The 222,633-nt window shown below is 68.3% G+C and carries 195 protein-coding genes, 2 tRNA genes, 1 pseudogene and 1 CRISPR repeat array; of the genes and pseudogenes, 72 read left to right on the forward strand and 126 right to left on the reverse strand.

What is annotated here, in order from left to right; genetic code table 11:
* Positions 1-314 precede the first annotated feature (314 nt).
* Positions 315-503 (forward strand): hypothetical protein, encoded by a 189-nt coding sequence (locus NNJEOMEG_RS05645; protein WP_173082203.1) that lies wholly within the window; start codon positions 315-317, stop codon positions 501-503.
* Between the two features lie 210 nt (positions 504-713).
* On the opposite strand, the gene NNJEOMEG_RS05650 is transcribed toward NNJEOMEG_RS05645, so the two are convergent.
* The 9 genes from NNJEOMEG_RS05650 to cas3 all read right to left on the reverse strand — a co-directional run bounded on the left by NNJEOMEG_RS05650 (position 714) and on the right by cas3 (position 13,180).
* Complete coding sequence (locus NNJEOMEG_RS05650) at positions 714-896, reverse strand: hypothetical protein (RefSeq protein WP_173082204.1); 183 nt, start codon at positions 894-896, stop codon at positions 714-716.
* A gap of 207 nt (positions 897-1,103) precedes the next feature.
* Positions 1,104-3,817: direct repeats of the CRISPR family, unit length 29 nt; unit sequence CGGATCATCCCCGCGCACGCGGGGAACAC.
* Positions 3,818-3,913: 96 nt separating this feature from the next.
* On the reverse strand, positions 3,914-4,207 hold the full coding sequence (gene cas2e / locus NNJEOMEG_RS05655; RefSeq protein WP_173082205.1) for a type I-E CRISPR-associated endoribonuclease Cas2e: 294 nt from the start codon (positions 4,205-4,207) through the stop codon (positions 3,914-3,916).
* Entirely contained in the window at positions 4,188-5,099 is a 912-nt protein-coding gene (cas1e, locus tag NNJEOMEG_RS05660; RefSeq protein WP_173082206.1) for a type I-E CRISPR-associated endonuclease Cas1e, read from the reverse strand. Before cas1e ends, cas2e begins: the two co-directional genes overlap by 20 nt.
* Complete coding sequence (gene cas6e / locus NNJEOMEG_RS05665) at positions 5,099-5,734, reverse strand: type I-E CRISPR-associated protein Cas6/Cse3/CasE (RefSeq protein ID WP_173082207.1); 636 nt, start codon at positions 5,732-5,734, stop codon at positions 5,099-5,101. The genes cas1e and cas6e overlap by 1 nt, the downstream gene beginning before the upstream one ends.
* Entirely contained in the window at positions 5,724-6,464 is a 741-nt protein-coding gene (cas5e, locus tag NNJEOMEG_RS05670; RefSeq protein ID WP_173082208.1) for a type I-E CRISPR-associated protein Cas5/CasD, read from the reverse strand. Before cas5e ends, cas6e begins: the two co-directional genes overlap by 11 nt.
* 3 nt (positions 6,465-6,467) lie before the next feature.
* Positions 6,468-7,601, reverse strand: a complete 1,134-nt coding sequence (gene cas7e / locus NNJEOMEG_RS05675) for a type I-E CRISPR-associated protein Cas7/Cse4/CasC (RefSeq protein WP_173082209.1) — start codon at positions 7,599-7,601, stop codon at positions 6,468-6,470.
* 13 nt (positions 7,602-7,614) lie between these two features.
* On the reverse strand, positions 7,615-8,208 hold the full coding sequence (gene casB / locus NNJEOMEG_RS05680) for a type I-E CRISPR-associated protein Cse2/CasB (RefSeq protein ID WP_173082211.1): 594 nt from the start codon (positions 8,206-8,208) through the stop codon (positions 7,615-7,617).
* On the reverse strand, positions 8,205-9,833 hold the full coding sequence (gene casA / locus NNJEOMEG_RS05685) for a type I-E CRISPR-associated protein Cse1/CasA (protein ID WP_173082213.1): 1,629 nt from the start codon (positions 9,831-9,833) through the stop codon (positions 8,205-8,207). Before casA ends, casB begins: the two co-directional genes overlap by 4 nt.
* Positions 9,834-10,474: 641 nt before the next feature.
* A complete protein-coding gene (gene cas3 / locus NNJEOMEG_RS05690) occupies positions 10,475-13,180 on the reverse strand; it encodes a CRISPR-associated helicase Cas3' (RefSeq protein ID WP_308464629.1) in 2,706 nt (901 codons plus the stop codon).
* Positions 13,181-13,647: 467 nt separating this feature from the next.
* Here cas3 and NNJEOMEG_RS05695 point away from each other — a divergent pair, with 467 nt between their 5' ends.
* The 3 genes from NNJEOMEG_RS05695 (at position 13,648) to NNJEOMEG_RS20910 (ending at position 16,234) form a co-directional block, all read left to right on the forward strand.
* Positions 13,648-13,953: a hypothetical protein gene (locus NNJEOMEG_RS05695; RefSeq protein WP_173082217.1), complete on the forward strand. Its 306-nt coding sequence runs from the start codon at positions 13,648-13,650 to the stop codon at positions 13,951-13,953.
* 134 nt (positions 13,954-14,087) lie between these two features.
* Positions 14,088-15,509 carry a bifunctional DNA primase/polymerase gene (locus NNJEOMEG_RS05700; RefSeq protein WP_173082219.1) on the forward strand — a complete coding sequence of 474 codons (1,422 nt, stop codon included), beginning with the start codon at positions 14,088-14,090 and terminating at the stop codon, positions 15,507-15,509.
* An 8-nt stretch (positions 15,510-15,517) separates the two neighbouring features.
* On the forward strand, positions 15,518-16,234 hold the full coding sequence (locus tag NNJEOMEG_RS20910) for an AAA family ATPase (RefSeq protein ID WP_268885677.1): 717 nt from the start codon (positions 15,518-15,520) through the stop codon (positions 16,232-16,234).
* Positions 16,235-17,055: 821 nt separating this feature from the next.
* Here NNJEOMEG_RS20910 and NNJEOMEG_RS05710 read toward each other — a convergent pair.
* Positions 17,056-17,131 (reverse strand) — tRNA-Asn (locus NNJEOMEG_RS05710).
* 284 nt (positions 17,132-17,415) lie between these two features.
* On the opposite strand from NNJEOMEG_RS05710, the gene lysS reads away from it, so the two are divergent.
* The 6 genes from lysS (at position 17,416) to fabZ (ending at position 24,726) form a co-directional block, all read left to right on the forward strand.
* Positions 17,416-19,011, forward strand: a complete 1,596-nt coding sequence (lysS, locus tag NNJEOMEG_RS05715; protein WP_173082223.1) for a lysine--tRNA ligase — start codon at positions 17,416-17,418, stop codon at positions 19,009-19,011.
* Positions 19,008-20,237, forward strand: a complete 1,230-nt coding sequence (locus tag NNJEOMEG_RS05720; RefSeq protein ID WP_173082225.1) for a lipoprotein-releasing ABC transporter permease subunit — start codon at positions 19,008-19,010, stop codon at positions 20,235-20,237. Before lysS ends, NNJEOMEG_RS05720 begins: the two co-directional genes overlap by 4 nt.
* Positions 20,230-20,937, forward strand: a complete 708-nt coding sequence (locus NNJEOMEG_RS05725; RefSeq protein ID WP_173082227.1) for an ABC transporter ATP-binding protein — start codon at positions 20,230-20,232, stop codon at positions 20,935-20,937. The genes NNJEOMEG_RS05720 and NNJEOMEG_RS05725 overlap by 8 nt, the downstream gene beginning before the upstream one ends.
* A complete protein-coding gene (gene bamA / locus NNJEOMEG_RS05730; protein WP_235956848.1) occupies positions 20,909-23,581 on the forward strand; it encodes an outer membrane protein assembly factor BamA in 2,673 nt (890 codons plus the stop codon). The genes NNJEOMEG_RS05725 and bamA overlap by 29 nt, the downstream gene beginning before the upstream one ends.
* A 105-nt stretch (positions 23,582-23,686) precedes the next feature.
* Positions 23,687-24,208, forward strand: a complete 522-nt coding sequence (locus NNJEOMEG_RS05735; RefSeq protein WP_173082229.1) for an OmpH/Skp family outer membrane protein — start codon at positions 23,687-23,689, stop codon at positions 24,206-24,208.
* 68 nt (positions 24,209-24,276) lie between these two features.
* Complete coding sequence (gene fabZ, locus NNJEOMEG_RS05740) at positions 24,277-24,726, forward strand: 3-hydroxyacyl-ACP dehydratase FabZ (protein WP_173082231.1); 450 nt, start codon at positions 24,277-24,279, stop codon at positions 24,724-24,726.
* A gap of 680 nt (positions 24,727-25,406) precedes the next feature.
* Here fabZ and NNJEOMEG_RS05745 read toward each other — a convergent pair.
* From NNJEOMEG_RS05745 to NNJEOMEG_RS05770, 6 genes are all read right to left on the reverse strand, one after another.
* Positions 25,407-26,669, reverse strand: coding sequence for an EAL and HDOD domain-containing protein (locus NNJEOMEG_RS05745; protein WP_173082233.1), 1,263 nt, complete (start codon positions 26,667-26,669; stop codon positions 25,407-25,409).
* A 138-nt stretch (positions 26,670-26,807) separates the two neighbouring features.
* Positions 26,808-27,851 (reverse strand): threonine aldolase family protein, encoded by a 1,044-nt coding sequence (locus NNJEOMEG_RS05750; RefSeq protein WP_173082235.1) that lies wholly within the window; start codon positions 27,849-27,851, stop codon positions 26,808-26,810.
* Between the two features lie 46 nt (positions 27,852-27,897).
* The gene (locus NNJEOMEG_RS05755; protein WP_173082237.1) at positions 27,898-29,637 is read right to left on the reverse strand and encodes an HD-GYP domain-containing protein; all 1,740 of its coding nucleotides are present in this window, start codon (positions 29,635-29,637) and stop codon (positions 27,898-27,900) included.
* 24 nt (positions 29,638-29,661) lie between these two features.
* Positions 29,662-30,051, reverse strand: a complete 390-nt coding sequence (locus NNJEOMEG_RS05760; RefSeq protein ID WP_173082239.1) for a response regulator transcription factor — start codon at positions 30,049-30,051, stop codon at positions 29,662-29,664.
* 133 nt (positions 30,052-30,184) lie between these two features.
* Positions 30,185-30,502 carry an IscA/HesB family protein gene (locus tag NNJEOMEG_RS20515; protein ID WP_235956849.1) on the reverse strand — a complete coding sequence of 106 codons (318 nt, stop codon included), beginning with the start codon at positions 30,500-30,502 and terminating at the stop codon, positions 30,185-30,187.
* A gap of 264 nt (positions 30,503-30,766) precedes the next feature.
* A complete protein-coding gene (locus NNJEOMEG_RS05770; RefSeq protein WP_173082243.1) occupies positions 30,767-31,087 on the reverse strand; it encodes an IscA/HesB family protein in 321 nt (106 codons plus the stop codon).
* Between the two features lie 144 nt (positions 31,088-31,231).
* Here NNJEOMEG_RS05770 and pyrR point away from each other — a divergent pair, with 144 nt between their 5' ends.
* Positions 31,232-31,780, forward strand: coding sequence for a bifunctional pyr operon transcriptional regulator/uracil phosphoribosyltransferase PyrR (gene pyrR / locus NNJEOMEG_RS05775; RefSeq protein ID WP_173082245.1), 549 nt, complete (start codon positions 31,232-31,234; stop codon positions 31,778-31,780).
* A complete protein-coding gene (locus NNJEOMEG_RS05780; RefSeq protein ID WP_173082247.1) occupies positions 31,777-32,142 on the forward strand; it encodes a hypothetical protein in 366 nt (121 codons plus the stop codon). The genes pyrR and NNJEOMEG_RS05780 overlap by 4 nt, the downstream gene beginning before the upstream one ends.
* A gap of 144 nt (positions 32,143-32,286) precedes the next feature.
* Here NNJEOMEG_RS05780 and NNJEOMEG_RS05785 read toward each other — a convergent pair whose 3' ends face one another.
* The 14 genes from NNJEOMEG_RS05785 to NNJEOMEG_RS05850 form a co-directional block, all read right to left on the reverse strand.
* Positions 32,287-33,879 (reverse strand): tetratricopeptide repeat protein, encoded by a 1,593-nt coding sequence (locus NNJEOMEG_RS05785; protein WP_173082249.1) that lies wholly within the window; start codon positions 33,877-33,879, stop codon positions 32,287-32,289.
* A gap of 11 nt (positions 33,880-33,890) precedes the next feature.
* A complete protein-coding gene (gene argB / locus NNJEOMEG_RS05790) occupies positions 33,891-34,778 on the reverse strand; it encodes an acetylglutamate kinase (RefSeq protein ID WP_173082251.1) in 888 nt (295 codons plus the stop codon).
* Between the two features lie 11 nt (positions 34,779-34,789).
* Positions 34,790-35,434, reverse strand: coding sequence for a DUF4276 family protein (locus NNJEOMEG_RS05795; protein ID WP_173082253.1), 645 nt, complete (start codon positions 35,432-35,434; stop codon positions 34,790-34,792).
* Complete coding sequence (locus NNJEOMEG_RS05800) at positions 35,431-36,597, reverse strand: AAA family ATPase (RefSeq protein ID WP_173082255.1); 1,167 nt, start codon at positions 36,595-36,597, stop codon at positions 35,431-35,433. The genes NNJEOMEG_RS05795 and NNJEOMEG_RS05800 overlap by 4 nt, the downstream gene beginning before the upstream one ends.
* A 2-nt stretch (positions 36,598-36,599) precedes the next feature.
* On the reverse strand, positions 36,600-37,991 hold the full coding sequence (gene hslU / locus NNJEOMEG_RS05805; protein ID WP_173082257.1) for an ATP-dependent protease ATPase subunit HslU: 1,392 nt from the start codon (positions 37,989-37,991) through the stop codon (positions 36,600-36,602).
* Positions 37,988-38,530, reverse strand: a complete 543-nt coding sequence (gene hslV / locus NNJEOMEG_RS05810; RefSeq protein ID WP_173082259.1) for an ATP-dependent protease subunit HslV — start codon at positions 38,528-38,530, stop codon at positions 37,988-37,990. Before hslV ends, hslU begins: the two co-directional genes overlap by 4 nt.
* A 1-nt stretch (position 38,531) precedes the next feature.
* Positions 38,532-39,080, reverse strand: coding sequence for a macro domain-containing protein (locus NNJEOMEG_RS05815; RefSeq protein ID WP_173082261.1), 549 nt, complete (start codon positions 39,078-39,080; stop codon positions 38,532-38,534).
* A complete protein-coding gene (locus tag NNJEOMEG_RS05820) occupies positions 39,077-40,345 on the reverse strand; it encodes a M16 family metallopeptidase (RefSeq protein WP_173082263.1) in 1,269 nt (422 codons plus the stop codon). Before NNJEOMEG_RS05820 ends, NNJEOMEG_RS05815 begins: the two co-directional genes overlap by 4 nt.
* The gene (locus NNJEOMEG_RS05825) at positions 40,342-41,262 is read right to left on the reverse strand and encodes an ABC transporter permease (protein ID WP_173082265.1); all 921 of its coding nucleotides are present in this window, start codon (positions 41,260-41,262) and stop codon (positions 40,342-40,344) included. Before NNJEOMEG_RS05825 ends, NNJEOMEG_RS05820 begins: the two co-directional genes overlap by 4 nt.
* Entirely contained in the window at positions 41,259-42,278 is a 1,020-nt protein-coding gene (locus NNJEOMEG_RS05830) for an ABC transporter permease (protein WP_173082267.1), read from the reverse strand. The genes NNJEOMEG_RS05825 and NNJEOMEG_RS05830 overlap by 4 nt, the downstream gene beginning before the upstream one ends.
* Positions 42,275-43,819 carry an ABC transporter ATP-binding protein gene (locus NNJEOMEG_RS05835; protein WP_173082269.1) on the reverse strand — a complete coding sequence of 515 codons (1,545 nt, stop codon included), beginning with the start codon at positions 43,817-43,819 and terminating at the stop codon, positions 42,275-42,277. The genes NNJEOMEG_RS05830 and NNJEOMEG_RS05835 overlap by 4 nt, the downstream gene beginning before the upstream one ends.
* Before the next feature lie 75 nt (positions 43,820-43,894).
* Positions 43,895-44,542, reverse strand: a complete 648-nt coding sequence (locus tag NNJEOMEG_RS05840; protein ID WP_173082271.1) for a type I phosphoribosyltransferase — start codon at positions 44,540-44,542, stop codon at positions 43,895-43,897.
* A 180-nt stretch (positions 44,543-44,722) separates the two neighbouring features.
* Complete coding sequence (locus NNJEOMEG_RS05845) at positions 44,723-45,814, reverse strand: BMP family ABC transporter substrate-binding protein (protein WP_173082273.1); 1,092 nt, start codon at positions 45,812-45,814, stop codon at positions 44,723-44,725.
* 109 nt (positions 45,815-45,923) lie between these two features.
* Positions 45,924-47,033, reverse strand: a complete 1,110-nt coding sequence (locus tag NNJEOMEG_RS05850; protein WP_173082275.1) for a BMP family ABC transporter substrate-binding protein — start codon at positions 47,031-47,033, stop codon at positions 45,924-45,926.
* A gap of 226 nt (positions 47,034-47,259) precedes the next feature.
* Between NNJEOMEG_RS05850 and NNJEOMEG_RS05855 the strand changes: the two genes are divergently transcribed.
* On the forward strand, positions 47,260-48,477 hold the full coding sequence (locus NNJEOMEG_RS05855) for a PAS domain-containing sensor histidine kinase (RefSeq protein WP_173082277.1): 1,218 nt from the start codon (positions 47,260-47,262) through the stop codon (positions 48,475-48,477).
* A 52-nt stretch (positions 48,478-48,529) separates the two neighbouring features.
* On the opposite strand, the gene NNJEOMEG_RS05860 is transcribed toward NNJEOMEG_RS05855, so the two are convergent.
* Genes NNJEOMEG_RS05860 through NNJEOMEG_RS05890 form a run of 7 tightly spaced genes read right to left on the reverse strand, consistent with a single transcriptional unit; the run spans position 48,530 to position 54,227 of the window.
* Positions 48,530-49,204, reverse strand: a complete 675-nt coding sequence (locus NNJEOMEG_RS05860; RefSeq protein WP_173082279.1) for a C40 family peptidase — start codon at positions 49,202-49,204, stop codon at positions 48,530-48,532.
* 36 nt (positions 49,205-49,240) lie between these two features.
* The gene (locus tag NNJEOMEG_RS05865; protein WP_173082281.1) at positions 49,241-49,486 is read right to left on the reverse strand and encodes a hypothetical protein; all 246 of its coding nucleotides are present in this window, start codon (positions 49,484-49,486) and stop codon (positions 49,241-49,243) included.
* A gap of 4 nt (positions 49,487-49,490) precedes the next feature.
* Entirely contained in the window at positions 49,491-50,678 is a 1,188-nt protein-coding gene (locus NNJEOMEG_RS05870) for an ATP-binding protein (RefSeq protein ID WP_173082283.1), read from the reverse strand.
* A gap of 19 nt (positions 50,679-50,697) precedes the next feature.
* Positions 50,698-51,879 (reverse strand): BaiN/RdsA family NAD(P)/FAD-dependent oxidoreductase, encoded by a 1,182-nt coding sequence (locus tag NNJEOMEG_RS05875; protein ID WP_173082285.1) that lies wholly within the window; start codon positions 51,877-51,879, stop codon positions 50,698-50,700.
* 54 nt (positions 51,880-51,933) lie between these two features.
* The gene (locus NNJEOMEG_RS05880; protein WP_173082287.1) at positions 51,934-52,731 is read right to left on the reverse strand and encodes a C40 family peptidase; all 798 of its coding nucleotides are present in this window, start codon (positions 52,729-52,731) and stop codon (positions 51,934-51,936) included.
* A 48-nt stretch (positions 52,732-52,779) separates the two neighbouring features.
* Positions 52,780-53,544, reverse strand: coding sequence for an exodeoxyribonuclease III (locus NNJEOMEG_RS05885; protein WP_173082289.1), 765 nt, complete (start codon positions 53,542-53,544; stop codon positions 52,780-52,782).
* The gene (locus NNJEOMEG_RS05890; protein ID WP_173082291.1) at positions 53,541-54,227 is read right to left on the reverse strand and encodes a metallophosphoesterase family protein; all 687 of its coding nucleotides are present in this window, start codon (positions 54,225-54,227) and stop codon (positions 53,541-53,543) included. Before NNJEOMEG_RS05890 ends, NNJEOMEG_RS05885 begins: the two co-directional genes overlap by 4 nt.
* Positions 54,228-54,271: 44 nt before the next feature.
* Here NNJEOMEG_RS05890 and NNJEOMEG_RS05895 point away from each other — a divergent pair, with 44 nt between their 5' ends.
* Positions 54,272-54,895 carry a 5-formyltetrahydrofolate cyclo-ligase gene (locus NNJEOMEG_RS05895; protein WP_235956850.1) on the forward strand — a complete coding sequence of 208 codons (624 nt, stop codon included), beginning with the start codon at positions 54,272-54,274 and terminating at the stop codon, positions 54,893-54,895.
* A 145-nt stretch (positions 54,896-55,040) separates the two neighbouring features.
* Positions 55,041-55,769: a purine nucleoside phosphorylase YfiH/LACC1 family protein gene (locus NNJEOMEG_RS05900; RefSeq protein ID WP_173082293.1), complete on the forward strand. Its 729-nt coding sequence runs from the start codon at positions 55,041-55,043 to the stop codon at positions 55,767-55,769.
* Between the two features lie 21 nt (positions 55,770-55,790).
* On the opposite strand, the gene NNJEOMEG_RS05905 is transcribed toward NNJEOMEG_RS05900, so the two are convergent.
* Together NNJEOMEG_RS05905 and NNJEOMEG_RS05910 are read right to left on the reverse strand one after the other, a co-directional pair.
* On the reverse strand, positions 55,791-56,918 hold the full coding sequence (locus NNJEOMEG_RS05905) for a glycosyltransferase family 92 protein (RefSeq protein ID WP_173082295.1): 1,128 nt from the start codon (positions 56,916-56,918) through the stop codon (positions 55,791-55,793).
* 20 nt (positions 56,919-56,938) lie between these two features.
* Complete coding sequence (locus NNJEOMEG_RS05910; protein ID WP_173082297.1) at positions 56,939-57,709, reverse strand: hypothetical protein; 771 nt, start codon at positions 57,707-57,709, stop codon at positions 56,939-56,941.
* Between the two features lie 150 nt (positions 57,710-57,859).
* Between NNJEOMEG_RS05910 and NNJEOMEG_RS05915 the strand changes: the two genes are divergently transcribed.
* On the forward strand, positions 57,860-58,333 hold the full coding sequence (locus NNJEOMEG_RS05915) for a phospholipase A2 family protein (protein WP_173082299.1): 474 nt from the start codon (positions 57,860-57,862) through the stop codon (positions 58,331-58,333).
* A 72-nt stretch (positions 58,334-58,405) separates the two neighbouring features.
* Positions 58,406-60,244 carry a translational GTPase TypA gene (typA, locus tag NNJEOMEG_RS05920; protein ID WP_173082301.1) on the forward strand — a complete coding sequence of 613 codons (1,839 nt, stop codon included), beginning with the start codon at positions 58,406-58,408 and terminating at the stop codon, positions 60,242-60,244.
* Between the two features lie 118 nt (positions 60,245-60,362).
* Here typA and NNJEOMEG_RS05925 read toward each other — a convergent pair whose 3' ends face one another.
* From NNJEOMEG_RS05925 to NNJEOMEG_RS05935, 3 genes are all read right to left on the reverse strand, one after another.
* Entirely contained in the window at positions 60,363-61,154 is a 792-nt protein-coding gene (locus tag NNJEOMEG_RS05925; protein WP_173082303.1) for a methyltransferase domain-containing protein, read from the reverse strand.
* An 88-nt stretch (positions 61,155-61,242) separates the two neighbouring features.
* The gene (locus NNJEOMEG_RS05930) at positions 61,243-63,504 is read right to left on the reverse strand and encodes a PAS domain-containing sensor histidine kinase (protein ID WP_173082305.1); all 2,262 of its coding nucleotides are present in this window, start codon (positions 63,502-63,504) and stop codon (positions 61,243-61,245) included.
* Entirely contained in the window at positions 63,501-64,487 is a 987-nt protein-coding gene (locus NNJEOMEG_RS05935) for an ABC transporter substrate-binding protein (protein WP_173082307.1), read from the reverse strand. Before NNJEOMEG_RS05935 ends, NNJEOMEG_RS05930 begins: the two co-directional genes overlap by 4 nt.
* 208 nt (positions 64,488-64,695) lie before the next feature.
* On the opposite strand from NNJEOMEG_RS05935, the gene NNJEOMEG_RS05940 reads away from it, so the two are divergent.
* Positions 64,696-66,147 carry a beta-barrel assembly-enhancing protease gene (locus tag NNJEOMEG_RS05940; protein WP_173082309.1) on the forward strand — a complete coding sequence of 484 codons (1,452 nt, stop codon included), beginning with the start codon at positions 64,696-64,698 and terminating at the stop codon, positions 66,145-66,147.
* A 9-nt stretch (positions 66,148-66,156) separates the two neighbouring features.
* On the opposite strand, the gene NNJEOMEG_RS05945 is transcribed toward NNJEOMEG_RS05940, so the two are convergent.
* On the reverse strand, positions 66,157-67,554 hold the full coding sequence (locus NNJEOMEG_RS05945) for a sensor histidine kinase (protein WP_173082311.1): 1,398 nt from the start codon (positions 67,552-67,554) through the stop codon (positions 66,157-66,159).
* Positions 67,520-68,209: a response regulator transcription factor gene (locus NNJEOMEG_RS05950; RefSeq protein WP_173082313.1), complete on the reverse strand. Its 690-nt coding sequence runs from the start codon at positions 68,207-68,209 to the stop codon at positions 67,520-67,522. Before NNJEOMEG_RS05950 ends, NNJEOMEG_RS05945 begins: the two co-directional genes overlap by 35 nt.
* Before the next feature lie 213 nt (positions 68,210-68,422).
* Here NNJEOMEG_RS05950 and NNJEOMEG_RS05955 point away from each other — a divergent pair, with 213 nt between their 5' ends.
* A complete protein-coding gene (locus NNJEOMEG_RS05955; RefSeq protein WP_173082315.1) occupies positions 68,423-68,584 on the forward strand; it encodes a hypothetical protein in 162 nt (53 codons plus the stop codon).
* A 124-nt stretch (positions 68,585-68,708) separates the two neighbouring features.
* Here the strand turns inward: NNJEOMEG_RS05955 and NNJEOMEG_RS20520 are convergent, their stop codons facing one another.
* The 7 genes from NNJEOMEG_RS20520 to NNJEOMEG_RS05990 form a co-directional block, all read right to left on the reverse strand.
* Positions 68,709-69,902, reverse strand: coding sequence for a cobalamin-independent methionine synthase II family protein (locus NNJEOMEG_RS20520; protein WP_268885678.1), 1,194 nt, complete (start codon positions 69,900-69,902; stop codon positions 68,709-68,711).
* Complete coding sequence (locus NNJEOMEG_RS20915) at positions 69,899-70,657, reverse strand: sulfurtransferase TusA family protein (RefSeq protein ID WP_173082317.1); 759 nt, start codon at positions 70,655-70,657, stop codon at positions 69,899-69,901. The genes NNJEOMEG_RS20520 and NNJEOMEG_RS20915 overlap by 4 nt, the downstream gene beginning before the upstream one ends.
* Before the next feature lie 55 nt (positions 70,658-70,712).
* On the reverse strand, positions 70,713-71,078 hold the full coding sequence (locus NNJEOMEG_RS05970; protein ID WP_173082319.1) for a DsrE family protein: 366 nt from the start codon (positions 71,076-71,078) through the stop codon (positions 70,713-70,715).
* A complete protein-coding gene (locus tag NNJEOMEG_RS05975) occupies positions 71,071-71,337 on the reverse strand; it encodes a sulfurtransferase TusA family protein (protein ID WP_173082321.1) in 267 nt (88 codons plus the stop codon). The genes NNJEOMEG_RS05970 and NNJEOMEG_RS05975 overlap by 8 nt, the downstream gene beginning before the upstream one ends.
* Positions 71,338-71,678: 341 nt before the next feature.
* Positions 71,679-72,224, reverse strand: a complete 546-nt coding sequence (locus NNJEOMEG_RS05980; protein ID WP_173082323.1) for a hypothetical protein — start codon at positions 72,222-72,224, stop codon at positions 71,679-71,681.
* Between the two features lie 187 nt (positions 72,225-72,411).
* A complete protein-coding gene (locus NNJEOMEG_RS05985) occupies positions 72,412-73,182 on the reverse strand; it encodes a hypothetical protein (RefSeq protein ID WP_173082325.1) in 771 nt (256 codons plus the stop codon).
* A gap of 77 nt (positions 73,183-73,259) precedes the next feature.
* A complete protein-coding gene (locus NNJEOMEG_RS05990; protein ID WP_173082327.1) occupies positions 73,260-74,852 on the reverse strand; it encodes a phosphoenolpyruvate carboxykinase in 1,593 nt (530 codons plus the stop codon).
* 142 nt (positions 74,853-74,994) lie between these two features.
* Here NNJEOMEG_RS05990 and rfaD point away from each other — a divergent pair, with 142 nt between their 5' ends.
* The gene (rfaD, locus tag NNJEOMEG_RS05995; protein ID WP_173082329.1) at positions 74,995-75,966 is read left to right on the forward strand and encodes an ADP-glyceromanno-heptose 6-epimerase; all 972 of its coding nucleotides are present in this window, start codon (positions 74,995-74,997) and stop codon (positions 75,964-75,966) included.
* 133 nt (positions 75,967-76,099) lie between these two features.
* Here the strand turns inward: rfaD and mutL are convergent, their stop codons facing one another.
* Positions 76,100-78,283, reverse strand: a complete 2,184-nt coding sequence (mutL, locus tag NNJEOMEG_RS06000) for a DNA mismatch repair endonuclease MutL (protein ID WP_173082331.1) — start codon at positions 78,281-78,283, stop codon at positions 76,100-76,102.
* A gap of 45 nt (positions 78,284-78,328) precedes the next feature.
* Here mutL and alr point away from each other — a divergent pair, with 45 nt between their 5' ends.
* The gene (gene alr, locus NNJEOMEG_RS06005) at positions 78,329-79,441 is read left to right on the forward strand and encodes an alanine racemase (protein ID WP_173082333.1); all 1,113 of its coding nucleotides are present in this window, start codon (positions 78,329-78,331) and stop codon (positions 79,439-79,441) included.
* On the opposite strand, the gene NNJEOMEG_RS06010 is transcribed toward alr, so the two are convergent.
* Complete coding sequence (locus tag NNJEOMEG_RS06010) at positions 79,438-80,559, reverse strand: NADH:flavin oxidoreductase (RefSeq protein WP_173082335.1); 1,122 nt, start codon at positions 80,557-80,559, stop codon at positions 79,438-79,440. The genes alr and NNJEOMEG_RS06010 overlap by 4 nt on opposite strands.
* A 119-nt stretch (positions 80,560-80,678) precedes the next feature.
* On the opposite strand from NNJEOMEG_RS06010, the gene NNJEOMEG_RS06015 reads away from it, so the two are divergent.
* A complete protein-coding gene (locus NNJEOMEG_RS06015; RefSeq protein WP_173082337.1) occupies positions 80,679-81,635 on the forward strand; it encodes an ROK family protein in 957 nt (318 codons plus the stop codon).
* A gap of 1 nt (position 81,636) precedes the next feature.
* Here NNJEOMEG_RS06015 and NNJEOMEG_RS06020 read toward each other — a convergent pair whose 3' ends face one another.
* From NNJEOMEG_RS06020 to NNJEOMEG_RS06035, 4 genes are all read right to left on the reverse strand, one after another.
* Positions 81,637-82,029: a hypothetical protein gene (locus NNJEOMEG_RS06020; protein ID WP_173082339.1), complete on the reverse strand. Its 393-nt coding sequence runs from the start codon at positions 82,027-82,029 to the stop codon at positions 81,637-81,639.
* A 144-nt stretch (positions 82,030-82,173) separates the two neighbouring features.
* The gene (locus NNJEOMEG_RS06025; protein ID WP_173082341.1) at positions 82,174-84,030 is read right to left on the reverse strand and encodes a carbamoyltransferase family protein; all 1,857 of its coding nucleotides are present in this window, start codon (positions 84,028-84,030) and stop codon (positions 82,174-82,176) included.
* A 67-nt stretch (positions 84,031-84,097) separates the two neighbouring features.
* Positions 84,098-84,247, reverse strand: a complete 150-nt coding sequence (locus tag NNJEOMEG_RS06030; RefSeq protein WP_173082343.1) for a DUF5989 family protein — start codon at positions 84,245-84,247, stop codon at positions 84,098-84,100.
* Positions 84,248-84,263: 16 nt separating this feature from the next.
* Positions 84,264-84,671, reverse strand: a complete 408-nt coding sequence (locus NNJEOMEG_RS06035; protein ID WP_173082345.1) for an SxtJ family membrane protein — start codon at positions 84,669-84,671, stop codon at positions 84,264-84,266.
* A 183-nt stretch (positions 84,672-84,854) separates the two neighbouring features.
* Between NNJEOMEG_RS06035 and NNJEOMEG_RS06040 the strand changes: the two genes are divergently transcribed.
* From NNJEOMEG_RS06040 to NNJEOMEG_RS06050, 3 genes are all read left to right on the forward strand, one after another.
* Positions 84,855-85,355 carry a MauE/DoxX family redox-associated membrane protein gene (locus NNJEOMEG_RS06040; protein WP_173082347.1) on the forward strand — a complete coding sequence of 167 codons (501 nt, stop codon included), beginning with the start codon at positions 84,855-84,857 and terminating at the stop codon, positions 85,353-85,355.
* A gap of 92 nt (positions 85,356-85,447) precedes the next feature.
* Positions 85,448-85,975 carry a rhodanese-like domain-containing protein gene (locus NNJEOMEG_RS06045; RefSeq protein ID WP_173082349.1) on the forward strand — a complete coding sequence of 176 codons (528 nt, stop codon included), beginning with the start codon at positions 85,448-85,450 and terminating at the stop codon, positions 85,973-85,975.
* A gap of 170 nt (positions 85,976-86,145) precedes the next feature.
* Entirely contained in the window at positions 86,146-86,367 is a 222-nt protein-coding gene (locus NNJEOMEG_RS06050; protein WP_235956851.1) for a hypothetical protein, read from the forward strand.
* 127 nt (positions 86,368-86,494) lie between these two features.
* Here NNJEOMEG_RS06050 and NNJEOMEG_RS06055 read toward each other — a convergent pair whose 3' ends face one another.
* The gene (locus NNJEOMEG_RS06055) at positions 86,495-87,487 is read right to left on the reverse strand and encodes a D-2-hydroxyacid dehydrogenase (protein ID WP_173082351.1); all 993 of its coding nucleotides are present in this window, start codon (positions 87,485-87,487) and stop codon (positions 86,495-86,497) included.
* 5 nt (positions 87,488-87,492) lie between these two features.
* Positions 87,493-87,939 (reverse strand): DUF3859 domain-containing protein, encoded by a 447-nt coding sequence (locus NNJEOMEG_RS06060; RefSeq protein ID WP_173082353.1) that lies wholly within the window; start codon positions 87,937-87,939, stop codon positions 87,493-87,495.
* Positions 87,940-88,197: 258 nt separating this feature from the next.
* Here NNJEOMEG_RS06060 and NNJEOMEG_RS06065 point away from each other — a divergent pair, with 258 nt between their 5' ends.
* Both NNJEOMEG_RS06065 and NNJEOMEG_RS06070 read left to right on the forward strand, forming a co-directional pair.
* The gene (locus NNJEOMEG_RS06065) at positions 88,198-88,809 is read left to right on the forward strand and encodes a chemotaxis protein CheC (protein WP_173082355.1); all 612 of its coding nucleotides are present in this window, start codon (positions 88,198-88,200) and stop codon (positions 88,807-88,809) included.
* Positions 88,806-89,771 (forward strand): sensor domain-containing diguanylate cyclase, encoded by a 966-nt coding sequence (locus tag NNJEOMEG_RS06070; protein ID WP_173082357.1) that lies wholly within the window; start codon positions 88,806-88,808, stop codon positions 89,769-89,771. The genes NNJEOMEG_RS06065 and NNJEOMEG_RS06070 overlap by 4 nt, the downstream gene beginning before the upstream one ends.
* Before the next feature lie 103 nt (positions 89,772-89,874).
* Here NNJEOMEG_RS06070 and NNJEOMEG_RS06075 read toward each other — a convergent pair whose 3' ends face one another.
* Together NNJEOMEG_RS06075 and NNJEOMEG_RS06080 are read right to left on the reverse strand one after the other, a co-directional pair.
* A complete protein-coding gene (locus NNJEOMEG_RS06075) occupies positions 89,875-91,473 on the reverse strand; it encodes a chemotaxis protein CheA (protein ID WP_173082359.1) in 1,599 nt (532 codons plus the stop codon).
* A gap of 32 nt (positions 91,474-91,505) precedes the next feature.
* Positions 91,506-91,865 carry a response regulator gene (locus NNJEOMEG_RS06080; protein WP_173082361.1) on the reverse strand — a complete coding sequence of 120 codons (360 nt, stop codon included), beginning with the start codon at positions 91,863-91,865 and terminating at the stop codon, positions 91,506-91,508.
* A gap of 268 nt (positions 91,866-92,133) precedes the next feature.
* On the opposite strand from NNJEOMEG_RS06080, the gene NNJEOMEG_RS06085 reads away from it, so the two are divergent.
* Positions 92,134-94,218, forward strand: coding sequence for an elongation factor G (locus NNJEOMEG_RS06085; protein ID WP_173082363.1), 2,085 nt, complete (start codon positions 92,134-92,136; stop codon positions 94,216-94,218).
* A 484-nt stretch (positions 94,219-94,702) separates the two neighbouring features.
* Here the strand turns inward: NNJEOMEG_RS06085 and NNJEOMEG_RS06090 are convergent, their stop codons facing one another.
* On the reverse strand, positions 94,703-94,885 hold the full coding sequence (locus NNJEOMEG_RS06090; RefSeq protein WP_308464630.1) for a helix-turn-helix domain-containing protein: 183 nt from the start codon (positions 94,883-94,885) through the stop codon (positions 94,703-94,705).
* Between the two features lie 52 nt (positions 94,886-94,937).
* On the opposite strand from NNJEOMEG_RS06090, the gene NNJEOMEG_RS06095 reads away from it, so the two are divergent.
* The 3 genes from NNJEOMEG_RS06095 (at position 94,938) to NNJEOMEG_RS06105 (ending at position 96,037) form a co-directional block, all read left to right on the forward strand.
* Positions 94,938-95,234 carry a type II toxin-antitoxin system RelB/DinJ family antitoxin gene (locus NNJEOMEG_RS06095; RefSeq protein WP_173082367.1) on the forward strand — a complete coding sequence of 99 codons (297 nt, stop codon included), beginning with the start codon at positions 94,938-94,940 and terminating at the stop codon, positions 95,232-95,234.
* Positions 95,235-95,250: 16 nt separating this feature from the next.
* Complete coding sequence (locus NNJEOMEG_RS06100) at positions 95,251-95,472, forward strand: type II toxin-antitoxin system YafQ family toxin (RefSeq protein WP_235956852.1); 222 nt, start codon at positions 95,251-95,253, stop codon at positions 95,470-95,472.
* Between the two features lie 157 nt (positions 95,473-95,629).
* Positions 95,630-96,037 (forward strand): bacteriohemerythrin, encoded by a 408-nt coding sequence (locus NNJEOMEG_RS06105; RefSeq protein ID WP_173082371.1) that lies wholly within the window; start codon positions 95,630-95,632, stop codon positions 96,035-96,037.
* A gap of 97 nt (positions 96,038-96,134) precedes the next feature.
* Here the strand turns inward: NNJEOMEG_RS06105 and NNJEOMEG_RS06110 are convergent, their stop codons facing one another.
* The 4 genes from NNJEOMEG_RS06110 to NNJEOMEG_RS06125 all read right to left on the reverse strand — a co-directional run bounded on the left by NNJEOMEG_RS06110 (position 96,135) and on the right by NNJEOMEG_RS06125 (position 99,122).
* Positions 96,135-96,503, reverse strand: coding sequence for a nuclear transport factor 2 family protein (locus NNJEOMEG_RS06110; protein ID WP_173082373.1), 369 nt, complete (start codon positions 96,501-96,503; stop codon positions 96,135-96,137).
* Positions 96,500-97,492, reverse strand: coding sequence for a quinone oxidoreductase family protein (locus NNJEOMEG_RS06115; protein WP_173082375.1), 993 nt, complete (start codon positions 97,490-97,492; stop codon positions 96,500-96,502). Before NNJEOMEG_RS06115 ends, NNJEOMEG_RS06110 begins: the two co-directional genes overlap by 4 nt.
* A gap of 74 nt (positions 97,493-97,566) precedes the next feature.
* A complete protein-coding gene (locus tag NNJEOMEG_RS06120; RefSeq protein WP_173082377.1) occupies positions 97,567-98,262 on the reverse strand; it encodes a helix-turn-helix transcriptional regulator in 696 nt (231 codons plus the stop codon).
* Positions 98,238-99,122: a LysR family transcriptional regulator gene (locus NNJEOMEG_RS06125; RefSeq protein WP_173082379.1), complete on the reverse strand. Its 885-nt coding sequence runs from the start codon at positions 99,120-99,122 to the stop codon at positions 98,238-98,240. The genes NNJEOMEG_RS06120 and NNJEOMEG_RS06125 overlap by 25 nt, the downstream gene beginning before the upstream one ends.
* A gap of 118 nt (positions 99,123-99,240) precedes the next feature.
* On the opposite strand from NNJEOMEG_RS06125, the gene NNJEOMEG_RS06130 reads away from it, so the two are divergent.
* Positions 99,241-100,140 (forward strand): DMT family transporter, encoded by a 900-nt coding sequence (locus tag NNJEOMEG_RS06130; protein WP_173082381.1) that lies wholly within the window; start codon positions 99,241-99,243, stop codon positions 100,138-100,140.
* Complete coding sequence (locus tag NNJEOMEG_RS06135; RefSeq protein ID WP_173082383.1) at positions 100,128-100,331, forward strand: tautomerase family protein; 204 nt, start codon at positions 100,128-100,130, stop codon at positions 100,329-100,331. The genes NNJEOMEG_RS06130 and NNJEOMEG_RS06135 overlap by 13 nt, the downstream gene beginning before the upstream one ends.
* Positions 100,332-100,380: 49 nt before the next feature.
* On the opposite strand, the gene NNJEOMEG_RS06140 is transcribed toward NNJEOMEG_RS06135, so the two are convergent.
* Positions 100,381-100,977: a flavodoxin family protein gene (locus NNJEOMEG_RS06140; RefSeq protein WP_173082385.1), complete on the reverse strand. Its 597-nt coding sequence runs from the start codon at positions 100,975-100,977 to the stop codon at positions 100,381-100,383.
* A 14-nt stretch (positions 100,978-100,991) separates the two neighbouring features.
* Positions 100,992-102,722 carry an ABC transporter ATP-binding protein/permease gene (locus tag NNJEOMEG_RS06145; RefSeq protein ID WP_173082388.1) on the reverse strand — a complete coding sequence of 577 codons (1,731 nt, stop codon included), beginning with the start codon at positions 102,720-102,722 and terminating at the stop codon, positions 100,992-100,994.
* Positions 102,723-102,875: 153 nt separating this feature from the next.
* Between NNJEOMEG_RS06145 and obgE the strand changes: the two genes are divergently transcribed.
* The gene (gene obgE, locus NNJEOMEG_RS06150) at positions 102,876-103,895 is read left to right on the forward strand and encodes a GTPase ObgE (protein ID WP_173082390.1); all 1,020 of its coding nucleotides are present in this window, start codon (positions 102,876-102,878) and stop codon (positions 103,893-103,895) included.
* Complete coding sequence (locus NNJEOMEG_RS06155; RefSeq protein ID WP_173082392.1) at positions 103,892-104,476, forward strand: YajG family lipoprotein; 585 nt, start codon at positions 103,892-103,894, stop codon at positions 104,474-104,476. The genes obgE and NNJEOMEG_RS06155 overlap by 4 nt, the downstream gene beginning before the upstream one ends.
* A 74-nt stretch (positions 104,477-104,550) precedes the next feature.
* Here the strand turns inward: NNJEOMEG_RS06155 and NNJEOMEG_RS20920 are convergent, their stop codons facing one another.
* The 4 genes from NNJEOMEG_RS20920 to NNJEOMEG_RS06175 form a co-directional block, all read right to left on the reverse strand.
* Positions 104,551-106,182, reverse strand: a complete 1,632-nt coding sequence (locus tag NNJEOMEG_RS20920) for a cache domain-containing protein (RefSeq protein ID WP_173082394.1) — start codon at positions 106,180-106,182, stop codon at positions 104,551-104,553.
* A gap of 191 nt (positions 106,183-106,373) precedes the next feature.
* The gene (locus tag NNJEOMEG_RS06165) at positions 106,374-107,804 is read right to left on the reverse strand and encodes an anion permease (RefSeq protein ID WP_173082396.1); all 1,431 of its coding nucleotides are present in this window, start codon (positions 107,802-107,804) and stop codon (positions 106,374-106,376) included.
* Between the two features lie 349 nt (positions 107,805-108,153).
* On the reverse strand, positions 108,154-109,569 hold the full coding sequence (locus tag NNJEOMEG_RS06170) for a sigma-54-dependent transcriptional regulator (protein ID WP_173082398.1): 1,416 nt from the start codon (positions 109,567-109,569) through the stop codon (positions 108,154-108,156).
* Positions 109,566-111,296, reverse strand: coding sequence for a transporter substrate-binding domain-containing protein (locus NNJEOMEG_RS06175; RefSeq protein ID WP_173082400.1), 1,731 nt, complete (start codon positions 111,294-111,296; stop codon positions 109,566-109,568). Before NNJEOMEG_RS06175 ends, NNJEOMEG_RS06170 begins: the two co-directional genes overlap by 4 nt.
* 135 nt (positions 111,297-111,431) lie before the next feature.
* On the opposite strand from NNJEOMEG_RS06175, the gene ychF reads away from it, so the two are divergent.
* Positions 111,432-112,532: a redox-regulated ATPase YchF gene (ychF, locus tag NNJEOMEG_RS06180; RefSeq protein ID WP_173082402.1), complete on the forward strand. Its 1,101-nt coding sequence runs from the start codon at positions 111,432-111,434 to the stop codon at positions 112,530-112,532.
* A gap of 99 nt (positions 112,533-112,631) precedes the next feature.
* On the opposite strand, the gene NNJEOMEG_RS06185 is transcribed toward ychF, so the two are convergent.
* The gene (locus NNJEOMEG_RS06185; RefSeq protein WP_173082403.1) at positions 112,632-113,282 is read right to left on the reverse strand and encodes a precorrin-8X methylmutase; all 651 of its coding nucleotides are present in this window, start codon (positions 113,280-113,282) and stop codon (positions 112,632-112,634) included.
* A gap of 149 nt (positions 113,283-113,431) precedes the next feature.
* Between NNJEOMEG_RS06185 and NNJEOMEG_RS06190 the strand changes: the two genes are divergently transcribed.
* The 5 genes from NNJEOMEG_RS06190 to ahcY all read left to right on the forward strand — a co-directional run bounded on the left by NNJEOMEG_RS06190 (position 113,432) and on the right by ahcY (position 120,006).
* Entirely contained in the window at positions 113,432-114,670 is a 1,239-nt protein-coding gene (locus NNJEOMEG_RS06190; RefSeq protein ID WP_173082404.1) for an HDOD domain-containing protein, read from the forward strand.
* Complete coding sequence (locus tag NNJEOMEG_RS06195) at positions 114,657-116,246, forward strand: sensor histidine kinase (protein WP_173082405.1); 1,590 nt, start codon at positions 114,657-114,659, stop codon at positions 116,244-116,246. The genes NNJEOMEG_RS06190 and NNJEOMEG_RS06195 overlap by 14 nt, the downstream gene beginning before the upstream one ends.
* Positions 116,247-116,459: 213 nt before the next feature.
* Positions 116,460-117,668 carry a benzoate/H(+) symporter BenE family transporter gene (locus NNJEOMEG_RS06200; protein WP_173082406.1) on the forward strand — a complete coding sequence of 403 codons (1,209 nt, stop codon included), beginning with the start codon at positions 116,460-116,462 and terminating at the stop codon, positions 117,666-117,668.
* The gene (locus NNJEOMEG_RS06205) at positions 117,665-118,585 is read left to right on the forward strand and encodes an ArsR/SmtB family transcription factor (protein ID WP_173082407.1); all 921 of its coding nucleotides are present in this window, start codon (positions 117,665-117,667) and stop codon (positions 118,583-118,585) included. Before NNJEOMEG_RS06200 ends, NNJEOMEG_RS06205 begins: the two co-directional genes overlap by 4 nt.
* Entirely contained in the window at positions 118,582-120,006 is a 1,425-nt protein-coding gene (gene ahcY, locus NNJEOMEG_RS06210) for an adenosylhomocysteinase (RefSeq protein ID WP_173082408.1), read from the forward strand. The genes NNJEOMEG_RS06205 and ahcY overlap by 4 nt, the downstream gene beginning before the upstream one ends.
* A gap of 87 nt (positions 120,007-120,093) precedes the next feature.
* On the opposite strand, the gene NNJEOMEG_RS06215 is transcribed toward ahcY, so the two are convergent.
* The 5 genes from NNJEOMEG_RS06215 to NNJEOMEG_RS06235 all read right to left on the reverse strand — a co-directional run bounded on the left by NNJEOMEG_RS06215 (position 120,094) and on the right by NNJEOMEG_RS06235 (position 124,707).
* Complete coding sequence (locus NNJEOMEG_RS06215; RefSeq protein WP_173082409.1) at positions 120,094-120,975, reverse strand: hypothetical protein; 882 nt, start codon at positions 120,973-120,975, stop codon at positions 120,094-120,096.
* A 12-nt stretch (positions 120,976-120,987) separates the two neighbouring features.
* On the reverse strand, positions 120,988-121,386 hold the full coding sequence (locus NNJEOMEG_RS06220) for a type II toxin-antitoxin system HicB family antitoxin (RefSeq protein ID WP_235956853.1): 399 nt from the start codon (positions 121,384-121,386) through the stop codon (positions 120,988-120,990).
* Entirely contained in the window at positions 121,383-121,595 is a 213-nt protein-coding gene (locus NNJEOMEG_RS06225; protein WP_173082410.1) for a type II toxin-antitoxin system HicA family toxin, read from the reverse strand. The genes NNJEOMEG_RS06220 and NNJEOMEG_RS06225 overlap by 4 nt, the downstream gene beginning before the upstream one ends.
* Before the next feature lie 227 nt (positions 121,596-121,822).
* Positions 121,823-122,491 (reverse strand): M15 family metallopeptidase, encoded by a 669-nt coding sequence (locus NNJEOMEG_RS06230; RefSeq protein WP_173082412.1) that lies wholly within the window; start codon positions 122,489-122,491, stop codon positions 121,823-121,825.
* A gap of 236 nt (positions 122,492-122,727) precedes the next feature.
* Positions 122,728-124,707: a sigma 54-interacting transcriptional regulator gene (locus NNJEOMEG_RS06235; protein WP_173082414.1), complete on the reverse strand. Its 1,980-nt coding sequence runs from the start codon at positions 124,705-124,707 to the stop codon at positions 122,728-122,730.
* Positions 124,708-124,901: 194 nt separating this feature from the next.
* Between NNJEOMEG_RS06235 and NNJEOMEG_RS06240 the strand changes: the two genes are divergently transcribed.
* The 7 genes from NNJEOMEG_RS06240 (at position 124,902) to NNJEOMEG_RS06270 (ending at position 131,815) form a co-directional block, all read left to right on the forward strand.
* Complete coding sequence (locus NNJEOMEG_RS06240) at positions 124,902-126,338, forward strand: anion permease (RefSeq protein ID WP_173082416.1); 1,437 nt, start codon at positions 124,902-124,904, stop codon at positions 126,336-126,338.
* 30 nt (positions 126,339-126,368) lie between these two features.
* Complete coding sequence (mdh, locus tag NNJEOMEG_RS06245) at positions 126,369-127,301, forward strand: malate dehydrogenase (RefSeq protein WP_173082418.1); 933 nt, start codon at positions 126,369-126,371, stop codon at positions 127,299-127,301.
* A gap of 53 nt (positions 127,302-127,354) precedes the next feature.
* Complete coding sequence (gene ttdA / locus NNJEOMEG_RS06250) at positions 127,355-128,254, forward strand: L(+)-tartrate dehydratase subunit alpha (RefSeq protein WP_173082420.1); 900 nt, start codon at positions 127,355-127,357, stop codon at positions 128,252-128,254.
* Positions 128,251-128,856, forward strand: a complete 606-nt coding sequence (gene ttdB, locus NNJEOMEG_RS06255) for a L(+)-tartrate dehydratase subunit beta (protein ID WP_173082422.1) — start codon at positions 128,251-128,253, stop codon at positions 128,854-128,856. The genes ttdA and ttdB overlap by 4 nt, the downstream gene beginning before the upstream one ends.
* Positions 128,857-128,866: 10 nt before the next feature.
* A complete protein-coding gene (locus tag NNJEOMEG_RS06260; protein WP_173082424.1) occupies positions 128,867-129,949 on the forward strand; it encodes a tartrate dehydrogenase in 1,083 nt (360 codons plus the stop codon).
* A gap of 196 nt (positions 129,950-130,145) precedes the next feature.
* Positions 130,146-131,354 (forward strand): ImmA/IrrE family metallo-endopeptidase, encoded by a 1,209-nt coding sequence (locus NNJEOMEG_RS06265; protein WP_173082434.1) that lies wholly within the window; start codon positions 130,146-130,148, stop codon positions 131,352-131,354.
* A complete protein-coding gene (locus tag NNJEOMEG_RS06270; protein WP_173082436.1) occupies positions 131,354-131,815 on the forward strand; it encodes a DUF4411 family protein in 462 nt (153 codons plus the stop codon). The genes NNJEOMEG_RS06265 and NNJEOMEG_RS06270 overlap by 1 nt, the downstream gene beginning before the upstream one ends.
* A gap of 48 nt (positions 131,816-131,863) precedes the next feature.
* On the opposite strand, the gene NNJEOMEG_RS06275 is transcribed toward NNJEOMEG_RS06270, so the two are convergent.
* The 6 genes from NNJEOMEG_RS06275 to NNJEOMEG_RS06300 form a co-directional block, all read right to left on the reverse strand.
* Positions 131,864-132,085: an alkylphosphonate utilization protein gene (locus NNJEOMEG_RS06275; protein WP_173082438.1), complete on the reverse strand. Its 222-nt coding sequence runs from the start codon at positions 132,083-132,085 to the stop codon at positions 131,864-131,866.
* A gap of 127 nt (positions 132,086-132,212) precedes the next feature.
* On the reverse strand, positions 132,213-134,264 hold the full coding sequence (locus NNJEOMEG_RS06280) for a chemotaxis protein CheA (RefSeq protein WP_235956854.1): 2,052 nt from the start codon (positions 134,262-134,264) through the stop codon (positions 132,213-132,215).
* Entirely contained in the window at positions 134,261-134,563 is a 303-nt protein-coding gene (locus NNJEOMEG_RS06285) for an STAS domain-containing protein (RefSeq protein WP_173082440.1), read from the reverse strand. Before NNJEOMEG_RS06285 ends, NNJEOMEG_RS06280 begins: the two co-directional genes overlap by 4 nt.
* A gap of 19 nt (positions 134,564-134,582) precedes the next feature.
* Positions 134,583-136,667 (reverse strand): HAMP domain-containing methyl-accepting chemotaxis protein, encoded by a 2,085-nt coding sequence (locus tag NNJEOMEG_RS06290; protein ID WP_173082442.1) that lies wholly within the window; start codon positions 136,665-136,667, stop codon positions 134,583-134,585.
* Between the two features lie 311 nt (positions 136,668-136,978).
* Complete coding sequence (locus NNJEOMEG_RS06295; RefSeq protein WP_173082443.1) at positions 136,979-137,227, reverse strand: Ada metal-binding domain-containing protein; 249 nt, start codon at positions 137,225-137,227, stop codon at positions 136,979-136,981.
* A gap of 98 nt (positions 137,228-137,325) precedes the next feature.
* Positions 137,326-138,162: an MBL fold metallo-hydrolase gene (locus tag NNJEOMEG_RS06300; RefSeq protein WP_173082444.1), complete on the reverse strand. Its 837-nt coding sequence runs from the start codon at positions 138,160-138,162 to the stop codon at positions 137,326-137,328.
* Positions 138,163-138,484: 322 nt separating this feature from the next.
* On the opposite strand from NNJEOMEG_RS06300, the gene NNJEOMEG_RS06305 reads away from it, so the two are divergent.
* Positions 138,485-138,874 (forward strand): bacteriohemerythrin, encoded by a 390-nt coding sequence (locus NNJEOMEG_RS06305; RefSeq protein WP_173082445.1) that lies wholly within the window; start codon positions 138,485-138,487, stop codon positions 138,872-138,874.
* A 46-nt stretch (positions 138,875-138,920) separates the two neighbouring features.
* Here the strand turns inward: NNJEOMEG_RS06305 and NNJEOMEG_RS06310 are convergent, their stop codons facing one another.
* The 14 genes from NNJEOMEG_RS06310 to NNJEOMEG_RS06375 form a co-directional block, all read right to left on the reverse strand.
* Entirely contained in the window at positions 138,921-140,675 is a 1,755-nt protein-coding gene (locus tag NNJEOMEG_RS06310; protein WP_173082446.1) for an aldehyde ferredoxin oxidoreductase family protein, read from the reverse strand.
* 117 nt (positions 140,676-140,792) lie between these two features.
* Positions 140,793-141,950, reverse strand: coding sequence for an iron-containing alcohol dehydrogenase (locus tag NNJEOMEG_RS06315; protein ID WP_173082448.1), 1,158 nt, complete (start codon positions 141,948-141,950; stop codon positions 140,793-140,795).
* A gap of 142 nt (positions 141,951-142,092) precedes the next feature.
* A complete protein-coding gene (locus tag NNJEOMEG_RS06320; protein WP_173082450.1) occupies positions 142,093-142,797 on the reverse strand; it encodes an ABC transporter ATP-binding protein in 705 nt (234 codons plus the stop codon).
* Positions 142,794-143,558 carry an ABC transporter ATP-binding protein gene (locus NNJEOMEG_RS06325; RefSeq protein ID WP_173082451.1) on the reverse strand — a complete coding sequence of 255 codons (765 nt, stop codon included), beginning with the start codon at positions 143,556-143,558 and terminating at the stop codon, positions 142,794-142,796. The genes NNJEOMEG_RS06320 and NNJEOMEG_RS06325 overlap by 4 nt, the downstream gene beginning before the upstream one ends.
* 1 nt (position 143,559) lies before the next feature.
* Positions 143,560-144,534, reverse strand: a complete 975-nt coding sequence (locus NNJEOMEG_RS06330; protein ID WP_173082452.1) for a branched-chain amino acid ABC transporter permease — start codon at positions 144,532-144,534, stop codon at positions 143,560-143,562.
* Between the two features lies 1 nt (position 144,535).
* Positions 144,536-145,423, reverse strand: a complete 888-nt coding sequence (locus NNJEOMEG_RS06335; protein ID WP_173082453.1) for a branched-chain amino acid ABC transporter permease — start codon at positions 145,421-145,423, stop codon at positions 144,536-144,538.
* Between the two features lie 66 nt (positions 145,424-145,489).
* On the reverse strand, positions 145,490-146,683 hold the full coding sequence (locus NNJEOMEG_RS06340) for an ABC transporter substrate-binding protein (RefSeq protein WP_217270485.1): 1,194 nt from the start codon (positions 146,681-146,683) through the stop codon (positions 145,490-145,492).
* Between the two features lie 713 nt (positions 146,684-147,396).
* Positions 147,397-149,160, reverse strand: a complete 1,764-nt coding sequence (locus NNJEOMEG_RS06345; RefSeq protein WP_217270486.1) for a sigma 54-interacting transcriptional regulator — start codon at positions 149,158-149,160, stop codon at positions 147,397-147,399.
* 141 nt (positions 149,161-149,301) lie between these two features.
* A complete protein-coding gene (locus NNJEOMEG_RS06350; RefSeq protein WP_173082455.1) occupies positions 149,302-150,153 on the reverse strand; it encodes a hypothetical protein in 852 nt (283 codons plus the stop codon).
* On the reverse strand, positions 150,150-150,980 hold the full coding sequence (locus NNJEOMEG_RS06355; RefSeq protein ID WP_173082456.1) for a carbohydrate ABC transporter permease: 831 nt from the start codon (positions 150,978-150,980) through the stop codon (positions 150,150-150,152). Before NNJEOMEG_RS06355 ends, NNJEOMEG_RS06350 begins: the two co-directional genes overlap by 4 nt.
* Positions 150,977-151,789 (reverse strand): carbohydrate ABC transporter permease, encoded by an 813-nt coding sequence (locus NNJEOMEG_RS06360; RefSeq protein WP_173082605.1) that lies wholly within the window; start codon positions 151,787-151,789, stop codon positions 150,977-150,979. The genes NNJEOMEG_RS06355 and NNJEOMEG_RS06360 overlap by 4 nt, the downstream gene beginning before the upstream one ends.
* Before the next feature lie 176 nt (positions 151,790-151,965).
* A complete protein-coding gene (locus NNJEOMEG_RS06365; RefSeq protein ID WP_173082458.1) occupies positions 151,966-153,261 on the reverse strand; it encodes an ABC transporter substrate-binding protein in 1,296 nt (431 codons plus the stop codon).
* A gap of 79 nt (positions 153,262-153,340) precedes the next feature.
* Positions 153,341-154,411, reverse strand: coding sequence for an ABC transporter ATP-binding protein (locus tag NNJEOMEG_RS06370; protein ID WP_173082460.1), 1,071 nt, complete (start codon positions 154,409-154,411; stop codon positions 153,341-153,343).
* Positions 154,412-155,143: 732 nt separating this feature from the next.
* A tRNA-Leu gene (locus NNJEOMEG_RS06375) sits at positions 155,144-155,232 on the reverse strand.
* A gap of 88 nt (positions 155,233-155,320) precedes the next feature.
* Between NNJEOMEG_RS06375 and NNJEOMEG_RS06380 the strand changes: the two genes are divergently transcribed.
* The 6 genes from NNJEOMEG_RS06380 (at position 155,321) to NNJEOMEG_RS06405 (ending at position 162,519) form a co-directional block, all read left to right on the forward strand.
* Positions 155,321-156,619, forward strand: coding sequence for an alkaline phosphatase family protein (locus tag NNJEOMEG_RS06380; RefSeq protein WP_173082468.1), 1,299 nt, complete (start codon positions 155,321-155,323; stop codon positions 156,617-156,619).
* Between the two features lie 3 nt (positions 156,620-156,622).
* A complete protein-coding gene (locus tag NNJEOMEG_RS06385) occupies positions 156,623-158,854 on the forward strand; it encodes an ATP-dependent helicase (RefSeq protein ID WP_173082470.1) in 2,232 nt (743 codons plus the stop codon).
* A complete protein-coding gene (locus tag NNJEOMEG_RS06390; protein WP_173082472.1) occupies positions 158,851-160,824 on the forward strand; it encodes a SpoIIE family protein phosphatase in 1,974 nt (657 codons plus the stop codon). Before NNJEOMEG_RS06385 ends, NNJEOMEG_RS06390 begins: the two co-directional genes overlap by 4 nt.
* Positions 160,821-161,063, forward strand: a complete 243-nt coding sequence (locus NNJEOMEG_RS06395; protein WP_173082474.1) for a hypothetical protein — start codon at positions 160,821-160,823, stop codon at positions 161,061-161,063. Before NNJEOMEG_RS06390 ends, NNJEOMEG_RS06395 begins: the two co-directional genes overlap by 4 nt.
* Before the next feature lie 72 nt (positions 161,064-161,135).
* The gene (locus NNJEOMEG_RS06400) at positions 161,136-161,903 is read left to right on the forward strand and encodes a M15 family metallopeptidase (RefSeq protein WP_217270487.1); all 768 of its coding nucleotides are present in this window, start codon (positions 161,136-161,138) and stop codon (positions 161,901-161,903) included.
* Between the two features lie 82 nt (positions 161,904-161,985).
* Positions 161,986-162,519, forward strand: a complete 534-nt coding sequence (locus NNJEOMEG_RS06405; protein ID WP_173082476.1) for a pyridoxamine 5'-phosphate oxidase family protein — start codon at positions 161,986-161,988, stop codon at positions 162,517-162,519.
* On the opposite strand, the gene rlmD is transcribed toward NNJEOMEG_RS06405, so the two are convergent.
* Positions 162,520-163,851: a 23S rRNA (uracil(1939)-C(5))-methyltransferase RlmD gene (gene rlmD, locus NNJEOMEG_RS06410; protein WP_173082478.1), complete on the reverse strand. Its 1,332-nt coding sequence runs from the start codon at positions 163,849-163,851 to the stop codon at positions 162,520-162,522.
* Between the two features lie 139 nt (positions 163,852-163,990).
* Between rlmD and NNJEOMEG_RS20925 the strand changes: the two genes are divergently transcribed.
* From NNJEOMEG_RS20925 to NNJEOMEG_RS06445, 7 genes are all read left to right on the forward strand, one after another.
* On the forward strand, positions 163,991-165,022 hold the full coding sequence (locus tag NNJEOMEG_RS20925) for an SPOR domain-containing protein (RefSeq protein WP_173082480.1): 1,032 nt from the start codon (positions 163,991-163,993) through the stop codon (positions 165,020-165,022).
* A gap of 127 nt (positions 165,023-165,149) precedes the next feature.
* The gene (gene tssI, locus NNJEOMEG_RS06420; protein ID WP_173082482.1) at positions 165,150-168,215 is read left to right on the forward strand and encodes a type VI secretion system tip protein TssI/VgrG; all 3,066 of its coding nucleotides are present in this window, start codon (positions 165,150-165,152) and stop codon (positions 168,213-168,215) included.
* A 45-nt stretch (positions 168,216-168,260) separates the two neighbouring features.
* Positions 168,261-170,843: a DUF2169 family type VI secretion system accessory protein gene (locus NNJEOMEG_RS06425; RefSeq protein ID WP_173082484.1), complete on the forward strand. Its 2,583-nt coding sequence runs from the start codon at positions 168,261-168,263 to the stop codon at positions 170,841-170,843.
* Positions 170,844-170,895: 52 nt separating this feature from the next.
* Positions 170,896-171,951, forward strand: coding sequence for a pentapeptide repeat-containing protein (locus NNJEOMEG_RS06430; RefSeq protein ID WP_173082486.1), 1,056 nt, complete (start codon positions 170,896-170,898; stop codon positions 171,949-171,951).
* A gap of 31 nt (positions 171,952-171,982) precedes the next feature.
* Positions 171,983-172,633, forward strand: a complete 651-nt coding sequence (locus NNJEOMEG_RS06435; protein WP_173082488.1) for a DUF3540 domain-containing protein — start codon at positions 171,983-171,985, stop codon at positions 172,631-172,633.
* 10 nt (positions 172,634-172,643) lie between these two features.
* On the forward strand, positions 172,644-173,054 hold the full coding sequence (locus tag NNJEOMEG_RS06440; protein ID WP_173082490.1) for a DUF4150 domain-containing protein: 411 nt from the start codon (positions 172,644-172,646) through the stop codon (positions 173,052-173,054).
* A 124-nt stretch (positions 173,055-173,178) separates the two neighbouring features.
* A complete protein-coding gene (locus NNJEOMEG_RS06445; RefSeq protein WP_173082492.1) occupies positions 173,179-175,416 on the forward strand; it encodes a type VI secretion system Vgr family protein in 2,238 nt (745 codons plus the stop codon).
* A gap of 483 nt (positions 175,417-175,899) precedes the next feature.
* Here NNJEOMEG_RS06445 and secA read toward each other — a convergent pair whose 3' ends face one another.
* The 6 genes and pseudogenes from secA to NNJEOMEG_RS06470 form a co-directional block, all read right to left on the reverse strand.
* The gene (secA, locus tag NNJEOMEG_RS06450; RefSeq protein ID WP_173082499.1) at positions 175,900-178,413 is read right to left on the reverse strand and encodes a preprotein translocase subunit SecA; all 2,514 of its coding nucleotides are present in this window, start codon (positions 178,411-178,413) and stop codon (positions 175,900-175,902) included.
* A gap of 19 nt (positions 178,414-178,432) precedes the next feature.
* Complete coding sequence (locus tag NNJEOMEG_RS06455; RefSeq protein WP_235956861.1) at positions 178,433-179,350, reverse strand: heterodisulfide reductase-related iron-sulfur binding cluster; 918 nt, start codon at positions 179,348-179,350, stop codon at positions 178,433-178,435.
* A 36-nt stretch (positions 179,351-179,386) separates the two neighbouring features.
* A pseudogene (locus NNJEOMEG_RS20545) lies at positions 179,387-179,560 on the reverse strand (4Fe-4S dicluster domain-containing protein); the annotation flags it as partial.
* A gap of 584 nt (positions 179,561-180,144) precedes the next feature.
* The gene (locus tag NNJEOMEG_RS06460; protein ID WP_173082501.1) at positions 180,145-181,527 is read right to left on the reverse strand and encodes an FAD-binding oxidoreductase; all 1,383 of its coding nucleotides are present in this window, start codon (positions 181,525-181,527) and stop codon (positions 180,145-180,147) included.
* A gap of 39 nt (positions 181,528-181,566) precedes the next feature.
* The gene (locus NNJEOMEG_RS06465) at positions 181,567-183,867 is read right to left on the reverse strand and encodes a glycosyltransferase family 39 protein (protein ID WP_173082503.1); all 2,301 of its coding nucleotides are present in this window, start codon (positions 183,865-183,867) and stop codon (positions 181,567-181,569) included.
* Positions 183,868-183,906: 39 nt separating this feature from the next.
* On the reverse strand, positions 183,907-185,244 hold the full coding sequence (locus NNJEOMEG_RS06470; protein WP_173082505.1) for a dihydrolipoyl dehydrogenase family protein: 1,338 nt from the start codon (positions 185,242-185,244) through the stop codon (positions 183,907-183,909).
* A 209-nt stretch (positions 185,245-185,453) separates the two neighbouring features.
* On the opposite strand from NNJEOMEG_RS06470, the gene NNJEOMEG_RS06475 reads away from it, so the two are divergent.
* Positions 185,454-186,194: a tetratricopeptide repeat protein gene (locus tag NNJEOMEG_RS06475; RefSeq protein ID WP_173082507.1), complete on the forward strand. Its 741-nt coding sequence runs from the start codon at positions 185,454-185,456 to the stop codon at positions 186,192-186,194.
* 60 nt (positions 186,195-186,254) lie between these two features.
* Here NNJEOMEG_RS06475 and NNJEOMEG_RS06480 read toward each other — a convergent pair whose 3' ends face one another.
* The 3 genes from NNJEOMEG_RS06480 to NNJEOMEG_RS06490 are packed head-to-tail and all read right to left on the reverse strand — an operon-like array spanning position 186,255 to position 188,564.
* The gene (locus NNJEOMEG_RS06480; protein WP_173082509.1) at positions 186,255-187,040 is read right to left on the reverse strand and encodes an ABC transporter permease; all 786 of its coding nucleotides are present in this window, start codon (positions 187,038-187,040) and stop codon (positions 186,255-186,257) included.
* Positions 187,037-187,945 (reverse strand): ABC transporter ATP-binding protein, encoded by a 909-nt coding sequence (locus NNJEOMEG_RS06485; RefSeq protein WP_173082511.1) that lies wholly within the window; start codon positions 187,943-187,945, stop codon positions 187,037-187,039. Before NNJEOMEG_RS06485 ends, NNJEOMEG_RS06480 begins: the two co-directional genes overlap by 4 nt.
* Positions 187,946-187,997: 52 nt before the next feature.
* Positions 187,998-188,564, reverse strand: coding sequence for a hypothetical protein (locus tag NNJEOMEG_RS06490; protein WP_173082513.1), 567 nt, complete (start codon positions 188,562-188,564; stop codon positions 187,998-188,000).
* 173 nt (positions 188,565-188,737) lie between these two features.
* Between NNJEOMEG_RS06490 and NNJEOMEG_RS06495 the strand changes: the two genes are divergently transcribed.
* Positions 188,738-189,307 carry a chemotaxis protein CheD gene (locus NNJEOMEG_RS06495; protein ID WP_173082515.1) on the forward strand — a complete coding sequence of 190 codons (570 nt, stop codon included), beginning with the start codon at positions 188,738-188,740 and terminating at the stop codon, positions 189,305-189,307.
* On the opposite strand, the gene NNJEOMEG_RS06500 is transcribed toward NNJEOMEG_RS06495, so the two are convergent.
* Positions 189,293-189,697, reverse strand: coding sequence for a hypothetical protein (locus NNJEOMEG_RS06500; protein ID WP_173082517.1), 405 nt, complete (start codon positions 189,695-189,697; stop codon positions 189,293-189,295). The genes NNJEOMEG_RS06495 and NNJEOMEG_RS06500 overlap by 15 nt on opposite strands.
* 252 nt (positions 189,698-189,949) lie before the next feature.
* On the opposite strand from NNJEOMEG_RS06500, the gene NNJEOMEG_RS06505 reads away from it, so the two are divergent.
* The 4 genes from NNJEOMEG_RS06505 (at position 189,950) to NNJEOMEG_RS06520 (ending at position 193,439) form a co-directional block, all read left to right on the forward strand.
* Positions 189,950-190,129 (forward strand): hypothetical protein, encoded by a 180-nt coding sequence (locus NNJEOMEG_RS06505; protein ID WP_173082519.1) that lies wholly within the window; start codon positions 189,950-189,952, stop codon positions 190,127-190,129.
* Positions 190,130-190,138: 9 nt separating this feature from the next.
* Positions 190,139-191,356 (forward strand): efflux RND transporter periplasmic adaptor subunit, encoded by a 1,218-nt coding sequence (locus NNJEOMEG_RS06510; protein ID WP_173082521.1) that lies wholly within the window; start codon positions 190,139-190,141, stop codon positions 191,354-191,356.
* Positions 191,357-191,428: 72 nt separating this feature from the next.
* Positions 191,429-192,307: a formate dehydrogenase accessory protein FdhE gene (locus NNJEOMEG_RS06515; RefSeq protein WP_173082523.1), complete on the forward strand. Its 879-nt coding sequence runs from the start codon at positions 191,429-191,431 to the stop codon at positions 192,305-192,307.
* Between the two features lie 253 nt (positions 192,308-192,560).
* Entirely contained in the window at positions 192,561-193,439 is an 879-nt protein-coding gene (locus tag NNJEOMEG_RS06520) for a transposase (protein WP_173082525.1), read from the forward strand.
* Positions 193,440-193,611: 172 nt separating this feature from the next.
* Here the strand turns inward: NNJEOMEG_RS06520 and rbp are convergent, their stop codons facing one another.
* The 10 genes from rbp to NNJEOMEG_RS20325 all read right to left on the reverse strand — a co-directional run bounded on the left by rbp (position 193,612) and on the right by NNJEOMEG_RS20325 (position 206,480).
* A complete protein-coding gene (gene rbp, locus NNJEOMEG_RS06525; RefSeq protein ID WP_173082527.1) occupies positions 193,612-193,878 on the reverse strand; it encodes an RNA-binding regulator in 267 nt (88 codons plus the stop codon).
* A 234-nt stretch (positions 193,879-194,112) separates the two neighbouring features.
* Positions 194,113-194,829 (reverse strand): response regulator, encoded by a 717-nt coding sequence (locus NNJEOMEG_RS06530; protein ID WP_173082529.1) that lies wholly within the window; start codon positions 194,827-194,829, stop codon positions 194,113-194,115.
* Positions 194,830-194,837: 8 nt separating this feature from the next.
* The gene (locus NNJEOMEG_RS06535; RefSeq protein ID WP_173082532.1) at positions 194,838-196,799 is read right to left on the reverse strand and encodes an ATP-binding protein; all 1,962 of its coding nucleotides are present in this window, start codon (positions 196,797-196,799) and stop codon (positions 194,838-194,840) included.
* Positions 196,800-196,829: 30 nt separating this feature from the next.
* The gene (locus NNJEOMEG_RS06540; protein ID WP_173082534.1) at positions 196,830-198,068 is read right to left on the reverse strand and encodes an ABC transporter substrate-binding protein; all 1,239 of its coding nucleotides are present in this window, start codon (positions 198,066-198,068) and stop codon (positions 196,830-196,832) included.
* Positions 198,065-198,652, reverse strand: coding sequence for a redoxin domain-containing protein (locus NNJEOMEG_RS06545; RefSeq protein ID WP_173082536.1), 588 nt, complete (start codon positions 198,650-198,652; stop codon positions 198,065-198,067). Before NNJEOMEG_RS06545 ends, NNJEOMEG_RS06540 begins: the two co-directional genes overlap by 4 nt.
* 2 nt (positions 198,653-198,654) lie before the next feature.
* Positions 198,655-199,155, reverse strand: coding sequence for a peroxiredoxin family protein (locus NNJEOMEG_RS06550; protein WP_235956857.1), 501 nt, complete (start codon positions 199,153-199,155; stop codon positions 198,655-198,657).
* A gap of 358 nt (positions 199,156-199,513) precedes the next feature.
* Entirely contained in the window at positions 199,514-201,997 is a 2,484-nt protein-coding gene (locus tag NNJEOMEG_RS06555) for a PAS domain-containing sensor histidine kinase (protein ID WP_173082544.1), read from the reverse strand.
* A 450-nt stretch (positions 201,998-202,447) separates the two neighbouring features.
* Complete coding sequence (locus NNJEOMEG_RS06560) at positions 202,448-203,173, reverse strand: 4Fe-4S dicluster domain-containing protein (protein ID WP_173082546.1); 726 nt, start codon at positions 203,171-203,173, stop codon at positions 202,448-202,450.
* Positions 203,174-203,187: 14 nt separating this feature from the next.
* Positions 203,188-206,214, reverse strand: a complete 3,027-nt coding sequence (gene fdnG, locus NNJEOMEG_RS06565; protein WP_173082548.1) for a formate dehydrogenase-N subunit alpha — start codon at positions 206,212-206,214, stop codon at positions 203,188-203,190.
* 23 nt (positions 206,215-206,237) lie between these two features.
* Complete coding sequence (locus tag NNJEOMEG_RS20325) at positions 206,238-206,480, reverse strand: hypothetical protein (protein WP_217270488.1); 243 nt, start codon at positions 206,478-206,480, stop codon at positions 206,238-206,240.
* Positions 206,481-206,616: 136 nt separating this feature from the next.
* Between NNJEOMEG_RS20325 and NNJEOMEG_RS06570 the strand changes: the two genes are divergently transcribed.
* Complete coding sequence (locus NNJEOMEG_RS06570) at positions 206,617-210,495, forward strand: class I adenylate cyclase domain-containing protein (RefSeq protein WP_173082550.1); 3,879 nt, start codon at positions 206,617-206,619, stop codon at positions 210,493-210,495.
* A gap of 49 nt (positions 210,496-210,544) precedes the next feature.
* On the forward strand, positions 210,545-211,498 hold the full coding sequence (locus NNJEOMEG_RS06575; protein WP_173082552.1) for a tetratricopeptide repeat protein: 954 nt from the start codon (positions 210,545-210,547) through the stop codon (positions 211,496-211,498).
* A gap of 55 nt (positions 211,499-211,553) precedes the next feature.
* Here the strand turns inward: NNJEOMEG_RS06575 and NNJEOMEG_RS06580 are convergent, their stop codons facing one another.
* The 7 genes from NNJEOMEG_RS06580 to dapF form a co-directional block, all read right to left on the reverse strand.
* Positions 211,554-212,249 carry a flagellar brake protein gene (locus tag NNJEOMEG_RS06580; protein WP_173082554.1) on the reverse strand — a complete coding sequence of 232 codons (696 nt, stop codon included), beginning with the start codon at positions 212,247-212,249 and terminating at the stop codon, positions 211,554-211,556.
* Between the two features lie 140 nt (positions 212,250-212,389).
* Positions 212,390-213,748, reverse strand: a complete 1,359-nt coding sequence (locus NNJEOMEG_RS06585; protein WP_173082556.1) for an HlyD family type I secretion periplasmic adaptor subunit — start codon at positions 213,746-213,748, stop codon at positions 212,390-212,392.
* Between the two features lies 1 nt (position 213,749).
* Positions 213,750-216,296, reverse strand: coding sequence for an ABC transporter transmembrane domain-containing protein (locus tag NNJEOMEG_RS06590; protein WP_217270489.1), 2,547 nt, complete (start codon positions 216,294-216,296; stop codon positions 213,750-213,752).
* A 163-nt stretch (positions 216,297-216,459) separates the two neighbouring features.
* Positions 216,460-218,538 carry a S8 family serine peptidase gene (locus NNJEOMEG_RS06595; protein WP_173082558.1) on the reverse strand — a complete coding sequence of 693 codons (2,079 nt, stop codon included), beginning with the start codon at positions 218,536-218,538 and terminating at the stop codon, positions 216,460-216,462.
* A 104-nt stretch (positions 218,539-218,642) separates the two neighbouring features.
* A complete protein-coding gene (locus NNJEOMEG_RS06600) occupies positions 218,643-218,903 on the reverse strand; it encodes a hypothetical protein (RefSeq protein ID WP_173082560.1) in 261 nt (86 codons plus the stop codon).
* Between the two features lie 224 nt (positions 218,904-219,127).
* Positions 219,128-219,706: a VOC family protein gene (locus NNJEOMEG_RS06605; RefSeq protein WP_173082562.1), complete on the reverse strand. Its 579-nt coding sequence runs from the start codon at positions 219,704-219,706 to the stop codon at positions 219,128-219,130.
* 17 nt (positions 219,707-219,723) lie between these two features.
* Positions 219,724-220,581 carry a diaminopimelate epimerase gene (dapF, locus tag NNJEOMEG_RS06610; RefSeq protein WP_173082564.1) on the reverse strand — a complete coding sequence of 286 codons (858 nt, stop codon included), beginning with the start codon at positions 220,579-220,581 and terminating at the stop codon, positions 219,724-219,726.
* Between the two features lie 170 nt (positions 220,582-220,751).
* Between dapF and NNJEOMEG_RS06615 the strand changes: the two genes are divergently transcribed.
* Both NNJEOMEG_RS06615 and NNJEOMEG_RS06620 read left to right on the forward strand, forming a co-directional pair.
* Positions 220,752-221,288: a hypothetical protein gene (locus NNJEOMEG_RS06615; RefSeq protein WP_173082566.1), complete on the forward strand. Its 537-nt coding sequence runs from the start codon at positions 220,752-220,754 to the stop codon at positions 221,286-221,288.
* A 16-nt stretch (positions 221,289-221,304) separates the two neighbouring features.
* Positions 221,305-221,940 carry a hypothetical protein gene (locus tag NNJEOMEG_RS06620; protein ID WP_173082568.1) on the forward strand — a complete coding sequence of 212 codons (636 nt, stop codon included), beginning with the start codon at positions 221,305-221,307 and terminating at the stop codon, positions 221,938-221,940.
* Positions 221,941-222,633: the final 693 nt, after the last annotated feature.

The raw sequence follows: 222,633 nt of genomic DNA on the forward strand, positions 1-222,633 counted from the left end.
TCTTGGTTGCAGAGGAGCAATGCCGCGCAATCATGCCCATCGCAGTCGTCTGTGAGGGGTAATAGCCGAAAACGACCTTTTGCAACGGGCTGTTAAGGGTCCTCGGCTGGATCAACTTCGCCTTCATGCACATACGCTCCCCCACCCCGGGCACCCCCCTCTGTGACGAGAGGGAGGTGGGTCTAAAGGGTCCCATCGGGGGGATTGGGCGTAGGAGCCTTGCTGAGCTTCGGGTGGGGGCCCTCGTGATGGTGTAAACTGCGAAAAGCTCGTCAGCAGCAAAAGGTTGTAGAGCTTTTGAGGGGAGTGAGGTCATGCCAAAGCTCGTCAAGCTGGAGAGTCTCAGAATCAAGGCCGAGAAGCGGGCCACCAGCCGGGTGGATTGGGCAAAGGTGGACGGGGACCAGGCCGCAGAGTTGCTCCTGGCCGGGCCACGGAAGCTGGACCCGCTGCCGATCCTGGCCACGCTCCCGCAAAAGCCGTCGGGCGCAAAGCCCGAGTAGCCGTACCAGGGCGCGAGAAACCCGCCGTTACTTACGAGGCGGCCAGTGGTGTCGCCAGACGCCAATCTCGCCAAAGCCAACTGGTCATCTGACCCGATTACGGACTGCCAAAGCCAGCTAGGATTCCCAAACGCTGGAGTCAGGGCGAATTTGAGTTCACCTTGAAAGCCAGGGGCCGTTGCTTGGCGGCGTCGTAGGTCTTCTGCGGCATCAATGTCCTTGGCTGCCTTGTTGGTTCGCGTCTGCTTGTTCCAGGGCTTCAAACAGGCGTGCAATGTATTTGAAGAGCCAGAGCTGGCGGCCCGGCACCATTTTGAGCAGGTTCCACTTGCGCCATCGTGCATGCCCTGTGATGGCCAGTCGGCTACTGCTGCCGTAGTCGCGCACGTCCATGGTCAGGTGCTTGCCCTCCCATCGGTAGAGCAGGGGCAGTGTGGTAGGGTCTGGTAGGCACATGTTGACCTCCTTGAGTTGGCTGTTGGGGCAGTGCCCACGTTGTTGGGAGGAGCGCCGTTCGAGCGTGACCGTGCGATAGTGGGTAGGTATCACCTCAGCACACGGGGTACATGTTTGGCTGCCTGGCGTCATTGAGCCCCCGCACGAATCTTCCCCGCGCACGCGTGGAACACTTCGACGTGGCTTCTATCACCTCCGCGCAATCCGGGATCTTCCCCGCGCACGCGTGGAACACTTCTCCTGTCGCTCGATGCGGGCCGCCACGTCCGGATCATCCCCGCGCACGCGGGGAACACGTTGGCGAGGGAGCAGCCATCGAGTTCATGGGCGGATCATCCCCGCGCACGCGGGGAACACTTGGCCATGTCCTTGAGCTCGAAGCTGCCCGCCGGATCATCCCCGCGCACGCGTGGAACACTTCTCCTGTCGCTCGATGCGGGCCGCCACGTCCGGATCATCCCCGCGCACGCGGGGAACACTTTGCCGTCCTGGTCCATGATCGCGGACACGCCGGATCATCCCCGCGCACGCGGGGAACACCTCCAGGCTCGGACGCCCGATGAGGTCTACGGCGGATCATCCCCGCGCACGCGGGGAACACGAGGTGGTGGGATGACCGGCCTCATCGTCGACCGGATCATCCCCGCGCACGCGGGGAACACGCGTAAGTATGTCGCAGGGTGTGGAACGTGACCGGATCATCCCCGCGCACGCGGGGAACACTCGCCAAGGATGGCGTAGTCGTGCGACAGGAGCGGATCATCCCCGCGCACGCGGGGAACACTCCCCTTTGGCCTCGATCCTGGTCAAAACGTCCGGATCATCCCCGCGCACGCGGGGAACACTGGTAGCCCGTGGCAGACGCCGCGCCCAGGTCCGGATCATCCCCGCGCACGCGGGGAACACCCGCGCCTTGATCTCTTCAAGCCTTGTCATGACGGATCATCCCCGCGCACGCGGGGAACACTTCCGCTCGCGTTGATCCATATCTAAGCGCTCCGGATCATCCCCGCGCACGCGGGGAACACCTCTGGCTTGGAAATGATGAAGGCTTGTATAACGGATCATCCCCGCGCACGCGGGGAACACCTCGTGAAAGTCCACGTCTGCCAACAGCACTTCGGATCATCCCCGCGCACGCGGGGAACACCACACTTCGATGGACAGCCCGCCGAGCAGCCACGGATCATCCCCGCGCACGCGGGGAACACAGGACTCTCGGTGGGTTTCTCCTGCAATCATACGGATCATCCCCGCGCACGCGGGGAACACATCGCCCTGGACCTCGTGGAGCCCCAGGCGCGCGGATCATCCCCGCGCACGCGGGGAACACAGCCGGGGCCTATTTTTTTGATGGACATTGCGCGGATCATCCCCGCGCACGCGGGGAACACAGCTCAACCAGCGGATCAACCGCCGGGGCCTGCGGATCATCCCCGCGCACGCGGGGAACACCTCCCGTTTGGTGCAAGCTGGGTGTTCTGAGACGGATCATCCCCGCGCACGCGGGGAACACGAGGTTTAGGCGGCCGGGGCAGCGGCGGAAGGGGGATCATCCCCGCGCACGCGGGGAACACGTGGAGTTCGCGCCCGACGGCTCCGTGGTCGCCGGATCATCCCCGCGCACGCGGGGAACACACCCGGACCCGAGCGCGATCCACCGCAGCGAGCGGATCATCCCCGCGCACGCGGGGAACACGCCACGGTGGCGTTCGCCGCCATGACGGTCGGCGGATCATCCCCGCGCACGCGGGGAACACTGGTGTCTCCACTCATGCCTGCACAGCAGTTGCGGATCATCCCCGCGCACGCGGGGAACACCTCTGGGGATGCTGCTCCCAGAACTGCCCAGACGGATCATCCCCGCGCACGCGGGGAACACAACGGGCGGCCGGTTCAGCGATCACGCAGCGCCGGATCATCCCCGCGCACGCGGGGAACACCGCCTCCTCGCCAAGGGCGAGAAAATACCATCCGGATCATCCCCGCGCACGCGGGGAACACTGAAGCGGGGCCTGGAGGATGGTGTCCACCAGCGGATCATCCCCGCGCACGCGGGGAACACACCACGTCGGCCTCGGGCAACACCCTGGCGGGCGGATCATCCCCGCGCACGCGGGGAACACGTCTGCCTCCCGACCACCAACATCGGTTCGTTCGGATCATCCCCGCGCACGCGGGGAACACAGGGCGTCCACCACCACGAAGGGGGCGTCGGCCGGATCATCCCCGCGCACGCGGGGAACACTCCTGAACGTGATTCTGGGCCATGATGCGCTCCGGATCATCCCCGCGCACGCGGGGAACACACGGAGCAGACCCTGACGGGCACGGGCGGGTTCGGATCATCCCCGCGCACGCGGGGAACACTCGATGCGGGAGGACCAGAGTTTGTTTTCCAGCGGATCATCCCCGCGCACGCGGGGAACACCTGGACGGCGCGGTGGGGCGTCTGGCGGTGGCCGGATCATCCCCGCGCACGCGGGGAACACTTGGAGGACGACGCCCGCGACCTCCATGTTGTCGGATCATCCCCGCGCACGCGGGGAACACACCATGACCGGCCGGCGCGACCCCGCCGAGCCCGGATCATCCCCGCGCACGCGGGGAACACGACTATCCGCAGTCTGTATATATCCACGACAACGGATCATCCCCGCGCACGCGGGGAACACATTCCTAGTGCCCACAGGTCTACAAAATTATACGGATCATCCCCGCGCACGCGGGGAACACCAGTACCCCCAGCAGGTGGGCAGGGGTTTGCCCGGATCATCCCCGCGCACGCGGGGAACACCTAAAACCCCGTGGTGCATCTGTCACGAATGACGGATCATCCCCGCGCACGCGGGGAACACTCTTCCGGCAAAACGCCACAGTTACTGGATTTTTTCAAGCGGTTTTCGGGTGCCAACAAGCTCGCTCTCGATTGTCAAAGAACGCAGGACGTTTGGTCAGCTTTTCGCATCCTCGACGGGGAAGAACGAAACCAGTTCCAGGCCGTCGAAATCAACGGGCATTCGCCTGTTCGCGCCCAGCGTCCGGAACTGGAAGCCGGACTCGTTCCGGGCGCTCCAGGCCATCACCGCGTTGCCGTCCTCCAGGCCGCATTCCACGTGCCGCCAGATCATCTCCCGCGCCTTGGCGGAAAAATCACCCACGTACACCCCAGCCCGGATCTCCAGAAGCCACACCGCCAACCGGCCGCGAAGCCGGGGCGGCGCGTTCTCAACCACGATGACCATCATCGCCCAGCCCCTCCTCGTCCGCGAAGGCCGGTCCCACCGCATCCGCAGGCGCGTCGGGAACAGGCAAGCCCCCGGCGGAAAGCACCTCCTCGATCTCCGGAATGATCCGCTTGAGCAGCTTGGTTTCCCGGAACCTGTCCCGGCAGGCGAGGCGCACCGCGCGCTCGGGCTCCGCGCCCTGCTGCGCGGCAACCCGGAAAGCGACAGGGACCACCGTGTCGAACTTGTAGAGGTCCGCGATGTCGTAGACGAAACTGCGCGGCTTGCCCGTGTGCAGAAACCCGATGGACGGCGCGTATCCGGCCGCCAGCACCGCCGCCTCGCACAGGCCATGCAGGCACGCCGTGGCCGCGCTCAGGCACCGGTTGGGCAAGTCCCCGCTGCCCCATTCCCTGGGATCGTACTTCCGGCCGGACCACGGCACGCGGTGCTGCCGCGCAAGCAGCTTGTACATCTCCCGCACCCGCACGCCCTCCAGGCCGCGCAGCTGGTCCACGCTGCGCCGCATGGGCGGCTCCTCCCCGAAGCGCACGGTGAACATCTTCATGACCACCTTGCGCCGCGCCTCCTCGTCCAGGGCCAGGGAGGCCTGGTACAGCAGCTTGTCGCTGCGCGCGCCCCCGGGCTGGCCGGAGGCGTACAAACGCACTCCGGCCTCGCCCACCCAGGTGATCAGGGTGCCCGCGCGCGCCGCAAGCGTCACGGCCGCGTGGGTCACCCTGATGCCCGGCTCCAGCATGATGCACGCCACCGCTCCCACGGGAACGTGCGTGCGCGTCCCGCTGGCGTCCACCAGCACGAAGGCCCCGTCCAGCACGTCCAGCCGTCCCCGCTCCAGGAACACCAGGGACGCCCGCTCCTTGAGCGGCAGGGGCGACAGCCGGGGCAGCATCAGGCCCTCCTGGCCAGCATCAACCCGCAGCCGAACCCCTTGGCCGGGCCCACGCCCAGCGTCAACGCCCTCAAGACCGCCTCCGGGGCGGTCACGCGGGCGAAACCGGCCATGTCCAGCGCGGAGACCTTGGCCTTGGACCCGTAGCGCCACAAGCGGTGCTGCACGTAGCTCGTCACGTTCACGCCCTTGGGGTCGAAGACCAGCCCCCAGGACTCCTGGTGTTTCTCAAGCCATTTGAGCCCCTCGCTCTGGGCCAGCTCCGCGCGGGGCGGCACGGGCTCCTTCGCGGCCAAGAGGCGCATCCGCGCGTCCTGCACCACGTCGAAGCGGTCCTGCCTGCCGTCCGCCCCCTTGCGCTTCACCACGGCGTTCACCCGTAGCGACACGTAGAGCCTGTCGCCCTTGGAAAGGCGAGGCGCATACGGCTTGCTGCGCACCCGCCATGCCCCCGTGGCGTCCTCGGGCGGGCGCGCGGAGACCGTGAGGAAGGTCACGGGGTCCATCTCCCGATACAGGAAGTCCCGCTTGCGCTCGGGGGAGTCGGAGAAGAGCCCCCACAAGGCCTGGTGCGCGTCGTAGAAGCCGTCGATCACCGCCTTGCGGGGATCGAGGATCAGTTGGCTAAAGTACATCGTCACCCCCTCTCGGCTTTGCGGCCGGGATGTCGCGGGATGCCTCGCGGCGCTCCACGAAGAGCCTGCGCCCGTGGTGCGCGGTCAGATCCCGCACCAGGGCCCCGCTGTCTTCGGCGGTGTCCAGGTGCGCGGTCGTGGCGTCGGGACGCCTGAGCCGGTCGTGCAGCTCCCGGTGCAGCCCGTAGACCGCCAGGGCCTCCTCGAACCCGGCGTGCTCCCCCACCTGGGGGTGGAAGGGCAGGCCGGGCGGACAACTCTTGCGGCCCAGATACGGGGTGAACGCAGGCCGCCGCAGGGCCTCGGCCAGGGCCTCCAGGGTGTGAGGCGGGGCGTCGCCCCTGACCCGCAGGCAGGCGGTGAAGCAGGCGTCGCACAGGTAGCCCCGGCGCGAGAGGATGGTGTAGGGCTCCTCGTCCTCGCCCAGGAGCCCGCCCAGCTCGTCGGAGCGGGTGCGGTAGACCCGGTTGCGGCGCTCTGGGGGCGTCTGCACGGTGTGGAAGTCCAGAAGCGGCGTGCCGGGCAGGTCCGTGCGCACGGCCAGGTCGTAGGAGTCCGCCAACACGGTCAGGCGTTCCTCCTCCTCGCGCCGCACGCCCAGCGCCGCGCCCAGGAGCCCGAACACCGCCGAGCGCGTGGGATGGGAGGCGCTCAGGCGCACCTCCCCCACGGCCACCAGCCCGTAGGCCTGCAACGGCCCGTACAGCTGGAAGGTCAGGTACAGGGCCATGGCCTACTCCGCGGCGAAGCGGACGAGAGCATCCAGCGTCCCCTTCCCTTCCAGGGCGTTGAAGCATTCGGACTGGGCAGTCTGGCCGTAGACGCGCTCCATGGATTCCCTGGTCGATTCCAGCTTCTTGATGGCTTCAAGCCCCATATCCTCTTCCTCCACGGGATTGAGGAAGGCCAGCGACAGCCCCCGGGGCTGGGCGTCCCCCTTCTCGGCCAGGGCGTAGAAGGCGTAGGCGCGGGAGGCGAAGCTGCTCTGCTTGCCCGAGGGGGCCACGGTGCACGCCGCGCGCACCAGGGCCTCCAGGGCCTTGGCCGCAAGGGCCGCGTCGTTGCACAGGTTCTCCGCCAGCAGGGAGCGGTCCACGCACACGTAGAGGTAGAAGACGCCCGCCCCGAACTCCAGCACGCCCATGTGGCCCGCGCCCTGGTCGTCCTTGTTCAGGTCGTCCACGGCGGTGAAGAAGTCGTCCTCGGCAACGGCCTTGTGCACGGTCAGGGCGTGGGCCACCTGCACGGCGGCCTCCACGTTGAAGCGGGCGCTGGCTGCCAGCATGCGCCCGAACATGGCGATGTCCGCCGCCTTCACGCGGTGGCGCAAGAGGTCCAGGGCATCCTTCTCCGGGACGGCCCCGGAGGCGCGGCAGGCCTCCGTCAGCCTGGCCGCCTCTTCCAGTTCCTCGGGGCTCAGGTGGGCCAGCTGCTCGATCTCCAGCGATTCCAGGAGTGCTACACGCTTCTTGGCAGGGTCGGGGTCCTTGTCGGCTTTGCTTTCGCTCTTGAGTTTACCAAACACCCCGGCCACGGCCCGGGCGATCTCGACGGCCTTGGTCTCCTTAAGGGCGTTCAGGGTCCCGGCGGCGGACTCGTCTTTCCAAGCGGCGGCCAGCGGCACGCCGTTGACCAGGGCGGCGAAGACCTTGCGGCCAAGCTCCTTGGTGCGCGTGCCCAGGTGTGCCCCGCCCAGGGCGGCCTGGAACACGTCGGAGGTGCGCCAGGCGCGCTTGAGGCTCTGGGAGGAGACCCGCAGCCGGGCGGCGTTGCCGAGCATCATGGACTTGGGCGCGCCCAGGTCGTCGCGGTTGAGGTTGGAGGCGGCGTAGCTGGTCAGGATATGAAGCTGCACGAAACGCGACATGGCGGATTCTCCCTTATTTTCCGGGTTTTTCACGGTGAACGTAGTAGTCCATGGCCCACCCTCGGCGGGTCTTCTCGTCCCAGAAGCACGCGCCCCGCAGCAGGCTGCGCCAGGCAGCGCCCACGGGGGCCTTGCCCTCCAGGTATTTGGCCAGCCTGCGCAGCATGAGGAACAGGGCTTCGGACTCCTGATCCTCCAGGGTGAGCAGCTTGCGCATGCGCGGATCGCGCGTGGATTCCTGGCCCTTTTCCGGTTTGAGCAGGCCCGCGAAGTGGGGCGGGGCTCCCTCCGTCCGATCCTTCACCGGGGGGGCCACATGGGCCAGCACCCCCAGGCCCAGGGCCAGGCGTTCCTGATCCTGGTGGTCGAGGTCGATGCCGTTCCGGGTCAGCAGGGCCACCGGCCCGCGCTGGAATTCGGGGGTGATGAAGACGGCCAGGGGCGTCTTGGCGCGCCGGAGCACGGCTCGCGTTCCCCGGTCGTCTTCGAGGCCCCGCCACCACGCCTCCAGGACGGACCAGAACCGACCGGCAAGCTCGTCCATGGCCATCCGGTCCGTCTGGTCTTTCAGCATCCAGGGGTTCATCAACTCTCGCAGTCTCGTCATTGCCGTCCTCCCTTGCCGTCCATGGGCAGCCCGAGGGCCTTGGAGCAGCCCGTGTAATTGAAGGCCTTCATCCTGTTGAGCGCGCCGTAAATGGTTTCGAGCCTGCGTGCCGGGAAGCTGCCGCGCTCCGCCGTGTCCTGGAACAACCTTCCGGTTCTGGCCAGGAGCACGCCCCGCCAGGTTTCGTAGACTTCCAGCGGGTACTCCGCGTTTTTCAGGCAGGCGATGATCTCCTGGACGCGCTGCTCGAACGCCTGTTTCGTGTCGGCCCAGAAGCGCATGGAGAGCCCTGCGAGGAGCGTGGCCTCGGCCTTGGCGTTGCGAGCGCCGTCGCTGAACAGGGCCTCCTTCGCTGCCGCGAGCAGGTTGCGCCGGGCCTGGTCCGCCGCGCGGACCATACGGCCTGCCCGATCCGCCAGGATCGCCGGGGCATCGGGGATGTCCGGTGGGAGGTCGTAGACCGGGTATTCCTCCTCACACCAGTTGAGGGCCTTCATGTTGTCCATGTCCCAGCCGAAGGCCCGCAGTCGGGCTGCTTTCCCTCCCATGGCGCCCCGCAGGGACTCCCGGAAGTTGCCGACTGCCAGGGCCGGCCGCACCGGGAACTTCTCGTCCTGGGCATCGCCGTAGACCAGTCCGAGCCAGTGGTTGTAGCCGCGTCCCTCGCTGACGCCCTTGAGGGTCAGGGGCTCCTTGCCGGGGCCCTGCTCCCGATGCGGCGTGAGGGGGTGTCGCCAGCCGACGCCGTAGTTGTTGCCGTAGTTCCTGGCCAGGAAACGGCGCACGAAGACACGGCCTGTTTCGCCGCACACCGGGCAGGCAGAGGGGTGGGCGTCTTCCTCCGGCTCCAGGACCACGCGGCGGGGCGTGGCCCAGTAGTGCGTGAGAAAGTGGCGGCCCGCGGCGTGGATTTCCGTGCCCTTCTTGTCGCTCACGGCGGTGGGCGCGGCCCAGGGGAACACGGCGGCGGCGTGGTGCGGGGCGGCAGACAGGGGCGTGACGCCCTTGGCCTCAAGAGGCAGCACGTTGGACCAGACCGTGCGCCAGAGCGAGTCGCCAATGATGAGCGTGGACAAAGGCCCGCCGCCGCGCAGGGAGACCCGGTAGCCCACCCCGCCCGAAGGAGCATAGGCCTGGAGGGCGTAAAGGGCCGCTGCTGCGCAGGAGGGGCAGAGACGGTCGGGTGAATGGTCGCGCTTGATGAAGAAGTCACCGTTGTGGCGCGCGGCGTTTTCGCCGGGCGTGTCCATGAGCAGGGCGGCCACGGGGGAGGGGCCGCCCGCCTCGGCCACGGAGAGGGTGAGGTCCTGGAGGAAACGGGGACGTTCACCGAAGAGGTTGAAGTGGGGTTCGAGGGGCTTGAAGGCGGCGGACAGAGCTTCGGGCTGTGGGGCGTCGCCGGGGTCCAACTGTCTGCGCCAGAGCTTGCTGGTGGCCGGAGGCAGGGCCGTCTGCACCAGCCCCACCAGGAACTCCAACAGCGCGCCCTTGAAGTCCGGCCGGGGGGTCTCGATATCCAGGGGGACATCGGCCTCCGTGAGTTGCCAGGGCGCGATGCGCTCGCGCTTCCCGCTGGCTCGTCGCACGGGAATCCAGGGCTCCGACAAGAGATTGAACTTGTCCATGGAGAATGTGCTCCTTACGATATGGATACATGGAATACTATGCTACAGGGCGTACACGGGCAACCCCGGAAGCGATTGGAACGCTTCGGGGTTGCCCGTGCTCAGGCGGGTGATGAGATGAAAATGAGGATGAGCCCGAGTTCGTCCAGGATCAGCAGGACGATAAAGAGATTCCGCCTCCGTCTGTAACAGGTCATGGTGACCTCCTGGGGTTGGCGCAGCGGAATTGACTCGGCCAGAGGAAGTACCTAGATGAGGAGGTACCAGCTGCTCATTGGATACGTCCAATGGCCGAATCGCCCAGGTCTCGTGCGCTTTCGAGCCTGGGCGATTTTTTGATCGGCATGGAGTGGGGCCATGTCAATTAATATCATCATGTAAATTTTTACAGCTATAACCTTCATTCAAAAAAAACCCCACGCGAGTGGGGAACAAAACCCTCCAACATGTCAAATTAGCAGCCATAACTGGGTCATCCCCCCTTGCGAGGGGAACTCTGGCTGATGTCCAAGGCAGGACCGTGATTCGGAGCTTTCCGTGTAGGCGGGAGGTTTCGCTGGCACACGGGGCCGTGCAAACTCTCGCACATCAATTGATATTACCTAACACACAGGCCGTTCTTGGTCAAGGCACTGTTATGCTTAGTTTTTTCTTTGAAACCCGAGCCCCCGGCCCGGGCTATAGCGCAGACCTTCCCAGCCCGGCAGGGCGCAGCGCCATTCGTCTGAGCCTGCGCGCTCGAAGGGAATCAGCCGCGCCCAGCGGCCCTTGTCGGGCAGTTGCGCCTCCAGGGCGTCCAGGCGCTCCTTCCAGACTCCCTCGGGGTCAGGCAGCCCCATGAGGCGCGAAGCCAGCACGGACACCTCGGACAAGGCGCAGGCCTTGGCGTCCAGGGCGTGCGAGCCCCACAGCCGCAACGGCCCGTCCTCGAAGATGGCAAGTCGAAGCGTCACGGAAGGCTGGCCAAGCCGGGTGGGCGTGAGCCTGTCGTTGTGCCAGACCCCGTTGGCCGACGCAGTGCCGTAGCCCTGCCTGAAGTCCAGCAGGTTCAAGTCCGCCAAGCTGCGCTCGCCCTTGGTTTTTATCCACTGCAAGGCGTCTTCGCTCTTGAGCAGTTCAGGCGTGTCGGGATCATCCAAAGCGTAGGCCCCCTCCACCAGCCGCCTGGCGTCCTCGGGCATCGAAAGCCTGCCTGTGGTCTCTAGCAGCCGCGCCGTGCGCCAGAGAACGCCCGGCATGGGGTAGACAAACAGTCCCGTGCCCAGCTCCGTTTTGCCCCAGTCCGGCCCTGCGTCCGGTAGCGCCTGCGGCCCCACCACCAACACGGAAGGCGCTTCGAAGCCGGCCGGACGCCAGTCCCGCTTGTGGCGCTGACAGCGCCCGGCGCGCTGGATGACCAACTCCATGGGCGCTAGCTCGGTGACGAGGTGGTCGAAATCCAGGTCAAGCGACTGCTCAACCACCTGGGTGGCTACAAGGATTTTGCCCTTGCGGACCTCCCGCGTGGAGTCCTTGTCGAACATGGAAAGCACGTCCGCCTCGATGGCCTGGCGGTCGCCCAGGGCGAAGCGCGCGTGGAAGAGGATGAGATCCTCGGGCGGAACGGACCGGGCGAGGGCGTCGAAAGTCTCGGTGGCCCGGTCCACCGTGTTGAGAATGAACGCGGCGCAGCCCCCCGCCTCGCGCACGGCCAGCAAACGAGCGATGGCCTCTTCGCGGCTGGCGGTCATTTTCACCGCAACCTTCAGAGACCGCTCGGAAGGCAGCCCGTGTTCCTCGACGTCCTGGGCGTCCACGCGCGTGGCCAGGGGTAGCGGCCGGTTGGTGAGGACGGGCGGGGTGATCCCCGCGCCCTCACAGAAAGCCGTAACCAACTGCTGCTTCACGTCCAGGGGAAGCGTGGCCGAAAGCAGGATCACGCTGCCGCCAAGACCCGCTTGGAAAGCAATCAGATTCTCCAGCAGCCGCGTGGTGTAGGGCGCGTAGGCGTGCACCTCGTCGACGATCAGCACGTTTCGACCCAGACCCAGCAGCCTCAGGCTTTGATGACGGGAAGGCAGCACGGCCAGGAGGGCCTGGTCCAGTGTGCCCACGCCGCAGGGGGCGAGCAGCGCCTTTTTGCGGTTGTCGGCCAGCCAGGCCGTGCAGAAGGCCCCGGAGTCGGGGGATTCGTCGTCGTTTTGGTCGCCGTCGCTGGGGCGTCCGCGCTCGAGTCCGATGCTGAACAGGAAATCGTCGTGGAGGCTGCGCGCGCCGTGGGCAAGCATGAGCGACGCAGGCCCGATGGGCGACTCCTCGAACAATGCCCGGTAGCTCTCGTTCAAGCGGGCGTACATGCCGTTGGCCGTGGCCATGGTGGGCAGACCCACGTAGAGCCCCCGGGCGTCGCCACGGGACATGATGCCGTGGGCGGCCAACAGCGCGGCCTCCGTTTTGCCCGAGCCGGTGACGTCCTCGAAGATGAGCAGGCACTGGCCGTGCGGTCGTGCGGCCTCCCGCAGGGCGAACTCCTGCAGGGGGGTAGGGCATGCCCCCTTGGGCAAGTGTGGCAGCAGTTCGCCGAATCCAGCTGCAGCGTGCGGCTCCGGACACAACACGCCGCTTCTCGTCACGGCCTCCCGGGCTGCCGGAAGGGCGTGGCGCTCCAGATAGTCCTCCAGGGGCATCGAATCCCGGATGAACGGGAAGCCCTCGCCGGAAGCCATCCAGTCGCAGAGAACGAGGAGGCCGGAAAAGAGCCATGAGACGGGTCTGAACAGGTAGGCTTCCTCATCGGCAAGCTGCGCGAGATCGACGGGGAATAGGCGCAGCCCCTCATCGAAGAACGCCTGCGCGTCTTCGCGGACCAGAGGCGGCATGTCGCAGGCGTTTGGACTGCAGCAGGGCCTTCCGTGGTGCCCGAAGGCGGCGGAAGCCAGAGGGTCGAGCACGTCGAAGAGGTCGTCCAGGCTGCCGACTGCGTGCGTCCCACGCAGGGCGCGGCGGATGGCTTCCTCGAACAGCTCCAGGCCCAGTTCCGTATGGTGGGCCTCCCTTGAGCGCCGGGCAGGATCGCCGCCCGCGTCCTTTACGATGTCCCGGCGCATGTTCTGGAAGGCTGGAGCAACTTTGCCCAGGTCATGCAGAAAGGCGAAGAAGAGGAGCAGCTTTTCAAAACGTTGGCGATCGAATGTTGGTGTGAGACCATGCAGGCGGTCGAGGAGTCTGGCGTCGCGCTCAAACAGCACCTGGAGGACTGCCGCCACGTCGGCGCAATGGTATAGTAAAGGGTGCCATTCTGCATCTCCCCGGGTGGCTTTGCCCCAATATCGAAAAAGATTGCTATTGTTGTTTGTCATGTCATTCATGGCGATGCCATGGATTGTTATGCTGTAGGTTTAATTGATTGTTTGTTGACTGTGATGTGTGATGTATGGCGATGTTTGCGAAAACTATCTGTCGTGTTGCGTTAATATGTCTATGATGTGTATTTCGATTGTATTTATCGTGATGGACAAGAATTTTGCCAGATTCCAAGAAAAAATACGATGGGAAATCAACGCTTGTAAGGGGATTGTTCCCGTGGCCCTCGGATTGTCCAGGGCCGGGAAGCCTTGCAACTCAGTGCCCCTCCGGTTTCGAGCCTCAGTCTTTGGCGATCTGAAATAATCACTCATGACATGACACGTTTGGCTAAAAATGGCGTTCCTCATGTGGTTGAATGCGCTCGCACGTGGGCAATGCCATCACCTCCGTGCTGAGGCCTACCCAGGTGGTTGCGGGTACTCACCTCATGGCAGCGTGTTTCACCATAACCTTGCAGCTTGGAGATTCCATGGAACACTCGGCAATGTCTACGATCTCTTCTCAACATGCCACCCCTGTCGATTGGGACAAGCTCCTGCCACCCTCGGTCGGAATCTTCTGGCGGCATCGCTGGAAGGAGTACGTCCAAAACTACGGCTTCCCCTTCTCGCGAGGATACATCCAGAACCTGGACAGCCAAGGCGAGGGGCCGCCCCATGTGCTCCAGTTCGGCCGGGTCGCCTATACCCGGGAGGAACTTGTGGGGTGGCTCAATACGCGTCAGGCCATGCATCCGAAAGGAAACCTCTGCCGGACTCCCGGTAAAAGCGTTTGATCAAGGACCTGCTCGTGAGGTCTCTTCGGCCCGATCATTCCACATTGCAGAATCCTTCCGGCGAGTAACGCCGAGAAGTTTGAACCCCTCCGGGATCGCAATCAATGCGAGCCCAAATCCTCAAAGGACATCGCATGTTAGCTACCATTCCCTCCTCCACAGTGCTCGACTCCCTGACAGCGTTGAAACAATCGGCCTCCAAGGCCGAGGCTGCCCAGTGGTATGCCGAAAACGGCATCCCAGTCTTTCCCTGCGGCACGGACAAGCGTCCCCGTATCAAAGGCGAGTTCCACGCGGCAACGGCGGATGTAGAGCGCGTGAAGGCCTGGTGGAAAAAATGGCCGGACGCGTCCATCGGATGCCCCACAGGCGAAGGCCTCGATGCCTTCGTCCTGGACGTGGATCAGCCGGACGGGCCAGCGGCGCTGGCAGAGCTTGAATCCCGGTACGGTAAGTTGCCTGCCACTCTGGAGCAGAGGACTGGCGGTGGTGGACGTCAACTGTTCTTCCGGATGCCCGCCGAAGGCGACGTGAGGAACTCGGCCGGTAAGCTCGGGGAAGGCCTCGATATCCGTGGGAACGGGGGCTACGTCATCCTGCCTCCCTCGAGTCATCCCTCTGGCGGGGGTTACCAGTGGCTCGAGGGGCAGAGGCCCGTTGAGCAGGCCCCGGAATGGCTGCTGAACCTGCTTGACCCTAACAGGAATGGCGGCAAAGGCGTCTTCCTGCCGCAACCGCTGAGCCTTGGGGGCGTGTCGGTCTACGGCAACCGTGCGTTGGCTGACGAGTGCGCCAAGGTGGCTGCCACGCCAGAGGGAAGCCGCAATGACACGTTGAACCAAAGCGCCTATGCCCTGGGACAACTGGTGGGCGGAGGCGAGGTGGATCGTCAGAAGGCTGCGGACGCCCTCCTTGACGCCGCTCTTCAGGCAGGGCTCCCCCCCGACGAGGCGCTCCGTACGCTGCAGAGTGGTCTAGCGGCAGGTGAACGGTCCCCCCGTCAGGCACGGCAGTCGCACCGCGCCGAAGAGCTTGTGAAGGCTGCGGCTGGGGCTGGGGCACCATCGTCCCTGGAGAAGGAAGGATCATTCATCGCGACCTTGGATCTGAGCAGGTTCGAAGCGGGTTCTCTCCTTGCGACCACACCTGCCCCGCTCACGTGGGTTCTGAACCAGTCACTCCTGTCAGGTACGGTCGGTTTTGTGTGTGGCGCCCCCGGTGTTGGCAAGTCTACGTTTCTGCTTCAGCTTGCCGCCGCGGTTGCTACCGGGCATCCCTTCTTCGGCGACAACCTCTTGCCGAGCGGCAAGGGGAAAGTCTTGGCGCTCTTCGCCGAGGAGGACGAACGCATTCTGGTGCGGCGCGTCAAGTCGCTTTCCTGCGCGGCCTTGGAGGAGCATAGCTGGGATCGGATGCCAGAATCTGCAAAAGAGGATTTGGAGCACAACCTCATTCTTGTCCCCGCTGCGGGAGAGGACCTGAGGTTCATTGACGCTTCCGGTGGGAGCCCTCGGGCCACGAAGACGTACTGGATCTTCTCGCCAAGCTCAAGGTGATTCAGGACTTGTCTCTGATCGTACTGGACCCTCTCTCACGCTTTTTCGGTGGCAACGAAAACGACAACACTCTGGCTACAGCGTTCTGTCAGCTTCTGGAGAAACTCGCCAAGGAAACTGGTGCGGCCGTGGTCTGCTGTCACCATGTGGCCAAGGGGGTCGGGCAAACTCCCCGGGGATTCAATCTGGAAGCGGCTTTGAGCCAGGAGGCCATGCGGGGTGCGTCAGGGTTGACGGGGGCGGCCAGGTGGCAATCTAACATAGTCGCCATGCCCGCCAAGGCGGCGAAGGAAGAGATTGATGATCCCGACGCGAAGAACGGTGTCTACCTCGCCGCCCAGGTGAGCAAAAAGAACTATGGCCCACCAGAAAGCAAGTTCTTCCTGCGCCGTGGGGCAGGGGGGATACTCCTGCCGGTCAAGAACCGGCGCTTGCAGGATCTGGACCTCGAACGCGTGCTGAAGGAAAAGGCCTATGCCCTGGTGAAGAGCCGGGAGGAGGAGGGGGAGAAGCCGTTGACGCTCAAAGGCATCGGGGACATAGAACCTGCCCGCTGGAAACGTGAGGGGCTGAAGGGGGCCACCAAGGTGAATGTGCGACAGGCCATTGCTGTGGCCATTAGGGAAGAGCGGCTGTTCGAGGTGGTGCGCTACAATCCCGGGAATCACAGGAATGTGACGTATCTGGCCACCGCCCCGGATGCGCCGCGTGCCCCCGCCGGATAGATCGTCGGACCAGACACAGCGGACAGACAGGGAAAATGAGGGGGTCCGGTGAGTAACATCTTGTCATTCAAGGATATTGCTCGCCGGACAACCTTTTTGGAGGACAGAAGATCGTCCGCCCCTGGAAGCCGCGCCAAGCCTTCATCGGACAGCGGACAGGATTGCTCTCTATAAGAGAGGGAAGAACACCGTCCGGTGTGTTCTTCCCCTCGCTAGAGTTCCCCAACAGCCTGCAGGGGCTCAATGGTATCGGCGCACACCCGGTATGCTGGTCACGGAATGCTTCGAGTCTCCAGATACCCTGCGATTTTCGATGGCACCCATAAGTCGTGTCGATGTGTCCCGATGGAGTTACGATGAGATCAACGCCGCGACGCCGAAGTCGATCACCCTCAGCCTGTGTTCCGGCACTTCCCGCCGCCCGTTGTCGTCCAGTTCCCGGCATCAGGTAGGCCGCTACGTCGGCCGGGTGACGCAGGCAAGAGTTGCGGAGCCTGCCGTGCGCTGGTGCCACGCCGCTGTGACCTTGTGCGCGAGCGTCTTGCACCGGGCCTCCATGACCTGGACAGCGGGGAGGTCCACCGCCTTGACGGTCTTGGTGGTGTGGGGCGTGAGCATGTTGGCCTCTAGGGGGATTGAGGTCCGGCGACAGAGTCGGCGGCACAAGAAGGTGTGGGTCCTGGAAGAGGGAGGGCGGCAATAGCATTGGAAGCGACAGGGTTCGTCCAGGTCCCTCCTCGTTTGGGGGACAGGTGGGGGACAAAACCGCCCCCCCAAAGCAAAAGGGTTCCGGCCTTTTGGACCGGAACCCTTGTGTTGCGTGGCTCCTCGGGGGTGACTCGAACACCCAACCTAGTGGTTAACAGCCACCCGCTCTGCCGATTGAGCTACCGAGGAACGCTGCCGCCTCGCGGCGGAAGGTCCATTTATGAAATGAGGCCCCCCGCGTCAACCATTTTTTTCGAGGCCCCCGTGCGGCCCCCTGCCTTGCGCTTGATTCCTCCGGGCAGGGTTCGCCTCGCGTCGGCTTCGCGGCGCCCGGGAAGGCCTCCCACAAGCCCGCGCGGCTCCCGGGAAGCGCCGGCGGGCTCTCCGCGCCGCGTTTCTTGACGCTCCCCGGCAATTGGCATAGGTCAGGCCGATTCCATTCTACCGATCAGACCAGATCACGGAGTGAGCATTTGGCATCCCAAGACAAGCCCCGCCGCCGCGACTTCAAACTTCCCGTGAAGTCCGCCCACGTGGAGCGATTCCATCCCCTGCTGGAAGCACTGGCCAGCCGCGACGAACTCAACGAGGTGCTCAAGAACCGCGTGGCCAAGGCCTGCCAGCTCCTCGACGGAAACGTCCCGCTGTATCCCAACGATTTCGTCAAGACCCACGGCATCGGCGACACCGCCCAGGCCAACGAAACCCTCGACGAGGAGGCCCTGGCCGCCCTGGAAGGCCCCGTGCGCCTGGCCGGGCGCATCGTGGCCCTGCGCTCCTTCGGCAAGGTGGCCTTCTTCCACATCCAGGACTCCACCGGCCGCATCCAATGCTACGCCGCCCGCGAGGACATGGGCGAAGAGGTCTACGCCGTCTTCAAGAAATTCGACATCGGCGACATCGTGGGCGTGGAGGGCAGGCTCTTCCGCACCAAGACCGGTGAGCTCACGGTGGGCTGCGTCCAGGCCAGATTGCTCACCAAATCCATGCGCCCGCTGCCCGAGAAGTACCACGGCCTCAAGGACGTGGAGATCCGCTACCGCCAGCGCTACGTGGACCTGATCGTCACCCCGCGCACCGCCGAGATCTTCCGCACCCGCACGCGCATCGTCTCCGAGCTGCGCCGGTTTCTGGACGAGCGCGGCTTCGTGGAAGTGGAAACGCCCATGATGCAGGCCATCCCGGGCGGCGCCACGGCCAAGCCGTTTCTCACCCACCACAACGCCCTGGACCTCCAGCTCTACATGCGCATCGCGCCCGAGCTCTACCTCAAGCGGCTCCTGGTGGGCGGCTTCGAGAAGGTCTACGAGGTGGGCCGCAACTTCCGCAACGAGGGCATCTCCACCCAGCACAACCCCGAGTTCACCATGTGCGAGTTCTACTGGGCCTACGCCCGGTTCGACGACCTCATGGACCTGACGGAGCGTCTCTTCGCCCGCCTGGCCGAGGCCGTGTGCGGCACGGCCAAGGTCACCTACCAGGGCCAGGAGATCGACCTCTCCGTGGGCGCGTGGAAGCGCGTGGACTTCTACGACTCGCTGGAATCCATCGGCGGCGTGGCCCCCGAGATCTACCGCGACTACGAGGCCTGCAAGGCCCACGTGCTCAAGCACGGCGAGAAGGTGCTCAAGGGCGAGAAGCTGGGCAAGCTCCAGGCCAAGCTCTTCGACCTCTTCGTGGAGCCCAAGCTGATCCAGCCGCACTTCATCTACGGCTACCCCACGGACATCTCGCCCCTGTCGCGGCGCAACGAGGCCAATCCCGAGGTCACCGACCGCTTCGAGCTCTTCATCGCCGGGCGCGAGATGGCCAACGCCTTCTCGGAGCTCAACGACCCCGTGGACCAGCGCCTGCGCTTCGAGGAGCAGGTGGCAGAAAAGGCCGCCGGCGACGACGAGGCCCACTTCATGGACGAGGACTACGTGCGCGCCCTGGAATACGGCATGCCCCCGGCCGCCGGCCAGGGCATCGGCATCGACCGGCTGGTGATGCTGCTCACGGACTCGGCCTCCATCCGCGAAGTGATCCTTTTCCCGCTCCTGCGACCCGAGGGGGTGCCCGGCGAATGAGGTTCGAGCTCACCATAGCAAGGCGCTACCTGCTCACCAAGCGGGAGAACTCCTTCATCTCGGTGATCTCCCTCTTCTCGGTGCTGGGCGTGGGTCTGGGGGTGGCGGCGCTCATCGTGACCATGGCGGTCATGAGCGGCTTTTCCACGGAATTCCGCGACAAGCTCCTGGGGCTCTCCTCCCACGTGATCGTGGGCGTGGCGGGCTCGGCCGTGCGCAATTATCCCGCGCAGATGGAGAAGGTGGCGGCCGTGGAGGGCGTCACGGCCGTCACGCCCATCATCTATTCAGAAGTGATGCTCGCCAAGCAGGGCACGCCCAAGGGCGTGATCCTGCGCGGCATCGACCTCTCCACCGCCAGCGGCGTGCTCACCGTGCACAAGGACATGGTGGATGGGCGCCTGGAAGACCTGGAGCGCGCCGACGGCGCGCCGGGCATCGTGCTGGGCTCGGAGCTGGCCTCGCGCCTGGGCGTGAGCCTCGGCTCCACGGTGAACGTGCTCACGCCCAGCCTGCGCGGCTCGGCCGTGGGCTTCACCCCCAAGGTGAAGGTGCTCCAGGTGGTGGGCGTGTTCAAGACCCACATGTACGAGTACGATTCGTCCTCCGCCTTCGTCTCCCTGTCCGCGGCCCAGGAGATGCTGGGCTTCAAGCCCGACGCGGCCATGTACCTGGACGTGCGCCTCAAGGACCCCGACGCAGCCCCCCGCGTGGCCGAGCGCATCGTGGAGCGCCTGGGCGGGATGCCCGTCTACGCGCGCACCTGGATCGACATGAACGGCAACATCTTCGCCGCCCTGAAGCTGGAACAGCTGGGGCTCTTCGTGGTGCTGCTCATGATCGTGCTGGTGGGATCGTTCTCCATCATCACGTCGCTGGTGCTTCTGGTGATGGAGAAGACGCGCGACATAGCCATCCTCATGTCCATGGGGGCCACGGCGGATTCCATCCGGCGCATCTTCCTCCTGCAGGGCTCCATCATCGGGGCCGTGGGCACGGCGCTGGGCCTGGTCCTGGGCATCTGCACGGCCCTGGCGCTCAAGCGCTTCCAGTTCATCAAGCTGCCGCCCGACGTGTATCCCATGGACACGCTGCCGGTTCTGCTCAACTGGCACGACATCGTGCTCATCGCCGCCACGGCCTTCGGCTTGTGCTTCCTCTCCACGCTCTATCCGGCCAGCCGCGCCGCGAAGCTCAAGCCCGTGGAGGCCCTGCGCCATGAATGAGCCCCGTAACCGTCCGGCCCCGGAGCCCCTCTATGCGCTCAGGGGCGTCGGCAAGGACTACGAAGGCCCCGGCGGCGCGGTGACCGTGCTGGACGCGCTGGACCTGGACATCGCCCAAGGCGAGTCGCTGGCCATCCTGGGCTCCTCGGGGTCGGGCAAGTCCACGCTCCTGCACCTGCTGGGCGCGTTGGACACGCCCTCCCGGGGCAACGTGCGCTTCGACGGGCAGGACCTTTCCACCCTGCGCCCCTGGGCGGCGGCCAAACTGCGCAACTTCGACATCGGTTTCGTGTTCCAGTTCCACCATCTGTTGCCCGAATTCACGACACTGGAAAACGCGGCCATGCCCGGACTCATCGCCGGGCTCCCGGCCGAGGAGTCGCAAGAGAAGGCAAGGCGGGCGCTGGGGCTTTTAGGGCTTGAACAAAGGCTGCATCACAGGGTAACAACCCTGTCCGGCGGCGAGCGCCAGCGCGCGGCCATCGCCAGGGCCATTCTCATGGGGCCCAAGGCCCTCCTGGCCGACGAGCCCACGGGCAACCTCGACGAAGCCACCGGGCAGCGTGTTGGCGAACTCCTCGCGAACCTCAACGCGGAACTGGGCATGACCCTCGTGGTGGTCACCCACAACCATAACCTGGCCCGCCTCATGGGCCGACGGATGGAATTGCATGGCGGAGAACTCACTGCGCGGCCGTAAGCACTGCGGACTCATCGTATCCATCCTGGCTCTGCTCTTACTGGGCCTTACCGGAAACGTCTTCGCACAGACCGCCAAGGTGGTGGTGCTGCCCTTTACAGTCAACGCCCCTGGCGACAAGGAGGCGCTGCGCAAAAGCGCCTCCAAGCTCCTGGTGGAGCGCCTCAAGCAGCAGGGCGTGGCCGTGGTGGACCAGACCGCGGCCGCTTCCGCTTTGAAGGCCAAGGCCCAGCCCTCCGAGGCCGAGGCCGCCCGCGCCGCCCGCTCCGCCGGGGCAGTCAGCGCCATCTACGGAACCATCAACCTCGTGGGCGACGCCCTCTCCATCGACGCCCGCTCCGTGAGCGCCGACGGCAAGGCCGAAAACGCCTACGTCACCCGCCCGGGCGCCATCGAGCTGCCCTCCGCCGTGGATGAGCTGGCCCAGAAGCTGGCCCCCGTCTCCGGACCCACCGGCCTCAAAGTGGTGGAGCTCGACGTGGAAGGCAACAACGCCCTGGAGAAGGACGTCATCCTCCTCAAGGTCAAGACCCAGGTGGGCGAGCCCTTCGACAACAAGACCGTCAACGAAGACCTCAAGCGCCTCTTCGAGCTGGGCTACTTCGACGACGTGCAGATCAAGCTCGACGACGTGCGCGGCGGCAAGCGCGTGGTCTTCGTGGTGAAGGAGAAGCCCCGCATCCAGGCCGTGAGCGTCTCCGGAAACTCCGAGATCAAGCGCGACGAAATTCTGGAAGCCATGGGCACCAAGACCGGCTCCGTGCTCAACATGCAGGTGCTCGCCGACGACCTCGAGAAAATCCGCGACCTCTACCGCAAGAAAGGCTTCTACCAGACCAACGTCGAGTACAAGCTCGAACAGACCGACCCCCGCATGGCCCGGCTGAACATCGTGGTCCAGGAATCCAAGAAGCTCTACATCAAGAAGATCAACATCGTCGGCGCCAAGAAGGTCGATCCTTCCGACCTCAAGGACCAGATGGCCCTCAAGGAGAAGAACTTCCTCTCCTGGATTCTCCAGACCGGCGTGCTCAAGGAAGAACTCCTCGACCGCGACTCCGCCGCCATCGAGAACTACTACACCAACCACGGCTACATCGACGCCCGCGTGGGCCAGCCCCAAGTGGACATCAAGGACGACGGCATCGAACTCACCATCCAGGTGGAAGAGGGCGAGCGCTACAAGCTGGGCAACGTGGGCTTCAAGGGCGACCTCCTCTTCGACGACAAGAAGCTCCGCGAAATCACCAAGCTGCCCGAGCTGGCCAAGAAGAAGGACTACTTCGACCGCTCCGTGGTGCGCGACGACATCACCCGGCTCAACGAGGCCTATTCCGACATGGGCTACGCCTTCGCCGAGGCCGACATCGACATGCAGAAGAACGCCGAGCAGAAGATCGTCGACGTCACCTACATCCTCGGCAAGGGCCAGAAGGTCTACATCCGCCGCGTGACCATCGAGGGCAACGACCGTACCCGCGAGAACGTCATCCGCCGCGAACTGCGCCTCTCCGACGGCGACCTCTTCTCCGGCACCAAGCTCAAGCGCTCCAACGAACGCCTGAACAAGCTCGATTACTTCGAGAAGGTCGACATCGAGACCGTGCCCACCGAGAACCCCGCCGAGGTGGACATCAAGGTCAAGGTCAAGGACAAGAACACCGGCTCCGTCTCCGCGGGCATCGGCTACTCCACCTACGACTCCGTCTTCGTGGGCGGCTCCGTCGAAGAACGCAACCTCTTCGGCAAGGGCTACAACCTGCAGTTCCAGGGCATGTTCTCGGGCGTCACCAACCGCTTCTCGGCGTCGTTCACCAACCCCTCGGTCTACGACACCCCCCTCTCCTTCGGCACCGACGCCTTCAGCACCTTCCGTCGCTACTCCGACTACTACAAGCAGTCCCAGGGCGTCGTGGCCCGCTTCGCCTACCCCGTGGGCGAATTCACCACCCTGCGCTGGGATTACCGCCTCACCCGCGACGACGTCTACCACACCAACTACTACGCCTCCTCCGTCATCCAGGAGTCCAAGGGCATCCACTGGACCAGCGGCGTGGTCACAGGCGCGGTGCGCGATACCACCGACAGCCGCACCAAGCCCACCAAGGGCACCATCAACGACATCTCCTTCGAGTACGCCGGCCTCGGCGGCGACCGCGGCTTCGTCAAGGCCTACTACTCCTTCAACTACTACCGCCCCCTCTTCTGGGAAACCGTCTTCCACTTCAGAACCCAGGTGGGCGGACTCTTCCAGAACGGCTTCGGCGACGTGCCCGTCTTCGAGCGCTTCTACCTGGGCGGCATCGGCAACATCCGCGGCTACGAGACCGACAAGATCTCCCCCAAGGACCACCGCACCAACGAACGCATCGGCGGCGACACCGTCTACTTCGCCAACCTGGAGTACATCTTCCCCATCAGCAAACAGTACGGCGTCTACGGCCTGGGCTTCTTCGACGCAGGCAACTCCATCTGGCGGGAGCGCGACGGCTTCTACATCTCCCTCGTCAAATCCGTGGGCGCCGGCATGCGCTGGTATTCCCCCATGGGCCTGATCCGGGTCGAGGCTGGCTACGGTCTGGACAACATCCAGCACAACCAGCAGAATTTCCAGATCGGCTTCACCATGGGGAATACCTTCTAAGAAACGCTTGACTTTCGAGCCAAAACGGTTTGTGAGCATCGCCGCGGGGCCAGGGCGGACCCGCGGCACACCAGAGCGCTTCCAGACCAAAGGAGAACCGGAACAATGCTTCACCCCATCAAGAGCCTGCTTCTTGCCGTTGCTCTCATCGCCATGCCCCTCCTGGCCCATGCCGCCGACAAGATCGGCGTCGTGGACTCCCAGGAAGTGCTCGCCAATTCCGAGACCGGCAAACGCGCCATGAACGAACTCAAGGCCAAGTTCGACGCCAAGCAGAAGGAACTGAGCCGCCAGGGCGAGGAAATCAAGAAAGCCCAGGACGAATTCAACAAGAAGGCCGGCGTCATGTCCGCCGACGCCAAGCAGAAGGAGCAGGCCGCTCTTGAAGCCCGCATGCGCAAGTTCATCGAAGACCAGAACTCCGCTTCCCAGATGATGGACCAGGAACGCAACCGCATCCTGGAGCCCCTCATGAAGGTCTTCGATCAGGTCATCGCCGACTACTCCAAGAAGCAGGGCTACTCCATGGTCATTGAGCGCCGTGCCCTCCTCTACACCGCCAGCGGCGCGGACATCACCGCCGACATCACCAAGGAATTCGAAGCCGCAGCCAAGCGCGCGAAATAATCCCGCACACTCACAAAGGCGGCTTCCCCAACGGGAAGCCGCCTTTTTTACTTCCAAAAGGAGACGCCATGGAACTGCCCATCCCCGTCACCGAAATCCTCAAACGCATCCCCCACCGCTACCCCTTCCTTCTCGTGGATCGCGTCCTCTCTTTCGAAAAGGACACCTCCCTCACCGCGCTCAAGAACGTCACCTTCAACGAACCATTCTTCCAGGGACACTTTCCCGACAAGCCCGTCATGCCTGGCGTCCTCCAACTGGAAGCCATGGCCCAGGCAGGCGCGCTCCTCATGGGCTGCTCCCGCGACAACATCGAGGACAAGCTCTTCCTCTTCGCAGGCATCAACAACGCCAAATTCCGCCGCCCCGTCGTGCCCGGTGACCAACTCATCCTCACCTGCAATGACGTGAAACAGAAAATGGGCATCTGGCGCATGCACGGAACCGCCACGGTGAACGGTGAACTCGCCTGCGAAGCCGACCTCACCGCCGCGCTCGTCGACCGCTCCAAGCTGTAAACGCGAAAACAGCTCACCCGCCCGCGACGCGCGTCGGACCGCTCCGTCCCGCACCCCGGCAGGGCGGTCGGAGAATATGCCTCCGGCGGGCAAAGAGGGCTCTGCTCTCTATGCACTCTCCCGCCGGGGGGAGAGCCTCCCCCCGGACCCCTGCAATTGCTTCGCGGGCTTCACCGTGTAGGACGGTGTTGCCTGTCCCGGTGCTGTTCGCGGGGAGATCAGGTGGATCGTCTTCAAATCGGTCCGCCTGGTCTCCCCGCGAACAGCACCGGGACAGGCAGGCAGGACCCTTGCGGCTGCGCCGCCTTTCGCGCGGGAATTCGCGCAAAGCCGCGAATCCCCTCGCGGGGGGCAGTGGCGCTTCGCGCCAGATTTTCGAGCAAGATCTAATTCTTGGATTTTAAAGGATAATTTTTTGTTCATCGTCGCTTGCGACGATGGCGGTCCGCCGGGATAAGCGCTGCTTTGAGCGCGTTCCCGGCGGGTGTCTGCTGCTGTCCTGGCACCAGGAGACTAGCCGCCCTCATAAACAGCGACCTACCCGGTGAAACCCGCGAAGCAACTTGGGATTCCAAAGGGCGTAGCCCTTTGGCCGCCGGAGGCTCTTCCTCTGCCCGACCCCCCACCCCGTCCACTCCACCGCAACCGCACCGGCCGCCGCCGCGAAGCGGTCGTGGGGTCTAGCCGTCGAGTGCTGCCTGTTCGTAGAGGGCGCTGGCCCAGATCAGGGCATCATAGTAGGCCTTGGCCACGGTCACGGAGTCCAGGCCCAGGGAGTCTATCAGGGCATCCATCTTTGCCCAGTCCCCGGTTTCGAAGCAGCGCGCCAGTTCGAGCCATTGGTGGGGGAGGTTGGGCTTGCCGCACAGCGCCGACTTGACCACTTCTTCCAGGGGGAGGTCCTGGACCAGCCCGGCCATGGGCGTGTCGAGCATGGGCTCCAGCAGCGAAAACAGTCCCAGAAGAAAGAGCGTGTCGGGCGGCACGGCCTTGTATCCATGCTCGGCGGCCGCCCTTTCGAGGAATCGGGCTCGGATGGCCGAGAGGCGGGGCAGTTCCTGGGTTTTGCCTTTCGGCAGGATGTCGCAAAGCACCACGAGCCAGAGCCAGTTCTTGATGTGGTCCCACCCCAGCAGCATGATGGAGTGCTTGATGGAGTGCACCTTGTACTGGAGTCCGTAGGCGAGGGAGTTGATGAGCGTGAGCAGACGGTAGCAGATGGACACGTCGGATTCGATGATGGCGGCCAGTTCGTCGGCATTGAGCCTGCTGTTGCCCAGGGAGCGGTAGATGCCGAGGCGCGTGGCCTTGTTGGAAGAGAGCCTGTGCGCGGGGGAGAGGACCGGACGCTTGAAAAAGGAGCCCTGAAAGTAGTGGAAGCCGAGCTTTTTGGCGCGTTCAAACATGGCGTGGTCTTCCACGTGCTTGGCGGCCAGAATCGCCCTGGAAGCGGCGAAGGGTTCCACCATCGCCTTGATTTCGTCCTCTTCCTTGCCGAGCACGTTGAGGAAAACGATGTCGGCCAGCTCCGTCAGCCCGTGGACGCAGGCGCGGTCCGAGGCGGCGTTGAGGGCCAGGGCATAGCCTTGCTTTTTCAAGGTGGAGAGCGCAGCCAGCAGGCCCTGGTCCTGCGCCGGGGGAGCGTCCAGTTCGACGACGGTCGTCTTGGGGGAAAGGGCGGCGGGGATGCCGGCCATGATGGACCCGGGCGGGATGCGGATGAAGATCTTCTCCCGATCCTCTTCCTGCTTGTTGGGGGAGGTGAGCGTCGCGGAGAGCACGGAGAGGTTGGCGACATCGTCCGCGCCAAGCGGAGCGTTCTTTTCCCGTGGATCGTGCCTGTAGAGCAGTTCGTAACCGCAGACCTTCTTGCTGGCGTCGAAAACGGGCTGGCGGGCGAAGAACGTGTGGATGCAGGCCTGTATGCCGGCGGAATGGGTCATGCGGGCGGTTTCCTCTGCGGTTGAAGTGCTCGCGATGGAGGCAATTCAGTCACGATCAGAAACACCATGCCATATCCGGTAATCCACACAAGGGCGCGCCGTCAAAGGCTTCGTTTTCCCGACGGCCGCGATGGGCCGTCAGGCCGTCATGGCCTTGCGGAGTGCGGCGACGAATTGTTCCACCGCCTGCGCGGTGGTGTCGAACGAGCACATCCAGCGGACTTCGGGCATGTCTTCGGGTTCGGCATTCCAGGTGTAGAAGAAGAATTCCCGGCGCAGGGCTTCCACGGCGCGGGCGGGGATGCGGGCGAAGACGGCGTTGGTCTCCACGGGCTTCGAGATTTCGACACCGGGCACGCTGGCTGCCTCCCTGGCCAGGAGCGCGGCCATGGCGTTGGCGTTGCTGGCGTTGGCGCGCCAGAGCCCGTCCTGGAGGAGGGCGGAGAACTGGGCGGCCACGAAGCGCATCTTGGAGGCCAGCTGCATGCCCTGCTTGCGGATGAAGGGGAATTCGCGCCCGAGGTCCTTCTTGAAGAAGACGACGGCTTCCCCGTACATCATGCCGTTCTTCGTGCCGCCGAAGCTCAGGGCGTCCACGCCGAGCGCGCGCGTGGCCTGCGCCAGGGTGAGGTCCAGGGCTGCGGCCGCGTTGGCGATCCGAGCGCCGTCCATGTGCAGGAGCATGTCGTTCTCGTGCGCGATGCGGGCCAGTTCGCGGACCTGCTCCGGGCGGTAGAGCGTGCCCAGTTCCGTGGCCTGGGTGATGGAGACGGCGCGGGGCTGGTTGTGGTGCGGGTTGCCGAAATCCCGGAATGCGCGTCGCAGGTCCTGGGGATCGAGCAGGCCGTCGGCGGTGGGTTGGGCGAGCAGCTTGCAGCCGAGGTGGCGTTCGGGCGCGCCGCATTCGTCCACGTTGATGTGCGCGGTGCGGGCGCAGACGACAGCGTTGTGGGGCCTGGTCATCGCCTGGAGGGCCAACACGTTGGCGGCGGTGCCCAGAAAGACGAAGTGGACGCTCGCCCCGGGGCCGAATTCGCGGTCGAAGGCTTCGAGGGCGGCCTCGGTCCAAGGGTCGTCGCCGTAAGCCACGGCGTGACCATCGTTGGCCCGGGCCATGGCTTCGAGGATCAGGGGATGGACGCCGGAGTTGTTGTCGCTGGCAAAGCCTGGGCGTGAGGGCATGGGGGCTCCTGAGGGGCCGCGTCTGGGGCGGATGAAGGGGAAGGCGCTAGGTGTTGGTCCCTAGTAGGGACTCGTAGCCTCTGTCGATGGCCATGCGCAGGGAGTCGTCTTCGATGGAGTCGATGCGTTCGATCATGATGGAGACGAGCCTGGGGTCGAGCTTGCCCTGGGCGGCCTCCTCCTCGAGAACGAGGAGGGCCTTCTCCCTGGGCAGCGCGGGCTTGTAGTGGCGCTCCATGGTGATGGCGTCGTAGATGTCCACGATCATGAGCAGCCGCGCGGTCAGTGAGATGTCGTCGCCCTTGAGGCCGCCCGGGTAGCCGGAGCCGTCGAGGCGTTCGTGGTGCTGGCCGATGGCGGACAGCAGGTTGGTCATGTTCCTGGGGAAGGGGATGTGCTGAAGGATGCGGTAGCTCTCGGCCGGATGGCGTTCGATCTCGCGGCGTTCTTCTGGGAGCAGGTTGCCGCGCGTCACGAGCAGGGCCAGGGTCTCCTCCTCGGCGAGCAGCGGGATGGACTGGCCGTAGGCGCTGAGTTCCTGCTTGGAGAGTTCCACCACGAGGCTGGCGTCCTCGCGGGAGATGGCGTCGGAGCGGTTGATGCGCCGCAGGCGCTCGAAGTCGTCGCGCCAGGGCGTGCCGGTGATTTCGGCGTGCAGGGCCATGCGCATGCCGATGAGGCGCAGGTTGTCTTCCGGCAGGCGGGAGGCCTTGGTGAGCACCTGTTCGCGCACGCCGATCTTGCCCACGTCGTGGAGCAGCCCGGCGTAGTAGAGCTCGATGAGGGTGTCCGGGGGAAAGATGACGCCGGGGAGCAGGTCAGCGTCGTCGTTGACGGCCTTGGCCAGGGCCACGGCAAGGCGCGCCACGCGGTGGGAGTGGCCGGCCGTGAAGGGGTCGCGGGCGTCGATGGCGGTGGCCAGGGCCTGGAGCAAGGCCTTGAGCAGGCTCTGCACGTCCTCGAAGTGCACGGCGTTGCCCATGGCGGTGCCGGCCACGGAGGCCAGGGTGGAGACGTACTGGAGGTGGTTGGCTTCGATGGGGGCGTCCTGGGCCGTGGCGAGCACGAGGCCGCCCACCAGGTTGCCCGCGGCCACGAGGGGCGTGGCGATGAGCGCCTTGATGCCCGGAGCTTCGCCGTGCCAGCGCGAGTCGGCGTCGAGGTCGTTGACGATCTCGCCTTTGCCGCCGCGCATGATGTCGAGGAAGAGGATGCTGGTGGCCACGCGGTCCAGCTGGTGTTCTCGGACCGGGCCGAAGGAGGCGAAGGGCTCGGGAGCGCCGGTGGCCTGGTCGCGCAGGAAGAGCATGCCCATTTCCAGGGGGAGCGCTCCGGTGCGGCATTCGCCGATGAGGGCGCGGGCCACCTCGCGCAGGCGCAGGGAGGTGTTCAGGCCCATGGTGGCGCGGTGGAGCAGGGAGAGTTCGCGGTATTTCTGGAGCGTGTCGGCGGCCAGGCAGCGGCGCGCCTCGTCCTGTTGCAGGAGCATCTCCAGGCTGTGGGCCAGGAGGTCGGCCACCTGTTGCACGCCCTGGCAGCCGTTGGAGGCGGGGTGGTCCGCCCTGAGCGCCACCACCACGTGTCCGCAGGGGTGGAGGTTGCCGCACAGGGGCACGCTGAAGCGCAGCGCGCCGGGCTGCTCCAGGTCGTCTTCTGAAATGCCGTGGGCGGCCAGCAGCCTCCCGGCCTGGACCACGCCCACGCCCCAGCCCGGTTCGAGCAGGGCCTTGGCTTTGGCGAAGAGCTGCGTGACGTCGTGGGTGCGCAGGAAGCGTCGCAACTGCATGACGGCTACATCCGGGCTCGCGCGCTAGCGGTTGATGCCCAGGAGTTCCCGCGCCGTGTCGAGCACCTCGTCGGGGTCGAAGGGCTTGGTCATGTATTTTTTCGCGCCCAGTTCAAGCCCCTGGCGGCGGTCCACCTCCTGCCCCTTGGCGGTGAGCAGGACGATGTTGTGCCCGCCCTGGAGGGCCGGGTCGTCCATGACCTTGCGGCAGACTTCGTAGCCGCTGAACTTGGGCATCATGATGTCCAGGAAAACCACGTCGGGGCGTTCACGGCGGATGAGGTCCAGCCCTTCCTCGCCGTTGGAAGCGGTGAGGATGGTCACGCCGTGTTCCTCCTCCAGGTCTTCGAGGGTCTGTTCGAGTAGCATCCGGATGTGGATCTCGTCGTCGACGATGAGTATTTTTCCGGGCATTGCGCGCTCCGCGCGTGGGTTGTTGGAAAAGGTAGGATTTCCCTACGTCAAAACAAGCGGAAGGTGAAGGGGCGGAGCGTCAGGAAAAGAAAAGGGCGGCGGCCGGTGGCCGCCGCCCTGGCGAGGCGCGATCTTACTGTCCGCAGGAGCCGGAGGAGCAGGAGCTTCCGCAACCGCCTCCGCCCAGTTCCAGGCTGGAGTGCACCTGGAAGCCCATGTAGGAGAGGTCCACCGTGACGGGCTGGGCCTTGCCCATGAGTTCTTTGTCGATGATGAAGGAGTAGCCGTCGGTCTCGAACACGTCGTCGGAATCTTTTGGCTCGTCCAGAGCCAATGCCAGCCGGGGGCCAGCTCAGCCGCCGGAGGAGAGGTAGATCCGGATGGGAGACTTCTCCTTGTCGGCGAAATAAGAGTCAAGCTGCTTTTTTGCAGGCTCCGTGAGCGTGAACATGAATGCCTCCTGGAAGTGTGGGTCGAGGAATAGGTAAGCTCCGGGTTGCGCTTTGTCAAACAGGAGGCCTGTCTATGGGTCTGGAGGATGGACCCCATCGGCCAGGGCGATAGCAGGAGGGGGAGGGCCGCCGTCCCGTCCGGGACGGCGGCCGCCAAGGCTCTCTGAACGATTCGGAAAGGCAGGGGCGGGATGTTCAGGCTCGCGTCAGGTCTTGTCCGCAGGCCGTGAAAACCCGCGGGAACGGAGGGTGAGGGCGCGACTCTAGGAGCAACTGCCGCCGGAGCAGGAGCAGCCGCCGCCGCAGCCGCCGGATTCCAGCACGAGGCTGGAGGCGATGCTGAAGCCCTGGCCCTGGAAATCCAGGCTGATGGGCTGGGCCTGCTCGAGGAGCTCCTTGTCCACCAGGAAGCTGTAGCCTTCCACGTCGTGGACCGCGTCGGAGGGTTTGGGCTCGTCCAGGGCCAGAGCGAGCCTGGGGCCGGCGCAGGAGCCGCTGGAGAGGAAAATGCGGATGGGGGACTTGGGATTTTCCGCGAAGTACTGGTCGAGCTGTTCCTTCGCGGGGTGCGTCATCGTAACCATGGGAAGCCTCCACTGGGAGAATTGATGATGCAGTGAGTTAAGTCCGCCAGGGGTGCGGGTCAAATACGAAAGCATGATGCCCCAGTTTGCCTTGGCCTGTGTTTTCGGATAGGAGCAATCGAAACGTCCGATCCGGGAAGGGCCATGAAACGGCAGAAAATCGTGATGAACGGCAAGGAGATGGCGCGCACGCTGGAGCGGCTCGCCTTCGAGATCATGGAGCGCCACGGGGAATGCACGGAGCTGGCCCTTCTTGGGGTGCAGCGCCGGGGCGTGGAGCTGGCCCAACGCCTGCGCAAGATCCTGGAGGCACGCCTGGGGTGCGAGGTGCCTCTGGGCAAGCTCGACATCAACCTCTACCGCGACGACTGGACCAACCTGGCCCATCAGCCCCAGATCAACCAGACCACCATCCCCTTCGCCCTGGACGGCCGCAAGATCGTCCTGGTGGACGACGTGCTCTATTCCGGGCGCACGGTGCGCGCGGCCCTGGAGGCCATCCTGGACTTCGGGCGGCCCCGCAAGGTGGAGCTTCTGGTGCTGGTGGACCGGGGGCACCGCGAGCTGCCCATCCAGGCCGACTACATGGGCAAGCTGCTGCCCACCTCCCGCGACGAGCGCGTGGACGTGTACGTGAAGGAGCTCGACGGCGAGGACAAGGTGCGCCTGGCGGGCGGGGAAGCCGAGGAATGAGGCGCTGGCTCCTGGCGGGCGCGGCGGCCCTGCTGCTGGGAGGCGGGCTTATCATGTGGCGTGGGGCCGAGCCGGACGGCTACACCGCGAAGGTGCTCGACAACATCCGCGAGAACTGCCTGGGCACGGCCCGGGAAAAGCTGCGCGCCCAGCCGGAACTTGCCGCGGGGCAGGACCCCGAAGCCATGGCCCGGGACTACTGCGCCTGCGTCGCGCGAAGCGTTCAGGAGCGTCTGCCGTACGAGGATTTCCGCGCCATCGACAAGGCCATCCGCGACGGCGTGGCCCCCGATCCGGCCAGGTTCCTGCGGCTCACCGAGGCCATCGGCCCCTGCAACAGGAATCAGGGCCAACCGAAATGATTTCCCCCCTCCGGCGCGCGCCGGCCGGGTAGGCTGAGGGGTGATCCGGGCCGCGTCCTCCAGGGCGCGGCCCTTTTGCGTGCGGACGCCGTCGCGTCCGCTCGCCTGCCCTGCGGCCGTCGCGGGCCTTGCGCGCGGTGGCGGTCACTTGGCGGGGTCGGGGATGTGGGGCGTGGCGTGGCGCTCCATGATGCGCGCCAGTTCCTGCCGGTCCAGGGCGTCGAAGGCCCTGCCCAGGGATTCGTAGGCCCTTCGCGGCACGGGGTCGCGCCTGCGCTCCTGTTCCGCCGTGGCCGAAAGGGTTTCCCATGCCAGGGCGCGGGCCTCGGCGGAGCGGCCCGAGCGTGCCAGGCAGAAGGCCATCAGGGCGTTTTGCAACAGCTGTTCCGTCTGGTTGGCCGCCTCGGCGGCCGAGAGCTCCTGGGCCGCACGGCCGGGTTCGCCCCCCGCGCAGAGGGCGTCGGCCAGTTCGTAGCGGACCCTCCAGCGCAGGTCCCGGGCCATGCCGGGCGTCACCGCCGCCAGTTCCACGGCCTGCTCCAGGGCCTGGACGCGCTGGGGCGTCTTCTTCTCCCGCTGGGCAGCCTGGGATTCCCAGAGCCGCACCAGGGCCATCTGTTCCAGGTAGCGGGTGCGCAGGGCCGGGGATTTCTCGCGCGCCAGCCGTTTGTCCAGGGCGCGGCGGGCGTCCTCGAAGCGTTCCATGCGGGAAAGCGCCAGGGTGAGTTCCAGCAGGGGCCTGTCCCAGGCGGGGTCCAGCACGGTGGCCTTGTTCAGGTGCCAGGCGGCCACGCGGTTGCGGTCGGAGCCCTTGGCCATGCCTGCCAGGTGATGGTGCACGCGGGCCAGGCCGGGGCCGACGCCTTCATCGCGGGTCCGGGTCTTGCGCAGCACCCAGGGTAGGGCCTGTTCCTGGCCGGAGCGGTCAAGGGTCAGGCGGGCCATGCCGTCCAGGGCGTCCACCAGGGAGGGGTCGCGGTCCAGGGCCTTGCGGAAGAGGGTCAGGGCCGGGGCGTCGTCCCCGGAGGCGTGGAGCAGCCAGCCGTGCATGTTGAGCGCCGTGGCCGAGTTGGGGGCCAGTTCGAGCGCCCTGGCCGAGAAGGAGAGCCGGAAAGGGGGTCTGATCCTGGCCCGGGTGGACACCAGGTAGGAGGCGTAGGCGTGGCCCAGCAGGGAAAAGGCCTTCATGGGGAGGATTTCCGGCCGTCTCAGGGCTTTGGCCTGGGCCGGGTTGAAGGGCCTGCCGGCGGCCTGCTCCAGCAGGGGGATCAGGCCGGAACGAAGGCCCGTGAGCCCGGCGAGGGGGTCGACGGGCAGGAGGATCTCGGAGCGCTCTCCGGTCTCCAGGTCCTTGAGCCAAAGCCGCGCCTGCCGCGTCGTGCCGGAGCCCGGCTCCACCGTGCCCCCCAGCGCCAGGCGCACGCCGCGCCGCGCCAGGCCCGGCAGGGGCGACTCGGCGGCGCGCTGGCCCCCGATGTAGGCCTGCAGGTCTCCCGCCGAGTCGAACGCTTCGGTATAATTAAGGAAGAAGGTCTCCTCGAAACCTCCGTGGAGCACCAGGGCGTTTTCCACGATGTTCTGCACGGCCGCGCCAAAGCCTTCGACGGGCGCGCCCGGTGCGGGCTGGAGGGGCAGAACCACGGCGCGCAGGGCCGCCCTGGCCCCCGGGGGGGCCGCCAGCAGGACGAGGCAGGCCAGCAGGACCGCCAGCGGCGCGGCCCGGCGCGGAAACGACATGGACTTCCTCCTCAGCGCTTCAGGCAGACCTCCGTGCCGATGCCCTGCCTCGTGAACAACTCCAGGATGAGCGAATTCTCCACCCGTCCGTCGATGACGTGGGCCTTCTCAACGCCCGACTGCACGGCCTCCATGCAGCACTTGAGCTTGGGGATCATGCCGCCCTTGGCCACGCCTTCCTCGATGGCTTGGCTGGCCTCCTTGAGGTCCATGGTCTCGATGAGCTTGCCTTCGGGATCGAGCACGCCGGCCACGTCGGTGAGCAGCAGGAGGCGTTTCGCGCCCAGGGCCTGGGCCACGGCGCCGGCGGCGGTGTCGGCGTTGATGTTGTAGGTGCGGCCCTCGTCGTCCACGCCCACGGGGGCGATGACGGGGATGACGCCGCTCTGCACGAGGGTTTCGATGAGCCCGGCGTTGACGCTCACGGGTTCGCCCACGTTGCCCAGGTCGATGATCTCTGGCGGGGCGTCCTCGCGCGTGAGCACCATTTCGAGCTTGCGCACCTTGATGAGCCAGCCGTCCTTGCCGGAGAGGCCCACGCAGGAGCCGCCGTGCAGGTTGATGAGGTTGACGATCTCCTTGTTCACGCGCCCCACCAGGACCATCTCCACCACGTTCATGGTGGCGTCGTCGGTGACGCGCAGGCCCTCGCGGAAGTGGGACTCGATGCCCAGCTGCGTGAGCATCTGGCCGATCTGTGGGCCGCCGCCGTGCACGATGACCGGGTTGACCCCGATGTATTTGAGCAGCACCACGTTGAGGGCGAAGCTCTTCTTGAGGTGCTCGTCCTTCATGGCGTGGCCGCCGTACTTGATCACCACGGTCTTGCCGTGGAACTTGCGGATGTAGGGCAGCGACTCCAGGAGCATGCGGGCCTGGCCGGCGGCGGATTCTTGCATGGGGGCGTCCTTTAGAGTGTTTCGAGGAAATCCACGAAAGGTTTGAAGCACTGGGGACAGGCTTCGGCCAGCGTTCTAGGGTTCTGGCCGTGCAGGATCATGGGCGCGTCGGCCACGCCCTGATAGCGCCTGCCGCATTTCTCGAAGAGTTCTTCCACGATCCGCTTGGGCGGGTGCCCGTGATTCTGGTCTTCTACCGGAAGGGTCCACGCCGTGTCGAGACGTTCGAGGCCCAGGTGCGCGCGCAGGGCGTCGGGGCAGGCCAGCAAGAGGGCTTCAAAGTCGTGCTTGAAGCAGAAGACCCGGAAGCGGTCCCGGTATTCGTTCCATTGCTTGGGGCGCATCCTGTCGCAGTGGCGCTTGAAGAGGGCGACCATGCCTTCCTGGAGTTCCCCTGCCGTGCGATGCGGGAAGCCCTGGTTGGGCGGATAGAGGTCCGGCACGGCGGCCACCACGGCGTGGGGATTGTTCAGGACGAATTCGGCCGCCTTTCTTGGGACGTGGAGCACGACGTTTTTCTTGCCGTGGCCCTCGCGGGAGGCGTGGAAGGTGATGGAAGCGCCCTCGGCGTACTTGGTGGCGATCAACGGCTTGAACAGTGCCTCCATGGCCGCCTTGTCGGAGGGGCCTTCCAGGTAGACGAGCGCCCTTTTCATAGGACTTCGAGTTCGTCGGAGCGGTGGAGGTTGTCCAGTTCCTCGGGGCCGAATTCTTCGAGCAGGCCCAGGAGAGTCTTGGACTCTCCTGGCTTTCTGAAGGCGGCCTGGCCGTCCTGCTTGGTCAGCACGGTCACACTGTCCAGGTCGAACTGGGAGAGGAAGTACGAGTTGTGGGTGGCCACGAAGATCTGCATGCGCGCGCTGGCCTGTTTGATGAGCGCGGCCAGCAGGGGCAGTGCGCGAGGGTGCAGGCCCACGTCGGGTTCGTCCAGGCAGACCAACGCCGGGGGCGCGGGGTGGAGCAGCACGGCCGCCCAGCAGAGGAACCGGAGCGTGCCCTCCGAGAGGTCCCCAAGGCTCAGGCGTCCGGGCACGCCCTGTTCGTCCCAAAAGGCCATGACGTTTCCCGGGCTCCCGTAGGCCCAGACCGTCAGGCCGGAAAAGCCGGGCACGACCTGGCCGAGCCGGAACAGCAGTTCATCGAAGACGCGGGGGTGCTCGGTCATGAAGTGGTGGAGCACCGCGCTCAGGTTGCCGCAGTCCTCTTCGCAGGAGGCGTTTTGCTCCACCAGCGCAGGATTCTTGATCCTGGCCATGTCGATCCTGGAGGATGCGTAGAATCTCCAGGATGCGATGTTCTCCCGGATGTCGATGAGCGGACGGGAGCCCTTGTCATAGACGTGGGAGAGCGTGAGGCGTCTGGCGTTCGGCGGCGCTTTGCCGTTGTGGACGCCGTAGAGGGGGAAGGAGTCCGCGAAGACCACCTTGTCCGGCGTTCGTTCAATGAGTGTGAGGACGGCGGGGGACTGCCGACCGTCTGGATGTTTCAGCACGCGCTCGGAGAGGATCGCCCCACGGCCAGGCACGGCGAAAACCGAGGCCTCGTAGGAGTGGACCGCCGTGGAGTCTGACTGGAAAAACAGCTGCCAGCCAAACCGGGAATCGTCGCTACGGGGGTGATAAAGGAACTGGCCCCTGAAGCCCGGGAGGATCTCCGGGGGGATGTCGCGTTCCAGGGAGTCGCGCACGAAGCGCAGGAGTTCGAAGACCGAGGATTTCCCGCTGCCGTTGGCTCCCACCAGGACTTCCAAAGGCGACACATCCAGGACGGCGTCCCGGAAGGCTTTGAAGTCGATGATGCGCAGCGCGGCAAGTCTCATGGCTAGAGTATATACCTCGTCAAATCCCTATCTTCCGCCACGTCCTTCAGCTTCTCTCGCACATACTCCCGGTCGATGACAACCGTCTCGCCGCCCCGGTCGGGGGCGTCGAAGGAGAGGTCCTGCACGATTTTTTCCATGATGGTGTAGAGGCGGCGCGCGCCGATGTTCTCGGTGTCGGCGTTCACCTTTTCCGCGAAGTCCGCCACCTCCTCCAGGCCCTCCAGGGGGAACTCCAGGCGCACGCCCTCGGTGGCCAGCAGCGCCGTGTACTGCACCGTCAGCGAGTTCTGCGGCTCGGTGAGGATGCGAAGGAACTCGTCGCGCCCAAGGGCCGAGAGCTCCACGCGCAGGGGGAAGCGTCCCTGCAGCTCCGGGGCCAGGTCAGAGGGCTTGGAGAGGTGGAACGCCCCGGCCGCGATGAACAGGATGTGGTCCGTGCGCACCATGCCGTACTTGGTGTTCACCACGCAGCCCTCCACCACGGGCAGCAGGTCGCGCTGCACGCCCTCGCGCGACACGTCCGGCCCCGAGCCGCCCTGGCCGCCCCGGCCGCAGATCTTGTCGATCTCGTCGATGAAGAGGATGCCCGTCTGCTCCACACGCTCCTTGGCGGCGTCGGCCACCTTGTCCATGTCCACCAGCTTCTCCGACTCCTCCTGGATCAGGATGTCGTAGGCCTCGCGCACCCGGAGCTTGCGCGTGCGCCGCTTCTGGGGGAACACCTTGGAGAACATGTCCTTGAACTGGCCGCCCAGCTCCTCCATGCCCGGCATGGCCATGATCTCCACCGTGGGCGAGGGCTGGAGCACGTCCATCTCCACCTGCTTGTCGTCCAGCGCGCCCTTGCGCCAGAGGGCGCGCAGCTTCTCGCGCGTGGACGTGGCCTCCTCCGAGGGCGGCTGGGCGTCGCCGTAGCCCATGCCCCCGGCCGAGGCCAGGGGGCTCGCGAAGCCCATGGACGACCCCTGGCCCGGAGTGGGCGGCAGCAGCAGGTCCAGCAGGCGCTCCTCGGCGGCCTTTTCGGCCTTCACGCGCACCTTCTGGGACTCCTCCTCGCGCACCAGGCGCACGCCGATCTCCATGAGGTCGCGCACCATGGATTCCACGTCGCGGCCCACGTAGCCCACCTCGGTGAACTTGGTGGCCTCCACCTTGTGGAAGGGGCAGCCCGCCAGCTTGGCCAGGCGGCGGGCGATCTCGGTCTTGCCCACGCCGGTGGGCCCGATCATCAGGATGTTCTTGGGGGCGATCTCGTCGCGCAGGGATGGGTCCACCTGGCGGCGTCGCCAGCGGTTGCGCATGGCGATGGCCACCATGCGCTTGGCGGGGTTCTGCCCCACGATGTAGCGGTCCAGTTCGGAGACGATTTCCCGGGGAGTGAGCGTGTTCATGATTTTGCGGCGGTTTCCAGCACGATGTTGGAGTTGGTGAAGACGCACATCTCCGCCGCGATCTCCATGGCCTTGCGGGCCACGTCCGGGGCGGAGAGGTCGGTGTTGCGGGACAGGGCGCGCGCGGCGGCCAGGGCGTAGGAGCCGCCGGAGCCGATGGCGGCCAGGCCGTCGTCGGGCTCGATCACGTCGCCAGCGCCCGTGAGCACGAGCACGGTGGAGGCGTCGGCCACCAGGAGCATGGCCTCCAGGCGGCGCAGGTACTTGTCCTTGCGCCAGTCTTTGGCCAGCTCTACGGCGGCGCGCACGAGGTTGCCGGAGAACTCCTCCAGCTTGGCCTCGAAGCGCTCGCAGAGGGTGAAGGCGTCGGCCGTGGACCCGGCGAAGCCCGCCAGGACCCGGTCCTTATAGAGGCGGCGCACCTTGCGCGCCGAGTGCTTCATGGCCACGGCCTGGCCGAAGGTGACCTGGCCGTCCCCGGCCATGGCGACGCCTGCGGCGTCGCGCACGGCCAGGATGGTGGTGGCGTGGATGTCCATGTCAGTCCTTGAGGATGCGCCGGGCGTGGCCCAGCCAGGTTTCGTAGGCTTGCGCGGAGTAGAGCGTCATCCAGGCTTCTTCGGCCAGACCCTCGCGCAGGCCCCGGGCCAGTTCGGCCAGGGCCAGGGGCGCGGCCAGGTCCACGGGGTAGCCGTAGACTCCGCAGCTGATGGCCGGGAAGGCGAGGGTGCGCACGCCGTGGGCGCGGGCCAGCTCCAGGCAGGAGCGGTAGGCCCGGGCCAGGGCCTGGGGCTCGCCGTGGCCGCCGCCGCGCCAGATGGGGCCTACGGCGTGGAAGATGTAGCGGGCCTGGAGGGCGAAGCCGGGGGTGGGTTCGGCCTCCCCGGCCTCCAGGGGGCCGCGCCGGGCGACGATGGCCCGGCAGGCCGGGGGCAGCTGCGGCCCGGCGGCCTGATGGATGGCCCCGTCCACGCCGCCGCCCCCCGCGAGATGGGCGTTGGCGGCGTTGACCACGGCTTCCGCGGGGAAGGTGGTGATGTCCGCATGGGCCAGGCCCAGCAAGCCTTCTCCGGCCCGGAAGCGGATCACGGGCGGATGGCCTCGCGCCAGGCGGGGTCCACGGTGGGGCCGAGGATGCCCAGCCCCGCGCGGGAGAAGTCCAGCAGTTCGCGGGCCAGGCGGGACACGTCGTCCAGGGTGACGGCCTCGAAGCGCGCGGCGGTCTCCTCGGGGGGCACGGCGCGGCCCAGCACCAGGTGGTTGCGCGCCAGGCGCGACATGCGGTCCTCGCTGGACTCCAGGGAGAGGAAGAGCCCGGAGAGCAGGTGGTCGCGGGCGTGGTCCAGCTCCTCGGCGGTGACGCCATGGCGCGCCAGGCGGTCGAGCTCCTCGCGCAGGCAGGCCAGCAGTTCGGGGGTGCGCTCGGGGTCCACCCCGGCGCAGACGTGGAGAACGCCCCGGTCCGAGAGGGAGTTGGCGTAGGAGTAGACGCTGTAGGCCAGGCCCCTGCGCTCGCGCACCTCCTGGAAGAGCCGCGAGGACATGTTGCCGCCCATGACGGCGTTGAGGGCGGCCAGGGCGAAGCGGCGGTCGTCGGCCGCGCCCAGGGCGGGGAAGGAGAGGGTCACGTGGGTCTGCTCGGCGTCGCGCTCGCGCAGGAGCACGGCGGGGCGGTAGTCGCCGCGCGGGGGCTCGGGCAGGGGCGCGCCCGGGGCCAGCGCCCCGAAGCGGCGTTCCACCATGGCGAAGAGTTCGTCGTGGTTGAGGCCCCCGGCGGCTGCCACGAGCATGCGTTCCGGGCGGTAGTGCCCGGCGCGCCAGGCCTCCAGGCCGGGGAGGTCGAAGGCGCGCACGGTCTCGGGCGAGCCCAGGATGGGGTGGGCCAGCGCGCCTCCGGGCCAGAGTTCGGACCAGAAGGACTCCATGAGGCTTTCCTCCGGGTCGTCCTCCACCATGGCGATCTCCTGGAGCACCACGTCCTTTTCGCGGTCCAGGTCCTCCAGGGAGGGCGCTGGGTGCAGGGCGATGTCGGAGAGGATGTCCAGGGCCTCTTCCAGGTGGCGCGTGGTGACGCGGGCGTGGAAGCAGGTGTGCTCCCGGCTGGTGAAGGCGTTGGAGTGGCCGCCGAAGAGGTCCAGGGCCTTGGCGATGTCCAGGGCGGAGCGGCTGCCCGCGCCCTTGAAGCCCAGGTGCTCCCAGAGATGGGCCGCGCCCTCCTGGTCCGGGGTTTCGTGGCGGGAGCCTACCTCGATCCAGATGCCGAAGCTCACGCTTCGGGCCTCGGGCAGGCGTTCGGCGGCCAGTCGCAGGCCGTTGTCCAGGACGTGGAAGCGGATGTCGTCCGGGCTGGTCATGACTCCTCGGGGAAGTAGGGTTTGCCGAGTCCGGCGGGGGCGCGGCCGCCCCTGCCAAGGGCCGTTGCGAGGCTCAGGGTGAGGATGGTGAGCACGTAGGGCAGGATGCGCAGCACGTAGAGGGGCACCAGGTGCACGCTGGTGGCCTGGAAGAAGAACTGGAGCGCCGAGAGGAACCCGAAGAAGAGCGCCCCGGCCAGGGCGGGCCAGGGACGCCAGCCCGCGAAGATCACGATGGCCACGGCGATCCAGCCCTGGCCGCCGGAGATGCCCTCCTTCCAGCCCGGGGTGAACACCAGCGACAGGTAGGCCCCGGCCGCGCCCGTGAGGAAGCCCCCGGCCGCGAGGCACGTAAGGCGCGTGCGGGCCACGTGGACGCCCATGGCGTCGGCGGCGGCGGGGTTCTCGCCGCAGGCGCGCACGGCCAGGCCGAAGCGCGTGCGGGTGAGCATCCACCAGGAGGCCAGGGTGACCAGCACGCCCAGGTAGACCACGGGGTTCTGCTTGAAAAGCGCGGGGCCGATCCAGGGGATGTCCGCCAGCACGGGGATGGGCATCTCGCCCACGCGCAGGCCCACCTTGCCGATGAGCCCCCGGCCCAGGTAGTTGGAGAGCCCCAGGCCCAGGATGGTCAGGGCGATGCCGGAGAGCAGCTGGTTGGCCCCCAGGCGCACGGCGAAGAAGCCGTGCAGCAGGGCCAGGCAGGCCCCCACGGCCCCGGCGGCGGCGAAGGCCAGCACGGGGTCGCGCGTGACGAAGCCCGTCCAGAAGCCCGTGAGCGCGCCCATGACGAGCATGCCCTCCTGGCCCAGGTTGATCACCCCGGCGCGCTCCGAGAGCACCTCGCCCTGGGCGGCCAGGAGCACGGCCAGCGAGGTTTTGAGCGTGAGGGCCACGAGGAAGACGAAGTCGTTCATCGCCTGGCCTGCCTTGTCTGGAGCCACAGAAGCGAAAGGAGCAACGCGGCCTCGATGACGAGGCTCGCGGCCGAGGGCAGGCGCAGGCGGGTCTGGAGGTATTCGCCGCCCACCAGCACGGCGGCCAGGACCACAGCGGCCGGGGGGGCCAGGGCCGGGTTGAGCCGGGCCAGACAGGCCACGATCACGCCGTCGTAGCCGTAGCCCACGGCCAGCCCCTGCTGGAGCCGGGAGTGGATGCCCGAGACCTCGGCCATGCCCGCCAGCCCCGCCACCGCGCCCGAGAGGAGCAACACCGTGAGGGCGCGCCTGCCCGAGTCCATGCCCGCGTAGTCGGCCGCGCGCGGCCCCAGGCCCATCACCGTGAGCTCGTAGCCCCAGCGGGTTTTCGCCAGCACCCAGGCCAGCACGGCGCACCCGGCGAGGCCCATCAGGAAGCCGGGGTGGATGCGCGTGCCCGGGAAACGCGGCAGGGTGGCCGCGTCGGCGAAGATGGCCGTGCCGGGGAAGCCCATGCCCAGGGGGTCGCGCCAGGGGCCGAAATAGAGGTGCTCCATGAGGGCGATGGCCACGTAGTTGAGGAGCAGCGTGGTGATGATCTCGCTCACCCCCAGGCGCGAGCGCAGCCACGCCGGACCGGCCGACCAGCACGCGCCGCCCGCAGCCCCGGCCAGGACCATGCACGGCAGCAGGAGCCAGCCCGGCCAGGAGGGGCCCAGCGCCAGGGCCAGCCCCGAGGCGAACACTCCGCCCATCACCAGCTGGCCTTCGCAGCCGATGTTCCACAGGTTCATGCGCGCGGCCAGGATCACCGCCAGGCCCGTGAGCATGAGGGCCGAGGCCTTCACGAGCACTTCGGAGAAGCGCGCCCAGGTGCCGAAGGCCCCCAGGAACATCACGTGGTAGGCCTCCAGGGGGTTGGCCCCCAGGAAGGCGAAGATGGCCGCCCCGGCGGCCAGGGGGATGGCTGCGGCCAGCCCCCAGAGCAGGAAGCGCGAACGCGCCTTGGCGGTCATCGGCAGAACTCCACGCCCGCCATGAGCGGGCAGATGCGGGCCACCTGGTCGGGGTCGGCCACGTCGAGCACGGCCAGCACGCGGCCCTCGAACATAACGGCCACGCGGTCGGCCAGGGTCAGGGCCTCGGTGAGCTCGCCCGTCACCAGCAGCACGCCCGCGTGCTCGCGCGCGGCCAGCAGGCTCTTCCACACGTCCTCGGAGGCCCCCACGTCCAGGCCCTGGGTGGGCTGGTTCACCACCAGCACGGAGGGGCGGCGCGAGAGCTCGCGGGCCAGCAGGAGTTTCTGGAGGTTGCCCCCCGAGAGCTCGCCCGAGGCCTGTTCCGGGGCCTGGGCGCGGATGTCGAAGCGCTCCATGGCCTCCAGGGTGGCCTTGCGGCTGACGGTCCAGTCCAGGACCATGCGCCGGGTGAAGTCGCCCAGACGGGTGAGCAGGAAATTGTGGGTGAGCGACAACGGCGGGATGCTTCCCTCGTGGTGGCGGTCCTCGGGCACGTAGGCCAGCCCGGGCTTGGGGGCCCTGGCCCAGTGGCGGGCCTCGACCGGCGCGCCTCCCAGGGCCGCCGTGCCCGCGCGCGCGGGGCACAGCCCGGCCAGGGCCTCGGTGAGTTCGGTCTGCCCGTTGCCCGCCACGCCCACCACGGCCAGCACCTCGCCCCGGCGCAGGGAGAGGTCCACCTCGCGGAAGGCGGGGCGCGCGGGGTCCGGCCCGCCGGTGAAGCCCTGGAGCTTGAGCACCTCGTCGCCCGGGGCCACGGGGGGCTTGTCGATGGCGAAGATCACCTCGCGGCCCACCATGAGCCGGGCCAGGTTGGCCTTGCCCCCGGCCTCGGCCGGAGTGGTGCGGGACACCAGGCGTCCCCGGCGCAGGATGGAGATGCGGTCGGAGAGGTCCAGGGCCTCTTCGAGCTTGTGGGTGATGAAGACGATGGTGCGCATCTCGCGGCGCAGGGTCTTGAGCACTTCGTGGAGCCCGGCCACTTCGGTGGGGGCCAGCACGGAGGTGGGCTCGTCGAAGATGAGCACCCTGGCCCCCAGGCGCAGGAGCTTGAGGATTTCCACGCGCTGGCGTTCGCCCATGGAGAGGTCGCGCACGAGGGCCTCGGGGCGGGCCTTGAGCCCGAAGCGCCCCGAGAGTTCGCGGATGCGCCGGGCCTCGCCGGGCAGGTCCAGCAAGGCGGGGCCACCGGCGGCCAGGGCGATGTTCTCGGCCACGGTGAAGGCCTCCACCAGCATGAAGCGCTGGTGCACCATGCCCACGCCCCTGGCCAGGGCGTCGGCCGGGGAGGCGAAGCGGGCGGGCTTGCCGTCGATGACGATCTCGCCCGCGTCCGGGTGGTAGCGCCCGGAGAGGATGGACATGAGCGTGGACTTGCCCGCGCCGTTCTCGCCCAGGAGGGCGTGGATCTCCCCGGCATGGGCGGTGAGGCTCACGGCGTCGTTGGCCACGTTGGGGCCGAAACGCTTGGTGATGCCCTTGAGCTCCAGGGCGGGATGGGGTTGGGCCGGGGGGGCGTCCGGCGATTCGGCGGGGCGCATGGCCGGGGGTTCTACGTCAAGAGCGCCGGGGAGTCGAGCCCCCCGGCGCGGTCGGAAATGAGGGGGGATGTCCGCTCACGCCTTGCGCCGGGGTTCGGGGAGCCGGGCCAGGTAGGTGAGCGGCGCGAGCGCCGGTTCGCCCTCGATGGCCACGCAGGCGTGGGTGATCACGGGGGGCGGGGTGTCCAGGCGGGCGTGGCGCGCGGCGGCCTCCACCAGAGACTGGAGGGCCAGCATGGTGGAGCCCGAGGAGATCACGTCGTCCAAAAGGATCACGCCGTCCACGGCCTCGGCCACGATGGAGATGGAGCGTTCGTAGAGGGCCAGGAACTTGTCGCCGCTGGTCACGGAGTCCGCGCCCACCTGGATGACGGGGCGGCGGCCGGGCTCCATGTGCGGCTTCACGCGGTTGTGGGCCACGGCGATCTCGTCCAGGCCCAGCTCGCAGGCGGCCACCTGGGCCACCTGGAGGCCCTTCTCCACGGCCGTGACCATGCCCACGCGGCGCTTCCCGGCGATCATGGGGCGCAGCCTGTCCGCCAGAAGGCGTCCCAGGTCGCGGTTGAGGCGTATCTGTCCCACCAGGTCCAGGGAGGCGATGCGCACCTCGCCGCCCTGGCCGTCGGGCAGCCAGACCCAGGGCAGCTGGACCTTGTAGCCCAGGCCTTCCACGTGGAGGGCGTGCTTGTCGCCGGATTCGCGCACCGGGCGTTCGTAGATCATGGGATGCTCCTTGCGGCGGGGCCTCGAACCTCGACGCCGTGAAGCATCACCGTACCACGCCCGGGGGCTCCAGCACAACGGGGCGGGGGCGCGCGCCGACGCGGAATGCGAGTTGCTTCTGCCAACGAAAGGGGCCGCCCTTTCGGGCGGCCCTTGATCGCGTCGCGTCGTCCGGCTGCACTACTCGGGCAGCTTGCCGTTCACGCCCTTGAGCAGCCAGCGCATGGTGTAGAGTTCCTTCACCGTGGCGCGCTGCCCGGCGGGGATCATCACCTTTCCGGCCTGGTCCGCCATGGGTCCCAGGAAGGAGTTGTCGGTGCCCTTCTTGATCAGGTCGATCTCGGCCAGCACCTTCTTCTGCACCTCGGCAGGGACCTTCTCGTTGAACTTGGAGAGCTTGATGGCGTCTTCCTCGAAGCCCCAGTAAAGCTCTTCGGCCTTCCAGGTTCCGGCCAGCTTGGCGTTGACCAGCTTCACGTAGAACTTGCCCCAGTTCCAGATGGTGGAGGCCAGCACGCACTTGGCCCCGAACTCGGCGGCGTCCGCGCCGTAGCCGATGGCGGGCACGCCCTTGGCGCAGGCGGCCAGGGAGGAGTCGGGGGTGTCGGCCATCTGGCGGATCAGGGTGCAGCCGCGCTGCACCAGGGCCTCGGCCATGGTGGTTTCGCCGATGGGGTCGCGCCAGCTCTTGAGCCAGACCACGGTGTTCAGGGTGTCGATGTCGAACTTGGTTCCGGATTCCGCCAGGCCCTTGAGCAGGCCGTGGGTGAAACCGTTGATGCCCCGGATGGGCTCGGGGATGGGGTTGGTGGCCACGGTGCCCACCTTGGTGAAGCCCATGAGGCCCGCCATGTAGCCCACGATGTATTCGCCCTGCTCGATGCGGGCCATGTAGTTGCCCATGTTGGGGGCGGTCTTGTAGCCGGAGCAGTGCTCGAAGGTGGTGTTGGGGAAGTCCTTGGCCACCTGGAGCATGGGGTCCATGTGCTCGAAGGTGGTGCCGAAGATCATGTCGTAGCCGTCCTGGGCGAACTGGCGGAAGACGCGCTCGCCGTCGGCCGCGCCCACGTTCTCGGCGATGGCCACCTCGATCTTGTCGCCAAGCTGGCGCTTGAGCTCCTCGATGCCCGTGTAGTGGGCGTAGTTCCAGCCCTGGTCGTTGACGGTGCCGATGAGGGCGAACGCCACCTTGAGTTTCGCGGCCTCAGCCCGGCAGGGCAGGACGGCCAGCACGGCCAGACAGAGGGCCGCGAGGATCGAACGAGCGCGCATGGAGCCTCCTGGTTTGGGGAATGTCGAAGCGCCGGAAAGATGCCGCAAACCGTCGCGTTTGTAAATCGGGAGGGCGTCCGCTCCTGTTGTGAACTGTTAAAATCATTTTTTAATCCGGCAGTTTGCCTTTCACTCCCTTGAGCAGCCAGCGCATGGTGAAGAGCTCCTTGTCCGTGGCCCTGGCCCCGGCCGGGACCATCACCTTCCCCGCCTGGTCCTCCAGCGGTCCCAGGAAGGAGTCGTCCGCGCCGGACCTGATGCGCTCGAGCTCCGCCAGCACCTTGGCCCGCACGTCTCCGGGGACGCTCTCATGGAAGGGCGAGAGCGACACCGCGCCTTCCGCGAAGCCCCAGTAGACGTCCTGGGCCTTCCAGGTGCCGTCCAGGCGGGCCTGCACCTTTTTCACGTAGATGCCGCCCCACTCCCAAAGGGTGGAGACCAGCACGCAGGAACCGCCGAAGCGGGCCGGGTCCGCGCCGTAGCCGATGGCGGGCACGCCCTTGGCGCAGGCGGCCAGGGAGGAGTCCGGGGTGTCGGCCATCTGGCGGACCAGGGCGGCTCCGCGCTGGACGAGGGTCTCGGCCACGGTGGTTTCGCCCCGGGGGTCGCGCCAGGAGTTGAGCCAGGCCACGGTGTTCGCGCCCGCCCCGTCGAAGGTCGCGCCGGATTCGGCCAGGCCCTTGAGTAGCCCCCGGGTGAAGCCGTTGACCCCGCGCACCACCTCGGGAATGGGGTTGGTGGCCACCGTGCCCACCCGGGAGAAGCCCATGAGCCCGGCCATGTAGCCCGCCAGGTATTCGGCCTGCTCCATGCGGCCCATGTACACGCCCACGTTGGGGGCGGTCTTGTAGCCGGAGCAGTGCTCGAAGGCCACGGCCGGGAACTCTCCGGCCACCTTGAGCAGGGGGTCCATGTGCTCGAAGGTGGTGCCGAACACCAGGGAGCACCCGTCCTGGGCGAACTGGCGGAAGACGCGCTCGGCGTCGGCCGCGCCAACGTTTTCGGCCACGGAGACTTCGATCCTGTCGCCTAGTTTCTGTTTGAGTTCATCGATGCCCAGGGCGTGGGAGTGGTTCCAGCCCTGGTCGTTGGCCGAGCCCAAGAGGGCGAAGCCCACCTTGAGCCGCTGGGCCTGGGCCGGGTTCTGGGCCGACGCCGGGGAGGCGAAGGCCGCCAGGGCCGCCAGCAGGAGGGCGGCCGCGAGGTTCAGGATGCGCATGGAGCCTCCTTGCGCGCGAAGGGATTACCAGGAGATGCCCCAGGCGCGGGGCTTTGTAAATCCGTGCGGCCCTCGCGGGCCCCGATGCGGAGCGCCGACGTGAAACGGCGCATCGCGGTGGGGCTGCGGTCCGGGCCGGACGGATGGGAGCGGCGGGCCGCGCGGCCGGGCGTGGCCGCCTGGCCGGGCTTGAAACCGGGTCCGGAACGCGTATAGTCCGGGCATCATGAGTCCCGGGAAACGCGACGGCGGCGACATCACCTCCAGACTGCGCGGCGAGCTGGACGCCCTGGCGCGCCGCGAACGCCATTGCCAGATGCTCAGGCGTCTGCTGGAGGAGCTGCGCGAGGAGTACCGCTCCCTGGCGCTCTCCGCGCCCGACGCCATCGTGGCCTGCGACGCCAAGGGCCAGGTGGTGTTCTACAACCACGCGGCCCAGGCGCTCTTCGGGCGCGAGCCCGAGGAGGTGATGGGCACGAGCCTGGAGTCCCTGCTGCCCGAGCGCATGCGCGAGCGCCACGGCCAGGGGTTCGGCCGGGCGGCCCGCGCCGGCAGGACGCTCAAACCCCGCGTTGCCGTGGAGTGCGTGGGCCTGCACGCCGACGGCTCGGAGTTCCCGGTGGAGATCACCCATTCCAGCTGGAAGCGGGGCCAGGCCACATATTTCGCGGCCTTCATCCGCGACATCTCCGAGCGCAAGCACTACGAGCGCCTGCGCGAGGACGTGGAACGCATCGTGCGCCACGACCTCAAGTCGCCGCTGCTGGGCATCGTGGGCTTCGCGCGCCTGCTCATGGAGGACGATTCCCTCACGGCGAAGCATCGGGAGTGGGCCAGGCTCATCCACGACTCGGGCCAGCAGATGGATCGGCTCCTGGCCAATTCCCAGGCAATGCTGCGCATGCGCCAGGGCGACTACTCCGTCACCCCGCGCCCCGTGGACCTGACCCGCCTCCTGGAGGAGCTGGGCAAACGTTTCGAGCCCGTGCTGCGCGAGCGCGGCGTGGGCCTGGCCTGCGAGACATCCCAGGGCGCGGAGGGCGAGGGCGCGTGCAGCATCCAGGGCGAGGAGGCCTTCCTGGACGACATGCTCTCCAACCTGATCAAGAACGCCGTGGAGGCCTCCCCCGAAGGCGCGAGCGTGAGCGTGACCCTGCGCCGCGAGGGCGGGCACGCGGTGGTGGACATCCACAACCTGGGGGTGATCCCTCCCGGCGTGCGCGAGCGCTTCTTCGAGCCCTACGTCACCGGGGGCAAGCCCGGGGGCACGGGCCTGGGGGCGCACAGCGCGCTGCTCATCGCGCGCGCCCACGACGGCGAGATCGACTTCACCAGTGACGAGGAGGAAGGCACCCACGTGCTGGTGCGCCTGCCCGTGGGGGGCTCCGGGGAAGCGTCCGGGGAAGGGCCCGAAGAGTCCGGCGGGGAGCTTTCCGGGCACTAGACCCCGCCCGCGTCCGGCGTCGCGACGGCGCGTCCCGTCCCGGCGCTCCTTCTTATTCCACCACCCTGCGCGCGTGGGAGAAACACTCCGAATACCACCCGGTGAAGCGGCGCACCCGCACGCCCTCTCCGTGGGAGTCGATGATCCTGCCCTCGCCCAGCCAGAGCACCACGTGGGAGACGCGCGCGCCGCTCTTGGTGGTGATGAAGAGCAGGTCCCCCACTTTGAAGGGCTCGCCGGGCGCGAGCCTGCGCCCCGGGGCTTGGGGGCCGTCGGCCTGGGCCGAGATGAGCGAGGTGAACCCCACGCCCAGCCCGTAGTTGTAGACCCAGGACGTGAAGTTGGAGCAGTCGAGCCCCTGGCCCTCGCCCGGGTTCCAGGCGGGGATGTGGTGGTGGCGGTAAGCCAGGCCCTCGTGGCGGCGGGCCACGGCGGCGACGCGCAGGCGCTTCCAGGCCGAGGGGTCCGCGCCTTTGGGAGCTTCCACGCCCGGGTAGGTGCGCGCGCGCGGCCCCCAGGAGCCGTAGCGGCCGGAGTACCAGGCGCTCTCGGGGGCGTCGGTCTGGGGCAGACGGTCGCGCTCGGGGAAGTCGGCGGTGAGGCTGGCGGGGTCGATGGCCTGGGCCAGGGCCGTCCCCGGGGGCTGGGCGGCCCAGAACAGGCCGAGGGCGGCCAGCAGGAAGGCCGCGACGCGTGCCGAGGCGATGCGGGGGGAGGGTGCGGGCATGGCGTCTCCTTGCGTTCCCGGCGTGGCCGGGGGCCGTCAGTGCTCCAGGATCTCCTCGAACACGGCCTGGAGGTCGAATTCGTTGTAGTAGCGGCATTCCACGTCGGAGAGGGTGTCCAGGGCGCGGCGCAGCGCCTGGGCGTCTTGCGGGGCCTGCTCCATGGCCGCCTTGAAGGCGGCGCGCAGGTCGTCGAAGATCTTTCCGGCCGAGGCCTTCACGGCCTCCTTGGCCACGTACTGGGCGTACTGGCGCGAGTAGAGCTCGCAGCTTTGGGCGTCCATCCGTTTATTCCTTGGCTGGGACCACGAGCCCCAGGTCGTCGATCCTGCCTTTGAGGGGCAGTTTCACGGTGCAGGTCGCGCCTCCTGGCGTCCGCGCCAGGGAGACGTGGCCGAAAAGCTTGCGGGCGGCGGCCCGGGCGATGGGCAGGCCGAACCCCGTGCCCATGGGCTTGGTGGAGTGGAAGGGCAGAAAGAGCGAGGACGGGTCCTCCTCCGGGGGCAGGCCGCCGCTGCCCTGCACGGTGAGGTCCAGGTGGCTGGGCACGGAGGGGTCCGGGGCGCTGGCGATGGTCAGCTCGGGCCTGGCCGGGTCCATGGCCTCCAGGGCGTTGGCGAGCACCTCGCGCAGGAGCGTGGCGAGCAGGGCCGGGTCGGAGTGCACCTCGGGGCGCAGCGGGTCCAGCGCCCAGCGGGGCTCAAGCCCCTGGGGCCAGCCGGGCCGGGCCTGGAGTTCGTCGGTCAGGGAGCGCAGCAGGGGCTCCAGGGCCACGGCGGAAAAGCCGGGCTCGGAGAGTTCCACGGCGTTGAGGGTGGAGATGTCGCGGGTCATGCGTTCCAGACGCAGGGCCTCGTCGAGGATCACCTGGGCCTTTTCGCGCATGCCGGTGTCGTCGGCGGCGCGCAGGATGCGCGAGGCGGCCGCGCCGATCACCGTGAGGGGGTTGCGCGTCTGGTGGAAGAGCCCCTGAAGCACGGGCTGGGCCACGGAGTCGTGGTGGGCGGTGTGGCCGCGCACGCGCACGAGCATGCACAGGTCCAGGAGGTCCACCACTGCGGAGGCCACGGCCGGGACCTGTTCCTGGGGCACGTGGCGGCGCACGCCCCGCACGAAGTACTGGCGGCTCTTGATCTCGCCCAGCATGGTGAACTGCACGCCGATGCCGCAGCGCGCGGCGTCCGCGCCCTGCTGCCACAGCTCCCGGAGGAAGGCGTCGTCCCAGGGCCTGTGCCAGAGGGTGGAATACCAGCCCACCCAGAAGCGCTTGGACGCGCCGCCCCAGTATTCCAGGGCGAAATCCAGGTAGGCGCGGGGGGAGGCCTTGCGGAAGAGGGCGTCCAGGTACTTGCCGGCCTTGCGCCCCCGTTCGGCCAGCATGGAGGCCCAGGGCCGCAGGATCTCCAGGCGCGCCTCGTCCAGCCCGATCTCGCGGCGGAAGTACTCGAAGCGGGGCAGCGAGGGGCCTGGGGTCACGGGTGCGCTCCCGCCGGGGTCAGGGCCTGTCGGCCGGGCGCATGGACTGGGCGGCGGCGTAGCCCGAGGCCCAGGCCCAGTGGAGGTTGTAGCCGCCCAGCTGGCCGGTCACGTCCATCACCTCGCCGGTGAAGTAGAGGCCGGGCACGCCCAGGCTCTCCATGGTCTTGGAGGAGATGGCCTTGGTGTTCACGCCTCCGGCGGTGACCTCGGCCTTCTTGTAGCCCGCCACCTCCTTGGGGGTGAACTCCCAGGCGGTGAGGCGCTTCACGATCCAGGCGGCCTCCTCCTTGCGCAGCTGGGCCACGGGCTTGGCCCCGATCTCCGGGGGCACCACCATGCCCGCCAGGCGCGCCGGCAGGAGTTTGGAGAGCACCGTCTTCACCTGGGATTTGGTGTTGCGGGCTTTCTGAAGCGTCTCCTCCGGCGAGGCCGTGGGCGTCAGGTTCAGGGTGACGGGCTTGCCCGTGCGCCAGTAGGAGGAGATCTGCAGGGCCGCAGGGCCGGAGAGGCCCTTGTGGGTGAAGAGCAGGTCGTCCTCGAAGGCCGTGGCGCCCACGGAGATGCGAACGGGCAGGGAAATTCCCGAGAGGGCGGCCATGCCCCATCCGGGGCCCATCACCAGGGGGGCGAGCGCCGGGCGCGGCTCCACCAGCTCCAGCCCGAAGGTTTCGGCCACGCCGTAGCCGAAGCAGGAGGACCCGGTCTGGGGCCAGGCCAGACCGCCGGCGGCCACCACGAGGTTGGCCCCGAACACGGCCCCGCCGGACCAGAACACGCGGAAATTCTCGGTGCGTTCGATGTTCTTGATGCGCGCGCCCATGTAGAAGTGCACGCCGTGTTGCTGGCAGAGGCGTTCCAGGAGGTCGGCCACGGCCTGCGCGCCCTGGCGGCAGAAGAGCTGGCCGTGGCGCTCCTCCACGCTCGAAAGGCCGTTCTCTTCGAGGAAGGCCTTGAAGTCCAGGGCCTTGAAGCGGCTCAGGGCGGAGAGGACGAAGTGGGGGTTGTCCGAGAGGAAGTTCTCCGGCCCCACGCGGGTGTTGCCGAAGTTGCACCGGCCGCCGCCGGTGATCTTGAGCTTTTTCCCGGTCTGGTTGTTGTGGTCGAAGACGGCCACGGAGAGGCCCCTGCGGGCCGCCGTCAAAGCGCAGAACAGGCCGGATGCCCCGGCTCCGATGATCACGGCGTCGTATCCGAACATGAGGGGTGCGATACGCCATCCCGTGCCCGGGAGCAAGGCGCAAGGAGAGGCGGATCAGATGAGGCGTCTGGCCCCGGCGAAGGAGGCGTTCCAGAAGGGATCGTCCAGGGAGCCTTCCTTCACCGCGCCGGGGGTGGAGGCCGCGTGCACGAAGCGTCCGTCGTCCACGTAGATGCCCACGTGGTGTACGCCCTTTTTGCCGAAGAAGACGAGGTCGCCGGGCTTGAGGTCCTCGCGGGTCACGGGGCGTCCTTCCCGGAACTGTTCGCGGGAGCTTCGGGGCAGGTCCAGGCCGCTCTTGCCGTAGACGTAGCTGGTGAGCCCGGAGCAGTCGAAACCGCGCCGGGGGCTTTCGCCGCCGGGCACGTAGGGCTTGCCCAGCAGGGAGCGGGCCGTGCGGATGAGGGTTGCCGGGTCCGGGGGCGCGGCGGATCCGGTTTCGGGGGCGGCTCCGGGGGCCTGCGCCTGGGCTGGGCCGGTCTTGTCGGCCCTGGACGGCGCGGGCGTCGGGGATTTGGCGGCGGCTTTGTGGGCGGGGCGTCGGAGCGCCGCCAGACCGTCGGCCCAGGCGGCCAGGGCGGCCTCGTCCTTGGCGCTGAACTGGACAGGGACCGTCGGGGGGGGAAGGGGATTCGCGGGAGGAGGGGCTATGGACCCGCGCACCTCGCCGGAGGCCACGCCGCGCACCGCACTGGCCAGGGCGGGCTCGGCCGAGGCCGGGCCGGCGGTTTCCGGGCGGGGGGCGGCCCTGGACAGCACGTCCGCGAAACCGCGCGAAAGGGGGAGGAGGTCGGCGGGTTGCGCCTCCCGGAGCGGTATGGTGTTTCGCGGCGTGACGGGTCCTATGGCCATGGGGGGCCTCCAGAACCGTCAATGCATGCGCCGTGCCGAGGTGGCGGATCAGCCCAGGTCCAGCTCCAGGCCCACGGGGCAATGGTCCGAGCCCGTCACCTGGGATTCGATCCAGGCGCGCTTCACGCGTGGCCTCAACTCATCGGAAACGTAGAAGTAATCGATGCGCCAGCCCACGTTGCGGCTCCTGGCCTGGAAGCGGTAGTCCCACCAGGTGTAGTGGCCGCCGCCCTGCTCGAAGAGCCGGAAACAGTCCACGTAGCCGTGGGCGGTGAAGCGGTCCAGCCAGGCGCGCTCCTCGGGCAGGAAGCCGGAGGTCTTCTCGTTGGACTTGGGGTTTTTCAGGTCCAGCTCGGTGTGGGCGGTGTTGAAATCGCCGCAGACCACGATGGGCTTGGTGCGGCGCAGTTCCTGGGCGTGGGCCAGGAAGGCCTCGTAGTAGCCCATCTTGTAGTCCAGGCGGTCCTGTCCGCGCTGGCCGTTGGGGAAGTAGACCGTGAGGAAGTGGAACTCGGGGTATTCCAGGTGCAGAAGCCGCCCTTCGCCCCGGAAGCGCGGGTCGGGCAGCTCGGCGTTCACGGCCAGGGGCTCGCGCCGGTAGTAGGCTCCCACGCCCGAGTAGCCCTTCTTCACCGTGCAGGAGACGAAGCTGGGCCGGTAGCCTTGAACCTCCCCGAAGTCGGCCTCGTGGCCGGGCTGGATCTTGGTCTCTTGGAGCCCGGCCACGTCGGAATCCGAGGCCGACAGCCACTCGAAGAAGCCCTTGCCCGCCACGGCGCGCAACCCGTTGACGTTCCAGGAATGGAGGATCACAGGGCCGCCTCCCCGGCCGTCAGCACCCGGGCCGAGAGGGCGGACCCGTCCCAGTCCAGGCGCACGTAGCCGCCCGAGGCCAGATCGCCCGGGTTGACCACCAGCGTGCGTCCGATGCGGTCCTCCCCGCGCGCCTCGTGGATGTGGCCCGTGAGGCACACCTGGGGCTGCACCTCCTCGATGAAGGCCCGCACCGCCGGGGAGCCCACGTGCGCGCCGCCGGACAGCCGGTCCGCCGCGGTGCCTTGGGGCGGGTTGTGGCACACCAGGAGCAGGGCCTCGCGGTCCTTCACCCGGGCGTGGACCTCGCGCAGCCACTGGCCGAGCTGTTCGTCGGGGACCTCGCTGGGCGTGCCGAAGGGCGTGGGCGCGGACCAGCCCACCCCCATGGCGCACAGCCCCGGGGCCAGGCGGACCACCCGGCCGTGCAGGTTCATGCCCGAGGCCTCCAGCATCTCCTGGGCCGCCAGGCGGTCCATGTTGCCGATCTGGGCCAGCACGCGGGGATTGAGGCGCGTCACGGCCTCGATCACCCGGGAGGCCTCCTCCCGGCCGCCCCGGTTGGTCATGTCGCCGGTGACGATCACCGCGTCCGCGCCGGGCAGCTCGGGGATGCGGGCGAGGTTGGCGGTCTGGCCGTGGATGTCGCCGATGCCGATCCAGTAGGGGTGTTGGTTGGTCATGCGCGGTCCGTGGTTGGATTGGTTCTTTGCCGACGGGAGCGCCCATGATAGCAGAATGCCCCATGGCCCACAACGAAGCTACCGCCCCCCCGCCGGACAAGGCCGCCCTGCGCCGCGCCCTGCTGGCCCGGCGCGACGCCCTCCCCTCCGGGGCCGGAAGCCACGCCGGAGCGCGGGCCGCCGCGCTGCTGGAGGCCCTGCCCCGCTGGCGCGAGGCCCGCGAGGTGCTGGTGTACCTGGCCTTCCGGGGCGAGGTGGACTGTTCCGGGATCATGGAGGCCCTCTGGCGGCGCGGCGCGCGCGTGCTGGCCCCGCGCTGCCGCCCGGGAGAGCGCGGCGTGCTGGACGTGGCCTGCGTCAGCTGCCTCGAGGAGCTGGCCCCCGGGGCCTACGGCATCCTGGAGCCGGACCCCAACCGCTGCCCCGCCCTGCACGCCTTCGCCCCCGACGCGGCCCTGATCCCCGCCGTGGCCTACGACCGCCAGGGCGCGCGCCTGGGCTTCGGACAGGGCTACTACGACAGGCTCCTGGCCCGCCCAGCCCTGCGCGACACCTTTCTCGTGGGACTTGCTCACCCCTTCCAGGTGCTGGACACGCTCCCCACCGACCCCTGGGACCGCCCCGTCCACGCCGTGGTGACGCCCGAGGAGGTGCTGTTCACGGGGTGAATGCCTCCGGCGGCCAGAGAGGGCGCTGCCCTCTCTGGATTTATATGGACCCGCCCCGGAGGGAGAGCCTCCCCCCGGACCGCTTCCGAAGGGAACGGCAACCGGCACGACAACTTCAGACGCACGCGAAACCAGAGGTCGATCCATGTCCGTCACGTTCATTCCCTTCGCCTTTCCCGGCATCCCCGGCGTACGCGCCGTCTTTACCACCGCCGCCACCGGCCCGGACCGGGGCAACATCTCCCGCAACGTCCCCCACGACCCGGACGCCGTGCGCGCCAATCGGACGGGGCTGATGGAAAGGCTGGGCTTCGCCCACTGGTGCTCGCTCAAGCAGGTGCACGGCACGGACATGGCCTTCGACCCGGACCCCGTGGGGCCGGGGGACGGCTCGGTCATCGTGGCCGACGGCAGCGCCACCGACAGCCCCGGCAAGGCCCTGGTGATCAAGACAGCCGACTGCCAGCCCATCCTGCTGGCCCACAAGGACGGCCGCCACGTGGCCGCGCTCCACGTGGGCTGGCGCGGCAACGTGCTGGAGTTCCCGCAAAAGGGCGTGCGGGCCTTCTGCGAGCGCTACGGCCTGGACCCCGCCGAGCTCTCGGCTGTGCGCGGCCCGAGCCTGGGGCCTGCCATGAGCGAGTTCAAGAACTTCGAGATGGAATTCGGCGAGCGCTTCCGCGACTTCTTCGACCCCGCCACGAACACGGTGAACCTCTGGCGGCTCACCGTGGCCCAACTGCTGGAGGCGGGCCTGAAGCGCGAACGCATCTACGGCCTGGACCTGTGCACCCACAGCCTGGCGGAGTTCCATTCGTACCGGCGGGACAAGGCGGCGTCGGGCAGGCAGGCGAGCCTGGTGTGGATCGGGTGAGAGGGCGGGCACACGACAGTCTCACCTCCCCAGCTCCCTCTCGATGCTGGCTGCCTGTTCCGTCTTGCCCAGGGCCTTGAAGCAGGCCGCGAGGCCCCGGTAGAGGTCTGCGCGGGCGGCGGGGTCGCCGCCGAACTCCAGGAACGCCGCGCGCAGCGTGGCCAGGGCCTGGCGTTCGTCGCCCAGCAGGGCGTGCAGGCGCGCCTCGGCCTGGCTGAGCGCCGGGTCGCTGCGGTAGCGCCTGGCCTTGCGGCACGCCTTCAGGGCCTCGCCGGCCCGTGAGGCCGCCACCAGCCGCGTCACGCGCTCCAGCCACGTGTCGAGGGTCGTGGATGCGTCCGCCAGCGTCAGGTGCGCCAGCACCTCCAGGGGCTTGCCCCGCAGACGCTCCAGGGCGCGCGCCGGGCGCTGGATCGCGTCGTCGGGCGTGCCCTCCTGCCGGGCCTGCCGGAAGAATTCCTCCAGCGAATAGCCCTCGCGCCCCTCCACGGGCGTGGCGAAGCCCCGCTCCATCTTGGCGCAGAAGTCCTGCTGCGATTGGAAGTAGTAGTGGTTCACCTGGAGAATCTCCGCAGTGTGGTAGGAGAAGGGGCCGTCCACGGGGATGCCGTGCTCGTTCACGCAGCAGCGACCCGGCGCGTAGCCGAAATGGTGCGGCGAGCGCGGATGCGTGACCTGGGACGTGTCCACGATGGACTTCACCGTCTCGCTGCGATGCAGGGCCCGCCGGTAGGCGCTGGGGACGCTCTCGCGTGGCCGCGACAGGTGGCCGTCGGAGCCGAACATCACCCAGTGGGCGGCCAGACCAGCGCGGTCTTCGTAGTCCTGGAGGAGGTCGCGCACGTCGTCGACGCGCTTGGGCACGAGGTATTCGTCCACGTCCAGGAAGGCCGTCCAGCGGGCCTGGCCCGCGAACTGCTTGAGGTAGCTGAAATAGGCGCTCAGCTGCTGGTTCTTCGCCGCCGGGAAGGGGATCACCCGGACCAGGCCGTGTTCCACATGGCCGCGCAACAGGCGCTCCACGGGCACGGCGCTGTTGTTGTCGAACACGGTGACGCGCTCGAAGCCCACGCAGAGGTGGTAGTCCACCCAGTCGGCCAGGGTGTGCTCCTCGTCCTTGGCGATGGCGCAGATCTCGGCGTAGCGCATGGCGTGCTCCGTTCGTTGGTCTAGGCCAGGTGTGCCAGGAAGCGTTCCAGGCCGCCGATCTCCACCGCGCGGCTCGCCTGCTGCCAGGCGGGGGCCAGCACGGCCTCGCGCCGGGCCGCGTCCAGGATGCCCCGGGTCAGGCCCGCGTAGTCCGCGTTTGCGCCCAGGTAGGCGCTGCCCTGGCCCGTGGCGGCGGGCAGGGTGAGGCCCAGGAAGGCCCCCTGCAGCAGGAGCGTGTCCTTTTCGCCCATGCCCGCCGTTGCGGCGTCCCAGGCGCGCTTCACCGAGGCCGGGGCGTCCGGCGGAGGGAAGCGCCAGGTTTTGGCCTTGCCGACGGACTGGAAGCCGTCGCGGTCGATGTCGCGGGTCTGGTCCGGGGCGTAGAGCAGGTTGAGCGCCCCTTCCTTGTCCAGGCCTGTGGGGTCGATGGGGTCGGCCAGGCAGTGGATGTGTTGTACAGCGGCCAGTTCCGCCTTGGTGAGCCCTTGCAGGAAGGCCTGGGGATCGTCGTAGCCGCCCTGCGCCGCGGCCTTCCCCAGCACGCGTCGGTAGGTGTCGGCGCTGGCTTCCACGTCGCGACGGTGGTCCTCGCTGATGCCCCGGGTCAGGTAGGAGCGCTGCCAGCGCTCGAACTCGGCGATGCGTTCCGATGCCCCGGAGGCGGCAGGGTTTTCCCCGGCCCCGGCCAGTGCCTGGGCGAAGGACGCGCCGTCCGAAACGGAACGCTGCTGGCAATATCCTGAAATAATGGATGAAGATTCCTGCGTGGCGGCGGCGCTTACGGACGGCATGGAGACCTCTCGGCTACGGGTGCGAAATGATCATACGGGTGCACCTTCCATGCCCGGAAAATACGTCCGTTTCCGGTGGATCGGGCCGGTGCTGGCGCTTCCGTCACAAGACCCCTTGTCCGCCGGGTCGATCTGGAGCATAGAGAGCCGATGAACACCCTGCGCGCCCTGCTCACCGCGTCCCTGCTCTTCTGCGCCCTCCCTGCCTCGGCCCAGGTGACCACCCTGGCCCAGCAGGAGGCCGTCTGGAACCAGCTGATCCAGGCTACCGGGAGCGATCCCGCCCAAATCGCCTCCAAGGCCCTGGACTTCGTGCCCCAGTACGGCAACTGGTGCGGCACCCAGACCACGGCGGCCTCGGCCGTGCCCATCGACTGCGTGGACCAGGCCTGCAAGGAGCACGATCTTTCCGTGGCCTATTCCTCCGCCAAGGCCACCCAGGCCCAGATCGTCCAGGCCGACCGGGCCTTCATCGGCGCGCTGACCTTCTCCCAGGCCTCCACACCCTACGGCGAGCTCTACCGGACCCTGGCCGTGGACCTCTTCGAGTGGAAAACCACCTTCGAACAGGCCAACAACGTGAGCCTCGTGGTCAACTGCACGGACTGCAAAACGCTCCCGTAACCAGAGTTTCGCTTGCCAGGGGGGCATCGGGGCCTTATGGAGGGGGGCCACAAAATCCGGGGGACCCCTTCAATGAATCAGAGCGCCAACGAAAAAATCCGCAATATCGCCATCATCGCCCACGTCGACCACGGCAAGACCACCCTGGTGGACGCCATGTTCCGCCAGAGCGGCACCTTCCGCGAAAACCAGGAAATGGACGACCGCGTCATGGACTCCATGGACCTGGAACGCGAACGCGGCATCACCATCGCCGCCAAGAACTGCGCCGTGTCCTGGAAGGGCGTGAAGATCAACATCATCGACACCCCCGGCCACGCCGACTTCGGCGGCGAGGTGGAGCGCTCCCTGGTGATGGCCGACGGCGCCATCCTCCTGGTGGACTCCTCCGAGGGACCGCTGCCCCAGACCCGCTTCGTGCTGAAAAAAGCCCTGGAGCGCGGCCTGACCATCATGGTGGTGGTGAACAAGATCGACCGCAAGGACGCCCGCCCGGGCGAAGTGCTGGACGAAATCTACGACCTCTTCATCGACCTCGACGCCAACGAGGAACAGCTGGACTTCCCCGTGCTCTACGCCATCGGCCGCGAGGGCATGGCCAAGCTGAACCTTGAGGACGAAGGCAGCGACCTGACCCCCCTGTTCGACGCCATCCTGGAGCACGTTCCCGCCCCGCGTTACGACACCGCCGCTCCCTTCCAGATGCTGGTGGCGGACCTGGGCTACTCGGACTTCCTGGGCCGCCTGGCCATCGGCCGCGTGATGAACGGCGTGGCCCACCAGAACGAAACCCTGGTGTGCATGGGCGAGGGCGGCGGCGTGAACCAGCTGCGCGTCACCCGCCTGCAGACCTACCAGGGTCCCGGGCTGGTGGAGGCCGGAGAGGCCACCCCGGGCGACACCATCGTGCTTTCGGGCATCGAGGACGTGAAGATCGGCGACACCATCTGCACCGCCGCCGCTCCCAAGGCCCTGCCCCGCATCACCGTGGACGAGCCCACCGTGTCCATGAAGTTCGCCATCAACACCTCGCCCCTGGTTGGCCGCGAGGGCAAGATCGTGCAGTCGCGCAAAATTCTGGAGCGCCTGGAGCGCGAGGCCCTCTCCAACGTGGCCATCAAGGTGGAGCAGAGCGAGGAGAAGGACAGCTTCATCGTCAAGGGACGCGGCGAGTTCCAGATGGCCATCCTCATCGAGACCATGCGCCGCGAGGGCTTCGAGCTCACCGTGGGCCGCCCCGAGGTCATCTTCAAGGAAAAGGACGGCAAGCGCATCGAGCCCATCGAACGCGTGTTCGTGGACTGCGACGAGACCTTCCTCGGCGTGGTCACGGAAAAGCTCTCCATCCGCAAGGGCCGCATGGTGAACCTGGTGAACCACGGCAAGGGCCGGGTGCGCATGGAGTTCTCCGTGCCCTCGCGCGGGCTCATCGGCTACCGCGACGAGTTCCTCACCGACACCAAGGGCACCGGCATCATGAACTCCTACCTGGAGGGCTACGAACTCCACCGGGGCGACTTCCCCACCCGGTTCACCGGGTCGCTGGTGGCCGACCGCCAGGGCGTGGGCGTTACCTATGGCTTGTTCCACCTGGAGCCGCGCGGCGAGATGTTCATCACCGCGGGCGACCCGGTGTACGAGGGCATGATCATCGGCGAGCACAACCGCGACAACGACCTGGACGTGAACCCCACCAAGGAAAAGAAGCTCACCAACATGCGCGCCTCCGGCAAGGACGAGAACTGCGTGCTCACCCCCATCCGCCCCATGACCCTGGAGCGGGCCATCCACTTCGTGCGCGAGGACGAACTGGTGGAGGTGACGCCCCAGTCCATCCGCCTGCGCAAGGCCGAGCTTTCGGCCACCAAGCGCCACATGCTGCACGGGCAGAAGAAGCGCGAGAAGGCCTAGTTTCCCGGCCGCGAGGCGGCATACGGAAGAAAGCGGACGGCCCGCGCCCCTTTGGGGGCGAGGGCCGTTTCTGCGTAAGGGAGTGCAGGTATGCGGCCTGGATGGGGAATCTCTCCGCCTAGCGTCGCAGCAGCAGGTAGACCGCGCTGGTCGTCAGGTCCTCCAGGCTGTGGACGCACAGAAGCTGAGGGGGCGGGACCAGCTCGGCGGGGGCTTTCGAGGCCAGCACACGCACCGGTGTCAGTCCCGAGTCCCGGACGTGGTGGAGGAGCTGGCGCACGGTGACCCGGTTGAGGTTCAGGAACTGCTCCACCAGGTGTTTCTTGTAGGCCGCGAATTCGTTCAGGGAGTAGAGCAGGTCGCCGGTGTCGGGGGCGGCCGCGTGCTCGGGGGTGGCCTCGGCCAGGGCTGTGAAGGCGGCGGTGCTCATGAGCAGGTGTCCCCAGGGGATATCCGTGAGACGTTGCAGGTGGGACCCGTAGGGGGAGTGATAGAGCGGTTCGATCTGGATGAGGCAGAGTCCGCCGGGGCGCAGGGCCGCGCGCAGGGCCTCCAGTGCGGCCGGAATGTCGGCCAGGTGCTCGAAGACGGACCAGCTGTAGGCGGCGTCGAAGGCGCCCGGGGCAAAGGGCAGCCGACAGGAGCGATCGATCTGGACGAAGGCCAGGTTGGACGGCTGCGCGGCATGGCCCAGGTTGGCGGCCAGATGCAAGGGCAGATGGTTGAAGGACGCGGTGGTGTCCGCGCCGACCACGAATCCCAGTCCGAGCGCCGCCGCGCCGGCGGCGGTGGTGCCGTCGCCGCAGCCGAAGTCGAGAAGCCTTGCGCCGGCCAAGGGCATGAGCGTGGAGAGCATGCCGTGGATGGTCCGTGCGGCGTGGCTGTAGTGGCTCTCGAACCAGGGATCCATGGGGCGCGCTTTCCTCAGGGAAGACGGCGGGACGTCTTCAGAAGGGCCTGTGTGGAAACGTTTCGCACGCCGGATGGCCTTGGCGGCCTCAGGGGCGGCGCTCCACCGGCAGCTTCACGGTGAAGATCGTGCCGATGCCGGGCTCGGAGTCCACGTGGATCTCGCCGCCGTGCTGGCGGGTGACGATGAAGAAGGAGACCGAAAGGCCAAGGCCCGTGCCCACGCCCGGGTCCTTGGTGGTGTAGAAGGGCTCGAACACGCGGCGGCGCACGTCCTCGGGCATGCCGGGGCCGTTGTCGGCGATGTCCACGCGCACCATGCCGTCCTCGGCCCGGGCGCTCACCTCGATGCGCGGGGGGCGCTCCTTGCGCGTCTGCTGCAGGGCCTGGGCCGCGTTGCGCAGGATGTTCATGAACACCTGCTGCACCTGGGTGGCGTGGCAGGGCACGGGGGGCAGGTCCGGCGCGTAGCTTCTCACGACCTCGATACGCCGGAAATCGTAGTTCTTTTTCAGGTCGTAGTCCGTGCCGCAGAGTTCCACGGCCTTGTCCAGCAGCTGGGACAGGTCTTCCGGAGTCCTGCCCGAGTCTCCCTTGCGGCTGAACTCCAGCATGCTCGTCACGATGCCCGCCGCGCGCATGGCCGATGCCCGCACCTCTGCCAGGAAGTGGGGCACTTCGCGCTTTTCCAGGTAGGCCTCCAGGGCTTCGAAGTTCACGCCCGCCTCGCGGGCGGCGTCAAGGTTGGCCTGGGAGCAAACACAGAGCCTGCGCTGCACCACCTGGGCCGCCTGGAGGATGCCCCCCAGGGGGTTGTTGATCTCGTGGGCCATGCCGGCGGCCAGGCCGCCCAGGCTCATCATCTTTTCGGTCTGGATCATCACCTCCTGCATGCGGCGGCGTTCCGCCACGTCGCGGGCGAAGCCCAGCACATAGGGTTTGCCTTCGGTTTCGAAGCAGCTCACGTGCACGTCCACGGGGAAGGTGGAGCCGTCCTTGCGGCGGTGGATCGTCTCGAATTCAGCGTGGCGCAGGGTGAGCAGTTCCCGGGCGAAGCTGGCGAAGGATTCCGCCGAGGCCTTGGCGTCCACGTCGGCCACGCGCATGGCGAGCAGTTCCTCGCGGGAGTAGCCGGTCTGGGCGGAGGCCTCGGGGTTCACGTCCACGAGGCGTCCTTCGGTGTCCGCCAGATAGATGGCGTCGCGGGCGTGTTCCACCAGGAGGCGGTAGCGGTTCTCGCTTTCGCGCAGGGCCTCTTCGGCGCGGGCGCGCTCGAGCACCTGGCGTTCCAGGTCGGCCTTGGTGTCCAGGAGGCGTCCGGTCATCACGTTGAAGGCCTCGGCCACCGCGCGTGTTTCGCGGAAGCGGCCGCCGGCGGCGCGTGCGGTGAGGTCGCCGGCATGGATGGAGGCCGCGGTGCGCGTCAGGTCGTTCACGGGGCTCAGGAGGTGGCGGCGGGCCAGCCAGGCCAGGAGCGCGGCGGCGGCCAGGGCGGCGACGAACACCTGGGCGGTGACGACGAGGTTGCGATAGAAGGGCTTGAGGGCGTGGGCGGCGTCCTCTTCGGCCACGGCGGCGAGCACCTGGTCTCCGATGCGCACGGGGCTCGATGCGGCCACGCAAGGCATGGCCGCGGAGCCCTTCTGCACCCCGGGGCCGACCTGGGGCAGGAACACCTCGCCCGCCAGCACCTGGGAGAAGTCCGGGCTGGCCAGGATGCGTCCCCCGGTGGTGGTGATCAGGGCGGTCTGGTGGGGCAGGTCCGAGAGGGCGAGCACCAGGTCGCGCAGGACCTTGAGGCGCAACGTGGTCATGATCACGGCCCGCACCCCCCCGGAGCGCGGCTCGGGCACGGGCACGGCCATGGGCAGGAGGGGCTCGCCCACGTCGGGGTCGATGATCACCTCGCCGAAGGCGGGCATGCCGGTCTCCATGGCGGTGCGGAAGGTGGCCGAGGTTTCGGGCCTGGCGCTGGCGTGGTCCAGGGCCTTGAAGGCCGAGACGGCGGCCAGTGCGGCGCCGTCCGGGCCCATCACGCGCAGTTCGCGCAGCATGGGCATGCCGGTGGCGATCTCCAGGAGCATGGCCCGGCGGATGCGCGATTCCTGGGCGTAGAAGTCCTTGGCGCGCAGGGCGGCGAGGATTTCCCGGGCCGAGCCTCCCAGGAGCTCGCCGGTGCGCAGGGCCAGGTTGTCTGCGCGCTGGTGGTTGTAGCGGTACACGTCCTCCAGGCGGGTTTCGTAGCCCGCGAAGGTGATCAACCCCGCCAGCAACAGGATGGGCGCGGCGGCCAGGGCCAGGAAACTCCAGGACAGGGCGCGGCTCAGACGCGGCGGGGCCATGGCGCTCATTGAGGCTCCCGGAAGACGTACTGGGCGCGGTCCAGGAAGCCGTCGGGAACGTGGAGCCCGATGCGCCGTGCGGCCGCGAGATTGATGAAGAGATAGTCCTGAGCGGTCTCCACGGGCATTCCCGAGACGGGGGTTCCGTTGAGGATCTGGTTCGCCATGGCGGCGGCCTGGCGGCCCAGTTCCTCTCCCACGAAGCCGTAGCCCGTGAGCACGCCCTCGCGCACCTGCTCCATGCGCGGGGTGGAGAGCGGGATGCGCCGGGCCTCGGCCAGGGCGATGAACTCCCGGAAGCGCGACATCACCAGCCCCTCGCGGGGCATGAACACGGCCTGCGCCCTGGCGGGGACAAGGCCGCCGTTCGCGAAGAGGTCGGTGGTGTCGGAGATGGAGAGGGCCATGATCTCCACGCCGAGAACCCTGGCGCTGTCCACGAGCTGTTCCATGGAGGCGCGGGCGCTGGGGTCGTCGGGGTTGTAGGGCACGAAGACGCGGCGCGCGCCGGGGGCCAGCTCAAGGAGCTCCTGGAGCCTGCGGCCCTCGCTGGGGGCCAGGCGCACGCCCGTGAGGTTGCTCTCGGGGCGGTGGAGGGTCTCCACCACCTTGGACGAGACGGGATCGTTGACCGGCGCGAAGACCACGGGCGGGCCGCTTTCCCGGGTGGCTTCCCTGGCTGTCAGGGCGGCCAGGGTGGGCGAGGCGAAGACAAGGTCGGGCTTTTGGGCCAGGATTTCGGCCATGCGCTCCTTGAGGTCGGCGGCCGTGGCCGCGGGGGGCGGCTCCACGAAGGTCAGGTTCATGCCTTCCTTGCGGTCCAGCTTCGCGAGCTCGGCCTTGAAGCCCGCGACGGTGCTGGCGTTGTTGGCCGTGTGCTGGAGGATGCCCACCGTGTGCTGTCGTGGCCCATGGCGATCGGGAGCCTGGAGTGACACCACTGCGGCGGCCAGAACGAAGGCCAGAAAGACGGCGGTGAACATCCGTTTCATTGGGGCTCCTGAAGCAATGCGCGGACTGGCCACGAGGGAAACCACCCGATCCTTTTCAGTGGCATAGTTCAGGCCGGGACTCAACGGGAAATCAGGGCGGGTCCGGTGGCATGGGCCCGGGCGTAACCGGCCGCGCGGCATGGACGACCCCACCGCAGGAGCATCCCGTACGGGTTGCCAACTCCGGGAAAGGGTTTATAACGCATCCATGCCGCACCCAACGCACAGCCTGCCCGCTCGGGCGCTGGCCCTGCTGCTGGCCCTGGCCCTGGCTCTCCCGGCCCCCTGGAGCGCCGCCCCGGCCCGGGCCGGCATGTTCTCCTTCGACCTCAAGGACGAGAAGGAGCTGGGCGAGAAGTTCAACGTGCTCATCCGCTCCAAGCTGCCCATGGTGGAAGATTCCGAGGTGGTGGACTACGCCCGGGAGGTGGTGGAGCGCATCACGCGCCAGATGCCGCCGCAGCCGTTCCCCTTCACGGTGGCCGTGGTGCGCGACAACGCCGTGAACGCCTTCGCGGCCCCGGCGGGCTACGTGTTCGTGTTCACGGGGCTGATCCTCAGCATGGACCACGAATCCGAGGTGGCGGGCGTTCTGGCCCACGAACTGGCCCACGTGACGCAGCGCCACATCGCCAAGCGCGTGGAGCAGTCCAGCATGATCGGCATCGCCTCCATGCTGGGCGTGCTGGCGGGGTTCGCCCTGGGCGCGGCCACGGGGCAGAAGGACGCGGCCGGGGCCATGATGGTGGGCTCCCAGGCCGCCGCGCGCCAGGCCCTGCTCAACTACTCGCGCGACGACGAGCGCGAGGCCGACGAGGTGGGCATGAACTACCTCGTGAACGCAAATTACCCCCCGCGCGGGCTGCCCCAGGCCTTCGAGGTGATGCAGCGCACCAAGATATTCAAGGGCTACGGCTCCGTGCCCGCCTACCTCTCCACCCACCCCGAGATCAACGAGCGCGTGGGCTACCTTTCCGAGCGCGTGGCGCGCCTGCCCAAGAACGTGGTCTCCCGGCCCGACCGCGACGAGCGCTTCCTGCGCGTGCAGACCGTGATCCGCGCTCGCTACCAGGACCCGGGCACGGCCATCGCCTGGTTCTCGCGCAAGGGCGCGTCCATGACCAAGCTCGACCGCCTGGGCCTGGCCATGGCCCTGGGGCGCACCACCGAGAACGCCAAGGCCCGCGAGGCCTTCGAGGCGGCCCTCAAGGAGGGCGGGGACGACTCCCTCTGGCTGCGTGAGGCCGGGCGCTTCTACCTGCGCCTGCGCGACTTCCAGCGCGCCGGGAGCCTGCTCAAGCGGGCCGTGGAGCAAAACCCGCGCGACATGGTGGCCGTGGAGGGCTACGCCCTGTTCCAGGCCCAGGAGGGCAAGCGCGTGGAGGCCATGCAGCTCATGCGCCGCGTGGTGGCCTACGCCCCGGATTCCCCCGAGGTGCGCCAGCAGATGGCGCGCATCTACGGCGAAGTGGGCGACCTCTTCCAGGCCCACCTGAACCTGGCCTACTCCGCCGTCTACGCCAACGATCCCCGCCAGACCCGCATGCAGATGGAAAAGGCCAAGGAGCGCATCCGCACCGAGGACGATCGCAAGGAATACGCCAAGCTGGAGAAGGTCTACCGCGACCGCAGCGAGTACTGGCCCAAGCAGGCCATGTAGGGGTGGGGCTCAGGCCCCAGGAAGGCTGAAGGTGAAGGCGCTGCCCTTGCCGGGCTCGCTCTCCACGGCGATGGCCCCGCCGTGGGCCGCGAGCACCGCGCGCACCAGCGAGAGGCCCAGGCCCAGGCCCCGGCGCGAGCGGCTCTTGTCGCCCCGGTAGAGGCGCTCGAAGATGCGCGGCATGTCCTCGGGGGCGATGCCCACGCCCCGGTCCCTCACCGTGACGAGCACCAGCCCCTGCTCGCGCCGACCGTGCACGGTAACCCGCCCCCCCACGTCGGAATACTTGAGGGCGTTGTCCAGGAGGTTGGCCAGCACCTGGCGCACGCGCCCGGCGTCGGCCAGGGCGTGCAGGTCCCCCTCCAGGTCCAGGGCCAGCTCCACGGCGTTCTCCTGGGCCACGTCTTCGTAGAGCTCCGCGCACTCCTCCAGCAGCCCGGCCAGGTCCACGCGCGCGATGTCCAGGCGCATGGCCCCTGTCTCGGCTTCGGAGATGTCCATGAGCGTGGTGAGCGTGGCGCGGATGCGCTCGTTCTCCTCGGCGATGTCCATGAGGGCCTCGCGCAGTTCCTCCCGGGAGTGGTTGCCCTGGAGGGCGACCTCCACCACGGCCTTGGCCCGGGTGAGGGGGGTGCGCAGGTCGTGGGCCACGTTGTCCAGGGTGTCGCGCATGCCCTGGATGAGGGTGGAGATGCGCTCGAGCATGGAGTTGAAGAGGCTCGCCAGTTCGTCGAGCTCGTCGTCTGCGCCCCGGGTGGGCACGCGGGCGTCCATGCTGCCCCGGCCGATGGAGTTCACGGCGGCGATGAGGTCGCGCAGGGGGGCCAGGGTGCGCCGGGCCAGCACCACGCCCACGCCCAGACCCAGCACCACCACCGTGCCCGTGATGAACAGGAAGATCACCTGGAACTCGGAGAGCAGGTGCTCGCGCTGCCTGGCGTCGCTGCCCACGATCACCAGCGCGCCGCCGGACATGCGCCGGGCGCTGAACTCGTAGACCCCGCCCCCGGCCTTCTGCGAGCCCCACAGCCACCACTGGGCCCCGTCGCGGGCCTGGGCGTCCAGTTCTGCGCGCGGGGGCAGCTCCCAGCCGCTGGGGGCCACGGTGAAGAGTTCCGCGCCCGCCGGACCGAGGATGCGCACGAAGTAGTCGGGCTCCTCGTACTCCGCAGTGTCGCGCCGGATGAACTCGATGAGCGCGCCCAGGCCTTTTGTGCGCTCGATGTAGGCGTATTCGTTGAGCTTGTCCGAGAGGTTCTTCTGGTCCTGCGAGCGCACCACCTGCGTGAGCAGCACGTAGGCGATCACGAAGAGCACGAGGGAGCTGGCGATGTAGAGGAAGGCGTAGCTGGCCGTGAGGCGAAAGACGGTGCTACGCCTGATCCGGCCGGGGAGGCTTGAGAACATAGCCCACCCCCCTCAGGGTGGAGAGCATCTTGGGCTCGAAGCCCTTGTCGATCTTGTTGCGCAGGCGGCAGACCAGCACGTCCACAACGTTGGTCTGGGGGTCGAAGTTGTAGTTCCAGACGTGCTCCATGATCATGGTTTTGGAGAGCACCTTGCCGGGGTTGCGCATGAAGAACTCCAGCAGGGAGAACTCCCGGGGCTGGAGCGTGAGCGGGGCCTGATCGCGCGTGACCTCGCGGGTGAGCAGGTTCATGGCGATGGGGCCCACGCAGAGCTGCGTGGTTTCGGCCGTGCTGGTGGAGCGCCGGATAAGGGCCTGGAGCCTTGCCAGAAGCTCCGCGAAGGAGAAGGGCTTGGGCAGGTAGTCGTCGCCGCCGGCCTGGAGGCCGCGCACGCGGTCGTCCACGGTGTGTTTGGCCGAGAGGATGATTACGGGGGTGTTCACGCGGCTTGCGCGCATCTCTTCGATCAGGCGCAGGCCGTCGAGGCCCGGGAGCATGAGGTCCACCACTGCGGCGGAGTAGGATTCCGTGAGCGCCATGTGCAAGCCGTCACGGCCGTCGGGGCAGTGGTCCACCGCGAAGCCGTTCTGCTTGAGGCCCTGGGCGATGAAGGCGGCGATCTTGGCGTCGTCTTCCACGAGAAGGATGCGCATGCAACTGCAGATAGACCCCTCAGGTGGACGTGTCAACGGGGCCGGGGCGGAAGGCCTTTCAGTTCTGTAATGCAGTGGAAAGGCAACGGCAATCCTGGGGCGCGTAGCGATACGCCCACGCGTCGCAGGACGCCGCGCACTGCAATACCACTGTGGTGCGCCGCGTGATGCAGGGCGTCAACTGAACAACCCCAACCCAATGAGGATCATGCAATGAAGAAAGCCGTTCTCCTCGCCGTGGCCGCCTGCCTGGTGTTCGCCTCCGCCGCCTTCGCCTTTGAAGGCAAGACCTCCACCGACAAGCAGGGCTCCTACATCGAACAGATGGCCAAGAAGAAGTCCTCCAAGAAGAAGACCACTCCTCCGGCCAACTAAATCCGGCCAACGAGCTCCCACTCGTCATGCAGGGCCGGCAGCTCCCCTGGAGCCCGGCCCACACGCCCCTCTTGCCGCCTGCCGGAAGAGGGGCGTTTGCTTTGGGCCTGGGGCTGCCCGGCGCTCAGCCGTGGCGTTCGCGCAGGAGCCTCGCCGCGCGGGCGATGCTGGCGATCTTGGCCGAGGCGATCTCCTCCACGTTCACGCAGCGGTTGGCGAAGCAGCCGAAGCCGCAATCGGTGTTCAGGAAGAGCTGTCCGGGCCGGTAGAAGCGCAGGGCCTCCTCGGCGCGGGCAGCGATGGCCTCGGGCGTCTCCACCTCCACGGTGCGCGGGTTCACCACGCCCAGGCCCAGTTCCCGGGGCGCCCCGCCACCGGGGTTGGCGCCCGAGAGCGCCCGGCCGACCACCTCGATCTCCCCGGCGCGCGGGGTGGCGAATTCCAGCACGTACTGGTCCACGCGCATCTTTTCGAGCGCGGGCAAGAGCGGGCGGTAGTCTCCCGTGAGGAGCACCTCCTCGCGGGTGGACCAGTTGCCCCGGCAGATGTGCAGGCCGATGCGCGGCGCGCCGGGCCTGCCCTGCACGCCCTCGATCACCTCGTTGACGAGCTGTGCGGCGTAATCGAGTTCTTCACCCACGTCCCGGCGGGTGGCGAGCGTCGCTCACATGAACGTTCGGCGTCCGCACTCCCCGCTCATCACCGCCTCGGTGAGCACGGGTTCGTCGAACTGCACGAACTCGCAGCCCCGGGCGGTCAGTTCCTCCAGCTCCTCGCGCAGCAGGCGCACCACGTCGCGCCCCATCTCCTGTTGGCTGGCGTAGGCCTTCTTCGTGTAGGCGCTCACCCACATGGAGCGCGTGAGCAGGTAGGGTCCGGGCAGGGTGATCTTCACGGGGCGGTCCGTGAGGGTTCTCATGAAGTCCAGGTCGCCCGCGGCCAGGGGCTCTCGCCGGGTCAGGCGGCCGGTGCAGGTGGGGTTGCGGATGGCCGAGGCGGGCACGTCCAGGGTGGTGAGCATCTCCTCGAAGCCGGACTTGTCCTCCATTTCGTCGAGCATTTCGGCCAGGGACATCAGGCGCACGCCCTCGAGCTTCTCGGCCACGAAGCTGTAGAAGTTGTCGCGACGGTGCTCGCCGTCCACGAGCACGTCGAGCCCGGCCTCCTCCTGGATGCGCACGGTGCGGCGCACCTCCTCGTCCGCCGCGGCGTCGAAGGCCTTGCGGTCGATCTGGCCCAGGCGGCGGTCGCGCAGGGCGCGCAGCATCCGTTTGGAGCGGGGCCAGCTGCCCACCTGGGTGGTGGTGAAGGCCGTCATGACGCGGTGAAGGAGGTTTTGAGGTCCACGGCCCGGGCCAGGGTGGCGGCCAGGGGCGAGCGGGCCACGGCCATGCGCCAGAGCTCGCGGGCCTTGTCCTCGTCGTCCAGGGTGGAGGCGAAGCAGCGCGCCTCGATGGCTGCGAAGGAGGGGTCGCCCTCTTCCAGGCCCAGGTGGGCCAGCACGTTGTTCAGCGTGCCTTTCACGGTCACCTCCACGTCGTCCAGGGCCAGGCCCTCCCTGGAGCAGAGGGTGGCGTAGCCCGTGGCCAGGCAGGCGCCCAGCGCGCCGAGCAGGGCCTCCACGGCGCTGGGGTGGGCGTCGCGCTCCTCGAAGCTGGCGGGCTGGCCGAGTTTCCAGGAGAAGTTGCGGCAGTAAACCGTGCTGGTCTGGCCCTCGCCCCCGCGCACGCGCAGCCGCCACTGGTACTGCCTGGCGCGGCGCTTGTCCTCGTCCAGGGCCTGTCGCTCGGCCTGTTCGCCCGAGGCCCCGGGGGGCATGCCCCGGCGCATGAAGTAGCGCACGCCGGAGGGGCCGGGCAGGCTGCCCAGGAATTGATGCCCGGAAAGGCGGCACCAGGGGGGCAGGTCGTCGGCCACGGTCGGCTCGCGGCTGATCATCTCCAGCACCTGCCCCTGGGGCACGGCGAGCATGTGTTCGCGGATCATGAGCGCCAGGCCCGATCCGCAGTCCAGGTCGCCGCCGTCGAAGACCCTGGCGGGCTCGGGCGGGGTGAAGGCGTCGTCGCTGGTCATGGGCGTCCTTTGTGGAGACCGGGGCGCGGCGGGCCTGCCGCGCCCCGGGGTGGGGTCAATAGGCCACGCAGGGCGATCCGGCCGCGAGCCATTCCACGAGCACCGCGCCGCCCGCCGGGGTCGCGCCCTCGATGAGGTCGGCTTCGGAGAGGCCGCGCTTCTTCAGGCAGGGGGTGCACACGAAGATCTTCCCGCCCGCCTTGACGAACTTGCCGATGAGCTCTTTCAGGGGCGCGAAGGGCGCGCCCTCGTCGATCTTCTCGGCCTCGCCCTTCACGGCGCAGTAAACGCCGTCGGTGGAGAGGAAGACCATGGTGTCCTTTTCGCTGCCCAGGGCGGCGTTGGCCACCACGAAGCCGAGGGTGGCCTTATCGCCGTCGGTGCGGCAGTGGGTGATGGTGACGCAGAAGGTGTCAGCCATGAGGGTTCTCCTTGAGTGCCGGTTTGAGTTCGATGAGGTAGTAGGGATGGGCCGTTTCCAGCAGGGCGTTGCGGGTCATCCTGCACCAAGCCGGAAACTCCACGGGCGCGGCGGGGTCCTCGGAGACGAGGAGCAGGCGCGTGCCGGGGGGGAGGGGTTTGACGTAGGTGTGCAGGTTGATGATCACTCGGCCGCAGGTCTCCTCGCCGCCGTCGAATTCGTCGTCGAAGGACCAGTGTTCGGGATGCGGCGGACGCATGGAGCCTCGCTGTCGGCGGACCGGCCGTGCGGGGCCGCCGGCCGATCCGGCGGTTGAAGGGCAGGATTACAGGCCTGGCGGGAGGTTGGACAAATCGTTTGTCCCGATTGGAGGGACCGGGCCGCATTCGGCAAGGCGATGGCGCAGGGCGTCGGCGCGCTGGGGTGCGCTCCCGCGCGCCCCGGCAAGGCGTCGTGCGGGCAGAGGCGTCCGGGCGCGTTTCCCGGTGATTCGCGGGAGCGTCCGTGCCGCGTCGAAGGCGTGGCCCGCGAAGAAAAGCGCCCCCGTGCCGGGGCACGGGGGCGCGTCGCGTCAGGGTGTGGCCGGGCTTGCGCCGGGGCCTAGTCTTCCATGCGCCCGATCTCGCGCGTCTGGCTGGAGGGGCAGGAGTCGCAGATGTGGCAGTCTTCGCAGCCGCCCTTGTAGGGGTAGGCGGTGAGCACGGCGTAGGTGCGGTTCATGGAGCCCTTGTCGTCCCAGACCAGGCCCAGCTTCTTGAACTTCTTCTTGGCCTCGCGGCTGGGCGTGGGCATGGGCATGCACCCGCCGATCAGCTCGGGCATCACGCTCTGGGCCGCGCACATCACCAGGGTGATGGCCAGGTGGTGGAAGGCCAGGCCGTGGTGCTGGTTGTCCTCGAAGGCCTTCTGCACTTGCTGCTCGGTGGGTTCGTCCAGGTAGACCAGCAGGAAGCCGTCGTCGGCGTCCTTGGCCGAGGGTTCCATGCGGTAGGCCTTGATCTGCTTTTCCCAGGCGTTCCAGTAGTGCTCCAGGAGTTCGGCCAGGTCCTGCGTGATGCGCATGAGCCCGCTGATCTCCATGTAGTATTCCAGATCGAACTCGGGCTGGGTCTTGATGGTTTCCAGGGTCGCTTTTTCCTTGCCCACGGCCGTGCTCCTTGTGCGGTCGGTGTCGGTGAGGGGGTGTAGCCTGTTTGGCCCGCCCGGGCAACGCCCGGATGGCGCTCCGGGGTGGGGCGCCCCGGCCCCTCCGGCGCGCGCGAAACGCCCCGCGTCGCGCCCCTGGCCGCCTCGGGCGCGGCGACCCGGGCGCGGCGACCCGGACGGGGCTGGCTCAGCGCGCGGGCGGCAGGTCGGCCGAGAGCAGCAGCACACGCCGGTCCTTGCCCGCGAAGGAGGCCTGGAAGCGCTTCATGCCCGCCGGATCGGTCAGGTTGGTCTTCGTCACGCCGGACTTGGGCGTGGACTGGTAGAGCCAGCGTCCGCCCGTGGCGTCGGGAAGCACCACGCCCACGTGGTAGTGCTGGAGGGTGTAGCCCTTGCGCCGCCCGGTCTGGCTGAAGCTCACCAGGCAGGCCTGGCCGGGCTTCACCTGGGCGAGCGCCCTGCGCCAGGCGGCCTCGTCGGAGAGGGGGAAGCCCAGCGTTTCGCGCCCGGTGTCGGCGGGGGACACGGCGCGCGGTTCGGGCAGGAGCCAGCGGCGGGCCAGGCCCTCGGTGAGGTTGAGCGTCAGGTCGAAGCCGTAGTCCCAGTCCTGGCCCATGGAAGCTCCCGGGCCGGAGTCGCCCTGGCGGTCGCGCCCGGCCAGGGATGCCGGGGGGCCGGAGGGGGCCAGCAGGCGCATGAGCGCGAACTCCAGGCCCGAGCAGTTGAGCCCGGGGGAATCGAAGGTCTTTTCGGGGTGCTCGAAGGTGGTCCAGCGGCCCTTTTCGTCGAGCACGCCGTCCACGCGGTAGGGGAGGCCCAGGAGGCGGTCGGCCCGGGCCGTGAGGTCCGGGGCCTGGGCGCGAACGGGCGCGACGTTCGGGAGGCCCAGGGCCAACGCCAACGCCAGGACGAGGGCCGGGGCGCGGGACGCCCGGCGGAGCGGGTGGGTGCGTTTCATGCGGGGGGACATACCCCCGGCCGGGGAGGGATGCAACGGGCCACGGGGGCCGGGCGCGCGCCCGGCCCCCGGTCCCTCTACTTCTTGAGCGAGTTGACGATGGCCCTGTCCAGCCCGGGGTAGGATTCCAGGATCTCCCGGCGCTTGGCGTAGAGCGCGGCCTGGCGTTCCTCGAAGTCCTGCCTGGGGAAGAGCTTTTCGGGGTGGAAGACGATGGAGTCCACGCCGCGCACGGCGCGGGGCACCAGGTATCCGGTGGCCTCGTTGGCCTCCCAGTCTTCCAGGGAGCGGCGCAGCACGGCCTCCAGGATGTTCACGGTGTCCAGGAGGGTGATCTTGCGGTGGTGCTCGCCCTCGCCCACGCCGCCGGTGTTGAGCAGGTAGCAGTTGATGTGCGGGTTCCAGCGCAGGATGTCGTGGAAGAGGTGGGCGTGCTCCACGCGGTTTCCGGCCAGGAAGGGATCGTAGAAGAAGACGTTCTTGATGGCCCCGGCCTGGGAGGGGTCGCCCGCGGAGGACTCCATGGACTGGCCCAGCACCATGAGCGCTGTGGCCTGCCAGTGGGAGAGGCGGGCCACGGCGGGGATGGTGGGGCCGCGCGTGATGAGGAAGATGTTGTTGATCTCGGGGGCCACGATGGAGCGGTGGGCGTGCATGAAGTCGCGCCGCTCGATGACCGCGCGGCCGTTGGAGGTGCGCTGGATGTTGAAGAAGTCCAGCGCGCCCTCGGGCTCCACGTGGACGTTCTCCAGGTAGGTGTCGGGCTTGAGCGCGCCGTAGTAGGTCTCGATCTGCTCCGAGGGGGTGAGGCCGTCGGTCTTGGCGTAGATGCCGCCCTGCTCGAAGCCGTGGAAGGAGCCGTCGCGCTTGAGGATGCCGCCGTCGTCCTGGATCAGCCAGGATTCCTCCCCGATGTTGCGGGCCAGCACGCGGCAGGTGAGGGAGGTCTTGCCGTTGGCCGAAAGGGCCACGAAGAGCGAGGTCTGGGTTTCCATGCCGCCGTGGGCCATCTCCAGGCAGTCGCGCCGGCATCCCGCGTGGAGGAAGATGCCCTCCTTGGCCACCTTGGCGCGCCAGGACTCGCCCGCGAAGACGCCCTTTTTCCATTCGCCCAGGTAGCTGGAGTTGCGCACGATCTTGATCATGCGGCCGTCCTCGGAGTGGATGAGGCGGATGGTGATGTCCTTTTCGGCCAGGGGTTTCTCGGCGTTGTCCTTCCAGGCCTCGTCGTGAAAAAAGATCACCTGGTAGGTGGGGTCCGTCACGTCCTTCACAAGGGGGCCGAAGAGCTTGGCCCCGCCGTAGGCGATGTGGGCGAAGCGGCGCGGCACCATGAGCCGGGCCGTGACGGCCTGGTCGTCGTCCTGGCGCACGAGCACGTCGATGCAGATGAGCTGCTGCCCGGCCAGGGCCTTGCGGGCCTGGGCCAGGAGGGTGAACTCGGACTGGTTGAAGGGGGAGTCGATGTTGTTGCGGGTGTGGGGCTTGGCTCGTGAGGCGGGCTCGGTGCGGGCCACGACGTTGCCGTAGAGCGTCTCGACCACCTCGGGCTCCTCCAGGCTGATGCGCTTGAGCCGTTGCGTGCCGGGGTTCTGGATGAGCCGTTCGTCTTCCACGGCTTGCTGGTAGATGGCCTTGAGTGCGAGATCGAATTCGTTGAAAATCGACATGGGTCAGCCTCTCGGGAAAATGGGTGTGGCGGTACGGGGACTTGTACCCTATTTCACGAGGCCATGCCAAGGCAAAACGGTTGCCTTGGTTCCGCCGGTGATTTAGTCCGGTGAAAACGGCGAGTTGTATGCGGGAGGGACCATGCTTGTGGTCACGGGCGGAGCCGGGTTTCTCGGCAGCGCGGTCATCTGGAAGCTCAACGAGGCGGGGCGAAAGGACATCCTGGTGGTGGACGCCCTGGGCTCGGGTGAGAAGTGGCGCAACCTGGTGAACCGCTCCTTTGCTGATTTCCTGCACAAGGACGAGTTCCTGCGCCGTCTGCGCCAGGGGGGCGATCCTTTCGGCGTCACGGCCGTGGTGCACATGGGGGCCTGCTCGGCCACCACCGAGCGCGACGCGGACTTCCTCCACGAGAACAACACCCGCTACACCACGGAGCTCTGCCGCTTCTGCCTGGAGCACGGCGCGCGCTTCGTCACGGCCTCCAGCGCCGCCACCTACGGCGACGGCTCCCGGGGCTTCGACGACGGCCCCGAGGGCCTGGACCGCCTGCGGCCCCTGAACATGTACGGCTATTCCAAGCACCGCTTCGACCTGACCGCGCGCGACAACGGCTGGCTCAACTCCATCGCCAGCCTGAAGTTCTTCAACGTCTACGGCCCCAACGAATACCACAAGGGCGACATGCGCAGCGTGGCCTGCAAGTCCTTCGAGCAGATCCGGGACACCGGCGGCGTTCGGCTCTTCCGTTCCCACCGGCCCGACTACGCCGACGGCGGTCAGCTGCGCGATTTCGTCTCCGTGAAGGACTGCGCCGAGGTGGTGGCCTGGCTCCTGGAGCACCCCGAGGCCAACGGCGTGTTCAACGTGGGCACGGGCGCGGCGCGCAGCTTCACGGACCTAGCCCTGGCCGTGTTCGAGGCCATGGGCGCGCCCCCGCGCATCGAGTACGTGGACATCCCAGAGCAGATCCGCGACCGCTACCAGTACTACACCCAGGCCCCCGTGGACCGGCTCCGCGCGGCGGGCTACCGCGGGCCCTTCGCCTCCCTGGAAGAGGGCGTGCGGGACTACGTGCGAAACCACTTGCTGGCGGAAGACCCCTACCTGTAGAGACCGGCAGGCTTTCCGGCGCGTTCGGACGCCGGGTTGCGGGGCCTCCGATCCGGGGTCCGCCATGCCTTGGCGTCCGTTCGTGCCGCGTTGGCGGCCAACGGACGCGCCGCGCCGATGGGGTCGTGCGGGCCTACTTCCCCCGCTTGAAAAGCTTCTCCAGGTCCTTCGCGTCCCAGTGCACGGCCACGGGGCGGCCGTGGGGGCAGTGGTCGCGGTCCTTGGCGGCGCTCCAGGCCTCCACCAGGGCCAGGGCCTCGTGCTCGGCCAGGGCGTCCCCGGCCTTCACCGCCGCCTTGCAGCTCATCACGGCCCAGAGGTCGTCCATGGTGCGCGCCTTGCCCGAGAGCACGTCGCGCAAGAACTCCTTGGCCTGGCCCGCGCTCAAGAGCGGCGGCACGCCGCGCACGCCCACCACGCCGGGGCGGTCGGCGCGCATCTGGAAGCCCAGGGCCGTCAGGTCCTTCCACAGAGACTCCAGGCGGCGGGTCTCGGAGGGGTGCAGGCTCATCTCGAAGCCCACGGCCAGCGGGCGCGACTCTCCCCGGCTCTGGGCGGCCCTGAGCTGCGAGAAGAGCACCCGCTCGTGGGCCGCGTGCTGGTCCAGGAGCGTGAGCCCTTTGCGCCCCAGACGCAGCACCAGGTAGGTGTCGGCCACCTGGCCCAGGTATTCCACGCCCTTGGCCGTGCGCCCTGGCTGACGGGCGGCCTTGCCGTGGGCCTGGGACGAGGCCCCGGCCTCGGGCTTCGCGGGCGATGCTTCCTGGCCGCGCGATCCCCAGGGCAGCCAGGAGGAGAGGCCGGAGCGTCCCTCGGGAGACGGGCGTCCCGCCTCGCCGGTCCCGGCGGAGGGGTGGTCCCGGCCGCCGTCCCGGTCGTAGTCCGGGCCGTAGTCCGGGCCGTAGTCCCGGCCGCCGTCCGGGGCTGCGTGGCGCGCTGAGCCGCCGCGGGCGTCCGGTCGGGAGAAACCGCCGGGGGAGGTTTGGCGTCCCGCGTGGTAGTCCGCGCCGAGTTCGCGCACGCCCAGTGGCTCGCGCATCCCCTGCCCCGAGAGGGCCGGGGGCTCGCGGTGGCGTTCCACGCTCCCGGCGGCGGGGCCGCCCTGGGGCCGCCAGGGCGCTTCGCTCCGGGAGCCTTCCAGCGGTCCGGGGGACGCGTCGCGTCCCGCGCGGACCGGCGGCTCCTGCTCCTCTTCCGGCACGTCGCGTCCGGCCTCGCGGGCCACCTCGTGGAGGTAGTCGCGGTAGGTGGCGTGTTTGGCCTCGGGGGCGATGGAGGGGGCGTTATGGTCCAGCACGGCGGTCATGCGCGCCGAGGGCGCGCCCAGGTCCAGGGCGCGGGCCACGGCCTGGCGCACCAGGGTGAAGGCCAGGCCCTCGTCGCGGAAGCGCACCTCGGTCTTGGCCGGGTGCACGTTCACGTCCACCTCGCCGGGCCCGGCCTCCAGGAAGAGCGCCAGGGCCGGGTATTCGCGGGAGAGCATCCGGCCCTTGTAGGCCTCGCGCGCGGCGCGCAGGAGCACGCGGTCCTGCACGGGGCGGGAGTTCACGTAGAAGAGCATGCGGTCCGTGCGGGCCTGACCGGCATGGGGCAGGGCGGCGAAGCCCGTCACGCGCATGCCGTGCATCTCGCCCTCCACGGGGAGCAGGGCCTGGGCCAGGGCCGGGGGCCAGACCACGGCCAGGCGCGCGGCCAGGTCCTGCCCGGCCACGAAGCGCAGCGCGGAGCGCTGGTCCACCGAATACTTGAAGCCCACGTCCAGGCGCGCCAGGGCCACGCGCTCCAGCACCTCCTGGCAGCGCCTGGTCTCCGTGGCCACGGATTTGAGGAACTTGAGCCGGGCGGGCACGTTGCCGAAGAGTTCGCGCACCTCGATGCGCGTGCCCTGGGTGAGCGCGGCCGGGCCTTCCTCCACGATCTCGCCGAAGGCCACGTCCAGGAACACGGCGTCCGGGCTGTCCTGGCTCTTGGAGGCCACGCGAAGGCGCGAAACCGAGGCGATGGAGGGCAGGGCCTCGCCCCGGAAGCCGTACGTTGCGATGGCGTCCAGGTCCTCCAGGGCCGCGAGCTTGCTGGTGGCGTGCCGGGTGAGCGCCAGGCGCAGCTCGCCCGCGTCCATGCCCCGGCCGTCGTCCTGCACGAGGATGAGCCCAGCGCCGCCGCCCTCCAGGGCCACATGCACGCGCGCGGCCCCGGCGTCCAGGCTGTTCTCCACCAGTTCCTTGACGACGCTCGAAGGCCGCTCTACCACTTCCCCCGCGGCGATCTGGTTCTGAAGGTGCGGGGGCAGGACACGGATGCTGCGATACGATACCATCCCCGGCCTCTACCCCAAGGCGAAGCCACCGGCAATGGAGCGCACATGGCCATTCCCTGGAACAAAGTGACGGCCGTCATCGACCTGGCCGATATCGTCCACAATTACAAACTCTTGAACGCCAGGTCCGGCAACGCCGTGCCGGTGGTCAAGGCCGACGCCTACGGCCACGGGCTCGCCCAGGTGGCCCAGGTGCTGGCCCAGGAGGGCGCGGAGACCTTCGCCGTGGGCACGGTGGAGGAGGCCCAGGCCCTGCGCGCCTCGGGCCACGCCCGCAACGTCCTGGCCCTTCTGGGCCCCGTGGACCAGGCCGACGTGCGCCTGGCGCGCGAGGCGCGCATCGTGCCCTTCCTGCACTGCTTCGAGCAGCTGGACCTGCTGGCCGCCCAGCCCGGCGCACCCCTGGAGGTGGCCCTCAAGTTCGACACCGGCATGCGCCGCCTGGGCTTCACCCTGGAGGACGTTCCGGCCCTGGCCCAGCGCCTGGAGGCCCTGCCGGGGGTGAAGGCGGCCTACGTCTGCTCCCACCTTGCAACGGCCGACGAGCCCGCCGCGCACGACTACGCCCGCGAGCAGGGCCGCGAGTTCGCGGCCGTGCGCGAGGCGTTGGCCGCCCGGGGCATCCGGCCCAGGGCCAGCATCGCCAACTCGGCGGGCATCCTGGCCCACCCGGAGTTGCACCTGGATTTCCAGCGGGCGGGCGTCGCCCTCTACGGCACGAACCCCTTTCAAGGCACGCCCCTGGCCCACCTGGGCGAGGGCCTGCGCACGGCCATGCAGGTGCGCACGAAGATCCTCTCCGTGCACGCCCTCAAGGCCGGGCAGACCATCAGCTACGGGCGCACCTACACGGCGGAAAGAGACATGACCGTGGCCATCGCGGCGGCGGGCTACGCCGACGCCTACTCCCGGGGCCTCTCGGGCCGTGCGGGCATGTGCGTGAACGGACGGCGCGCTCCGGTGCTGGGGCGCGTGTGCATGCAGATGACCGCCGTGGACGTGAGCGGCATCGAGGGCGTGGCCCCGGGCGGCGACGCCTGGCTGCTGGGCGGCGAGGGCAAGGGCCGCGTGAGCGCCGAGGAGCTGGCGGGCTGGTGGGGCAGCATCACCTACGAGGTGTTCTGCATGCTGGGGCTCAACCGGCGCGAGTACGCCTAGCTCTCCCGGGCGCGCCTCTTCTCGAAGGTGACGCAGCGGATGCCCTCGCCCGCGAAGCCCGGGCCGTAGCAGGCGTTGTCGGACACGCACTGGGCGGGGCGCAGGTCGCCCCCGCGCCAGCGCTTCACCAGATCGGGCTCGCAGATGAGCGGGCGGCACAGGCTCACGCCGTCGGCCGCGCCTGAGGCCACCAGGCCCTGGGCCACCTCGAAGCTGCGGATGCCCCCCACCAGGAAGAGGGGAATCTTCAGCCCGCGCTCCTTGGCGTGCTTCGCCGCGCGGCGGTGGTAGGCCTCCTCCTCCTGCGTGCGGATGTGCCCCTTGCGCGCGGGCATGAAGGCCTCCCCGGCCTGGCGGCAGCCGCCGGAGAGCTCCACGGCGTCCACGCCCGCCTCCTCGAAGCGCAGCGCGGCCCGCACCATGTCCTCGGGTTCGGGGCCGCCCTCCACGAAATCCCCGGCGTTGAGCTTCACCAGCAGGGGGAAGTCCGGCCCAAGGGCCTTGCGCACCGCGCGCGCCACCTCCAGGGGGAAGCGCGCCCTCTTGGCGGGGGAGCCGCCGTAGGCGTCGTCGCGGCGGTTCCAGACCGGGGAGAGGAACTGCGAGAGCAGGTAGCCGTGGGCCGCGTGGAGCTGCACGGCGTCGAACCCGGCCTTGCGGGCGCGCAGGGCGGCCTGGACGAAGGCCCTGGTCAGGCGCTCCATGCCCTCGCGGTCCAGGGCGCGGACTGGCAGCGTTCCGGGGCGCTCCACGTCCGAGGGGCCAACGGCCTCCAGGCCGGAGAGGGCGGAGTTGCCCTGGTCGCCCGCGTGGGCGATCTGCAGGGCGCAGAGCCCCCCGGCCTCGTGCACGGCCTGGGCCAGGGAGGCGAGGCCCGGCAGGAGGGCGTCGTCGTTCGCGCCCAGCTGGCGCAGGCCCGCTCGGCCCTCCGGGGTGACAAAGGCGTGCCCGCTGATCACCAGCCCCACCTGCCCCCGCGCCAGTTCGGCCATGCGTTCGGCCAGTTCGGGTGTGGCCGATCCGTCGGGAGCGGCCAGGCCCTCCCAGGTGGCGGAGCGCAGGAAACGGTTGGGCAGGGTCAGGGAACCGGCCTGGATGGGGTCGAACACGTCGGGCATGGGGCCTCCGGGTACGGTCTGATTCCGATGCGTGGCCCAAGGCGCTACCACAGCGTGGCGCGCATGGAAAGCATGCGCGCGAAATTGACACGCCTCGGGGCACGAACTACCCCTTGCCCATGAACAGCGAACCAAACGCCGACGCGGCCCCCCTGCTGGCCGGGGTGGAGACTGGAGGAACCAAGATCGTCTGCGCCGTGGCCCGGGGCGGCTACGCCCCCCTGCCGCCCGGCGACCGCTTCGAGACCCTCACCGGGGACGATCCCCGCGCGGCCGTGGCCCGCGCCGCCGCGTGGCTGCACGGTCGGGAGGCCGCCCACGGAGCGGCCGTGGCGGGGCTGGGGGTGGTCTCCTTCGGCCCCGTGCGCCTGGACCCGCGCGCCCCGGACTTCGGCCATGTGCTGGCCACGCCCAAGCCGGGTTGGTCCGGGTTCGACCTGCTGGGGAGCCTGCGGGCGCACTTTCCCGGCGTCCCCACGGGCTTCGAGACCGACGTGGGCGGCGCGGCCCTGGGCGAGGGGGCCTGGGGCGCGGCCCGGGGCCTGGAGGATTTCGTCTACGTGACCATGGGCACGGGCATCGGCGGCGGGGCCGTGTGCGGCGGACGCGTGGCGCGCGGGCTCACGCACCCGGAGATGGGGCACGTGCGCCTGCCGCGCCTGCCGGGGGACGACTTTCCCGGGGTGTGCCCTTTCCACGGCGACTGCTGGGAGGGCCTGTGCAGCGGACCGGCCATCCGGGCGCGCACGGGCCTGGACGCGGCGGACCTCCCGGCGGACCACCCCGCATGGGGGCTCGCGGCCGCCTACACGGGGACGGCTCTGGCGGGGATTGCTCTCACGCTCTCGCCCGCGCGCATCGTGCTGGGCGGCGGGGTGAGCCTGGGGGGGCGTCTGGGGCGCGAGGGGTTCTTCGCGGCGGTGGGGCGCGAACTGCTGGCGGCTCTGGGGGGCTATGTGAACTCGCCCTTGCTCACGCCGCAGGGGGTCGGGGACTATCTCGTGCCCCCGGGGCTGGGGGGCGACGCGGGGGTGGCCGGGGCCTTGCGGCTGGCCAGGGAGGCCCTGGAAGGGTGAATCAGTCGGAGCCGCAGCACTGCACCACGCGCTTGACGCGGCACTCGGCCACGGGCGCGTCCACGCTGGCCGAGAGGCACCCGGGCTGACTCTCGTAGGTGATGCGCGCCGAGCCCATGTGTCCCTCCCAGGCCCGGGAGGTGACCACCACGTCCCTGTCGAACACCTGACAGTAGAACTCGGTGTTCTTGGCCGCGAAGAAGGCGTTGAACACGTAGACCTCGTCGCGTTTGCCCACGAAGCGGAAATCGTCCACGGACTTGCAGGTGAGCACCGCCAGCACCTCGCGCAGCAGGCAGCGCATGACGGCCTCGTTGTCCACCGAGGAGGCCGGGAGGGCGCTGGTGAGGAGCGTGGCGGCCAGGGCCAGCAGGATGAAGGTCTTCTTGATCATGCTTCATTATATGCACGTTCCGTGCCGTTTGAGCGGTCCTCCGGTCGCAAGACGGCCCGGACGTCACGGCGGGCAGCGACGCGAAAAAGGCCCGCGTGCACGGAGCGTGCGCGCGGGCCTTTCGGCGTCGTTTCTAGGGCCGGGCTAGTCCAGTTCGTACTGGGCCATCCAGTCCTCGTCGTCGGGCAGGGGGGGCTGGTCGGGCTTGGCGAAGAGGAAGTCGCCCAGCACCAGGTAGTCCATCTCGGTGCGCATGAAGCAGCGGTAGGCGTCGGCCGGGGTGCACACGATGGGCTCGCCGCGCACGTTGAAGCTGGTGTTCACCACCACGGCGCAGCCCTGGGTCTGGCGGAAGGCGTCGATGAGCCGCCAGTAGCGCTCGTTCACGTCGCGGCTCACGCTCTGGATGCGCGCGGAGTAGTCCACGTGGGTGATGGCGGGCAGGTCGGAGCGCAGCACGTAGAGGCGCTCCCACATGCCCATGTCGTCGTAGCCCTCGGGCAGGGGGTTCTGCCGCTCGGGGCGCACGGGGGCCACCAGGAGCATGTAGGGCGAGGGGCGGTCGATGTCGAAGTAGTCCCCGATGGCCTCCTCCTGCACGGAGGGGGCGAAGGGGCGGAACCCCTCGCGGTATTTGATCTTCAGGTTGAGCTTCTTCTGCATCTCCGGGTTGCGCGGGTCGCCCAGGATGGAGCGGTTGCCCAGGGCGCGCGGGCCGTACTCCATGCGCCCCTGGAACCAGCCCACCACGTTGCCCTGGGCCAGCAGGCCCGAGACCTCGCGGGCCAGCGCGTCGAAGTCGTCGAAATGCTTGTAGGGGGCGTGGCGGCGCGCGGCCAGGCGCTTCACGTCGGCGGCCGAGAACTCGGGACCCAGGTAGGCCCCCCGCATGGCGTCGCGCTTGTGGGGGGTGCGCTCGTGGCCCTTCCAGATGTGGTGGGCGGAGAGGGCCGCGCCCAGCGCGCCGCCCGCGTCGCCCGCCGCGGGCTGGATCCACACGCCCTCGAACACGCCCTCGCGGATGAGCTTGCCGTTGGCCACGCAGTTGAGCGAGACGCCCCCGGCCATGGTCAGGTTCTTCGCGCCCGTCAGCTCCCTGGCGGTGCGCGCCAGGCGCATGACCACGTCTTCGGTGACCTGCTGGATGGCCAGGGCCATGTCCATGTAGTCCTGGGTCAGTTCGGTCTCGGAGGCGCGCTTGGGCAGCCCGAAGAGGCGCTCCCAGGCGTCTTCGCGGCACATGCGCAGGCCCGTGGCGTAGCCGAAGTAGTCCATGTTCAGGAGCATGGAGCCGTCGGGGCGCAGGTCGATGAGCTGGTCGAGGATCTTGGCCTTGAAGTCGGCCACGCGCCGCGCGCCGGGGTTGCCATAGGGGGCCAGGCCCATGAGCTTGTACTCGCCGGAGTTCACCTTGAAGCCGCAATAGTAGGTGAAGGCCGAGTAGAGCAGGCCCAGGGAGTGGGGGAAGTCCAGCTCGCGCAGGAAGGTGATGTCCTTGCCCTTGCCGTGGCCGATGGCCGTGGTGGCCCATTCGCCCACGCCGTCGATGGTCAGGATGGCGGCCTCCTCGAAGGGCGAGGGGTAGAAGGCGCTGGCCGCGTGGGAAAGGTGGTGTTCGGGGAAGAGCACCTGGGGCTTGCCGGGGCCGAGCTTGGCGAACTCGTCCTTGAGCATCTTGCCCATGAAGAGCTTTTCCTTGATCCACACCGGCATGGCCGAGAGGAAGCTCGTCAGGCCCGAGGGCGCGAAGCCGTGGTAGGTCTCCAGCAGGCGCTCGAATTTGAGGAAGGGCTTGTCGTAGAAGGCGACGGCCGTGAGTTCCTTGAAGGCCAGGCCCGCCTCGGCCAGGCAGTAGGAGGCGGCGTTGGCGGGGAACGAGGCGTCGTGCTTGCGCCGGGTGAAGCGCTCCTCGTGGGCCGCGGCGACGATTTCGCCGTCGATGACGAGCGCCGCAGCCGAGTCGTGATAGTAGGCGGAGATGCCGAGAATGGCTTCGGACATGGGGGGTTCCTGGAACCGCCGCCGGGACGGCCCGGCGGCGGAAACGTTTGCGGCGCCCGGGGGCGGCCTAGAACAGCGTGTAGATGAACGGCGCGATGGCCGAGCCGCTGGTCAGCACGATGAGCACGCCGAAGAGCAGCAGGACCAGGATGATGGGCAGAAGCCAAAACTTCTTGCGGACTTTGAGAAAGCCCCAGAGATCGCCGAGAAAGCTCATGGTGGTGTACCTGGATTTAGTAGGGTGTTTCGATGTCGGCGGCGGTGAAGGTGTGGCCGCGCTCGCGGAAGACGCTCTCGGGGCCGCTCTTGAACCGGCGGACCTGCATGGAGTCCTTGCCCATGGCCCTGCGCAGGAGCCCCATGGGCGTGAGCACGGTGAAGAACACCACGGAAAGGAGCAGCTTGGACATCACCGTGCCCAGGGCGTGGGCCAGGCCCAACCAGAGCTTGGCCGGAACCTTGAACGCCGAAGGCCAGGTCATGTCCAGCACGAGCAGCAGGATGCCGACGCCCAGCCACGTGCGGTTGGCGGTGAACCATGCGGCAAGCAGGCACACCAGAACCAGGGCCATGCCCGTGTCGCGAGCCTGGGCCCGGGTGGCCGAGAGCCAAAAAGAACCTTTTTTCGATTGGTTAGACATGCTTTCCTCGTCAAGTTCCGCCGCACTCTGCCAGAAAGCCCCCCCCGTGGCAAGTGTGCCGCCGGGCGGTCCGGTGCGGGGATTTCCCATAGCCGTCGCCGATGCGGAGGGATGTCCGCCATCCCGACAAGCGATTGGATCAGTCGATCGAACTCATTTAGAAGCGCCAGAAGGAGGGCGGTCATGGACGCAGGGACCTGCCGATCGAACACGGGCGCTACGCCGCATCCTGTCCGCGCGGGCCTGGGCGAATGGGCCGACCGCATCGTCAGGGCGGGGCTGGCCCTGGCCTTCCTGGCCGCCGGGGCGGTGAAGCTTGGCAACCCCGAGGTGTTCGCCGTGACGGTGCGGGCCTTCGGCATCCTGCCCGACGCCCTGGTGGGGCCGCTCTCGGTGGCGCTGCCCTGCCTGGAGGTGGCCGCCGCCGTACTGCTGCTCCTGGACATGCGCTGGGGCCTGGAACTCACCACGGCGCTGCTCCTCGTCTTCGTGGCCGTGCTGGTGCACGCCCTGCGCATGGGCCTGGACATCGACTGCGGCTGCTACGGCCCCTCGGACCCGGAGCGCGAGGCCTTCGGGTCCATCCGGCAGGCCCTTTGGCGCGACGGGGCCATGCTGGCCGCCGCAGCCTTCCTGTTCTGGCGCGGACGCAGGGCGCGCCGCGCGACAGGCACCCCGGCGTGAGGCGCGCCGGGGCCTGGAGAGACGTTGCAACACCGCCGGGCGGGGCGTCCCGTGGCGGAAACCGTAACCACTCGACCGACTGGAGGAAGATCATGGCGTTTCGTTTCGCGTTGTCGCTGGTGGCCTTGCTGGCCATCCTCACCGCCGGAGGGGCCGGCGCGTTCGCCAAGGACATGTTCGAGGAAGAGGTGGACAAGGAGGCCGTGTCCGTCAAACTGGCCCGGGAGACCGTGAAGGGCGGCTATCCCCTTGTGACCGCCGACGAACTGAAGAAGCTCCTGGACGAGAAGAAGCCCGTGCTCGTGGTGGACACCATGCCCTACGAGGCCTCCTTCAAGAAGGAGCACGTGCCCGGCGCGGTGTCCTTCGAGTTCCCCATCGAGCCCATGCCCGAGTGGGACGCCGCCAAGACCGGCGGCAAGAGCGTGAAGGACTTCGAGGCCCTGCTCGGCCCCGACAAGAACCGGGCCATCGTGTTCTACTGCGGCTTCGTCAAGTGCACGCGCAGCGACAACGGCGCGCTGTGGGCCAAAAAGCTGGGCTACGCCAACGTCTCGCGCTTCCCCGGCGGCATCTACGCCTGGAAGGGCGCCAAGTACCCCGTGGAAGAGGTGAGGTAGGCCCGCTCGACGCTACGCCTTCGAGGCCCGGTCCCGTTTGCGGGGCCGGGCTTTTTCGCGCCGCGCTCGCAGGCGCCCGGGGTGAAAAAGTCCCCTCCGCCCTAAAGACCGGGGCGGCGCTGCCGATAAGAGGGGTGAAGCGGCGCGGTCCGTTCCCCGGGGAGGTGACCATGACCAACGACATGAGCGGTGTGTCCGGAACGTCCGGAGCGACTCTCGACGCCAAGACCTCCAAGCAGCTTTTCGGCGCGGGCGTGGTGAAGACCACGCTGGACTACATGAACGCGGGGGGCTCCGGCTCCGGCAAGTTCAACGCGGACTACGACTTCCAGACCAAGGTCCTGGAGGGCGCGTACATGGCCAAGGGGCTCAATATCAACGGGAAAGTGTAGGGGGTGGCCCCGCCGCGGCTTCCTGCGCCGGGCCTCCGCGAGGAGGCCCGGCGTTTTGCGTCCAAGGGGCCTGGCGGCGCGCGCCGCACGTCGATTGCGCCTCCCGGCGGGGATGCTTCCGGGGCGGCTACGCCGTCTCGGTGAGGTAGTCGGCGTTGACCAGGTTCTGGGGCTGCCCGGCCAGGAAGGCCCGGATGTTGGCGGCCGTGATGCTCATGAGCCGCTTGCGCGCCGTGAGCGAGGCCCAGGCCATGTGCGGCGTGATCAGGCAGTTGCGCGCCTCCAGCAGGGGGTTGGCCGGGTCGGGCGGCTCCACGGCCAGCACGTCCAGGGCCGCCCCGGCAAGATGGCCGGAATTGAGGGCCCGGGCCAGATCCGCCTCGTTGACCAGCCTGCCCCGCGCGGTGTTCACCAGGAAGCCTCCGGGGCGCATGAGGCCCAGCAGGCGGGCGTCCACGAAGGAGTCGTTGCCCTTGGTGAGGGGGCAGTGCAGGCTCACCACGTCGGAACGCTCGAAGAGCTCCTCCAGGCCCACGAAGGCGAAGCCCGGCGCGTCCAGGGGCTCTTTGGGCCTGGGGGCGTGGGCCAGGACGTTCATGCCGAAGGCCGCGCCCAGCTGGGCCACGCGCCGCCCGATGGCCCCGAAGCCCACCACGCCCAGGGTCTTGCCCGCCAGTTCGACCTGGGGGGTGTCCCAGAAGGTGAATTCGCCGCACCGGGTCCACTCGCCGGAGCGCACCAGGGAATCGTGGGTTTCCACGCGGCGGCACAGGGCCAACAGCTGCGCGATCACGAACTGGGCCACCGACTCCACGCCGTAGCCCGGCACGTTGGAAACCGGGATGCCGCGCGCTCCGGCGTGGGCCACGTCCACCACGTCGTAGCCCGTGGCCAGCACGGCCACGAAGCGGCAGTCGGGGAGGCGGTCCAGCACGGCGGCGGGCAGGCGGGTTTTGTTGGTGAGCACGATGTCCGCGCCCCGGGCGCGCTCGACGGTGAACTCCTCGGGGGTGCGGTCGTGCAGGGCGAAAGCGCCCAGGGCGGCCACCTCGTCCCAGGGGTTGTCCCCGGGGTTGAGGGTGGCCCCGTCCAGAACGACGATGTTGGGCTTTGGGTCCATGGGGCTCAGTTGGAAGGGGTGTAGAGTTCGAATTCCCGGGCGAGCACCTCGCCCTCGGCCGTTTCCACGCGCAGTTCCCAGTGGCCGCTCACCAGCTCCCAGGGCTGGGAGGCGGTGAAGATCACGTCGAAGGTCTGCCCCGGGCTCAGGGTGACTTCGGAGACGTATTCGTTGCGCGGCTTCTCCGCGCCCGGCTCGATGAGCCCCGGCGTGGCCGTGACCACCCGGGCCTTGAGCGGGTCGGCGGGGCCTTCCTTGCCGTCCTTGACGCGCACGCGCATGCCGAAGCTCACGCCCGGGTCGCGGGGCACGCCGGTGGTGGTCTTGGCGAGCGCGCCGTTCTTGTAGATGCCGTATTCCACCACTTCGAGGCGCTTGGGCGGGTCGCCCAGGCCGATCATGGAGCAGGAGGCCAGAAGCATGCAGGCCAGGAGAAGCGCGAAGGAACGCATGGTCACCTCGATGGGGCCGCCCCGACGCTGTGACGCCCCGCCCGGCGGGGCGCTTCCCGGGCGGTACGCGGCCAGGGCGCGCGCCCGGAGCCTCCGGGCGGGGATTCCCTGCCGCCCCGGCACCATACAGCAATCGCGCGCCCCTGCAAACCCGGCCCCGGCCTGCGCGCCCGAGGGGAGAGAAAGCCGTTGAACGAACAAGGGGGAACTGCTAGCGTCCCGGTCGGGGCCGAGATACAAGATGTTTCAGGTGTGGTGATGAATCTTACGCTGCAGCAGACGGACCTTCTCAAGGAACTGATCAACATCGGAGCGGGCAAGGCCGCCGGGCTGATCAACCAGATGGTCGGCGTCCATGTCCGGCTTGAACTGCCGGAACTAATCGTCGTTCCCCCCGGGGAGACGCCCGACTTTGCGGGACGCGGCTTCGAGGAAGTGCTCTCGGCCGTGCGCCTGGGCTTCCGGGGGGCGTTCACGGGCTGGACGGGCCTGGTGTTCTCCAGGAACAGCGCCAACTGGCTGGTCTCCCAGCTTCTGGGGCAGGTGGACACCCCCCCCATGGACCTGGACTCCCTGCGCATCGGGGCCATCCAGGAGGTGGGCAACATCGTGCTCAACGGCGTGATGGGCTCCATCGTCAACGTGCTGGGCGAGAACGTCGGCTACTTCCCGCCGGACTACTTCGAGAGCGGCATCCAGGACATCCTCACCTCCGGCAACGCCTCGGAGCGCGTGGTGCTGCTCATCAAGGCCCGCTTCCGCCTGGAAGACGGCGTGGCCGACGGCGACATCCTCATCTTCTTCTCCATGGACACCTTCGAGAGCCTCGTGCGCTCCCTGGACAGGCTCCTGGCGCAGGCTGGCGCATGAACGCCGCAGGCGTTTCCTGCGGCCCCTTCGACGCCATGGACTTCCTGCCCATGGGCATCCTGGTGCTCGAGGAGGACTTCACCGTCAGCTTCTGGAACGCCTGCCTGGAATCCTGGACTGGGCTGTCCCGGGAGGAGGTGCTGGGGCGCGACGCGCGCCAGCTCTTCCCGCAACTGGGACGCCCCCTGGTGACCTCGCGCATCCGCGAGCTCTTCCGAGGCGCGCCCCCGGCGGTGTTCTCCTACCACTTGCACAACCACCTGCTGCCCGCGCGCCTGCCCGACGGGTCGCTCCGGCTCCAGCACTCCGTGGCCTACGGCGTGCCCTCCTGCGAGGCGCAGGTGAGACACGTGGTGCTTTCCCTCCAGGACGTGACCGAAATCCACAACCGACTCCAGGAGAACCTGCGCGTGAAGCTGAGCCTCGAACAGGAGGTGAAGCGGCGCAAGCGCGTGGAGGCCAAGCTGCGCGAGCTGGTCACGCAGGACATCCTCACGGGCATCGCCAACCGGCGGGCCTTCCTGCACACCCTGCACCGGGAGGTGCGCCGCTGCCGCAGGCACGGCCACGCGCTCTCGGTGGCGGTGCTGGACCTGGACCACTTCAAGGCCATCAACGACCACTGGGGACACCTGGCCGGCGACGACGCCCTGAAGACCTTCGTGCGCGCCTGCTCCGACGAGCTGCGCGGGGCCGACACCTTCGGCCGCCTGGGCGGCGAGGAGTTCGGCCTGATCCTGCCCGAAACCGACATGGACGGGGCGCAGGTGCTGGCCGGGCGCATCCTGGAGCGCGTGCGCGCCATATCCATCACCTGGCCCGGCGGGACGATCCGCTTCACGGTGAGCCTGGGCCTTGCGGAGCTTGCACCCGAGGACACCCTGGAGACCCTTTTCCTGCGCGCCGACCAGGCCATGTATCAGGCCAAGGCCAAGGGCCGCGACAGGGTGGAGCGGGCCTAGCGTCGCGATTTTGAAAAACATGAATCTGTTTTTCAAAATGAAAAACAATGGTTTTGGGTGATTGTCTCGATAATCCGCATGGACGGATTGTGAGGGCGCACCGCTAGGCGTTCTTTTCCCCGGCCGCGCGGCGGGCCAGAAAACGCGGATCAAGGATCAGGCGCATCTCGCCTTCCTCGCCCAGGGCCGCGCCCAGGAAGCAGTCCTGGGAGAGCAGCTTGCGGTCCAGGGGCTTCACGAGCACCTGCACCAGCCCCAGCACCTCGTCCACCGCCGCCCCGAAGCGCTCCCCGGCGTGGGAGGCCACCACCACGTGGCACACCGGCGCGGCGTCGCCCCGAACCCCCAGCAGCTTGTCCAGGCGCAGGCAGCACGTGGCCCTGCCCTCCAGCGCGAAGGTGGCCGCCTCGCCCCGCTCCGGCGGGCGGGGGGCCTCCTGGCAGGATTCCACGCACTCCATGGGAAAATAGAAAAGTTCCTCCCCCACGCGCACGCGCAGGCACTCCAGGAGCGAAAGGCTCAAGGGCGCGCGCAGCTCGAAGGACGTGCCGCGCCCGGGGGAGCTCGTCACCCGCACGGAGCCGCCCAGTTCCTCGATGGAGGCGCGCACGGCGTCCAGGCCCACGCCCCGGCCGGACACGCCGTCCACATGCCGCGAGGTGGAAAGCCCGGGAGCGAAGATCAGGTCCAGGGCGTCGTCGAGGCCCGGCTCTCCGCCCCGGCGGACCAGTCCGGAGCGTTCGGCCTGGGCCAGCACGGCCTGGGCGTCGATGCCCGCGCCGTCGTCCGCCACGGTCACGATCACCTCTCGGCCGTCCTGGCGCACGTCCAGCACGATCTCGCCCCGAGGGGGCTTCCCGGCCATGAGCCGCGTCTGGGGCGTCTCCAGGCCGTGGCGCACGGCGTTGCGCAGCAGGTGCACCAGGGCCGGTCCCAGTTGCTCGATGAGGGCCTTGTCCATCTCGGTCTTCTCGCCCTGGACGCGCAGGGCCACATCCTTGCCCGAGGCGGCGGCCAGGTCGCGCACCATGCGGCGGTAGCGCGGGGTGACGCTGGAAAAGGGCAGCAGGCGCATCTCCAGCACGCACTTGCCCATATGGCCCAGTTCGCGTTCCAGGTCCGTCACCATTTCCAGGTAGCGCGCGTCGTCGTTCCGGCGTGCGGCGGCGGCGAGGAGGGCCTGGGTCTGCATGGCCTCTCCCAGGCGGTCGAGCAGGGCGTCGAGCCGGGCGGGAGAGACGGAATAATTGAGGTCCTGCGGCTCCGAGACGACCGCTTCGGGCTCGATGGGGCACCCGCACGGGGAGGAGGGGTCTTGCTCCGCGCCGTCCTCCAGCCAGGGGGCCAGGGCCGACAGGGAAAGCAAGGCCTCGCCGGGGCCGCCGCCCAGGCTCATGAGCGCGGCCTTGAGGGAATCAAAGGCCGCCAGCAGCGCGGTGACGATGGAGGGCGAGCCTTCCAGGCGGCCGTCACGCAGGGCCTGGAGCACGGTCTCCATCTGGTGGCAGTGTCCGGCCAGGGCGGCCAGGCTCAGGGTGGCGGCGTCGCCCTTGACGGTGTGCACGGCCCGGAACACGGCCTCCACGGCCTTCAAGGCGTCCTGGGGCGGAGCGGACTCCAGGCCCAGGAGCGCGGTTTCGGCCTTGGCCAGCTGGTCCAGGCAGCTGTCGCGGAAGATGGCCAGAAGCGCCGGGTCGGTCATGGCGTGCGGGTCGGCGGTGCGGGGGGCCGGTATCAGCCGGGGAGCATGCGGGAGAGCACGCCGTTCACGGCGGCCTCGTCCACGGGCTTGTTGAGCACCTCGGCCGCGCCCAGTTCCAGGCAGCGCGCCCGGGTGGTGTGCTGGATGTCGGCCGTGATCACCACCACGGGGAAGGCGACGCCCCTGGCGTGGAAGGTTTCCAGAAGCTCCAGGCCGGAGAATTCGGGCATGTTGAGGTCCATGATCACCAGGTCGGGCGTGCGGGCCTCGACCAGTTCCAGCAGCTGGCGACCGTTGGCCGCCTCGACGGTTTCGTGGCCGCGCTCGCTGACGATCTTGCGCAGGAAGAAGCGTTGGAACATGGAATCGTCCGCAAGGGCAACAAGGGCCATGATGTCCTCCATCAAGCGTGTCGGACGATCATATGCCCTTGCTGGCGGGCGCACAACCGCAATCCGACCCGGTGTGGCGGGCGCGCGTCGGTTTTTTCGGCTTCTTCGCGGGTTTGGCGTGTCCGATTCGCCGGGAGTGGTTGCGCGGAGGTGGCGTTCCGGTTACATTGCAACCCAATGTGGTGAACCGGCCGCTCCCGGGGGAGCGGAGTCGTTTGGTGGTTTGGGCTTCGCGGATCAACCTCTAAAGACATTCAGGGAGACCGGCATGCTCGACGTTCTGAAAAACCAGCGGACCTACGCTCTCATCGGCCACGGCGGTTGCGGCAAGACCACCGTGGCCGAAATGCTTTTGTATGTCGCCGGGGCCGTCCCGAAACTGGGCAAGATCGAAGACGGCACCACCACCCTGGATTACGAGCCCGAAGAGATCAAACGGCGCGGTTCCGTGCAGCCCGGCTTCGCCACCTTCCAGTGGCAGAAGAACCGTCACTTCCTCATCGACACCCCCGGCGACCTCGCCTTCACCGGCGACCTGGGCTACGTGCTGGCCAGCGTGGACGCCGTCATCTTCGTGGTGGACGCCGTGGACGGCGTGAAGCCCCTCACGCGCAAGCTCTGGCAGGAGGTCTCCAAGTTCCGCCTGCCCACCATCTTCCTCATCACCAAGATGGACCGCGACCGCGCCGACTACGAAATGGCCCTCAACGGCATCAAGAACCAGCTGGGCGTGAAGCCCTTCCTCCAGAACGTGCCCATCGGCAAGGCCGAGAGCTTCTCGGGCGTGGTGAACATCGTGGAGAACAAGGCCTACGGCTTCGACGCCTCGGGCAAGATCAGCGAGGTGGCCATCCCCGCCGACATGGTCGAGGAGATCGAGGGCCTGCGCGAAACCATGATGGAAGAGATCGCCGTGTGCGACGAAACCCTCATGGAGCGCTACCTGGAAGACCCCGAGTCCGTCTCCCAGGCCGACCTGGAGGCCGCCATGCGCAAGGCCGTGGTCTGCGCGGAGATCTACCCGGTGATGGTGGCCTCCGGTCTCAAGTGCATGGGCGGGCAGCGCATCCTCAACGCCGTGCAGGTGTTCTTCCCCTCGCCCCTGGACACCCCCGTGGGCGAGAAGGTGGTGGAGGCCGAGGACGGCTCCTTCGTGAAGGTCTCCCCCGACGCGCCCCCGGCCTGCTTCGTGCTCAAGACCCAGTTCGACCAGTTCGCGGGGCAGCTCTCCATCATGCGCGTGCTCACCGGCACGGTGACGCCCGACGCCACGCTCCTCAACATGCGCTCCGACGCCAAGGAACGCTTCGGCGGCCTGCTCACCATCACCGGCAGCCAGACCACCCCCTGCAAGGAGCCCGTGGGCCCGGGCGCCATCGTCGCCGTGGCCAAGCTCAAGGAGACGCGCACCGGCGACACCCTCTGCGAGGAGAAGCACCCCTTCAAGTTCCTCAAGCCCAAGCTGCCCGAGCCCATGATCTCCTACGCCCTGGCCCCGGCCGAGAAGGGCGACGAGGACAAGGTGTTCCAGGCCATGGGCAAGCTCCTGGACGAGGACGTGGCCCTGCGCCTGACCCGCAACGAGGAGACGGGCGACATGCTCCTCTCCGGCCAGGGCCAGAGCCACGTGGAGATGGCCGTGGAGAAGGCCAAGCGGCGCTACAAGGTGGGCATCGTGCTCAAGGCCCCCACCATCCCCTACCGCGAGACGGTGCGGGGCAAGGTGGAGGTGCAGGGCCGCCACAAGAAGCAGACGGGCGGTCGCGGCCAGTTCGGCGACTGCTGGATCAGGATGGAAGGCAAGCTGCGCGGCGAGGGCTACGAGTTCGTGGACGCCATCGTGGGCGGGTCCATCCCGCGCCAGTACATCCCGGCCGTGGACAAGGGCGTGCAGGAGGCCTCGGTGCGTGGCCAGCTGGCGGGCTACCCCATGGTGGACTTCCGGGTGGAGCTCTACGACGGCTCCTTCCACACGGTGGACTCCTCCGAAATGGCCTTCAAGATCGCGGGGGCCCTGGCCTTCAAGGCGGCGTGCGAGAAGCTGAAGATGGTGCTCCTGGAGCCCATCGCGCTGGTGAGCGTGTCCATCCCCGACGACTTCATGGGCGACGTGATCGGCGACCTTTCGAGCCGCCGGGGCAAGGTGCTGGGCAGCGACGCCGTGGGCGGCGTGACGGAAGTGCAGGCCCACGTGCCCATGAGCGAGATGCAGGAATACGCCAAGACGCTCAGCTCCATGACGGGCGGCCAGGGCGCGTTCACCATGGTCTTCGACCACTACGAGGACGCCCCCCCGCCGGTGGCCGAAAAGGTGATCGCCGAGGCCAAGAAGGCGCGGGAAGAGAAGGAATAAGCGGCGCAGCCTGGAGCCGCGACGCGAGAGGCGAAGAAAAGACGACAGAATGAAGAAACCCCGGGGGCGACCCCGGGGTTTCTGTTATTTAATATACGGATGCATGTCGGTTTGTGTTGACTGTTCGGTTCACAGTTGAAAGAATTGACGGAAAAATGGGGGTATGTGTTATTGGTTTATGTCAGTACTTTCATGAAGATCGGAAGAGTCATCGTAGTCGCGAACTTGGGCTAGGGCGCAACCCGGCTGAAATTATTACCAATCACATTCCCTGGTGTTCTCACCCGAAATCGCCCGTACCAAGGGAGATGGCGAATTGCATCGGTGGGCCTAGTTTGCTGAAGTGCAGGGGGGATGTTGATTGTTGCATGCTCGATGAGGCTGAGCGATCGATGTAGGACCATTGTCTTTTACAAACCAGGTGGGTGCCTGGGCAGCGCATTAACGTCTCGTCTGGCAGAACAGAATGTGCCCAATGCGCAAGTTACGCCGTCCTCTCCGCCTCCAGGGCCTTGCAGGCCAACGTCACCACCTTGGGGATCAGGCGCGCGCCCTGTTCGTAGTAGATCACGGCGCGGCGCGTGATGCCCATGGCCTCGGCCACGGCCGCCTGGGTCAGGCCCAGGCGCTTGCCGCAGACCGGCTTTCCGGATGAACGTCTGGACAGGTCGGCTTCTCGTGTGTAGTATTATACTATACGAATTGGCCCGAGGCTCCCCATGAAGAACGCCGCCATCAACGTCAAGATCGACCCAGAACTCAAGGCCCAGGCCGAGGCCGTGCTGCATGGCATCGGGCTCTCCACCAGCACGGTCATCGGCATGCTCTTCCGGCAGATCGTCTACCAGCAGGGCCTGCCCTTCGAGGCGAAGCTCCCCAACGAGGAGACTCTCCAGGCCATGGAGGACGCCCGCTCCGGAAAGACCCGCAAGGCCCCTAGCGGCGCGGATTTGATCGCCCGCCTCCGGGAGAGAGCCGATGCCGCCCAGAAGTCTTCGCAGCACCGGCAAGTTTGAGAAGGATTATGTCCGCATGGCCAGACGGGGCAAGCCGGTGGCCAAACTGGACGCGGTGATTTTGCTTCTCGAAGCGGGCGATCCCTTGCCGGCGCACTTCAAGGACCATGCCCTGACAGGCTCCTGGAAGGGGTTTCGCGACCTGCATATCGAGCCGGACTGGATTCTCATTTACGCGGTGGACCAGGACGAAGTCATTCTGACCCGCACGGGAACTCACGCGGACCTGTTCCGCTGAACGTTCTTGGCCGCAGGCCGGACGGACCAGGCTGCCACGCCGCCCTCTTCGCCCCCGCCTTGCCCGCCGCTCCCCCCTGTGCCATATCCCCGCCCAGGCACGGCGTTGCCGCCCCTCGGCGGACGTTTGAACCGGGAAACGCGGGAGACGCACGCGAATGGCTCGCATCGAATGGCACGAAGGCCTGGCCCTGGGCATCGAGACGATCGACCGGCAGCACCGCACCCTGCTCACCCTCTGCAACAGGCTTCTCGACGCCGTGCGCAAGGCCGACGAAAAGGCCGTGGCCGCCGCCTTTCGCGAGCTGCGCGAGTACACCTTCTCCCACTTCAACGCCGAAGAGGACTACATGCAGTCCGTGGGCTACCCGGGCCTGGGCAGCCACAAGCTTCTGCACGTCGAACTCAAGCGCGACGTGAAGTACTTCCAGGACGTGGTCTACAGGAAGGGCGACCTCACGGAGGCCCAGATCGTCGAATTCCTGAAGCACTGGCTCCTCGACCACATCCTCCAGTACGACCTGGACATCCGCAAATGGACCCGCGCCGAGGGCAAAGCGACCTGATCCGGCCGGGACGCCCGCCCGCGCGCGTCACCCGGCCGTGAACCCGTGCGCGTAGGCCGTGGCGAGGCGGCCAAGGACGCCCGACCGCCCGCGCGCGTCACCCGGCCCGGCCGGTGTCCGGCGCGTGCAACCGGCACGTCAGACGTTCGATCCTGCCCTGGCGGATGACGGCGCGGTTGTGGATGAGCACGGGATCGGGCAGGCCCGTCTTGTCGAAATCGCCGTCCACGCGGGTGATGAAGGTCGTTTCGCCGTCCTGCTCCCGCAGATCCAGCAGTTCCAAGCGCAGGTTGACGGCAGCGATGTCCCGCTCGGCCCAGCACTTGATGGCCTCCAGGCCGGAATACTCACTCCCGGCGTCCACCACGCGCGCCTGCGGTGCGAAGCATGCGGCGAAGGCCTCCAGGTCCGCAGCGTTGGCCGCCGCGATCCAGACTTCGACCAGTTCTTTTGGAGTGTTGTTCATGCCACGTCTCCCGTCGCTCGGATGGTGAAGACCGTCTTGCCGTGCGTGCGGCCCTGCTCCATGTCCCGGAAGGCTTCCTCCGCGCGTTCGAGGGGCAGCACGCGTCCGATCTCCGGGGTGACCCGGTTGGCGGCCAGGAAGCGCATCATGGCCCGGAAATCCTCCAGGCTGCCCATGATGGACCCGCGCAGCGTGATCTGCCGGGCGATGAGGGGCAGAAGGTCCAGCGAGACCTTCATGCCCGAGGTGCCCCCCGTGACCACCACCGTGCCGCCGCGTTCCACCCACTCCAGGGAATGCTCCCATGTGGCCGCGCCCACGTTGTCCACCACGGCCTGGACCTTGCGCGGCAGGGGCTCGCCGGAGGCGAAGACCCGGTGAGCCCCAAGCTTTTCGGCAAGCTCCCGCCCGACCGGATGGCGGCTGGTGGCGAACACCTCGAAACCCGCGGCCCGGCCAAGCTGGATCAGCGCCGTGGACATCCCGCCCGAAGCCCCCTGGACCAGCAGCGTGCCCCCGGGGCGCAGGCCCGAGGCGTGGAACAGTGCCTTCCACGCCGTGAGCCAGGCCGTGCCCAGCACCGAGGCGTGCAGGGGCGAAAGCCCCTCGGGCAGGGGCACGGCGTTGCGCCGGGGCACGGCGGCAAAGCGCGAGAACACGCCCTGGGCGAATTCCCCAAGGATGGACCATTCCGGGTCCAGGGTCTCGTCGCCGCGCCAGCCGGGCGAGCCCAGCATGGGGTAGAGGGCCACGGGCGTGCCGTCGTCCAGGAGCCCGGCCCCGTCGTTGCCCAGGATCAGGGGGAAGGCGAGCCCCCGCGGGTGGGCCGTGATGCCGCGAAGGGTAAAGAGGTCGTGCCGGTTCAGGCTGGCGTGGGTCATGCGCACGCGCACCCAGCCGTCCGGGATGTCGGGATCTGGGCGCTCACCCAGTCGCAGGGCGGCAAGCGGGTCTTGAGGGGAGGGGTGGTCTGCGTAGACGGCGAACATGGCGTGCTCCTTTGGTGTTGGCGGACCGGTCGCGGCCCGGGAAGCACCCTAAGGGCATGCCCTGTCAGAATCCGTCAGGAGCGTTCCGCGTCCGTCATGCGCTCCCGCCAGGCCTTGAGCAGCGCGCCCCTGCGTCCGGGGTAGGTCTCGCCCGTGGGTCTGGCATCCAGCACGCGGTCCGTGCGGAAGGTGCGCACGTCGCCGCGCAGTTCGCACCAGGCCGCCACCACGCGGGCCTGGTCCAGGAATCCGAGCGCCAGCGGCCAGACCACGCGCTCGGAGCGCAGGCCCTGGGCATCCTCGTAGGCGATGCGCACCTTCTCCTGGTCGCGGATGGCAGCCCGCCAGCGGTCCAGTCCCACGCGGCCCTCGGGGAACCCGGGGCCGCGCGGACCGGGCAGCACCGAGGGGTTGCGCAGGACATCCAGGCCCGAGGGCGGCAGCACGGCCTCCACCTTGGCCAGGGCGCGGGAGGCGGCCCCGGCCAGGAGCGGGTCGCCCAGGCGGTCCACGGTCTCCAGGCCAAGGAGCACGGCCTCCAGTTCCTCGCGCGTGAACATGAGCGGCGGCAGGAAGTAGCCGGGGCGCAGCATGTAGCCCTGCCCTGCCTCGCCCTGGATGGGCGCGCCCTGGGCCGTCAGGTCCGCGACGTAGCGGTAGAGGGTGCGCTCCGACACGCCCAGCTCCCCGGCCAGGAAGCGCGCCGTGGCCGGGCGCGAGCGGCCGCGCAGCAGCTGGAGCAAGGTCAGCAGGCGCGCGGAGCGGGACACGCGTCCTCCCTCCCGGCCAGCATGGCCCGCAGCGCCGCCAGCGGCCCGTGCGGATTGCCCGCGCGCCACACCAGCGACGTGGCCGCCCGGGCCACCTCGGGCGGCAGGGCGTGCAGGCTCACCCCGGGAACGCCCGAGAGCACCCCCGCCACCGAGCGCGGCATGATGGCCACCCCCATGCCCGAGGCCGCGCAGCCCAGCATGGTCTGGTAGGAGCCCAACTCCACCACGCGCCCCGGCGCTCCGGCCGCGCCCGCCCATTCCTCCAGGCGTCGGCGGTAGGCGCAGCCGTGTTGGAACACCAGCAGGGCGCTCCCGGCCAGGTCGGCGGGCTGGCGGATGGGCGCGCGTCCGGCCGGGGCCGCCAGCACAAGCTCCTCCTCGAAGGCGGGCAGGCGTTCGATGCCCGGCTCGGTGACGGGCTCGCTCACGAAGGCGGCGTCCAGCTCGCAGGCCTGCACGGCGCGCAGCAGATCCCCGGTGGTCCCGGAGCGCAATTCCAGGCGCACGTCGGGATGGCGCGCGTGGTAGGCCCCCAGCAACTCCGGCAGGCGCGAGGCCGAGGTGCTCTCCATGGCCCCCAGCCGGAACGGACCGGCCGCCCGGCCGCCGGAGACCGCCGAGCGGGCCTCCTCGGCCAGGTCCAGGATGCGCCCGGCGTAGTCCAGGAGCGTGCGCCCGGCCGAGGTGAGGAGCATGCGCCGCCCCCGGCGCTCGAAAAGCTCCACGCCGAGGGAATCCTCCAGCCCGCGCAGCCGCGCCGAGACGCCAGACTGCACCTTGTTGAGCCTGCGCGCCGCGCCCGTGACCCCGCCGGAGCGGGCCACGGCCTGGAAAACCGTGAGGTCCGTGAGGTCCATTGTTCACCTTTTGCGAATGGCAGATTCAGTAATGATCATTTTACACGAAGGTCCAGGAGGGTGCAAGGTGAGGGCGAGGGGAGCGGGAAGCCGCCTGCTCCGGCCTCGAAGGAGTCGCATGCGCAAAGGGTATCTCACGGGGCTCACGGTGGTCGGGTTCTGGGCTGCGTTCATGCTGGTGAGCCGTCTGGGATTGGCCGGACCCACGGCGCTCTCGCCCTGGGACATCCTGGCGCTGCGCCTGGCGGCGGCGTCGCTTACGCTCGCGCCCTTCTGCGGCGGGCTGGGCCGGGAGGTCTGGGGCTCGTGGCGGGTGTGGACCCTGGCGGCCCTGGGCGGACCGGCGTATGGTCTCACGGTGTACTGGGGGTTCCGGCTGGCCCCGGCCACCCACGGGGCGCTCCTGTTTCCGGGCGTGCTGCCCTTCGCCGCGGCCTTCCTGGGCTGGGCGCTCCTGGGCGCGCGGCCCGGGGCGGCGCAGTGGCGCGGCCTGGGGCTGGTGGCCCTTGGCCTGGCGTGCCTGAGCTGGGTCTCGTGGAGCGGGGGCGCGGGCGAAGGCGTGCGGGCGGGGGACGCGCTTTTTCTTGCGGCGGCCCTGAGCTGGGCGCTCTACGGGGTGCTGGCCCGGCGCTGGGGCGTGGCGGCCTGGACGCTCACCCGGGCGGCGGCGGTGTGCGCGGCCGCGCTCTACCTGCCGGTCTACGCGCTCTGGCTGCCCAAGGGTCTTGCCGGGGCAGGCTGGCCGGAGCTGGCGGGCCAGGCCCTCTATCACGGCGTGGTGACCACCGTCTTGGTGATGTGGCTCTACCTGCGCGCCCAGGAATCCCTGGGGCCCGCGCGCATGGGGGCGCTGATGGCCCTTGTCCCGGCGGTGTCCGGGGGGCTGGCGGCGCTTTTGCTGGGCGAGGAACTGCCCCCGGCCCTGGCCGTGGGGCTCGCAAGCGTGAGCGCCGGGGCCTGGCTGGCCTCCGGGGCCGCGAAACCCTCAACAGGAAGGAGCGTGCCGTGCCCTACGTGAACATCAAGATTACCCAGGAGGGGGCCACCCCCGAGGCCAAGGCCAAACTCATCGAGGGCGTCACGGCCCTGCTGCGCGACGTGCTGGGCAAGAACCCCGCCACCACGGTGGTGGTCATCGACGAGGTGCCCACGGACAACTGGGGCATCGGCGGCGAGACGGTCACGGTGCGTCGCGCCCGGGGGGCCTGAGCGCCGGGGCCGGGAGCCGGGGCGTACGCGGGCGTGCGCCCCGCGCCGGTCAAGACCCCAGGATCATGTCCGCCAGGTCGTCCCCGAAGGCCCGGGCCTTGTCCATGGCGGCCTGGTCGCGGACCACGCCGCCCGGGGGGTAGTGGCACTGGGGGAACAGGCGCGAGAGGTAGGGCGAGCCGATGCGCTTGGCCGGGATGGCCCATTGCCTGTCCAGCACCTCCAGGTTCTCTTCCACGATGCCCCCGCCCGTGGCCAGCAGCGCCCAGGGCTTGCCCGCCAGGGGCGAGATGAGCGAGTGGTCCGGTGCGAACTTGATGAGGCTGAAGATGCGGTCGATGAACGCCTTCACCTGGGCCGGGTGGCTGAACCAGTAGACGGGCGTGGCCAGCACCAGGGCGTCGAAACCGGGCAGGGAGTTCACGGCTCGGGCCAGGGCGTCGTCCACGTGGCAGCCGTAGCCCGGGCTTTTCTGGCATTTGTGGCAGGCGATGCAGCCGGGGTGGCTGAACTCCAGGCGGGGGGCGTCGATCTCGCTGGGCGTCACGCCCCGGGAGGCCAGGCACTCCATGGCCGCACGGGCCAGCGCGGCGGTGTTGCCCTTCCTGCGGGGGCTGCCGAGGACGAAAACGGCGGTCTTGCTCATGGGCTCCTCCGGGGTCAGTGGGATTCGACGAGGCGGGCCGTTCCGGGGCGTCCGCCCGTGAGCGCCAGCCTGCGGGCGTGGAAAGCCTCCAGGGTGCCCCTGTGGCCCACGCTCACCACGGCGGCGTGGGGCAGGGTCTCGCGAAGGAGGGCGTAGAGGGCCTCCTCCCCGGCCTCGTCCACGGCCGAGGTGGCCTCGTCCAGGAAGACGAAGTCCGGGGCCTGGAGGATCAGCCGGGCGAAGGCCAGACGCTGCTGTTCGCCGGGGGAGAGTTCCTGGGGCCAGTAGGCCGTGTGGTCCAGGCGCTCGCCCAGGCGCTCCAGGCCGCAGAGGGCCAGGGCCTGGCGCATGGCCTCGTCGGGGATGCCCTCGTGCGGCGAGGGGTAGCTGAGCGTCTGGCGCAGCGTGCCCAGGGGCAGGTAGGGCCGCTGGGGCAGGAACATCAGGGAATGGTCCCCGGGAAGCAGAATGCGCCCGCGCCCCTCGGGCCAGAGACCGGCCACGGCGCGCAACAGCGTGGACTTGCCCGAACCCGTGGGGCCGGTGACCAGCAACGTGTCGCCCGGCTCCACGCGCAGGTGCACGCCGCGCAGCAGGGGCTCGCCGCCGGGGAGGTCGATGTCCACGTCGAGCAGATCCAGCACGGGCCAGGCGCCGACCTCGGAGCGCAGGGCGTCCGGGTTCTCGCGCCGTGCGCGGGCCTCGTCCATGGCGCGGCGGAAGGTGGTCAGGCGGTCCACGGTGGCCTTCCAGGAGGCCAGTTCGGTGAAGGCGTCCACGAACCAGCTGAGCGCGCCCTGCACCCGGGCGAAGGCCGAGGCCGTCTGCATGAGCCCGCCCAGTTGGATGGCCCCGGAGAAGTAGCGCGGCGCGGCGGCCAGGAAGGGGAACACCACGGCGGCCTGGGCGTAGGAGTTGGTGAGCCAGGCCAGGGCCTTGCGCCGTCTCATGATGGCCCACCAGTTCTGCACCACGTTGGCGAAGCGGGCGCGGAAGATGCCCGCCTCGTCGGCCTCGCCGCTGATCAGGGCCACGCCCTCGGCGTTCTCGCGCAGGCGCACCAGGCTGAAGCGGAAGTCGGCCTCGTAGCGCTGCTGGTTGAAGTTGAGCGTCACCAGGGGGCGGCCCACGCGCTTGGTGAGCCACGTGCCCAGCACCGCGTAGCAGAGCGCCACCCAGACCATGTAGCCGGGCACGCTGAACGCCCGGTCCCACAGCGTGAACTCCAGCGACCCCGAGAGCCCCCAGAGTATGCCGATGAACGAGGCCAGCGAGACCACGGCCTCCAGGAACCCCAGCGTGAGCGTGAGCGTCTGGGTCACGAAGGCCCCGATGTCGTCGGCCATGCGCTGGTCGGGGTTGTCGGTGGCGCTTCCCCTGGTCTGGAGGTCGTAGTAGACGCGGTCCTTGAGCCACTGCTCCAGGTGGCGCTCGGTGAGCCAGCGCCGCCAGCGGATCTGGAGCATCTGGTTCAGGTAGAGCTGGTAGACCGCCACCACGATGTAGGCGAAGGCCAGCAGGCAGAAATACCCCAGCTGGCGGTAGAAGCCGTCCAGGTCGCGGTTCTGGAGGGAGTCGTAGAAGGCGTTGTTCCACTGGTTGAGGAGCACGGTGATGAACACGAGCGTGAGGCTCATGCACACGATGACCGCCAGCAGGCCGCGCCCGGCCCAGCGGTCCTCGGAGAACCAGTAGGGACGCGCCAGACGCCAGATGTCGCGCAGGAATTCGAGACGTTTGATCATGGGCGGGCACATAGCAGCAGGCGCGGGGGAACGCCAGCGCGGACGTTTGACGCGCAAGCCCGCTGCGACTAGGAGATGCCCATGGAAACGAGGGCTTGACGCCGGAGCCCCGGGGCCGTATCGCCCCCGCTTCCAGAAGAGAGGACATCCATCATGCGATTCGTGGACGAAGCAGTAATCACCGTGGCCTCGGGCAAGGGCGGCAGGGGCTGCGTGGCCTTCCGGCGCGAGAAGTTCATTCCCTTCGGCGGCCCCAACGGGGGCGACGGGGGCGACGGCGGCAACGTGGTGTTCCGCGTGTCCCCGAGCCTGCTCACCCTCTACGACCTGCGCCTCAAGCGCCGCTACGACGCCAAGAACGGCCAGCCCGGCCTGGGCAGCCAGTGCAACGGCCGCAACGCCGAGGATCTGGTGATCGAGGTGCCCCAGGGCACCCTGATCCACGAGCTCTCGGAAGAGGGCGAGCGCCTGGCGGCGGACCTCACCGACATCGGGCAGGAATGGGTGGCCGCGCACGGCGGCCGGGGCGGCAAGGGCAACATGCACTTCAAGACCTCCACCAACCGCGCCCCGCGCTTCGCCCAGCCCGGCGAGCCTGGCGAGGAGAAGCGCCTGCGCCTGGAGCTGCGCCTGCTGGCCGAGGTGGGGATCATCGGGCTGCCCAACGCGGGCAAGTCCACGCTCATTTCGGCGGTGTCGGCGGCAAGGCCCAAGATCGCCTCCTACCCCTTCACCACGCTCACCCCCAATCTGGGCGTGCTCCAGGGCGAGGACGGCGCGCAGCTGGTGGCCGCGGATATCCCCGGGCTCATCGAAGGCGCGCACGCGGGCCAGGGCCTGGGACACGACTTCCTCAAGCACGTGTCGCGCACGCGCCTGCTGGTGCACCTGCTCTCGGCCGAGGAGATCCAGGGCGACAACCCACTGGCCGGATTCGACCTGGTGGACGAGGAGCTCGTGCGCTACGACCCGGGACTGGCCGAACGCCCCCAGCTGCGCGCGGTGAACAAGGCCGATCTCCTGGCCCCCGATGCCCGCGAGGCCGTGCTGCGCGCGGCCCGGGAACGGGGCATGGAGCTGCGCCTGATCTCCGCCCTCACGGGCGAGGGCCTGGAGGAATTGGTGGCGGCCATGTGGGAAACGACGGCTAAGCTCAAGGAGACAAACACATGAAACGCGTTCTTCCGTTGTTGGCTTTCCTGATCTTGCTTGCGGGCTGCTCCGCCGTGCCGCCCCAGAGCGTGACGCTCGCGCCCCAGGCCAAGGTTCCCACGGGCAACGTGGGCAAGGGCAAGACCGTGGCCCTGCAGGTCTCGGACGCGCGTCACGGCCAGCCCATCGGCTACCGCAACGCGGACGGCTCGCGCACGGCGGCCATCACCGTGGAAGGGGGCGACCTCTCCAAGCCCGTGGGCGAGGAAGTGATGAAGACCCTCTCCAACCTGGGCTTCAAGCCCGTGCCCTGGCAGGAGGGCGCGCCGCTCTCCCTCTCGGTGACGGTGCGCGAGCTGGCCTACACGGCCCAGTCGCTCACGGTGACGCGCAAGGTGACGGTGAAGTGCGTGCTGTCCGCCCGGGTGGTCAACGGCCCCGGCCGCTGGGAGGGTTCCTACCCCGTGACCCACGAAAAGGAGATGGCCCTGGCCCCGGACGAGAACGCCAACGCGCGCATGCTCAACGACGTGCTGAGCGAGTCGCTCTCCATGCTCCTCTCCGACCCGGAGATGGTGCAGTACCTGGGCAAGGACAGGTAGCGGCCACAAGGATTCCCGACACGGCGGGCCTTCGCGACCTTTCGCGGAGGCCCGCCGTGCTTCGTTTTCCGCCTTCAATCCTCCACGTGCGCCCGGGCGCGGCCGCCCTCGGGCAGGATCATGCGCACCACGGCCCCGGCCCCGGGCTGGCTCTCGATCACGATGCGCCCTCCGTGCTCCTGGAGCGCCCGGTTGGCCTTGGTGAGCCCCATGCCCACGCCCACGCTCTTGGTGCTGTAGAAGGGGTCCAGTACGTATTCCATCTCTTCGGGGCCCATGCCCCGGCCGGTGTCGGCCACGGCCAGGTCGAAGCCGTCGGTGCCGTGGCGCGCCGAGAGGGACACCCGCCCTCCGGCCGGGACCAGGGCCTCCACGGCGTTCACCGTCACCTCGCGCACGGCCATGGCCAGCAGGTCGCGGTCGGCCAGCAAGGCGGCCGGTGAAGGCTCCACCTCCCAGGCCACGGACACGCCCAGCTCCCGCGCCGCGCTCTCGCCCGCCCGGCGGGCCTCCTCCAGCAGTTCCTGGGCCGGAAATTCCGTCACGGCGTCCACATGGATGGCGCTGTATTCCTTCACCGCCGCCGTGATGCGCTCGATGCGCCGGGCGGCGTCCAGGATGCCGTCGAGATAGTCCAGGTATTTCTCCTGGAGCGCCGGTTTCTTGAGCAGAAGCCCCGCCAGCCCGCCGATGATGGTGGTGGGGTTGCGCAGCTGGTGGGCCACCGAATCCGAGATTTTCTGGAGGCTCTCCACGCGCAGGGCCACCTGGGCCACCACCTCCTGGTTGGCCTTGCGGGCCTGGCCCAGGGCCTCTTCGGCCACCTTGGCCTTCTCCTCGGCCTCCTCGCGCCGGGCCTGGATCTCGCGGATGTTCTCGCGCAGCATGCCCGCCATGCGGTTGAGCGCCCCCTGGAGCCTGGCGGCCTCGTCGCGGCCCGAGGCGGCCAGGCGCACGTCCAGGTCGCCCGAGGCGATGCGCTCGGCGGCCTGGGTGGCCTCGGCCAGGGGCAGGGCCACGCTGCGCGCTATGGCCAGGCTCACAAGCGCCAGAGCGATCACGATGGCCGTCATGCCCAGCCCGGAAACCGTGAGCGCCCGGTTGAACAGCCCCCGCACCGCCTCGCCGATGCGCTCCTCCTCGCGGGTCACGTTGCCCAGGTATACCCCCGTGCCCACCCACATGTCCGTGCCCGGGATCATCTCCGCGAAGGAGACCTTGCGTTCCTCGGGGCCGTCGGGGCGGGGGAAGATGTAGCTCACGAAGCCGCCCCCGGCGTGGGCCATGGCCGAGAGCTCGCGCACGTAGTACACGCCGTCGGCGTCCACGAAGTCCTTGAGGTCCTGGTTTTCCAGGTCGGGCTTGGGCGGCAGGGCCACGTTCACCGTGCCCTGGTAGACGAAGAAGTAGCCCGAGGCGTCCTCCTCGAAGCGCACGGGGTCGAGCACCTCGCGGATGAGCGCCTTGCGTTCGGCCTCTGTCTTGGCGAATTTGAGCCCAGAGGCCAGGGTGAGGGCCATGGAGTGGGTGGCGGCCTTGATCTTGGCCCGCTCGCCATGGAGCATGATCTGCTGGGTGTGCTGCACCACCACTTCTTCAAGGCGGTGGGAGACGGCGGTCACGAAGGCCAGCGACGCCGCCGTGCTGAGCGTGAAGAGCCCCACCAGTCCGAAGAGGCGCGCGGCCATGGAGAAACGCCTGAGCATGGTTGTCCCCCGCGATCGGGTTCCCGCCGGACGGCGCGGGTATCAGGCCCATACCACGGATCGGCGCGGAAAGCACGCGGGTGCGGGAGCGGCCTCGCGGTCTGCGGACGTCCGGGCCGGGTGGGGGAGATCGGCCCGCAGGCCGGGATGTCCGGCCCGCGCGAGGCGGGCCGGACAGGAAGGCGGGGTGGCTACATTCTGGCCAGGTTCCAGGGGAAGCCCACCAGCAGGAACACGCCCAGGTAGACCAGGCCGAACACCAGGCCCAGCATCCAGAACTCGCGCCCCTTGATGTAGCCCGAGCCGTAGTAGATGGGCGAGGGTCCCGTGCCGTAGGGCGTGATGACGCCCATGATGCCCAGGGTGGAGCACAGCATCATGGAGGCGAGGGGAATGTTCAGGCCGGGCACGGCCATGGCCGCCGCCAGCATCACGGGGAGCATGGCCGCCACATGGGCCGTGACCGAGGCGAACATGTAGTGGCTGAGGAAGAACACGACGGTCAGGCCGATGAGCGTGGCCGTGGGCGAATAGCCCTGCAGCGAGGCCGAGATGGCCTTGGCGAACCATTCCAGGAAGCCCACCTTGCCCAGGCCGTCGGCCAGGGTGACCAGGGTGGCGAACCAGGCCAGAACGTTCCAGGCCTGCTTGTTGCCCACGATGTCGTCCCAGCTCACCACCTTGAGCAGCACCATGAGGCAGATGGCCACGATGGCCACCGTGGTGCCGTTGATCTGCTTGTCCAGGAAGATCCAGCTGGCCAGCGCGCCCACGGCCAGGAGGGCCATGAGGATCTCCTTGCCCTTCACCGCGCCCAGCTTGGCCAGCTCCGCGCCGGCCCACACCGGGGCGTCGTCGGACTTCTTCTGGCTGGGCGGATAGAGCACGTAGGCCAAAAGCGGGGTGATCAGGAAGAGGATCACGCCCACGGGGAGGAAGCTCACGAACCAGTCGTTCCAGGTGAGGGCCACCTTGGCGGTCTTCTCCACCATGGACTGGGCCAGCAGGTTGGGGGCCAGGCCCGTGAGGAACATGGACGAGGTGACGCACGTGGTGGCCAGGGCCGTCCACATGAGGTAGGCCCCGAGGCCGCGCGGGTTGTTCTCGGGCGTGGAGCCGTAGAGAGGCGGGATGTTCTTGATGACGGGGTAGATGGTGCCGCCCGAGCGCGCCGTGTTGGAGGGCATGAAGGGGGCCAGGGCCAGGTCGGCCAGGGCCACCGCGTAGCCCAGGCCCAGGGCGCGCCGCCCCATGAGCTTGATGAGCGTGAGCGCGATGCGCTTGCCCAGGCCGGTCTTCTCGTAGCCCATGGCGAACATGAAGGCCGCGAAAATGAGCCAGACCGTGGAGTTGGAGAAGCCCGAGAGCAGCCAGTTGATGGAGCTGCCCGCCGTGGCGGCCTTGCCGGGCGCGGAGGGGATGAGCTGGAGCGCGGCGGCCGCCGTCACGCCCATGAGCCCCGTGAGGGCGGGCGGGATGGGTTCCAGCACGAGCCCGGCCACAACGGCCACGAAGAGCGCGAAATAGGTCCACGCCTGGGGCGAGAGCCCAGCGGGCGCGGGCAGAAGCCAGACCAGCACGCCCGCCAGCAGCGGGACGATCGCCTTGATGTTCACGGACATGATCCCTCCTAGGGTTCGCTTCGGCCCGGACGGTGGATGCCACGGCGCGCGCGGGCCTGGGCGCGGCCGGGAAGGGTGTCGCGGGAGGGATGCTGCCCCGCCCGAGTGGGATCAAGCAGGGATGATGCCAAGGGGCACGTTCCGGGCATGATGCCGGAATCATAGAAAGAATCGTTCAAAGATGATCGTGGGGCGGCGCGAAGGGGGATAACCTGGGCTATGGGCGGCGGAGGGTTGCCTGAAAAGACAAGTCAATTCCCGATGTTGCCAATGTTTCTTTCGGGAATGACCATGCAGGAGGTTATGGGCGCGCCGGGCGGCGGACCGTCCCTGTGGGCGGCGCGGGGGGTCAGCCCTGCGGCCCGCTCTCGCGCATGGCCTTGAGGCGCTTGCTCAGGGCGGGCTGGGAGATGCCCAGGAGCCTTGCCGCCAGGGTCTGGTTGCCCCCGGCGCGGGCCATGGCCTCCTGCACCAGATGCCTGGCCGCCTCGGAGAAGCTGGGCAGGCGCTCGAAACTGGCGAAGGGGTTGGGCTCCCCCGGAGGGGCGGGATGGCCGTGCTCCTGGCAGATGGCCTTCTCGAAGGCCGCCATGGAGAGGGTGCGGCCGGGGTGGACGCTCACGGCGTCGTAGACCATGGCGCGCAGCTCGCGCACGTTGCCTGGGAAGGGGTAGCAGGCCAGGCGTCCGGCCAGCTCGCGCGGGGGGGTGGGCACGGGCTTGCCCAGCTCGCGGGCGGCCTCGGCCAGGAAGTGGCGCAGAAGGGGCTCGATGTCCTCCTTGCGCTCGCGCAGGGCGGGCACGTGCACGTGGTGGGTGCGCAGGCGGAAGTAGAGGTCGCGCCGGAACTCCCCGGCTGCCTCGCGGGCGGCCAGGTCGCGGTGGGTGGCCACGATCACCCGGGCGTTGCTGCGCCGGGGCTGGTCGGAGCCCAGGGGGAAGTATTCGCCCTCCTGGAGCAGGCGCAGGAGCTTCACCTGGGAGGGCACGGAGAGGTCGCCCACCTCGTCCAGGAAGAGCGTGCCGCCCGAGGCCTCGCCCACCATGCCCTTGCGGGGGCCGTCCGCGCCGGTGAAGGCCCCGCGCACGTGGCCGAAGAGGGTGTCCGCGAACATGGCGTCGTCGAGCCCGGCCACGTTGACGCAGACAAGCGGCCCGGAGCGCCCAGAGAGGGCGTGGGCCGCGCGCACCAGGTTCTCCTTGCCCACGCCCGATTCGCCGGTCACCAGGAGCGGCTGGGGGCTCGGGGCCACGGCCTCCACGTAGGCGAAGATGGAGAGCATGGCGCGCGAGCGCGTGATGATCCCCGCGAAGGCCTCGGGGGTGGCAGGCCCCCCGGCGGTGAGGCGCGAGAGGGCCAGGCGGTTCTCCTCGCGCAGTTCCAGCATGCGCACGGCGCGGCGCACGCCGCCCACGATGCGGTCCTCGTCGTCGGTCTTGACGAAGTAGTCCCAGGCCCCGAGCTTCATGCAGCGCACGGCGCTCTGGAGCTGGTTGAGCCCGCTGACGATGATGCAGGCCACCTCGGGGTGGCGCTCGCCCACGAGGGCCAGCAGCTCCTCGCCGGAGAGCCCGGGCATGGTCAGGTCCAAAAGCGCCAGGCCCACCTCGCCGCGCTCCAGGATGCCCAGGGCCTCCTCGCCGCTCAGGCAGGCCAGGATGTTGGTGTAGCCCGCCGAGGACTCCAGGGTGAGGGCCATGGAGCGCAGCCAGGCGGGCTCGTCGTCCACAAGGAGGATCTTGAAGGCGGGGCTTTGAGTGTTCATTCGGCCTCCTCGGGCGCGGCGGGCAGGCGCACGGTGACGGTGGTTCCCTGCCCCGGGCGCGACTCGAACCGGATGCTCCCGCCCAGCTCCTTGACGATGCCCGCCGACACCGAAAGCCCCAGGCCCGTGCCGCCGGTGGCGCGCTTGGTGGTGAAGAAGGGGTCGGTGAGGTGCGGCAGGTCCTGGGGGTCCACGCCCACGCCCTCGTCCTGCACCACCAGGGCCACTGCGCGCCCCTGGTCCTCGGCGCGGGTCTCCAGGCGGATGGCCCGGTCGGGCGAGGGCAGGGCCTGGCAGGCGTTGAGCAGCAGGTTCACGAGCACCTGCTCCACGCGCTGGCTGGAGCCGCGCACGGTGGGCAGGTCCTGGGCGTAGGAGGCCGTGAAGCGGCGGGTGGCCTTGCGCAGGGCGGCCTCCACCAGGCGCAGGGCCTTGCGCGCGGCGTCGTTGGCGTCCACCAGTTCGGAGCCGGCGCCTTCGTCGCGTCTGGCGAAGTCCTTGAGGTCGTTGACGATGCGCTTGATGCGCACGGCGGCCTCCTGCATCTCTTCGAGCATCACGGGCAGCTCCCGGCGCATGCGCTCGTAGGGGATGCCGCCCAGGGTGAAGTCTCCGTGGGCATCGCGGTACTCTTCCAGGATGCGGCCCGTGTCCGTCTGGACCTTCTTGAGCATGGGCAGGTTGAGCAGGATGAGCCCGTTGGGGTTGTTGATCTCGTGAGCCACGCCCGAGACCAGGGTGCCCAGGGCGGCCATCTTGTCGGCCTGGAGGAGCTGGCGCTGGTTCTCGCGCAGCTGGTCCAGGGCGCTGGAGAGCGAGCGGGTGCGCTCGGCCACGCGGCGGCGCAGGGTGTGTGTCCAGATCATGGAGCCCAGGAGCAGGGCGGCCATGGGCGCGAGCACCAGGGAGATAGAGCGCAGGGCCTCGCTCCACTTGATGGGCCTGTTCTCCAGCACGCCCAGCCATTTCTGGCGGATTTCCTCGTATTTGCCGGTCTGGTCCAGGATGGCCAGGCCCTCGCTGAAGCGGCCCAGGAGCAGGTCGTCGCCCTTGCGCACGGCGTGGCCGTAGCGCACCGTGGCCACGGAGCGGGCCACCACCTCCAGGTTGTCCAGGTGGTTCTCGCGGATGATGTACATGCCCGGCAGCATGGCCGTGACGGCGTAGTCGCAGCGCCCGGAGGCCAGCAGGCGCAGGGCGTCGGCGGGGGTGTCGCTGAAGACGAGGTCGTGCTCGAAGCCCATCTGGCGAATGGTGTCGTGCATGATGCCGCCCTTGTGCAGGGCCACGCGCGTTCCGCGCAGGCCCTCCAGGGAGTCCACGGGCGGCGCGCCCCGGTGGGCGAAGATGGCGTGGTTCACGGTGGTGTGGGGCGGGGCGTAGTCCACTTCCTTCAGGCGCTCCTCGGAGTAGGAGATGCCCTGGAGGATGTCCACGCCGCCTTCGTTGAGGGCGGTGCGCATCTCGTTCCAGGCCCCCAGGCGGAACTCCACGCGCAGGCCCATCACCTCGGCGATGGCCCGGGTGAGGTCCACGTTGTAGCCCGCAGGCTGGCCTTTGGCGTCGAGGAATTCGTAGGGCGGATAGTCGCGGTCGCCGCCCACGATGACGGGGCGGCTCACGCCGGGCACTTCGGCCTGGGGGATGGGGTCGGCGGCCCGGGCGGGACCGGCGGCGGGCAGGACCGCCAGCAGGGCGGCCAGGAGAAGGAGTGCGGCGTGGTGCATGGCGTTCCCCGGCCTATAGCGGAGCGTCGGGGCCAAGCCAAGGGGGGCGCTGGACTCCCGGGGCGAGGCGGTGTATGAGCCGCGCGACCCGTCTCCGGCACCCCGGAGCGCATCCCCAGAAGCCAAGGTGACGCCATGCCCCTTTCCATAGGTATCGTCGGGCTGCCCAACGTGGGCAAGTCCACGCTCTTCAACGCCCTCACCCGGGCGCAGAACGCCCAGGCCGCCAACTATCCCTTCTGCACCATCGAGCCCAACAAGGCCATCGTCCCGGTGCCCGACCCGCGCCTGGACGCCCTGACCAGCCTGGCCAAGCCCCAGAAGACCCTGCCCGCCACGGTGGAATTCACCGACATCGCGGGCCTGGTCAAGGGCGCGAGCAAGGGCGAAGGCCTGGGCAACAAGTTCCTGGCCAACATCCGCGAGACCCAGGCCATCCTGCACGTGGTGCGCTGCTTCGTGGACGACGACGTAGTGCACGTGCACGGCAAGGTGGACCCGCTCACGGACATCGAGGTCATCGAGACGGAGCTGATCCTGGCCGACGCCCAGGCCCTGGAGAACCGCATGGACCGCCTGCGCAAGCAGGCCCGTGCGGGCAAGGAGCACCAGGCCAAGCTGGCCGTGGCGGAAAAGCTCCTGGCGCACCTGATGGAAGGCCTGCCCGCCTCGGCCCTGGAAGGCCGCCAGGAGGGGGCCATGGCCGAACTCTACGCGGAGCTCGGGCCCATCACGGCCAAGCCGGTGATCTACTGCGCCAACGTGGACGAGGCGGGCCTGGAGGCCGACTCGGCGGCCGTGGAGGCCGTGCGCGCCCACGCCGCGAAGACGGGCGCGCCCGTGGTGAAGGTTTCGGCCCGCATGGAAGAGGAAATGGCCGCCCTGGACGACGCCGAACGCGCGGAGTTCCTGGAGTCCTACGGCGTGGAAAGCTCGGGCCTGGACCAGGTGATCCGCACCGGCTACGGCGTGCTGGGGCTGGTGAGCTACTTCACCGTTGGCCCGAAAGAGGTGCGCGCCTGGACCATCGAGCAGGGCTGGAAGGCCCCCAAGGCGGCCTCGGTGATCCACACGGACTTCGAGCGGGGCTTCATCCGCGCCGAAGTGATCGCCTACCAGGACTACACCGCCCACCGCACCGAGGCGGCCTGCCGCGCCGCCGGAGTGCTGCGCCAGGAGGGCAAGGAGTACGTGGTCAAGGACGGCGACGTGATGCACTTCCTGTTCAACGTCTAGCCGGTTCCGATCCGGGGCGGGGATCCACCGCCCCGGGGCGCGCGGTGATTGTCGCGGCCGGGGCGAAAGCGCCCCGATCCTTGTGCGCCGCTCTCGCGCTCAGCCCGCCCGCAGCGCCATCTCCGCAAGCGCGTTGACGCACGCCGCCGCCAGGGCCGAGCCGCCCTTGCGGCCCTCGATGGCGATCCAGGGCGCGTCGGAGCGCTCCATGAGCAGCGCCTTGGACTCCGCCGCGTTCACGAAGCCCACGGGCATGCCGACCACCAGCTCCGGGGCGATGCGCCCGACGTCCATGAGTTCCATCAGGCGCAGAAGCGCCGTGGGCGCGTTGCCCACCGCGAACACCACCGGCCCCGAGAGCCGCGCGGCCTCGTCCACGGCCAGGCGCGCGCGCGTCACGCCCTGCTCCCTGGCGCGCACGGCCAGGTCCGGGTCGTCCATGTAGCACACGCTGCGGCTGCCCAGGGAATCGAGCCTGCGCCCGGGGATGCCCACCTGGCACATGCGCGTGTCCGTGACCACCGTGGCCCCGGAACGCAGCGCGGCCACGCCCGCGCGCACCGCGCCCGGGGAGAAGCGCAGGAGCGAGAGCAGTTCGAAGTCCGCCGAGGTGTGCACCAGCCTGCGCGCCACCTCCCACTGCGCGCCCTCGAAGGGGCGCGGCTCGGGCACGAGGGAGTCGATGATGGCGAAACTCTGCCGTTCGATGTCCGCCGGTCCGGCGGTCTGGAGGAGGCGGGGGGTGTCCATGCGCAGGAGCCTACGCCTTCCCGGCCCCGACGCCAAGACCCCATGCCCGGCAAACGCCGCGTCGCTCTTGACAAAACGACTCCGATCGTCTGAATTCGACGCCGATCCATCGGTGCCACGGCGCGACCGCCTGGCGTACGGAGCGGTTCATGCGCGTGAGCGACCTCAGGCCGGGCCTCGTGCTCTCCCAGCCGGTGCGGGACGTCAACGGACGCCTGCTCATGGGCTCGGGCATGCGGCTTTCCGACCGGGCCATCAGCGTGCTCAAGTCCTGGGGCGTGGCCGCCGTGGCCGTGCAGGGCGAGCGCCAGCCCTCCCTGGCCGACGCCGGGGACAACATCCCCGAAGAACTCGCCGCCCGCGCCCAGGACCTGGCCGCCGGACGCCTGGCCCGCAACGACCTCACCCATCCCTTCGTCCAGGACGTTTTCCGCCTCTGCGTGCCGCGCATCGCCCGCATGCTCGAGGAGGGGCGCGAGGTGCTCAGGCTCCCCGACGACCTCCCGGCCGAACGCCCCGGCGCGGACCTGCCGCCCCTGGACGTGCAGGCCCTGGTCGGCTGCAACCGGTCCCTGGGGGCCATGCCCGAGGTGCTGGCCGCCCTCTCGCGCGCCATGGACGACCCGGGCACCTCCCCGGCCACGGCCGCCGCCATCATCCAGACCGATCCCGGACTGGCCGCAAGGCTCCTCAAGCTGGTGAACAGCGCCCTCTACGGCTTCCCCCAGCGCATCGACACCATCACGCGCGCCGTAACGGTCATCGGCGTGCAGCAGCTTTCGGCCCTGGCCCTGGGCATGTCGGTGATGGACCTCTTCTCCCACGTGCCCCAGGACATCCTGGACGTGCGCCAGTTCTGGCGGCACAGCCTGGCCTGCGCCTGCGCGGCGCGCGCCCTGGCCTCCGCCCTGGGCATGCCCAACACGGAGCGCTTCTTCGTGGCGGGGCTGCTGCACGACGTGGGCTTGCTGCTCTTCATCCAGTGCGAGCCAGACCGCGTGCGACGCGCCCTCCAGGAAGTGCGCTCCGTGGGCGCGAGCCTCGTGGCCGCCGAGCGCAAGGCCCTGGGCGCGGACCACTGCCAGGCCGGCGCGGCCCTGCTGTCGGGTTGGAAGCTCCCCCCGGGGCTGGTGGAGGCCGCACGCTGCCACCACGAGCCCTCCCTTTGCGCCGACGAACGCGACGCGGCCATCGTGCACGCCGCCGACTTCCTGGCCGAGGCCCTGGCCCTGGGGTCTTCGGGCCAGAGCGTCCTCATGCCCCTGGACACAGCGGCCTTCGACCGCCTCGGCGCGCCCCCCGGCGTGGCCGACGCCGTGCTCACCCGCGTGGAAGACCAGTTCGTTCAACTTGAAGCCATCTTCCTGAACGGCCATGGAACAAGCTGACGCCCCCGAAGCCTGCCCCGACGACCCCCGCGCGCGGCATCTGGAAGAAACCAGCCGCTTCGCCCTGGCCGCCCTGGACCAGGCCGCCGCCCTCTCCGACTTCTCCATGAGCATGATGGCCCTCGAAGGCCCCGAACCCATCCTGGAGCTCTGCCTGCAACGGGTGGAGGGCCTTCTGCCGTTCCGGGCCGTGGGCATCATGCTGGTGGACGAGGCCGACTCCAGCTTCCGCCTGGCCACGGCCTCCCCTGCGGAGGCCCGGCGCGAGCTGCAGGCCCTGGCCGACGCCAGCGTGGAGCGCGGCCTCTTCGCCTTCGCCCTGCGCGAAAAGCGCGCCGTGCTCGATCCCCCCGGTCCTGGCGGACCCAAGCGCCTCCTGCACGTGCTCACCACGGCCTCGCGCACCCGGGGCATGTTTCTGGCACTGGTGGAGGAACCCGCCCCGGAGCTCTCCGAAGTGACCCTGACCATCCTCTCCATCCTCCTGGGCAACACGGCCCAGGCCCTGGAGAGTTGCTTCCTGCACCGGCGCATCCGCGAGATGAACCGCGAGCTGGAGGAAAAACTCGACCGCCTGGCGGACTCCGAGATGGACCTCAAGGCCGTCAACGACAACCAGGACAGGCTCATCCGGGCCAAGACGCGCGAACTCCAGGAGGCCATGGCCCGGCTGGAGCAGGAGGTTGGCCAGCGCAAGAAGGCCGAGGCCCTTCTGGAGAGCCTGAACCAGCGCCTGGAGGCCAAGGTGGAGGTGCGCACGCGCGCGCTCTTCCGCAAGGTGGCCGAGATGGAGGCCGCCAACCAGCAGCTCAAGCAGCTGGAGCGGCTCAAATCGGGGTTTCTCTCGTCGGTGTCCCACGAGTTGCGCACGCCGCTCACCTCCATCATGGGCTTCGCCCGGCTCATCGCCCGGGACTTCGAGCGCTACTTCCGGCCGCCCGATGGGCACCCCAGCGACGCCAAAGCCCGGCGTCTGCTTCGCAACCTGGAGATCGTGGAGAAGGAGTCCGAGCGGCTCACGCGGCTCATCAACGACGTGCTGGACCTGACGCGCATCGAGTCCGGCAAGATGCCCTGGCGCGACGAGCCCCTGAGCCTCAGCGAGGTGATCGCGGACGCCGTGATGGCCGTGGAAGGGCGCATCGACAACCGGCCCCACGTGCACCTGCGCCTGGAGCTGCCGCGCAACCTCCCCGACGCCGTGGGCGACCGCGACCGCATCCTCCAGGTGCTCATCAACCTCCTGGACAACGCCCTCAAGTTCACCGAGGAGGGCTACGTGCTCGTGGAGGCGGGCATGGACGAGTCCGGCATGCTCCTGATCTGCGTGGAAGACACCGGCCCCGGCGTCTCCGAGGAGGAGGCCGAGAAGATCTTCGACAAGTTCCACCAGCACTCCCACAAGGACACCCTCAAGGACAAGCCCAAGGGCACGGGCCTGGGGCTGGCCATCTGCCGCCACATCGTGGCGCGCCACGGCGGGCGCATCTGGGTGGACCCCCCGCGCGAGGGGCAGGGCAGCGTGTTCTGCTTCAACCTGCCGGTGCACAGGCCAGGCCGCGTTCCGGCGGCGTAACGCCGGAGGGGCGGCCCGCCCCGGACCGTTTCCCCGCGCACGCCTCGAGTCGGAACATCCCGCGCCGCCCGCAACGTCCATGCCGGCCCCTCCCCTGGCCGTCCCCGCACACCGGCCCCGGTGGCCTCACCCGTTTCGCCCGCCACTTGACAGGAGCGGCACGGATCATTAAAGCCTCATATCAAGATATCTTGATATAAAGATTAATCACCTATGAACACCGCCGCAGCACCCAGCACCCGCGTTCCATCCCGCCGCGCCTTCGCGCGGGACTTCTCCGTCTCCGCCCTTACGGCCGGGCTGGTGGCCGTGGCCGTCTCCTTCGGCGGCCCGGCGGCTATCATCTTCCAGGCGGCGCGCGCCGCCAGCCTGGACCAGGCCCATCTGGCCAGCTGGATCTGGGCCATCTGCGTGGGCTCCGGCGTCACGGGCATTTGGCTCTCCCTGCGCTACCGCGAGCCCGTGGTCACGGCGTGGTCCACCCCGGGCCTGGCCGTGCTGGCGGCCGGGTGGGCGGCGTATCCCTATCCCGAGGCGGTGGGGGCCTTCGTGGTCTCCGGGGCGCTCATCACGCTCTGCGGGGTGACGGGGCTCTTCCAGGCGCTCATGGACCGCATCCCGCGCCCGGTGGTCTCGGCCATGCTGGCGGGCATCCTCTTCCGCTTCGGCGTGGACGTGTTCGGCTTCCTGAAGTCCGCGCCCCTTTTGGCCGGGACCATGATCGCGGCCTATCTGGCCTCCAAGCGCCTCACGCCGCGCTACGCCATCGTGTGCACGCTGCTGGCCGGGTTCGCGGCCGCCGGGCTCACGGGCGGGCTGGATTTCTCCGGCGTCTCGGCCAGCCTGGCGCAACCGGTGTTCACCGTACCCCGGTTCAGCCTGGGCGCGGTGATCGGCCTGGGGCTGCCGCTGTTCCTCGTGACCATGACCGGCCAGAACGCCACGGGCCTGGGCGTGATGCGCGCCAGCGGCTACCACGCCCCGGGCAGCCCCATGGTGGCCTCCACGGGCCTGGCCTCGCTGCTTCTGGCCCCTTTCGGCTGCCACGGCGTGAACCTGGCGGCCATCACGGCGGCCATCTGCACCGGCCCCGAGTCCCACCCCGACTCCTCGCGGCGCTATGTGGCCGCCGTGGTCTGCGGGGCGTGCTACCTGGTGGTGGGGGCGTTCGGCGCGGCGCTCACGGGGCTCTTCACGGCCCTGCCGCCAGCGCTCATCGCCGTGGTTTCGGGCCTGGCGCTTTTCGGGGCCATCGCCTCGGGGCTCACCCAGGCCATGGAGGAGGCAGACCGCCGCGAGGCCGCCCTGGTGACGCTGCTCGTCACGGTGTCGGGCGTGAGCTTCTTCGGCATCGGTTCGGCCTTCTGGGGCCTGCTCGGCGGCCTGGCGGCCGACCGGGTGCTCACCCGGAGCCACCGTTGAACGGCTGCCCGGCCCTGGCCGTGTTCAAGGCCCTGGCGGACGAGACGAGGCTGCGCCTCTACCGCCTGCTCACACGCTTCGAGCTCAACGTGGGCGAGATCGTGGGGGTTCTGGGCATGGGGCAGTCGCGCATCTCCAGGCATCTGCGCATCCTGGTGGAATCAGGCCTTCTCACCGCCCGTCGTGATGGGCTATGGGTGTTCTACAGCGCCCCGGACACCCCTCTGCGCGCCGCCGTGGAGCCCCTGGCCGGGGACTGCGGACCGCCCGAGGACCTGGCCCGCGCGCGCCAGTGCCTGGACGCCCGCGCCCTGGAGACCCGGCGCTTCTTCAACGCCATCGCCCCGGACTGGCGGGCCATGCGCCGCGAGGTGCTGGGCGAGCTGGATCTGGACGGCCTGATCCTGTCGCTGACGCCGACCTGCGCCAAGGCCGCCGATCTGGGCTGCGGCCCCGGCGACCTGCTGGAAGCCCTGGGGGCCAAGGCCGCGTCGCTCGTGGGGGTGGACGCCTCGTCGGCCATGCTGGAACTGGCCCGGCGCAAGCCCGGACTTGCCCTGGCCAGTCTGCGCGTGGGGGAGCTGGAGCACCTGCCCCTGGCCGACGCCGAGGTCCAGGCGGCGGTGTTGAGCCTTACCCTGCATCACCTTTCGGACCCCGCCGCCGCGCTGCGGGAGGCCCGCCGCGTGCTGGCTCCCGGCGGCACGCTGGTGGTGGCCGACTACCTCAAGCACGGCGACGAACGCCTGCGCGAACGCTTCGGCGACCGCTGGCTCGGCTTTTCCCGTGACGAGATGTCGCGCTGGCTCGGCGAGGCCGGGCTGACGCTGGAGCGATTCGAGGAAAGAAACGTCAACAACGGCCTGGCCCTTGGCGTCTACGCCGCGCGCAGGCCCGAAACGGAGGAAACCAAATGAGCGTGAAGCCCCTTGAACTGACCCTGTCCCACAAGGTTGCCGACATGTCCCAGGCCGACTGGGGCCGCAAGGAGATGATCATCTCCGAGAACGAGATGCCCGGCCTCATGGCCGTGCGCGCCAAGTACGGCCCGCGGAAGCCCCTGAAGGGCCTGAAGGTGGCGGGCAGCCTGCACATGACCATCCAGACCGCCATGCTCATCGAGACCCTGCACGAGCTGGGCGCGGACCTGCGCTGGGCCAGCTGCAACATCTACTCCACCCAGGACCACGCCGCCGCCGCCATCGCCCAGGCCAACACCTCCGCCGTGTACGCCTGGAAGGGCGAGACCCTGGAAGACTACTGGTGGTGCACCGAGATGGCCCTCACCTGGCCCGACGGCTCCGGCCCCGACCTGATCGTGGACGACGGCGGCGACGCCACCCTGTTCATCCACTACGGCGTCAAGGCCGAGAAGGACCCCTCCATCCTGGACCAGCCCACCGACAACAAGGAGTTCGCCATCATCCTGGAGCGCATCAAGGCCTCCGTGAAGGCAGACCCCACCCGCTTCCAGCGCATGGCCGCCAAGATCAAGGGCGTCTCCGAGGAGACCACCACCGGCGTGCACCGCCTCTACCAGATGCTCAAGGACGGCGAGCTGCTCTTCCCGGCCATCAACGTGAACGATTCGGTCACCAAGTCCAAGTTCGACAACCTCTATGGCTGCCGCGAGTCCCTGGCCGACGGCATCAAGCGCGCCACCGACGTGATGGTGGCCGGCAAGGTGGTCGTGGTGGCGGGCTACGGCGACGTGGGCAAGGGCAGCGCCCAGTCCATGCGCGGCTTCGGCGCGCGCGTGATCGTCACCGAGATCGACCCCATCTGCGCCCTCCAGGCCGCCATGGAAGGCTACGAAGTGACCACCATGGACGAGGCCTGCAAGCTGGGCGACATCTTCGTCACGGCCACGGGCTGCGCCGACGTGATCACCGGCGCGCACATGGAGCAGATGCGCGAGGGCGCCATCATCTGCAACATCGGCCACTTCGACTCTGAAATCGCCATGCACTACCTGGAGGGCGACAACGGCTGCACCAAGGACGTGATCAAGCCCCTGGTGGACAAGTGGACGCTCAAGTCCGGGCGCTCCATCCTGGTGCTGGCCGAAGGCCGCCTGGTGAACCTGGGCTGCGCCACGGGCCACCCCAGCTTCGTGATGTCCAACAGCTTCACCAACCAGGCCCTGGCCCAGGTGGATCTGGCCACCAAGAAGTACGAGATCGGCGTCTACACCCTGCCCAAGCTCCTGGACGAGGAAGTGGCGCGCCTGCACCTGGAGCGCCTGGGCGTGAAGCTCGACCGCCTCACCGAGACCCAGGCCAAGTACATGAACATGAACCCCGACGGCCCCTACAAGCCCGACCACTACCGCTACTAGGCCGTAAGAAGGTAAAACGATTGAAATGGCCGGAGAGGTGTGCGCCTCTCCGGCCTTCTCGTTTGATTACCCTGAAGGACTACAGAATCATCCCATAGGCATCTTCGGCTGGATGAGGTTCTTCAAGGAAAGTATGTCTTGGGTGCAAGATGCAACGTACTCTGAATCATAAGGGAGTATGTTTGGGTGTAATATGTTTAGTGCGTGAGCATTATGCACCATACAAACATTATAAATTCCAGCTGTTTGAGAGTATGCTCCAAGGCACGCGCTGATATGACAATGGTCTGTTGTGAAAAAATTATCTTTATATATATTTGAGCTGGTGTGTTTTTTTGCAATTTTATCTTGAAACGTGTGTCCTGAGTCAGTCTTTTTCCCGGTGAGTATGTCAAAGTGTATTGCATAAGGGCCGACTGGGTAAGTGGCCTCGACAACGAACGGCATCTGACTTATTCCCGAGCCAAAACCATCAAGCTGTCCGGAATCAATTGCAATAATGCACACGTCATCACTGGAGACTATGTCTTGGTCGATGTATAGCTTGAACTTTTCAGATTTGTCTTTGAATGCTGAGGTGATGCGCAATAAGCATTCCTGATGATAAAAATGTCTGACAGGAGATTGACTATCCTGCTCTGGAATGCCTGATGGGGTTGGGGATGTTGCTTCAATCCAGATTGTTTTGTTATGAAGTTTAAATTTAAAGTCAGGGCCTTGATTTGCTGGGAGCAGCTTGATGTCGTTGATTGTTAGTAGGTTGTATAGAGATAGCTCAAATAGGCGGCTATGAAATTGAGACTTCTGTCGGCTGAAGAGTTGCGGCAGGAAGTCGTTGTCGGCATGCCCGCTGCTAGAGTAGGCAGATGCGTTTTCGTATAGACTCTGAAGGTAGATATCCTTGCGGCTGTGATCCCTGATTTGTTGCGAAATGAAAGAGTGAGATATACTGTCAAAGTCCATATTCATTGGTGTTCCCGGCTATTGGTTGGCTAACCGCTCCGCCGCGTGGGCCAGGAAACCCGACCGGGTCATCCCCAGCCTCTTCGCGGCCTCGTCGATGCGCTCCAGCCTGCGCCGGGGCAGGCTGATGTTCACGCGCACGGGCTCGCGGTCCAGGAAGGAGAGGTCCAGTTCCACGAATGCCAGCGTGCCGCCCTCGGCCTCGGCCAGGGCCAGCACGTCCCCGGGCGCGCTGGCGGGCGGGGCCTCCTCGGCGTCGAACAGCCAGGCCTCCACGGCCTCCTGAACGTTGGAAAGAGCCTCTTCAAGCGTTTCGCCGTGGCTGAAGCACCCGGGCATGTCCGGCACGGTGACGCCGTAGGCCACGCCGTCGTCGCTGTGCAGGATCACGGGATAGTGTTTGCGTATGCCGCTCACCTGGGCTCCTCCGTCTCGGGCGGCCAGGCCCATCCGGCCTGGCGGAAGATGTTGCGCAACGTGCCTGTCGGGATGTCGCGCCCTTTGCCGTGGTGGGGCACCACCACCCGCTGCCCGTGGGGACCTCCGAACACGTGATGGCTGCCGTTCACCCGCAACAGCGCGAAATCACATTTCTCCAGTCTGCGGATGATCTCGCGGCTGTTCATTTGTGTATGCTACACACGGCGTACGGTTTGTCAAGGAAGCTCCCTTGTCACCCTTTCCCCGCGCCCGACGCCGCATGCGCCGTCAGAGCGTGGAACGGCTCACTCCCAGAAGCGCCGCCCCACCCGGGCGGCGCGTCCTACGTGGCCGTGTGCCTGCCCGCGTTCTCGCCCGAGGGCGTGAAGAGGGACGGGTAGGGGGCGGGTGTGCGTTCTCCCGGCCCCCGCGCTCAAGACTCCTCGCCGTCCACTTGAGCCACGAAGTATTCCTTCGGGAAGTTCACCATCAGCAGGGCCTCCACTGCCTGCGCCATATCTTCGGGTTCCTGGGCGCTGATGCCCAGGTTCCGCAAGGCCTTGCGGGTTCCGGGGCCGATCTGGCCGTCCAGGTTTCCAATGTCCTGGCCGAGCCGGATCAGACCGGATTGGACGTAGCCCGGCACAGGGGTATCGCCCAGGAAATCCACCCGGAGGCCCGCGGAAACGATGGCGCTGGCGGCCGCCGCCGAGGCGGGCTTCATGTTCGTGCCCTTCCCGGCGGCGTAATAGTCGTAGACCGTCTGGTGGCTGCCGCGCAGCTCGAAATGCCATGCCTCCTTCTGCTTGATGTCAGGCGCGGTGATCGGCGTCACGCCGTGCCGGGCGGCGAGTTTGTGGAAGACGGTCAACCTGTCGCCCGTAGCCCCCAGTGAGCCCAGGGCCTTCAGGTCCAGATCGAAGGCCCGGCCGGACTCGTGGAAGCTGCGACCCGGCGGGGGGCTGTAGGCATCCTTCTTGCCGGAGACGAAGTCCTTGTGGGCCTGGTTTTGTTCCTCGTAGGAGCGGAACAGGTCGGAAAGAACGAGCCGTCCGGCCAGTGGCAGCACTTCGTCCGCCAGGGAGAGCAAGGCGGACTTCATGTCTGGGGTGCAGCGGGCCATGCGGCGAGGCAGCGGGCCTGGGATGGATGTTGGATAGATTGACGAAATGTATATCGGAACAAGCGGTGCGAACATGACGGCCTCCTGTGGTTCGTGGGGTGTGTGCCGTCGATAGCATATGCCAGTGGCGATGATAATTAAAATTTCATGTCATTGCACGACGCGAGATCCGGTGTGACGCGAAGCGGCGTTCGGGTGTTGGTGATCGGGTTTCTTTAATTTTTCTCCAACCCCAGCGCCCTCATCCTCCTCCAGAGCGTGGAGCGGCTCACGCCCAACAGCGCCGCCGCCTCGCCCACGCGGCCCCGGGCGCGTGAGAGGGCGTCCTCCAGGCGGGCGCGTTCGGCGGCGCGGAGGCCTCCGGCGGACCCTGGCCCCGACCCTGGAGCGGCTCCCCCGGCACTCCCGGCGTTCCCCGTTCCGGCTCCTCCCGCTGGCCCCGGGAATCCCGCCCCGCCCCCTTGCTCGCCGTGCCCCTCCCGGAGCGCGGGGGCCTCGTCCAGAAGCTCGCGCACCAGCGCCTCGTCCACCGTGCGGCCCCGGTGCGTGGCCGCCACCCGGGCCATCACGTTCTGCAGCTCGCGCACGTTGCCCGGCCAAGGGTGCGCCGCCAGCGCCCGGAGCGCCCCCCCGGAGAGTTGGAAGCGGCCGGGACGCCCGCTGGCCTGGTCGAGGAAACGCGCGGCCAGCCCCGGCACGTCCCCGGAGCGCGCCCGCAGAGGCGGCAAGCGCAGGCGCAGCACGTTCAGGCGGTAGTAGAGGTCGGCCCGGAAGCGCCCCTCGGCCACCAGCGCCCCCAGGTCCCGGTTGGTGGCCGCCACGGCGCGCACGTCCACGGGGATCACCTGGTCGCTGCCCAGGCGCATCACCTTGCGCTCCTGGAGCACGCGCAGGAGCTTGCCCTGCGTGCCGGGCTCCATCTCCGCGATCTCGTCCAGGAAGATGGTGCCCCCGTGGGCCAGCTCGAAGAGCCCTGGCCTGCCCTTCTGGCTGGCCCCGGTGAAGGCCCCGGGCACGTAGCCGAACAGCTCGCTCTCCAGAAGCTGGCCGGGCAGCGCCGCGCAGTTCACCGCCACGAAGGGGCCGGCCCGGCGCGGGCTCGCGTTGTGGATGCCCTGGGCGAAAAGCTCCTTGCCCGTGCCCGTCTCGCCATGCAGGAGCACCGTGTCGCCGGTGCGCGCGTAGTCCCTGGCCATGGCCACGGCGTGGGCCAGGGCAGGGCTCTCCCCGTGCGCGTCCTCCAGGCGCGCCGTGGCCACGTGGCCCGAGGCCAGGCCGCGCAGGCGCAGGGTGGCCTCCAGCTTGCGGATCTTCTGGGCGTCGTGGATCGTGGCCACGGCCCCCACCGTCTCGCCGCGCACGGTCAGGGGCAGGGTGCCGCAGAGCAGCTCCTGGTCGAACACGCGTTCGATGCGCGCGGTCTCCGGCCGCCCGGCCGAAAGCACCCGCTCCAGCCCGGAGCGCGGCCACACCTCGTCCACGGGACGCCCCAGGGCGTCGGACTCGGTGAGGCGCAACAACCGCCCCGCCACGGGGTTGCACACCGTCACGCGGCCCGCGCGGTCCACTGCCACGATGCCGTTGTCCGTGGAGGTGAGCACGGCGCGCAAGAGCGAGTTCTTGGCCTTCTCCACCGAGCGGCCGTGGGCGATGCGCTTGGCCTCGCGAACGGCGGCCAGGATGCTGGCGGGGCTGGGCTCCACGGGCTGGCAGGGGATGCCCAGACGCGCGGCGTAGAGCGCCATGATGTAGCCGCCCACCACCATGTCCGCCCCCCGCTCGCGGGCGGCGAGCAACGCGGGGACGATGCCCTCCTGGGTCTCCCACTCCACCACGTCCACCTGCGCGCCGAGCATGCGGCCCAGTTCGACGGCGTTGTCGGACATGGGCGGGAAGGCCACCACGGCCACGCGCCGGGCGCGCTCCCGGGCCTTGTGCAGGGCCGTGAGGAGGTCGAGGCTGGAGGTGGAGATGTCCACCACCGAGAGGTCGGGCAGGGCGTCCTGCACGCGGCGGGCCGTGGCCCCGCGCGAGATGACCACCTCCACGCCCCGGTCGGCCAGGGCGCGGGCGGTGTCGGCCGCGCCGTCCATGAGACCCTCGGCCAGGAGCACGTCGGGGTGTTCGGCGCGCAGGATTTCCCGGGCGGCTTCCTGCATGCGGGGGGTGAGGGCGATGAAGGCGATGGTCTGCATGGCAGCCTCCGTGCAACACTCTGCGACATTCTGCGACGGAATGCACCATAAACGTTTCATTGCTGCGACATCGTGCGAAATGGCCTTGAAATCATTGTGCTTACTATCTGGAACGGTTTCTGCTGCAAGGCCTCCGAGGGAAACGGGACCCGCAACCCGGACCGCCGACGGGCGGCCGCAACGAGGAGGAGCGCATGAAACTGGACTGGAAGGCCATCGTGCCCGTGGCCATCGGCTTGGCCATCTGGCTCGTGCCCACGCCCCAGGGGCTGCAGCCTTACGCCTGGCAGTATTTCGCCCTGTTCACGGCCGTCATCGCGGCCCTGGTGCTGGAGCCCATCCCGGCTGCCGCCGCTGGGCTCATGGGCATCACCCTGGCGGCGGCGCTCAACCTTGTGCCCGCTCAGGCGGGCGTGGCCCCCACCACGGCCGACGCCCTGCGCTGGGCGCTATCCGGCTTCTCCAACGGCACGGTGTGGCTCATCTTCGTGGCCTTCATGTTCGCCATGGGCTACGAGAAGACGGGCCTGGGTCGGCGCATCTCCCTGGTGCTCATCAAGAAGCTCGGGCGCTCCACCCTGGGCCTGGGCTACGCGGTGGCCCTGGCCGACCTGGCCCTGGCCCCCTTCACCCCCTCCAACACCGCGCGCTCCGGCGGCGTGATCTTCCCCATCATCAAGAACATCCCGCCCCTCTACGGCTCCACGCCCGAGAGCGGCGCGCGCAAGATCGGCGGCTACCTCATGTGGACCGCCCTTTCCGCCACCTGCGTCACCAGCACCATGTTCCTCACGGCCCTGGCCCCCAACCTGCTGGCCCTCTCGCTCCTGGAGAAGACGGCCAAGTTCACCTTCACCTGGAACGAGTGGTTCCTCTCCCTGGCCCCGGCCTGCATCATCCTGTTTGCGGCCCTGCCCTACCTAGTCTACGTGATCTATCCCCCCGAGATCAAACGCAGCGACGACGCACCCCGCTGGGCCGGGGAAGAGCTGGCCAAGATGGGAGCGCTCACCCGCAAGGAAATCACCATGGCAGGGCTGGCCGTGTTCGCCCTTGTGCTCTGGATCTTCGGGGGCAAGCTCTTCGACGCCACCACCGTGGCCCTCATGGCGCTCTCGCTGATGATCCTCACGGGCGTGGTCACCTGGGAGGACATCACCGGCCACAAGACCGCCTGGAACGTGCTCTGCTGGTTCGCCACCCTGGTGGCCCTGGCCGACGGACTGGGCAAGGTGGGCTTCCTCAAGTGGTTCGCGGCCCTGGCGGCGGGGGCCATGTCTGGCTTCTCCATCAGCGCCCTGATGCTGGCCCTGGTGCTGCTGTTCTTCTTCATCCACTACATGTTCGCCAGCCTCACGGCCCACACCACGGCGCTGCTCCCGGTGATCCTGGCCACGGCCATGGGCATCCCCGGCATTCCCATGAAGACCTTCGCCATCCTCATCTGCGCCACCCTGGGGCTCATGGGCATCCTCACGCCCTATGCCACGGGGCCGAGTCCGGTGTACTACGGCTGCGGCTACATCACCCGCAAGGAGTTCTGGACCCTGGGCTTCGTCTTCGGCGTGATCTTCATCGGCGTGCTCCTGGGCGTGAACTTCCCCTATCTGCTGATGCGCGGGGCATCCTAGGCCGCAACAATCAACGAGGGGCATGAAACAATGAACGGCAAGATCACCGTGTTCGGGGCGGGCAACGTGGGCGGGGCGGTCACCCGCAGGCTCATCGAACGCAAGCTCTGCAAGAAGGTGGTGCTGGTGGACCGCAGCCCGGGCAAGGCCCAGGGCGTGGCCCTGGACATCCTGGAAGCCAGCCCGGTGGACCTCCTGGAGCCGGTGTGCCTCTCGGGCGAGAACCTGGAGGAGACCCGCGACTCCGACGTGGTGATCGTCACCGCGGGGGCCAGGCGCACCGAGGGCATGACCCGCGACGACCTCCTGCGCGTAAACGCCCAGATCGTGGGCGAGTGCGTGGCCAAGGCCGCGCGCTACAGCCCCTACGCCTTCCACATCATCGTGAGCAACCCGCTCAACGCCATGTGCCACGTGGCCATGCGCGCCGGGCAGATCCCGCCATCGCGCATCACCGGCATGGCGGGCATCCTGGACGCCTGCCGCTTCCAGTACTTCATCGCCAAGGAGTTGAACGTCTCGGTGGAGAACGTGCAGGCCATGGTGCTGGGCGAGCACGGCGAGGACATGCTCCCCGTGCCGCGCTACTCCACCGTGGCGGGCGTGCCCGTGGCCGAGATGATCCCCCCCGAGCGACTGGCCGATCTGGTGGCCCGCACCCGCGACGGCGGGGCGGAGATCATCAGGCTCATGCAGACCAGCGCCTTCTACGCCCCGGCCTCGGCCGTGATCCAGATGGTCTCGGCCGTGGTCATGGACAAGCGCAAGATCCTGCCCTGCGCGGCCTACCTCCAGGGGGAATACGGGGTGACGGGGGCCTTCATGGGCGTGCCGGTGAAGCTGGGGGCCAACGGCGTGGAGCAGATCGTGGAGATCGAGCTCTCCGACCAGGAACGCCAGGCCCTGGGGGCGAGCGCCGACAAGATCAAGCAGCAGCTGGCCGTGCTGGGCCAGGCCTGCTGAACCGGCAAAACGAACGCCCGGACGCGTCCGGGCCAGCGAAAAGGAGCTTGCTGATGGACAAGCACGAGGCCCAGAGGACCCTGACGGACCTCATGGCCCGCTTCACGGGCTACGTGGGCAAACGCCTGCCGCAGGACGTGCTGGACAGGCTGGCCGAGCTGCGCCGGGGCGAGGACAGCCCCCTCGCACGGGTGGTGTACGACTCCATGTTCGAGAACCTCGAGGCCGCAGACCGCCTCGACAGGCCCTGCTGCCAGGACACGGGCGTGATCCAGTATTTCGTCTCGGCCGGTGCGGGTTTCCCGCTCCTGGGGCGTCTGGAGGAAATTCTTCGCGACGCGGTGCGCCAGGCCACCCGGGAGGCCCCCCTGCGCCACAACGCCGTGGAAACCTTCGTGGAGAAGAACACCGGCGACAACACCGGCGTGCGCGTGCCCTGGATCCACTGGGACATCGTGCCCGACAGCGACGAAGCCGTGGTGGAGGTCTACATGGCCGGCGGCGGGTGCAGCCTGCCCGGCGCGGCCAAGGTGCTCATGCCCTCGGCCGGGTACGAGGGCGTGGTGCGGTTCGTCTTCGACGTCATCACCTCCTACGGCGTGAACGCCTGCCCGCCGCTCTTGGTGGGCGTGGGGGTCTCCACCTCGGTGGAGACGGCGGCCGTGCTCTCCAAGAAGGCCATCCTGCGCCCCCTGGGCACGCGCAGCCCCAAGCCCCAGGCGGCCGAGATGGAGCTTCTGCTGGAAAAGGGGCTCAACGAGGTGGGCCTCGGACCCCAGGGGTTGTCGGGCAACGCCTCGGTGCTGGGCGTGCACATCGAGTCCTCGGCGCGCCACCCCTCCACCATCGGGGTGGGCGTGTCCGTGGGCTGCTGGGCGCACCGGCGCGGGACCATACGCATCGCCCCGGACCTGAGCTACGAGATTCTTTCCCACAAGGAGGCCGCGCTGTGAAAAAGGTGCTCACCACGCCCATCAAGGACGCGGACCTGGAGTCGTTGCGCGCCGGGGATGTCGTCTATCTGGACGGGCACATCGTCACCTGCCGCGACGTGGGCCACCGTCGGCTCATCGAACTGGGGCGCGAGCTGCCCGTGGACCTCAAGGGCCTGGCCATCTTCCACGCCGGGCCCATCGTGGCCAAAGACGGCGACGCCTGGAAGATGATCTCCATCGGCCCCACCACGAGCATGCGCATGGAGCGCTTCGAGAAGGACTTCATCGAGCGCACGGGCGTGAAGCTCATCGTGGGCAAGGGCGGCATGGGGCCGGACACGGCCGAGGCCTGCGCGCGCCACAAGGCCGTGCACGCCGTGTTCCCCGGCGGCTGCGCCGTGCTGGCCGCCGAGGAGGTGGAGGAGATCGAGCGCGTGGAATGGGAGGACCTGGGCATGCCCGAGGCCCTGTGGGTCTCGCGCGTGAAGGGGTTCGGCCCGCTCATCATCTCCATCGACACCCTGGGCAACAACCTCTTCGAGACCAACAAGGCCCGCTTCAACGCGAAGAAGCTCCCGGTGATCGAGGACATCAACCGCCAGGTGCGGTTCATCAAATAGGAGACGCGACGTGAAGACCTACAGGATCGCCGTGATCCCCGGCGACGGCATCGGCAAGGAACTGGCCCCGGAAGGGATGCGCGTGCTGGACGCCGCCGCCCGGGCCGCGGGCGGCTTCTCCCTGGAGTACGAAATCTTCCCCTGGGGCTGCGACTACTACGTGCAACACGGGATGATGATGCCCGAAGACGGCCTGAAGACGCTCTCGACCTTCGCCGCCATCTACTTCGGGGCCGTCGGCTACCCGGAACTGGTGCCCGACGACGTGTCCCTGCACGGGCTGCTCATCAAGCTCCGCCTGGGCTTCGACCAGTACGTCTGCCTGCGCCCCAGCACCCTGCTGCCGGGCGTGAAGAGCCCGCTGCGGGGGGTGAAGCCCGGCGACATCGACTTCGTTACCGTGCGCGAGAACACCGAGGGCGAATACGCCGGGGCGGGCGGGCGCATGCATCCGGGCCAGCCCTCGGAACTGGCCATCGAGACGGCGGTGTTCACGCGCGCGGGTTGCGAGCGCGTGATCCGCTACGCCTTCGAGCTGGCCCGCTCGCGGCCGCGCAGGATGCTGGCCCACGCCACCAAGTCCAACGCCCAGAAGCACACCCTCACCTTCTGGGACCAGATCTTCGACGAAGTGGCCCGCGACTACCCCGACGTGAAGACCGAGCGCGTGCTGGTGGACGCCATGGCCGCGCGCTTCGTGCTCAAACCGGGCTCCCTGGACGTGGTGGTGGCCTCCAACCTCTTCGGGGACATCCTCACGGACATCGGCGGGGCCATCACCGGCAGCCTGGGCCTTTCGGCCAGCGGCAACATCGACCCCGAACGGCGCTACCCCTCCATGTTCGAGCCCGTGCACGGATCGGCCCCGGACATCGCGGGCAAGGGCATCGCCAACCCCATCGCCATGGCCTGGAGCGGAGCCATGATGCTGGACTTCCTGGGCGAGAAGCGCGCCGGGGCGCTCATCGAGGCGGCCATCCGCGCCGTGACCGCCGAGGGGACGACCCTCACCCCGGACCTGGGCGGCACGGCCACCACCACCCAGGTCACCGACGCCCTCGTCGCCAAGGTGAACGGGCTGGCCAAGGCCTGAAAAGAAAAAGCCGGGGCGGCCGCGCGGCCGCCCCGGGGAAATTCCGGAGGCGCAGGCAGCACCAAGGCGGATGCCAGCCGCCAAGCGGTGGACGATGCATGAGTGGCAAGGATGCCTGAACTCCAAAGTGGTCCGGTGAACCGTGCGGCGTGTTGGGCGCGTTGACGTCCAGCGTGATCCAGAATAGTTGTTCTGCATGAGCAACCGTATTCTTCCGGTCAATCACGGCCTGCTCACGTGGGCGCGCGAGCAGGCGGGGCTGTCCCTTCGTGATGCCGCCGTGCGCGCGAAGATCGCGCCGCTCAAGACGCGGGGAGAGCACCCCGGCATGAATGCCGAGGAGCGTCTTTTGTCCTGGGAGACCGGCGTCGCTTCGCCCAGCTTCAAACAACTGGAAAGCCTTGCCAGGGCATATCGCAGGCCAGTTTTGACTTTTTTCCTCCCCAGCGTTCCCGTGAAGGAAAGCTCGCTGGCCGATTTTCGTACTGTGCCGGGCCGGGACGCCTCCTCTGGAACGCCGGAATTCTCGGCGTTCATGCGCCGTGTGGAATGGCTTCAGGAAGGCCTTCGGGAACTTGTCGAACAGGAAGGGAGACTACCGCTTGCGTTCGTCGGCGCGGTGTCGCCCGAGGTCCCCGCACAGGATGTCGCCTGGCGAATTCGAAAGACGCTCGACATGCCTTTCGAGGTCCAACGTCGCCTGCCGGGAAAGGATGCGCTGTTTCGCCTGCTGCGCGGCAAAGTGCAGGAGTTGGGCGTCTTTGTCCTGGTTGAAGGCGATCTAGGTAGCAGTCATTCCCGTATCTCCCCTGAAGAGTTTCGCGGTATCGCGATCTGCGACGTACTTGCACCGTTGATTGTAGTTAACGCCAACGACAGCAAGTCCGCTCAACTCTTTTCCCTGGTGCATGAACTGGCGCATGTCTGGATCGGTGCTAGTGGTGTTTCAAACTATGATTCTCTGCATCATGAGACAGGACTCTCGCAGGCATCCACAGAAGAATACTGTAATGCGGTTGCTGCGGAATTTCTTGTTCCGGAAGTCGATCTACGTGAAGCCGTTTCGCTCGTTGAAGGACAAGATCCTCTTGAGATGGCGCAGACTCTCGCGCGCATGTTCAAGGTTAGTCCCATGGTCGTCGCAAGACGATGTAAGGATGTCGGTGTCCTGAACGGCAAGGAGTACTGGGGTGTTTTCCAAGCATTGAAGACGATCTGGGAAGGACAGCAGAAACGTGTACGGCCCAATGAAGGGGGCCCTTCGCGAAATGTCCTAGACCGTTACAGGCTTGGTGAACGCGTGATCAGTACGATTCTGGCTGCGGCAAACGACGGGAGGCTTTCCTTGCGGGATGCATCCCGGATGCTTCGCGTGAAAGTCGACAGACTAGGCCGGATCGCCTGATGCGCTACATTTTCGATTCCAACGTGCTCATCACGGCCCATCGGTGGGACTTCACGTTCGATGGCTCGCCGTATTTTTGGGATTGGCTGGTGTCTCTCGGTTCTCAGGGAGTGGTGGGAATTCCCGAGTGCGTGTTCATGGAAATCAACAGGAGTACGGACCAGCTTTCTAAGTGGCTGAAGAAAAACCGGAGTGTGTTTTTCATTCCGACGGAAGATGCAGCATTGTCCGTGCAGGCGGCCCTTTCAGCCTACACAACGCACTCCGAGAGGGATGTCGAGCGGATTCCGGATGCCGATCCCTTCGTGGTGGCGCATGCGCTGTCGTCTGGATCGACAGTGGTGACGTATGAGACACCCAAACCCAATGCCGCCCCGCACAACCGAAAAATACCCGATGTTTGCGCGCTGCTAAACGTCGCGTGCGTGCGGTTCCCACGTTTTCTCTGGGATATGCGCTAGCTGTGAACAACGTCTGTAGACTTCAAAGTTAACCCGCCTCTTCCCGGCTCAGGCCTTCTTCAGGAAGCAGGTCTTGAGCACGAGGCCCTTCACCTTGTCGGCGTTGCACTCGATCTCGGCGGGATCGTCCGTGAGGCGGATGTTCTTGATGAGCGTGCCGCGCTTGAGCGTCACGCTTGATCCTTTCACTTTGAGGTCTTTGGTCAGCGTGACGCTGTCGCCGTTGTTCAGAACGGTTCCGTTGGCGTCCTTCACGATCACGTCGTCCATGCGGTGGCTCCCGGGCTGGTTGGGCTGTCGCGCGGGCCCGTGCCCCCCGCGACGCCCGGCGGGCATACTCCTTCGGGCTTCCGGGGGCAAGGGCCGCGCGGCGGGGCCTCCGGTCCTGGCCGCCCCGTCAGGCCGCGCGGTTCTGCTGTTGGCGCGAGAAGGCGAAGGCGATCAGGTTGGCCACGTCCAGGATCACCGAGACGCCGCCGTCGCCGTTCACGGTGGTGCCCGCGATGAAGCGCACGCTGCCCAGGGCCTCGGAGAGGGGCTTGATCACCGCCTGCTGCTGGCCCACCACGGCGTCCACCGCCAGGCCCACCCACTTGCCCTCCACCCCCGTGACCACGATGCGTTCGTAGCCGGGCTGCTCGCCGGGCACGTCGAGCAGGCCGCGCACGCTCACGCAGGGGATCAGCTCGCCCTTGTACTCCATGGAGCCGACCATGGGCGGACGGCCCTCCAGGAAGCGTTCCTGGCAGGCCTCCACGGCCGCCAGGGGCAGCACGAAGAACTCCGAACCCACGCGCACCTGAAGCCCGTCGATGATGGCCAGGGTGAGCGGCAGGCGGATGGTGAGCCGACACCCCTTGCCGGGCGTGCTCTCCACGTCCACGGAGCCTCGCAGGCTCTCGATGTTCTTCTTCACCACGTCCATGCCCACCCCGCGCCCTGAGACGTTGGTGACCTGCTGGGCCGTGGAGAAGCCCGGGGCGAAGATCATGCCCAGGATTTCCTGTTCGGTGGGGTTGTCCGTGGGCGCGATGAGCCCGCGTTCGATGGCCTTGGCCTTCACGCGCTCGGTGTCGATGCCCTTGCCGTCGTCGGTGATGGTGATGTGGATGTTGCCGCCGGAGTGCACGGCGTCCAGGGTGATGTTGCCCTTGGGCGGCTTGCCTTGGGCCTCGCGGGCCTCGGGGGCTTCGATGCCGTGGTCGATGGAGTTGCGCAGGATGTGCACCAGGGGGTCCTTGAGCTGGTCGATCACGTTCTTGTCCAGCTCGGTCTGCGCGCCCAGGCCGTTGAAGGCAACGTCCTTGCCCATGGACTGGCCCAGGTCGCGCACGAGGCGGCGCATGGTGCCGTAGATGGAGCCGATGGGCACCATGCGGATGCCCAGGGTGTTGTCGCGCATTTCGGAGACGAGGCGCTGGAGGTCCTCGGCCACGCTGCGCAGGACCGAATCTCCCGAAGTGCCTGCAAGCTGGCTCAGGCGCGACTGCACGATGACCATCTCGCCCACCAGGTTCACCAGGGCGTCCAGGCGGGCCGAATCCACCCGGATGCTCGCGGTGGAGCCCGCGTCCGGAGCGGCGGCCGTCTTGGCCGTTGAGCGCATGCTCACCTTGGCGGCGATCCACCCGGCGATCTCGTCGCGCAGGGCCTCGAAGGACTTCCCCGCCCCGGCCTGCAGCATGTCCAGGAGCGTGGGGATGTCGGAACCCCGGACGGCCTCGGGACGGATTTCCTCGATCTTCACGCCGTGTTCGTCCTCCACGAAGATGAACACGTCGCGGATGGCGTCGATGCCCTTGTCCTGGATGATCAGGATGTCCCACCAGCCGTAGGCCGTCACGGGGTCCATGGCCTCCAGGGAAGGGATGGTCCCGGGCCGGAAGACGCTCCAGAGCCTGCCCAGGTCCTGCAGTTCGGCCATGAGGCGCATGGGGTCGGTGCCGGAGAGGAAGGTGCCGGGCGCGGGCTGGTAGCGCAGGAGGTAGGTTCTGGCGGTGGAGGGGTCGAAGCGGCGGTGGCCTTTCGGCTGGTCCTGGGCGTCTCCCGGCTGGGCCTCCTGCCGCGCGGGCGGCTGCCCCAGGTAGGGGCGCAGCCGGGAAAGGATTTCGTCGGAGACGGCCACGTCTTCGGGGGCGGCTTTCGGGGAGGCCAGCAGCCTGCCCACGTGGTCCTTGGCCTCCAGGGTGAGGCCCAGAAGCTCGGTGGTCAGCTGGAGTTCGCCGGAGCGGACCTTGTCGAAGACGGTTTCCACGTCGTGGGCGAAGCGGGCCAGCTCGTCGTAGCCGAACATGGCCCCGGAACCCTTGATGGTGTGGATGTCGCGGAACACCTTGGCGATGCATTCGGCGTTGCCCGGGTCGTTCTCCAGCTCCAGGAGCATGTGTTCCAGGTCGGCCAGGAGTTCGGCGGCCTCTTCCTTGAAGAGTTGGGCGGCGTCCAGGTTCATTCGGCTCGCTCCTTGCTTTCCGGTGCGTCCTGGGCCGTCGCCGCCAGTTCCGGGAAGCCGCACAGCAGGGCTTGGCCCGCGGCCGCGCCTTGAAGCTGGCCCAGAAGGGTGCAGGTTGATCCCTTGGCCTCGCACCCGGCTCGCAGGGCGTGGAGCAGTTGGCAGAACGTGAGATCGAGATTGGTCACGCCCGCGAGGTCGAGTTCCAGGGGCGCGCCCGACCGCAAGGCTTCAAGGAACGCGGCGTGGATCTCTTCGGCCCGCGACACGCTGCAGTCGCCTGCGAGGGTGATGTTCACTGTCTAGCCCCCTTACGGTCTAGAACCGTTCGAAGTCTTCGTGTTCGTGGCCTTCGCCCAGGGTGAGCACCACGCCGCTCTTCTTTTTGGCGGGGGTCTGGGCGGTTGCGCGAGGCTGCTGGGAGCGGGCGGGGGGGGCGGTCCCCCGCTGGGGAAGGCGGGCCTGTTCCCCGTTCACCTGGAAGAAGGAGATGACGCTCTGGAGCTGCTCGGCCTGGGCCGAAAGCTCCTCGGCGGTGGAGGCCAGTTCCTCGGAGGCCGAGGCGTTCTGCTGCACCACCTGGTCCAGCTGCTGCAGGGCCTTGTTCACCTGGGCGGCCCCGGAGTTCTGCTCGGTGCTGGCGGCGCTGATCTCCTGCACCAGTTCGGCGGTCTTCTGGATGTCGGGCACCAGTCGGCCCAGGAGCGCCCCGGTGCTTTCGGTGACGGCCGTGGAGCTGCCCGAGAGGGTGTTGATTTCGGCGGCGGCCTGCTGGCTGCGTTCGGCGAGCTTGCGCACCTCGGCCGCCACAACCGCGAAGCCTTTGCCGTGCTCGCCCGCGCGGGCGGCCTCGATGGCGGCGTTGAGGGCCAGAAGGTCGGTCTGGCGGGCGATCTCCTCGATGATGGAGATCTTCTGGGCGATCTCCTTCATGGCGGCCACGGTCTGCACCATGGCCGAGCCGGACTCGCGGGCGTCGCCAGCGGCCTTCACGGCGATGGATTCGGTCTGGCGGGCGTTGTCGGCGTTCTGGCTGATGGAGGAGGACATCTGCTCCATGGAGGCCGAGGATTCCTCCAGGGCGGCCGCCTGCTCGGTGGTTGCCTGGGAGAGGCTCTGGGCAGAGGCCGAGAGCTGCTCGCTGCCCGCCGCCATGTTGGTGGCCCCGGACTGGACCTCCAGCACCACGCTGTTGAGGCGGGCGACCATCTCCTTCATGGAGAGCAGGAGCATGTCCTTGTCGGAGCGGGGGGTCACCTCGATGCGCAGGTCTCCGGCGGCGAGGCGCGTGGCCAGCTCGGCGGCGGTGCGCTCGGCCTCCACCATGTGCTGCATGGCCTGGAGGAGCCTGCCGATCTCGTCGCCCCGGTCGGCGGCCACGTCGCGGCTCACGTCGCCCGTGGCCACGGTGTTGGCCACGCTGATGGCCGAGTTGACGCCAGAGCGCAGCGCGCGGATCATGTACACGGCGAAGAACGCGCCGAAAGCGATGGCGGCCGCGGCCACGGCGATGTTGGTCATGTTGGCCGCCTGGGACTCGGATTCCATCTTCTTCTTCTGGTCCTGGAAGGAGGCGTCCGCGTTGGCGCTGATCTTCTGGGCCACGACGGCCATCTCGCGCATGACGCCTGCGTTGGATTCGGCTGCCTTGAGGAAACCGTCCATGCGCGTGCGGTAGACTTCCGCCTTGGCGGCGATTTCCAGGGCCAGGACCTTGTCCTCGGCGCCGGGCAGCATGCCCGCAAGCTCTTTGGAGGCGGGCACGAGGCGGTCCAGGATGCCCTTCGCGGCGTCCATGCGGGATTTGTCCCCGCGCCAGAGATAGTAGAGCACCTCGATGCGCGAGAGCAGGAACTGCTGCAGCACCTCGTCCGTGCGTCCCATCAGTTCATGGATTTTTGCCGCCCCGGCGAGATCATTGGCGGCCGTGGCCCTGGCGGCGGCCTCCCGCAGCCTGGCGTTGAGCTGCTCGGTGGAGCGCAGCACGGCGGTGGCGGCGTCCACGAGGGCCTTGAGGGTTTCGCCGTGGAGCTTTTCGCCCTCCTGGAACTTGCCCAGGCCCGCCTCGTAAGCCGTGGAGGCGGCCATGAGGGCGTCCATGTTTTCGCGGTTCTTGGCGTCCACGAAGACGTTCTTGAGCTCCTGGGCCGTGGCGCGCGACTCAAGGAGGTTCTTGCGCAGGGATTCCAGGCGTTTCTCGTCGTGCTGGTCGATGTAGTAGAGCATGTCCAGACGCGCCTGGAGGGTCTGCTCGGCGATGTCGGCCATATGGGCGGACTTCTCCGCGCGGCTTGCGAGGCTCTTGAGCCCGTTCCAGCCCACGTAGGCCACGCCCAAGGTGGAGAGGATGAGCAGGAAGAATCCGATGCCCAGCTTGGTGGTGAGGTTCATGTTCTTGAGCATGGCGTTCTCCTCGGGGTGCTGCCGCTGGTGATCCCCATAGATGTTGTCAATCGATTTCTGGGGCGTTGTTCCAGTTTGATCAATATTCCAGAAACACGAAGGGGAGTCTACTCGTTTCTGGCAAAAAACACGCATCATGAAGAAACTGGATCGTTCGCCCGTCTCGGACTGGCCCGGTAAGCCAGCACGCGGGAAGAACTGAGTCAGCCTAAGGAATTGATACCACAACGAGTCGGTTTGTCCAACGGTATGAGGGCGGGGAACAGGGCATCCCGGCCCCCGGAAGGGACCGCGGGCCGGGCGCGGCGTTTTCAGGGCTTGCAGATCTTGCAGGGCCGGTAGCCCGCGGCGGCGGCTTCCTCCCTGCTCTTGAGCACGGCCGTGCAGGCCTTGCAGTGGTAGAAGCGGCAACTCTGCCGGTGGTAGATGCGCGATGTGACGTTGCCGTGGTAAACGGCATTCGGCGGCGCCAGAGGCTGCCCCGTCGCGGAGACGGCCGTGGCGAGAAGCAGGCCCAGGGCGAGCAGGACGGCGGTCAGTCCGTTGCGGAGGCGGTTCATGCGCTCCTCCCGGTCGAGGCGGTCAGTGGGATCAGCGCACCGGGCGCGGGGCGGCGGCAGGATGCCGGGGCGCGCCGGGGGAGCGGTCCCGGTCGGGGTCAGAATTCCAGGCGTTCCCCCGCGCGGCCCTGGCGGAAGCGCTCCCCGAAGGCAGCGGACAGCGCCTGCGCGGCGTCCTTGCCCGTGCAGTGCAGGGGGACCACCAGGCCCGGGGCGCGGCTTTGCAGGGTCGCCACGGCACGGGCGATGTCGCCTGGGCCGGAGTGCATCAGGTGCATCCCCCCGAGGACGGCGCGCAGCGGCCTGCCCGGCGCGTGGACTTCCAGGGCTTCGAGGGTGTTTTCCAGGCCCGCGTGGCAGCAGCCCAGCACGAGCACCAGGCCTTCGGGGGTGTCCGTCCACAGGGCCATGTCGTCGTCGATGGGGTCCGGGCGCAGGCCTTCGGCATCAAGGAAGAAGGGCCAGCCGGGGCCGACGTCGCCGTGGGGGCGGGGCACCGGGCCGCTGACCCACACCCCGGGCACGGCCTGGAAAGGTTCCGCCGCCCAGTGCAGGCGCTCCCCGGCCAGGGCCTCCAGCGCTTCCATGGCCTCGCGCGGCATGTGCACCGGGCGCGCCTTGCCTTCTTCCACGCAGTAGCGCGGCAGCACGGCCTCGGGCCGCAGATGGACGTGCGCCCTCTCCGTCGCGGCCAGGGCCAGGGGCAGTCCCCCGGTGTGGTCGTAGTGGCCGTGGCTCAGGACCAGGGCGTCGGTCCGGGCGAGGTCCACGCCCAGTCGGCGGGCGTTGTCCTCCAGCGCCTTGCCAGCGCCCGTGTCGAAGAGCACGTTGCCGCCCGGGGCCTCGATCCACAACGAGAGACCGTGTTCGGCGGCGAAGCCCTCGCGGGCCTCGTTGTCGGCCAGAACCGTGACGGCGAGGCGCGCTCCGGGCATCGTGACTCCTTTTGTTTGCTCTTCCGGGCTCTATGGTCTGGCGGGCAGGCGCGTCAACCCCCTGGGACGAACGGCACGGGGGCCATGCGCGGCTCGCGGCGTGCGTCTCCGAGGGGAGTCGTGCTCGTGAGCGTACCTCCGCCAGGTCGCGTCCCTTGTCCGTGTGCGCCTGCGCCAGATGCGTCCGGACGCGATCTGAAACCGTCGATGCAAAGCCTTGACAGCTGCCAACCGGCATGGAAGGACTCTATCTTCCCGAAGTGCCGAAGCGGTTTGCCCAGTTCAGCAGGGCTGTCACGGTTATTTACGGAGATATACGCATATGACGATCTATTGGTTTGAAGATCTCGCAACAGGCATCCCTGATGTCGATGCCCAACATCAAGATCTGATCGCAATGATCAACGAGCTTGATGAGGCCATCGCAACACGCCAGGGCATCAGCAGGTTGTCGCAGCTCACGGACGGCCTCATCCTCTACGCAAGACACCATTTCGCAACGGAGGAGCGGCTGATGGCGGAAAGCGGCTACCGTTACATGGCGGAACATCTTAAGGAGCACGAGCAGTTCGGTGAGCGGGTGATGGCGATCGCCTTCGAGTCCGACGCTCCGGAGAACCATCCCAGGGCGGTTTCAGAGTTCCTGCACAAATGGCTGATCGAACACATCGGAACCGTGGACAAGCTGATGGGCGAGTGCCTGGCGGGATAGCGGGACGCCGACGGCCCGCAGTCGTCGCAGGGGCCTCGGCGCGGGCTCACGGCAGGCGACCGTCGCTTGTCCAGCCCCGCAGGCGGTAGTAGTCCGAGAGCAGGGTTTCCATTTCGGCCTCGGTCAGGCTCCTGCCGTCGGGCAGGGCTTCCCTGTGCAGGCGCGAGGGCAGCCGGTCGTCCTTGGCGGTGAGCCCCTCCCGGAGGTTGAATTCCCGGGTGAGGTCGAGCACGAGGGCGGCCTTGCGCCGCAGCTCCGGCCTGGAGGCTTCGAGCCCGGTCGCCAGGCCCACGGCCTTTTCCAACTCTTCCCAGGTGTACATGTCCCGGTAGAAGCGGCAGAGGATGAGCGTGTCGAAGAGGGTGAGGCGGTCCTCGAAATCGGTGAGCATTTCGGCCTTGCCCTCGATGGCGTCGGGGGGGATCATGCCGGCCAGTTCCGGCTTGTAGAAGGTGGTGCGCAGGTGGCACGCCCCGCGCGGGGACGTGCCGTAGGCCAGGCCCATGCCCTTGAGCGCGCGCGGGTCGTAGCCCGGGGGCTCCATGCCCTTGACGTGGACGGCCAGGTCCGAGAGGCCCCACTCCTCGGCCGCGGCGACGATGCCCTGGGCCATGAGTTCCCCCACGCCCTTGCGGTTCGCGATGTCGTGGATGAGCCTGCCCACGCCCTCGTAGTCGCCGTAGTCCAGGCCGAGCTTCAGCACGCCCCTGCGACAGGCCTCGATGGCCAGGGCGCAGAGGTTCCCCGCCGAGATGGTGTCCAGGCCCAGGCGGTCGCACAGGTCGTTGAGCCAGACGATCTCGTCCATCTCCTCGATCATGCACAGGCCGCCGAAGGCGTAGATGGTCTCGTACTCCGGCCCCTCCAGGGTGAGGCCCTGGTGCCTGCCCTTGGAGAGCCTGGCCATGCGGCCGCAGGCCATGAAGCACTTCAGGCAGGCGTGGGGCGTCACGTCGTGTTCCTTGTGGAAGGTCTCCCCGCTGATCTTTGGCCAGTGCGCGCAGCTGCCCTGGCTCCAGTATTTTGCCGGGAAGGCCCCGGCCGTGTTCATGAGGGCCACCATCATGGTGGTGCCGTAGGCCTTGTAGGCCTGCACGCCCTTGTTCTCCCTGCCCGCCCTGGCGAACGCGGCGGCGTAGGCCCGCGCGCCCTTGGGGTCGGCCAGGAGGCGCTTGCGGTCCCCCTGGAACACCACGGCCTTGAGCTTTTTGGAGCCCATCACCGCTCCCACCCCGGCCCTGCCCGCGCAGCGCCAGGAGTCGTTGGCGATGAGGGCGAAGCGCACCAGGCGTTCGCCCGCCGGGCCGATGACCACCGCGCCCGGAGCGCCCCAGCCCTGCTCCGCCACGCCCAGGGCGGCGCGCTCGGCCTCGTAGGTTTCGAGCCCCCAGAGGTGGTCGGCCTCGTGGAAGGTGCAGCCGTCGGGATGGACGCGCAGGGCCACGGGCCTCTCGGAGGCCCCTTCCACCACCACGGCGTCGAACCCGGTCCGGTCGATGGCCTCCGGCACTTTGCCGCCCGAGTAGGACTCGGCGTAGAAGCCGGTGAGCGGCGACTTGGTGAAGACCCCGTAACGGCTGCCGCCCCACAGCGGCCCCCCGCAGAACGGCCCCGTGGCGAAGATGAGCCTGTTGTCGGGCCCCAACGGGTCCGTTCCGGCCGGATTGCGCGACAGCAGGAGCGCCGTGCCGAGCCCCTTGCCGCCCAGCACGGACTCCAGGAGGCCCGGGTCGGCGGCGTCGATGGAAAACGTCCGGTTGGAGAGGTCCACAGTCAGTATCCTGCCGTAGAATCCGAACATGGATGCGCCTCGCGTGCCGGTGTGTTGCGTGTTGGCGCGCCCGCGGGCCGGCCTCGCGGGCGCGCCGGTTCACGGCGCGCAGCCCTTGGCGGGCCTCGCGCCGGGGGGAGCTTCGCCTCAGAGCACGCGCCTGTAGATGGCCTCGGCGTCCTGGGCCTGGAGCTGGCGGGGGTTGTTGGCCAGCAGCCTGGTGACCTTCATGACGCCTTTGGCCAGGTCCGGGATGTTCTCGTCCCGGACGCCGAAGCCTGAGAGCCTCGCGGGCACGCGCAGGTCCTGCGTGAGCACGCGCAGGGCCTCCACGGCCTTGAGCGCGGCCTCGCGCTGGGAGAGCCCCACCACGTTTTCTCCCAGCACCCCGGCCAAGTATGCGAACTTGGGGAGGTTGCCCAGCATGTTGAACTCCATCACCGGCACGAGCATGATGCTGTTCGCCACGCCGTGGGGGATGTGGTATTCCGCGCCGATGGGGTAGGCGAAGGCGTGCACGGCGGTGACCCCCGCGTTGGCGAAGGCCATGCCCGCGAGCATGCTGCCCTCCATCATGTCGGAGCGGGCCTTGATGTCCGCGCCGTTGGCGTAGGCGGTGCGGATGTTGCCGTGGACCAGCCGGATGGCCTGCAGGGCCAGCATGTCGGTGACGGGCGTGGCGTTGCGGGAGGTGTAGGCCTCCACGGCGTGGATGAGCGCGTCCATGCCCGTGGCCGCCGTGATGTGCGGGGGCAGGCCCAGCGTGAGCTCCGGGTCGAGGAGGGCCACGCTGGGGAAAAGGTGCGGGCTCACGATGCCCTTTTTGAGCTTCTCGTGGTGGTCGGAGAGGATGGCGATGGGCGTCACCTCGCTGCCCGTTCCCGCCGTGGTGGGGATGAGCATCAGCTTGAGGCCGGGCTTGGGCACCAGGTCGATGCCGAACAGGGAGGAAACCTCGCCCGGATTGGTGGCCAGGATGGAGGCCACCTTGGCCACGTCCTGGGCCGAGCCCCCGCCGATGCCCACGATGGCGTCGGCCCGGAAGGCCCTGAGGCTCTCGCCGGCCCGCACGGCCGTTTCGTAGGAGGGGTCGGCCTCCACGTCCGCGAAGCGCTCGCAGGCGATCCTGGCCTTCCTGAACTGCTCCTCCAGCCTGTCCACCATGCCCGTTCCCGCGAGGCCGGGGTCCGTGACCACCAGCACCCGTTTGCCGCCCATCCCGCGTACTTCCTCGGCAGCCCGCGCCAAGGCCCCCGCGCCCATGACGATGCGGCGCGTCGTCTGAAAGATCGAACCGGTTCCCATTGTGGCACCCCAGTTTGGTTTGGCCCCGCTTCAGGCGGGCACGCTTCACCCTCGGGCCGCCGCCGGGCGGGCTCGCGGGCTGACCCCGCGCCCCCCTGGGCGGCTTCGGCCGCGCACGGCCGTCCTCGATCCGGCCTTCCCGCTACACGGCCAGGTAGCGGCTCTGGACCGCCTCGTCGGAGCGGAAGGCCTCCACCGTGCCGGTGTAGACGGAGCGTCCCTTGTCCATCACCGCCACGCGGTCGGACACGGCCAGGGCGAAGCGGATGTTCTGCTCCGAAAGCAGGATGGTGGTGCCCTCGCGCTTGAGCCGCAGCACCAGCTCCTTGAGTTCGCCCACGATCACCGGCGAGAGGCCCTCGGTGGGCTCGTCCAGGATGAGCACCTCCGGGTTGCCCATGAGCGCGCGGCCGATGGTGAGCATCTGCTGCTCGCCGCCCGAGAGCGAGCCGCCCATGCGCTCCAGCATGCGGGCCAGGGTGGGGAAGCACTCCAGCACGGTCTTCAGGTTCCAGCGGCCCTTGCGCTCGGCGATGACGCCCATCTCCAGGTTCTCGCGCACGGTGAACGGCCCCAGGATGCGCCGGTCCTCCGGCACGAAGCCCAGGCCCAGCCGGGCCATCCTGTAGGGCGGCAGCCCCGAGCAGTTGCGGCCAAGGAACTCCACCCGGCCCGACTTGGGCGGGGAGAGGTTCATGAGCGAGCGGAACGTGGTGGTCTTGCCCGCGCCGTTGCGGCCCACCAGGCAGACGGTCTCCCCCTGGCGGACCTCCAGGCCCATGTCGAAGAGGATGTGGCTGCGGCCGTAGTAGGTGTTGAGGCCGCCTGCGGACAGAATGGTGTTCATGCGACCTCCTCGCCCAGGTAGGCGGTGATCACTTCGGGGTTCTTGCGGATCTCCTCGGGCGTTCCCTCGGCCAGGAGCCTGCCGCTCTGGAGCACCCGCACGGTCTGGGCCAGGCCGAAGACCGTGTCCATGTCGTGCTCGATGAAGAGGAGCGTCAGGTTGAAGTCCCGCCAGAGCTTGCGCACCAGCTCGCGGGTGAGGTGGCGCTCCTCGGGGGACATGCCGGAGGTGGGCTCGTCGAGCATGAGCAGTTCCGGCTCCAGGGCCAGGGCGATGCCGATGTCCAGGAGCTTCTGGTCGCCGTGGGCCAGCTCGTGGGCCTGGCGCGCGGCGTGCCGGGCCAGGCCCAGGCTCTCCAGGATCTCCATGGCCCGCGCGGTGGCCCGTTTGAAGTCCGTCACGGGGCGAAGCGGCCTGCGGGTCTGGTCGAGCTTGGAGAGGCAGGCCACGCGGATGTTGTCCAGCACGGTCTCCCCGAGGAACAGCGAGGACACCTGGAAGGCCCGGCCCACGCCCAGGGCCACCACCTGCTGGGTGGTCATGCCCGCCACGTCCCGGCCCTTGAAGAGGATGCGGCCGCTGTCCGGCTTGAGATGGCCGGTGATCTGGTTGAAGAGGGTGGTCTTGCCCGCGCCGTTGGGCCCGATGACCACCGAGATCTCGCCGGGCATGACCTTGAAACTCACGTCGTCGGTCACCCTGAGCCCGCCGAAGGCCTTGGAGAGGCCGTCCAGTTCCAGGAGGGGGGTGTCTGCTGCCATGTCAGCTCCTCCCGTCCCGGGCCGGCCGGGCGCCGCTGCCGGCGAACCGGGCCTTGAGGCGGTCGATGCCGCCCATGAGCCCGTGGGGAAGGCCCAGCACCATGCCCAGCATGACCAGGCCGATGATCAGCGACCAGTATTCCGTGAAGGCCCCCACCACGTCCTCGATGACGATGATCACCGCGGCCCCGAGGAACGGGCCGAAGAACTGGCCGATGCCCCCCAGGATGGACATGAGGATCACATGGCCGGAGGTGGTCCAGTAGAACATGTCCGTGTGGATGGAGTAGTCCACGCCGCTCATCAGGCCGCCCGCAAGGGCGGTGAAGAGCGAGGAGATCATGTAGATGCGCTGCTGGTTGCGGCGCACCCGCCTGCCCAGGAAGCGCACCCGCTCCGGGTTCTGGCGCACGCAGCGCAGGATGAGCCCCATGGGGGAGGCGTTGAGCCGCCCCATGAACCACAGGGACGCGCCCACCAGGGCCAGCAGCAGGTAGTAGTAGACCACCTTGTTGGCGAAGATGCCCGGCGGGATGATGTTCTGCACGCCGTCGTCTCCGCCGGTGAAGGAGTACCACTTGAACATCACCTGCCAGCCCAGCTGCCCGAAGGCCAGGGTGAGCATGGTGAAGAACACCCCGCTGACGCGGATGATCAGGTGCCCCAGGAGCCAGGCGAACAGCGCGGCCAGCACGATGCCCAGGAGCATGCCCGGGAAGAACCAGGCGGCGCCCAGGTACTTCACGCAGAGCCCCACGCTGTAGGCGCCCATGCCGTAGTAGAGGGCCTGGCCGAAGGAGAGCATGCCCGTCACGCCGAAGAGCATGTTGAAGGACACCGCGAACAATCCCCAGACCAGCACGTGGGCGGCCAGGAGCATCTGGTAGTTGGTGGTTTTCAGCACGGGGACCAGGGCGAAGACCGCCAGCCCGATCAAAAGGACGAGGGTGGTGTTGGAGAGGGACTTGCCGCCCATGTCAGACCCTCCTGACCTTGCGGGGGGCGAAAAGGCCCTCGGGCTTGAAGAGCAACGTCAGGGCCATGACCAGGTAGCTGAACAGGGTGGCCCACTTGGGCACGAACACCACCGCGAAGGAGTTCACTTCGCCCAGGAGCAGCGCGGCCAGCCAGGCCCCCCAGAAGTTGCCCAGCCCCCCAAGCACCACCACGATGAGCGAATCGATGATCACCTCGATGCCCGCTCCGGGAGTCACCGAGCGCAGCGGGGCGGCCAGCACGCCGGTCATGCCCGCCAGGGCCGTGGCGATGCCGAACACCAGGGTCATGGTCATGGGCACGTTGACGCCCAGCACGGCGAGCATCTCCCTGTCCAGGGCCGAGGCCCGGGCGATGCGCCCGGCCCGGGTCCGGTTGAGGAACCACCAGGCCGCCACCACCACCGCCAGGCCGATGAGGATGACCGCCACGTTGTAGCGGGGGATGACGATGCCGGAGAAGGAGAAGGCCCCCTGCAGGACCGCGGGCTTGGCCAGGGATTTGTACTCCGTGCCCCAGACGAGCTTCACCAGGTCGTCGATGATGAGGATGAAGGAGTAGGTCAGCAGGATCTGGAAGCCCCCCTCGTCGGCGCGGCCGTAGATGCGCCGGAGGAAGAGGAACTCGGCCAGCATGCCCAGGACGCCCGCGAAGATTCCCCCCGCCACGAGGCTCAGCCAGAAGCTCTGGCCCCACACCGAGGAGAGCTGGTAGCCCGCGTACGCCCCCAGCATGAAGAAGGAGCCGTGGGCGAAGTTGAAGACCTTCCCGACCCCGAAGATGAGCGTGAGGCCGCTGGCGATCAGGAACAGGAAGGTCGCCATGGTCAGGCCGCTCAAGAGCTGCACGACGAAAAATGACAAATCCATTCGCCACTCCCTGTGGTTGCGAGTGCGAGGCGGGCGCGGGCGCGCCCGCCTCCGGGCCGGTCGTGGTTACTTTTTCTTTTCGATCCATTCCTTGGGGGGCAGCAGGTCCTCGGCCTTGTAGATCTTCCAGTTGCCCAGCATGCGCGTGGCGGGGGGGTAGTCCGTGTTGGGCATGGTCACGCCGATGGCCTGCACCTGCACCATCTGGTGCGAGGCGGGGTCGATGTAGGAGACGAACCCTTCGGGGTCCTCGGGCTCCTGGAACTTCATGCCCTCGAGAGCCTTGACCAGGGCGTCGCTGTCGTTGGGGTTGCCGACCTTCTTGACCGCCTCGGCGATGGCGTACACGCCCACGTAGGCGCCCTCGGCCGAATAGGTGGGGTAGCGGCCGGTCTTCTTGTGAAACTTGGCCACGTAGTCCTTGTTCATGGCGGTGTCGGGCCAGTTGTTGTGGTGCCTGGCCGAGAGCACCAAGCCCAGGGGCAGGCTGTCGCCCATGGCGCTCAGGAGTTCGTAGTTGCCGCCCGCGTCGGGGTGGAAATAGAGCGACTTCTCGAACAGGCCGTAGGGGGCTGCCTGCTTGATGAAGGCCACCGTGTCGCCGCCCCAGAAGCCGCTGACCACGATGTCCGGCTTGGCCTGCATGATGGAGGTGATGTAGGACGTGTAGTCGGCCTCGAAGAGCTTGGGCCAGAACTCGCCGACCATCTGGTATTTCACGCCGAAGCGGTCCAGGTTGAACTTGAGCTCCTCGATCTGGGCGTGGCCGTAGGCGTAGTCGGGGCCGATGTAGGCGATGGTCTTCCAGGGCTTGGTCTGGGCGAGCTCCTTCAGGTAGAGCGCGCCCGCGGCCATGGACTGGAAGGTGTTGTTGGCCACGCGGAAGTAGTAGGGCTGGAGGTTCTGGGCGGTCAGCTCGGTGGCGGCGTGGTCGGTGCCGATGAAGATCTTCTTCTCCTGCTTGGAAACCTCCGTGAGGGCCAGGCCCACGGCGGAACTGACCACGCCGAAGAGGAAATTCACCTTGTCGTCGGAGATGTAGCGCTTGGCCACGGTCACGGCGTAGTCGGGCTTGGACTTGTCGTCGGTGTTGATGAGCTGGAGCTTGTAGCCGGCCGCGCCGCCCTTGGCGTTGATCTCCTCAATGGCCATTTCGGCGGCCGCCACGGAGTCCATGCCGTAGATGCCGGCCCGCCCGCTCATGGGGTAGAGCGCCCCGATCTTGACGACTTTCTCCTGCGCGAAAGCGGACGCGTGCATCCCTGTCAGGAACAACAGCAAACAGAGAGAACAAATGCGTTTGAGCGATGCCATCCGACATTCCTCCTGTTGGGTGTTTGGCTGATTCTCAAGTCCGATCCGGCACGCGACCGGATGCTGTCGCGCTACGAGACGAACCTCCCTCCGGTCTGGTTCGCGCGCGGGCCGTGCGCGGGGGTTCCGGGCCGTCCGCCGGGTGTCCGGCCAAGGGGGCGGCGGCTGCGCGCTGCGCGGGGGCTCTGGGCGCCCGAGGGCTCCGTGGTGCGGGTGGGGCGGCTACTCATGCCCTCCCTGCCGGGAATGGCGGCAAAGCGCATGCTCCGTGCCTGAATGGCGTCTCGTCTCTTGGTGTGTCGCAAAAGCACGGTCCTTGTCTTCATGGAATCAACCAGGCGACAGACTCAACGGCACAAAGAATGCTGAACGTGCGACGGAACAGAAAAGGCAACGATCCGTTGCCGTTCATGCCGGGCGTGATGCGTACGACGTGCGACGGCCACCGTCGATCCGCCCCCCCGCAGAAGGGGGACCTTCAGTGGCTGAAAACCATACTAGCCAAAAGCATGCCAGAAACAACAGGGGCCATGGAGCGAGGCGGAGGGCCGACTGCCGCGCGCGGCGGGAGGCGACGGGCGGTGCGGATCTGCGAACGATGTCGCCACTGGCTGTTTGAACGTGCTGTAATATCAATCATTCGCATCGTTGCGACAGAATCAATTCCGCGACAAGGGCGGACGCGCCCCGAGGGGGCGGTCCTTCGTGAGGCCGTATTTGGCGGCCTTCCGGTAGGCCGTGGCCTTGTCGATGCCCAGTTCCTGGGCCACCCGCTGCCAGTTGCCGTGTTTCCCGAAGGCCTTTTCCAGCAGGTAGGCCTCCACCTCGGCCACGGCCTCGGCCATGCGGGAACCTTTCCGGGGGATGTAGGCCGAACTGCGGATGTGGGCGGGCAGGTGCTCCTCGGTGATTTCGTTGTCCGCCGTGGTCACCAGCAGGCGTTCGATCAGGTTCTCCAGCTCGCGCACGTTGCCCGGCCAGGGATAGCGGGCCAGGGTGTCCACGGCGGTGGGGAGCATGGTCTTGCGCAGGCCGAAGCGCTTGTTGAACTTGTTCATGAAGTGCATCGCCAGCAGCGGGATGTCCTCCGGGCGTTCGCGCAGGTAGGGCAGGTGGATGGGCACCACCATGAGCCTGTAGAAGAGGTCGCGCCGGAATTCGCGGCGTTCCGCCATCTTCTGGATGTCGCGGTGGGTGGCGCCGATGATGCGCACGTTCACCCGCACCGGCCTAGTGCCGCCCAGGCGCATGATCTGCTTCTCCTGGATGGCGCGCAGCAGCTTGGCCTGGAGCACCATGGGCATGTCGCCCACCTCGTCCAGGAAGAGCGTGCCGTTGTTGGCCAGCTCGAAGAGGCCGGGTTTGCCCTCCCGGCGAGCGCCGGTGAAGGCGCCGCCCTCGTAGCCGAAGAGTTCGGACTCCAGCAGGTGGTCGGGCAGGGCCGCGCAGTTGATGGTGATGAAGGGTTGGGCGGCTCCCTTGCCTTTCTTGTGGATCAGCTTGGCGATGAGTTCCTTGCCCGTGCCCGAATCGCCGGTGATGAGCACAGTGGAGTCCACGTAGGCCACCTTGGTGGCCGTGACCAGGGCCTGGGCCATGGCGCGGCTGCGGAACACGATGTCCCCGGCCTCGATCTGCAGGGAGCGCAGGTAGGAGATTTCGGATTCGTACTGCCTGGTCTTCTCGCGGGTTTTTTCCAGTTGGTCGCGCAGGCTGATGAGTTCGGTGATGTCGCGCACGTTGGTGACCACGCGGTAGAGCTTGCCCGCGTCGTCGAACACGGGGTTGCCCGTCACCAGCAGGGTGCGCTCGCCCTTGATGGTCTGGTTGATGGTGGCGGGCATGCCCGTCTCCATCACCAGCAGGGTGACGGAGCGGTCGTAGTATTGCTCCTCCACCAGCTGGCGCATGTTCTTGCCCAGCACCTCGTCGGCGCTGATGCCCGTCATGCGCTGGTAGGCCTCGTTCAGGAGCAGGACGTTGCCGGCGCCGTCGGTGATGAACATGCCGTCGTAGGATGAGTTGATGATGGAGCTCAACTCCTTGATGTGGTCGCGCACGTAGTGCAGCTCGCAGGAGGTGCGCTCCAGGATGGAGATGTCCTGGAAGACGCTGATGGCCCCCGTGCGCACGCCGTTCTCCAAAAGCGGCGAGTGGTTGGCCATGAGCACCGCCCCCTGGAGGGCCAGCATCTGGCCGCACACGGGCATGCCGGTGGCCAGGACGTGGGGGGCCTGCGAATGGGGCAGCACCTCGGAGACGTGCCTGCCCGTCACCTCGCGGTCGGCGAGGTCCAGGGAGGAGGCCGCGTGGCTGTTGATGAAGGTGACGACGCCCATGGCGTCCACGGCCATGAGCCCGATGTGGGCCGCGTCGAGGATCGTCGAGAACAGGGCCGCATGGCGGACGGTAGGATCGGACACGCTCACTCCCCATGGGTAGCAACACCTGGACGGTCAACGCCACGGCTGGGAACTGCACCGGTATCGAATCGGAAACGAGCTTACCGGCAGAACGGGGGTGAGTAAAGCGGCCCGACCGAAACGGCGGGTGCGCCGATGGAATCAGTCGCGGAAGGCCAGGCGGACCACTTCCTCGGGGCCGTGCAGGGCGTTCACGGCGTCGGCGCGCTCGAAACCCAGGCGCGAGCCCAGGTGGACCAGCACGTAGTCCGCGCCGAGGCCAAGGCCGGGGGCGAGCCTCCCGGCCAGGGCCCGGCAGCGCGCCTGGGCCGCGCCGCTGGCCGGCCAGTCCGAGTCGGAGAGAAAGCCGATCACGTGCTCGGGGCGCACGTCGTCCGCGGTCATCGTGAGGCCCGAGCCCGACAGGGAGAGATAGTGGTTCACCACGGCCAGGGGACGCACCCCTCCGGCCAGGGTCACGTCGTCGAGGCCGTGCATGGCGGCCACGGCCAGCAGGAGTTCTCGGTCGGCGTTGCGGGCCGTGAGTTCCCGGAGCACCCAGGAGTGGTGGTCCTCATTCCTTCCGATGAACGGGTCCTCCGATTTCTCCAGCTCGAAGCGCTCGTTGAAGCGGTAGACGAAACGCTTCATGGCGTCGTGCAGCAGGATGGCGGCGTAGACGAGTCCGGGCCTGGCGGGCAGCCCCCGGGAGGCGTGGACCTTGAGCAGGGCTTTGGCGTTCTCCAGGTCCTGGAGCACGTGGAGCGCCAGGCCGCCCACGTGGGCGTGGTGCGCGCCCGAGCCCGGGCAGGCCTCGAAGGGCATGGGGGTAAACCAGGGATGGGCGTAGGCGGTGGCGGGGCCGTCGAGGCGCATGAACTCCTCGGCGAGGTCGCGCCAGCGGGGCTCGTCCACGGCCGGAAGGAACTCCTCGCGGATGCGGCGTGCGGCCGGCACGCCCAGGAAGCCGGACAACTCCCGGACGGAAAGGGGAAGCGCGGGGCGGCCGCTCATTTGATGCCTGCCCGCATGAACGACTGCACGAACTGCCGCTGGAAGAGGAGGAAACCGAGCAGCAGCGGCCCGCTGGTCATGAGGGTGGCCGCGGTGATCACCGCCCAGTCGACGCCCTGTTCGGTGGAGGAGAACACCTGGAGCCCCACGGTGAGAGGCCGCGAGTGCACGGTGTTGGTGACGATGAGCGGCCACAGGAAGTTGTTCCAGTGGTAGCTCACCGAGACCAGGGCGTACGCCAGGTAGACCGGCCTCCCCAGGGGGACGTACACGTGCCAGAGGATCTGCAGGACGCCCGCGCCCTCCACGGCCGCCGCGTCGTCGAGCTCCTTGGGCACGGTCTTGAAGGTCTGGCGCAGGAGAAAGATGCCGAAGGCCGAGGCCATGTAGGGCAGCCCGATGGAGAGGGTGGAGTCCAGGATGCCGATCCTGGCCATGGTCTGGTAGTTTTCCACCACCAGCACGTCCGGCATGATCATGAGCTGCATGAGCACCAGGGCGAAGGCGAGCGTCTTGAAGCGGAAGTCGTACTTGGCGAAGGCGTAGGCCGCCAGCGTGCAGAGCACCAACTGCACGGCCAGCACAATGGTCACCAGCAGGACGGTGTTCACGAAATACTTGGCGAAGGGCGCGGCGGCCCAGGCCTTGGCGAAGTTCTCGAGCGTCAGGGGCGCGAGCAGGTGGAAGCGCGTGGAGAACTCGGGGGAGTGGAACGCCGTCCAGACAGCGTAGAGCAAGGGCAGCGCCCAGAGCAGGGCGAGGGTCCACGCGGCCGCGGTGTCCAGCAGGCGCGCTCCGCCGCGGTCGTAGGGATTTGCCGCGTTCATCTGTAGTGGACCTTCTTTTCGAGAACCCCGAACTGAAGGATGGACGCCAGCCCGAGAAAGAGCAGGAGCACGAGGGTGAGCGTGGCCCCGTAGCCGGTGTCCCAGAATTTGAAGCTCACTTCATAGATGTAGTAGAGCAGCAGGGAGCTTGCGTTGTTGGGTCCCCCCTGGGTCAGCACGAAGAGGTGGTCCACCATGCGGAAGGCGTTGATGGTGGCGTTCACCAGGACGAAGAGCGTGGTGGGCATGATGAGCGGTATGGCCACCCTGCGGTAGTAGGTGAAGCGCGAGGCCCCCTCCACCATGGCCGCCTCGCCCAGGGAGGGCGGAATCTGCTGCAGGGCCGCCAGATAGAAGATCATGAAGAATCCCGCATCCTTCCATACGGCCACGGCGATGACGCAGTAGAGGGCCGTGCTCTCGCTGCCAAGCCAGTTCACCCCCGAGAACCCCAGAAAGCGCCTGACCTGTTCCAGCAGGCCGTATTCGGGGGTGTAGAAAAAGAGCCAGATGTTGGCCACGGCGATCATGGGCAGCACGGTGGGCACGAAGTAGCTCAGCCTCAGCCAGGCCTGGCCCGGCAGCCCCGCGTTGACCAGGAAGGCCATAGTCATGGCCAGGGCGATGGAAAGCGGGATGGTGCAGGAGGCGAAGACCAGGTTGTTCTTGAGCACCTTCCAGAAGATCTTGTCCTCGAGCAGGAAGCGGTAGTTCTCGAGGCCCACGAATTCCGGGGCGGCCCCGCCCTTTCCGGCCAGGAAGAAGCTGGAGATGAAGGTGTTCACGGCCGGATAATGGGTGAAGGCCATGATGAGGGCCACCGCCGGAAGCAGCAACAGCCATGCGTTGATGGGGTTGTTCACGGCCGGGCGAAGCGCCACGTCGTCCTCCCTTTCCGGGGTTTACCGCCGCCCGGCTGGGGCAGGCGGGACATTCAGGCCGGACCGGGCGCAAGGGCCGCCCGGTCCGGTCGCGGGGCGAGAGATCAGCGCTTGTAGCGCCTGAGGATGCGTTCCGCCTCGGCCTGGGCCTCGTTGAGGGCCTCGGCCGGGGTCTTGGTGCCGTTGACGGCGGCCTGGATGGCGTCGTCCAGGGCCTTGGTCACGCGCTGGTTTTCATGGGTGGAGAGTTCGGCCACGGCATGTTGGAGCTGGTCGCGGGCCACGGCCGCGTAGGGGAAGGTCTGCACGTAGTCCTTCATCAGCTTGGTTTCCCAGGCGTCCGGGCGGACCGCCACGTAGCCGGTGTCGATGCCCCATTGCGCGGCGCGTTCGGCCGTGGTCATCCACTTCACGAACTGCACCGCGGCCTTGCGCTCCGCCGGGGTGGCCTTCTTGAAGATGTAGAAGTTGCCGCCCCCGGTGGGGGACCCCGGGCGCTTGTTGGCGGGGAGCATGCCCACGCCGAAATCGAACTTGGCGTTGTTGCGCACGTTCGTCAGGTTGCCGGTGGTGGTCCACATGATGGCGGTCTTGCGCTCGAAGAAGTCCTTTGGTGTGGTGGCCCAGTCGATGGTGCCCTTGGGGGAGACCTCGTACTTGCGGGAGAGGTCCACCAGGAACTGGAGCGCCTCGACGGAGGCGGGCTTGTTGAAATAGACCTCGGTGCCGGCGGGGTTCATCAGTTCGATGCCGTTCTCGATGGCCAGCGCCTGGAAGAGCCAGTAGGCGTATCCGGTGGTGGGGATGGCCACGCCCCACTGGCTCACCACGCCCGAGGCGTCTTTTTTGGTGAGCTTCTTGGCGAAGTCGAGCATTTCGGTCCAGGTCTTGGGCGGGGTGTTGGGGTCGAGCCCGGCCTCCTTGAAGGCCTCCTTGTTCCAGTACATGACGATGGTGGAACGCTGGAAGGGGATGCCCCAGGTCTTGCCGCCGGTCTGGCTGTTCTGCATGAAGCCGGGGTAGTAGTCCTTCACGAAGCCCATTTCCTGGGCGGGGAGGATTTCGTCGTAGGGGACCACGGCGTCCTCGTCGATCAGGGTGTACATGTCGGTGGAGAGGAGCACGGCCACGTGGGGCGGCTCTCCGCCCTTGAGGGCGGTGAGGGCCTTGGTGAGCGTTTCGCGGTAGATGCCCGCGTAGACCGGCGTAATCTTGATGTCCGGGTTCTCCTTCATGAACGATTCCGTCATGCCCTCGATGACCTTTGTGATGGGGCCGCCCACGGCCACCGGGAAGTAAAAGGTCAGGGACACCTTCTCGGCCAAGGCGGTGCTGGACAGCAGGAGAAGCAGCGCGAAAGCCAGGACCAGGAATTGCGGTTTCACCGTTTGTTTGAGCATGCCGTCACCTCTGGGGTTGAAGGTTGGATGCGTTGGAGTTCCCCGGGGGGAGGGCCGATGGTGCGGTATTCGATGGCGCTCAGCGCGTGCCGCGCGGGTCGCGGCCGCCGATGCGAAGCCCCGTGTCGGCGTGGAAATAGTGCGCGCGGGATTCGTCGAACCGCAGCCGCACCTCCTGGCCGGGGCCGAGACGAGACATGCCCTCCACGGCCGAGCAAACCGTCTGGTCCCCCACGCGGCAGGACACCACCGAGTTGACGCCGAGGTATTCCACGGAGAGCACGCTGGCCGACCAGTTCCCTTCGGCAGAGATTTCCAGGTGTTCCGGCCGGATGCCTAGAAAACAGTCCGGGTGGGGCGCTCCGGGCGCGGCGGCGCCGGAGGCCCCCCGCACGCCGATGCCGTCCGGGCCCGAAGCCAGCCGGACCAGATTCATGGGCGGCGTGCCGATGAAACTGGCCGCGAAGAGGCTGGCAGGGGTGGTGTAGAGTTCCTCGGGGGTGCCGTTCTGCACGATGCCCCCGCCCTGCATGAGGATGATGCGGTCGGCCATGCTCATGGCTTCGGTCTGGTCGTGGGTGACGTAGACCATGGTCATGCCCAGGGAGAGTTGCAGGGCGCGGATTTCACGGCGCATCTCCTGGCGCAGTTTGGCGTCCAGGTTGGAGAGCGGTTCGTCCATGAGGCAGACCGGGGTCTCGGCCACCAGGGCTCGCCCCAGGGCGACGCGCTGCTGTTGCCCGCCCGAGAGCGCGGCGGGCTTGCGGTCCAGGAGTTCCCCCAGGCCCAGGATCCCCACGGCGCGGTCGAGCCTGCGGGCCTGCTCGTCCCGCGGAACCTTGCGCACCTTGAGGCCGAAAAGGATGTTCTCGCGCACGTTCAGGTGCGGAAACAAGGCATAGGACTGGAAAACCATCGCCAGACGCCGCTCCGAGGGGGAGAGGCCGGTCACGTCCTTGTCCGCGATGAAGATCCTGCCGGAACTGACCGTCTCCAGCCCGGCGATGAGGCGCAGGGTGGTGGACTTGCCGCACCCTGACGGTCCGAGCAGCACCATCAGGCTCCCTTCGGGCGCCACGAAGCTCACGTCGTCGACGGCGCGAACCTGACCCCAATGACGCGAAACGCTCTCAAGCCGTATCTGCGGCAAAACGACCTCCTGGCAAGCCTGAAAAGCCGGGACGTTCAGATTCGTACAAAGTTAGCCGGATCGTCACAAAAGTTCAAGCGATTAGAACCCGGGGCCGCCCGTCGAAGAAACCTCTGCCGCGCACAACATGCGGTTAGTACACCAGCGAAGACCTGTAAGCCAGCAACTTGACGAGCGGATGGCGATGCCGGGGCAAAGCGCGCGGCGTCGCGAAAGCGGAAATTCCCGCGCGGGCGTTCCGTGCAAGGCGCGCCGCCGGGACTCCGCGCGGATGCGGCCCGGACCCGGCGCGGGGACGCAGGCCCCGCAGCGCGGCGGCGACGTGTGGCGCGCAGGGAGCGGCAGAACGAGCCGACGCGTTCCGGACGTTGCGGCGAGCGTCCGGCGGGAGGGACTGGCGGGTGCGCCGTCAGCGTCGGATGCGCGGAAGGGCATGGCCCGAATGAACAAATTGCTGTCGGACGTTCGTGATGTTCAGAGCCGCAGGCCTCACGGCCCGAGAGGGAGGGGCGTCTACGCGGGAACAGGCGCGAGGGGCAAGAGGCCGCATCGGCCTTGGCCCGGCGGGATGCCCTGCGCCGCGCGCACCGGTGTCCCACCCTCAAGAAACGGGCGGGGGCCGGTTTCACCCGGGCGCATTTCGGGATTGGGGGACAGACGGTGCAGAGCGTCCTTGCTGATTACGCTCCGTGTCGCATCATGGGGTGGCAGGCCCGACACGTTGAAATTGTCTGGTGCCCGAGGCCGGACTCGAACCGGCACGACCCTTTCGGATCAAGGGATTTTAAGTCCCTGGCGTCTACCAATTCCACCACTCGGGCACGAGGGGTCCGCCTTCCTAGCTTCCGGGCCGCCCGTACGTCAATCGCGCCCCTTGGCCCCGGGCGCGCCTGCTGGTATGACCGCGCCATGCAACACCATCGCAACCGCCTGGTCATCCTGGGGCTCGACGGCCTGCCCTTCAGCCTCGCGCGGGAACTCTGCCGCGCCGGGAAGCTCCCCAACCTTGCCCGTGTGGCGCTCTCGCCCAACGCCCGCGCGCTGCGCGCCGAATTGCCCGAGCTCTCGCCCGTCAACTGGGCCAGCCTCGTCACCGGCCGGGACCCCGGCGGTCACGGCGTCTTCGGCTTCTCGCGCATCGACCCCGCCGCCTACGCCCTCTCGCTTACAGACTCCTCCGCCATCGCCGCGCCCACGCTCTTCGAGCGCATGGGCGAGAAGGGGCTCACCTCCAAGGTGATCAACCTCCCCGGGGCCTACCCCGCCCGGCCCATCCCGGGCATGCTCGTGGCCGGATTCGTGGCGCACGATCTTCAAAAGGCCGTTCATCCCCCCTTCCTGGCCTCCATCCTGGCCGGGGAGGGCTACGTGCTCGAAGCCGACACCACGCGCGGCGCCTCCGACCCCGACTACCTTTTGGCCCAGGCCCGGGCCACGCTGCGCTCCCGCGCCAAGGCCCTGGACCTCTTCTGGCCCGACCTCGCCTGGGACCTCTTCATGCTCGTGCTCACGGAGACCGACCGCATCTTCCATTTCTTCTATCCCGCCGTGGCCGAACCCCTGCACGCCCTGCACGGGCCCTTCATGGAGTTCATGGCCGAGTGGGACCGCGTGATCGGCCTGTTCCTGGACCGCTACGACGCCCTGCCGGAGCCAAAACGCCTGGTGGTCCTGGCCGATCACGGCTTCACCGCCTGCAAGGCCGAGGTGGACCTGAACGTCTGGCTCATGCAGAAGGGCCTGCTCTCCCTGCGCGAAAAGGGCGCGGGCGAATACGACAGCTCCGTCATCGCCCCGCACCAGACCGCCGCCTTCGCCCTGGACCCGGGGCGTGTCTACATCAACTGCAAGGAGCGCTTCGCCCGGGGCGTGTTCCACCAGTACGTGGCCGACAAGCTGCGCGCCGAGATCAAGGCCGGGCTGGAGGAGCTCACCGTGGACGGGGAAAGGGTCATGGCCGCCGTGCACGATCCCCGCGCCATCTACTCCGGCCCCCTGGCGTTCAAGGCCCCGGACCTGGTCTGCGAGCCCAATCCCGGCTTCTCGCTCACGGGGAAGTTCGACCGCACGGAGCTTTCCGGCTTTTACGGCCGCGCGGGCTGCCACACCGCCGGGGACGCCTTCTTCTTCGATTCGGCCGCCAGCGCTCCGGGGCGCGTGAGCGAGGCCGGACGCCAGCTTTTCGCCCACTTCGGCCTGGAGCCCTGACCCATGCCCATCGACTTCGCCGCACGGCTCAATCCCGCCCAGCTGGAGGCCGTCACCGCCACCGAAGGCCCCGTGCTGGTCATCGCCGGGGCGGGCTCAGGCAAGACGCGCACCCTGGTCTACCGCCTGGCCCGGCTGGTGAGCCAGGGCGTGGAGCCCTCGTCGATCCTTCTGCTCACCTTCACCCGCAAGGCCGCCGCCGAGATGCTCGCCCGGGCCGAGCGCCTGCTGGGCATGGCCCTGGGCGGCGTGCAGGGCGGAACGTTCCACGCCTTCTCCTTCGCCACCCTGCGCCGCAACCCCGAGGCCTCGGGCCATGCCGGAAGCCTGACCATCATGGACCGGGGCGACGCCGAGGAGGCCCTGAGCCACGTGATCGCGGAGCTGGGCGCGGGCAAGGGCGACAAGAGCTTCCCCAAGAAGGGCTTCGTCCTGGAGCTCATCAGCAAGAGCCGCAACAAGGAGCTGCCCATCCCGGAGATCCTCTCGCGCGAGTCCTACCAGCTCCTGCCCCACGCCGCCGCCCTGGAGGAGATCGCCCGCGGCTTCGAGCGCTACAAGCGGGGCCACGGGCTGCTGGACTACGACGACATGCTCTTCACCCTGGAGCAGGCCCTCACCCGCGACGCCGCCCTCCTGGAGCGCCTGCGCGAGCGCCACCGCTACCTCATGGTGGACGAATACCAGGACACCAACCTCGTGCAGGCCCGCCTCGTGAAGCTCCTGGCCGGGGAGCGCGGCAACGTGATGGCCGTGGGCGACGACGCCCAGTCCATCTACGCCTTCCGGGGGGCCAACGTGGAGAACATCCTCTCCTTCCCGCGCATCTACCCCGGCACGCGCGTGGTGCGCCTGGAGCAGAACTACCGCTCCACCCAGCCCATCCTGGACCTCACCAACGCCGTGTTGCGCCAGGCCAAGGACCGCTTCGACAAGAACCTCTTCTCCGAACGCCTGGCCGGCCCCAAGCCCGAGGTGGTCAAGGCCTATTCCGACCAGACCCAGGCCCAGCTGGCCGTGCGCCGCATCCGGGAACTCCGGCGCGAGCACCTGCCCTGCGAGATCGCCGTGCTCTTCCGGGCGGGGTACCAGTCCTACGCGCTGGAGCTGGCCCTGAACAAGGAGGGCGTCCCCTTCCAGAAGTACGGGGGCCTGCGCTTCTCGGAGGCGGCCCACGTGAAGGACGCCGTGGCCTTCCTGCGCGTGGTGCACAACCCCCGCGACGTGGTGGCCTGGAAGCGCGTGCTCGTGCTGGTGGACAAGGTGGGCGAGAAGACGGCACTCAAGATCGCCGCGTCCGCGCGCGAGGGCGACTTCCAGGCCCTGGACGCCCAACGCCGCAAGAACCCGGGGCTCGACGCCCTGTTCTCCTTCCTGGAGGAGCTGCGCGCCGATCCCGGCGGCCCGGCCTCGCTCCTGGAGCGGGCCGTGGTCTTCTACACGCCCACGCTCACCAGGCTCCATCCCGAGGACTATCCCCGCCGCCTGGCCGGGCTCGAACAGCTCTCCCAGATCGCGGCATCCTACGCCCACCTGGAAGCCTTCCTGGCCGACCTGGCCCTGGAGAACCCCGAGGAGGAGCGCAAAGGCGTGCGCGAGGACGCCGTGGTGCTCTCCACCGTGCACTCGGCCAAGGGCCTGGAGTGGCCCGCCGTGCTCATCCTGGACCTGGTGGACGAGCGCTTCCCCTCGCGCCACGCCCTGGCCCGGCCGGAAGACCTGGAGGAGGAGCGCCGCCTGCTCTACGTGGCCTGCACCCGCGCCAAGGATTCGCTCACCCTCTACGTGCCCGGCACGGTCTACAACCGCGCGGGCGGGGGCTCGCAGCCCGCCATGCCCAGCCTCTTCGTGCGCGAGCTGCCCCGCGAGTGCTTCACCGAGCTGCGCGAGACGTTTTCCGGCGGCCTCACGCCCGCCCTCCAGGCCCAGGCGGCAGCCGAGCCCAGGCCCTCCTGGGACGCGCCTTCCTCGGGCGGCTCGCGGTTTGCCTCGCGGGGCGTCGCCGCGCGCCAGCCCCTCGCGGCCGACCCCGACGATCCGCGCGCCGAGCCGGGGGGCTCGCCCTTCGCCAGCGCCTCGGACGCGTGCGGCACGGGCGCCATGAGCTACTGCAGCCACCGCATCTTCGGCCGGGGCAAGGTTGTGGCCGTGCTGGACGGCGGCAAATGCCGGGTGAACTTCCCCGGATTCGGCCTGAAGGTGATCCTGCGGGAATACCTGGAGATGGAGCCGTGAGCGTCCGCGCCCGGCTGTTCATCCTGCTGCTTCTTCTCTCCGTGGCGCCCGTGGTGCTTCTGCGCCTGAACGCCCAGCGCGCCCGCCTGGAACTCACCGACGACCTGGTGCGCCGCTCCCAGCATACCCTGGTGACCAAGGCCAAGGCCGCGCTGCTGCTCATGGTGGAGGACCACGCCGAGATGTGGCGGCGCGAAGCCCAGCTCCTGGAGCAGACCCTTCGGCTCCAGGCCCTGGGCGTGGAGCTGGCCCTGGCTCGGGGCGAAGGTCTGGAGGACGCCTACGGCCAGGCCCTGGGCGGGCACGAGAGCCTGATCCACGGGCAGGTCACCGTGTTCGAGGACGGGCGCGTCGATGTGCCCGAGGGGGCGCAACGGCCGCCCCGGGGCTTCGACGGGCGCAAGGCCGCCTGGTACCGTCTGGCCTGGGAGCGCGGCCGCCTCGTCTGGTTCGCTCCGGTGATCGACCCTTCCAGCCGTCGTGTGGGGCTCACGGTGGCCGTGCCCGTGCGCGACGCCTCGGGCCGGGCGGTGGGGGTCACGGCGCTCACCGCGCCGCTCTCCGTGGGCGAGACGGCGCGCAGCCACGCCCAGGCCGTGTCCGGGAGCGTGAAGAGCTTCCTGGTGAACATCGCCCATCCCGAGTCCGAGGCCAGGGGGCTGCGGGTGATCGGCGAGGCCGACGCCCTGGAGCACGGCCCTCCCGAAGCAGGCCACGGCATGGGGCGGCGCATGGGCATGCTGGGCCTTGCGGCCCCGCGCTGGCTCTCCATGGACGACCCCGCCGAACTCGCGGCCGTGCTGGCCGACCTGCGCGCGGGGAAAAGCGGCGTGCGCCAGGCGGAGCTGGACACCCGCGACGTGATCTGGGCCTACGCCCCCCTGCGCACCGAGGGCTACGCCCTGGTGATGACCGCGCCCAAGCGCGACGTGGCCGCCGAGGCGCGCCAGGCGGGCGAATACATCGAGACGCGCATCGAGAACCAGTTCCGGGAGACCTTCTTCGTGGCCCTGGGTCTGCTTTTGCTGGCCACGGCGGCCTCCTGGCTGGCGGCGCGTTCGGTCTCGCGCCCCCTGGTGGACCTGGCGCGCGCGGCCAAACGCCTGGGCCGGGGCGACTTCGAGGCCCGCGTGGAGCCCTCGGGCGGCGGAGAGATCGAGGCCCTGGGCCACGCCTTCAACCGCATGATCCCCGAACTCAAGGAGAACACCCGCCTGCGCGACGCCATGGCACTGGCCCGCGAGGTGCACGACCGCTTCATCCCCGAGCGTCTGCCCGACCTGCCGGGCCTGGACCTGGCCGGCTCCAGCACGGCCTGCAACGAGGCCGGCGGCGACTTCTACGACGTGCTCCCCGACGCCCACGGCCGCCCCGGCACGGCCGCGGCCCTGCTGGGCGACGTGTCCGGCCACGGCGTGGACGCGGCCCTGCTCATGGCCACGGCCCGGGCCTTCCTGCGCCAGCGCGCCCTCCAGCCCGGCGGCCCGGCCCGGGTGGTGCGGGACGTGAACACCCTGCTGTTCGCCGACACCGACGGCTCCGGGCGCTTCCTCACGCTCTTCTACCTGGAACTGGACGCCAAGGCCCGCCGTCTGCGCTGGGTGCGCGCCGGGCACGACCCGGCCATCCTCTACCGCCGCCGCCAGGACGCCTTCGAGGACCTGGGCGGCCCCGGCATTCCCCTGGGCGTGGTGGGCGAACGCCTCTGGCCGGAGTGCGAGCGCCCCTGGCCCGAGGCGGGCGACATCCTCCTGGTGGGGTCCGACGGCATCTGGGAGACCTGCTCGCCGGATGGGGAAATGTTCGGCAAGGAGCGCGTGCGCGAGGCGATCCGCCTGCGCCGCGAGGCCCCGGCCGCCGGGATCCGCGACGGCCTGCTGGCCGATCTGGCGGCTTTCCGGGGCGAAGCCCCGGCCGAGGACGACGTGACGCTGCTCGTGATCAAGGCTGCTGAAGGAGGAGAGATATGACCACCACCGAGAAAGACGCAAAATTCCGCTTCTGCCCGCTTCTGACCACGCCCGAAGGCAAGATGCGCTTCTGCCAGGGCGCGCAGTGCATGATGTGGCGCTGGTGCGGCGAGGAGGAGGGGGCCGAGGCTCCGGGTTTCTGCGGGCTGGCCAGCGCGCCCGCGGCCCTCTCGCGCCGCCAGGCAGGCGGCTTCCTGCGCGCCGAACCCCGAAAGGAACCCGAGAACCCCTTCGGCTAGGGGCCGGGGGCATGGACAGCGCAGGCCGATGGCGCTATCCCCCTGGAAATGCCTGCACAGTGGGAGGTGACCATGCGCCTGATGCTCCGCACGCTCGCGATCGCAGTGCTCGTCCTCAACGCCTGGCAGGCCCTGGCCGCCGACCAGCTCCCCCCGCGCTTCTTGCGCCTGCGCGACCTGGCCCCGGACATCGTCCAGGAGATGCGCTACCACGGCTGGCACAACTTCCTGGGCCGCCCCGTGAAAGGCTATGAAGACCCCGAGTGCATCCTGACCATCGACGCGGCCAAGGCCCTGATCGCCGTGCACGAGGAGCTGCGCGCCTCGGGCCTGGGCGTGAAGGTCTACGACTGCTACCGCCCCCAGCGCGCCGTGAACGACTTCGTGAGCTGGAGCCAGGTCCCGGAAGATCAGATCACCAAGGACGAATTCTACCCCCGGGTGGACAAGAAGGACTTCTTCGACCTGGGCTACGTGGCCAAGAAAAGCGGCCATTCGCGCGGCTCCACCGTGGACCTGACCATCATCCCCTGGCCGCCCCGCGAGGGCGAGGCCTACACGGCGGGGCAGCGGCTCATGCCCTGCAACGCCCCCTACCCGGAGCGCTTCCGCGACAACTCCCTGGACATGGGCACGGGCTTCGACTGCATGGACGTGCTGTCGCATTCGCTCACCCCGGATATCCCCTTCGTGGCCCAGAGCAACAGGATGCTCCTGCGCAGGCTGATGGAGAACAACGGCTTCTCCCCCTACGAGCAGGAGTGGTGGCACTTCACCCTGCGCAAGGAGCCCTTCCCCGACACCTACTTCGACTTTCCCGTGACCTCCGCCAGGAAGTGATGCTTCCCGGCGGGCCTCCCCCCAACGGCACGAACCGAAGCGGCAGGCCGCCCCACGCAGGCGCGCCCGGCCAGGAGCCAGCATGCGCAAGAGCGATCGTGAAGTTCTCGATCCCATAGTTGTGGAGGCCCTTTTGCAGCGGGCCGAATACGTGCATCTCGCCCTGCGCGACGGGGAGGAGACCTACAGCGTCCCCGTGAGCTTCGGCTACCGGGACCGGGCCCTCTATTTCCACGGCGCGGCCGAGGGCCGCAAGGCGCGGGCCTTGCGCGCCTGCGACCGCGTGAGCTTCTCGGCCGTGGTGGAATGCGAGCTTGCCCGCCAGATCAAGGCCTGCGCCTACTCGGCGCACTACAAGTCGGTGTGCGGCTCGGGCCGGGCCACCATCCTCACGGACCCCGAGGAGAAGGCGGCGGCCCTGGACGTGATCATGGGCCATTACGAAGGCCCCACGGGCCCCTATCCCCCCGAGATGCTCAAGCGCACCGAGGTGGTGCGTTTGGACGTGGAGGTGCTGTCGGGCAAGGCCAATCCCCCCTGGCAAGGCGGCGTGGAGCTCGACGACGACGAGTGCCTGGGCTGCGAGGACGCGGACGACGCCCTGGGCGCGGACTGATCAGTCCGCGCGCGTGAGGCGCGCCACGCACTCGATGTGCGGGGTGTGCGGGAAGAGGTCCACGGGGGTCACGCGCTCCACGCGGTAGGCCGGGGCCAGGCGGCCCAGGTCCCGGGCCAGGGTGGAGGGGTTGCAGGAGACGTAGACCACCCGGGGCGGCCTGGCCTGGGCCAGGGCCTGGAGGGCCTTGGGGTCCAGCCCCGCGCGGGGCGGGTCCAGCACGGCCGCGTGGGGGATGTCCTTGCGCCGAGCCAGCACGAGCTTCACGTCCCCGGCCTGGAAGAAGCAGTTGGTCAGGCCGTTGGCGGCTGCGTTGGCCTGGGCGTCCTCAACGGCGGCCTGGGAGATCTCGAAGCCCGTCACGCGCCCGGCCGTGCGCGCCAGGAAGAGGCTCAGGCCCCCCGCGCCGCAGCAGAGGTCCCAGGCGGTCTCGCCGGGCGCGAGGGCGGCGGCCTCGGCGGCCCGGGCGTAGAGCAGGGCGGCGGCACGGGTGTTGGTCTGGAAGAAGGAATCGATGCCCACGCGCAGGGCTAAGCCGTCCAGGGACTCCTCAAGGAAGTCGTTGCCCAGGGTGAAGGCCCGGTGCTCGGCCTGGGCGATGTCGGCCCGGTCGGCGCGCACGCCCAGCACCAGCCCGTCCAGGTCCGGGCAGTCGCGCATGAGGGCCTCGCAGAGGGGGCGCAGCCGCTTGAAGGGCGCTTTGGGGCCCACGATGATCTGGGCCAGCCAGCGCCCCGTGGTTTCGCTCGCGCGCAACACCAGATGCCGCCAAGTCCCCGTGCCCGTGCGCCCGAAGTAGGGCGGCAGCTGGGTCTTGGCGGCCATGGCGCGCACGGCCGCCACCAGGGCCATGGCGGGCGCCGGCATGAGCCCGCACGCGCAGACCTCCACGATGCGCGAGGGGTCGAAGCGGCCGCGCAGGCCCAACGTGGGGCCGGGGCCGAAGGCGAACTCCATCTTGTTGCGGTAGCCCCGCGTGAGCGGCGAGGGCACGGTCTCGTCCACGGGGGGGGTGAGCCCGGCCAGGCGTTCCAGCTGTTCGGCCACGATCTGGCGCTTCCAGTCCAGCTGGGCCTCGTAGGCCGCGTCCTGCCAGGAGCAGCCGCCGCAGGGGCCGTAATGGGGGCAGAAGGGCTCCACGGCGTGGGGCGAGGGCTCAAGCACCTGTTCGGCCACGGCACGGAGGCAGCGGGGATCGTCCTTGACCACGCGGGCCAGCACCCGCGAACCGGGAAGCCCGCCCTCCACGAAGGCCACGCGGCCCTCCAGGCGGGCCAGGCCCGCGCCGCCGAAGGCCGGACGTTCGATGGAAAGTTCCAGAAGTTGCGCCATGGGGGCATCATGCCCGGCGAATCCGGCGGCGGCAAGCCCGGCGTGATCCCCTGCGAGGCGGCCTCGGGGCCGCGCGGCCTGGGCGTGCGCTTGTGGGAGGCGGGGAAGGGGGGTAAGGGATGCGCCAAGGAGTCCGCGCATGAAGACGCTCACCGCCCTGCTGACGCTCTGTTTCGCAGCCCTGGCGTTCCAGCCCCGGGCACTGGCCCAGGACTGGCAGCTGCGCGACATTTGCGACCTGCGCAAGTCCCCGCCCGCCGGGCGTCCGGCCGGGTGCGCGCGTCTGGCCGCCGACGTGCTGGCCCTGCTGCCCGAGAAGGCCGGGCCGGGCAACCTGGCCCTGCTGGCCGACTTCTCCGACAACCTGGAGAAGGCCGGAGCGGGCTGGGACAACCCCTGCCGCGACCCCGGCCGCTGCCCGGACTTCGCCTATTCCATCCGCTACGCCATGGTGCCCCGCAAGGAGGTGACCATCCCCAAGGACAAGGTCTACACGGCCTACGTCTGCCGCGAGGGCTTCTCGGCCACCGGCCAGGACGACGGCGCGTGCCGGAGCAAGCTCGTGAAGGTGCTGCGCGAAATGATCGTGCGGGCGCGCAAGGAGGGGATGTTCCTGGCGCTGCTCAAGTGCGGGGCCTCCGAGGGCGAGGCCGTGCGACCCGACGGCGCGGGGGTGATGGGCTTCGAGCTCATGTACGCCTTCGTGCCCCTGCCGGGCATGATTTCCGGACCGCCCTCGGTCCCTTCCGCGGTCTCTCCGACGGACCCTGCCCTGGGCGCGCGCCAGCCCCTGAGCCAGATCGCAGCTTCCGCCGCCGCCCCGGCGCAGGAGGCCAGGAAGCCCGCCCCGCAGGGGGCGCAGCCGCCGGTTCCGGCCCAGGTTCCAACCCCTGCTCCCGCTCCCGCTCCGGCGCAGCCGCCTGTCTACCCGCCCGAGCTCCACGGGGCCGACGGCGAGGTGGTGTTCCAGGTGGCCGCGCTGCCCACCCTGGTGCAGGCCGAGGCCGTGGCCGACCGCCTGGCGAGCCAGGGCGTGGAAACCAGCTTCGAACAGGCCCAGGTGAACGGACGCGACGTCTACCGCGTGCTGGCGCGCTCCTCCGGCAGCCCCGAGGCCCTGCGCCGCAGGCTGGCCGAACTGGGCTACCCCGGGGCCTTCCCCAGGCGCTGACCTGGCCCGCCCCCAGCCGCTGCCCGCTTGACAGCGGCTGGCCGAAAAGGGATTCTCCGCCAATGATGGAGGACACGGGCCGCGCGTCCGGCCCCCAGACGCGCACCACCCTTGCAGGAGGCCGGACATGGCGCAGAGCCGATACGCCCGTTTCGAGTTCGACGTGGAGGGCCAGCCGGCCGGGCGCTTCCAGGTGGTGGAGTTCCAGGGGCAGGACGCCCTCTCAACGCCCTACGCCTTCACGATCACGCTGATCTGCCAGGGCCAGGGGCCGTCCCCGGCCGAGGTGGTGCGGCGCAAGGCCACCCTGCGCATCAACGGCGAAACCACCTCGAACGCCTACTCCGGGGTGGTCTTCGCCTACCAGTACATCCAGAGCCGGGGCGACGTGAGCTTCTTCCGGGCCGTGCTTTCGCCCGGCTTCAAGCTCCTGACGTACACCCGGCAGAATCAGATCTTCCTGGACCAGAGCCTGCCGCAGATCCTCTCCACGGTGTTCGGCCAGTGCCGGTTCACGGCCTTCGACCTGCGCCTGTCGGCCGATTATCCCCCCCTGGAATTCGTGTGCCAGTACAACGAGTCCTGCCTGGACTTCGTCTCGCGCCTCATGGAGCACCAGGGCATCTACTACGCTTTCGAGGAGCAGGAGGCGGGCGAGGTGCTTGTGGTCACCGATTCGCTCATGAGCCACACCCCCCTCTCGGCAACGCCCTGCCTCTACCTGCCGCCCTCGGGCATGGACGACCCCCAGCGCGAGAGCGCCGTGCACCAGCTGGTGCTCGACCACAGGATCGTGCCCGCCGTCGTGGTGCTCAAAGACTACAACTACCTGCGCCCGGACCTGGAACTCCTGGCCGAGGCCCCCGTGGCCCCGGACGGCGTGGGAGTGCACTACCACTACGGCGACCACTTCCTCACCCAGGACGAGGGCGCGCGCCTGGCGCGCATCCGCGCCGAGGAGCTGCTGGCCGGGCAGGAGGTCTTCGCGGGCGCGAGCACGGCCATGCTCCTGCGCGCGGGCGGCCTGGTCACCCTGGCGGGCCACCCCCTGGAGGCCTGCAACATCCAGATGCTCGTCACCGGCGTGGAGCACAAGGGCCGCGACAAGACCCCTCTCACCGCAGGCCTGGAGCACGCCGCCACCGCCTCGGACCAGGAAAACTACTACCGCAACACCTTCCATTCCATGGCGTCCCGGCGGCAGTTCCGCCCGGCGCGCTCCACGCCCCGCCCGCGCATCGCCGGCCAGTTCCACGCCAAGGTGGACGCCGAGGGCGAGGGCCAGTACGCCATGATCGACGACCTGGGGCGCTACAAGGTGCGCCTGCCTTTCGACCTGGCCGGACGCCCCGAAGGCCAGGCCTCCTGCTGGCTGCGCCTGGCCGAGCCCTACGCCGGACCCAGGTACGGCCTGCACTTCCCCCTGCTCAAGGGCACCGAGGTGCTGCTCTCCTTCATCGACGGCGACCCGGACCGGCCCGTGATCACCTCCGCCGTGCACAACGGCCAGAACCTCAACCACGTGCGCTCCAACACCAACGCCATCAACGCCATCAAGTCCGCCGCCAACAACCAGATCGTCATGGGCGACCTCCAGGGCCAGGAGTTCATCGGCCTCTATTCGCCCTTCCACGAGACGAGCATCGCCCTGGGCTCCACCAAGCCCGGCGGCGGGGGCAGCATGGAGTTCAAGACCAAGGGCGAGAGCCAGACCCTGGTGCTGGGCGACGAGAACAAGCTCGTGGGCGGCACGTCCATCGAGGGCACGGCGGGCGTGAAGGCCGAGATCACGGCGGGCATGGCCCTGGAGATCATGGGCGGATGGAAGTCCGAGCTGGTGATGGGCAACCACTTCGGCATGGTGGTGGGCAACGGGCTGGAGATGGGCAGCGAGTCCAAGTCGATCTTCGACACCAAGGAGATCCAGGGCACCACGGGCATCGAGATCCAGGCCGGGCTCTCGGAGGCCTACGTGGCCGCGCTCACCTCCATGCGCAACTGGTACACCGCGGCCGCGGGCCTCACGGCCGTGGCGGCCGTGCTTGGCACCGCCGCCTCCGAAACCTGGACCAAGGACGGCTGCTGGCACGACCAGGGCGACTCCGCCATCGACGAGGGCCTGGGCATCACCTTCACGGGGCTCACGGGGGTGGTGGGCATCATCGCGGGCTACTGCGGCTACAAGATCCAGCAGCAGCTCAACGCCATCCAGACCGGCAGCCTCTGCAAGGCCGTCACCGAAGTGGCCATGAACAAGGACGGCTTCGAGGTGGAGGTGAACCGCTTCAACCTGGGCGCGCTCTCCCTGAGCAACGTCTCCCCCCTGCCCACGCCCATCACCCTCAAGGCCGTGGGACAGAACGCGGCGAAGCAGACCGTGGAGTCTTTCCTGCAATTCCGACAGGACGCGGCGGGCATCCGGCTGGTGAACATGGAGCCCTCCACCGGCGGTCCGGAACCCTCCATGCTCGTGATGAGCAACGCCAACCTCGTCTCCCTGCTCATCCCCGACGCGGGCCAGCTGAAGATGGACGCCACCGCCCAGGGCGCTCCGGTGGTCACCCTCCAGGCCATCGAGGGCCAGGAGAAGTCCACGGTGCAGTTGGACAAGCACAAGGTGCTCCTCCAGGCCCCGGACGGCTCCGCCACCGTGGAGGTGCAGAAAAACCTCGTGGCCCTGGCCTCCGCCCAGGCCAAGACCACGGGCGTGAACATCAACGCCAGCGATGTCCTGCTGAACGCCACCGGCAAGGTGGACATCATGGGCGGGCTGGTGAAGGTCCAGGGCGGCAAGGTCTATCTGGGCGGGGCGGGAGGGGCCTCCATCACGGGCGACCTCACCGTGGACGGGGCCACCACGCTCAAGGCCACCAAGACCGGCGACCTGAGCGTGAACGGCAACGTGAACATCACCGGCAGCATGAGCGCCCAGTCGGTCGCCGCGGACAGCGCGTCCGTGAAGAACGACCTCTCCGTGGGCGGCAAGACCACCACGAAGAGCGCGGACGTGAAGGACGACCTCAACGTGGGCGGCAAGTCCACCTCGGGCAGCGCGAACGTGAAGGGCGACCTCAAGGTGGGCGGCAAGGCCGACGTGGACGGCAACGTGAGTTCCGGACACAGGATATCCGGCAGGGACAACGAGCTCGACGACGATCCGTTCTTCAACATGTTCAAGAACCCGAACAAATAGCGCGCCAACGGCGGCCGCCCATGTCGCGGACGCGGAGTCCAGTCGGTGAAAAAGATCAAGCCGGAGAAGCTCTCCCTCACGCATCGCTGCACGGTCTTCAACAAGGACAACCTGCTGTTCGTCAATCTGTTGGGGGCTTTCTCCTTCGACCGCCCCGACGAGCCCCTGGGCGAGGACGTCCTGTGGGCCGCCCTCAAGGAGGCCTGCGGCCCCCACGTGTTCGACGAGGGCTACCTGAAGTCGCGCGGGGAGTTCATCGTGCACGGCAGCTGCCACGCGCCGGGCGGCGCGCCGGTCCGGGGCTGCGAGGTGTGCGTGCGCGTGGGCGGCCTCTCCAAGCGCCTGACCGTCTTCGGGGACCGCTACTGGGTTGGCGAGGGCGCCATGACCCAAGCCACCGACCCCGAGCCCTTCACCTCCATGCCCCTGGGCTGGGAGCGCGCCTTCGGCGGCAAAGGCTACAACCGCAACCGCCTGGGCAAGGGCGCGGTCCCCATGACCCTGCCAACAGGCGAAACCCTGCGTCCCCTCCCTAACCAGGAAGACCCCTGCGCCCTGATCACCAACCCCGGCGACCGTCCAGAACCCGCCGGACTCGGCCTGCTGGGCAGCCTGCGCTTCTGGCGCGGCAGGGGCCTTGGCGCCTACGGCGAGAAATGGTTCGCGGAACACTGGCCCTACATCGCGCCGGACTACGACCTGGACCTCATCAACACCGCCTGCCCGGATCAGTGGATCGAGGGGTACTTCAAAGGCGGCGAGGACGTGGAAATCCACAACATGCACCCGCGCGAGCCCGTGCTGCGCACCCGCCTGCCCAGGCTGCGCGCCAGGGCCTACATGCGCCGGGCGATCTGGGACCGCATCGGCTACAACGAGCTGGAGCCCCACTGGGACACGGTCTGGCTCCTGCCCGAGCGCAAGCTCATGCTTTGCGTCTGGCGTTCCATGTTCCTGGTGTCCAGCCAAGGCGCGCGCGACGTCACCCACGTCTGCGCCGAGCTGGAGCACCAGGACGCGCCCCCCAAGCCCCGCCAGCACTACCTCGACGTGCTGGGCGGCGCACCCCTGGAGCCGGAGTCCCAGGCTCCCGGAGCGCCGCCGCCCCCTCCCTCCCAGGCGGCTCCGGCCTCCGCGCCAACGCCCGCACCCGTGGCGGCCCCGGCCTCCGTTTCCGCCCCCCAGGCCGAGACGCCTCCCCCTCCGCCCATCCCGGACCCCGAGATGGAGGCCATGCTCGAAAAGGTGCGGGGCATCCTGGCCAAGCAGGGCATCAGCATCCCCACGGCCCCTCCGCCGCCCCCGGACCCCTTCGGCCTGGGCGGCCCGAACCCCGAAGAGGCCATGGCCAAGGCCGGGGATCTCCTCAAGACCACCGGCGAGGAGCTTCAGCGGACCCTGGCGGCCCAGGGCATTCCCGTCCGCCCCGTGGACCCCGCCGCGCCGCCCGATCCGCGCAAGCTCCTGGCCGCCCTGGACGCCCTGGACGTGCGCGACGCGCGTCTCGCCGAGGGGCTCAAACAATTGCGCGCCGCCCTCGCCGAGGACGCGGCCTCCCCGCCTCCGCCTCCGACGGGCGCGGCCCCCGAACCCCCGGCCGCCGCCACCGCGCCTCCGCCTCCGCCGTCCTCCGGCCTCACGCGCCTGGAGGTGCTGCGCCGCGTGGGGCAGGGGCTCTCCCTGGCGCGCCAGGACCTCACCGGCCTGGACCTTTCCGCCGCGCCCCTGGCCGGGGCCGACCTGCGCGAGGCCATCCTGGAGAACGTGAGCCTCAAGGGCGCGGACCTGGCCGGGGCGAATCTCTCCGGGGCCATCCTGCCCGGGGCGGACCTCTCCGGGGCCGCCGCCTCCCGAGCCGACTTCACGGGCGCGTTCGCCCACGGGGCCAAGGCCGCCGGAGCCGCCCTGGCGGGCGCGGTCCTCGCCCGGGCGGACTTCGCGGGCGCGGACTTCACCGGGGCCGACCTCACCGGGGCCGACCTCTCCCGGGCCAGCCTGGACAAGGCCCTCCTGCCTGGGGCCGTGCTGGCCGGATGCCTCGCCCCCGGCGCGCGCTTCGCAGGGGCCGACGCCACGGGGGCGGTGTTCCGCAAGGCCCGCATGGAGCGCGCGGGGTTCGCCTCCGCCCGCCTGGACGGGGCCGACTTCGAGCAGGCGGGCGTGCCGGGGGCCGACTTCCTCAACGCCTCGGGGCGCAAGGCGTGCTTCGCCGGGGCCGACCTCTCTGGCAGCCAGGCCCCGGGCGGGGCCGCCTTCCAGGAGGCGGACTTCACCAGCGCCAGCTTGGCCGGGGCCACCTGGACCGACTGCGACCTCTCCCACGCCCGCCTCTCCGGGGCCGTGCTGGACGGAGCGAGCCTTCGCCGCACGCGCCTGGAGAACGCCGACCTCACGCGCTCCACGGCGCGCTCCGCCGTGCTCGACGAGGCGGACCTCTCCGGGGCGCGCCTCGTGGCCGTCAACGCCTTCAAAGCCTCCCTGCGCGAGGCTTCCCTGCACAAGGCCGACATGGGCGACTCCAACTTCTTCCTGGCCGACTTCTTCCGCGCCCGATTCCACGAGACCAACCTGGCCGGAAGCAACCTGGGGCGCACCATCCTGGAAAAATGGCGCTCCATCAAACTCTAGCCGCCGAGGCCCCCATGACCCGCCACCGCACCGCCCAGCATCGGGAAGCCCCGTGAACCGCCAGGAACTTCTGGACCTCCTGGACCAGGGCCGGGACACTGAGCGCCTGGACCTCACCGGGGCCGACCTGGCGGATCTGGACCTTTCCGGGCGCGACCTGGGCGCGGCCACGCTGCGGGGCGCGTCCCTCGCGGGGGCAAGCCTGCGGCAATCCCGCCTCGCGGGCGCGGACCTGGCCCAGGCCCGCCTGGACGGGGCCGATCTCGCCGGGGCCGATCTCTCGGGCGTCTCCCTGGACGGGGCGGACCTGCGCGGGGCGGACCTCTCCGGCGCGCGCCTCGCCATGGCCCGGCTCCCCGGGGCGCGCCTTGGCGGTGCGCGGCTCTCCGGGGCGGACCTGCGCGGGGCGGACCTCTCCGGCGCGGACCTCTCCGGGGCCGTCCTCTCCGGGGCGGACCTGCGGCAGGCGACGCTCCGGGGAGCGGTCCTCAGTCGCGCCGACTGCTCCGGCGCGGAGATGGAGGGCCTGTCCCTGGCCGGTCAGCGCTTCGCCGGGTGCTCCTTCGCCAAGACCTTCCTGGACAAGGCGGACCTCTCCCAGGCCCGCTTCGAGGGTTGCAATCTCTTCATGGCCTACCTCGACGGCGCGCTCTGCCGCGAGGCCGTCTTCGAGGGGTGCGACCTCACCCAGGCCTCCCTGGCCGGGGCCGATCTTTCCGGCGCGTCGCTCCTCGGGGCCAAGGCGCGGTGCGCGCATTTCGACGGGGGCCAGGCCCCGGGCGCGACCCTGCACGGAGACTTCGCCATGGCCAGCTTCGAGCGGGCCGGACTCGCCGGGGCGGACCTGGACGGCGCGCTGCTGCCCAACGCCATCCTGACCGGGGCGTCCCTACCAGGGGCGCGGCTCGCTGGCGCGGACCTCTCCCGGGCCGACCTCTCCCACGCGGACCTCACCCGGGCCGATCTTTCCGGGGCGAACCTGACGCTCGCCAATCTCCACCGCACGGTTTTGCAGGACGCCGTGCTCGACGGCGCGGCCACCGAAGGCGCGCGCCCGACCGACCCGGCCCTGGCCGCCGCCGAGGACTGGACCCCGCCCCCGGCCTGACGCCCGGGCGCACGAACCCCATGGAGCCATCATGAACGCATTGGCCAAGATGAACCCCGGCGGCGAGGAGCCCGTGCTGAGCCTCGCCACGGTGACGGGGGCCCTGGACGGCCGCCTCCTGGTGCGCCGGGGCGGCGCGGTGTTCCCCGCGTTGCGCGCGGCGGGCTGCCTGCTGGAGCCCGAACCCGGCGATCTGGTGCTCGCCGTGAACGAACCCTCGGGCGCGGCCTTCGTGCTTTCGGTGCTCGTGCGCGCCTCCCAGGCCCCGGGCCGCGCGGGCCTGGAGGAGGGCCTGACGCTGCACGCCGGGCAGGGGCCTTTGACCCTTGATGCGGGGCGCCTGGGCCTGCGCGCCGGTCAGCTTCTGGAGATGTCCGCGCCCCGGGCCACGCTGGAGGCGGACAAGGCCGAGGTGCGCGCCGGAGCGCTCTCGCTGGCGGGGGAGAGCCTCACCCAGGCCTTCGCCCGCATCCGCACCGCCGCCGGGGCCATGGAGCGCGTGGTGGGCCGCCTGGTGGAGCGCGCCACGCGGGTGCTGCGCCGCGTGGACGAGTGCGAGGACGTGCGCGCCGGGCGCTACCGCCTGGACGCGGAGGACTCCCTGCGCCTGGACGCCGGGGAGATGCGCCTCGAAGCGCGCGGCAACGTGGACGTGGACGGCCGGAAAATCCGCCTGGGTTGAGGAGCACACGATGTTTGCCACCACCAACGAGACCGGCATGGCCGGAGCCTTCCCCGACGTGTGCCTCACCCCCGCGCCCCCCGCGCCGGACCCCGTGCCCATCCCCTACCAGAACATGGCCATGATGCAGAACGCCAAGGGCTCCACCTGCGCCTCCAAGGTGTTCGTCAAGGGGGCCAAGGCCGTCACCCTTAAGACCGAGATCGCCCAGAGCGTGGGCGACGAGCCGGGCACGGCGGGCGGCGTGGCCTCGGGGCGCATCCAGGGGCCGTGCCGCTTCACCTCGGGGAGCCTCAAGGTGGTCATCGAAGGCGAGGCCGCCGTGTTCCAGGGCTCCGCCACCAAGCAGAACGGCGACAACCCCAACACCGTGGGGGTGGTGAGCAACCCCAGCCAGACAACGGTGATGTACATGGAATAGCGGCTTCAACGCGGGCCGGGTTGCCGCGACGGCAGTCTTCACGTAGGTTCGCACTCTCCAGGAGCGCGCCCGACGGCGAAGCGCTCCGCAAAGACAGCGTTCAACGCCATCCGGGAGGCGCGCCATGCCTGAAGCCGTTCCCCCCCGTTCGGAGTTCGCCGTTTCCGGCCTGTCCGCCGACACCTTCCAGGTGGCCCGTTTCACCGGCCGGGAGTCTCTCGCGGGGCTCTACGAATTCGAAACGTTCCTGGCCGCGTCCGGACCAGGGCCGGACCCGGAAGCCGTGCAATCCGGACGGGCCACGCTCACCGTGCGCCGCCCCTCGGGGTGCGACATCTTCTGGCACGGCATCGTGCGCGAGTTCGACCAACTGGAGCGCAACCACGGGCTCACCTACTACCGAGCCGTCCTGGTCCCCCGCGCGTGGTGGCTCACCCAGACCCTGGGCACGCGCATCTTCCTCGACGCGGACCTGACCCGCGTGCTGGACTCCGTGTTCCGCGAGGCCGGGCTCCAGCAGGGCCTGGACCTCGAATTCCGCCTGCGCGACACCTACTCCCGGCGCGAATGGATCTGCCAGTACGCCGAGACCGGCTGGAACTTCGCCAGCCGACTCATGGAGCGCGCCGGGGTCTACTGTTTCTTCGAGCAGGAGGCCGACCGCGAGAAGCTGGTGATCACGGACACCTTCATGTCCCACATGCCCCTGGGCAACGACGCCCATCTGGCCTACCGCCCGGCCTCGGGCCTGACGGACGCGCAGTCCCCGGAGCATGCCCGGACCTTCCGCCGCTGCTTCCGCCAGACACCCCGGGGCGTGCGCGTGCAGGGCTACAACTACCGCACCTGCAAGACCCTCCAGGCCACGCGCGGCGTGGTCGGGCACGGTCAGGTCCAGGTGTACGCCCACGAGGACGACCCGCGCACCAACACCGAGGCCGAGCGCATGGCCAAGGTCCGCGCCGAGTCCCTGAACTGCCGGCGCGCGCTCTACCACGGCTCCACCACGGCCCCATTTCTGCGGCCGGGCTGCACCTTCCGGCTTCTGGACCACTACGACGAGTCCTTCAACCGCGAGTACCTCGTGGTGGAGGTGGTCCACGAGTGCCGCCAGGAGTCCGCTCTTTCCACCCGGGGCCTGCAGGACGTTCCGGAGCAGACCACCTACCGCAACGACTTCGCGGCCATCCCCTCCAACGTGCAGTTCCGGGCCGAGATCGCCACGCCCCGGCCCAAGGTCTCCGGCCCCCTCACGGCCTGGATCGACGGCGAGGGCGACGGACACTACGCCGAGGTGGACGCGCTGGGCCGCTACAAGGTGCGTTTCGCCATGGACCTCTCGGACCGCGAAGGCGGCAAGGCCTCCCACTGGATACGCCTCATCACGCCCTACGCCGGGGAAGGCCACGGCCTGCACCTGCCCCTGCACAAGGGCGCGGAGGTGCTGGTGCTCTTCCGCAACGGCAACCCGGACAAGCCCGTGATCGCCGGGGCCGTGGCCAACCAGGCCCAGAAGATGGTGGTGAACCAGGACAGCAGCACCCAGTGCCGCCTGACCACGGCCGGAGGCAACCTCCTGCACGTGGAAGACAGGGACGGAAGCCAGCGTTTCCTGATCCAGAGCCCCGTGCAGAACTCCTGGGTGCGCATCGGCGCGCCCAACGACCCGCCCCCGCCGCCCGACTGGGACTGGAGCAGCCTGCCCACCAAGGACGGCATCGCCCTGGCCACGGGCGGCTCCTTCAGCGTGAACTGCCAGGTCTGGAACACCGTCACCCTGGGGGAGCAGTCGTCCACCGTGGTGGGGGCCAAGGCCGTCACCGTGCTGGGCGAGGCGCTCAACGTGAACCTGGGGCCGCGCCAGGACGTGATCATCCCACGCAAGACCGACTTCACCCCCGCGCGCTCCGGCATCCGGGCCGCCATGGAATACCTGCACCTGCGCCGCGCCGTGGTGGTGGGCGGACAGGACCAGGCCCTGATCGTGGACCAGCAGCAGGTGCTGGGGCAGCAGAACAACGTGGTGGGGGGCCAGCAGCAGGTCGTCGCCCAGCAGGACAACGTCGTCGTGGACCAGCAGCAGCTTCTGGCGAACAACAACAACGTGATCGGAGACCAGCAGCAGCTCGTCGCCCAGCAGGACAACGTCGTCGCGGATCAGCAGCTGATCGTGGCGAACAACAACAACATCGTCGCGGAAAACAACAATGTTGTCGTCAACCAGGAGAATGTTGTCGTCGAGCAGAACAATCAGCTTGTCGAAGTGAACAACATCGTTGTCAACCAGAACAACGTCGTGCAGGAGCAGGCCAACCTGGGCGTAGTGCAGAACAACGTGGTGGCCGATGTGAACTTCGTCTGAGGAGGGCGGCGCGGAGCCTCAGCGCATCAGCGCGGCATCAGCATGCATCGGCGTTGTACCGGCGCGAACTACGCGCCAGCCCAGGCGTTCACGCGAGCGCGCGGCGTAGCGAGGACGCCGGGTGCGTCCTCATGGTCCGTGGGCGCTGCAGGGGCATTTACCCGTGCGCGCGGCGTGGCGAGCGGGTTCCGTGGTCAGTCCGGGGAGGGGGCCGCTCCCGCGAATCCGTCGCCGGAATTGGCTTCGAGCCATCGTCGCATGGTGAGTCACCTGGCGGCTTCGCGCCTGTCCAAGCCGTCCTGATCGGCCAGGATAATCCCCACCAGATGATGGTGAAGACGCGCGGGATGTCCATGGTGGAACGGCTCCTCGCGGGTGATGCTGAACCCGCTCCGGCACGGGCTGACATCGGGTGGGGGGGGCGTCAAGCGGCGGCGACGCTCATGCCTCTGCATCGCCGCCGCCGCGTGTCTCTCCGGTTGCTCAGCCCTTGGCCCCGCAGCACTTCTTGTATTTCTTCCCGCTGCCGCAGGTGCAGGGGTCGTTGCGACCCACCTTTGGGGCCGTGCGCTTCTTGGGCTGGGCCTTCTTCTCCTGGCCGTCCTGCGCGCCCTGGTACTGCAGGTCGCCCGCCTTCTCCTTGTGCTGGAACTCCTCCTCGCGCACCTCGGCGCGGATCTGCAGGCGCGAGAGGTGGCGCACCGTGGTGTCCGCGATCATGCCAAGGAGCCCCTGGAACAGCTCGAAGCCCTCGCGCTTGTATTCCTGCTTGGGGTCCTTCTGGCCGTAGCCGCGCAGGCCGATGCCGTCGCGCAGGTGGTCCATGTTCAGCAGGTGTTCCTTCCAGTGCTTGTCCAGGGCTTCCAGCAGGAAATAGCGCAGGATTTCCCCGTAATGGTCCGGCGCGGCGGCCCGGAGCGACTTGAAGCGTTCCACCACGGCCTGGCGCAGCGTCTCCTTGTCGAACGCGCCCTGGGCGGGGTCCCAGCGCAGGTTGAAGGTCTCCTCCATGCGTGCGGCCACGATCTCCAGGTCCTCCTCGGAGGGGCCCTGCTTGGACATCTCCAGGGGGGCGCAGATGTCGTCGATCATCTCGTCCACGAAGTCCAGGAGCACCTCTTCGGGGGCCTCGGTCTCCATGTAGTGGCGGCGGCGGGAGTAGATCACCTCGCGCTGCTGGTTCATCACGTTGTCGAAGTCCAGCAGCTGCTTGCGGATCTCGAAGTTGTGGCCTTCCACGCGCTTCTGGGCGTTCTCGATGGCCTTGGAGACCATGCGGTTCTCGATGGCCTCGCCCTCCTGCATGCCCAGCTTCTCCATGATGCCCTTGAGGCGGTCGGAGCCGAAGAGGCGCATGAGGTCGTCGTCCAGGGCCAGGTAGAAGCGCGAGGCGCCGGGGTCGCCCTGGCGGCCGGAGCGGCCGCGCAGCTGGTTGTCGATGCGCCGCGACTCGTGGCGCTCCGTGCCAAGGATGAACAGGCCGCCCTGTTCCTTTACGCCCTCGCCCAGCTTGATGTCCGTGCCGCGCCCGGCCATGTTGGTGGCGATGGTCACGCGGCCCTTGTGGCCCGCTTCGGCCACGATCTGGGCCTCGCGCTCGTGCTGCTTGGCGTTGAGCACGTCGTGGGGCACGCCCGCCTTCTTGAGCATCTGGGAGAGCATCTCCGACTTCTCGATGGAGATGGTGCCCACCAGCACGGGCTGGCCCTTCTTGTGCAGGTCGCGCAGGTCGTTCACGATGGCCGCGAACTTCTCCTGCTGGGTCTTGTAGATGATGTCGGGATGGTCCAGGCGCACCATGGGCCTGTGGGTGGGGATCACCGCCACCTCCAGCCCGTAGATCTGGCGGAACTCCACGGCCTCGGTGTCGGCGGTGCCGGTCATGCCCGAGAGCTTCTTGTACATGCGGAAGTAGTTCTGGAAGGTGATGGAGGCCAGCGTCTGGTTCTCGCTCTCCACCTTCACGCCTTCCTTGGCCTCCAGGGACTGGTGCAGGCCGTCGGAATAGCGCCGCCCGGGCATGAGGCGTCCGGTGAACTCGTCCACGATGATCACCTGGTCGTCCTTGACGATGTAGTCAACGTCGCGGGCGTAGAGGTGGTGGGCGCGCAGCCCCTGCAGGACATGATGCTGCAGGGAGATGTGGGCCGGGTCGTAGAGGTTCTCAATCTTGAAGATCTCTTCGCAGCGTGCCACGCCCTCGTCGGTGAGCAGCACGGTGCGGGCCTTCTCGTCCTTGGTGAAGTGCACCTCGGGCTTGAGCATGGGGATGGAGGTCGCCACGCGGCTGTACTGCGCCGTGGACTCCTCGGCCGGGCCGGAAATGATGAGCGGCGTGCGCGCCTCGTCGATGAGGATGGAGTCCACCTCGTCCACGATGGCGAAGTTGTGTTCGCGCTGGACCAGGTGTTCCTTGTAGAACTTCATGTTGTCGCGCAGGTAGTCGAAGCCGAACTCGTTGTTGGTGCCGTATGTGATGTCGGCCCCGTAGGCTTCCTTGCGCTCCTCGTCGGTGAGCCCGTGCAGGATGGTGCCCACGCTCAGGCCCAGGTAGTTGTAGATGGCGCCCATCCAGGCGGCGTCGCGCCGGGCCAGGTAATCGTTCACCGTGACCAGGTGCACGCCCTTGCCCGAGAGGGCGTTGAGTACGGCGGGCAGGGTGGCCACCAGGGTCTTGCCTTCGCCGGTCTTCATTTCGGCGATCTTGCCCTGGTGCAGCACCATGCCGCCGATGAGCTGCACGTCAAAGTGGCGCATGTCCATGGTGCGCCGCCCGGCCTCGCGCACCATGGCGAAGACCTCGGGGAGCATCTCGTCCAGGGAGCGCCCGTTGGCGGCCTCCTGGCGCAGCTCGCTGATGCGCGTCTGCAGCTGGCCCTGCTCCAGGGCCTGCATGGCGGGTTCGAGAGAGGTGATCTTGTCGACCGTGGGCGTGAGGCTCTTGAGGTAGCGCTCGTTCTTGGAACCCACGATCATTTTGAGAATGCTTGCGAACATGTCGTCTCCTTGAAATTCCTCACCAGGGACCGCGCAGGGACGCCGCATCCACGGCGTCCAGCCAGTGTCCCGCGAGAACCCCCTCCGGCGCGTGCGAGCGAAGCTGGAACACGCAACCGGAACAGCCGGTCAGTATCCGGTCACCGGGCCGGGGTCCATAGAAATCGAGGCATTGACGCGCCACCTGGGCCGAAAGCCCGGGGGCCGAAAGTTTGAGCGCGCCGCCGAAGCCGCAGCACGGGCCTTGGCCCGTTCCCTCCGCCCGGCCGCCCGTGGCGGCCCGCAAGAGCTCCCGCTCGCCGTCCGCCCCGTGGCAGGGCGCATGGTGGATGATCCGGCCGGGAACCTGCCCCGTCTCCGCGAACTCCACACGCGAAGCCAGCCGGGCCAAAGGCTCGATCCCTTCGCTCCACAGCCGGGCCTCGCCGGGTTCCCAGCCCAGGTCCTCATTGGCGTAGCCGCGCAGAGCCTCCAGGCACGTGGCGCAAAACACCGCCACCAGGGGCCGTCCGGCCGCGCGCCACTCGGACACGTTGCGCCGCATCATCGCGCCGCGCGCCTCCAGAAGGCCCGCTCCGGCGAGCGTCTTGCCGCAGCACGCGAACCCGGGGTCGCCAGACACCGCGTACCCCAGCCCCGTAAGCAGCGCGGCCGCCTTGGCGCTCCATCCCGGCGACACGTGCCGGGCGGCGCAGCCCGCGAAAACTACGGCCTTGCGATCGTTCCCGCAAGCATTGAATCGCACCGGACAAAGCCACGGCTCGAACCCCGGGCCGCCGCCCATGGCCCGCAAATCGCCCAGCGCCGCGCCCAGCGCGCCCGACTTGTACGACGGCAAGAGCCCGGCCACCGTGGCCATCACCGGCCACAACACCCCGGCCCCCGCCACCCAGCGGCCCCACAGCCATCCCTCGAAGCCCGGACTCGTCGCCTTCATCCGAGAAACCGACTCAGCCGCGCTCAATTTGAACGGGCACGCGCCCCGGCAACGACCACACCCCAGGCACATCCCCGCCAGACGCCGCGCCGACGCCGCGTCCACCACGCCGCCAGACGAAGACTCCAGCAAATGCTTCGCGCGCGGCGACAACTGCTCCCGCGACGTGGCCGCGAACAATGGGCACACGTCCAGGCACTTGCCGCACATCACGCAGGACCGGGCAGGGGCGGTCACAAAGCACTCCACGGGGCCGGACGGCGGGAGGGGCGGCAGGGCCGGGCGGCAGGGCGGTCGGAGAATATGCCTCCGGCAGGCAAAGGGCTACGCCCTCTGCACTCCCACTCCGCTTCGCGGGCTTCACCGGCGACGGCAGTCTTGCCTGCAAGACCCTTGCGGCTGCGCCGCCTTTCGCGCGGGGATTCGCGCAAAGCCGCGAATCCCCGCGCGGGGGGCCGTGGCGCTTCGCGCCAGGGGATTGTGAGCAAGAGCTTTCCCTTTGGATTTATGATGGAAATTCCTTGTTCATCGCCGCTTGCGGCGATGGCAGTCCGCCCGGATAAGCGCTGCTATGAGCGCGTTCCCGGCGGGTGTTCGCTGCTGTGAACAGTGCTGTTCCTGGGTGTTGGAGCCCCTGCGCGAGGTCCCGCGCAGGGGCTCCACCACCCAGGAGCAGGAACCGACGACCTGCCCGGTGAAGCCCGCGAAGCAATTGCCGGGTCCAGGGGGGGCTCCCCCCTGGCGGGTGCAGGGCAGCTCCCTGCCGGGGTTTGGGGCGGAGCCCCAACGCCCGTTCAATACGCCTTGCCGGGGTTCATGATGCCGTGGGGGTCGAAGACGGCCTTGACCTGGCGCATGATGCTCACGGCTTCGGGGCCGCGCATGCGTTCGAGCCAGTCCAGCTTGGAGACGCCCACGCCGTGTTCGCCGGAGATGGTGCCTCCGAGTTCGATTGTCAAGGCGAGGACTTCCTGTTTTGCCTGGGCGGCGTGTCGGGCCTGATCCGGTTCGGAGGCGTCGTGCATGAGGCTCACGTGGAGGTTGCCGTCGCCCAGGTGCCCGAAGACCACGGGGACGAGGCCGCGGCTGCGGGCGATGTTCCGGATGCGGGCCACGGCGTTGGCCACTTGTCCGCGCGGCACGGCGATGTCGTCGGAGGCCTTGTTGGGGCCGAAGTGGAAGGCGGCCTGGCTGATCTGTCGCCTGGGGTTCCATAGCCGGTCTTCCTGGGCGGGGGTGTCGCCCTGTTCGAGGAATGCGGGGCTGTGCCGTTCCAGGGCGTTTCGCAGCCGGGCCAGGTCGGCGCGGGCGGACTCGGGGGAGCCGTCCACCTTGAAGAGCAGGGCGGACCGGCCGCCGGCGGGCCAGGGCGCGTCGCCCAGGTGTTCCAGGGCTTCCATGGCCTCGGCGGAGAGGTATTCGAGGGCTGCGGGGAGCACGCCGGAGGCCAGGGCGTCGGCTGCGGCCAGGGGGGCCTGGTCTTCGGCTGCGAAGACGGCCAGGAGCGAGGCGCTGGCCTGGGGCAGCGGGATGAGCTTGAGGGTGGCCTGGAGCACGAAGCCCAGGGTGCCTTCCGCGCCGACGAAGAGTCGCGTGAGATCGAGCCCGGCCACGTCCTTGTGGCAGCGCGATCCGGTCCGGAGGATGGAGCCTCCGGGCAGGGCGGCGTGGAGCCCCAGTACCCAGTCGCGGGTGGTGCCGTACTTGAGGGCGCGCAGGCCTCCGGCGTTCTGGGCCAGGTTGCCGCCGATGGTGGAGTAGGCCACGCTGGCGGGGTCCGGGGCGTAGAGGAGCCCCCGGGCGGCGCAGGCGTCGCGCAGGGCGGCCGTGATCACGCCGGGCTGAACGGTGCAGGCGAAGTCTTCGGGGGTGATCTCCAGGATGCGGTTCAGGCGCGCGGTGGCGATGACGAGGCCGCCTTCCAGAGGCAGGCACGCGCCCACGCGGTTGGTGCCCCGTCCGCGCGGGTAGACAGGGATGCGCTCCAGGTGGGCCAGGCGCAGGGTCTCGACCACCTGTTCGGGGCGCTCCGGCAGCACGGCGGCCCAGGGCTGGGCGCGGCCACGGCTGGCGTCCGCGCCGTAGACAAGGAGTTCGGCCGGGTCGGTGACCAGGGCGTCGCCGGGGTAGATGTCGCGCAAGGCGCGCAGGGCGGAGGATGACAGGAATGCTGGCATGAGGTCTGCTCGCCGGGGTTTTGATGCGTCTTGCGCAGGCTAGGGAACCGTCGGGGTGGGCGGGATTGCCGTTTGTGCCGAGTTGATGAGCAGCCTGGTGAAGGCGATGCCAAGTTCCCGGCCGTCCTGAGGGGCGAAGGTCGCTTCCGGGTTGGCCGTATCATGGTTCCAGGCTTTCAGCTTGAAGCTGAGAGTGTTGATGCCTTTTACCGTGTGAAGCGTCGTTGCGGTTTCGGCAGCTGGCGCCAGCCAAGGGGTTACGCTGAGACTCTTGTGATCGGCAATTGGCGTGCCGTTGAAAAGTACAAGCACATCCTGTGCGTTGATGGGGTTTGAGAATGCGTACTCGATGTTGATGTCCCGTGGGCTTTCTTCGATGAGGCGAATTGTTGCTTCCGGTCCCATGGTCCAGCGGTAAGAGACGCCGTCGGATGTCTCTATATCGCCGATGCCGGATTCGGAGGTTTCCAGGGTTGAAGAGACGAAGTGCTCGCTGTTTATGGTGTTGGCATAAATCCGGATGTTCTTGATGCCAAGGACCGTGTTGTCGATGTTCATGTACCCAGGGTGCGTAGATTTCCGTTCCATAAAAAAGCGGAGTGTGAGGATGTCCTGGCTGTGGTTGCGTATGAACGCAACAGCTCGACCTGAGTCGTCGAATTGAAGCTTGGCGTCGTAGAACGATGCGCCGTCAAAACTGTACTCGGCGCGAAGGATGTCCTTCTCGGGGTACTGGCAGGATGATTGAACTTGTACTTTGAAGAATACGTCGTCGGTTGTCTTTGGCATTGATACGCTGTAGTCGAAGTGTGACAAGGTGTCGTTTGCATGAGGTATGATTGTGAATCCGAATGTTAGTAATATGTTGATGTTGCGAATGTTTGTCGTTCTTTCGAGAAATGATAACGGTTCTGCTGTGAGCGTCAAGGACTTTGGGAACGATGTCATGGAGTCCTGAATGTGTTGCACAGGGATTGTGTAGATGTGGCCCCATGGGAAGGCATCATCGCTGGCGGAGGGGTATTTCTTGAGGAATTCATTTTCGTTGGATGCAAGGTGCGAGAAGTCTCCAAAAGTAATGATGCGAAACTTGTCGATGTTATGGTGTGTTGTGAGAAATACGTTGCTGAAAAGAGTTTTGCCCGATCCCGAGGCGTACCATTGGGCAGCATCCAGCCAACTGCTGTCTGTGGGCACGGGGAGAATATTTTGGTCGGTCTCCACGAGCGATTCGGCGACCTGTTTGTACGTTCCCGTGTGGCTGTCCATGGAGTAATACCTGTTGCCTGTTATTGTGGTGTAGATTATGGCAATGTATGCAATGGCCAAGGTTGCCATGCAGAATCTGATGTGGCCTATAATGTTGTAAAGTCCATTTGCGATGATGATGATTGCAGGGGCCATGAGGAAGGTGAGGTGCCACGCGTTGAAGTAGGAGCTGTAGCGGATGATTGCGAGCGGGATGGCTGGAACTGTGCAGTATAGGGCGAGAAGTGCCGTTCTCTTTCTTGCCTCTCCAGGGGTGAGAAATGCGCATGCCGCGAGCGGGATCAGAATCAATGAAATCCATGGAGTTGTCCACGGCAAGATATTCTCTGGAATTAGTTCGAAATACCGTACAATGGTATCCAGTGGATTGCCGGGTGTGCCTGTGGAATATTTTCCAAGAAGAAAGAGTGCCGTTGGTATGTATGCCAGTGAAACGATCGCGGAGAACCATAGTCCGCGTTTGAAGCAGTTTGAATTGCGTTCAAGCAGGCAGGAAACAAGGACTATGCAGCATTGCGCTCCAATGATGAGCACGGTCAGGAATTGCAACGGGGCAAAGAGACAGTTTGTGATGAAAGTTAGGGCAATCCAACGACGTTTATGTTCGTCAATGAACCGGAACGTCCAGTAGATCGAGAATGTCGAGAGAAGAATGATGAGCGAGTAGGGCCGAACTTCGCGTGATAGGAGGATATGGAGGCTGTTTATGGAGAGAATGCCTACCGATATGACTGCAACGCGATCGCCATAGAGTTTCCTGGCAAGGAAGAAGATGGCCGCGATGGAGAGTATGCCTGCCAAGGCAGAAGGAAGGCGCAGGACGAAATCGTTTGTTCCAAAAGACATCATGGCCTTGATAAACAAATGGTAATACGGCGGGTGCGTGTCGATGCCGGTCGTTGCGCGTTCTATGATGTAGCGAGCGTCATGTTTTGCTGCCAGCGGAACAACGATTTCGTCGAGCCACATCGAAGGAACATCAAGAGCATGCAGGCGCATTGCAGCCGCGGCGAGGATCATGAATGCAAGAAGCACAATCGATTTAGCGCCGACTTTGTTGGGGTGGCTCATGTAAAGCGTGTTCCGTAAGGATGGAGTTTGAAGAGAGCTTCAGGAGAGCATGTAGCGCAGGGCGTAGCCGAAGGAGGGATAGGCCCACGCGATGTCCATGATCTCGCTCTGCCGCAGCCCCAGGCGCATGACGAGCATGGCCTGGTTGGCCACTTCGGCGGCGGCCTCGCCCAGGTAGGCGATTCCCAGGAGGCGTCCGCCGTCGGGTTCCAGCAGGAGCTTGTAGCCGGAGCGGCGGATGCCCAGGCGGGTGAGTTCGGGCCATGTGAGGTCCCGGGCCTGCCTCACCTCGAAGGGGACGCCCGCCGCGCGGGCCTGGGCCTCGGTGAGCCCCACGGCGGCCAGGGGCGGGTGGGTGAAGACGCAGCTGGGCACGAGGGAGTGGTCGGGCCGGACGTGGTCGCCCTCCAGGATGTTGGCGGCCACGGCCTTGGCCTCCATGACGGCCGTGGGGGTGAGCTGGGCGATGCCCGCGGCGTCCCCGGCGGCGTAGACCTTGGGGTTGGTGGTCTTGAGGAAGGGGTCCAGGACGAGGCGGCCGTTGCGGGACTCGATGCCTGCGGCGTCGAGGTCCAGCCCGTCCAGGTCCGGCACGCGCCCCGAGCCGTTGACCACCAGGTCCGCTTCGAGCGTCGCGCCGTTCTCCAGGCGCACGGCCAGTCCCGAGGCGGTCCGTTCGACGCGGCGCGGCGGCGCGCCGGTGAGGATCTCCACGCCCAGTTCCCGGGAGGCTTCCAGGAGGGCTTCCACCATCTCGGGCTCGAAGCGGCGCAGGAGCCGGTCGCCCCGGGCGGCAACGGTGACCCTGGCCCCTGCGATGGCCGCGATCTGGGCGAACTCCAAGGCGATGTACCCGCCGCCCAGGAAGAGGATGCGCCCGGGCAGCTCCTTGAGGTTCAGGAAGTCGTCGCTGGTGGCCAGGAGCTCCGCGCCGGGGATGTCCAGGGCGTGGGGCCGCGAGCCGGTGGCCAGCAGGATGTGCCCTGCGCTCAGCTCCTGGCCGTCCACCAGCAGGGTTTCCGTTCCGGTGAAGCGGGCGCGGCCGTGGTAGAGGTCGATGCCGGCCATTTCCAGCGAGGCTTCGGCGCGGGGGGGCACGGAGTCCACATAGGACTGCTTGAGCGCCGCCAGCTCCGGCCAGCTGACGGAGAGCTGGCCGCGCACCCCGTTGCGGCGGCCCATCTCGCGGGCGCGGGCAACGGCGTGGGCGGTCTCGGCGAGCACCTTCTTGGGCTCGCAGCCGCGCAGGGCGCAGGTGCCGCCGAAGTCCCCGCCTTCGGCCAGGGCCACGGAGCGTCCGGCTTTGACCAGGATGCGGGCGGCGGTGGCCCCGGCCGCGCCGGAGCCGATGACGAGCACGTCGTAGGATGGGGACATGGTTCCTCCCGTGGGGCCGTTTCGCTGTCCGGTCTACGCCAGGAAGGAGTGCCGGACAAGGGCGTCGCGAGGCTTGCCCTGAGGGGCGTGTCGAGGTATTGGTCTGAAACGGTCTGTAAATCTTCTGTATGGTGATGCCAATGAGCGGTGGGACGGCGAAATCCGTCAAGGAGGACATCTCCAGGGCGGTCGGTTACGCGAGGCGATTCATGGCTATCAAGGCGTTGAACTCCGCGAGCAGCGCCTTCGAGGCCTATTCAACAAGCACCAGCATCATGGGCCGGGCCAAGTTCGAGTTGGAGGTGCTGCTCCTGGACATGCTGCGCGAACTGGAGCTGGTGCCCGACATCAAGGCCCAGCTGCGCGGTGGGCTCAAGTTCCGGAAGGGCGACGAGCAGCTCTTCGCCAAGGCCCTGGCGGCCCTGGCCCAGCACCTGGAGCATATGGATAAGAGCGCCAAGGATGCGGCCCTCCAGGACAAGCTTTCGCGCATCGAGCAGGCCTTCGACAAGGCCCGCGAGGCCCTGCGGGAGAAGAACCTGCCCACGGCGCGGCGCGTGCTCAACACCGTGTGCGAACGCTACCCCGACGAGAAGGGCATCTTCACCCGCGCGGCCAAGATGCTGGCCGAGGCGGGGCTGCAGTCCGACGTGATCCCCTTCGCGGAAAAGGCCATGGAGATCGACCTCAAGGACGCCCAGGCCTATGGCCTGGCCGTGGAGGCCTGCCGCCAGATCGGCGAGCTGCCCAAGGCCGAGACCATCCTGCGCGAGGCCCTGAAGGCCTTCGGCGCGCATCCGAAAACCTACGTTTCCCTGGCCAAGGTGCTCTACCAGATGGGTCGCTGGGACCAGGCCTACGACGCCGCCCGCTCCGCCCAGGACCGCGACCCAAACCTCGCGGAGGCCCGCGAGATCGTGGAACTCACCGAGAAACGGGTGATGGGCTAGCGGCGCCTCGCGCCCAGGCGTTGCCCGCGTCGTGCGCATCCGCCCGGGCAGCGGGTTGAGCTAGCGCACCAGCCTTTTGCGCATGCCCCGCACCGCCAGGGGGTAGAACACCGCCGCCACGCCCGCCAGGTAGAGGGCGCTCCAGAGCACGCCCGGGCCGGTCATGCCCAGGCTGGCGGCGCGGCAGGCGCGCGTCAGGTGGTAGAGCGGCAGGAACTCCGCCAGCCCCGAGGCCCAGGCGGGCAGCCCGTCCACCGGGAAGAACGCCCCCGAGAAGAGGAACATGGGCGTCACGAAGAGGAAGATGGGCAGGTTGAACATCTCGATGGTGGGCGTGAGCGCGGTGATCCACATGGCCACGCAGGCGAAGGCCAGCCCGCCCAGCGCCGAGAGCGGCACGAGCAGAAGCCCCTGTGGCAGGTCGATGAGCCCGAAGGCCGCGATCACCGGGCCCATCACCAGGGTCCCGGCCACGGCCTTGGTGGCCCCCCAGAGAATCTCCGCCGTGATCACGTCCTCCAGGGAGAGCGGCGTGGCCAGCATGGCGTCGAACGTCTTCTGATAGTACATGCGCACGAACGAGGCGTAGGTGTTCTCGTAGAAGGATTGCCACATCACCGAGGCCGCCACCAGGCCCGGGGCCACGTAGGCCGTGTAGCCCACCTCCACGCCGTTCACGCGCACCGCGCCCACCATGGACCCCAGCCCGGCCCCGAAGGCCAGGATGTACAGGGCGGGCTCGGCCAGGGGGGGGATGAAGTTCACCTGCCAGGTGCGCAGGTACACCAACAGGTTGCGCCGCCAGACGCGCCACAGACGCCAGGAAAGATTCTCGAAGGGGCTCATTCGCGCAGGTCCCTCCCGGTGAGGCGCAGGAACACGTCTTCCAGCGAAGAGGGCCGGGCCAGGGACTGCCCCGGGGGCAGGGCGCGGCGCAGAGTCTCCAGCTCCTCGAAGCCGTCGGCGAACACCAGCAGCCTGCGGCCGAAGTCTTCCACATCGAAGCCCGAGGCCTCCACCATGGCCCGGGCGCGTTCCTCGGGGTCCACCAGTTCCAGCACGGCCCGCCCGGCGTGGGAGGCCACGATGTCCGCCGGAGCGCCGCCGGTGAGGGCCTTGCCGTGGTCCATGATGAGCAGGTCGTCGCAGAGCGTGGCGGCTTCTTCCAGGTAGTGCGTGGTCAGAAGGATGGTCAGGCCCTTTTCGCGCAGGTCGCGCAGGCGGTCCCAGAGCAGGTGGCGCGACTGGGGGTCGAGCCCGGTGGTGGGCTCGTCCAGGATCAGCAGTTCGGGCTCGTTCACCAGGGAGCGCGCCAGCATGAGGCGGCGGGCCATGCCTCCGGAGAGGTCGCGCACGTCGGCGTCGGCCTTGGCCTCCAGGGCGAAGAAGGCGAGCAGCTCGTCGGCGCGGCGCTTGGCCTCGCGGCCGGGCACGGCGAAGTAGCCTGCGAACACCAGCAGGTTCTGGCGCACGGTGAGGTCCGGGTCCAGGGCGTTGTCCTGCTGGCAGACGCCCAGGCGGGCGCGGACGGCGCGCCAGTGCCGGGCCACGTCCTGGCCGAAGACTCGCAGCTCGCCACCGGTGCGGGGCGAGAAGCCGTAGATCATGCGGATGGTGGAGGTCTTGCCCGCGCCGTTGGGGCCTAGCAGGCCGAAGATGCGGCCTTTTTCCACGCGCAGGTCCAGGCCGTCCACGGCCTTGAACCCGGCGAAGTGTTTGCGCAGGCCCACGGCCTCGACGACAGCGTTCATGAAGGGGCTTCTACAGGATCAAGGGGCGTCGCGCCAGACCCCGGCGGCCCGCTCAGGGGGCGGGCGACACGTCGAACTCGCCGGTGACGGGGGTGCGCCGCACCACCAGGTCCCACTCGCCGTTGCTCCCCATGCGCGGGGCCGCCGCGGCCAGGAGGGCGCGGAACACGGCCTCGCGCTGGTCCACATGGGCGTGGGCCGAGGCGGTGACGCGCCAGAGCTGGCGTGCGGGGCGTCCGGCGCGTTCGGCCAGGGCGTCCATGGCGCGCAGGTCCAGCACGAAGAGATGCTCCAGGGCCGCGCCCTGGTGGGGCGTTTCCTCGGCCACCAGCCCGAAGCGCAGGGAGACGATCACGTCGCACTGCTCGGGCGAGGCGGCGCGGGTGAGGCCGTGGGCCTCCAGGGCCTTGGCCAGGGCCACGCGCTGGCGGTGGTTCTCGTGGGCGGCGGGGTCGGCGTCGACGTGGCCGTGGCGCAGGAAGAAGTGGGCCGGTTCCAGCGCATCGGGGCCTGCCGAGGCTTCCACCCGGGCGCGGGTGGCCGGGGCGGCGCAGGCGGCCAGCAGGGGCAGGACGGCCAGCAGGGCCAGGGCGCGCAGACGGGGAGCGGCGACGATCATCTTCTTCTAAAACCAGAGGGCGGCGGGCGCGTCAAGGCCCGGGCGCGAGGCGATGCGGATTGTTGTCAGTGGGGGCGCAACATGGTATAAATCTTATAGAGAGTCATACTTTTACGGTATGGTTTGAAGATGTCTTCGGCTTGTTAAGCGGAGCATAGGGCGGGGAGCATCCATTGCTGAAAGACATCCTCACGGAGAATCCCGGAGTCGCCTTGCAGTATCTGAAGGTGTCCGAGGGCGGCGTCTACCTGAAGCCGACGCTGGTGCAGACTGTGCTGGGCTCGTGCCTCGGGGCGGCCTTCCATCTGCCCGGCAAGGGGATCGGGGCCTTCTTCCACGCCTTCCTGCCGCGCCGGGACGATTACGGCTACCAGGATAAAGGCCCCGTCTACAAGTTCGTGGACACGGCCATCGAGCACGTGATCGGTGAATTCATGCGCATGGGCGTGAACCCCAGGGCGTTGCGGGTGACGCTGCTTGGCGGCTCCAACGGGCTCGTTGACGAGCGGGGCGGCGTGGGGCTCAAGAACGTGGAGGCCGCCTACGAGGCCCTGTCCCGCCATCGCATGACCCCCTACCAGGTGGACACGGGCGGCGGGAAGGGGCGTCGCGTGTTCTTCCTCACGTCCACGGGCGAGGTGGAAGTGGGTCTGTTGTCGGGGGCCGGGAGATTGGGCGGGCCGGTGCTCAAGCCGAAGGCGGCCGCGTTGTGGGCAGCGGCGAGGGCTTCAACCGGCAGATGAGGCGTCGGTGGCCCTGGCGTCTTCCAGAACACCCTGGGCGAAGCTCTTGCGGTTGGCGTAGGTCATGGCGTCCACGAAGCGGGCGGCGGCCTCCAGGTCGGGCGTGGCGTGCACGTGGACCTGGCGTCCGGAGAGGTGCTCGTTGTTCACGTAGTTGAGCACGTAGTAAATCAGATAGCGCGAACTGGTGCGGAAGATGGCGATGGTCAGCAGGTGGGTCTTGTTCTGGGCCTCGGGTTCCAGGCAGTCGCCCTCGGCGTGGTAGAAGCCCAGGAGACGGCCCTTGAAGGTCATGGTCTGGTCGCCCCGGGCCAGACGGTAGGTGCGCGCCTTGCCCAGTTGGGTGGAATTGATGTCTTTTTCGCGAAGCGTGCGCAGGAAAGGGAACATGGAGACTCCGGGCCGGGCGTTGCGACGCCGCGTCTCTCCCTATAACGCGCAAGAGACCGTGGCGCAAGTCCGCCCGGCCGGGAGCGCGGAAATGCGGTCCGGGGCGCTTGCATGGCAGACCCGCCCGGGGCATAATGGGGCATGGCCCATTTCCCGGACTCCGCCATCCGGCCCGCGTCGGCCGTCCCCCGTTCCCCGGGCCTTGCGGACCAGCCCTCGGACCGCCCCCCAGGACGTTTGCCGGGCCACCCCGTGGAACGCCCAGCGACGGAGCCTTCCCTTGATGCGCTGGTGGCCGGGAGCGCCGCGCAGGGCCGCGCGGCGGCCCGCCAGGCGGCTCTGCAGTCCCTGCCCTCCCAGCCCGGCGGTTCGCGCGCGGGGCTGCCCGACGAGCTTTCCGGGCGCGGGCGCATCATCAATCTGGTGACCTGACCCTCCACCATGCGCATCTTCTTCATTCTTTGCGCGACTTTCGCGCTTCTGGCATGCCTCGCGGCCTGCGACGCGCCCCCGCCCTCGGGGCCGCGCGTGCTGGAGTGGGGTGAGGCAGGCGTGGGCGACGTGGCGCGCGTGGTGGACGCCACGGGGGTGATCCGCGTGCGCCCCGGCGGACAGATCCGCGTGGGCAGCCGCCTCAAGGGGCAGGTGACGGAGCTCTTCGTGCGCACCGGCGACGTGGTGCGCGCGGGCCAGCTGCTGGCCGTGCTGGACGACCGCGAACTCCAGACCCAGCGCCAGGCGGCCCTTGCCCGCCTGGAGGCCGCGCGAAACGAGCTGGAGCGCGTGGAAAGCCAGCGTGCCAAACGCCTGGAGGAGGCCGGGGCCACCCTGGACGCCGACAAAAACCGCCAGGCCTACGAGGCGCGCCGACTGGAGCGCCGCCGCCAGCTCTCCGTCCAGGGGCACATCCACCAGGACGACCTGGAGGCCTCCCGGCGCGACGAGGCCTCCTCCACCCAGTCCGTGGCCCAGGGCCGCGCCCGCCTCGACCGCGTGGACGTCGAGGCCCGCCGGGACGCCCAGCGCGCGGCCAAGGCCCTGGAAGAGGCCCGGGCCAAGGTGGACGAGATCGACGCCTACCTCTCCATGACCCGCGTGGAGAGCCCCATCGACGGCATCGTGGGCCAGGTGCACACCCAGAAGGGCGAGCAGGTGGTGGCGGAGCTTGAGTCCGTGAGCATCGTCACGGTCATCGATCCGCGTTTCCTGGAGCTGCGCGTCTACGTGAACGAGGCCGACGCCGCGGGCATCAGGCCGGGCATGCCCGTGCGCTTCTTCCAGGCCGTCCGGCCCAAGGAAATCTACGGCGCGGTGATCGACCGCGTTTCCCCCTCGCCCGAAACCGTGGACCGCATCCTTTATTTCCCGGCCATGGCCAGCCTGGCTCCGGCGGCGTCGCTCATCCTGCGCCCGGAGATGACGGTGCAGTGCGCCGTGCTGGTGGAGGATCTCAAGGGCGTGCTCAGCGTCCCGGCCCAGGCCGTGGTGGAGCGCGGCGGGCGTCGCGTGGTCTATGTGGACGACGGCCAGGGGCGCGCCAGGCCCGTGGAGCCCGTCTTCGGGACGCGCGGCGCCGGTCGGGTGCAGGTGCTCTCGGGCCTTGAACCCGGCACGCGGGTCGCCCTGTCCCTGGCGTGGGACCCTCAAGGTGTCAGGTAAGAACCAAGCCCTCTTCGCGTGGACGGATCGCTTCATTGCGGGTAATGCATGCCGCAACCGTTGGAGGTGACAATGTTCGAGACCGTGGACCGCGAAAAAACCCTGATCCGCCGCAAGCTGGCCCAGATGCGCAAGAGGCCCCATCTGCCCGCGCCGCTCCTGGACCTGGCCGAAAAGGTGCTGGAGATGCAACTCGCCGCGCGCGTCGAAGCCGCCGCCACTGTCTTTGCCCCCGGGGAGCTGACCCCGGTGGACCAGGTGATCGCCGGGGCTTCGCTGCTCCCCAGGGAGCGCTTCCCCCTGGAGATGGACCCGGCGGGCCGACTCTTCACCGACCTGGCCGGAGCGCTCGCGGACCTCGGCGGACCGGCCGCGCAGGCGGCTGCGATGGTTCTTGCCGAGGGCAGTGGGTTCATGGAAAACGCCCTGCGCGCATACCTGGCCGGGGACGAGGCTTTCTTCACGGAATTCTCCGGGCGCACGCCCCAGGCCCCGCGCACCCTCAACTTCCTCGCCCAGTGCGCCGTCACGCCCCAGGCCACCGCCCTGGCCGAGGCCCTGAGCCTCACGCTGCCCCAGGACAGGACCTGGGAGCAGGGCAGCTGTCCGGTCTGCGGCAGCCTGGCCTTCCAATCGGCCCTGGTGGGCAAGGAGGGCGTGCGCCACAACGCGTGCTCCTTCTGTCGCGCCAGCTACCGAACCTTCCGGCTGCAGTGCCCCTATTGCCACGAGCGCGACGCCACCAAGCTGCGCTTCTTCGTGGCCGAAGAGGAGCCCGGCTACCGCGTGGACACCTGCGAGACCTGCAAGGGCTACATCAAGACCACCGATTTCAGGGAATACGACCGCCCGAGCCTGCCCGCCCTGGACGATCTGGAGTCCATGACCCTGGACATCCTGGCCATGCGCCAGGGGTACCTGAGGCCCACTCCCTCGGCCCTGGGCTTCTAGTGTCGCGTCCTCGCGGTCCCTCCGGGAGGAGGGCCGCGACGCGGGCCTGAACATGGACGGATCGGCCCTGGTCCTCGTCCGGCCCGCTCCGCAGCGGGGGGGCTCGCCTGCCCCGCACCCTGGCGCGTAAGGCATCCTCCACGATCTTGCCGACGGGGCCGCCGTACGGCCGGTCCATCGATCCGGCGGGGAGTTCCACTCCCGTGGCACTGGCCTGCCCGCTCCGGGTGTGTTACCACTGCGCGCCATGGAAATGCCTGGCCACCCGACCGGATCACCGGAGCCCCTCGCCGAGGGTCCGCCGCCCTCCCAGGGGGACGGCCCCTGCGTCGCGCCGTCCGTCCACGAAGAGGAGGCGGCCCGCGAGCGTCTGGCCGCCCTGTGCCGGGAGATGGGTGTGGACTGCTGCCCCCGCTGCCGTTCGGAGCGGGTCTACCGCCTGCGCTCCGGGCGGTTGCGTTGCGGCGGCTGCGGCTACACCTTCCACGAACTCACCGGTCGCTTTATGGGCACGGGCGGGCTTTCACGCGTGCAGTGGCTGCGGCTGATCGATCTTTTCGCGGCCGAAACCCCCGTGAAGGACGCGGCCGTGGCCCTGGGCGTGGCCTACAACACGGTCTACAAGGCCGTGGACGCCCTGCGTCAGGCCATTCTGGCCCAGGCCATCGACGCCCGGCAGATCATGAACGCCCTGGCCACGCGCGGAGGCGGGGTCTGGCCCCCCGTGTTCGGCGTGATGGTGCGCGAGAACTGGGTGTTCGTGGACCTGGTGCACGGCGTGGAGGCGGCGGACCTGACGCTTTTCAAACTGCACTTCCGTCTGAAGACCTCGCGCGTGGGCTCGGCGGTGTACACCGGCCCCATGCGGGGCTACCTCGGGCTGGTGTGCTGCGGTGGGCCGGAGTGGCTCACCCCGGCCCTCAAGGCCCGGGACCTGGGCCTGCCCCTGGATGAAGGCGGCGGCTTCTGGGATTTCTTCAAAAACCGTCTGTTGCGCTTCCAGGGCGTTTCTGCGGAAAAATTCCCTTACTATCTCAAAGAATTGGAATATCGCTGGAACCACCGGGGCACCCCCATGCCCCCCCAGCTGCTGCGCGTGGCCCTGGCCTTCCGGCCGGACTGGCTGGAATAGACGGCGAGCCGCCTGAACGGCGGCAACCCTCCGACGCCGGGGCCCGCGGGCGCGCCGCCCGGGGGCTGTACGGCCTTGAAAGCCCCATGGGAGGCCAGGCCCCCGCAGGAGACAAAAAAGACCCGTCCTCCCCTGGGGGAGGCGGGCCTTTAAGGATTCGCGGGGGAAGGGACTACCAGCGGGCCGGGCGGCGTTCGCGGGGGCGGGCCTCGTTCACCTTCATGGTGCGGCCGCCGAAGTCCGCGCCGTTGAGGGCCTGGATGGCCTCCTTGGCGCCGCTCTCGTCCATCTCCACGAAGCCGAAGCCCCGGGGGCGTCCGGTTTCGCGGTCGTTGATGAGCTTCACGGAATTCACCTGGCCGTAGGCCTCGAACAGCTGACGGACCTGATCCTCGGAGGCGCTGAAAGGCAGATTGCCGACGTAGATGTTCGTCACCATACTCAAAGATGCTCCTGCAAGAGGTTACCACAATCGGCCGGGCTTTCCGGCCGTTTCATGCAGTCTGGACCCGTCGGCAGTATCTTTGTGAGCGCCCAAAGGGTCGATCCGCTCGAAGCCCGTTACGGGTGGTCCGCAGGGCGAAACGGCGAACTCATGTAAAGGCGGCGGTAGCTGGATTTGAATAGTGCGTCAATAAAAAAAACCGGCAAAACAAGGATTTTGACGAATTCGTCAGGCCTTTTCCACCAGCAGGGCGCGCAGCGCGTCCTCCTCGTTGCGGTGCAGCGAGGCGATTTCAGCCAGGCCCGAGGCCTCGAACACCCGGCGGAAGTTCTCCGGCCTGCAGGAGATGGCCACCCGCCCGCCCTTGGCCGCGTGGGACTCGATGATCCCCGTGAGCCCGGCGATGCCCGCCCCGTTCACCGAAGAGCACTCCGAAACCGTGACGAGAAGCGGCGTGTCCCCGGCGAGCCCGGCCAGTTCACGCGCCACGCTCTCGATGCCAGAGGATAGATTGCCTGCGATGTCGAGCACTTTGGCCCATTCCATCTCGCGCAGGGTGGTGACGGGGTTGCAGGCCTCCAGGCGGCGGATGCGCTTCTCGGCCCGCTGCAGGGCGTTGGCCAGGGCCTCCTGGGCGATGGGTTTGTCGATAAAGTCCGTGGCCTTGAGGTTCAAGGCGGCAAGGGCCAACTCCACGTCGCCGTGGCCGGTGATGACGATCACCTCGGTGTCGGGCTTGCCGGATTTGATGCGCGAAAGCACCTCCATGCCGTCGATGCCCGGCATCTTGATGTCGGTGATCACGATGGGAAAATGATCGTTCTCGAAGAGTTCCAGCCCCTTTTCGCCCGAATCGGCAGGCACTGGGCTGTAGCCCATGGCCTCCAGGAGCAGTTCGAACATGGCCAGGGTGGGCCGCTCGTCGTCGATGACCAGAATTCGCATGGAACGCCTCACGATCGTGCACGCGGGAAGCTGAGCTTGAAGGTCGTGCCTTCGCCGACCTCGCTGCCCACCTGGATGTCCCCGCCGTAATCCTTGATGATGCCGTAGGAAATCGCCAGCCCCAGGCCCATGCCTTCTCCAGCCCGCTTCGTGGTGAAGAAGGGCTCGAAGATTTTGCGCAGGTCCGCCGGAGCGATGCCCGTGCCCGTGTCGGAGACGCTCACGCAGACGTGTCCACCCTCCGTCCAGGAACGGATCGCGATCTCACCCTCGCCGCTTGCCTTGGACAATATGGCATCCCGGGCATTGGACACAAGGTTGAAAAACACCTGTTCCAGGCGGTTCGCGTGGGCCAGAATGGGAGGCAGGCCGTCGCCCTGGTCCAGATCAACGCGGATATTTTGGAGTTCCAGCTGCTTGCCGATGATGGTGAACACGCCCCGGATGGGGGTGTTGATGTCCACGGCCCCCGGCGTGGGGCCGGACTTGCGCCCGAATTCCCTCAGGTGGTTGATGATGCCCGCCGCGCGGTCCACCTGGGCGCTGATCTCCTCGGAGACCTGCCGGAAGCGGTCTCGCGACAGCTCCATGCGGCTCTGGGCGGCCAGGCGCAGGAAGTCGCTGCCCAGCTTGATGGCGTTGAGGGGCTGGTTGAGCTCGTGGGCCATGCCCGCGCTCATTTCGCCCAGGGTCTTCATCTTGCTGGCCTGGATGAGCTGGGCGTCCTTTTCCACCAGGTCGGTCACGTCGGTGGCCGAGAAGATCACGGCTTCCTTGCCGCGGTAGTTGGCCATGGTGGCGTGGATGTTCACGTAGATCTGGCGACCTTCGCGCGTGACGTGGGTGGCCTTGGTGTAGAGCACGTGGTCGCCGGGGCAGCCCTCGGTGATGAAGGTGCGCACGCCGGGCTGGTCCGAGGAGGGCTCGATGCTGTCGATGGTCATGCCGGAGAACTGGCGCTTGGTGTAGCCGTAGAGCTCCTGGGCGCGCGGGTTGGCGTCCAGGAAGCGGCGGGAGGTCACGTCGAGCACCAGGAAGGGGTCGGGGTTGGCGTCGAAGAGGGGGCGGTAGCGCTCTTCGGATTCGCGCAGGCGGTGGCGGTAGAGCTTGATGGACCAGACCATGTTGGCGAAGGCGTCGGCCAGCTGGACCACCTCGTCGCCGAAGCGGTGGCGGTAGAACTTGCAGGGGTTGCAGGTGCCGGGGCGTCGGGCCTGCCCGGGCGCCAGTTCGTCCAGGTGCCAGCAGGGGAGGTCCGTGTCGCCATATGCCGGGCATTCCACGGGGTTCCAGGGCGGCCCGCCCAGGTCCAGGGGCTGGTCGAGCTTGCCCCGGCTGATGGATTCGGCCGCCCGCGTGAGCTTGGCGAGGGGGTCCACCACGTAGCCAGAGAGCACCAGGGCGATGAAGAAGATGATCACCACCACAAGGGAGATGAACCCCAGGAAGGTGAGGCGCAGCTTGGAGACCAGGGAGTCCATGTGGCTCTGGCGAAGGCCCACGTGCACACGGCCCAGGGTGTATATGCCCTCCTGTACGGGCACGGACATGTCCACGGCCTCGTCGTGCTCGAAGACCACGGGGCGCGGGCGGCTGTCCTGGTTCTCCACGGGCCCCACGGCATCGAGCAGCGCCCGGGGGAAGGGCCGGGTGAAGGTGTGGGCCAAGAGCTTCGCCTCGTTGTCCACGATGAAGATGTAGGCCACCAAGGCCTTGCGCTCGCCCAGTTGGGCGGCGTCGAAGAGCAGGGCCACGAGCCCGGCGCGGTCCTGGTCCAGGATGAAGCCGCCGCCGCGCTCGGCGATGGACTGGGCGATGGCCAGCCCGCGCTGTTCCAGCTCATGGCTCAGGCTGTTCACCAGAATGCCCCGGGCCAGCAGGGCGATGACGCCGCTGATGAGCAGGATCACCCCGGCCGTGGCCAGGAAGATCTTGTTGCGCAGCGAGAGTTTGCGGACGCGGTTGAGCATGTCGCGCTGGTTTTGTCTGGCGCGCCGCGGCTAGTCGCAGCCGCGCGGGGCGAAGGGCCTGGCCCAGTCGGTGACGAGCACGAAGCGACCTTTCTCGAGCTTGGTGAAGTAGACGCGCTCCAGGCCCTGATGGTCGCCGGGGCCGTAGGCCAGGGTGTCGGCAAGGCCCAGGGAGTAGTCGCGGATGGACTCCACGGCCTCGATGAAGCGTTCGCGGTCCGGGTCGGGGCCGGCGCGGCGCAGGCCCTCCACGAGTACTTTGGCGTTGATGAAACCCTCCAGGCCCACGGCCGTGGGCGGGTGGCCCGGGTAGGACTGGTTGAGCAGGTCGTCGTATTCCTTGACGCCCCAGAGCAGGGCCTGGGTCTCGGGGAGGTCGGGCGGGGGCATCACCTGGGAGACGAGCACCTTGGCGCGTTCGTCCGGTCCCAGGGCCTTGGCGATCTCCTCCGCGCCCACGAAGGAGACGGCGTAGAAGACCATGTCGGGGTTGTGCTCGCGCGCGAGCTTGATGAACTTGGCCGAGGGGGCCGAGGTTCCGATGATCACGGCGGCCTGGGCCTGGCTCTCCAGGATTTTCCAGAGGCCGTCCTCCACGTCCATGGTGCCGCGCACGTAGGAGCCCCGGGCCACGGGGGTCATGCCGTAGGTCTTGAGGGCCAGCTCCGCGCCCTTGAGGCCGTCGAAGCCGTAGGCGTCGAACTGGTAGAACACGCCGATGCGCTTGAGCCCCAGGTTCTCGATGAGGTGGCCCACGGCGGCGGCGGTCTCCTGGTAGTAGGAGGGGCGCACGTTGATCACGTAGCGCTGGAAGGGCTCGCGCAGGTCGTAGGCGCCGGTGAAGGAGCCCACCAGGGGGATGCGCGCCTCGGAGAGCATGGGCAGGATCCGCGTGGTGGTGGGGGTGCCCACATAGCAGGAGAGGGCGAAGACTTCGTCTTCCACGATCAGGCGCTGGGTGTTGGCCACGCAGCGGGGCGGGTCGTAGCCGTCGTCGTGGGCCACCAGGGTGATCTGTCGGCCGTGCACGCCGCCCCGGGCGTTCACGTGGCTCAGGTAGGCGGTGGCGCCGCGCAGGGTTTCCTGGCCCAGGTAGGCGGCATGGCCCGAGAGCGGCAGGCTCGCGCCGATGCGGACCTCCGTGGGCGTGATGCCGAGCTTCCCCGTCTGGGGCTGGGGAGGCGGCGGGGGCTGGCAGGCCGACAGCGGAAGAATCAGCGCCAGGAGCAGCAGGGCCGCCTTGGCCAGGGCCGGGCGCGGAAGCGTCATTTCAGGTCCGCCAGGGCCTTGGCCAGCTGGCCGAGGTCCGGCCGGGCGTTGATGTCGTGCACGTCTATGAAGCGGATCACCCCGGCCTTGTCGATGACGAAGAGCGCCCGTTCCGAGACGCCCTCGGGGCGCAGGACGCCCAGCCTGGCGGAAAGCCCACCGTGGGGCCAGAAGTCCGAGGCGGCCTTGAACCACACCCCGCCCATCTCCACGATCCAGGCGTTGAGGCTTGGCAAGTTGTCGCAGGTGACGCCCAGCAGGGCCGCGTCGTGCTTCTCGAAGATCTCCTTGGCGAGGTTGTAGCCTGGCCACTGGCCGGAGCACACGGGGGTCCAGGCGGCGGGCACGAAGGAGATCACCAGGTTCTTTTTGCCCAGGTAGTCGGCGAGGCGCGCGCGGGAGCCGTCGGTCGCGGGCAGGTCGAAGTCCGGGGCCTTGTCGCCCACCTTGACGGCCAGCACGGAGTCCACGGGCTTGAGCTGCCCGGGCTGGTAGATCAATTCCGGCGGCACGGCTTTCTGGGCGGCGGCCGCCGCCGGGAGCAGAGCCAGGAGCAAGGCCAGGGGGAAAGCGAGACGCCGCATGGTCATTTGCCTCCGATGCCCGCCTTGGCCAGGGCCTGGTTCAGGAAAGCCTCGGCCGAGGAAACGCAGCCCAGGTGGCCTTCGACCACCGTGAAGCCCGGACCCGAGCGCGCCAGCACGTAGTAGTAGGGGGTGCCCACCTGGCCGAGGGCCTTGTAGACGGAGAAATCCTGGTCCGGGATGAGCGGCAGGCGCAGGGCGAACTTTTCCCGGAAGACGTTCACCTCGAAGGCTGAGTTGCCCGCGCCCAGGCCCACCAGCTTCACCTTGCCGGAGAGCCCCCGGTCCTTGATGATCTGGTGCATCTTGGCCAGTTCGGGGGCGTCGCGCTGGCAGAAGGGGCAGTACATGGAGAAGACCACCAGGATGACGGCCTGGGCCTTGATGTCCTTGAAGGCGAAGGGCTTGCCGGGGGCCACCCCCAGTTCCTTGGCCTCGGCATCGGAGATCGGCCCCTTGAATGCGAGGTCCGGGAAGGCCTGGCCCTCGGCCAGGGGCTTCATGGATGGAGAGACCGAGGCATCCGCAGCGAGGGCGGGCGCATGCAAAAGAAGGCAACAAAGCAACATCAGGATATGGATGCGGAGCGTCATCGTCGACCTGCCTTGAAATGATGTCCTTTAATAGACGAAAGGCGTGGAATTCGCCAGGATTTATTGTGCTTCTCCCGTACGCGCCGCAAGACGGGGTGATGCTCCCGGAGCGGCAAGGCGTCTGTTGAACAGAAACTGGGACGATCCGTTGCAGCGGACGCCCGGCCATGTAATGTGCGGGAGCCGACACCGCCCCCGGAGGCGTCTTCCCGGGTGGGTCGTGCGGGGCGCGCTCAACGCGGCGTTCGGCCCCGGGGCATCGGGCGCTTCAGGTCTCCCCGCCCGGTGCGCAGTACTCCGAGGAGGCCAGTCCCAGGGCCTTGGCCAGGTCGGCCAGGCCCACGGGTTTGGGGAGGAAGTCGTCCATGCCCGCTTCCGAACAGCGCTGCCGGAAGCTCGGCAGGGCGTGGGCCGAAAGGGCCGCGACGTGCACGCTCCTGTGGGCCTCCCCCGCCTCGCCCGCGCGGATGCGGCGCGTTGTCTCGAAGCCGTCCATGCCGTCCATCTCGATGTCCATGAGCACCGCATCGAAGCGCGCGCCCGGTTCGGCCAGCAAGGCAAGGGCCTGCTCGCCGCCCGCCGCAAGGACGCACCGGTGCCCCAGTCGCGAGAGCAGGGCGGCCACCACCTTGAGGTTGATGCGGTTGTCGTCCACCGCCAGCACAGTGAGGGGGCGGCTGACGCAGAGGAACCGGCCTGAGTCGCCCTGGCGCGCCTCCGGTTCGTCGACGGGCGGCAGGGGGACGCGGCAGACGAAGCGGCTGCCGGATTCCGTGGTCTCCTCCAGGAAGATGTCCCCTCCCAGGGCCTGGGCGATGCCCCGGGCGATGGCCAGTCCCAGGCCGGTGCCTTCGGCGGACCGTTCTCCGGGATCATGCTGCACGAAGGGCTCGAAGATGCGCGCGCGCAGGAATCCGGGGATTCCGGGGCCCGTGTCGGAGACGGTGAAGTCCAAGGGGTGGCGGCCCGGGACGCCCTGCGGCGCGGGGGCCACGCCAAGGGTCACTGAGCCCCGTGTGGTGAACTTCACGGCGTTGCCCAGCAGGTTGAGCAGCACCTGGCGCAGGCGGCCCGCATCGCCCAGCACGTGTCTTGGAACCCGGGGGTCCAGTTGGAGGTTCATGGCCAGCCCCTTGGGGGCCGCCGACACGGCCAGGGTTTTCACCATGGCGCGGGCCAGTTCGTGCAGGTCGAACCGGGCGGGCGCCAGGGCCAGCTTGCCGGCCTCGATGCGTGAGAGGTCGAGGGTGTCGTTGACGATGCCCAGCAGCGCCCGGGCGGAGTCCATGGCGGTTTCCAGGTGGTCGCGCTGGAGGGGGTCCCGGGCCGCGTGGAGGGCCATTTCCGTCATGCCCAGGATGGCGTTCATGGGGGTTCGTATCTCGTGGCTCATCCTGGCCAGGAAGTCGCTTTTGGCGCGGTTGGCGATGTCGGCGGCCTCTTTGGCCTCGCGCAGGGCCTGTTCGGCCAATTTGCGTCCGGTCACGTCCTGTGTGGTGCCGAAGCCGCCCAGGAGCGTGCCGTCGGGGGCGAATTCCAGTTCGGCGCGCTCGCGCACCCAGCGCCTGCCGCCGTCCACCACGAGGCGGTGCTCGATGTCGTAGGGCTCCCCGCGCAGTGCGGCGCTCCACTGGCGGTGCACTTCGGCGCGGTCTTCGGGGTGCACGCGTTCCAGGAAGGATTCGTAGGTCATGGGCGTGCCCGGGGGCACGTCGAAGATGCGGTAATTTTCATCGGACCAGGTGAGCCTGTCGCGGCGCACGTCGAGCCGCCAGCTGCCCACGTGGGCCACGGTCTGGGCGCGGCAGAGGTCTTCGCGGCTCTGGCGCAGTTCCTCCTCCAGAATCTTCTGGTCGGTGATCTCCAGGGAAACGCCCACCACTCCGGCCACTTCGCCCGAGGCGTCGCGGTGCGGGGCTTTGATGGAGACCCAGTGCCTGAGTCCGGCAGGACCCAGCGAGGTTTCCTCGAAAAAGGAAGGGATGCCGCTTTCCATGACCAGGGCGTCGTTTTCCATGTGCTCGCGCCCGATCACCGTGGGGTGCACCTCCCCGGAGGTTTTGCCCAGCACCTGGGAGGCGTCGCGGCCGAGCAGCTCCAGGAGGGCCTTGTTGGCCAGGAGCAGGCGTCCCTCGCGGTCCTTGGCGTAGATGGGGGAGGGGATGGCCTCCACCAGGGCCGAGAGCAGGAAATTCACCCGGGCGAGCTCCAGTTCGGCCTGTTTGCGCGCGGTGATGTCCTCGCTGAAGATCACGATGCCGCCGATGGCCCCGGAGGGCAGCCTCCAGGGGCGCACCTCCCAGCGTAGCCACTGGATGGAGCCGTCGGCGCGGGCGAAGGGGTCCTCCTCGGCGCGCTCCACGGCTCCTGCGAGGCAGCTGCGGTGGATGGCCTTCCAGCGCTCGGGAATTTCCGGGAACACCGCGTAGTGGTCGAGGCCTTCCAGGTTGCGCTCTTGGAACCCGTAGTCGCTCTTCCAGCGGTCGCTCACGGCGATGTAGCGCATGGAGCCGTCCAGCATGGCGATGGAGACCGGGGCGTGCTTCACGAAAAGCCGCAGGAGTTCCTCGCGCCCGGCAAGGGACCCCGGGGCGTCCGGGCAGGAGGGGGGCAGGGGGGCGGAGCGCGGTGGGGCTTGGGCGGCTCCGTGTTGTCCCGTGCGGGCCAGGGCCTGTTCGAGCTCCCGCACGCGGCGTTCCAGAGTCTCGTTGCGTCGTGCGAGTCCGTCCGCATGATGGTCGTGGTGAGGCATCGTCGCTCCGTTGCCGGCGATTGACGGGATGACCCGGGCTCTCAAGACGGACGGACGGTCTTTGAACCTGACTCTCGGGTGTCTGGATTTCTTATCAGAGTCCGAAAGCTCAGTCCAGGACGGGAGGGAGTTCCGGTCGACGATGCGGCCCCGAGGGGGCTTCCGGGCGGCCCGGCGGCGCTCGCTGAGGGGGCGAAAGCGGTTATTGAGGGGTGAAAGGCGTTCGGCGTGGGCTTTGCGGCAGGGTGCGGGCGATTCCGGTCGGCAGTTTGGAGGCGGTTTCCGGCCCGGCAAAAGGGAGGCGGGCCGGTCCTGCCGCTTTCCGAAGTGGGAGGTCCAGTCCCGTCGGAAAACGGCCGGAGGTCCGGCCCGCCCGAGTCGAAGGCCGCCGCCGGTGGGGGACGGCGTGCCCCGGCCGCACGCGCGGCCGGGGCTTGTGCGGCTATCTGGCTAGCCCCTTGCCTGGCGCAGGGGGGCGAGCAATTTGTCCAGGACGGCGAAACGGGTGAGTCCCCGGGGTTCGGCGTCGGACATGAGGGTCTTGTGGTAGAGGTTGGGGGCGTATTCCGTGAGGAAGACCACCCGAACCTGGTCGTAGTCCACGAGCACTGCCTTGGGCCGGGTTTTCTTGATCTCCTCGAAGCGCTTCTTGGCCATGGCCAGCATTTCCTCGCGCTCTCCGAAGTTCATGGCGCCGGTGGGGCAGGTCTTGACGCACGCGGGCAGCTGTCCTGCCAGGACGCGGTCGTTGCACATGTCGCACTTGGAGATGACCTTGGTTTTGGCATCCAGCCGGGGGATGTCGTAGGGGCAGGCGCCTTTGATGGTGTCGAAGGGCAGTCCCTTGGTCTTCTCGGTGAAGATGATCGCTCCGGTTTCCTTGTCCTGGGTGATGGCGTCTTTGACGATGCCGTCGCCCGCGTCCTTGCAGGGCGCGTCCACGCAGTGGCGGCACTGGTCGGGCAGGAAGAGCCATTTGAAGTCGTCCCCACGGTTGCCCACTTCCTTGAAGCGCACCACCTTGAGGGTGATGGCCGAGAGGTCGGGCGGGTTCTGGTGGGAACCGGTGTTTTTGGTCTGCTCCGCGGGGAGCTGCTTCCACTGCTTGCACGCGACCTGGCAGCCGCGGCAGGCGGTGCACCTGGAGAGGTCCACGAAGAAGGTCTTGCCTGGCATGTTCGTTTACCTCCCTAGGCCTTTTTCACGTTGACCATGAAGGCCTTGGTCTCGGGGATGCCGGTGTTCGGGTCGCCCACCGAGGGGGTGAGCAGGTTGGCGGAGTCGCCGCCTTCCTTGGGGAAGACCCAACCGTAGTGCCAGGGGATACCCACCATGTGGACGGTCTGTCCCATGACCTGCATGGGCTGGAGGCGCTCCGTGACGATGGCGATGGCCCACAGCGAGCCGCGCGCGCTCTCCACGGTGCACTTGTCGCCGGGGTTGATGCCGCGCAGTTTGGCCAGTTCGGGGCTCATTTCCACGAACATCTGGGGCTCGGCTTCGAGCAGCCAGGGGGTCCAGCGGGTCATGACGCCGGTCTGCCAGTGTTCGGTGACCCGGTAGGTGGAGCACACGAACGGGAAGCGCGGGTCGCAGGAGGCGCGGTGGTCGGCCGGTCCCTGGAAGGTCAGGGCCGTGGGGTTGTTGAGCACCTTGGAGAAGGGATGCTCGCTCACGGGGCATTCCAGGGGCTCGTAGTATTCGGGGAAGGGACCGTCCATGCGTCCCGGCCCGAAGAGCTGGCCGAAGCCCTCGCTGGTCATGATGAAGGGGTTCTTGCCCTTCTCGTCGGCCATGGGCGGCCAGGGGCCGTCGGGCACGTCGCCCACCCACTTGCCGTCCACCCATTCGATGACGGGCTTCTGGGGCTGGTAGGGCTTGCCCTGCGGGTCCACGGAGGCGCGGTTGTAGAGGATGCGCCGGTTCACGGGCCAGGCCCAGGTCCAGCCGGGGAAGAGTCCGATCTTCTCCTGCATGGGGGTCTGGGTCTTGTCGCGCCGGGCGGCCATGTTCTTGTCGGTGTAGGAGGCGGAGTAGATCCAGTTGCCCGAGCAGGTGGAGCCGTCGTCCTGGAGCAGGCCGAAGGCGGGCACGGGGTCACCGGCCTTGTAGGTCTTGTCGCCGATGGTCTTGTCGGTAAGGAAGTAGCCGTTGATCAGTTTGGCCACCTTGTGCGGGTCGAAGACGTGGTTGGTGGCGTGATCCCAGTTGAGGTTCGTGATGGGGTCGGGGAACACGGCCTTCTTGTCGGCGGCGTAGAGCTTCTTGATCTCCTCGAACAGTTCGTAGATCAGGTCGCCGTCGGGCTTGGTGTTGCCCAGGGGCTTGGGCCCGGGGTAGCGCCACTGCATCCAGCGGCCCGAGTTGGAGATGGAGCCTTCCTTCTCGATGGACACGCAGCAGGGCAGGAAGAAGACCTCGGTCTTGATCTTCTTGGGGTTCATGCCCGGGCCTTTCCAGAAGGAGGCGGTCTCGGTGTCGAAGATGTTCACCGTGACCATCCAGTCCAGCTTGCCCAAAGCCTGGCGGACCTTGTTGGCGTTGGCCGTGGAGGCCGCGGGGTTCTGGCCCCAGGCGAAGAAGCCCTTGAAGGCGCCCTTGTACATTTCGTCGAAGAGCGAGAGCCAGGAGTAGTCCTTGCCGTCCTCGCACTTGGGCAGCCACTTGTAGGAGTCTTCAGGCTTCTGCTTGGGGTAGATGGCCTTGAGGTAGCTGGCGATGTACTTGGGCCGGTTGCCCCACCAGTTGGCGGACTTGGGGTCCTTGGTCTTGGGGGTGACCTTCTCGACGTATGTCTTGAGGTCGCCCATGGAGGCCGCGGGGGTGGGCATGTAGCCGGGCAGGATGTGGAACAGGAGACCCTGGTCCGTGGAGCCCTGCACGTTGGCTTCGCCGCGCAGGGCGTTGATGCCGCCGCCGGCCGTGCCGATGTTGCCCAGGAGCAGCTGCACCAGCGACATGGCGCGGATGTTCTGCACGCCCACGGTGTGCTGGGTCTGGCCCATGGCGTAGAGCACGGTGCCCGTCTTGTCGGGGGCGCCGGTGACGCCGAAGGACTTGTAGACTTCCTCCAGCTTGTCCTTGGGGCAGCCGGTGATCTTGGAGACGTTGTCCAGGGTGTAGCGCTCGTAGTGCTTCTTCATGACCTGGAAGACGCACTTGGGGTCCTGGAGGGAGGGGTCTCTCTTCACGTTGCCTTCGGCATCGCGGGCGAAGGCCCAGGCGGACTTGTCGTAGGCCTTTTTGGCCGCGTCGAAGCCCGAGAACATGCCGTCCTTGAATTCGTACTTGTCGCCCAGGATGTAGGACGCGTTGGTGTAGTTCACCACGTAGTCCTTGAACATCATGTTGTTGGCGATGATGTAGTTGATGAAGCCGCCGAAGAAACCGATGTCCGAGCCCGAGCGGATGGGGGCGTAGAGGTCGGCCTTGGCCGCCGATTTGGTGAAGCGGGGATCCACGACGATGACCTTGCCGCCAGCGTCCTTGGCCCGCATCACCCACTTGAAGGAGATGGGATGGTTTTCGGCCGGGTTGGAGCCGATTATCAACACTGCATCACTGTTCTTGATGTCGATCCAGTGATTCGTCATCGCGCCGCGTCCGAACGACTCTGCCAGAGCCGCCACAGTAGCGCTGTGTCAGATACGGGCCTGATGTTCGATGTAGGTAAGGCCGAGAGCCCGGAGCATCTGCTGGTAGATCCAGCACTCCTCGTTGTCCATGGCGGCGGAGCCCACCGAGGCGATGGCCTCCAGGCGGTTCACTTCCATGCCCTTGGCGTTCTTGGCCTGGAAGGCGGCGTCACGCGTTTTCTTCACGCGCTTGGCGATTTCCTTCAGGGCCCAGTCGTAGGTCTTTTCCTGCCACTTGTCGGAGTTGGGGGCGCGGTAGAGCACCTTGGTGATGCGCCGGTCGTTCTCCGTGAGCTGCCAGATGGACGCGCCCTTGGGGCACAGGGACCCCTCGTTGATGGGATGGTCGGGGTCGCCTTCCACGTTCACCGCGCGGCCTTTGCCGCCGTCAGCCGTGGAGACGATGAGGCCGCAGCCCACGGAGCAGTAGCAGCACACCGAGGTGGTCTGCTTGCTGCCCTTGAGCTTGGCCAACTCGGCGGCTGCGTGGACCGTGGTCAGGTCCAGCCCCAGGCCGCCGAAGGCCGTGACCGTTGCCGCGGCAGCGGTCAGTTTGAGGAAATCTCGCCTTTCCAGTGACATGTGTGTCCTCCTGCCAGAGGTTTTCAGCCGGCCCGGGTGAACCGGCAATAGGCAACCATCATCTCGAAGCCCCACAAGGGGACCTCAAACGGCCGGACTCTCGCCTTTCCGGCCGTTTCGGGATCGACGAAGCGGGAACGGGCCATGCGCGCGGCCCGGAACAGCGCCGCGTCCAGGCAGATGCCCAGTCCCCCGAAGGGGATGTCGCGACGGCTCCGGGCCGCTTTCGCGGCATGCCCCATAGTGTTTTCCCGCATGGTGCGCATGTAGTGGATAGAAGGGCACCACGCAATTGAAGGGCGCTTGCACGACTTTTGACACACGGCGCATTGGGCCTTGATAAACAGCGCCGATTGGGGAAGTCTCGCCGGATCGTACGTCCCTTTTCGCGGGAGTGACGCTTTGCAGGGCCAGAAAACGGACAAATCCTCCTGGTCCCGGCCGGACGCCGGGGTCGAACTGCGCCACCTGGCCGAACGGGTGGCCGTGCTGGGCCGCCGGGGCGACCGCTCCGACGAGTCCCGCGATCACCTGGGCCAAGCCCTGGACAGGCTCCAGGCCGCCTTGTCCGCCCCCTTCCACGCCCTTCCCGCCCCCCTGGGGACCGCCCTGGCCCTCGCCCTGGACGATCTCGCGCGACAACCGGGGCGCGATACGGCCCGCAAGGCCTTCGACTGTCTGGCCCGGCTCGGCCGTTTCGGACTGATCCTGGCCGCGCGGCTGGTCCGGGAAGGCGCGCACGATCCGGCGGGAGCGGTCGGCGCCGCCCAGGCCGTGGACCCCTCCGTGGCCCTGGGCCTGGCCAACCAACTGCTCCTGGAGCTGGCCCACGGGCTGCACGGCGACCCCGTGCCGGCCTTCGACCTGCTGGCCCAGGCCGCTGGATGCGGACACGGGCAGGCCCGGCGTTTCCTGCAGTCCCACGTCGGCGTGCAGCCTGACCTAGCCCATCCCCTGCGCGAGGCCCTCAGGGAGGGACGCATCGGTCGCTCCCTGCTCCCCGCAGCCCGTGCCGACGGCGGTGAGACGCCGCCGGAGCCCGCGGAAGCGGTCGCCTGGACGGACCTCCTGGGGCTGCGGCAGGAGGCAGTGGCCCTGGCGGTGGATCTGATGTCCGGCGGTCACGCCGTCCACGCCTGCACCATCCTGGGCGCTCCGGCAGGGGGGGGGCTCTCCGGGTCCGAGTCGCCCGAACGAAGGCCGCCGGAGCGTGCCGCGCCCCTGCGCGGCGCCGTTCTCTCGCAGCTGCTGGCGACGGCCACCCCGGAGACCGCCGGGTCTTGTCTGGCGGCGGTGTCGGCCCAGGCCCCGGACAAGTCGGCCTCGGCGTCGGCCATGCTCTTCCAGGGCAGGCCGGAGTTGCGCGCCGCCATGGCCGGAACCGCGGCCCTTTTCGCCCCCGGGACGCTTGCCGCCTTCCTGGAGCGCCTGCCCGCGCCCATTCAGTCCGAGGCGCTGCGCCTCGCGCTGGCGCGCGTGTCCCAGACGGACCCGCTGGGCCTGGCCAGGGCGCGGAGCATGATCCAGGGCGGGGGAGAGCCGCGGGGGACCGGGCCGGAGACGTTCCGCGAAGCGCCTCCCATCCCGCTCGGCGCGCGTCTGGCCGGTCTGCACGTCCCCCCCGAGCCTCCCGTGTCCGCGGCCGAGGAGGACTCTCCGGCCGGTCCGCCCCGGGAGCAGAGGCTGCTCGGCTTCCTGCGCAAGAGCGGGCCCGGGCACGGCGAACTCATGGAACTGGAGCGCGGCGACGACGCGCCGGGTCGGGGGCAGGTGGTGCGCGAGCGGCGCTACGAGGCGGAGGACTTCCGGCCCAGGCGCGTGGAAGGGGCGGCCTTCCAGGGGTGCGTTTTCGCCGGAACGCTCCTGGGCGGCCGGAGTTTCGTCCAGGTGAGCTTCCGCGACTGCCTCTTCGAGGGCGTTTCCCTGGAGGGCGCCGCGTTCTGGGGCTGCACGTTCGTGCGCTGCACTTTCCAGTCCTGCTCCCTGGCCGAGTCCGTGCTGCGCGACACCGCCTTCGTGGAACTCTCGGCGCGGGCCGTCGGTTTCGCCGGGGCGCGCCTGAGCCGCGTGACCCTGACCCGCTGCGAACTGACGGCCTGCGACTTCTCCGGCGCGCGCCTGGACGGCTTGGAGGCCCGGGGCGCGGCCTTCGTCTCCTGCCTGTTCGACGGCGCGCGCATCTGGCGCGGCGTGTTCGAGGCCGTGTCCAGCCCGGGATGCCAGGCGGTCCAGGCCAGGGCCTGGGACGTGACCGGGGGCGAGCCGTTCTTCGCGGACCTGGCCCGCGCCACCCTGCGCCGCGAGCTGGCCAACCCGCCGGGAGAGGAGCCCCTTCCGGCGCCGGAACCCTCGCGCGCCGCGCTGGAAGCCTGGGCGGCCCGCCGGGAGACCCTGTGGCGGCTTGGCGTCCACGCCGCGGAGAACACCCGGCGCATGACGTTCGGCCGCCGGGTGCTCGGCGCCGCCCGCTCGCGGCTGCTCACGCTCCTGCCGCTCCTTCTGCACTCGGACTTCTTCGACCAGGCCGCCGGGCTCTTCCCCCTGGTCCCGCCCTGCCGCATCCTGGGCTACCACCCGGACCCCGAGACCATGGCCCTCGCCCGGGAGTTCTTCCCCGGCACCGAAGCCCCGCCGGTCTCCCCGGACGCGCTGGCCATCGAAGGCCTCTACACCATCGGCAGCTTCGGCACCCTGGCCCAGGCGGAGGGGTCCGACCTGGACTTCTGGGTCTGCCTGGAGGCCTCCCAGACCGCCGAGTCCGACATGGACGGCCTGGAGGCCAAGCTGGCCGCCCTGGAGGAGTGGGCCGCCGGGAGCTTCGGGCTGGAGGCGCACTTCTACCTGCTGGACATGGAGCGGGTGCGAGCCAACGAATTCGGGGCGAGCCACGAGGAGGGCTCGGGGTCGGCCCAGGCCATGCTCCTCAAGGAAGAGTTCTACCGCACGGCGGTGCTGGTGGCGGGCAAGCCTCCCCTGTGGTGGGCGGCGCCGCCCGGGGCCAGCGAGGAGGACTGGCGGCGGCTGGCGAGCAACCCGGAGCTCTCCCCGGTCCTGGCCGACCTGGGACGCATCGGTGAGATACCGGCCGACGAGTATTTCGGGGCCTCCCTGTGGCAGATCTTCAAGTCCATCGCCGCGCCCTACAAGTCCGTGATGAAGATCGGGCTTCTGGAACGTTACGCGGCCGGAGGCGGGCAGGGGGGGCTGCTGTGCGAGTCCATCAAGGAATCCTTGCTGCGCGGCCAGGTGGCGCTGTGGGAGGTGGACCCCTACGTGCGCCTCTTCGCCGAGGTGCACGAGCACTACCGCTCCCGCGACGACCGGGAGGAGGCGGCCCTCCTGCGCCTGGCCTTCCTCTCCAAGACGGCCCTGGCGCTGCGCGCAAGGTCCACGGGCTGGCCCCCCGCCTGGGAGGAGAGCCAGATCCGGCGCATGTACTTCGGGCGCGGCGGCGACGGGCCGGGCTTCGCGGGCAAGGGCGGCGAGGCCCTGGGCGGCTTCCGGGAACAGGCCCGCCTGGGCGAGCACCTGGCGCGCTTCATCGTGCGCTCCTACACGCGGCTGGCCGACCGCATGTCCGATCTGGCCGGGTCCGCCATCACCCCCGAAGACATGACCCGCTTGGGCCGCCGCATCATGGCCGCCTTCTCCAAGCGCCGCCACAAGGTGGAGCTGACCCCCTTCGCCGAGGCCCGCTCCCAGGCCTGCCAGGTGGTCTACTTTTCGGCCGCGCGCGCAGAGAAGAACGCCTACGTGTGGCGCGTGCAGGCGGGCCAGTCCGCCCCGGGGGAGTCCCGCCTGGAGCTGGTGCTCTCGCGCGAATCCCGCGACTTGGCCGCCGAGCTTGCCTGGCTGGTGGGCAACGGGGTCTTCGTCCCGGGCGCACAGGTGAGCGCGGACTACACCGTCAACCCCGTCACGGCCAAGGACCTCCAGGACCTCCTGGACGCCCTGGCCCGCTTCTTTCCCCAGGGCGAGGCGCTCAAGGCGTCTCCGGCCGACGCCCTCAATCCGGAGGCCGTGGCCAAGGCCTTCCTGGCCGTGAACCTCACCCGCCCGCGCGAAACCAGGCGTCCCGAGGAGATCGCCCTGTTCTACCAGACCACCTGGGGGGAGCTCTTCGTGCGCCAGGCAAGGCCCAAGGCCCTGCCGCCCTTCGATCCGCGCCTCTTGGTGCGCGCCGTGTCGGGCATGGAGTGCGCGCCGGGGTTCGTCTGGGGCCGCCACCTGCCCGCCCGTTCCGCGTGCCCCGATCCGTTCGTGACGGAAATTGCTGAATGAGGATTCCTGGGGTAGGATTGAGCAGGCGCGTTCCGGGGGGAAACTGTTCATGAGCGATTTGGTGTTCGGCGCGAACTTCAAGGTCGCGGTGTCCGACAAGAAGGACAACAAGCTGGGGATGGGCGGCACGGCCCAGACCACGGCCCGCCAGGTCTTCTATTTCGCCCGCCGGGAGGACGCGGGCGATGTGGAGGTGCGCGCGCTCAACGGCAACTTCCACCCCAGCGGCGAGCCGCGCCACGTGTCCTTCCAGGACTTCCTGGAGCGCTACCGTCCCGAACCCCTGGTTTATTTCAACAAGGTGCAGCCCGCCATGGAGACGGTGGAGTCCGAACTGGAGCGGGGCGAGGGGCAGCTGGCGGCGGGGAGGCCGGACCTGGCGGAGAAAAGCTTCAAGAAGGTCCTGGACGTGGACGAGGACAACATCCGGGGCGTGTTCGGCCTGGGCATGGCCTACCTGGATGCGGGCAAGGCCGAGGACGCCGAGGGCATCCTGGGCAAGCTCATGAACCTGGAACTGGCCTTCACCCCCGAGCACGTGCACCTTTTCAACCGCTTCGGCATCCAGATGCGCAAGGCGGGCATGCTCACCCAGGCCCTGGACTATTACAACAAGGCCCTGGGCATCAATCCGGACGACGAGCACCTGCTTTTCAACGTCTGCCGCATCCACTACGACGCGGGCGACGTGGAATCGGCCCTGTGCTGCATCGGCAAGGCCATGGAACTCAATCCGGATTTCAGCGCGGGCGGCAGCATGTTCCGCTACATCCTCAAGCGCAACCCCCACCTGGCCGACTCTTGCGCCGCGCCGCCTGAGGTCTCCGCGCCCTCCGGGCAGGATGCCCCGGCCGCCGGGGCATCGCCGACGGCAGACGAAACGGGCGGCGAGGCCTGCCCCGTCGGAGGCGCGTCCGATTTCGTGGAGCCGCACGCCCAGCCCGCCTTCGACCCCTCCCGCTACGAGGGCCTGGACCTGGAAAACCTTCCCTGGGAAATGTAAGGCCCTCGTCCCGCGCGGCGTGCGGACCTGGTAGCCCTCGACCGTGGCCGTGTGGCTATTCCCGGTCCTGGAGGAGGTTGGAGAGCGTCTCCAGCCGGTCAACGAATTCCTGGATGTCGGATTTTCCAGCCGCGCAATCCTGGTCGAAGCTCAGGCCCAGGGCGCGGCCCGTGCCCACGTCCTGCAGGGCCACCACCTTGGCGGCGCATTTGCAGCTGGTCATGCTGTCCAGGGAGATGGAAAGCGAGACGGCGTCGCCGGTCATCAGGTTCACGATGCGCTGCTTCTGGAAGAGGTCCAGCACGAGGCGGCAGCCGCCGCGCGAGAGGTCCACCACGAAGCCGCTGGAATTGAAGAAATCGTTCTGGACCATGGCCGGGATCAGGCATTTCACGCGCTTGTGCTGGCGCAGTTGGAGGCGTTCGGCCGTGGCCGGATAGGAGAGGATGGCCAGGGGGTGTGGCTTGTGGGTGACGGCGATCACGTCGCAGGAAAAGCCGTAGAGTTCGCCCTCGTTCTCCATGCGCAGGGTGAGGCTGGCGCCCTGGGTGGCCAGGCGCAGGATGCCGGGCACCAGGGGGAGCTTGAGGATGAAGTAGTCGTAGGGGTCCACGCCGATCACACGGCCCCAGTAACGCTGGCTGTCTCCCATGGCCTGCACCAGCACGGGCTGGCCCGGCTTGAAGGCCACGAACATGCCGGGACCGCGCTGGCTGCGCTTGGGAGGAGCGTTGTTCTCTGGCCCGGACATAGGGTCCCTGTATCCCAGTGAACGGCGATGGGCAAGACGCGCCGACAGGCTGCAATTCCAGGGACAGCGCCTGCCGAGGCCTTGCGGAAGTCGGGCGTCGCGGCCTCCCGGACGAGCGGCGTCCGCCGGGTGCGGGGGCCTCAGGGCTCGCGCATGGCCTCGTCGAGGGAGCGCAGCAGGGGATAGGTCAGGTAGGTGATCACGCGGCGCTTGCCCACCAGCACCTCGGCCGTAAGCCCCATGCCGGGGATCAGCCGGAAGTCGGCGGGCACGGCGCGCAGTCGGGGGTTCTCCAGGGCCACGCGGATGCGGTAGACGAACTGCGGCCCATCGGGCGTGTTCTTTTCCAGGGCGTCGGGGCTGATCACGCGGACGCGGCCCTCCAGCACGCCGTGGCGCTGGTAGGGGAAGGCCTCCAGCTTCACCCGGGCCGGGTCGCCCTCGCGCAGGAAGCCGATATCGGCCACGCGCACGTCGGCCTCGGCCTCCAGGCCAGCGTCCAGGGGCACCAGGGTGGCCACGGGCTCGCCCTCGTCCACCACGGATCCCACGGATTTCTTCGCCAGCTCCAGCACCACCCCGGCCTTGGGCGCGCGCAGCACCACCAGCTCCTGGAGGCGACCGGCCTTGCGCGCGCGTTCCTCCAACTGGGCCAGCTCGCGAAGGGTCTCCTGGAGTTCCTTGCCCGCCTGGACGCGCCAGCCGCTGGCGAAGCTCTCGCGCTCCTCCCGGGCGCGGGCCTGGGCCTGGCGCAGCTCGGCGGCCTCGTTGCCCAGGCGCACCAGGTGCGATTCGGCCTCGATGCGCGCGCTCTGGGCCTTCATGTACTCCAGGCGGGAGCTGGCTCCGCGCTCGTACACGTCCTTGAACATGTTCTCCATGTCTTGGGCCAGCCGGATCTGCTTGCGGGCCTGCTCGGCCGCCGCCTGGTTGGTGCGAAGCTTGGCCTCCAGCTCTCCGGACGCCCGGTCCAGGGCCGCCGCGCGCGATCGGAACTCCGCGCGCCGCTCGGCCAGGAGCGCCTGCTGGGCCTTGAATTCGGCCGGGGAGAGGCCCTTCGGAGGAGGCTTCTCACCCTCCGCCTCGCAGGCCAGCCGCCAGGCCTGGGCCTCCAGGCTGGCCCTGCGCCGTGCGATCTCGCCCACCCCGGCCTCGGCGAAGGTGGGGTCCAGGGTGACCAGGGCCTGGCCCTCCTCCACGCGCTGGCCCTGGGTGACGTGGATCTCCTTGATCACCGAGGTCTCCAGGGGCTGCACCACCATGTTGCGCTCGGGCGAGCCGATGCGACCCTGGGCCGTGACCACGCGGTCCACCTGGGCCAGGCAGGCCCAGGCGAGGGCGGAGAGCAGGAAAAGAACCATGAGGTGCAAAACCCAGCGGGCGCGCACGGGCAGGGGCGGCAGCTCGGACTCCGGCCCCGGGCCGAAGCCGCGTCCGACCCCGGAAGGCTGCCCGGCTGGGGCGGTGCGGGCGGGGAGACTCTTGTCTTCTCGGACCATCTCAGGCTCCCGGCAGGCTTGCGCCGCCCGGGGCGCGGCGGCCCAGGACGTGCCGGTTCTGGCTTTCCCAGAGGTCGCGGTAGAGTGCGCAGCGCGTGAGCAGCGTCTCGTGGGGCGCGGCATCGGCCACGCGGCCTTCGTCCATGACCACGATGAGGTCCGCCCCGGCCAGCATGGAGAGGCGGTGGCTGATCATGATGGTGGTCCTGCCGTGGGCTATGCGCGCCAGATTGTCCTGGATGATCACTTCGGACTCGGCGTCCAGGGCGCTGGTGGCCTCGTCGAAGAGGAGCACGCGGGGCTGCGCCAGGAGCGCGCGGGCGATGGCCAGGCGCTGGCGCTGCCCGCCCGAGAGGTTGGAGGCGTTCTCCTCCAGGGGGGTGTCGAAGCCCTGGGGGAGCCGTGCGATGAACTCGTCGGCCCCGGCCAGGGCGGCGGCCCGGGCGATTTCGTCGAGCCCCGCTCCCAGGCACGAGATTCCGATGTTCTCGCGCACCGTGCCCCGGAAGAGGAAGCTCTCCTGGGGCACCACGGCGATGTGGCGGCGCAGGTGCTCCAGGTCGAACTCGCGCACGTCGTGGCCGTCCACGCGCACCACCCCGGACTGGGCCGCGTAGAGGCCCTGGATCAGCCTGCCCAGGGTGCTCTTGCCCGAACCGCTGCGGCCCACGATGCCCGTGAAGCCTCCGGCCGGGAAAACCACGCTCACGTCCGCCAGGGCAGGCTGGCCGCCGGGCACGTAGCGGAAGCTCACGCGCTCGAAGCGCACCTCGCCCTTCACGGGGGGGCGCAACCCCCCGGCCGTGCGTCCGCGCTCCGGCGGCTCGTTCATGATGCCCGCCAGCATGCGCACCGAGAGCGCCTTTTCCTGGTATTCGTGGATGAGCGAGACGATCTGCACCAGGGGGCCGCTCACGCGCCCCGAGAGCATCTGGAAGGCGATGAGCGCGCCCACGCTCAGGGAGTGGTCCAGCACCAGGTAGACACCGGCCCAGGGCACGGCCAAGCCCATGAGCTTCTCCAGGAACCCCGTGGCCGCCGTGGCCGCCGTGGAGAGCCGTCCCACCCGGAAGCGCGTGGCGGCGGCGTGGGCGGCGCGCTCGTCCCAGCCGCGCCTGCGCTGGGGCTCCAGCGAGAGCGACTTCACCGTCTCCATGCCCCGGATGGTCTCCACCAGGAACGATTGGCGCTCGCCTTCGGCACGGTAGAGCTCCAGCAGGCGCTTTTTGAAGGCCGGGACCAGCACGAAGAGCGTGGCTGCAAGGAGCCCCGAGAAGCCCAGCACCAGAGCCGCCAGCTGAGGACTGTAGAGGAAGAGCACCGGCACGAAGATCAGAAGCGCCAGGCCGTCGAGCAGCGTGAAGAAGAGCCGCCCCGTGAGGAATTCCCGCAGCGCCCCGGCCTGCTGCATGTGCTGGATGAGCGCCCCGGCGTGGCTGCGCCCGAAGAAGCCCAGGGGCAGGCTGAGCAGCCGGGCGAAGGTCCGCGAGGCCACCCGCGCGTCGATGCGCGCGGTGGCGTGCTGCATCACGAAGCCGCGCAGGAACGAAAAGCCCGCCTCGAAGGCCAGGGCCGCCGCCATGCCGAGACTCAGCACCTGGAGCGTGGAGAGGCTCTTGTGCGCCAGCACCCGGTCGATGACGATCTGGAAATACATGGGCAGGGCCAGGGCCAGCACGGTCATCATGAGCGAGGCCAGGGCCACGTCCGCGAAGGAGCGCCCCTGGCGCAGAATCTCCGGAGCGAACCAGCGCAGGCCGAAGGGCTGGGCCTCGTCCCCCAGGCGGAAGCGCCGCTTGAGGAGCACCACGCGCCCGTCCCAGCGGGCCAGGAAGTCCGTCATGGGCAACGTGTCCTGGCGCGGCGGCTGGCGGCGCGGGTCCAACAGGACCGCCCCGCGCTCCGGGTCGATCCCGGCCAGCACCGCCACGGCCCCCTCCCGGAGCACGACAAGCGCGGGCAGGGCCTCGGCCAGGCCGGACAGCTCCTCGGGAGCGCATGTGCGGGCCTGAGCCTTGAGCCCTTCCTCCCGGGCCAGGGCGGCCAGCTCCTCCGGGGTGGGCTCGCGCTCCTCCAGGGCGTGGGCGCGGGCCAGGGACTCGGGGGAGAGCTCCAGACCGTGCCGCGCCGCCGCCAGGGCCAGGGCGCGCAGCCCCGTGCGCGGCCGGGCCGGGGCCAGGAGCAGGGCCTTGCCGGCCCAGCTGCGCTCCAGGGCTTGGCGCTCCAGTTCAAAGGGGCCGGAGACCCGGGCCAGGGGGTCAGCCAGGAGCACGCGGCCCTCGCCGCCCGGGGCGAAGCCCACCAGGGCCACGGTGTTGGCGTTTTCCAGGCGCAGCAGGGCCGGGTAGTGCTCCAGGCCGTCCAGCTCCTCCCAGCGCAGCATGGCGGGCGTGGCCGTGAAGCCCGCCGCGCGGGCCATGGCGGCCAGGGTTTCCAGGGCGGGTTCCTGGTCCGGCTGGAGGTCGTGGCGTTGCGCGGCCTCCTGCGGGTCGAAGGGCAGCCCGTGGGCGTCGGCTGCGGCCTTGAGGCAGGAAAGGGCGGTTTTCACGTCAGGGGGCGTCCGGCGGGCGCGTCCCTCCCGGCGTCGCCGGGCGGCAGTGCCGCCCGGCGCGGGGTCCGGGAAGAGGGGTGCGGTTTTTCAAGGCGTGGCCGTAACGGCGGGCGCTTCTCGCGGCTCCAGACAACAGGGGGCTCGTTGCGGACCCTGCGCCTCAGACCTGGGCCAGGGCCGTGCGGTTGGGGTCGCTCTCGGCGGGCAGGAAGGTCAGGCCTGCCGTGGGCACGATGGAGCCCCGGAAGGCCAGAAGCTCCACGCCCTGGATGGTGGACGAACCCTCCAGCCCGGAGACAACGTTCTTGCCGCCCAGGTTGAGGAAGCTGTAGTCGGTCTGGTCCGCCGGGAAGGCCGCCGTGTCCAGGCCGGGGCCTCCCGAGAGGGTGGCGGACCCGGTGACGGGGACGATCAGGTCGTTGCCGCGCCCGGAGGAGAGCAGCGCGCCGTTGCCGTTGCCCACGAGCACGTCGCCGCCGTCGCCGGTGTAGACCTGTACGACGTTGGTGTTCGCCCCGATGGTCAGCGGCGTGCCCCCGATGGAACTCGGCATGCCGGGCAGGAGGTTCACGGTGCTGGCGTTGGTGACGGGCGAGGCGTTGAGCACGGTGGCCCCGGAGGAGTCGTTCAGCACGGTGCGGGCCGGATTCTGGGCGGCGTAGTAGGCGTACTCGTTGGTGTAGACGTAGGGGAGCGTCCCGGTGGAGCCCAGGAGCGTGAGCCCCACGGAATCGATCCGGCCCGAGGCCCCGTCGGCGGACTTGTCCTGGATGCTCAGGGTCCACGTTCCGGTGGACTTTTCGCCCAGGGAATGGGTGCTGGACATGGAGAAGGGGTTGCTGGGGAAGGCCAGGGGCAGAGGCGTGTCCAGGAGGCTGGTTACCGTGCCCGAGGGGGAGGTGAGCAGGAACGACAGGTTGGAGACGTTGGGGTGCTCCATGTCCAGGGTGACCTGCACGTCCTCGACGTTGAGGGCCTTGCTCACCTGGAAGCGGGTGACCACGGCCTGGCCGCCGTCCGGGAGGTTCTGGTTCACGGTGTTGGTGGCGCTCGCGCTCACGAGGTTGGCGGCGGTGTGCTGGCTGGTCCAGGTTTCGGCCAGGCGCACGGCGGCCAGGGCGTCCACGAGGCCGTAGCCCACGTCGTTGTTCACGTGCATGCCGCCGCCGTTCCAGTTGGAGGCCCCGTTGATGGTCCACTGGGCGGAGGTGTCGGTGTTGCGTGCGCTGAGGGCCAGGATGTCTGCCACGTCGCGGTAGCCGAGCTTGGGGTTGGCCTCCAGCATGAGCGCGGCCACGGACGAGACCATGGGGGTGGCGGCGGAGGTGCCGCCGAACTCCATGTCGTAGTCGCCGCCGGGCGCGCCGGATTCGGTGACGCCCCTGCCCATCAGGGCCGTGGTGGTGATGTTGCCCACGCGCGCCACCTCAACCAGGGCGCGGGTCTCGGGGACGGGCTCGCCTTTTTCCTGGGAGTCGGGCACGCCGTCGCCGTCTGTGTCCACGTTCCGGTAGATGATGTTCTGGGTGGGCGCGGCCACCAGGATGCTGGCCCCGGGCGTGCTGTAGGAGGCCGTGGCCCCGGTGTGGGCGATGCCGGCCACGGTGATGATCGCGGGATCGTTGGCAAAGTTGGAGAGGTTGGTGTTGTCGCCCTCGAGGCGGTTGTTGCCCGCCGCGAAGGCGATCACCACGCCCAGCCCGTCGCGGCCGTTGGCGATGGCGTTGTCGATGCCCTGGGCCGCGCCCCGGTTGTCGGCATCGTTGAAGTTGGTGAAGTTGTTGGAGATGCCCCAGCTGTTGCTGGAGATGTCCAAATTCTGGGCGGCGAAGTCGTAGGCGGCCTTGAGGTCGTCGGGGTACTGGTTGTGCACCGACAGGTCCAGGTAGACGGAGCCCAGGGTGGCCCCGTAGGCCACGCCCGCCAGGCCGATGCCGTTGTCGTGCGTGGCGGCGATGACCCCGGCCACGTTGTTGCCGTGGCTCTCGCTGTCCGTGGTGGGCTGGCCGTCCCCGAAGGGCTGGGCGGACATGAAAAGCGACGGGTTGACGTTGGCGATCAGGTCCGGGTGGTTCTTCTCCACTCCCTGGTCGTAGACCCCCACGGTGACGCCCCGGCCGGTGTAGTCCGGCCAGACCTGGAGGACGTTGAGGTCTATGCCGGCCGTGCCGCCGGACTGGCCGGTGTTCTCGATGTACCACTGGGTCGGGAACAGAGGATCGTTGACCGGGGTAGCCATGACTGCCTGCCTTGTTCGGGGGTGAAGCCTTTGCGGTGTCGACGTTCTTTCCCGTCATAACGTAGACAGGGAAGATCGCAAGACCTATCTGCCGGGCGAAATCCTCAAGCGAAGTTGGGGCTCACCGGCGCGGCGCCAGCTCCGCCTGCCGGGGGCAGCTCCTTCACGAGGCCGGATTTCTTGAGCTGCGCCATCACTTCGGCGAACTTGGCGTGCACCTCAAGGAAGCCTTCCACGGTCATCACCAGGCTCAGGTTGTGCTCCTGGCGCACCTCCTGGCCCATGTCCAGCCCGTAGAACCGGACGCGCACCGCGCCCTTGCTGAACCCCGCCCCGAGCACGCCGTCCACGAAAACGTCCTTCATGCCTCGTCCGCCTCCTGGCCGGGCAGGCCCGGCCGGTCCTGGCCCCGTCGGGGCCTTGCGTTGCCGATCGCGGGGCGCACCGGGACGCGAAGCCCGGCCGCGCGCCAGCGGGGAGCGCGGTTCCGGGGGCGCGATCACGCGGAACATGAACCCGCTGTCGCAAGGACAACAAAAGGTTTGGGCCGCCTGCCTCGGAAGCCCGTCCGGGGCTTCGAGGCGCAACACTAGCCGTCGTGCGTGAGGATCTCGCGGCCCTCGCCGGGATAGACCCGCCGGTCGTCCGGGGAAGCCGGATCGGGCGCGGGCCAGCGCCCGGGAACCGGATCAGGCCCTTCGCGCCCGGCGGGAGGCGGGTCGCGGTCGGCCATGCGGGGCCTGGCGCGAAGGTCCACCCCCGGCTGGGGCCAGCTGAACTCCACGGGAATGTTGTTGGGGTCGAAGCTGTAGAGCGAGAGGATGAACCCGTGGTCCAGCACCTCCGAGGCCCAGCAGCCCGCCGCCTCCAGGCGCGCCTTGAGCTCGAAGAGGTCCTCGCGCTCCGACACCCCGAACGAAACATGATCGAACCCCCAGGGGCCCTTCACGGGCACGCCGTGGTCCTTGTCCGGCAGGGGCTCCACGCCGTTCCACTCGAAGAAGGCCACCATGTCCGTCTCCGAGACCTCCAGGAAATACTGGCGGTACCCGGCGCGGCCAAGGCCCGCCACCAGGCGCATGCCCAGAAGGTCTCGCCAGTAGCGCACCGTGGCCTCCATGTCGCGGGTGGCCATGGCCAGGTGGTTGATGCCTGTGTAGCGGGGCATGGAGCCTCCCGTCGGGCTTACGCGGGCCAGTCCAGGCCCATGGCCGCCGTGTGGAGCACGCCCGAGAAGGAAACCTCCGCCGCGCCGCGCAGGAAGATGCGTCCGCCCTCCAGGCTGACGCCCAGCACCTCGCCGCCGGTGGTGGTCACGTCCACGTCGGTTCCGGACAGGCCCAGGGCGTTGGCGATGGCTGCGGAGGCGCAGGCCCCGGTGCCGCAGGCGTAGGTCTCGTCCTCCACGCCGCGCTCGTAGGTGCGAAGCATCAGTCTGCCCTGGTCCTTCACCGTGACGAAGTTGGCGTTGGTCCCCTTGGGGGCGAAGGCCTCGTGCGTGCGGATGGCCCGGCCCAGGCGCTTCACGTCCAGCAGCGACACGTCGGCCGAAAAGACCACCGCGTGGGGCACGCCCGTGTTCACGAAGTGCACCTCCAGGCGCTCGCCGTCCACGTCCAGGGGCAGGCCGGTGCGAAGGTCCTTGGGTTCGGTGAGCCGCACGCGCACCTGGCCGTCGTCCAGCACATGGGCCTCGACGGGGCCGGCGTCGGTACCCAGCGTCATCCGTTCGGGGGCCATGCCCAGGAGGCAGGCCAGCTTGGCCGCGCAGCGCGCCCCGTTGCCGCACATCTCCGCACGGGATCCGTCGGCGTTGTAGAAGTCCCACACCACGTCCAGGCCCGACCCCGCGGGCGCGGCGTTCAGGAAGATCAGGCCGTCCGCGCCCACGCCGAAGCACTTGCGGCACACCTTGCGCGCCCACTCGGCCATGGCCTCGCGCGGCACGTTGAGCGCCCTGTTGTCGATCACCACGAAATCGTTGCCGCAGCCCTGCATCTTATGGAAGGCCACGCCCTTGTCCAGGCGGGATTCGCAGACCATGAAAGACTCCTTCGGTGTTGTGCGCCGAACCTATCAAAGGAAGGCCCCGCAGGGAAGCGTCGCCGACCCCCTGCGCCCAGTGGCTGGGCGGCCCGTCTTTTGCTTTGTTCCCGGCGGACGCTTCGCGTGGGGAAATTGTTGCCCACCGAGACAACCGCAGGAGCACTACCATGAACCCACTCCTTATCGCAGGCGCAACAACGGCCCTTTCATTCGCCAAGGACATGTTCACCGGAGGCCTTTCCAGCCCCCAGGCCGCCCAGGCCAAGGCTGCCGACGCGGCAAAAAACGCCGCCTCCGAGTTCTCTAAGACCTTCGAGGCCCAGAAGACCCTCCAGGCCCAGCAGGCACAGGCGGAAGAAGAAGCCCGCCAGGCGCGTCCCATGGGCGTGGAAGCCCAGACCGTGGCCCTGGAAGCCTTCAACGCCCGGCAGGAAAACATTACCCGCCGCCTGGAAAAGACCGTCTCACAGGGACGCTTGAGCCCGGCCGACGCTGAGAACGTCCGCAACCTCCAATTGGCCGCCCAGTCCACCCTGGACAACGCCATGGCCGACGGAAAGCTCTCCTTCGGCGAGTTCCGCCAGGTGAGCACCTCCATCGACCAGGCCAGCCGCCAGCTGACCTCCTACCGCGTTCAGCAGGCCCAGTTCGCCTCGCCTGCCGCCGCCCAGTCCAACTACCAATCCGTGAGCATCACGGCCTGATCGAACGGGAGCCGTCATGTATTCCTCCTCCTCGTCCCTTTCCGGCCTGGACGTCTCGGCCTACTTCAAGGACATCATCGCCTCGCGTCAGGACCGCCAGGACGATCGCCTCGAAGACGCCGACCTTTCCAAGCTTTCGGAAAAGGACAAGAAGCGGCTCGCGGACCAGGACAAGGCCACCGACGAACTCATCGCCAAGGCCCTCGCGGACAAGTCCGTCACCCGCGAAGAGTACGACAAGATCATGAAGGCCCTGGACGCCCAGAACACCCTTCTCGATCGCCTCGTCCCCGACAAGACCAAGAAAGACTACCTCAAGGCCATGGGCAACGCCACGCCCATGCAGAACCAGGACATGGCCCTGGCCATGATCCAGAAAAACCTCGACAAGGCTGAAAAAGCCATCGAGGACGGCGTCAAATCCGGCAAAATCGACGCCCAGGAAAAGAAAATACTCGACGCGTCCCTCGCCAAGACCCGCGAACTCCTCGACAAGGCCCTCGAAGACGGCACCATCTCCAAAGGTGAATTCTCAAAGATTTCCACGTCCGAAAGCCAACTCCTGCGCTCAGCCAACACCTACTCGCGCAACCGTCGCTACGCCCGCTCCTCGCTGAGCGACTCCGGCCTCGCACTGGACACCACCGCCTAACAGGCCGCAAAGGCGGACCGCCGTCCGCCGCACCACGCCGCGACCCCGCAGCCCCAGCGATCGCTTCGTTGGAGCAGGCGGGGTTGCGGCGTGGTGCGCGTGGAGGGGAGAACTGGTAAGGGGAGAAGCCTCCGGCGGCCAGGGCTTCGCCCTGCACTGGAGAGGGCGCTGCCCTCTCCAGACCTCTCCCGGCAGGGCTCCGCCCTGCACCCGCTGGGGGGATCATCCCCCCAGACCCCGCAATTGCTTCGCGGGTTTCACCAGGTATGCCGGTGTTTATGGGGGCGGCCAGTCTCCTGGCGCCCGGACAGCAGCGGACACCCGCCGGGAACGCGCTCAAAGCAGCGCTTATCCCGGCGGACTGCCATCGTCGCAAGCGACGATGAACAAGGAGTTGTCATTTAATAATCCAAGAATCTGATCTTCACGAATATTTGGCGCGCAGCGCCACGGCCCCCCCGCGCGGGGATTCGCGGCTTTGCGCGAATTCCCGCGCGACAGGCGGCGCAGCCGTCAGGGTCTTGCAGGCCGGTCCCGCTACTGTTCGCGGGGAGACCAGGCGGACCGATTGGAAGACGATCCGCAGGCTCTCCCCGCGAACAGCACCGGGACAGGCAACACAGTCGTAACCGGTGAAGCCCGCGAAGCAATCGCCGGGGTCCGGGGGGAGGCTCTCCCCCCGGCGGGAGAGTG

The sequence above is a fragment of the Fundidesulfovibrio magnetotacticus genome (assembly GCF_013019105.1).
GTDB classification, from domain to species: Bacteria; Desulfobacterota; Desulfovibrionia; order Desulfovibrionales; family Desulfovibrionaceae; genus Fundidesulfovibrio; species Fundidesulfovibrio magnetotacticus.

What these genes read in the sequence shown, in the direction of transcription:
- casA (WP_173082213.1), bottom strand. Translation starts at nt 9,833, where the DNA reads ATGGACAAGTTCAATCTCTTGTCGGAGCCCTGGATTCCCGTGCGACGA.
- NNJEOMEG_RS05970 (WP_173082319.1), bottom strand. Translation starts at nt 71,078, where the DNA reads ATGGCTGACACCTTCTGCGTCACCATCACCCACTGCCGCACCGACGGC.
- NNJEOMEG_RS06125 (WP_173082379.1), bottom strand. Translation starts at nt 99,122, where the DNA reads ATGGACCTCACGGACCTCACGGTTTTCCAGGCCGTGGCCCGCTCCGGC.
- NNJEOMEG_RS06015 (WP_173082337.1), top strand. Translation starts at nt 80,679, where the DNA reads ATGAACAGCGAACCAAACGCCGACGCGGCCCCCCTGCTGGCCGGGGTG.
- NNJEOMEG_RS20920 (WP_173082394.1), bottom strand. Translation starts at nt 106,182, where the DNA reads ATGCTCAGGCGTTTCTCCATGGCCGCGCGCCTCTTCGGACTGGTGGGG.
- NNJEOMEG_RS06440 (WP_173082490.1), top strand. Translation starts at nt 172,644, where the DNA reads ATGTTTGCCACCACCAACGAGACCGGCATGGCCGGAGCCTTCCCCGAC.
- NNJEOMEG_RS06530 (WP_173082529.1), bottom strand. Translation starts at nt 194,829, where the DNA reads ATGCGAATTCTGGTCATCGACGACGAGCGGCCCACCCTGGCCATGTTC.
- NNJEOMEG_RS06460 (WP_173082501.1), bottom strand. Translation starts at nt 181,527, where the DNA reads ATGCCAGCATTCCTGTCATCCTCCGCCCTGCGCGCCTTGCGCGACATC.
- NNJEOMEG_RS06485 (WP_173082511.1), bottom strand. Translation starts at nt 187,945, where the DNA reads ATGAACGCTGTCGTCGAGGCCGTGGGCCTGCGCAAACACTTCGCCGGG.
- NNJEOMEG_RS05745 (WP_173082233.1), bottom strand. Translation starts at nt 26,669, where the DNA reads ATGACCCATTCCGCCGGCATACAGGCCTGCATCCACACGTTCTTCGCC.
- NNJEOMEG_RS06385 (WP_173082470.1), top strand. Translation starts at nt 156,623, where the DNA reads ATGCCCATCGACTTCGCCGCACGGCTCAATCCCGCCCAGCTGGAGGCC.
- NNJEOMEG_RS06115 (WP_173082375.1), bottom strand. Translation starts at nt 97,492, where the DNA reads ATGTTCGCCGTCTACGCAGACCACCCCTCCCCTCAAGACCCGCTTGCC.
- NNJEOMEG_RS05865 (WP_173082281.1), bottom strand. Translation starts at nt 49,486, where the DNA reads ATGGACGCCCAAAGCTGCGAGCTCTACTCGCGCCAGTACGCCCAGTAC.
- obgE (WP_173082390.1), top strand. Translation starts at nt 102,876, where the DNA reads ATGCGATTCGTGGACGAAGCAGTAATCACCGTGGCCTCGGGCAAGGGC.
- NNJEOMEG_RS06050 (WP_235956851.1), top strand. Translation starts at nt 86,146, where the DNA reads ATGACCAACGACATGAGCGGTGTGTCCGGAACGTCCGGAGCGACTCTC.
- NNJEOMEG_RS05925 (WP_173082303.1), bottom strand. Translation starts at nt 61,154, where the DNA reads ATGGATCCCTGGTTCGAGAGCCACTACAGCCACGCCGCACGGACCATC.
- NNJEOMEG_RS05840 (WP_173082271.1), bottom strand. Translation starts at nt 44,542, where the DNA reads ATGATCTACGAACGCCCGGTGCGCGAATCCGGCGACAAGCACGCCCTC.
- NNJEOMEG_RS06045 (WP_173082349.1), top strand. Translation starts at nt 85,448, where the DNA reads ATGGCGTTTCGTTTCGCGTTGTCGCTGGTGGCCTTGCTGGCCATCCTC.
- NNJEOMEG_RS06035 (WP_173082345.1), bottom strand. Translation starts at nt 84,671, where the DNA reads ATGTCTAACCAATCGAAAAAAGGTTCTTTTTGGCTCTCGGCCACCCGG.
- NNJEOMEG_RS06535 (WP_173082532.1), bottom strand. Translation starts at nt 196,799, where the DNA reads ATGCTCAACCGCGTCCGCAAACTCTCGCTGCGCAACAAGATCTTCCTG.
- mutL (WP_173082331.1), bottom strand. Translation starts at nt 78,283, where the DNA reads ATGGTATCGTATCGCAGCATCCGTGTCCTGCCCCCGCACCTTCAGAAC.
- NNJEOMEG_RS06280 (WP_235956854.1), bottom strand. Translation starts at nt 134,264, where the DNA reads ATGAACCTGGACGCCGCCCAACTCTTCAAGGAAGAGGCCGCCGAACTC.
- NNJEOMEG_RS05835 (WP_173082269.1), bottom strand. Translation starts at nt 43,819, where the DNA reads ATGCGCCCCGCCGAATCGCCGGACGCCCCCCCGGCCCAACCCCATCCC.
- NNJEOMEG_RS06065 (WP_173082355.1), top strand. Translation starts at nt 88,198, where the DNA reads ATGAATCTTACGCTGCAGCAGACGGACCTTCTCAAGGAACTGATCAAC.
- NNJEOMEG_RS05725 (WP_173082227.1), top strand. Translation starts at nt 20,230, where the DNA reads ATGAATGAGCCCCGTAACCGTCCGGCCCCGGAGCCCCTCTATGCGCTC.
- NNJEOMEG_RS06320 (WP_173082450.1), bottom strand. Translation starts at nt 142,797, where the DNA reads ATGAACACCATTCTGTCCGCAGGCGGCCTCAACACCTACTACGGCCGC.
- cas2e (WP_173082205.1), bottom strand. Translation starts at nt 4,207, where the DNA reads ATGATGGTCATCGTGGTTGAGAACGCGCCGCCCCGGCTTCGCGGCCGG.
- NNJEOMEG_RS06055 (WP_173082351.1), bottom strand. Translation starts at nt 87,487, where the DNA reads ATGGACCCAAAGCCCAACATCGTCGTTCTGGACGGGGCCACCCTCAAC.
- NNJEOMEG_RS06305 (WP_173082445.1), top strand. Translation starts at nt 138,485, where the DNA reads ATGACGATCTATTGGTTTGAAGATCTCGCAACAGGCATCCCTGATGTC.
- NNJEOMEG_RS05750 (WP_173082235.1), bottom strand. Translation starts at nt 27,851, where the DNA reads ATGCCCTCACGCCCAGGCTTTGCCAGCGACAACAACTCCGGCGTCCAT.
- cas5e (WP_173082208.1), bottom strand. Translation starts at nt 6,464, where the DNA reads ATGGCCCTGTACCTGACCTTCCAGCTGTACGGGCCGTTGCAGGCCTAC.
- NNJEOMEG_RS05780 (WP_173082247.1), top strand. Translation starts at nt 31,777, where the DNA reads ATGAGGCGCTGGCTCCTGGCGGGCGCGGCGGCCCTGCTGCTGGGAGGC.
- NNJEOMEG_RS05695 (WP_173082217.1), top strand. Translation starts at nt 13,648, where the DNA reads ATGGAACACTCGGCAATGTCTACGATCTCTTCTCAACATGCCACCCCT.
- NNJEOMEG_RS06350 (WP_173082455.1), bottom strand. Translation starts at nt 150,153, where the DNA reads ATGAGCGGCCGCCCCGCGCTTCCCCTTTCCGTCCGGGAGTTGTCCGGC.
- dapF (WP_173082564.1), bottom strand. Translation starts at nt 220,581, where the DNA reads ATGGTCTGCGAATCCCGCCTGGACAAGGGCGTGGCCTTCCATAAGATG.
- NNJEOMEG_RS06500 (WP_173082517.1), bottom strand. Translation starts at nt 189,697, where the DNA reads ATGTTCCCTTTCCTGCGCACGCTTCGCGAAAAAGACATCAATTCCACC.
- NNJEOMEG_RS06025 (WP_173082341.1), bottom strand. Translation starts at nt 84,030, where the DNA reads ATGTCCGAAGCCATTCTCGGCATCTCCGCCTACTATCACGACTCGGCT.
- NNJEOMEG_RS05785 (WP_173082249.1), bottom strand. Translation starts at nt 33,879, where the DNA reads ATGTCGTTTCCGCGCCGGGCCGCGCCGCTGGCGGTCCTGCTGGCCTGC.
- NNJEOMEG_RS06195 (WP_173082405.1), top strand. Translation starts at nt 114,657, where the DNA reads ATGGAACAAGCTGACGCCCCCGAAGCCTGCCCCGACGACCCCCGCGCG.
- NNJEOMEG_RS06040 (WP_173082347.1), top strand. Translation starts at nt 84,855, where the DNA reads ATGGACGCAGGGACCTGCCGATCGAACACGGGCGCTACGCCGCATCCT.
- NNJEOMEG_RS05940 (WP_173082309.1), top strand. Translation starts at nt 64,696, where the DNA reads ATGCCGCACCCAACGCACAGCCTGCCCGCTCGGGCGCTGGCCCTGCTG.
- NNJEOMEG_RS06465 (WP_173082503.1), bottom strand. Translation starts at nt 183,867, where the DNA reads ATGAGCCACCCCAACAAAGTCGGCGCTAAATCGATTGTGCTTCTTGCA.
- NNJEOMEG_RS06170 (WP_173082398.1), bottom strand. Translation starts at nt 109,569, where the DNA reads ATGAACACTCAAAGCCCCGCCTTCAAGATCCTCCTTGTGGACGACGAG.
- NNJEOMEG_RS06030 (WP_173082343.1), bottom strand. Translation starts at nt 84,247, where the DNA reads ATGAGCTTTCTCGGCGATCTCTGGGGCTTTCTCAAAGTCCGCAAGAAG.
- NNJEOMEG_RS06095 (WP_173082367.1), top strand. Translation starts at nt 94,938, where the DNA reads ATGAAGAACGCCGCCATCAACGTCAAGATCGACCCAGAACTCAAGGCC.
- NNJEOMEG_RS06110 (WP_173082373.1), bottom strand. Translation starts at nt 96,503, where the DNA reads ATGAACAACACTCCAAAAGAACTGGTCGAAGTCTGGATCGCGGCGGCC.
- mdh (WP_173082418.1), top strand. Translation starts at nt 126,369, where the DNA reads ATGAACGGCAAGATCACCGTGTTCGGGGCGGGCAACGTGGGCGGGGCG.
- tssI (WP_173082482.1), top strand. Translation starts at nt 165,150, where the DNA reads ATGGCGCAGAGCCGATACGCCCGTTTCGAGTTCGACGTGGAGGGCCAG.
- NNJEOMEG_RS06445 (WP_173082492.1), top strand. Translation starts at nt 173,179, where the DNA reads ATGCCTGAAGCCGTTCCCCCCCGTTCGGAGTTCGCCGTTTCCGGCCTG.
- NNJEOMEG_RS06355 (WP_173082456.1), bottom strand. Translation starts at nt 150,980, where the DNA reads ATGAACGCGGCAAATCCCTACGACCGCGGCGGAGCGCGCCTGCTGGAC.
- NNJEOMEG_RS06080 (WP_173082361.1), bottom strand. Translation starts at nt 91,865, where the DNA reads ATGGCCCTTGTTGCCCTTGCGGACGATTCCATGTTCCAACGCTTCTTC.
- NNJEOMEG_RS05825 (WP_173082265.1), bottom strand. Translation starts at nt 41,262, where the DNA reads ATGAACGACTTCGTCTTCCTCGTGGCCCTCACGCTCAAAACCTCGCTG.
- NNJEOMEG_RS05975 (WP_173082321.1), bottom strand. Translation starts at nt 71,337, where the DNA reads ATGCGTCCGCCGCATCCCGAACACTGGTCCTTCGACGACGAATTCGAC.
- NNJEOMEG_RS06020 (WP_173082339.1), bottom strand. Translation starts at nt 82,029, where the DNA reads ATGATCAAGAAGACCTTCATCCTGCTGGCCCTGGCCGCCACGCTCCTC.
- NNJEOMEG_RS05800 (WP_173082255.1), bottom strand. Translation starts at nt 36,597, where the DNA reads ATGAGACTTGCCGCGCTGCGCATCATCGACTTCAAAGCCTTCCGGGAC.
- NNJEOMEG_RS06605 (WP_173082562.1), bottom strand. Translation starts at nt 219,706, where the DNA reads ATGCCCCGCTACACAGGCATCAACCACCTGGCCATGGCCACCCGCGAC.
- NNJEOMEG_RS06295 (WP_173082443.1), bottom strand. Translation starts at nt 137,227, where the DNA reads ATGAACCGCCTCCGCAACGGACTGACCGCCGTCCTGCTCGCCCTGGGC.
- NNJEOMEG_RS06155 (WP_173082392.1), top strand. Translation starts at nt 103,892, where the DNA reads ATGAAACGCGTTCTTCCGTTGTTGGCTTTCCTGATCTTGCTTGCGGGC.
- secA (WP_173082499.1), bottom strand. Translation starts at nt 178,413, where the DNA reads ATGTTCGCAAGCATTCTCAAAATGATCGTGGGTTCCAAGAACGAGCGC.
- hslU (WP_173082257.1), bottom strand. Translation starts at nt 37,991, where the DNA reads ATGAACACGCTCACTCCCCGGGAAATCGTCTCCGAACTGGACCGCTAC.
- NNJEOMEG_RS05735 (WP_173082229.1), top strand. Translation starts at nt 23,687, where the DNA reads ATGCTTCACCCCATCAAGAGCCTGCTTCTTGCCGTTGCTCTCATCGCC.
- NNJEOMEG_RS06330 (WP_173082452.1), bottom strand. Translation starts at nt 144,534, where the DNA reads ATGGGCGGCAAGTCCCTCTCCAACACCACCCTCGTCCTTTTGATCGGG.
- NNJEOMEG_RS06435 (WP_173082488.1), top strand. Translation starts at nt 171,983, where the DNA reads ATGAACGCATTGGCCAAGATGAACCCCGGCGGCGAGGAGCCCGTGCTG.
- typA (WP_173082301.1), top strand. Translation starts at nt 58,406, where the DNA reads ATGAATCAGAGCGCCAACGAAAAAATCCGCAATATCGCCATCATCGCC.
- NNJEOMEG_RS06515 (WP_173082523.1), top strand. Translation starts at nt 191,429, where the DNA reads ATGTTCGAGACCGTGGACCGCGAAAAAACCCTGATCCGCCGCAAGCTG.
- NNJEOMEG_RS06620 (WP_173082568.1), top strand. Translation starts at nt 221,305, where the DNA reads ATGTATTCCTCCTCCTCGTCCCTTTCCGGCCTGGACGTCTCGGCCTAC.
- NNJEOMEG_RS06230 (WP_173082412.1), bottom strand. Translation starts at nt 122,491, where the DNA reads ATGAAGTCCGCCTTGCTCTCCCTGGCGGACGAAGTGCTGCCACTGGCC.
- NNJEOMEG_RS05700 (WP_173082219.1), top strand. Translation starts at nt 14,088, where the DNA reads ATGTTAGCTACCATTCCCTCCTCCACAGTGCTCGACTCCCTGACAGCG.
- NNJEOMEG_RS06455 (WP_235956861.1), bottom strand. Translation starts at nt 179,350, where the DNA reads ATGAAGGCGACGAGTCCGGGCTTCGAGGGATGGCTGTGGGGCCGCTGG.
- NNJEOMEG_RS05720 (WP_173082225.1), top strand. Translation starts at nt 19,008, where the DNA reads ATGAGGTTCGAGCTCACCATAGCAAGGCGCTACCTGCTCACCAAGCGG.
- rbp (WP_173082527.1), bottom strand. Translation starts at nt 193,878, where the DNA reads ATGGTGACGAACATCTACGTCGGCAATCTGCCTTTCAGCGCCTCCGAG.
- NNJEOMEG_RS06405 (WP_173082476.1), top strand. Translation starts at nt 161,986, where the DNA reads ATGCGCAAGAGCGATCGTGAAGTTCTCGATCCCATAGTTGTGGAGGCC.
- NNJEOMEG_RS06580 (WP_173082554.1), bottom strand. Translation starts at nt 212,249, where the DNA reads ATGTCCGGGCCAGAGAACAACGCTCCTCCCAAGCGCAGCCAGCGCGGT.
- NNJEOMEG_RS05820 (WP_173082263.1), bottom strand. Translation starts at nt 40,345, where the DNA reads ATGACCAGCCCGGACGACATCCGCTTCCACGTCCTGGACAACGGCCTG.
- NNJEOMEG_RS05890 (WP_173082291.1), bottom strand. Translation starts at nt 54,227, where the DNA reads ATGACCAACCAACACCCCTACTGGATCGGCATCGGCGACATCCACGGC.
- NNJEOMEG_RS06310 (WP_173082446.1), bottom strand. Translation starts at nt 140,675, where the DNA reads ATGTTCGGATTCTACGGCAGGATACTGACTGTGGACCTCTCCAACCGG.
- NNJEOMEG_RS05945 (WP_173082311.1), bottom strand. Translation starts at nt 67,554, where the DNA reads ATGTTCTCAAGCCTCCCCGGCCGGATCAGGCGTAGCACCGTCTTTCGC.
- pyrR (WP_173082245.1), top strand. Translation starts at nt 31,232, where the DNA reads ATGAAACGGCAGAAAATCGTGATGAACGGCAAGGAGATGGCGCGCACG.
- NNJEOMEG_RS05760 (WP_173082239.1), bottom strand. Translation starts at nt 30,051, where the DNA reads ATGCCCGGAAAAATACTCATCGTCGACGACGAGATCCACATCCGGATG.
- NNJEOMEG_RS06540 (WP_173082534.1), bottom strand. Translation starts at nt 198,068, where the DNA reads ATGACGCTTCCGCGCCCGGCCCTGGCCAAGGCGGCCCTGCTGCTCCTG.
- NNJEOMEG_RS05875 (WP_173082285.1), bottom strand. Translation starts at nt 51,879, where the DNA reads ATGTTCGGATACGACGCCGTGATCATCGGAGCCGGGGCATCCGGCCTG.
- NNJEOMEG_RS06275 (WP_173082438.1), bottom strand. Translation starts at nt 132,085, where the DNA reads ATGGACGACGTGATCGTGAAGGACGCCAACGGAACCGTTCTGAACAAC.
- hslV (WP_173082259.1), bottom strand. Translation starts at nt 38,530, where the DNA reads ATGGACATCCACGCCACCACCATCCTGGCCGTGCGCGACGCCGCAGGC.
- NNJEOMEG_RS06560 (WP_173082546.1), bottom strand. Translation starts at nt 203,173, where the DNA reads ATGCCAGGCAAGACCTTCTTCGTGGACCTCTCCAGGTGCACCGCCTGC.
- bamA (WP_235956848.1), top strand. Translation starts at nt 20,909, where the DNA reads ATGGCGGAGAACTCACTGCGCGGCCGTAAGCACTGCGGACTCATCGTA.
- NNJEOMEG_RS06470 (WP_173082505.1), bottom strand. Translation starts at nt 185,244, where the DNA reads ATGTCCCCATCCTACGACGTGCTCGTCATCGGCTCCGGCGCGGCCGGG.
- NNJEOMEG_RS06380 (WP_173082468.1), top strand. Translation starts at nt 155,321, where the DNA reads ATGCAACACCATCGCAACCGCCTGGTCATCCTGGGGCTCGACGGCCTG.
- NNJEOMEG_RS06555 (WP_173082544.1), bottom strand. Translation starts at nt 201,997, where the DNA reads ATGCCTCACCACGACCATCATGCGGACGGACTCGCACGACGCAACGAG.
- alr (WP_173082333.1), top strand. Translation starts at nt 78,329, where the DNA reads ATGGCCATTCCCTGGAACAAAGTGACGGCCGTCATCGACCTGGCCGAT.
- NNJEOMEG_RS05770 (WP_173082243.1), bottom strand. Translation starts at nt 31,087, where the DNA reads ATGGTTACGATGACGCACCCCGCGAAGGAACAGCTCGACCAGTACTTC.
- NNJEOMEG_RS06190 (WP_173082404.1), top strand. Translation starts at nt 113,432, where the DNA reads ATGCGCGTGAGCGACCTCAGGCCGGGCCTCGTGCTCTCCCAGCCGGTG.
- NNJEOMEG_RS05955 (WP_173082315.1), top strand. Translation starts at nt 68,423, where the DNA reads ATGAAGAAAGCCGTTCTCCTCGCCGTGGCCGCCTGCCTGGTGTTCGCC.
- NNJEOMEG_RS05650 (WP_173082204.1), bottom strand. Translation starts at nt 896, where the DNA reads ATGGACGTGCGCGACTACGGCAGCAGTAGCCGACTGGCCATCACAGGG.
- NNJEOMEG_RS06165 (WP_173082396.1), bottom strand. Translation starts at nt 107,804, where the DNA reads ATGTCCGTGAACATCAAGGCGATCGTCCCGCTGCTGGCGGGCGTGCTG.
- NNJEOMEG_RS06225 (WP_173082410.1), bottom strand. Translation starts at nt 121,595, where the DNA reads ATGAACAGCCGCGAGATCATCCGCAGACTGGAGAAATGTGATTTCGCG.
- NNJEOMEG_RS06585 (WP_173082556.1), bottom strand. Translation starts at nt 213,748, where the DNA reads ATGGTCCGAGAAGACAAGAGTCTCCCCGCCCGCACCGCCCCAGCCGGG.
- NNJEOMEG_RS05985 (WP_173082325.1), bottom strand. Translation starts at nt 73,182, where the DNA reads ATGAAACGCACCCACCCGCTCCGCCGGGCGTCCCGCGCCCCGGCCCTC.
- NNJEOMEG_RS06365 (WP_173082458.1), bottom strand. Translation starts at nt 153,261, where the DNA reads ATGCTCAAACAAACGGTGAAACCGCAATTCCTGGTCCTGGCTTTCGCG.
- NNJEOMEG_RS06480 (WP_173082509.1), bottom strand. Translation starts at nt 187,040, where the DNA reads ATGAGCCCCTTCGAGAATCTTTCCTGGCGTCTGTGGCGCGTCTGGCGG.
- NNJEOMEG_RS06105 (WP_173082371.1), top strand. Translation starts at nt 95,630, where the DNA reads ATGGCTCGCATCGAATGGCACGAAGGCCTGGCCCTGGGCATCGAGACG.
- NNJEOMEG_RS05950 (WP_173082313.1), bottom strand. Translation starts at nt 68,209, where the DNA reads ATGCGCATCCTTCTCGTGGAAGACGACGCCAAGATCGCCGCCTTCATC.
- NNJEOMEG_RS06600 (WP_173082560.1), bottom strand. Translation starts at nt 218,903, where the DNA reads ATGAAGGACGTTTTCGTGGACGGCGTGCTCGGGGCGGGGTTCAGCAAG.
- ahcY (WP_173082408.1), top strand. Translation starts at nt 118,582, where the DNA reads ATGAGCGTGAAGCCCCTTGAACTGACCCTGTCCCACAAGGTTGCCGAC.
- NNJEOMEG_RS06145 (WP_173082388.1), bottom strand. Translation starts at nt 102,722, where the DNA reads ATGATCAAACGTCTCGAATTCCTGCGCGACATCTGGCGTCTGGCGCGT.
- NNJEOMEG_RS06185 (WP_173082403.1), bottom strand. Translation starts at nt 113,282, where the DNA reads ATGGACACCCCCCGCCTCCTCCAGACCGCCGGACCGGCGGACATCGAA.
- NNJEOMEG_RS06360 (WP_173082605.1), bottom strand. Translation starts at nt 151,789, where the DNA reads ATGGCCTTCACCCATTATCCGGCCGTGAACACCTTCATCTCCAGCTTC.
- NNJEOMEG_RS20915 (WP_173082317.1), bottom strand. Translation starts at nt 70,657, where the DNA reads ATGACCAGCGACGACGCCTTCACCCCGCCCGAGCCCGCCAGGGTCTTC.
- NNJEOMEG_RS05935 (WP_173082307.1), bottom strand. Translation starts at nt 64,487, where the DNA reads ATGAAACGGATGTTCACCGCCGTCTTTCTGGCCTTCGTTCTGGCCGCC.
- NNJEOMEG_RS06510 (WP_173082521.1), top strand. Translation starts at nt 190,139, where the DNA reads ATGCGCATCTTCTTCATTCTTTGCGCGACTTTCGCGCTTCTGGCATGC.
- NNJEOMEG_RS06070 (WP_173082357.1), top strand. Translation starts at nt 88,806, where the DNA reads ATGAACGCCGCAGGCGTTTCCTGCGGCCCCTTCGACGCCATGGACTTC.
- NNJEOMEG_RS05900 (WP_173082293.1), top strand. Translation starts at nt 55,041, where the DNA reads ATGTCCGTCACGTTCATTCCCTTCGCCTTTCCCGGCATCCCCGGCGTA.
- NNJEOMEG_RS05645 (WP_173082203.1), top strand. Translation starts at nt 315, where the DNA reads ATGCCAAAGCTCGTCAAGCTGGAGAGTCTCAGAATCAAGGCCGAGAAG.
- NNJEOMEG_RS06475 (WP_173082507.1), top strand. Translation starts at nt 185,454, where the DNA reads ATGGCTATCAAGGCGTTGAACTCCGCGAGCAGCGCCTTCGAGGCCTAT.
- NNJEOMEG_RS05860 (WP_173082279.1), bottom strand. Translation starts at nt 49,204, where the DNA reads ATGCCCGCACCCTCCCCCCGCATCGCCTCGGCACGCGTCGCGGCCTTC.
- fabZ (WP_173082231.1), top strand. Translation starts at nt 24,277, where the DNA reads ATGGAACTGCCCATCCCCGTCACCGAAATCCTCAAACGCATCCCCCAC.
- NNJEOMEG_RS06130 (WP_173082381.1), top strand. Translation starts at nt 99,241, where the DNA reads ATGCGCAAAGGGTATCTCACGGGGCTCACGGTGGTCGGGTTCTGGGCT.
- NNJEOMEG_RS06240 (WP_173082416.1), top strand. Translation starts at nt 124,902, where the DNA reads ATGAAACTGGACTGGAAGGCCATCGTGCCCGTGGCCATCGGCTTGGCC.
- rlmD (WP_173082478.1), bottom strand. Translation starts at nt 163,851, where the DNA reads ATGGCGCAACTTCTGGAACTTTCCATCGAACGTCCGGCCTTCGGCGGC.
- rfaD (WP_173082329.1), top strand. Translation starts at nt 74,995, where the DNA reads ATGCTTGTGGTCACGGGCGGAGCCGGGTTTCTCGGCAGCGCGGTCATC.
- NNJEOMEG_RS06290 (WP_173082442.1), bottom strand. Translation starts at nt 136,667, where the DNA reads ATGCTCAAGAACATGAACCTCACCACCAAGCTGGGCATCGGATTCTTC.
- NNJEOMEG_RS06325 (WP_173082451.1), bottom strand. Translation starts at nt 143,558, where the DNA reads ATGGCAGCAGACACCCCCCTCCTGGAACTGGACGGCCTCTCCAAGGCC.
- NNJEOMEG_RS06010 (WP_173082335.1), bottom strand. Translation starts at nt 80,559, where the DNA reads ATGCCCGACGTGTTCGACCCCATCCAGGCCGGTTCCCTGACCCTGCCC.
- NNJEOMEG_RS06300 (WP_173082444.1), bottom strand. Translation starts at nt 138,162, where the DNA reads ATGCCCGGAGCGCGCCTCGCCGTCACGGTTCTGGCCGACAACGAGGCC.
- NNJEOMEG_RS05915 (WP_173082299.1), top strand. Translation starts at nt 57,860, where the DNA reads ATGAACACCCTGCGCGCCCTGCTCACCGCGTCCCTGCTCTTCTGCGCC.
- NNJEOMEG_RS05845 (WP_173082273.1), bottom strand. Translation starts at nt 45,814, where the DNA reads ATGCGCGCTCGTTCGATCCTCGCGGCCCTCTGTCTGGCCGTGCTGGCC.
- NNJEOMEG_RS06315 (WP_173082448.1), bottom strand. Translation starts at nt 141,950, where the DNA reads ATGGGAACCGGTTCGATCTTTCAGACGACGCGCCGCATCGTCATGGGC.
- NNJEOMEG_RS06520 (WP_173082525.1), top strand. Translation starts at nt 192,561, where the DNA reads ATGCCTGGCCACCCGACCGGATCACCGGAGCCCCTCGCCGAGGGTCCG.
- NNJEOMEG_RS06575 (WP_173082552.1), top strand. Translation starts at nt 210,545, where the DNA reads ATGAGCGATTTGGTGTTCGGCGCGAACTTCAAGGTCGCGGTGTCCGAC.
- NNJEOMEG_RS06550 (WP_235956857.1), bottom strand. Translation starts at nt 199,155, where the DNA reads ATGAAGCCCCTGGCCGAGGGCCAGGCCTTCCCGGACCTCGCATTCAAG.
- cas6e (WP_173082207.1), bottom strand. Translation starts at nt 5,734, where the DNA reads ATGTACTTTAGCCAACTGATCCTCGATCCCCGCAAGGCGGTGATCGAC.
- NNJEOMEG_RS20325 (WP_217270488.1), bottom strand. Translation starts at nt 206,480, where the DNA reads ATGCGCACCATGCGGGAAAACACTATGGGGCATGCCGCGAAAGCGGCC.
- NNJEOMEG_RS06235 (WP_173082414.1), bottom strand. Translation starts at nt 124,707, where the DNA reads ATGCAGACCATCGCCTTCATCGCCCTCACCCCCCGCATGCAGGAAGCC.
- NNJEOMEG_RS05795 (WP_173082253.1), bottom strand. Translation starts at nt 35,434, where the DNA reads ATGAAAAGGGCGCTCGTCTACCTGGAAGGCCCCTCCGACAAGGCGGCC.
- NNJEOMEG_RS05855 (WP_173082277.1), top strand. Translation starts at nt 47,260, where the DNA reads ATGAGTCCCGGGAAACGCGACGGCGGCGACATCACCTCCAGACTGCGC.
- cas3 (WP_308464629.1), bottom strand. Translation starts at nt 13,180, where the DNA reads ATGAATGACATGACAAACAACAATAGCAATCTTTTTCGATATTGGGGC.
- casB (WP_173082211.1), bottom strand. Translation starts at nt 8,208, where the DNA reads ATGACGAGACTGCGAGAGTTGATGAACCCCTGGATGCTGAAAGACCAG.
- NNJEOMEG_RS06490 (WP_173082513.1), bottom strand. Translation starts at nt 188,564, where the DNA reads ATGATCGTCGCCGCTCCCCGTCTGCGCGCCCTGGCCCTGCTGGCCGTC.
- NNJEOMEG_RS06270 (WP_173082436.1), top strand. Translation starts at nt 131,354, where the DNA reads ATGCGCTACATTTTCGATTCCAACGTGCTCATCACGGCCCATCGGTGG.
- NNJEOMEG_RS06140 (WP_173082385.1), bottom strand. Translation starts at nt 100,977, where the DNA reads ATGAGCAAGACCGCCGTTTTCGTCCTCGGCAGCCCCCGCAGGAAGGGC.
- NNJEOMEG_RS06545 (WP_173082536.1), bottom strand. Translation starts at nt 198,652, where the DNA reads ATGCGGCGTCTCGCTTTCCCCCTGGCCTTGCTCCTGGCTCTGCTCCCG.
- NNJEOMEG_RS06400 (WP_217270487.1), top strand. Translation starts at nt 161,136, where the DNA reads ATGCGCCTGATGCTCCGCACGCTCGCGATCGCAGTGCTCGTCCTCAAC.
- NNJEOMEG_RS06335 (WP_173082453.1), bottom strand. Translation starts at nt 145,423, where the DNA reads ATGGATTTGTCATTTTTCGTCGTGCAGCTCTTGAGCGGCCTGACCATG.
- NNJEOMEG_RS06265 (WP_173082434.1), top strand. Translation starts at nt 130,146, where the DNA reads ATGAGCAACCGTATTCTTCCGGTCAATCACGGCCTGCTCACGTGGGCG.
- NNJEOMEG_RS05880 (WP_173082287.1), bottom strand. Translation starts at nt 52,731, where the DNA reads ATGGCCATAGGACCCGTCACGCCGCGAAACACCATACCGCTCCGGGAG.
- NNJEOMEG_RS05895 (WP_235956850.1), top strand. Translation starts at nt 54,272, where the DNA reads ATGATAGCAGAATGCCCCATGGCCCACAACGAAGCTACCGCCCCCCCG.
- ychF (WP_173082402.1), top strand. Translation starts at nt 111,432, where the DNA reads ATGCCCCTTTCCATAGGTATCGTCGGGCTGCCCAACGTGGGCAAGTCC.
- NNJEOMEG_RS05905 (WP_173082295.1), bottom strand. Translation starts at nt 56,918, where the DNA reads ATGCGCTACGCCGAGATCTGCGCCATCGCCAAGGACGAGGAGCACACC.
- NNJEOMEG_RS06215 (WP_173082409.1), bottom strand. Translation starts at nt 120,975, where the DNA reads ATGAATATGGACTTTGACAGTATATCTCACTCTTTCATTTCGCAACAA.
- cas7e (WP_173082209.1), bottom strand. Translation starts at nt 7,601, where the DNA reads ATGTCGCGTTTCGTGCAGCTTCATATCCTGACCAGCTACGCCGCCTCC.
- argB (WP_173082251.1), bottom strand. Translation starts at nt 34,778, where the DNA reads ATGCAAGAATCCGCCGCCGGCCAGGCCCGCATGCTCCTGGAGTCGCTG.
- NNJEOMEG_RS20925 (WP_173082480.1), top strand. Translation starts at nt 163,991, where the DNA reads ATGAAGACGCTCACCGCCCTGCTGACGCTCTGTTTCGCAGCCCTGGCG.
- NNJEOMEG_RS05755 (WP_173082237.1), bottom strand. Translation starts at nt 29,637, where the DNA reads ATGCAGTTGCGACGCTTCCTGCGCACCCACGACGTCACGCAGCTCTTC.
- NNJEOMEG_RS06395 (WP_173082474.1), top strand. Translation starts at nt 160,821, where the DNA reads ATGACCACCACCGAGAAAGACGCAAAATTCCGCTTCTGCCCGCTTCTG.
- NNJEOMEG_RS05990 (WP_173082327.1), bottom strand. Translation starts at nt 74,852, where the DNA reads ATGTCGATTTTCAACGAATTCGATCTCGCACTCAAGGCCATCTACCAG.
- NNJEOMEG_RS06075 (WP_173082359.1), bottom strand. Translation starts at nt 91,473, where the DNA reads ATGACCGACCCGGCGCTTCTGGCCATCTTCCGCGACAGCTGCCTGGAC.
- cas1e (WP_173082206.1), bottom strand. Translation starts at nt 5,099, where the DNA reads ATGCTGCCCCGGCTGTCGCCCCTGCCGCTCAAGGAGCGGGCGTCCCTG.
- NNJEOMEG_RS06595 (WP_173082558.1), bottom strand. Translation starts at nt 218,538, where the DNA reads ATGGCTACCCCGGTCAACGATCCTCTGTTCCCGACCCAGTGGTACATC.
- NNJEOMEG_RS06200 (WP_173082406.1), top strand. Translation starts at nt 116,460, where the DNA reads ATGAACACCGCCGCAGCACCCAGCACCCGCGTTCCATCCCGCCGCGCC.
- NNJEOMEG_RS05850 (WP_173082275.1), bottom strand. Translation starts at nt 47,033, where the DNA reads ATGCGCATCCTGAACCTCGCGGCCGCCCTCCTGCTGGCGGCCCTGGCG.
- NNJEOMEG_RS05910 (WP_173082297.1), bottom strand. Translation starts at nt 57,709, where the DNA reads ATGCCGTCCGTAAGCGCCGCCGCCACGCAGGAATCTTCATCCATTATT.
- NNJEOMEG_RS05830 (WP_173082267.1), bottom strand. Translation starts at nt 42,278, where the DNA reads ATGACCGCCAAGGCGCGTTCGCGCTTCCTGCTCTGGGGGCTGGCCGCA.
- NNJEOMEG_RS06175 (WP_173082400.1), bottom strand. Translation starts at nt 111,296, where the DNA reads ATGCACCACGCCGCACTCCTTCTCCTGGCCGCCCTGCTGGCGGTCCTG.
- NNJEOMEG_RS05930 (WP_173082305.1), bottom strand. Translation starts at nt 63,504, where the DNA reads ATGAGCGCCATGGCCCCGCCGCGTCTGAGCCGCGCCCTGTCCTGGAGT.
- NNJEOMEG_RS06085 (WP_173082363.1), top strand. Translation starts at nt 92,134, where the DNA reads ATGCTCGACGTTCTGAAAAACCAGCGGACCTACGCTCTCATCGGCCAC.
- NNJEOMEG_RS06340 (WP_217270485.1), bottom strand. Translation starts at nt 146,683, where the DNA reads ATGCACGCGTCCGCTTTCGCGCAGGAGAAAGTCGTCAAGATCGGGGCG.
- ttdA (WP_173082420.1), top strand. Translation starts at nt 127,355, where the DNA reads ATGGACAAGCACGAGGCCCAGAGGACCCTGACGGACCTCATGGCCCGC.
- NNJEOMEG_RS06060 (WP_173082353.1), bottom strand. Translation starts at nt 87,939, where the DNA reads ATGCGTTCCTTCGCGCTTCTCCTGGCCTGCATGCTTCTGGCCTCCTGC.
- NNJEOMEG_RS06100 (WP_235956852.1), top strand. Translation starts at nt 95,251, where the DNA reads ATGGCCAGACGGGGCAAGCCGGTGGCCAAACTGGACGCGGTGATTTTG.
- NNJEOMEG_RS06615 (WP_173082566.1), top strand. Translation starts at nt 220,752, where the DNA reads ATGAACCCACTCCTTATCGCAGGCGCAACAACGGCCCTTTCATTCGCC.